At 62.8% G+C, this 227022-nt stretch carries 207 protein-coding genes, 2 tRNA genes, 6 rRNA genes, 1 pseudogene and 1 riboswitch (2 of these 217 cut by a window edge); of the genes and pseudogenes, 150 read left to right on the top strand and 66 right to left on the bottom strand.

All coding sequences use genetic code 11. The features are described 5' to 3' along the window. The 5 genes from ACN9M3_RS05805 to rrf (ACN9M3_RS05825) form a co-directional block, all read left to right on the top strand. Nucleotides 1-1216 (top strand): 16S ribosomal RNA (locus tag ACN9M3_RS05805) (it extends 315 nt beyond the left edge of the window). A 67-nt stretch (nucleotides 1217-1283) separates the two neighbouring features. Beyond that, nucleotides 1284-1360, top strand: a tRNA-Ile gene (locus ACN9M3_RS05810). Nucleotides 1361-1367: 7 nt separating this feature from the next. Beyond that, nucleotides 1368-1443: transfer RNA gene (locus tag ACN9M3_RS05815), tRNA-Ala, on the top strand. A 178-nt stretch (nucleotides 1444-1621) separates the two neighbouring features. Continuing rightward, nucleotides 1622-4493 (top strand): 23S ribosomal RNA (locus tag ACN9M3_RS05820). A gap of 84 nt (nucleotides 4494-4577) precedes the next feature. After that, nucleotides 4578-4690 (top strand): 5S ribosomal RNA (rrf, locus tag ACN9M3_RS05825). Together the 16S, 23S and 5S rRNA genes with 2 tRNA genes alongside form the textbook arrangement of a ribosomal RNA operon. Nucleotides 4691-4746: 56 nt before the next feature. Here rrf (ACN9M3_RS05825) and ACN9M3_RS05830 read toward each other — a convergent pair. Then, complete coding sequence (locus ACN9M3_RS05830; protein WP_426168459.1) at nucleotides 4747-6771, bottom strand: sensor histidine kinase; 2025 nt, start codon at nucleotides 6769-6771, stop codon at nucleotides 4747-4749. After that, complete coding sequence (locus tag ACN9M3_RS05835) at nucleotides 6768-7451, bottom strand: response regulator transcription factor (RefSeq protein WP_426321141.1); 684 nt, start codon at nucleotides 7449-7451, stop codon at nucleotides 6768-6770. Before ACN9M3_RS05835 ends, ACN9M3_RS05830 begins: the two co-directional genes overlap by 4 nt. 158 nt (nucleotides 7452-7609) lie before the next feature. On the opposite strand from ACN9M3_RS05835, the gene ACN9M3_RS05840 reads away from it, so the two are divergent. Both ACN9M3_RS05840 and ACN9M3_RS05845 read left to right on the top strand, forming a co-directional pair. Then, nucleotides 7610-8821 (top strand): SPFH domain-containing protein, encoded by a 1212-nt coding sequence (locus ACN9M3_RS05840; RefSeq protein WP_426321143.1) that lies wholly within the window; start codon nucleotides 7610-7612, stop codon nucleotides 8819-8821. A gap of 2 nt (nucleotides 8822-8823) precedes the next feature. Further along, nucleotides 8824-10242, top strand: a complete 1419-nt coding sequence (locus ACN9M3_RS05845; RefSeq protein WP_426321145.1) for a hypothetical protein — start codon at nucleotides 8824-8826, stop codon at nucleotides 10240-10242. Here the strand turns inward: ACN9M3_RS05845 and ACN9M3_RS05850 are convergent, their stop codons facing one another. Continuing rightward, nucleotides 10243-11763, bottom strand: coding sequence for a M20/M25/M40 family metallo-hydrolase (locus ACN9M3_RS05850; protein ID WP_426168470.1), 1521 nt, complete (start codon nucleotides 11761-11763; stop codon nucleotides 10243-10245). Nucleotides 11764-11933: 170 nt separating this feature from the next. Between ACN9M3_RS05850 and ACN9M3_RS05855 the strand changes: the two genes are divergently transcribed. The 9 genes from ACN9M3_RS05855 (at nucleotide 11934) to ACN9M3_RS05895 (ending at nucleotide 22464) form a co-directional block, all read left to right on the top strand. Then, nucleotides 11934-14291 (top strand): penicillin acylase family protein, encoded by a 2358-nt coding sequence (locus ACN9M3_RS05855; protein WP_426321147.1) that lies wholly within the window; start codon nucleotides 11934-11936, stop codon nucleotides 14289-14291. 63 nt (nucleotides 14292-14354) lie between these two features. Next, a complete protein-coding gene (locus ACN9M3_RS05860; RefSeq protein ID WP_426168475.1) occupies nucleotides 14355-14630 on the top strand; it encodes an STAS domain-containing protein in 276 nt (91 codons plus the stop codon). A gap of 12 nt (nucleotides 14631-14642) precedes the next feature. After that, on the top strand, nucleotides 14643-16673 hold the full coding sequence (locus tag ACN9M3_RS05865) for a chemotaxis protein CheA (RefSeq protein WP_426321149.1): 2031 nt from the start codon (nucleotides 14643-14645) through the stop codon (nucleotides 16671-16673). A 10-nt stretch (nucleotides 16674-16683) separates the two neighbouring features. Then, complete coding sequence (locus ACN9M3_RS05870) at nucleotides 16684-18303, top strand: methyl-accepting chemotaxis protein (protein WP_426168480.1); 1620 nt, start codon at nucleotides 16684-16686, stop codon at nucleotides 18301-18303. 9 nt (nucleotides 18304-18312) lie between these two features. Next, nucleotides 18313-18783: a chemotaxis protein CheW gene (locus ACN9M3_RS05875; protein WP_426168482.1), complete on the top strand. Its 471-nt coding sequence runs from the start codon at nucleotides 18313-18315 to the stop codon at nucleotides 18781-18783. Next, nucleotides 18783-19595: a CheR family methyltransferase gene (locus ACN9M3_RS05880; protein ID WP_426172117.1), complete on the top strand. Its 813-nt coding sequence runs from the start codon at nucleotides 18783-18785 to the stop codon at nucleotides 19593-19595. Before ACN9M3_RS05875 ends, ACN9M3_RS05880 begins: the two co-directional genes overlap by 1 nt. Nucleotide 19596: 1 nt before the next feature. Further along, entirely contained in the window at nucleotides 19597-20106 is a 510-nt protein-coding gene (locus ACN9M3_RS05885) for a chemotaxis protein CheD (RefSeq protein ID WP_426321152.1), read from the top strand. After that, the gene (locus tag ACN9M3_RS05890; RefSeq protein WP_426168486.1) at nucleotides 20103-21212 is read left to right on the top strand and encodes a protein-glutamate methylesterase/protein-glutamine glutaminase; all 1110 of its coding nucleotides are present in this window, start codon (nucleotides 20103-20105) and stop codon (nucleotides 21210-21212) included. The genes ACN9M3_RS05885 and ACN9M3_RS05890 overlap by 4 nt, the downstream gene beginning before the upstream one ends. Beyond that, a complete protein-coding gene (locus ACN9M3_RS05895; protein ID WP_426168489.1) occupies nucleotides 21199-22464 on the top strand; it encodes an EAL domain-containing protein in 1266 nt (421 codons plus the stop codon). Before ACN9M3_RS05890 ends, ACN9M3_RS05895 begins: the two co-directional genes overlap by 14 nt. Here ACN9M3_RS05895 and ACN9M3_RS05900 read toward each other — a convergent pair. Further along, a complete protein-coding gene (locus tag ACN9M3_RS05900; RefSeq protein WP_426321154.1) occupies nucleotides 22427-23635 on the bottom strand; it encodes a hybrid sensor histidine kinase/response regulator in 1209 nt (402 codons plus the stop codon). The genes ACN9M3_RS05895 and ACN9M3_RS05900 overlap by 38 nt on opposite strands. 372 nt (nucleotides 23636-24007) lie before the next feature. On the opposite strand from ACN9M3_RS05900, the gene ACN9M3_RS05905 reads away from it, so the two are divergent. The 4 genes from ACN9M3_RS05905 (at nucleotide 24008) to ACN9M3_RS05920 (ending at nucleotide 30676) form a co-directional block, all read left to right on the top strand. Further along, nucleotides 24008-25538, top strand: a 16S ribosomal RNA gene (locus ACN9M3_RS05905). Between the two features lie 220 nt (nucleotides 25539-25758). Further along, a 23S ribosomal RNA gene (locus tag ACN9M3_RS05910) occupies nucleotides 25759-28630 on the top strand. Nucleotides 28631-28716: 86 nt separating this feature from the next. Continuing rightward, a 5S ribosomal RNA gene (gene rrf, locus ACN9M3_RS05915) occupies nucleotides 28717-28829 on the top strand. Nucleotides 28830-28915: 86 nt separating this feature from the next. Next, nucleotides 28916-30676 (top strand): DUF885 domain-containing protein, encoded by a 1761-nt coding sequence (locus ACN9M3_RS05920; protein ID WP_426168494.1) that lies wholly within the window; start codon nucleotides 28916-28918, stop codon nucleotides 30674-30676. Here the strand turns inward: ACN9M3_RS05920 and ACN9M3_RS05925 are convergent. From ACN9M3_RS05925 to ACN9M3_RS05945, 5 genes are all read right to left on the bottom strand, one after another. Continuing rightward, on the bottom strand, nucleotides 30673-31023 hold the full coding sequence (locus ACN9M3_RS05925) for a DUF1840 domain-containing protein (RefSeq protein ID WP_426168497.1): 351 nt from the start codon (nucleotides 31021-31023) through the stop codon (nucleotides 30673-30675). The genes ACN9M3_RS05920 and ACN9M3_RS05925 overlap by 4 nt on opposite strands. Before the next feature lie 69 nt (nucleotides 31024-31092). After that, a complete protein-coding gene (locus tag ACN9M3_RS05930; RefSeq protein WP_426168500.1) occupies nucleotides 31093-31605 on the bottom strand; it encodes a hypothetical protein in 513 nt (170 codons plus the stop codon). Nucleotides 31606-31634: 29 nt separating this feature from the next. After that, a complete protein-coding gene (locus ACN9M3_RS05935; RefSeq protein ID WP_426321157.1) occupies nucleotides 31635-33947 on the bottom strand; it encodes a TonB-dependent receptor domain-containing protein in 2313 nt (770 codons plus the stop codon). Nucleotides 33948-34015: 68 nt separating this feature from the next. Next, nucleotides 34016-35536, bottom strand: coding sequence for a YifB family Mg chelatase-like AAA ATPase (locus ACN9M3_RS05940; protein ID WP_426321159.1), 1521 nt, complete (start codon nucleotides 35534-35536; stop codon nucleotides 34016-34018). Between the two features lie 68 nt (nucleotides 35537-35604). After that, entirely contained in the window at nucleotides 35605-35847 is a 243-nt protein-coding gene (locus ACN9M3_RS05945; RefSeq protein ID WP_057261060.1) for an accessory factor UbiK family protein, read from the bottom strand. A gap of 190 nt (nucleotides 35848-36037) precedes the next feature. Here ACN9M3_RS05945 and ACN9M3_RS05950 point away from each other — a divergent pair, with 190 nt between their 5' ends. The 12 genes from ACN9M3_RS05950 (at nucleotide 36038) to ACN9M3_RS06005 (ending at nucleotide 47339) form a co-directional block, all read left to right on the top strand. Further along, nucleotides 36038-36799, top strand: coding sequence for a TorF family putative porin (locus tag ACN9M3_RS05950; protein ID WP_426168585.1), 762 nt, complete (start codon nucleotides 36038-36040; stop codon nucleotides 36797-36799). 11 nt (nucleotides 36800-36810) lie between these two features. Continuing rightward, nucleotides 36811-37149, top strand: a complete 339-nt coding sequence (locus ACN9M3_RS05955) for a P-II family nitrogen regulator (protein ID WP_028102386.1) — start codon at nucleotides 36811-36813, stop codon at nucleotides 37147-37149. A gap of 11 nt (nucleotides 37150-37160) precedes the next feature. Continuing rightward, nucleotides 37161-38714 (top strand): ammonium transporter, encoded by a 1554-nt coding sequence (locus ACN9M3_RS05960; RefSeq protein WP_426168588.1) that lies wholly within the window; start codon nucleotides 37161-37163, stop codon nucleotides 38712-38714. Nucleotides 38715-38882: 168 nt separating this feature from the next. Continuing rightward, nucleotides 38883-40181 (top strand): glutamate--cysteine ligase, encoded by a 1299-nt coding sequence (gene gshA / locus ACN9M3_RS05965; RefSeq protein ID WP_426321162.1) that lies wholly within the window; start codon nucleotides 38883-38885, stop codon nucleotides 40179-40181. A gap of 139 nt (nucleotides 40182-40320) precedes the next feature. After that, nucleotides 40321-41271, top strand: a complete 951-nt coding sequence (gene gshB / locus ACN9M3_RS05970; protein ID WP_426321164.1) for a glutathione synthase — start codon at nucleotides 40321-40323, stop codon at nucleotides 41269-41271. 2 nt (nucleotides 41272-41273) lie between these two features. Beyond that, nucleotides 41274-41675 carry a PTS sugar transporter subunit IIA gene (locus tag ACN9M3_RS05975; RefSeq protein WP_426168596.1) on the top strand — a complete coding sequence of 134 codons (402 nt, stop codon included), beginning with the start codon at nucleotides 41274-41276 and terminating at the stop codon, nucleotides 41673-41675. A gap of 11 nt (nucleotides 41676-41686) precedes the next feature. Further along, nucleotides 41687-41956 carry an HPr family phosphocarrier protein gene (locus ACN9M3_RS05980; protein ID WP_055928627.1) on the top strand — a complete coding sequence of 90 codons (270 nt, stop codon included), beginning with the start codon at nucleotides 41687-41689 and terminating at the stop codon, nucleotides 41954-41956. An 18-nt stretch (nucleotides 41957-41974) separates the two neighbouring features. Beyond that, nucleotides 41975-43723 (top strand): phosphoenolpyruvate--protein phosphotransferase, encoded by a 1749-nt coding sequence (ptsP, locus tag ACN9M3_RS05985; protein ID WP_426323695.1) that lies wholly within the window; start codon nucleotides 41975-41977, stop codon nucleotides 43721-43723. Nucleotides 43724-43750: 27 nt separating this feature from the next. Continuing rightward, nucleotides 43751-44908, top strand: a complete 1158-nt coding sequence (gene metX, locus ACN9M3_RS05990) for a homoserine O-succinyltransferase MetX (protein ID WP_426321167.1) — start codon at nucleotides 43751-43753, stop codon at nucleotides 44906-44908. Then, nucleotides 44905-45516, top strand: a complete 612-nt coding sequence (gene metW / locus ACN9M3_RS05995; protein ID WP_426168599.1) for a methionine biosynthesis protein MetW — start codon at nucleotides 44905-44907, stop codon at nucleotides 45514-45516. The genes metX and metW overlap by 4 nt, the downstream gene beginning before the upstream one ends. Before the next feature lie 19 nt (nucleotides 45517-45535). Next, the gene (locus tag ACN9M3_RS06000; RefSeq protein WP_426321169.1) at nucleotides 45536-46429 is read left to right on the top strand and encodes a M48 family metallopeptidase; all 894 of its coding nucleotides are present in this window, start codon (nucleotides 45536-45538) and stop codon (nucleotides 46427-46429) included. A gap of 1 nt (nucleotide 46430) precedes the next feature. After that, on the top strand, nucleotides 46431-47339 hold the full coding sequence (locus tag ACN9M3_RS06005; RefSeq protein ID WP_426321171.1) for a pseudouridine synthase: 909 nt from the start codon (nucleotides 46431-46433) through the stop codon (nucleotides 47337-47339). Here the strand turns inward: ACN9M3_RS06005 and ACN9M3_RS06010 are convergent. From ACN9M3_RS06010 to ACN9M3_RS06025, 4 genes are all read right to left on the bottom strand, one after another. Then, nucleotides 47312-47695, bottom strand: coding sequence for a hypothetical protein (locus ACN9M3_RS06010; RefSeq protein ID WP_426321173.1), 384 nt, complete (start codon nucleotides 47693-47695; stop codon nucleotides 47312-47314). The two genes, ACN9M3_RS06005 and ACN9M3_RS06010, sit on opposite strands and share 28 nt — an antisense overlap. An 11-nt stretch (nucleotides 47696-47706) precedes the next feature. Beyond that, on the bottom strand, nucleotides 47707-48297 hold the full coding sequence (locus ACN9M3_RS06015) for a hypothetical protein (RefSeq protein ID WP_426321175.1): 591 nt from the start codon (nucleotides 48295-48297) through the stop codon (nucleotides 47707-47709). A gap of 7 nt (nucleotides 48298-48304) precedes the next feature. Continuing rightward, nucleotides 48305-49006 (bottom strand): hypothetical protein, encoded by a 702-nt coding sequence (locus tag ACN9M3_RS06020; protein WP_426321177.1) that lies wholly within the window; start codon nucleotides 49004-49006, stop codon nucleotides 48305-48307. 71 nt (nucleotides 49007-49077) lie between these two features. After that, nucleotides 49078-49479 (bottom strand): hypothetical protein, encoded by a 402-nt coding sequence (locus tag ACN9M3_RS06025; RefSeq protein ID WP_426168611.1) that lies wholly within the window; start codon nucleotides 49477-49479, stop codon nucleotides 49078-49080. A gap of 203 nt (nucleotides 49480-49682) precedes the next feature. Here ACN9M3_RS06025 and ACN9M3_RS06030 point away from each other — a divergent pair, with 203 nt between their 5' ends. The 5 genes from ACN9M3_RS06030 (at nucleotide 49683) to ACN9M3_RS06050 (ending at nucleotide 57369) form a co-directional block, all read left to right on the top strand. After that, on the top strand, nucleotides 49683-49829 hold the full coding sequence (locus tag ACN9M3_RS06030) for a hypothetical protein (RefSeq protein ID WP_426168613.1): 147 nt from the start codon (nucleotides 49683-49685) through the stop codon (nucleotides 49827-49829). Nucleotides 49830-49900: 71 nt separating this feature from the next. After that, complete coding sequence (locus ACN9M3_RS06035; RefSeq protein WP_426168616.1) at nucleotides 49901-50047, top strand: hypothetical protein; 147 nt, start codon at nucleotides 49901-49903, stop codon at nucleotides 50045-50047. Between the two features lie 77 nt (nucleotides 50048-50124). Next, nucleotides 50125-52815: a class III lanthionine synthetase LanKC gene (gene lanKC, locus ACN9M3_RS06040; protein ID WP_426321180.1), complete on the top strand. Its 2691-nt coding sequence runs from the start codon at nucleotides 50125-50127 to the stop codon at nucleotides 52813-52815. Between the two features lie 51 nt (nucleotides 52816-52866). Then, nucleotides 52867-54567: an ABC transporter ATP-binding protein gene (locus tag ACN9M3_RS06045; RefSeq protein ID WP_426321182.1), complete on the top strand. Its 1701-nt coding sequence runs from the start codon at nucleotides 52867-52869 to the stop codon at nucleotides 54565-54567. 15 nt (nucleotides 54568-54582) lie between these two features. After that, nucleotides 54583-57369 (top strand): M16 family metallopeptidase, encoded by a 2787-nt coding sequence (locus ACN9M3_RS06050; protein WP_426321184.1) that lies wholly within the window; start codon nucleotides 54583-54585, stop codon nucleotides 57367-57369. Here ACN9M3_RS06050 and ACN9M3_RS06055 read toward each other — a convergent pair. Next, on the bottom strand, nucleotides 57322-57894 hold the full coding sequence (locus ACN9M3_RS06055) for an acyl-homoserine-lactone synthase (protein WP_426168628.1): 573 nt from the start codon (nucleotides 57892-57894) through the stop codon (nucleotides 57322-57324). The genes ACN9M3_RS06050 and ACN9M3_RS06055 overlap by 48 nt on opposite strands. 187 nt (nucleotides 57895-58081) lie before the next feature. On the opposite strand from ACN9M3_RS06055, the gene ACN9M3_RS06060 reads away from it, so the two are divergent. Further along, nucleotides 58082-58804: a helix-turn-helix transcriptional regulator gene (locus ACN9M3_RS06060; RefSeq protein ID WP_426168631.1), complete on the top strand. Its 723-nt coding sequence runs from the start codon at nucleotides 58082-58084 to the stop codon at nucleotides 58802-58804. A 66-nt stretch (nucleotides 58805-58870) separates the two neighbouring features. Here ACN9M3_RS06060 and ACN9M3_RS06065 read toward each other — a convergent pair. Beyond that, a pseudogene (locus tag ACN9M3_RS06065) lies at nucleotides 58871-59281 on the bottom strand (hypothetical protein); the annotation flags it as partial. On the opposite strand from ACN9M3_RS06065, the gene ACN9M3_RS06070 reads away from it, so the two are divergent. Together ACN9M3_RS06070 and ACN9M3_RS06075 are read left to right on the top strand one after the other, a co-directional pair. Then, on the top strand, nucleotides 59184-59774 hold the full coding sequence (locus ACN9M3_RS06070) for an acyl-homoserine-lactone synthase (protein WP_426168634.1): 591 nt from the start codon (nucleotides 59184-59186) through the stop codon (nucleotides 59772-59774). The pseudogene ACN9M3_RS06065 and the gene ACN9M3_RS06070 overlap by 98 nt on opposite strands. A 69-nt stretch (nucleotides 59775-59843) precedes the next feature. Next, on the top strand, nucleotides 59844-62048 hold the full coding sequence (locus ACN9M3_RS06075; protein ID WP_426321187.1) for a TonB-dependent receptor plug domain-containing protein: 2205 nt from the start codon (nucleotides 59844-59846) through the stop codon (nucleotides 62046-62048). Between the two features lie 11 nt (nucleotides 62049-62059). Here ACN9M3_RS06075 and ACN9M3_RS06080 read toward each other — a convergent pair whose 3' ends face one another. Both ACN9M3_RS06080 and ACN9M3_RS06085 read right to left on the bottom strand, forming a co-directional pair. After that, entirely contained in the window at nucleotides 62060-62758 is a 699-nt protein-coding gene (locus tag ACN9M3_RS06080; RefSeq protein ID WP_426321188.1) for a hypothetical protein, read from the bottom strand. Continuing rightward, entirely contained in the window at nucleotides 62758-63528 is a 771-nt protein-coding gene (locus tag ACN9M3_RS06085) for an exodeoxyribonuclease III (RefSeq protein WP_426168645.1), read from the bottom strand. Before ACN9M3_RS06085 ends, ACN9M3_RS06080 begins: the two co-directional genes overlap by 1 nt. Nucleotides 63529-63576: 48 nt before the next feature. On the opposite strand from ACN9M3_RS06085, the gene pyrE reads away from it, so the two are divergent. From pyrE to ACN9M3_RS06100, 3 genes are all read left to right on the top strand, one after another. Beyond that, nucleotides 63577-64233, top strand: coding sequence for an orotate phosphoribosyltransferase (gene pyrE / locus ACN9M3_RS06090; RefSeq protein WP_426168647.1), 657 nt, complete (start codon nucleotides 63577-63579; stop codon nucleotides 64231-64233). Nucleotides 64234-64306: 73 nt separating this feature from the next. Then, complete coding sequence (locus ACN9M3_RS06095) at nucleotides 64307-64681, top strand: hypothetical protein (protein WP_426321191.1); 375 nt, start codon at nucleotides 64307-64309, stop codon at nucleotides 64679-64681. Nucleotides 64682-64685: 4 nt separating this feature from the next. Next, complete coding sequence (locus ACN9M3_RS06100; RefSeq protein ID WP_426321193.1) at nucleotides 64686-65588, top strand: alpha/beta fold hydrolase; 903 nt, start codon at nucleotides 64686-64688, stop codon at nucleotides 65586-65588. A 126-nt stretch (nucleotides 65589-65714) separates the two neighbouring features. Here the strand turns inward: ACN9M3_RS06100 and gatB are convergent, their stop codons facing one another. The 3 genes from gatB to gatC form a co-directional block, all read right to left on the bottom strand. After that, nucleotides 65715-67175, bottom strand: coding sequence for an Asp-tRNA(Asn)/Glu-tRNA(Gln) amidotransferase subunit GatB (gatB, locus tag ACN9M3_RS06105; RefSeq protein ID WP_426321195.1), 1461 nt, complete (start codon nucleotides 67173-67175; stop codon nucleotides 65715-65717). Nucleotides 67176-67185: 10 nt separating this feature from the next. Next, on the bottom strand, nucleotides 67186-68661 hold the full coding sequence (gene gatA, locus ACN9M3_RS06110; RefSeq protein WP_426321197.1) for an Asp-tRNA(Asn)/Glu-tRNA(Gln) amidotransferase subunit GatA: 1476 nt from the start codon (nucleotides 68659-68661) through the stop codon (nucleotides 67186-67188). A 115-nt stretch (nucleotides 68662-68776) separates the two neighbouring features. Then, nucleotides 68777-69076, bottom strand: a complete 300-nt coding sequence (gene gatC, locus ACN9M3_RS06115; protein WP_426168661.1) for an Asp-tRNA(Asn)/Glu-tRNA(Gln) amidotransferase subunit GatC — start codon at nucleotides 69074-69076, stop codon at nucleotides 68777-68779. Between the two features lie 238 nt (nucleotides 69077-69314). On the opposite strand from gatC, the gene ACN9M3_RS06120 reads away from it, so the two are divergent. From ACN9M3_RS06120 to ACN9M3_RS06145, 6 genes are read left to right on the top strand one after another with little or no spacing between them, the layout of a single operon-like run. Then, complete coding sequence (locus ACN9M3_RS06120) at nucleotides 69315-70358, top strand: rod shape-determining protein (RefSeq protein ID WP_028102363.1); 1044 nt, start codon at nucleotides 69315-69317, stop codon at nucleotides 70356-70358. Between the two features lie 46 nt (nucleotides 70359-70404). Further along, nucleotides 70405-71349 (top strand): rod shape-determining protein MreC, encoded by a 945-nt coding sequence (gene mreC, locus ACN9M3_RS06125; protein ID WP_426168664.1) that lies wholly within the window; start codon nucleotides 70405-70407, stop codon nucleotides 71347-71349. After that, nucleotides 71346-71858, top strand: a complete 513-nt coding sequence (gene mreD, locus ACN9M3_RS06130; RefSeq protein ID WP_130316749.1) for a rod shape-determining protein MreD — start codon at nucleotides 71346-71348, stop codon at nucleotides 71856-71858. The genes mreC and mreD overlap by 4 nt, the downstream gene beginning before the upstream one ends. Nucleotides 71859-71860: 2 nt before the next feature. After that, nucleotides 71861-73948, top strand: a complete 2088-nt coding sequence (mrdA, locus tag ACN9M3_RS06135; protein WP_426168667.1) for a penicillin-binding protein 2 — start codon at nucleotides 71861-71863, stop codon at nucleotides 73946-73948. Between the two features lie 10 nt (nucleotides 73949-73958). Beyond that, nucleotides 73959-75074 (top strand): rod shape-determining protein RodA, encoded by a 1116-nt coding sequence (rodA, locus tag ACN9M3_RS06140; protein WP_426168669.1) that lies wholly within the window; start codon nucleotides 73959-73961, stop codon nucleotides 75072-75074. Further along, nucleotides 75071-76075: a septal ring lytic transglycosylase RlpA family protein gene (locus tag ACN9M3_RS06145; RefSeq protein WP_426168672.1), complete on the top strand. Its 1005-nt coding sequence runs from the start codon at nucleotides 75071-75073 to the stop codon at nucleotides 76073-76075. Before rodA ends, ACN9M3_RS06145 begins: the two co-directional genes overlap by 4 nt. Here ACN9M3_RS06145 and ACN9M3_RS06150 read toward each other — a convergent pair. Genes ACN9M3_RS06150 through argS form a run of 7 tightly spaced genes read right to left on the bottom strand, consistent with a single transcriptional unit; the run spans nucleotide 76062 to nucleotide 82244 of the window. Continuing rightward, entirely contained in the window at nucleotides 76062-76754 is a 693-nt protein-coding gene (locus ACN9M3_RS06150; RefSeq protein WP_426321201.1) for an SPOR domain-containing protein, read from the bottom strand. The genes ACN9M3_RS06145 and ACN9M3_RS06150 overlap by 14 nt on opposite strands. A 16-nt stretch (nucleotides 76755-76770) precedes the next feature. Further along, nucleotides 76771-77544: a type III pantothenate kinase gene (locus ACN9M3_RS06155; RefSeq protein ID WP_426168676.1), complete on the bottom strand. Its 774-nt coding sequence runs from the start codon at nucleotides 77542-77544 to the stop codon at nucleotides 76771-76773. After that, nucleotides 77541-78353 (bottom strand): biotin--[acetyl-CoA-carboxylase] ligase, encoded by an 813-nt coding sequence (locus ACN9M3_RS06160; protein WP_426168679.1) that lies wholly within the window; start codon nucleotides 78351-78353, stop codon nucleotides 77541-77543. The genes ACN9M3_RS06155 and ACN9M3_RS06160 overlap by 4 nt, the downstream gene beginning before the upstream one ends. Beyond that, complete coding sequence (locus ACN9M3_RS06165; RefSeq protein WP_426168682.1) at nucleotides 78350-79123, bottom strand: SDR family oxidoreductase; 774 nt, start codon at nucleotides 79121-79123, stop codon at nucleotides 78350-78352. The genes ACN9M3_RS06160 and ACN9M3_RS06165 overlap by 4 nt, the downstream gene beginning before the upstream one ends. Nucleotides 79124-79127: 4 nt before the next feature. Then, nucleotides 79128-79796 carry a thiol:disulfide interchange protein DsbA/DsbL gene (locus tag ACN9M3_RS06170; protein ID WP_426168684.1) on the bottom strand — a complete coding sequence of 223 codons (669 nt, stop codon included), beginning with the start codon at nucleotides 79794-79796 and terminating at the stop codon, nucleotides 79128-79130. Between the two features lie 14 nt (nucleotides 79797-79810). Then, the gene (locus tag ACN9M3_RS06175; RefSeq protein ID WP_426168687.1) at nucleotides 79811-80527 is read right to left on the bottom strand and encodes an SPOR domain-containing protein; all 717 of its coding nucleotides are present in this window, start codon (nucleotides 80525-80527) and stop codon (nucleotides 79811-79813) included. Between the two features lie 7 nt (nucleotides 80528-80534). After that, on the bottom strand, nucleotides 80535-82244 hold the full coding sequence (argS, locus tag ACN9M3_RS06180; protein WP_426168690.1) for an arginine--tRNA ligase: 1710 nt from the start codon (nucleotides 82242-82244) through the stop codon (nucleotides 80535-80537). Nucleotides 82245-82377: 133 nt separating this feature from the next. On the opposite strand from argS, the gene ACN9M3_RS06185 reads away from it, so the two are divergent. The 20 genes from ACN9M3_RS06185 (at nucleotide 82378) to ACN9M3_RS06280 (ending at nucleotide 100777) form a co-directional block, all read left to right on the top strand. Then, nucleotides 82378-82605: an addiction module protein gene (locus tag ACN9M3_RS06185; RefSeq protein ID WP_426168693.1), complete on the top strand. Its 228-nt coding sequence runs from the start codon at nucleotides 82378-82380 to the stop codon at nucleotides 82603-82605. Then, nucleotides 82606-82896 (top strand): type II toxin-antitoxin system RelE/ParE family toxin, encoded by a 291-nt coding sequence (locus ACN9M3_RS06190; RefSeq protein ID WP_426168695.1) that lies wholly within the window; start codon nucleotides 82606-82608, stop codon nucleotides 82894-82896. Between the two features lie 723 nt (nucleotides 82897-83619). Continuing rightward, nucleotides 83620-84969, top strand: coding sequence for a 16S rRNA (cytosine(967)-C(5))-methyltransferase RsmB (gene rsmB / locus ACN9M3_RS06195; RefSeq protein WP_426172124.1), 1350 nt, complete (start codon nucleotides 83620-83622; stop codon nucleotides 84967-84969). A gap of 64 nt (nucleotides 84970-85033) precedes the next feature. Then, nucleotides 85034-85567 carry a DUF4390 domain-containing protein gene (locus tag ACN9M3_RS06200; protein WP_426168697.1) on the top strand — a complete coding sequence of 178 codons (534 nt, stop codon included), beginning with the start codon at nucleotides 85034-85036 and terminating at the stop codon, nucleotides 85565-85567. Next, on the top strand, nucleotides 85568-87853 hold the full coding sequence (locus ACN9M3_RS06205) for an ATP-binding protein (protein ID WP_426321206.1): 2286 nt from the start codon (nucleotides 85568-85570) through the stop codon (nucleotides 87851-87853). A gap of 100 nt (nucleotides 87854-87953) precedes the next feature. After that, nucleotides 87954-88667 (top strand): response regulator, encoded by a 714-nt coding sequence (locus tag ACN9M3_RS06210; protein ID WP_426168703.1) that lies wholly within the window; start codon nucleotides 87954-87956, stop codon nucleotides 88665-88667. A gap of 224 nt (nucleotides 88668-88891) precedes the next feature. Next, nucleotides 88892-89032: a hypothetical protein gene (locus ACN9M3_RS06215; protein WP_426321208.1), complete on the top strand. Its 141-nt coding sequence runs from the start codon at nucleotides 88892-88894 to the stop codon at nucleotides 89030-89032. A 54-nt stretch (nucleotides 89033-89086) separates the two neighbouring features. Further along, nucleotides 89087-89344, top strand: coding sequence for a BTH_I0359 family protein (locus tag ACN9M3_RS06220; protein WP_055928525.1), 258 nt, complete (start codon nucleotides 89087-89089; stop codon nucleotides 89342-89344). Between the two features lie 194 nt (nucleotides 89345-89538). Continuing rightward, on the top strand, nucleotides 89539-89955 hold the full coding sequence (locus ACN9M3_RS06225; protein WP_426321210.1) for a hypothetical protein: 417 nt from the start codon (nucleotides 89539-89541) through the stop codon (nucleotides 89953-89955). Between the two features lie 108 nt (nucleotides 89956-90063). Further along, on the top strand, nucleotides 90064-90456 hold the full coding sequence (locus tag ACN9M3_RS06230; RefSeq protein ID WP_426321212.1) for a VOC family protein: 393 nt from the start codon (nucleotides 90064-90066) through the stop codon (nucleotides 90454-90456). Between the two features lie 23 nt (nucleotides 90457-90479). Further along, nucleotides 90480-91235 (top strand): Imm10 family immunity protein, encoded by a 756-nt coding sequence (locus ACN9M3_RS06235; RefSeq protein WP_426321214.1) that lies wholly within the window; start codon nucleotides 90480-90482, stop codon nucleotides 91233-91235. A gap of 19 nt (nucleotides 91236-91254) precedes the next feature. Beyond that, nucleotides 91255-91899, top strand: a complete 645-nt coding sequence (locus tag ACN9M3_RS06240; RefSeq protein WP_426321216.1) for a glutathione S-transferase family protein — start codon at nucleotides 91255-91257, stop codon at nucleotides 91897-91899. A gap of 33 nt (nucleotides 91900-91932) precedes the next feature. Continuing rightward, nucleotides 91933-92316 carry a VOC family protein gene (locus tag ACN9M3_RS06245; protein WP_426168717.1) on the top strand — a complete coding sequence of 128 codons (384 nt, stop codon included), beginning with the start codon at nucleotides 91933-91935 and terminating at the stop codon, nucleotides 92314-92316. After that, nucleotides 92307-93302, top strand: a complete 996-nt coding sequence (locus ACN9M3_RS06250; protein ID WP_426321218.1) for an NAD(P)H-dependent flavin oxidoreductase — start codon at nucleotides 92307-92309, stop codon at nucleotides 93300-93302. The genes ACN9M3_RS06245 and ACN9M3_RS06250 overlap by 10 nt, the downstream gene beginning before the upstream one ends. Beyond that, nucleotides 93299-93871: a hypothetical protein gene (locus ACN9M3_RS06255; protein WP_426321220.1), complete on the top strand. Its 573-nt coding sequence runs from the start codon at nucleotides 93299-93301 to the stop codon at nucleotides 93869-93871. The genes ACN9M3_RS06250 and ACN9M3_RS06255 overlap by 4 nt, the downstream gene beginning before the upstream one ends. Before the next feature lie 97 nt (nucleotides 93872-93968). Beyond that, on the top strand, nucleotides 93969-94754 hold the full coding sequence (locus ACN9M3_RS06260; RefSeq protein WP_426321222.1) for a class II glutamine amidotransferase: 786 nt from the start codon (nucleotides 93969-93971) through the stop codon (nucleotides 94752-94754). Nucleotides 94755-94808: 54 nt separating this feature from the next. Next, the gene (locus tag ACN9M3_RS06265; protein WP_426168728.1) at nucleotides 94809-96092 is read left to right on the top strand and encodes an EAL and HDOD domain-containing protein; all 1284 of its coding nucleotides are present in this window, start codon (nucleotides 94809-94811) and stop codon (nucleotides 96090-96092) included. Between the two features lie 80 nt (nucleotides 96093-96172). Next, complete coding sequence (locus tag ACN9M3_RS06270; RefSeq protein ID WP_426321224.1) at nucleotides 96173-97093, top strand: ABC transporter ATP-binding protein; 921 nt, start codon at nucleotides 96173-96175, stop codon at nucleotides 97091-97093. A gap of 9 nt (nucleotides 97094-97102) precedes the next feature. Further along, complete coding sequence (locus ACN9M3_RS06275; RefSeq protein ID WP_426321226.1) at nucleotides 97103-98383, top strand: ABC transporter permease; 1281 nt, start codon at nucleotides 97103-97105, stop codon at nucleotides 98381-98383. A gap of 255 nt (nucleotides 98384-98638) precedes the next feature. Next, the gene (locus ACN9M3_RS06280) at nucleotides 98639-100777 is read left to right on the top strand and encodes a hypothetical protein (protein WP_426321228.1); all 2139 of its coding nucleotides are present in this window, start codon (nucleotides 98639-98641) and stop codon (nucleotides 100775-100777) included. 72 nt (nucleotides 100778-100849) lie between these two features. Here the strand turns inward: ACN9M3_RS06280 and ACN9M3_RS06285 are convergent, their stop codons facing one another. After that, nucleotides 100850-101194, bottom strand: coding sequence for a hypothetical protein (locus tag ACN9M3_RS06285; RefSeq protein ID WP_426321230.1), 345 nt, complete (start codon nucleotides 101192-101194; stop codon nucleotides 100850-100852). 519 nt (nucleotides 101195-101713) lie between these two features. On the opposite strand from ACN9M3_RS06285, the gene ACN9M3_RS06290 reads away from it, so the two are divergent. From ACN9M3_RS06290 to ACN9M3_RS06300, 3 genes are all read left to right on the top strand, one after another. Continuing rightward, on the top strand, nucleotides 101714-101950 hold the full coding sequence (locus ACN9M3_RS06290) for a hypothetical protein (RefSeq protein WP_426321231.1): 237 nt from the start codon (nucleotides 101714-101716) through the stop codon (nucleotides 101948-101950). A 57-nt stretch (nucleotides 101951-102007) separates the two neighbouring features. Beyond that, entirely contained in the window at nucleotides 102008-102385 is a 378-nt protein-coding gene (locus tag ACN9M3_RS06295) for a hypothetical protein (RefSeq protein WP_426321233.1), read from the top strand. A 134-nt stretch (nucleotides 102386-102519) separates the two neighbouring features. Then, complete coding sequence (locus ACN9M3_RS06300; RefSeq protein ID WP_426321235.1) at nucleotides 102520-102960, top strand: hypothetical protein; 441 nt, start codon at nucleotides 102520-102522, stop codon at nucleotides 102958-102960. Nucleotides 102961-103184: 224 nt separating this feature from the next. Here ACN9M3_RS06300 and metH read toward each other — a convergent pair whose 3' ends face one another. Beyond that, nucleotides 103185-106952, bottom strand: coding sequence for a methionine synthase (metH, locus tag ACN9M3_RS06305; protein WP_426321237.1), 3768 nt, complete (start codon nucleotides 106950-106952; stop codon nucleotides 103185-103187). A 234-nt stretch (nucleotides 106953-107186) separates the two neighbouring features. Here metH and ACN9M3_RS06310 point away from each other — a divergent pair, with 234 nt between their 5' ends. Next, the gene (locus tag ACN9M3_RS06310) at nucleotides 107187-107588 is read left to right on the top strand and encodes a tautomerase family protein (protein WP_426321239.1); all 402 of its coding nucleotides are present in this window, start codon (nucleotides 107187-107189) and stop codon (nucleotides 107586-107588) included. On the opposite strand, the gene ACN9M3_RS06315 is transcribed toward ACN9M3_RS06310, so the two are convergent. The 3 genes from ACN9M3_RS06315 to def are packed head-to-tail and all read right to left on the bottom strand — an operon-like array spanning nucleotide 107570 to nucleotide 109980. Beyond that, nucleotides 107570-108466, bottom strand: coding sequence for a LysR family transcriptional regulator (locus ACN9M3_RS06315; RefSeq protein WP_426168749.1), 897 nt, complete (start codon nucleotides 108464-108466; stop codon nucleotides 107570-107572). The two genes, ACN9M3_RS06310 and ACN9M3_RS06315, sit on opposite strands and share 19 nt — an antisense overlap. Next, nucleotides 108467-109423, bottom strand: a complete 957-nt coding sequence (gene fmt / locus ACN9M3_RS06320) for a methionyl-tRNA formyltransferase (RefSeq protein WP_426168751.1) — start codon at nucleotides 109421-109423, stop codon at nucleotides 108467-108469. It lies immediately after the preceding gene. Between the two features lie 17 nt (nucleotides 109424-109440). Next, entirely contained in the window at nucleotides 109441-109980 is a 540-nt protein-coding gene (gene def / locus ACN9M3_RS06325; RefSeq protein WP_426168754.1) for a peptide deformylase, read from the bottom strand. A gap of 175 nt (nucleotides 109981-110155) precedes the next feature. Here def and ACN9M3_RS06330 point away from each other — a divergent pair, with 175 nt between their 5' ends. The 7 genes from ACN9M3_RS06330 (at nucleotide 110156) to ACN9M3_RS06360 (ending at nucleotide 120434) form a co-directional block, all read left to right on the top strand. Continuing rightward, nucleotides 110156-111253 (top strand): LysM peptidoglycan-binding domain-containing protein, encoded by a 1098-nt coding sequence (locus ACN9M3_RS06330; protein ID WP_426321242.1) that lies wholly within the window; start codon nucleotides 110156-110158, stop codon nucleotides 111251-111253. A 5-nt stretch (nucleotides 111254-111258) separates the two neighbouring features. Next, a complete protein-coding gene (gene dprA, locus ACN9M3_RS06335; RefSeq protein WP_426321244.1) occupies nucleotides 111259-112494 on the top strand; it encodes a DNA-processing protein DprA in 1236 nt (411 codons plus the stop codon). Nucleotides 112495-112543: 49 nt separating this feature from the next. Further along, entirely contained in the window at nucleotides 112544-113008 is a 465-nt protein-coding gene (locus ACN9M3_RS06340; protein WP_426168762.1) for a DUF494 family protein, read from the top strand. A 147-nt stretch (nucleotides 113009-113155) separates the two neighbouring features. Then, nucleotides 113156-115837: a DNA topoisomerase III gene (locus ACN9M3_RS06345; protein ID WP_426321246.1), complete on the top strand. Its 2682-nt coding sequence runs from the start codon at nucleotides 113156-113158 to the stop codon at nucleotides 115835-115837. Nucleotides 115838-115880: 43 nt separating this feature from the next. Next, the gene (locus tag ACN9M3_RS06350; protein WP_426321248.1) at nucleotides 115881-117926 is read left to right on the top strand and encodes an alpha/beta hydrolase domain-containing protein; all 2046 of its coding nucleotides are present in this window, start codon (nucleotides 115881-115883) and stop codon (nucleotides 117924-117926) included. Next, nucleotides 117923-119308 (top strand): YfcC family protein, encoded by a 1386-nt coding sequence (locus tag ACN9M3_RS06355; protein ID WP_426321250.1) that lies wholly within the window; start codon nucleotides 117923-117925, stop codon nucleotides 119306-119308. The genes ACN9M3_RS06350 and ACN9M3_RS06355 overlap by 4 nt, the downstream gene beginning before the upstream one ends. Before the next feature lie 10 nt (nucleotides 119309-119318). Then, a complete protein-coding gene (locus tag ACN9M3_RS06360) occupies nucleotides 119319-120434 on the top strand; it encodes a succinylglutamate desuccinylase/aspartoacylase family protein (protein ID WP_426321252.1) in 1116 nt (371 codons plus the stop codon). Here the strand turns inward: ACN9M3_RS06360 and ACN9M3_RS06365 are convergent. The 5 genes from ACN9M3_RS06365 to ACN9M3_RS06385 form a co-directional block, all read right to left on the bottom strand. Continuing rightward, complete coding sequence (locus ACN9M3_RS06365) at nucleotides 120431-120964, bottom strand: hypothetical protein (protein WP_426168776.1); 534 nt, start codon at nucleotides 120962-120964, stop codon at nucleotides 120431-120433. The two genes, ACN9M3_RS06360 and ACN9M3_RS06365, sit on opposite strands and share 4 nt — an antisense overlap. After that, nucleotides 120961-121653: a hypothetical protein gene (locus ACN9M3_RS06370; protein ID WP_426321254.1), complete on the bottom strand. Its 693-nt coding sequence runs from the start codon at nucleotides 121651-121653 to the stop codon at nucleotides 120961-120963. Before ACN9M3_RS06370 ends, ACN9M3_RS06365 begins: the two co-directional genes overlap by 4 nt. Nucleotides 121654-121662: 9 nt before the next feature. Further along, nucleotides 121663-122082, bottom strand: a complete 420-nt coding sequence (locus ACN9M3_RS06375; RefSeq protein WP_426168780.1) for a DUF3597 domain-containing protein — start codon at nucleotides 122080-122082, stop codon at nucleotides 121663-121665. A gap of 80 nt (nucleotides 122083-122162) precedes the next feature. Continuing rightward, complete coding sequence (locus ACN9M3_RS06380; protein WP_426321257.1) at nucleotides 122163-125738, bottom strand: M1 family aminopeptidase; 3576 nt, start codon at nucleotides 125736-125738, stop codon at nucleotides 122163-122165. Between the two features lie 11 nt (nucleotides 125739-125749). After that, complete coding sequence (locus ACN9M3_RS06385) at nucleotides 125750-126643, bottom strand: ABC transporter ATP-binding protein (protein ID WP_426168785.1); 894 nt, start codon at nucleotides 126641-126643, stop codon at nucleotides 125750-125752. Between the two features lie 225 nt (nucleotides 126644-126868). Here ACN9M3_RS06385 and ACN9M3_RS06390 point away from each other — a divergent pair, with 225 nt between their 5' ends. From ACN9M3_RS06390 to coq7, 3 genes are read left to right on the top strand one after another with little or no spacing between them, the layout of a single operon-like run. After that, on the top strand, nucleotides 126869-127315 hold the full coding sequence (locus ACN9M3_RS06390) for a hypothetical protein (RefSeq protein ID WP_426321259.1): 447 nt from the start codon (nucleotides 126869-126871) through the stop codon (nucleotides 127313-127315). Then, nucleotides 127315-127680 carry a hypothetical protein gene (locus ACN9M3_RS06395; RefSeq protein ID WP_426321261.1) on the top strand — a complete coding sequence of 122 codons (366 nt, stop codon included), beginning with the start codon at nucleotides 127315-127317 and terminating at the stop codon, nucleotides 127678-127680. Before ACN9M3_RS06390 ends, ACN9M3_RS06395 begins: the two co-directional genes overlap by 1 nt. 45 nt (nucleotides 127681-127725) lie before the next feature. Continuing rightward, nucleotides 127726-128364 (top strand): 2-polyprenyl-3-methyl-6-methoxy-1,4-benzoquinone monooxygenase, encoded by a 639-nt coding sequence (coq7, locus tag ACN9M3_RS06400; protein WP_426321263.1) that lies wholly within the window; start codon nucleotides 127726-127728, stop codon nucleotides 128362-128364. Nucleotides 128365-128374: 10 nt separating this feature from the next. Here coq7 and ACN9M3_RS06405 read toward each other — a convergent pair whose 3' ends face one another. From ACN9M3_RS06405 to ACN9M3_RS06420, 4 genes are all read right to left on the bottom strand, one after another. After that, on the bottom strand, nucleotides 128375-128602 hold the full coding sequence (locus tag ACN9M3_RS06405) for a hypothetical protein (RefSeq protein WP_426168797.1): 228 nt from the start codon (nucleotides 128600-128602) through the stop codon (nucleotides 128375-128377). A gap of 88 nt (nucleotides 128603-128690) precedes the next feature. Further along, complete coding sequence (locus tag ACN9M3_RS06410; RefSeq protein ID WP_426168800.1) at nucleotides 128691-129431, bottom strand: hypothetical protein; 741 nt, start codon at nucleotides 129429-129431, stop codon at nucleotides 128691-128693. Further along, entirely contained in the window at nucleotides 129428-130276 is an 849-nt protein-coding gene (locus ACN9M3_RS06415) for a DUF2167 domain-containing protein (protein ID WP_426168802.1), read from the bottom strand. The genes ACN9M3_RS06410 and ACN9M3_RS06415 overlap by 4 nt, the downstream gene beginning before the upstream one ends. Nucleotides 130277-130352: 76 nt before the next feature. Next, nucleotides 130353-130760 (bottom strand): helix-turn-helix domain-containing protein, encoded by a 408-nt coding sequence (locus tag ACN9M3_RS06420; RefSeq protein ID WP_426168805.1) that lies wholly within the window; start codon nucleotides 130758-130760, stop codon nucleotides 130353-130355. A gap of 66 nt (nucleotides 130761-130826) precedes the next feature. Here ACN9M3_RS06420 and ACN9M3_RS06425 point away from each other — a divergent pair, with 66 nt between their 5' ends. Continuing rightward, nucleotides 130827-131300 (top strand): DUF2938 domain-containing protein, encoded by a 474-nt coding sequence (locus ACN9M3_RS06425; protein ID WP_426168808.1) that lies wholly within the window; start codon nucleotides 130827-130829, stop codon nucleotides 131298-131300. Continuing rightward, complete coding sequence (locus ACN9M3_RS06430) at nucleotides 131297-131857, top strand: flavodoxin family protein (RefSeq protein WP_426168810.1); 561 nt, start codon at nucleotides 131297-131299, stop codon at nucleotides 131855-131857. The genes ACN9M3_RS06425 and ACN9M3_RS06430 overlap by 4 nt, the downstream gene beginning before the upstream one ends. On the opposite strand, the gene ACN9M3_RS06435 is transcribed toward ACN9M3_RS06430, so the two are convergent. The 4 genes from ACN9M3_RS06435 to ACN9M3_RS06450 are packed head-to-tail and all read right to left on the bottom strand — an operon-like array spanning nucleotide 131844 to nucleotide 135626. Next, nucleotides 131844-132266, bottom strand: a complete 423-nt coding sequence (locus ACN9M3_RS06435; RefSeq protein ID WP_426168813.1) for an OsmC family protein — start codon at nucleotides 132264-132266, stop codon at nucleotides 131844-131846. The two genes, ACN9M3_RS06430 and ACN9M3_RS06435, sit on opposite strands and share 14 nt — an antisense overlap. Before the next feature lie 29 nt (nucleotides 132267-132295). Further along, nucleotides 132296-133474, bottom strand: a complete 1179-nt coding sequence (locus ACN9M3_RS06440; protein ID WP_426321267.1) for an ABC transporter permease — start codon at nucleotides 133472-133474, stop codon at nucleotides 132296-132298. A gap of 2 nt (nucleotides 133475-133476) precedes the next feature. Next, nucleotides 133477-134211: an ATP-binding cassette domain-containing protein gene (locus ACN9M3_RS06445; protein WP_426168818.1), complete on the bottom strand. Its 735-nt coding sequence runs from the start codon at nucleotides 134209-134211 to the stop codon at nucleotides 133477-133479. Then, nucleotides 134208-135626 (bottom strand): alpha/beta fold hydrolase, encoded by a 1419-nt coding sequence (locus ACN9M3_RS06450; protein WP_426168821.1) that lies wholly within the window; start codon nucleotides 135624-135626, stop codon nucleotides 134208-134210. Before ACN9M3_RS06450 ends, ACN9M3_RS06445 begins: the two co-directional genes overlap by 4 nt. Before the next feature lie 223 nt (nucleotides 135627-135849). Here ACN9M3_RS06450 and rplM point away from each other — a divergent pair, with 223 nt between their 5' ends. The 5 genes from rplM (at nucleotide 135850) to erpA (ending at nucleotide 138914) form a co-directional block, all read left to right on the top strand. Continuing rightward, nucleotides 135850-136278, top strand: coding sequence for a 50S ribosomal protein L13 (gene rplM / locus ACN9M3_RS06455; protein ID WP_426321270.1), 429 nt, complete (start codon nucleotides 135850-135852; stop codon nucleotides 136276-136278). A gap of 9 nt (nucleotides 136279-136287) precedes the next feature. Then, nucleotides 136288-136680 (top strand): 30S ribosomal protein S9, encoded by a 393-nt coding sequence (gene rpsI / locus ACN9M3_RS06460; RefSeq protein ID WP_028102305.1) that lies wholly within the window; start codon nucleotides 136288-136290, stop codon nucleotides 136678-136680. Nucleotides 136681-136783: 103 nt separating this feature from the next. Beyond that, entirely contained in the window at nucleotides 136784-137821 is a 1038-nt protein-coding gene (gene argC, locus ACN9M3_RS06465) for an N-acetyl-gamma-glutamyl-phosphate reductase (RefSeq protein WP_426168825.1), read from the top strand. Nucleotides 137822-137833: 12 nt separating this feature from the next. Further along, nucleotides 137834-138499 carry a DUF6776 family protein gene (locus ACN9M3_RS06470; protein ID WP_426321273.1) on the top strand — a complete coding sequence of 222 codons (666 nt, stop codon included), beginning with the start codon at nucleotides 137834-137836 and terminating at the stop codon, nucleotides 138497-138499. A 58-nt stretch (nucleotides 138500-138557) separates the two neighbouring features. Further along, nucleotides 138558-138914 (top strand): iron-sulfur cluster insertion protein ErpA, encoded by a 357-nt coding sequence (gene erpA, locus ACN9M3_RS06475; RefSeq protein WP_028102302.1) that lies wholly within the window; start codon nucleotides 138558-138560, stop codon nucleotides 138912-138914. 134 nt (nucleotides 138915-139048) lie between these two features. Here erpA and ACN9M3_RS06480 read toward each other — a convergent pair whose 3' ends face one another. Together ACN9M3_RS06480 and ACN9M3_RS06485 are read right to left on the bottom strand one after the other, a co-directional pair. Then, nucleotides 139049-140140, bottom strand: coding sequence for an anhydro-N-acetylmuramic acid kinase (locus ACN9M3_RS06480; RefSeq protein ID WP_426321275.1), 1092 nt, complete (start codon nucleotides 140138-140140; stop codon nucleotides 139049-139051). An 82-nt stretch (nucleotides 140141-140222) separates the two neighbouring features. Beyond that, nucleotides 140223-141605 (bottom strand): peptidoglycan DD-metalloendopeptidase family protein, encoded by a 1383-nt coding sequence (locus ACN9M3_RS06485; protein WP_426321277.1) that lies wholly within the window; start codon nucleotides 141603-141605, stop codon nucleotides 140223-140225. 155 nt (nucleotides 141606-141760) lie between these two features. Here ACN9M3_RS06485 and tyrS point away from each other — a divergent pair, with 155 nt between their 5' ends. From tyrS to ACN9M3_RS06650, 33 genes are all read left to right on the top strand, one after another. Beyond that, nucleotides 141761-142993 carry a tyrosine--tRNA ligase gene (gene tyrS, locus ACN9M3_RS06490; RefSeq protein WP_426168836.1) on the top strand — a complete coding sequence of 411 codons (1233 nt, stop codon included), beginning with the start codon at nucleotides 141761-141763 and terminating at the stop codon, nucleotides 142991-142993. Continuing rightward, the gene (gene dtd / locus ACN9M3_RS06495) at nucleotides 142990-143436 is read left to right on the top strand and encodes a D-aminoacyl-tRNA deacylase (protein WP_426168838.1); all 447 of its coding nucleotides are present in this window, start codon (nucleotides 142990-142992) and stop codon (nucleotides 143434-143436) included. The genes tyrS and dtd overlap by 4 nt, the downstream gene beginning before the upstream one ends. Before the next feature lie 165 nt (nucleotides 143437-143601). Beyond that, on the top strand, nucleotides 143602-144216 hold the full coding sequence (locus ACN9M3_RS06500; RefSeq protein ID WP_426321280.1) for a YbhB/YbcL family Raf kinase inhibitor-like protein: 615 nt from the start codon (nucleotides 143602-143604) through the stop codon (nucleotides 144214-144216). Further along, a complete protein-coding gene (locus tag ACN9M3_RS06505; RefSeq protein WP_426321282.1) occupies nucleotides 144213-144854 on the top strand; it encodes a histidine phosphatase family protein in 642 nt (213 codons plus the stop codon). Before ACN9M3_RS06500 ends, ACN9M3_RS06505 begins: the two co-directional genes overlap by 4 nt. Before the next feature lie 74 nt (nucleotides 144855-144928). Beyond that, nucleotides 144929-145945, top strand: coding sequence for a tRNA dihydrouridine synthase DusB (gene dusB / locus ACN9M3_RS06510; protein WP_426168846.1), 1017 nt, complete (start codon nucleotides 144929-144931; stop codon nucleotides 145943-145945). A gap of 43 nt (nucleotides 145946-145988) precedes the next feature. Further along, nucleotides 145989-146222, top strand: a complete 234-nt coding sequence (locus tag ACN9M3_RS06515) for a helix-turn-helix domain-containing protein (protein WP_028102293.1) — start codon at nucleotides 145989-145991, stop codon at nucleotides 146220-146222. A 90-nt stretch (nucleotides 146223-146312) separates the two neighbouring features. After that, nucleotides 146313-147887, top strand: a complete 1575-nt coding sequence (gene purH, locus ACN9M3_RS06520) for a bifunctional phosphoribosylaminoimidazolecarboxamide formyltransferase/IMP cyclohydrolase (RefSeq protein WP_426321284.1) — start codon at nucleotides 146313-146315, stop codon at nucleotides 147885-147887. 134 nt (nucleotides 147888-148021) lie between these two features. Then, nucleotides 148022-148558, top strand: coding sequence for a crossover junction endodeoxyribonuclease RuvC (gene ruvC, locus ACN9M3_RS06525; protein ID WP_426168851.1), 537 nt, complete (start codon nucleotides 148022-148024; stop codon nucleotides 148556-148558). 19 nt (nucleotides 148559-148577) lie between these two features. Beyond that, entirely contained in the window at nucleotides 148578-149156 is a 579-nt protein-coding gene (gene ruvA / locus ACN9M3_RS06530) for a Holliday junction branch migration protein RuvA (protein WP_426168854.1), read from the top strand. Nucleotides 149157-149179: 23 nt separating this feature from the next. Further along, a complete protein-coding gene (locus ACN9M3_RS06535) occupies nucleotides 149180-149719 on the top strand; it encodes a GNAT family N-acetyltransferase (protein ID WP_426321287.1) in 540 nt (179 codons plus the stop codon). 35 nt (nucleotides 149720-149754) lie between these two features. Then, entirely contained in the window at nucleotides 149755-150249 is a 495-nt protein-coding gene (locus ACN9M3_RS06540) for a hypothetical protein (protein WP_426321289.1), read from the top strand. 65 nt (nucleotides 150250-150314) lie between these two features. Further along, complete coding sequence (locus ACN9M3_RS06545; protein WP_426321291.1) at nucleotides 150315-150620, top strand: hypothetical protein; 306 nt, start codon at nucleotides 150315-150317, stop codon at nucleotides 150618-150620. Nucleotides 150621-150736: 116 nt separating this feature from the next. Beyond that, the gene (locus ACN9M3_RS06550; protein ID WP_426321293.1) at nucleotides 150737-151084 is read left to right on the top strand and encodes a hypothetical protein; all 348 of its coding nucleotides are present in this window, start codon (nucleotides 150737-150739) and stop codon (nucleotides 151082-151084) included. A gap of 130 nt (nucleotides 151085-151214) precedes the next feature. Beyond that, a complete protein-coding gene (locus ACN9M3_RS06555; RefSeq protein WP_426321295.1) occupies nucleotides 151215-151517 on the top strand; it encodes a hypothetical protein in 303 nt (100 codons plus the stop codon). 71 nt (nucleotides 151518-151588) lie between these two features. Next, nucleotides 151589-152002, top strand: a complete 414-nt coding sequence (locus tag ACN9M3_RS06560) for a hypothetical protein (protein WP_426321297.1) — start codon at nucleotides 151589-151591, stop codon at nucleotides 152000-152002. A 43-nt stretch (nucleotides 152003-152045) separates the two neighbouring features. Beyond that, complete coding sequence (locus tag ACN9M3_RS06565; RefSeq protein ID WP_426321299.1) at nucleotides 152046-152510, top strand: hypothetical protein; 465 nt, start codon at nucleotides 152046-152048, stop codon at nucleotides 152508-152510. A 16-nt stretch (nucleotides 152511-152526) separates the two neighbouring features. Further along, on the top strand, nucleotides 152527-152760 hold the full coding sequence (locus ACN9M3_RS06570; protein WP_426321301.1) for a hypothetical protein: 234 nt from the start codon (nucleotides 152527-152529) through the stop codon (nucleotides 152758-152760). Nucleotides 152761-152889: 129 nt separating this feature from the next. Further along, the gene (locus ACN9M3_RS06575) at nucleotides 152890-154257 is read left to right on the top strand and encodes a serine hydrolase (protein WP_426321303.1); all 1368 of its coding nucleotides are present in this window, start codon (nucleotides 152890-152892) and stop codon (nucleotides 154255-154257) included. Between the two features lie 26 nt (nucleotides 154258-154283). Beyond that, complete coding sequence (locus ACN9M3_RS06580; RefSeq protein WP_426321305.1) at nucleotides 154284-154619, top strand: hypothetical protein; 336 nt, start codon at nucleotides 154284-154286, stop codon at nucleotides 154617-154619. 226 nt (nucleotides 154620-154845) lie between these two features. Then, the gene (locus ACN9M3_RS06585) at nucleotides 154846-155244 is read left to right on the top strand and encodes an NUDIX hydrolase (RefSeq protein WP_426321307.1); all 399 of its coding nucleotides are present in this window, start codon (nucleotides 154846-154848) and stop codon (nucleotides 155242-155244) included. A gap of 65 nt (nucleotides 155245-155309) precedes the next feature. Continuing rightward, entirely contained in the window at nucleotides 155310-156140 is an 831-nt protein-coding gene (locus ACN9M3_RS06590; protein WP_426321309.1) for a class I SAM-dependent methyltransferase, read from the top strand. 16 nt (nucleotides 156141-156156) lie between these two features. Continuing rightward, a complete protein-coding gene (locus tag ACN9M3_RS06595) occupies nucleotides 156157-156600 on the top strand; it encodes a VOC family protein (protein ID WP_426172129.1) in 444 nt (147 codons plus the stop codon). A gap of 20 nt (nucleotides 156601-156620) precedes the next feature. Beyond that, the gene (locus ACN9M3_RS06600) at nucleotides 156621-157415 is read left to right on the top strand and encodes a hypothetical protein (protein ID WP_426321311.1); all 795 of its coding nucleotides are present in this window, start codon (nucleotides 156621-156623) and stop codon (nucleotides 157413-157415) included. 102 nt (nucleotides 157416-157517) lie between these two features. Then, nucleotides 157518-158819 carry an MFS transporter gene (locus ACN9M3_RS06605; protein ID WP_426321313.1) on the top strand — a complete coding sequence of 434 codons (1302 nt, stop codon included), beginning with the start codon at nucleotides 157518-157520 and terminating at the stop codon, nucleotides 158817-158819. Then, complete coding sequence (locus ACN9M3_RS06610; RefSeq protein ID WP_426168880.1) at nucleotides 158812-159087, top strand: hypothetical protein; 276 nt, start codon at nucleotides 158812-158814, stop codon at nucleotides 159085-159087. The genes ACN9M3_RS06605 and ACN9M3_RS06610 overlap by 8 nt, the downstream gene beginning before the upstream one ends. Nucleotides 159088-159182: 95 nt before the next feature. Continuing rightward, nucleotides 159183-159737 (top strand): dihydrofolate reductase family protein, encoded by a 555-nt coding sequence (locus tag ACN9M3_RS06615; RefSeq protein ID WP_426321315.1) that lies wholly within the window; start codon nucleotides 159183-159185, stop codon nucleotides 159735-159737. A 4-nt stretch (nucleotides 159738-159741) separates the two neighbouring features. Then, entirely contained in the window at nucleotides 159742-160224 is a 483-nt protein-coding gene (locus ACN9M3_RS06620) for a GNAT family N-acetyltransferase (protein ID WP_426168886.1), read from the top strand. After that, entirely contained in the window at nucleotides 160208-160783 is a 576-nt protein-coding gene (locus ACN9M3_RS06625) for a phospholipid scramblase-related protein (protein WP_426168888.1), read from the top strand. The genes ACN9M3_RS06620 and ACN9M3_RS06625 overlap by 17 nt, the downstream gene beginning before the upstream one ends. Before the next feature lie 87 nt (nucleotides 160784-160870). Next, nucleotides 160871-161161: a hypothetical protein gene (locus ACN9M3_RS06630; protein WP_426321318.1), complete on the top strand. Its 291-nt coding sequence runs from the start codon at nucleotides 160871-160873 to the stop codon at nucleotides 161159-161161. A gap of 57 nt (nucleotides 161162-161218) precedes the next feature. Beyond that, on the top strand, nucleotides 161219-162274 hold the full coding sequence (ruvB, locus tag ACN9M3_RS06635) for a Holliday junction branch migration DNA helicase RuvB (protein WP_426168893.1): 1056 nt from the start codon (nucleotides 161219-161221) through the stop codon (nucleotides 162272-162274). After that, nucleotides 162267-163031: a glutaminyl-peptide cyclotransferase gene (locus ACN9M3_RS06640; protein WP_426168896.1), complete on the top strand. Its 765-nt coding sequence runs from the start codon at nucleotides 162267-162269 to the stop codon at nucleotides 163029-163031. The genes ruvB and ACN9M3_RS06640 overlap by 8 nt, the downstream gene beginning before the upstream one ends. Before the next feature lie 76 nt (nucleotides 163032-163107). Then, the gene (locus ACN9M3_RS06645; protein ID WP_426321321.1) at nucleotides 163108-166608 is read left to right on the top strand and encodes a response regulator; all 3501 of its coding nucleotides are present in this window, start codon (nucleotides 163108-163110) and stop codon (nucleotides 166606-166608) included. An 8-nt stretch (nucleotides 166609-166616) separates the two neighbouring features. Then, nucleotides 166617-168125 (top strand): ATP-binding protein, encoded by a 1509-nt coding sequence (locus ACN9M3_RS06650; protein WP_426321323.1) that lies wholly within the window; start codon nucleotides 166617-166619, stop codon nucleotides 168123-168125. On the opposite strand, the gene ACN9M3_RS06655 is transcribed toward ACN9M3_RS06650, so the two are convergent. Both ACN9M3_RS06655 and ACN9M3_RS06660 read right to left on the bottom strand, forming a co-directional pair. Beyond that, nucleotides 168122-168811 carry an SDR family NAD(P)-dependent oxidoreductase gene (locus tag ACN9M3_RS06655; RefSeq protein ID WP_426321325.1) on the bottom strand — a complete coding sequence of 230 codons (690 nt, stop codon included), beginning with the start codon at nucleotides 168809-168811 and terminating at the stop codon, nucleotides 168122-168124. The two genes, ACN9M3_RS06650 and ACN9M3_RS06655, sit on opposite strands and share 4 nt — an antisense overlap. Continuing rightward, complete coding sequence (locus ACN9M3_RS06660; protein WP_426321327.1) at nucleotides 168804-169661, bottom strand: sterol desaturase family protein; 858 nt, start codon at nucleotides 169659-169661, stop codon at nucleotides 168804-168806. Before ACN9M3_RS06660 ends, ACN9M3_RS06655 begins: the two co-directional genes overlap by 8 nt. A gap of 84 nt (nucleotides 169662-169745) precedes the next feature. Here ACN9M3_RS06660 and ACN9M3_RS06665 point away from each other — a divergent pair, with 84 nt between their 5' ends. After that, complete coding sequence (locus ACN9M3_RS06665; protein WP_426321329.1) at nucleotides 169746-170423, top strand: Crp/Fnr family transcriptional regulator; 678 nt, start codon at nucleotides 169746-169748, stop codon at nucleotides 170421-170423. A gap of 29 nt (nucleotides 170424-170452) precedes the next feature. Here the strand turns inward: ACN9M3_RS06665 and ACN9M3_RS06670 are convergent, their stop codons facing one another. Beyond that, nucleotides 170453-171376: a LysR family transcriptional regulator gene (locus ACN9M3_RS06670; RefSeq protein ID WP_426168913.1), complete on the bottom strand. Its 924-nt coding sequence runs from the start codon at nucleotides 171374-171376 to the stop codon at nucleotides 170453-170455. 129 nt (nucleotides 171377-171505) lie between these two features. On the opposite strand from ACN9M3_RS06670, the gene ACN9M3_RS06675 reads away from it, so the two are divergent. The 6 genes from ACN9M3_RS06675 to ACN9M3_RS06700 all read left to right on the top strand — a co-directional run bounded on the left by ACN9M3_RS06675 (nucleotide 171506) and on the right by ACN9M3_RS06700 (nucleotide 181446). Further along, nucleotides 171506-172951, top strand: coding sequence for a coniferyl aldehyde dehydrogenase (locus tag ACN9M3_RS06675; protein ID WP_426168915.1), 1446 nt, complete (start codon nucleotides 171506-171508; stop codon nucleotides 172949-172951). A gap of 11 nt (nucleotides 172952-172962) precedes the next feature. Then, nucleotides 172963-174594 carry a long-chain-fatty-acid--CoA ligase gene (locus ACN9M3_RS06680; RefSeq protein WP_426168917.1) on the top strand — a complete coding sequence of 544 codons (1632 nt, stop codon included), beginning with the start codon at nucleotides 172963-172965 and terminating at the stop codon, nucleotides 174592-174594. A 31-nt stretch (nucleotides 174595-174625) separates the two neighbouring features. After that, nucleotides 174626-176557 carry a DUF1302 domain-containing protein gene (locus ACN9M3_RS06685; protein ID WP_426168920.1) on the top strand — a complete coding sequence of 644 codons (1932 nt, stop codon included), beginning with the start codon at nucleotides 174626-174628 and terminating at the stop codon, nucleotides 176555-176557. Nucleotides 176558-176579: 22 nt separating this feature from the next. Then, nucleotides 176580-177923 (top strand): DUF1329 domain-containing protein, encoded by a 1344-nt coding sequence (locus tag ACN9M3_RS06690; protein WP_426168923.1) that lies wholly within the window; start codon nucleotides 176580-176582, stop codon nucleotides 177921-177923. Nucleotides 177924-178006: 83 nt separating this feature from the next. Beyond that, entirely contained in the window at nucleotides 178007-179089 is a 1083-nt protein-coding gene (locus tag ACN9M3_RS06695; protein ID WP_426321332.1) for a WD40/YVTN/BNR-like repeat-containing protein, read from the top strand. Beyond that, complete coding sequence (locus tag ACN9M3_RS06700) at nucleotides 179086-181446, top strand: efflux RND transporter permease subunit (protein WP_426321334.1); 2361 nt, start codon at nucleotides 179086-179088, stop codon at nucleotides 181444-181446. The genes ACN9M3_RS06695 and ACN9M3_RS06700 overlap by 4 nt, the downstream gene beginning before the upstream one ends. Before the next feature lie 171 nt (nucleotides 181447-181617). On the opposite strand, the gene ACN9M3_RS06705 is transcribed toward ACN9M3_RS06700, so the two are convergent. The 3 genes from ACN9M3_RS06705 to ACN9M3_RS06715 all read right to left on the bottom strand — a co-directional run bounded on the left by ACN9M3_RS06705 (nucleotide 181618) and on the right by ACN9M3_RS06715 (nucleotide 189233). After that, the gene (locus tag ACN9M3_RS06705; RefSeq protein WP_426168931.1) at nucleotides 181618-182067 is read right to left on the bottom strand and encodes a DUF2147 domain-containing protein; all 450 of its coding nucleotides are present in this window, start codon (nucleotides 182065-182067) and stop codon (nucleotides 181618-181620) included. Between the two features lie 193 nt (nucleotides 182068-182260). Continuing rightward, nucleotides 182261-186127 carry a carbohydrate binding domain-containing protein gene (locus ACN9M3_RS06710; RefSeq protein WP_426321336.1) on the bottom strand — a complete coding sequence of 1289 codons (3867 nt, stop codon included), beginning with the start codon at nucleotides 186125-186127 and terminating at the stop codon, nucleotides 182261-182263. 310 nt (nucleotides 186128-186437) lie between these two features. Continuing rightward, entirely contained in the window at nucleotides 186438-189233 is a 2796-nt protein-coding gene (locus ACN9M3_RS06715; RefSeq protein ID WP_426321338.1) for a valine--tRNA ligase, read from the bottom strand. A gap of 55 nt (nucleotides 189234-189288) precedes the next feature. On the opposite strand from ACN9M3_RS06715, the gene ACN9M3_RS06720 reads away from it, so the two are divergent. From ACN9M3_RS06720 to ACN9M3_RS06760, 9 genes are all read left to right on the top strand, one after another. Beyond that, nucleotides 189289-189900 carry a TetR/AcrR family transcriptional regulator gene (locus ACN9M3_RS06720; RefSeq protein WP_426321340.1) on the top strand — a complete coding sequence of 204 codons (612 nt, stop codon included), beginning with the start codon at nucleotides 189289-189291 and terminating at the stop codon, nucleotides 189898-189900. Nucleotides 189901-190021: 121 nt separating this feature from the next. After that, on the top strand, nucleotides 190022-190261 hold the full coding sequence (locus ACN9M3_RS06725) for a hypothetical protein (RefSeq protein WP_426321342.1): 240 nt from the start codon (nucleotides 190022-190024) through the stop codon (nucleotides 190259-190261). A gap of 303 nt (nucleotides 190262-190564) precedes the next feature. Further along, nucleotides 190565-190993 (top strand): DUF2170 family protein, encoded by a 429-nt coding sequence (locus tag ACN9M3_RS06730; RefSeq protein ID WP_426168942.1) that lies wholly within the window; start codon nucleotides 190565-190567, stop codon nucleotides 190991-190993. Nucleotides 190994-191003: 10 nt separating this feature from the next. Further along, a complete protein-coding gene (locus ACN9M3_RS06735; protein WP_426168944.1) occupies nucleotides 191004-191714 on the top strand; it encodes a PspA/IM30 family protein in 711 nt (236 codons plus the stop codon). A 6-nt stretch (nucleotides 191715-191720) separates the two neighbouring features. Further along, on the top strand, nucleotides 191721-192056 hold the full coding sequence (locus tag ACN9M3_RS06740) for a hypothetical protein (RefSeq protein ID WP_426168947.1): 336 nt from the start codon (nucleotides 191721-191723) through the stop codon (nucleotides 192054-192056). 27 nt (nucleotides 192057-192083) lie between these two features. Beyond that, on the top strand, nucleotides 192084-192704 hold the full coding sequence (locus tag ACN9M3_RS06745) for a ubiquinone biosynthesis protein (protein WP_426321344.1): 621 nt from the start codon (nucleotides 192084-192086) through the stop codon (nucleotides 192702-192704). A gap of 33 nt (nucleotides 192705-192737) precedes the next feature. After that, nucleotides 192738-194801, top strand: a complete 2064-nt coding sequence (locus ACN9M3_RS06750; RefSeq protein WP_426168953.1) for a flotillin family protein — start codon at nucleotides 192738-192740, stop codon at nucleotides 194799-194801. Beyond that, nucleotides 194798-195328, top strand: coding sequence for a zf-TFIIB domain-containing protein (locus tag ACN9M3_RS06755; protein ID WP_426168956.1), 531 nt, complete (start codon nucleotides 194798-194800; stop codon nucleotides 195326-195328). The genes ACN9M3_RS06750 and ACN9M3_RS06755 overlap by 4 nt, the downstream gene beginning before the upstream one ends. A gap of 21 nt (nucleotides 195329-195349) precedes the next feature. Continuing rightward, a complete protein-coding gene (locus ACN9M3_RS06760; protein WP_426321347.1) occupies nucleotides 195350-200575 on the top strand; it encodes a DNA repair ATPase in 5226 nt (1741 codons plus the stop codon). A 9-nt stretch (nucleotides 200576-200584) separates the two neighbouring features. Here the strand turns inward: ACN9M3_RS06760 and ACN9M3_RS06765 are convergent, their stop codons facing one another. The 10 genes from ACN9M3_RS06765 to ACN9M3_RS06810 form a co-directional block, all read right to left on the bottom strand. Next, nucleotides 200585-202129: a class I adenylate-forming enzyme family protein gene (locus ACN9M3_RS06765; RefSeq protein WP_426321349.1), complete on the bottom strand. Its 1545-nt coding sequence runs from the start codon at nucleotides 202127-202129 to the stop codon at nucleotides 200585-200587. Continuing rightward, the gene (locus ACN9M3_RS06770; protein WP_426168964.1) at nucleotides 202122-202952 is read right to left on the bottom strand and encodes an SDR family oxidoreductase; all 831 of its coding nucleotides are present in this window, start codon (nucleotides 202950-202952) and stop codon (nucleotides 202122-202124) included. Before ACN9M3_RS06770 ends, ACN9M3_RS06765 begins: the two co-directional genes overlap by 8 nt. Nucleotides 202953-202962: 10 nt before the next feature. Then, nucleotides 202963-204909 (bottom strand): biotin carboxylase N-terminal domain-containing protein, encoded by a 1947-nt coding sequence (locus ACN9M3_RS06775; RefSeq protein ID WP_426323697.1) that lies wholly within the window; start codon nucleotides 204907-204909, stop codon nucleotides 202963-202965. Nucleotides 204910-204962: 53 nt separating this feature from the next. Continuing rightward, nucleotides 204963-206120 (bottom strand): acyl-CoA dehydrogenase family protein, encoded by a 1158-nt coding sequence (locus ACN9M3_RS06780; RefSeq protein WP_426321351.1) that lies wholly within the window; start codon nucleotides 206118-206120, stop codon nucleotides 204963-204965. Between the two features lie 14 nt (nucleotides 206121-206134). Further along, nucleotides 206135-207772 carry an acyl-CoA carboxylase subunit beta gene (locus ACN9M3_RS06785; protein WP_426321353.1) on the bottom strand — a complete coding sequence of 546 codons (1638 nt, stop codon included), beginning with the start codon at nucleotides 207770-207772 and terminating at the stop codon, nucleotides 206135-206137. Beyond that, the gene (locus ACN9M3_RS06790; protein ID WP_426321355.1) at nucleotides 207772-208644 is read right to left on the bottom strand and encodes an SDR family oxidoreductase; all 873 of its coding nucleotides are present in this window, start codon (nucleotides 208642-208644) and stop codon (nucleotides 207772-207774) included. The genes ACN9M3_RS06785 and ACN9M3_RS06790 overlap by 1 nt, the downstream gene beginning before the upstream one ends. Before the next feature lie 11 nt (nucleotides 208645-208655). Then, a complete protein-coding gene (locus tag ACN9M3_RS06795; RefSeq protein ID WP_426321357.1) occupies nucleotides 208656-209774 on the bottom strand; it encodes an acyl-CoA dehydrogenase family protein in 1119 nt (372 codons plus the stop codon). Next, a complete protein-coding gene (locus ACN9M3_RS06800) occupies nucleotides 209771-211576 on the bottom strand; it encodes an acyclic terpene utilization AtuA family protein (RefSeq protein ID WP_426321359.1) in 1806 nt (601 codons plus the stop codon). Before ACN9M3_RS06800 ends, ACN9M3_RS06795 begins: the two co-directional genes overlap by 4 nt. 164 nt (nucleotides 211577-211740) lie before the next feature. Beyond that, complete coding sequence (locus ACN9M3_RS06805; protein ID WP_426321361.1) at nucleotides 211741-212943, bottom strand: DUF4382 domain-containing protein; 1203 nt, start codon at nucleotides 212941-212943, stop codon at nucleotides 211741-211743. 168 nt (nucleotides 212944-213111) lie between these two features. After that, nucleotides 213112-213729, bottom strand: coding sequence for a hypothetical protein (locus ACN9M3_RS06810; RefSeq protein ID WP_426321363.1), 618 nt, complete (start codon nucleotides 213727-213729; stop codon nucleotides 213112-213114). A gap of 57 nt (nucleotides 213730-213786) precedes the next feature. After that, nucleotides 213787-213898: riboswitch (TPP riboswitch) on the top strand. A gap of 77 nt (nucleotides 213899-213975) precedes the next feature. On the opposite strand from ACN9M3_RS06810, the gene thiC reads away from it, so the two are divergent. The 10 genes from thiC (at nucleotide 213976) to ACN9M3_RS06860 (ending at nucleotide 224342) form a co-directional block, all read left to right on the top strand. After that, on the top strand, nucleotides 213976-215835 hold the full coding sequence (gene thiC / locus ACN9M3_RS06815; RefSeq protein WP_426321364.1) for a phosphomethylpyrimidine synthase ThiC: 1860 nt from the start codon (nucleotides 213976-213978) through the stop codon (nucleotides 215833-215835). Next, on the top strand, nucleotides 215832-216035 hold the full coding sequence (gene thiS, locus ACN9M3_RS06820; protein ID WP_426321366.1) for a sulfur carrier protein ThiS: 204 nt from the start codon (nucleotides 215832-215834) through the stop codon (nucleotides 216033-216035). Before thiC ends, thiS begins: the two co-directional genes overlap by 4 nt. Nucleotides 216036-216051: 16 nt before the next feature. Continuing rightward, nucleotides 216052-216834, top strand: coding sequence for a thiazole synthase (locus ACN9M3_RS06825; RefSeq protein WP_426321368.1), 783 nt, complete (start codon nucleotides 216052-216054; stop codon nucleotides 216832-216834). After that, nucleotides 216831-217829: a bifunctional hydroxymethylpyrimidine kinase/phosphomethylpyrimidine kinase gene (gene thiD, locus ACN9M3_RS06830; protein WP_426168992.1), complete on the top strand. Its 999-nt coding sequence runs from the start codon at nucleotides 216831-216833 to the stop codon at nucleotides 217827-217829. The genes ACN9M3_RS06825 and thiD overlap by 4 nt, the downstream gene beginning before the upstream one ends. 9 nt (nucleotides 217830-217838) lie before the next feature. Next, a complete protein-coding gene (thiE, locus tag ACN9M3_RS06835; RefSeq protein ID WP_426321370.1) occupies nucleotides 217839-218456 on the top strand; it encodes a thiamine phosphate synthase in 618 nt (205 codons plus the stop codon). Between the two features lie 17 nt (nucleotides 218457-218473). Further along, the gene (locus ACN9M3_RS06840; RefSeq protein WP_426321372.1) at nucleotides 218474-219103 is read left to right on the top strand and encodes an ANTAR domain-containing response regulator; all 630 of its coding nucleotides are present in this window, start codon (nucleotides 218474-218476) and stop codon (nucleotides 219101-219103) included. A gap of 157 nt (nucleotides 219104-219260) precedes the next feature. Continuing rightward, on the top strand, nucleotides 219261-219653 hold the full coding sequence (locus tag ACN9M3_RS06845; RefSeq protein ID WP_426168999.1) for a response regulator: 393 nt from the start codon (nucleotides 219261-219263) through the stop codon (nucleotides 219651-219653). Nucleotides 219654-219690: 37 nt separating this feature from the next. Continuing rightward, complete coding sequence (locus ACN9M3_RS06850) at nucleotides 219691-220797, top strand: S-(hydroxymethyl)glutathione dehydrogenase/class III alcohol dehydrogenase (RefSeq protein WP_426321375.1); 1107 nt, start codon at nucleotides 219691-219693, stop codon at nucleotides 220795-220797. 245 nt (nucleotides 220798-221042) lie between these two features. Next, a complete protein-coding gene (locus ACN9M3_RS06855) occupies nucleotides 221043-223082 on the top strand; it encodes a M56 family metallopeptidase (protein WP_426321377.1) in 2040 nt (679 codons plus the stop codon). 147 nt (nucleotides 223083-223229) lie between these two features. Next, nucleotides 223230-224342 (top strand): aldo/keto reductase, encoded by a 1113-nt coding sequence (locus ACN9M3_RS06860; protein WP_426321379.1) that lies wholly within the window; start codon nucleotides 223230-223232, stop codon nucleotides 224340-224342. Nucleotides 224343-224384: 42 nt separating this feature from the next. On the opposite strand, the gene ACN9M3_RS06865 is transcribed toward ACN9M3_RS06860, so the two are convergent. Next, nucleotides 224385-224690, bottom strand: a complete 306-nt coding sequence (locus tag ACN9M3_RS06865) for a DUF7709 family protein (RefSeq protein ID WP_426321380.1) — start codon at nucleotides 224688-224690, stop codon at nucleotides 224385-224387. A gap of 152 nt (nucleotides 224691-224842) precedes the next feature. Between ACN9M3_RS06865 and ACN9M3_RS06870 the strand changes: the two genes are divergently transcribed. After that, nucleotides 224843-225280: a hypothetical protein gene (locus ACN9M3_RS06870; RefSeq protein ID WP_426321382.1), complete on the top strand. Its 438-nt coding sequence runs from the start codon at nucleotides 224843-224845 to the stop codon at nucleotides 225278-225280. On the opposite strand, the gene ACN9M3_RS06875 is transcribed toward ACN9M3_RS06870, so the two are convergent. Both ACN9M3_RS06875 and ACN9M3_RS06880 read right to left on the bottom strand, forming a co-directional pair. After that, nucleotides 225272-226195, bottom strand: coding sequence for a DMT family transporter (locus ACN9M3_RS06875; RefSeq protein WP_426321384.1), 924 nt, complete (start codon nucleotides 226193-226195; stop codon nucleotides 225272-225274). The two genes, ACN9M3_RS06870 and ACN9M3_RS06875, sit on opposite strands and share 9 nt — an antisense overlap. Nucleotides 226196-226417: 222 nt before the next feature. Further along, nucleotides 226418-227022: the final stretch of a UvrD-helicase domain-containing protein gene (locus ACN9M3_RS06880; RefSeq protein ID WP_426321386.1), read on the bottom strand. The gene runs 1702 nt beyond the window's last position; 605 of the gene's 2307 nt are visible here — the last part of the coding sequence; the start codon falls outside the window, past its right edge; it ends in the stop codon at nucleotides 226418-226420.

Genomic DNA, 227022 nt, shown 5'->3' on the forward strand with positions numbered 1-227022 from the left:
CTGAGACACGGTCCAGACTCCTACGGGAGGCAGCAGTGGGGAATTTTGGACAATGGGGGCAACCCTGATCCAGCAATGCCGCGTGAGTGAAGAAGGCCTTCGGGTTGTAAAGCTCTTTTGTCAGGGAAGAAAAGGGTCTGGCTAATATCCAGATCTGCTGACGGTACCTGAAGAATAAGCACCGGCTAACTACGTGCCAGCAGCCGCGGTAATACGTAGGGTGCAAGCGTTAATCGGAATTACTGGGCGTAAAGCGTGCGCAGGCGGTTTCGTAAGTCTGTCGTGAAATCCCCGGGCTTAACCTGGGAATGGCGATGGAGACTGCGAGGCTAGAGTTTGGCAGAGGGGGGTAGAATTCCACGTGTAGCAGTGAAATGCGTAGAGATGTGGAGGAACACCGATGGCGAAGGCAGCCCCCTGGGTCAAAACTGACGCTCATGCACGAAAGCGTGGGGAGCAAACAGGATTAGATACCCTGGTAGTCCACGCCCTAAACGATGTCTACTAGTTGTTGGGTCTTAATTGACTTAGTAACGCAGCTAACGCGTGAAGTAGACCGCCTGGGGAGTACGGTCGCAAGATTAAAACTCAAAGGAATTGACGGGGACCCGCACAAGCGGTGGATGATGTGGATTAATTCGATGCAACGCGAAAAACCTTACCTACCCTTGACATGGCAGGAATCCTGGAGAGATCCGGGAGTGCTCGAAAGAGAACCTGCACACAGGTGCTGCATGGCTGTCGTCAGCTCGTGTCGTGAGATGTTGGGTTAAGTCCCGCAACGAGCGCAACCCTTGTCATTAGTTGCTACGCAAGAGCACTCTAATGAGACTGCCGGTGACAAACCGGAGGAAGGTGGGGATGACGTCAAGTCCTCATGGCCCTTATGGGTAGGGCTTCACACGTCATACAATGGTACATACAGAGGGCCGCCAACCCGCGAGGGGGAGCTAATCCCAGAAAGTGTATCGTAGTCCGGATTGTAGTCTGCAACTCGACTACATGAAGTTGGAATCGCTAGTAATCGCGGATCAGCATGTCGCGGTGAATACGTTCCCGGGTCTTGTACACACCGCCCGTCACACCATGGGAGCGGGTTTTACCAGAAGTAGGTAGCTTAACCGCAAGGAGGGCGCTTACCACGGTAGGATTCGTGACTGGGGTGAAGTCGTAACAAGGTAGCCGTATCGGAAGGTGCGGCTGGATCACCTCCTTTCTAGAGTCGGCATCAGACTCAAACGTTCACACTTATCGACTGTTGTAATACGAAGAACAGCAATGTTGGGGCTGTAGCTCAGCTGGTTAGAGCACCGTGTTGATAACGCGGGGGTCGTTGGTTCGAGCCCAACCAGCCCTACCAAACCAATGGGGGATTAGCTCAGCTGGGAGAGCACCTGCTTTGCAAGCAGGGGGTCGTCGGTTCGATCCCGTCATCCTCCACCAAGTTTTCAAACGTAAGCGTAGCCGCTTAGGTTTGAACGCTTAAATGTTCATCGTTCTTTAACAATCTGGAAGAAGTAAAAGTTTTATTAAGCGATATCGAAAGATATTACTTAGGGTAGTAGTAAAACTCATCAAACACAGTAGTAAGTGCTTGAACCTGTAGCCGTCAAGGTTATAGGGACAAGTGAATAAGTGCACATGGCGGATGCCTTGGCGATTACAGGCGATGAAGGACGTAGAAGTCTGCGATAAGCTTCGGGGAGCTGACAAACAAGCTTTGATCCGAAGATTTCCGAATGGGGAAACCCGGCCTTATAGGTCATCACTCACTGAATACATAGGTGTGTGAAGCGAACGCGGCGAACTGAAACATCTAAGTAGCTGCAGGAAAAGAAATCAACCGAGATTCCCAAAGTAGTGGCGAGCGAAATGGGAAGAGCCTGTACGTGATAGTCGTTTGGATAATGGAACAGATTGGAAACTCTGGCCATAGCGGGTGATAGCCCCGTACATGAAATCCAAGCGGTGGTACTAAGCGTACGACAAGTAGGGCGGGACACGAGAAATCCTGTCTGAACATGGGGGGACCATCCTCCAAGGCTAAATACTCGTAATCGACCGATAGTGAACCAGTACCGTGAGGGAAAGGCGAAAAGAACCCCGGGAGGGGAGTGAAATAGATCCTGAAACCGTGTGCATACAAACAGTCGGAGCCTCGTAAGGGGTGACGGCGTACCTTTTGTATAATGGGTCAGCGACTTACATTCAGTGGCGAGGTTAACCAGATAGGGGAGCCGTAGAGAAATCGAGTCCGAACAGGGCGCCAGTCGCTGGGTGTAGACCCGAAACCAAGTGATCTATCCATGGCCAGGTTGAAGGTGCGGTAACACGCACTGGAGGACCGAACCCACTAATGTTGAAAAATTAGGGGATGAGCTGTGGATAGGGGTGAAAGGCTAAACAAACTTGGAAATAGCTGGTTCTCTCCGAAAACTATTTAGGTAGTGCCTCAAGTATCACCGACGGGGGTAGAGCACTGTTATGGCTAGGGGGTCATCGCGACTTACCAAACCATTGCAAACTCCGAATACCGTTGAGTGCGAGCTTGGGAGACAGACATCGGGTGCTAACGTCCGGTGTCAAGAGGGAAACAACCCAGACCGCCAGCTAAGGTCCCAAAGATTGGCTAAGTGGAAAACGAAGTGGGAAGGCTAAAACAGTCAGGATGTTGGCTTAGAAGCAGCCATCATTTAAAGAAAGCGTAATAGCTCACTGATCGAGTCGTCCTGCGCGGAAGATGTAACGGGGCTAAGCCAGTCACCGAAGCTGCGGATATCCGCAAGGATATGGTAGGAGAGCGTTCTGTAAGCCTGCGAAGGTGTCTTGTAAAGGATGCTGGAGGTATCAGAAGTGCGAATGCTGACATGAGTAGCGATAATGCGGGTGAAAAGCCCGCACGCCGTAAGCCCAAGGTTTCCTGTTCAACGTTCATCGGAGCAGGGTGAGTCGGCCCCTAAGGCGAGGCAGAGATGCGTAGCTGATGGGAAGCAGGTTAATATTCCTGCACCGTCGTATGATGCGATGGGGGGACGGATCGCGGAAGGTTGTCTGCCTGTTGGAATAGGCAGTTTCTGGTTCATAGAAGGCGCTTAGGCAAATCCGGGCGCGTAATTCAAGGGACTGGGACGAGCGAGCTTGCTCGCGAAGCAATCGGAAGTGGTTCCAAGAAAAGCCTCTAAGCTTCAGTCATACGAGACCGTACCGCAAACCGACACAGGTGGGCGAGATGAGTATTCTAAGGCGCTTGAGAGAACTCGGGAGAAGGAACTCGGCAAATTGGTACCGTAACTTCGGGATAAGGTACGCCTCGGTAGCTTGACCACTTTACTGTGGAAGGGCGAAAAGGTTGCAATAAACTGGTGGCTGCGACTGTTTAATAAAAACACAGCACTCTGCAAACACGAAAGTGGACGTATAGGGTGTGACGCCTGCCCGGTGCTGGAAGATTAAATGATGGGGTGCAAGCTCTTGATTGAAGTCCCAGTAAACGGCGGCCGTAACTATAACGGTCCTAAGGTAGCGAAATTCCTTGTCGGGTAAGTTCCGACCTGCACGAATGGCGTAACGATGGCCACACTGTCTCCTCCCGAGACTCAGCGAAGTTGAAGTGTTTGTGATGATGCAATCTACCCGCGGCTAGACGGAAAGACCCCATGAACCTTTACTGTAGCTTTGCATTGGACTTTGAACCAATCTGTGTAGGATAGGTGGGAGGCTTTGAAGTAGGGACGCCAGTTCCTATGGAGCCATCCTTGAAATACCACCCTGGTTTGTTTGAGGTTCTAACCTTGGTCCGTAATCCGGATCGGGGACAGTGCATGGTAGGCAGTTTGACTGGGGCGGTCTCCTCCCAAACGGTAACGGAGGAGTTCGAAGGTACGCTAGGTACGGTCGGACATCGTGCTAATAGTGCAATGGCATAAGCGTGCTTAACTGCGAGACCGACAAGTCGAGCAGGTACGAAAGTAGGACATAGTGATCCGGTGGTTCTGTATGGAAGGGCCATCGCTCAACGGATAAAAGGTACTCTGGGGATAACAGGCTGATTCCTCCCAAGAGTTCATATCGACGGGGGAGTTTGGCACCTCGATGTCGGCTCATCACATCCTGGGGCTGTAGCCGGTCCCAAGGGTATGGCTGTTCGCCATTTAAAGTGGTACGTGAGCTGGGTTTAAAACGTCGTGAGACAGTTTGGTCCCTATCTGCCGTGGGCGTTGGAAATTTGAAGGGGGCTGCTCCTAGTACGAGAGGACCGGAGTGGACGAACCTCTGGTGTACCGGTTGTCACGCCAGTGGCATTGCCGGGTAGCTAAGTTCGGAAGAGATAACCGCTGAAAGCATCTAAGCGGGAAACTTGCCTTAAGATGAGATTTCCCGGAGCCTTGAGCTCCTTGAAGGGTCGTTCGAGACCAGGACGTTGATAGGTCAGGTGTGGAAGTGCAGTAATGCATTAAGCTAACTGATACTAATTGCCCGTACGGCTTGTCCCTATAACCTTGACGGTTATGTAGCACTTACCGTGTTTGAGAACACTACCCCAACTTTACTTCTTCCACGATTGTTGACAAGTCATGCCTGATGACCATAGCAAGTCGGTCCCACCCCTTCCCATCCCGAACAGGACCGTGAAACGACTCTGCGCCGATGATAGTGCTGCAACCAGTGTGAAAGTAGGTTATCGTCAGGCTCTTATTAGAAAAGCCCGCCAGGCATGAATGCCGGCGGGCTTTTTGCTTTTCTACTTCAGGCTCCCGCATGCAGCGTCAGTGTGAACTCGACGCCGCCAGCCACATTGCGCACAGCTACTGTGCCGCCCATCTTGGCCATATAAGTCTTGACGACGAACAGGCCTTGGCCGCGATTGGCGCCTTCTTCCTGGCCCGATACGCCATACTCGAATACCTTGTCGATCAGCGCCGGCGCGATCGAGGCGCCTTTGTTATGGATTGCCAGGCTGGCTGTGCGCTGGTCTGACGTCAACGTCATCGTGATCGGGGTGCCCGGCGTTCGGTGGCGGTTAGCGTTGTTCAAGATGTGGGTCACCACATCTTCCAGCGAATAAGGATCGGCGCGAACCATGGCGGGCGTTCCGCCCTGGTAGCTTACGTCGGCAATGCCGACACAAGGTGCGTTGGCTGCCACATCGCGCAGGAAGGCGTCGAGGTCCAGGGTTTCCAGCTGCAGGGTGGTCGACTGAAATGCCTCGCTGGGTGATGCTTGTCCATAAAGTACACGTACTGCCTGCTGCATGCGGTGAATATAGCGCCCACTTGGGTCATGCTCGCCACCGTGCAGCGCCATCAGCGACTGTAGCGGCGACATGATTTCGTGGCCGACTGCGTGCCACATGTCTCGCTCCTGCTCGGCGCGAATCGCTTCCTTCTCCACGTCCTCGCGCACTCGCCGCAGCAGGTCGTGCAGGCAGTTGGCCAGCACACCCAATTCGTCGCGGCCGCGCAGGTCGGACAAGTCAAATTCATCGAGCGCTCCGGCAGTCTTGACTGAGCGTGCTACTTTGTCGGCGCGTTTGGTCAGGATGCTGATTGGGCGGATGATGCCAGCTTCCACTACAAGCCAAGCCACCAGCAATGCACCAAGGATGGCGCCGACAAACCAGGACACACGGGTGGCCACCACGCTCAAGGTGTCGCTGACGCTGCGCGCATCTCCGCTCAATTCAATTTCGAAATTGCCAAGCGGTGTAGGCACGCTGGCGTGGGTTTGCAGTGCCTTGACGGTGGTGTCGACTGGCAGGTGGCGCACCAGGGTAAGCAGGGCGTGCCAGCTCTGGTCGCCACTGCTGCTGGCTGCCGAAAGGGTCAACACTTCCTTGCCTTGCTCGGTGCGGATGCGCAGGGTTTCACCTGGCAAAAGCAGCGACTGCAGGTCGCGCAGGGAAAACAGCGGCGTGGCCTGGTCGCGTGTCGTGTCCAGCAGCGCAGGGCCATCGCCTGGCGGCAGTACTGCCAAGTCAACGTTGATGTTGGCCAAGTCCGCTGGCGGCCAGGCTGGCCGGGGCTTGGCAAAAAGGGCGTCTTGCAGCACCCCGACCGGCAGCCGGACAGAGAAGAACGTGCTGTGCGCGCAGCCAGGCGTGCCTTCAGGTGCGCAAATCGGGCTTTGCCAGATCCAGCCGCGGAAATCCTTGACCGGACGGGCATGCGGCTGGCCTGCATCGGCCGCTGTGTAGCCGGTCAGGCGGCCGCGTATGCCGCCGTTTGCCGGGTCGCCGGTCTGTTCGAAAGGAGCGATCCAGTGGTACTCCTGGCCACGCAAGCTTACCTTCACGTCGACGCGGTGAGCCCCTTCGATTGACTCTTCGCGTATCGGGTGGGCCGCAAGCAGTGGAGCATGGAAGGTCCCGGCGACGTAGATAAAGCCGCCTGCCCAGGGATTGTTCCCGATGCCGACACAAAGCGTGCCCTTGTCGCTGCGCGGTGCAGCGCAGCCGGCCATGGAGATCGCTTGCTGCACCTTGGCCTGGTCGTCGAAATCCAATGCGGCATAAGGCAACAGTACCGGATGAAGGCCGGGGTTCTGACCCACAGTTGGATTCAGCAGGGCGAGCTGCCCGGTTGGATGGCGCAGCGTAGCGGCGATCTGCTCGCGTGTCTTGTGGAAGGAGTGCTCGTAAGCCTGGTAGCTGAGCTGCTTCTCCTGCTGCAGCACGGATACCGCCAGGCCGACTGTGGCGACTCCCAGTAGCGGAAAGGCCATGCGCAATACGATGCGCAGTCGGTATGGCGTCAGCAGGGAAATGGGGTTCATGCCTGGTCGGTCCAGCGGAAACCGCGCATCGGGATGTTCTCGATGCACTCGAAGTCCGGATCGATTTCGCGGAAGGCGTCGCGAATGGTGCTCACATGCTTGCGGATATTGTCGCGGTTGCGCCCACTTTTCACCACTTCAAACAGGTCTTCGTAGGACACCACCTGGCCGCGCCGCTCGAACAGTGCTGAGAGGATGCGCTGCGCCGTCAGCGGCAGGTTGATGCGTTGTCCGCGCCAGGTGGGCGTGCGCTGGCGCAGCGGATCCATCGCAAGCTCGCTGGCCGGGGCGGCGGGCTTGCTGTCTTTTGCAGCGCGCAGGATCTCCAGGAAGGTTTCGATGAAGTCGGCTTCTTCGAAAGTGGTTTTTTGCAGGTAATCCCAGGCGTCCAGCGCTTTCATGATCGAGCGGTAGATAGCTGCCGGCATGGCCGACACCACCAACACCGGCGTCGCATGGCGCTTGTTGATGGCGTTGATGACGGCGACGCCGGCGTGGCGCTCGCGTCCCAGTTCAATGTCCAGTACCACCAGGTCATAGCGTTCACGGGCGATGGCTGCCTCGGCGTCGTCGCGGTTGAACCACTGGTCGACCTGGATGCCGGGGCGGGCCGCGGCAATCCAGCCGGCAAGCTGGTTGCTGGTGGGGAGATCGTCTTCAATGATGGCTACGCGTGTCATGCAGGAAGTATTACCCAAAAGCCCGGCCGCCGGCGTGAATTTTTCTTCACAGGCCGGAAGGGAGTGGGCAGGCGGCAGCATTGAACGTTCGCGGCCTGCGGCCGGAAGATTGCTGCACCGGCGCGGTGCCGGGCCAACCAACCAGAAAGGCAATCATCATGAACAACCGGATCAGTACGATGCTGCAGGCGATTCGCTCGACGCTCGGCCGTGCTGCCAGCAGCATTCATTTCCCTTCCGGCGCCCGCAAGGGCGTCGTGCTGCTCGCCGTGACCGGCGCCGCCGCTTACGGTTTGTACCAAGTCCCTCCAATGCGCACGGTTGGCCGCGGCGAAGTGGCGGTGCGTACCAACCACCTGACCGGCGATACGTCGATTGTGCGCGAAGGCCTGGCGCTGGACCTGCCCGGCATCCATGAATTGCGCCTGCTGTCGCTGCGCGACCAGACCTATCGCCCGGCTGCTGCCGGCGAGACGCCCTTCCAGTCCGGGGAAGGCCTGTCTCTGGGCCTGGACATGTCCGTGCGCTATGGCCTGGACCAGGCCCGCCTTGAGCAATTCGCATCCAAACTGCCGGCCGATATCTCGCGCGACGTGGTAGCGCCCGATGTCGAAGGCGTGATCTACAAGATACTGACGCGCTACACGGTGCGTGAAATCTTCTCTTCCAAGCGCGCCGAAATCCAGCAGGCCATCGAGGCTGAACTGAAGCCCAAGCTGGCTGCTGACGGCCTTGTGCTGCGCAGCGTCACCATCGGCAAGGTCGTGTTGCCGGAAGACTTCAAGGCCGGCATGGAGAAACTGCTGGCCGAAGAGCTGGCGTCAGAAAAAATGCGCTACACGTTGGAACTGAAAGAAAAGCAGGTGCGCCAGACCGCGCTCGAAGCCGAGGCTGAAAAAGTGGCGCGCGAAAAGGCCGCCGAAGCTGCCGCTTCCGAACAGGTGATCGCCGCCAGGGCCCAGGAAGAAGCCATGCGCCACGTGCTGCCGTTCAAGGAAAAGCAAGTCAAGCAACGTGAACTGGAGGCAGAGGCTGAAAAGACGGCCCGCATCAAGACTTCGGAGGGCAATGCCCAGGCCCGCATCATCGAAGCTGCCGGCGAAGCGGATTCGCGCCGCAAGCTGGCCGACGCCGAAGCCTATCGCCAGGAACTGGTGGGCAAGATCGCCAGCGCCCAGATGGAGCGCGACGGCGAGCTGCTGAGCAAGCATCCGCTGCTGATCCAGAAGACCATGGCCGATAAGCTGTCGGACAAGGTGTCGGTCATCATCGCGCCGCCGCCGGCCGATGGCGGCTTCATTGGCTCGACGCTGGTGGGTGCGCCGAAGACCGCGCACGCCGAGCGTATTGCTGCCACCGCTGGAGAATAAGCATGGCCGCCTCAATGCTTGCCGCCACCCTGGCCTTGGCCATCGTCGCCCAGGACCAACTCCCGCTGCGTGCGGCGCCGCGCGAATCAGCCCAGGCCCAGGCCGTGCTGTGGCAGGGCGACGCGCTGGAAGTGCGCGGCACCCGCGGCGATTTCCTGCAGGTGTACGACCATCGCCGCGAGCGGGCCGGCTATGTGCGCGCGAGCCGCGTGCGGCAAGTCGGCTTGCAGCCTGCTGCCGCGCCGGAGCTGCTGTCGGTGCTGCGCTTCCTGCGCGATACGCCGGGTTCCGAGGCGCTGGGCATCAGCTACGGTGCTGCCTACCTGAAGGCCGCCGCACCGCAAGCCATCGATGCTGAACCGTTTGATGCGATCGGCAGCATGGCGGAGCGGCTGGCGGCGCGTGCTTCTTCCAAACTGGCGCCGCAGGCCGAGACGGCGCTGGCCGCCCACCTGGAAGTGGTGGCCAGCTATGGCGTGGCGATGCGCAGCTACGAGAATGACGGCAAGATGCGGGTCTGCTACGACGGCGACGCTTTTCGCCGCGTGCTGGCGGTCGCCGCCAGTGCCGAGCAACGCTACCGCGCGGCGCTGGCGTTGAGCAACGGCGCCTGCATCGATCCAGCGCTGGGCGTCGTGCAGCGCGCCGAGCATGACCGCTGGCGCGCCGAACTGCTCTCCACGGTGGACCTGGCGCGCCTGCCGGAACACATGAAGAACCGCATCCATATGCGGCGCGCGGCAGTCTGGTCGAGCGTGGCGTTCCAGCGCGCGCGCAAGGGCGAGGATGCGTCGCAGGCAGCCGGCCGCGCGGAGCAGGCGCTGGCGGCAGTCAACAAGTCGGAACTGGCGGACGAAGACAATGCTGCGTATGCGGAAGCCGGCGTGCGGGTCGGCGCGGTGCGCTGGGCGCTGGAACCCACCCCGGCGCCGGCGCAGGGCAAGACGGCGCCCCAGCTGGCAGTGACTTCCGCCGCGGGCCGGCCGGGCGAAACTTGCGTCAGCTTGCAAGGCGGCGGCAAGCAGCTCGCGAGCCGCTGTACCTGGGGTGTGGCGTGGATGGCGTCGGCGCGCGTACATCCGCAAGGCACGGCGTTGGCATTGGCGGTGCAGCCGCTCGATGGCTGGCGCGAAATGTGGCTGTTTCGCCGCCAGGGCGAGAGTTGGGTGATCGACGTGCTGCCGCCGGCCTCCAGCGATCCGGACATCGGCTACGCGGAATTCGCGGGCTGGGTGCCGGGCACCGCCAAGATGCTGGCGGCGCGGGAAGTGCGCGCCGAGGGCAAGTTCCGCCGCAGCTTCGAGCTGCTGGACATGGCCACGCTGGCAACTGAACGCGGCGCCGACAGGCCGGAATCGCTGTCCACTTTCTACAAGTGGCAGGACCCGGCCTGGAAACGCCAGACGGTCAGCCTGCGCTGATTACTGCGGACGGTAAGTCACCTTCAGGTTATAGGTCCCGGCGCTGTAGCCGTTCAACATGACGTAGACGTCGCCATTGGCCGTGACACTGGTGCTGCAGGTCTCGGTCGCAGTGGAGCCGTCCGACTTGCAGCTGTAGCTGCTGGTGGTCGGCAGCGAACCTTTGCGGACATACAGGTCGATGTCGCCGGTGCCAGTGGTTTCAGCCTTGAAGGTGCCAACGCCTGCCTTGAACGGGCCGAAGGTTTTCTTCTGGTTCAGGGTCAGGCTGCCGCTGAAGGTTTCGACCGTGTCCGGCTGAACGATGACAGGACCGTCGCTGCCAAGTTCCACCGCAAAAGCGGCAGCCAGCTTGGCGAACTTCAGCGCATGGTCGGCCTGGTTGCCTGAATTGGCGTAGGTGTCGTTGGACGTATGGATGTAGGGGTTATCTTCACCCATCAGCGTTTCGAACGGTATCGAGGCCGGGAAGCCCTGATTCTGCCAGGAGGCATGGTCGGAGCAAGCGTAACCGCAGGAGCTGTAGCCCACGGTGACGCTCGGCTGGTAGGTCGACATCAGCGAGGCCAGGAATGTGTTCTGCTGGCTGTCCGTGTAGTCGGTGTAGATCCAGACGTCCTTGGCCGAACCGCGGTAGTTGGTCATATCCAGCTGCAGCACGCCGACCACGTTGACGTTGTTGGCCTTGAAGTTCGCCGCGATATCCTTGGAGCCGAGCAGGCCGGCTTCTTCCGCCGCATAACCCATGATCTTGATGGTACGGCGCGGCTTGTAGCCGGCGGCGATCATGGCGCGCACCGCTTCGGTCAGGCTGGCGATGCCGGAAGCGTCATCGTCGGCGCCGGGCGAGCGTGAGGTCTCGCCATTGCCGCTCATGTTGATGCTATCCAGGTGGCCGCCCATGACAATGACTTCGGAAGCATTGTCAGTGCCGTTGATGGTCATGATCACGGACTTCTGGTTATAGCCCGAGTGCGTGTACTGGCTCACGCTGATGTCGCTGCGGCCTGCAGCCATGCTGGTCCACTTCTGCGCCAGCCAGTTGGAGGCATTGGCGCCATTGGTGGTGCGGTAGTAGCGGTTCGCGAAGTTCGACATGTCGATGATAGTCTGCGCAATGTTCGAGGCCTGCATCGTCGGCAGAATCCCGTTGACGGCGGTCTGGTTATCGATGGCGTAGCTTGGGCGGCTGACGGCCAATGCCAGCGGCTGCACGGTGCCTGCCTTGACCAACGCCTGGCGGCCTTCCTCCTCACTGGCATGCACGATGAAACCACCGCAGCGCTTCAATTCCTTGTGGATGGCGGCCGACAGTTTCAGCATGGTTTCTTCGTCGATTTGCACCAGATGGACTTTCTCCTTGCCCTGGCCTTGCTTGCTCTGCTTCGCAACGGCTTGCGGCGCGGCGGCTTGCAACTTGGCGTAAGCGGCGTCGCCGAGGGTAATCCAGGTGGGGGCTGCATTTGCTGCGCTGGCTGCAAAGAGTCCTGCGGCCAGTACGACTGGGGTGAATCTCTTCATGTCTGCTCCTTTGCGCAAAAAAAAAATGCACCCGGGGCGGGTGCATTTGTCAAAAATCTTAGCAGATTATTGGTTTCGCACGATTGTGTACCAATTTGATTTGCCTCAACTGTCGCAGAAATGCCGCGCACATCATGGAAGCGTGCACTTTTCTGACGGGGAGGTAGACCATGAAAGCGCAACTGCTGGCCGCATGTGCGGCCATATTCCTCACTGCCTGCAGTGGCAAGGGCATTAACGGCGGCACGCCGGCACCACAGTTTGCCGCGGAAGTCACCCGTACCAGCTATGGCGTGGCGCATATCCAGGCCAAGGATTTCGCAGGCGTCGGCTATGGCCTGGCCTATTCTTTTGCCGAAGACAATATCTGCATGTTGGCCGACAGCTTCCTGACGGTGCGCGGCGAGCGCTCGCGCTACTTCGGACCGGATGCCCACGCGACAAAGCCCCTCAACGGCGAATATGGCGCCGCCCTTGATTTCATGGATTTGCGCAACGAAGATAGCGACTTCTTTTTCAAAGGCTACCTGGATATCGAGAAGCTACGGGCCGGCTATGCCGCCGGTTCGAGCGAAATCCAGCAACTGCTGCGCGGCTATGCCGCCGGCTACAACCGCTATCTGCGCGAGCATGGTGCGCGCCTGCCCGAGGCCTGCAGGAATGCGGTCTGGGTCAAGCCGATCAGCTTTGACGACGTGATGCTCCTGATCGCGGAGAAGGCATTGCATGCCACGGGTGAAGTGTTTGCCGCCGAAATCGTGGCCGCAGCGCGCGATGTAGGCGGCAACGTTACCCTGGCTTTGCAGGAAGGCCCGGTGGATGCGCCACCATCGGGCGAGCCGTACGTCATGCCAACCCAGGGCGCGATGGCCAGCAACGCACTGGCAATCGGCAGGGAAGCCAGCAGCAACGGCCGCGGCATCCTGTTGGGGAATCCACATTATCCATGGACCAGCACCGACCGTTTCTACCAGCTGCACGTCACGGTGCCGGGCAGCTACGATGCAATGGGCGTGAGCCTGGGCGGCCTGCCGCTGGTGGTCATAGGCTTCAACAAGGACCTGGCCTGGACCCATACCGTGACCAAGGCGGTGCATTTCACCACTTTCCGCCTGCCCCGCGACGGCGCCGATCCCATGCGCTACGTGATCGACGGCGTGCCGCAATGGCTGGAGACCCGCACGGCGGCAATCGATGTGCTGCAGCCGGATGGCAGCTTGCTGAAAAAGAGCAAAGCCTTCTACTTCAGCAAACTGGGCGCCGTGCTGGCGGTGCCTGGCAGTCCGCAGGGGCAGGGCGGCCTGCTGGTGCTGGGCGACCCAAATCGCAACAACACGCGCTTGATGGAGCAATGGCTCGCCATCGGTCGCGCCAGCAGCGTGCAGGACTTGCAAAAACAGCTCGGGCGGCTGGTCGGCCTGCCTTGGGTGAACACGGTGGCCGCAGACAGGAACGGCGGTGCTTTCTATGCCGATGCCAGCGTCGTGCCGCACCAGGGCGCCGATCAGTTCAACGGCGATTGCCTGTTGCTGGCGACACTGCTGATGTTCGACGGGGCGCGCTCATCCTGCGCCTGGGGGCACGATGACGATGGCACGCCGGACGGCATATTCGGCGGCGCCAATGCACCAAGCATGCTGCGCGCAGACTATGTGGCAAATTCCAACGACGGCTATTGGGTCACCAATGCGCGGCAATTGCTGGTCGGGCCGACGCCGCTTGGGTATTCTCCCTTGTATGGCCCTGTGGGCGTGGCGCAGCACCTGCGCACGCGCAGCGGCTTTATCGGCATCGAGGACATGCTGGCGCAGCGCGGCCATGTCGGGCAGGAGGACCTGCAGGCGCTGATGTTCGCCAATCGCGTGCTGGCGGCGGAACTGGTGCTGCCGGAACTGGTCCCGGCCTGCATGGCCAGTACCGACGACTTGCTGCTGCAAGCTTGCACCGCGCTGGCGGCATGGGACCGCAAGGCGGAGCTGGACAGCCGCGGCGCCGTGCTGTTCCGCGAATTCTGGAACAGCGCCGCCAAGCTGCCGGCGATATGGTCGCAGGCATTCGATGCAACCGATCCGCTGCACTCGCCGCGCGGCGTGGCGCCGACAGCGATACCTGCCATGCTGGCGGCTCTGAAGGACGCCTCTGTGCGACTGCGGCAGCTTGGCGTGCCGTTTGACGGGCGCCTGGCCGATTTCCAGGTAGAGCCGCGCAACGGCCAGCGCTTCCCCATCCACGGCGCGATTGGCGATATCGACGGCAGTTACAACTCCATCCATATGGCCGGCGTGCTGGGAACTTCGGGCTACGAGCGGGTGACCTGGGGCACCAGCTATATCCACCTGGTCAGCTTCGATGAAGATGGGCCGCAGGCGCGCGGCCTGCTGGTCTACGGGCAGTCCACCGACCCGCGCTCGGCGCATTATGCCGACCAGTTGCCGCTCTACGCCGAAAAGCGCCTGCCCCTGCTGCCCTTCACGGCAGCCGCCATCGCCGCCGACCCGGCGCGCCGCGTCAGGCAATTGCGAGAATAGTGACTTAGTGCAACTCCGCACACCGGGCTTGCCAGTCACCGGGCATGGGCATACGATTGGCGCATGAGCCCACAGCGCATCGAGCCGCCGGCGCTGCTCTTCATCGAGGGCGACCTCACGATCCGGCGCGTGCAGGAAATGAAAGACGTGCTCCTGGCACGCCTTGCCCAGTCACAGGCGCTGGAAGTGGACCTGGCTGGCGTGACGGAGATCGACACGGCCGGCGCCCAGCTGTTGCTGATGGCGCGCCGAGCCGCCCAAGCCAGCCGGAAGGAGCTGCGGCTGGTCGCGCACAGTCCCGCTGTCGTCGCGCTGTTCGAGCTGCTGCGCATCCAATAGGAAGGCACCCCCATGGACCTGGACGAAGGCTTGCAGGCGTTTGTCACTGAGGCGGGGGAGTTGCTGGCCGAGATGGAAGCCGGCTTGCTGAAGCTGGGCGAGCCTGCCGTGCAAGAGGAAGCCGTCAATGCCATTTTTCGCGCGGCTCACACCATCAAGGGAACGGCGGGACTGTTTGGACTGGATTACGTCGTGCTGTTCACGCATGCAGTGGAAAGCGTGCTGGAAGAAGTGCGCAACGGTGCCCAACCGCTCGATGGCGAACTGGTAGCGCTGCTGCTGGAATGCGCCGACCAGATTGGCGCGATGGTGCGCGATGTCGAGCGAGGCGGACGGGGCGAGCTGGGCGAACGGTGCCGCCCGCAGCTCGATGCACTGCATGCCTATCTTGCCCCGGCGCCCACCCTGTTGCCGATGGCGGCGTCCTTCGGCGCCGCGGCCGATATTGGTGAAAGCGGCCGCTGGCTGGTGTCGCTGGAGTTCGGGCGCGATGTCTTCCGGCAGGGCATGGACCCGGCTTCCTTCATCGCCTATCTCGGCCGCCTGGGGCGAATCGTGGCGCTGGCCACGGTCGATGGCGGTTTGCCTCCGCCAGGGCAGATGGACCCGCAAAGCTGCTACCTTGGTTTCGAGATCGTGCTGGAAACGGCGGCAAACGCCGAACAAATCAGCAAGGTGTTCGAGTTCCTGCACGATGAATGTACTTTGCGGCTTCTGCCGCCCGGCAGCGGCAATGAGGACTTCCAGCGCCTGGCCAATATCTTGCCGCTGCACGGCGCCGCCATCGCGCAAGTGCTGCAAGCCAGCGCCCTCGGGACGGTGGCGCCGCCGGTTGCAGCGCCACCGGCGGCGCCTGGCGTTGCCGCAGCAGCGGCGGGGCCGCGAGAAAGCCGTACCATCCGCGTCGACGCCGAGCGTCTCGGCCAGCTGATTACGCTGGTGGGAGAGTTGATCATTGCCAGCGCACGCACCCAGATGATAGGCGGCCGCTTCAAGGACGCCGACCTGCAGGACAGTACTTCCGCGCTGGCTGGCCTGGTGGAGCAGGTGCGCGACAGCGCCCTGCAATTGCGCATGGTGAAGATCGGCGCCACGTTCAACCGTTTCCAGCGGGTGGTGCACGATGTGGCGCGCGAAATCGGCAAGGATATTCGCCTGGTCCTGGGCGGCGAGGACGTGGAGCTGGACAAGACGCTGGTGGAGCGCATCGGCGACCCGCTGACCCACCTGGTGCGCAACGCCATCGACCACGGCATAGAGGCGCCCGAAGTACGGCGCCTGCGTGGCAAGCCTTTGCAGGGGACCGTGTTCCTGAACGCCTTTCACGACTCGGGCAGCATCGTGATCGAAGTCGGCGACGATGGCGGCGGCCTGCAGCGCGAACGCATCATTGCCAGCGCCATCGAGCGCGGCCTGCTCGGTCCGGAGCAAAGACCCGGCGACAGCGAAGTGTTCGCGCTGATATTCGAGCCGGGCTTCTCGACCGCCAGCGCGGTGACCAGCCTGTCGGGGCGCGGCGTCGGGATGGATGTGGTCAAGCGCAATATCGAAGCGCTGCGCGGCAGCATCGCCATCGACAGCGAAGCTGGCCGCGGCACCACGGTACGGGTGCGCTTGCCGCTGACGCTGGCCATCATGGACTGCATGCTGGTGACGGTTGGCAGCTCGCGCTTCGCCATCCCGCTCGGCACGATCGAGGAATGCGTGGAGCATGAGCGCGGGGAACGGCGCGGCTTCGTCGACTTGCGCGGCGAGGTGCTGCCAACGGTGGCCCTGCGCCGGTTATTTCGCCTGCAAGGCGTAGCTCCCTGCCGCGAAAGCGTGCTGGTGGTGCGGCACGCCGGCCAGCGCGCCGGGCTGGTCGTCGATAGCCTGCAGGGACAATGCCAGGCGGTGATCAAGCCCCTCAGCCCAGTGTTCAGCGCCATCTCCTGCCTCAGCGGGTCGACCGTGCTGGGCAGCGGCGACGTGGCATTGATCCTGGACATACCGGCCCTGCTCAAGCAACTGCAGGCAAGGCAAGCTGGAAACCTGGCGGCATAGGAGCACGACGATGCGGCGAAAACTGACGGTGGGTATGCGCCTTGGCTTGCTGGTCGGGGTGCTGGTGATGATGATGGCGGGCATCGGCTACGCCGGCATGCGCGGCATTGAGTTCAGCAATGCCCGCCTGAAAACAACCTATGAGGACCGGACGGTGGCATTGATCTACCTTGGCAAGGTCAATGAATACATGCTGCGCACCCGCCACCGCATGGTGATGACCGCCGCGGCCGCCAGCCCGGCCGAGGTGGAGGCTGCCCAGCAGGGCGATGCCTCGCACCAGGAGTTGATCCGCAAGAACTGGAGCGCGTACATGGCTACCTCGCTGACGCAGCAGGAGCAGCAGCTGGCGGCGCAGTACACGGTAGCCTGGAGCGGCTGGCAGAACATGCGCAGCGCCATCATCCAGAAGGCGCGCGCCGGCAAGCATAAGGATGCGCTGGAGGATGCGCGCGGCGCCGACGTGCAGTTCCGCGCCGTGCTGGCAGCCATGGGCAAACTGATCGACTTGCAGGAGCGGGTAGCGCGCGAAGAATACGAGTCGGCCATGGCGCAGGCCAAGGCCACCATGCGCACCAACGCCATGCTGTTGGGCGGCGGCCTGCTGGCGGGCATCGTGCTGTCGGTGTGGATGATACGGGGCCTGTTGCGCCAACTGGGCGGCGAGCCGGATTACGCGGCCCACATCGTGCAGGAGGTCGCCGAGGGCAACCTGGCAGTGCAAATCAAGCTGCGGAAAGGGGACAAGGCCAGCCTGCTCGCGTCCATGAAACAGATGGTCGACAAGCTGTCCGGCGTCGCCTCGGAAGTGAGCAACGGTGCGCTGGCGCTTGCAGCGGCGTCGGAGCAAGTCAGCGCCACGGCGCAATCCCTGTCGCAGGCGGCCAGCCAGCAAGCGGCCAGCGTGGAGGAAACCAGCGCTTCGGTGGAAGAAATGAGCGCCTCCATCGGCCAGAACACGGACAATGCGCGCCTGACCGACACTACTGCCTCCAGGGCGGCTGGCGAGGCGGGAGAAAGCGGCGAGGCGGTGCGCAGCACGGTGAGCGCCATGCGCGATATCGCCAAACGCATCGTGATCATTGACGATATCGCTTACCAGACCAATTTGCTGGCGCTGAATGCCGCCATCGAAGCGGCGCGCGCCGGCGAGCATGGGCGGGGCTTTGCCGTTGTCGCGGCGGAAGTGCGCAAGCTGGCGGAGCGCAGCCAGGTGGCGGCGCAGGAAATCGGCGACCTGGCCAGCGGCAGCGTACAGGTGGCGGAACGGGCCGGCGGCCTGCTCGACGCCATGGTGCCGGCCATCCAGCAGACTTCGCGCCTGGTGCAGGAAATCGCCGCCGCTTCGATCGAACAGGCGACGGGGGTGGGCCAGATCAACATGGCAATGGGGCAGTTGAACCAGTCGACGCAGCAGAATGCCGCCGGAGCGGAGGAGCTGGCGTCCACCGCAGAAGAAATGAGCAGCCAGGCGGAGGAGTTGCAGCAGCTGGTGCGCTTCTTCCGCGTCGCCCATGACGAAGCGCCGCGCCGCACTGTTGAGACGAAGCCCCCGGCCGGCCAGCGGGCACCGCAGCGCCGGCTGGCGCGGGTGCCGCCGCTGGATGAAAGCAACTTCACGCGATTCTGAGGGCAGGGCATGGAAGCAGAACACCAGTACTTGAGTTTCCGCCTTGGCGAGGAAACGTTCGGGCTGGGGATCCTCGGCGTGCGCGAGATCATCGAGTACGGCGGCGTGACCGACGTGCCGATGATGCCGTCCTGCGTGCGCGGCGTGATCAACCTGCGTGGCGCCGTGGTGCCGGTGCTGGACCTGGCCGCGCGCTTCGGGCGCGCCCCGTGCACAACAGGACGGCGGAGCTGCATCGTCATCGTCGAATGCGGGCAGGCGCCGGAGCAGCAGGTGCTTGGCCTGCTGGTCGACGCGGTGAATGCGGTGCTCGACATCGACGCAGGGCAAATCGAACCTGCGCCCGGCTTCGGAGCGGGGCTGCGCAACGACTTCATCACTGGCATCGGCAAAGTCGATGGTAAATTCGTCATCCTGGTCAACCTGGAGGCCGTGCTGAACGTGCCGGAGATCGCCGCAATGGCGGGAGATGTGAATTGATGCAGACAGTTGCTCCCCTGACGGATCGCGAATTCGTGCAATTCCAGCGCTTCATCCACGAAGCGGCCGGGATTTCGCTGTCGGAGGCCAAGAAGCCGCTGGTGTCGGGACGCCTCGCCAAGCGCCTGCAGCACCTGCAGTTCGATAGCTACGGCTCCTATTTCGCGTTCATCGCCAGCGGAACGGCGCCGGAGGAAACCCAGATCGCGATCGACCTCCTGACCACCAATGAGACTTACTTCTTCCGCGAAGCCCGCCATTTCGAGCATTTGCGCACCGTGCTGAAGGAACGCCGGCAGGACGGGGCGCCGTTCCGGGTCTGGAGCGCAGCCTGCTCCACAGGGGAGGAGCCGTATTCGATCGCCATGGTGCTGGCCGACCTGCTGCCGCCACAAGGCTGGGAGGTGCTCGCTTCCGACGTCAGCGCGCGCGTGCTGGAGACGGCGCGCCGGGGCCACTACCCGATGACGCGCGCCGCCCATGTTCCGCCGGAATACCTGCGCCGCTTCTGCCTGAAGGGCATCGACGTCGAAGACGGTACGCTTCTTGTTTCACGCGTGCTGCGCGAATGCGTGGAATTCGCCCAGATCAACCTGAATGCGGCGCGCCTGCCGGCGCTGGGCAGGTTCGAGGTGGTATTCCTGCGCAATGTGCTGATCTACTTTGACGGCGAAACCAAGCGGCGCGTGGTGCTGCGCGTGCTCGATTACCTGCGCCCGGGCGGCTACCTGTACATCGGCCACTCAGAGAGCCTGCACGATATGGGGCTGCCGGTACGCGGCGTTTCCCCGGCAATTTATTGCAAGGAATGAGATGAAAACGGGCGCCGGCTTCGAGGTCTACCTGCTGCCCGGCGAGTACTTCGTCGGCGATGCGCGTTACCGCATCCGTACCGTGCTGGGCTCCTGCGTGTCGATCACCTTGTGGCACCGGCCCTTGCGCATCGGCGCCATGTCGCACTTCCTGCTGTCGGAGCGCGAAGCGGGGGCGGACGGCGAGCCGGAAGCTGGCTTGAGCGGCCGCTATGGCAAGGACGCGATGACGTTGATGGTGGCCCAGCTCAAGGAGCGCGGCGTGCCCGCGCGGGAATGCGAGGCGAAGGTATTCGGCGGCGGCACCATGTTTCCATCGATCGAAGCGGGCCGGCAAATGGGAATCGGGCACCGCAACGGTGTCGCGGCGGAAAAGCTGTTGGCTGAGTACGGCATTCCCGTGGTGTCGGAAAGCCTGTTCGGCACGGGCCACCGGCATATCCTGTTCGACGTGGCCACCGGCGATGTCTGGGTGCGCCAGGGAGAGCTGGCGGAAAAGGGCGAGGCATGAAGCAGATCAAGGTCATGGTGGTGGACGATTCGGCCGTGGTGCGGCAAGTGCTGAGCGGCCTGCTCGGCCGCGAGCCGGACATGCAGGTCACGCACGCCGTGGCCGACCCGATCCTGGCCGGGGAGCGCATGCGCCTGCAGTGGCCGGATGTGGTGGTGCTGGATGTCGAAATGCCGCGCATGGACGGCATCACCTTCCTGCGCAAGATCATGGCCGAACGCCCGACGCCGGTTGTCATCTGCTCCTCGCTGACGGAGAAGAGCACCCGCATATCGATGGAGGCGCTGGCTGCCGGCGCCGTTGCGGTAGTCGGCAAGCCCCGGCTGGACCTGCGCCAGTCGCCGCACGAGGGCTGCGACGATCTGGTAGCTGCGGTGCGCAGCGCGGCCCAGGCCAGGCTGCAAGCTCTTCCCGCCGTCCGCCTGTCGGCGCCGCCCCAGGTACCGCCGGCCAAGCTGAGCGCGGACGCCATCCTGTCCCCGATGGGCGAGCGAGAACTGCCCGCGCGTGGCAATGGGCGCGTCGTGGCCCTCGGCACGTCGACCGGCGGCACGCAAGCGCTGGAACGCGTATTGAGCGAGCTTACGCCGGCTGCGCCGGGCATCGTCATCGTGCAGCACATGCCGGAACAGTTCACCGCTGCTTTCGCCGAGCGCCTGGACGGCCTGTGCCAGATCGAGGTCAGGGAAGCTCGCAATAACGACCCCGTGCGTCCGGGCCAAGCATTGATTGCTCCAGGCGGCCGCCATATGCTGCTGCGGCGCGGGCCATCCCAATACTTCGTCGAAGTGGTCGATGGACCGTTGGTTAACCGTCACCGACCCTCGGTCGACGTGCTATTCAGGTCCGTGGCAAAGTGTGCCGGCGCGAGTGCGCTCGGCATTATCATGACCGGAATGGGCGACGATGGCGCTGTCGGCCTGCTGGAAATGCGCCAGGCCGGCGCCCGCACGCTGGCGCAGGACGAACAGAGTTGCGTGGTTTACGGCATGCCGCGGGAAGCGGTGAAGCGCGGCGCGGCGGAGCGCAGTGTCGCGCTGGATGCAATAAGCCGCGAAATCCTGCAATATGGAGGTGTCGAACGGAGGGCGAATGAAGGACTTTAGCGCAAGCACGGCCTTGATCGTCGAGGACAGCGCAGTGCAACGCGAGCACGTAGCAGCGTTGCTGCGCCAGATTGGCTTCGGCACTGTCCTGGTCGCGAACGACGGGATCAATGCCTTGCTCACGCTGGAGCAGCGCGCCGCCCCGGTGGACCTGGTATTGACGGACCTCGACATGCCTGGCATGGACGGCGTGGAGTTGATCCAGCAACTGGCCAAGCGGCGTTGGGCGGCCAACCTGATCGCCGCATCGGCCAACCAGCCGCGCCTGATGGAAGCGGCAAGCAGCCTGCCTGCAGGCAGTGCGATGCGCCTGCTGTCCACCATGCCCAAGCCGGTGCGGCTGGAAGCGCTGCAGGCACTGCTGCACGACGCATCGATGCTGGCGCTGGCCGAGCTGGAACAGGACGTCGCGCCGGAAGTCCCCAACTTCATGGAGATTGAGGCCGGCCTGGCGGCCGGAGAATTCATATCTTTATATGCGCCGCGCGTCGCCCTCGATAGCGGCCGGATGGTGGGCATCGCGGTGCAGGGCACCTGGCGCCGCCCGGGGCGTACTGCAATCGATGTCGCCCGCCTGCTTCCTGCGCTGGCGGGCGACAGTGAAACCATCGGCGCCATCTTGCTGGCGCTGGCAACCCAGTCCGCAGCAGACTTGCACGGTTGGCAGGAAATGGGGCTGTCAGCGATCAAGCTGTCGCTTCCGCTGCCGGCCGAACTCCTGGAAGACCTGGGAGAGCTGGGGCGGCTGGTGGCCGGCATCCAGGCGCAGGACGTCAAGCCGGGCAGCGTTTGCTGGGAGATTAGCGAGGCGGTGATTGCAGCCTGTGAGCCGGAAGCGCTGCACAATATAGGCCGCCTGAGCTTGCGCGGCTACGGCGTCGGGGCAGTCCACTGCGGGCGCTATGAGGCAAAAACGCGCGACTTTGCCTGCTTCCCGCTGGCGGAGATTTCGATCGACCCCTTGTTCGTGCACGAGGCGGCGCAGCGCAGCCATCGCAGGCCGTTGTTCGAGGGCCTGCTGGCCATGGCCGGCAAGCTTGGCGTGCCGGCTTGCGCCGACGGCATCGAAAACGTCGAAGACTGGGCGCTCATGAGGGAGATGGGCTGCAGCACTGGACAAGGCCCGTTGATTGCCGCCCCGATGGAGGGAGGCGAATTCGTCGAGTGGTACAAGGACAGCCGCCAGCGATTGCGCGACTGCGCGGGCCATCAACTCAGTGACGCGGCGCCTCCAGCGGCAGGGACAGGGTAAAGCAGGTACCGCAGCCCTCCTCGCTGCGTACGGTAATCCGTCCGCCCAGGATGTCGGAGACGATACTGTGCACGATATGCAGGCCGAGGCCTGAACCGCCGACGCCCATCTTGGTGGTAAAGAAGGGATCGAAGATGCGTTCCTGGTTGCTGGCGCTGATGCCGTTGCCGTTATCGCGCACGTGCAGCGCAATCCAGTCGGCCTTCTCATACTCAGCCACCAGTTCCACCTTGCCCTCGCTGCGGCCATCAAAGGCATGCATGATGGCGTTGTTGACCAGGTTGGCGATTACCTGGCCGAGCGGGCCGGGGTAGCTGTCCATCATCAGCTCGTCCGGGACGGACTGCACGACCTCGAACGGGGTGCGCCTGATCGATGGCAGCAGGGTCAATACATTCCCTGAAACGACTTCCGACAGCAGGAAGGTGCGGCGCTGGGTGCTGGTCTGGTCCACCGCCACTTGCTTGAAGTTGGTGACCAGGTCGGCGGCGCGTTGCAGGTTGCGCATCAGGATCTCGGTCGTGGTGCAGGCATTATCCAGATAGCCGACCAGTTCCGAGCGCCGCATGTTTTCGCCCTTGTTGAAGTGCTCGCGAATATCCCCTGTTTGCGCCTCGAAGGTGCTTGCCACCATCAGGCTGTTGCCGATCGGCGTATTCAGTTCATGTGCAATGCCGGCAACCAGGGAACCAAGTGCCGCCAGTTTTTCATGGTGCACCAGGTCTTCCTGGGCCCGCGCCAGCGATTGGTAAGCCTGCTTCAACTCATTATTCGCGCGGCGCAGCGCAATGTGGGTATTGATGCGGGCCAGGACTTCTTCGACCTGGAAAGGCTTGGTGATGTAATCGACGCCGCCAACTGCGAAGCCGCTGACAATCTGTTTGGCGTCGCTGAGGCCCGTCATGAAGATGACCGGCACGTCTCGCGTATCGGCATCGGCCTTCAGGCGGCGGCATGCCTCGAAGCCATCCAGGCCAGGCATCACAATATCCAGGAGGATGAGGTCAGGTTCGGCCAGTGCCGCCCGCATCATGCCTTCGCGCGCATCGTGCGCCAGCACGACCAGGAAACCATGGTGGCTCAGGTGGTCGAGCAGGGCGAGCAGCAGGGTGGGCGAATCGTCGACGACCAGGACTGTTGGCGGGCGTGGCTGAGCTTGTTTAGATGGCATTCCAAACCTTTTTCACGTGTGGCCCTTGTCAGAGTGAATCTGGCTTGCTATAGTTCTGTCCCTCGCAACGCAGCGCTGACAAATCAGCGAAGCGAAACGAGAAAAAGATGGGGTTGACGAGTTGCACGCTGTACCGCATAATCTCGCTTCTCTGCTGCTGACAAACACAACGCTTTGTCAACGATAAGGCAGCGATCTTTAAAAATCAACAGTCGATAAGTGTGGGCGTTTGACGATATGCCCGGACCTTCGGGTCCGATGCTCAAAATATACGTTATAACGCTCGCAAAAAATAAACGTAAATCTCGAAAGAGATTTCGTCAGTATTTTGAGTGAGTGACCTGCCGCAGAAATGCGGCAAAAACAGAGATTGAACTGAAGAGTTTGATCCTGGCTCAGATTGAACGCTGGCGGCATGCTTTACACATGCAAGTCGAACGGCAGCGCGGGCTTCGGCCTGGCGGCGAGTGGCGAACGGGTGAGTAATATATCGGAACGTACCCAAGAGTGGGGGATAACGTAGCGAAAGTTACGCTAATACCGCATACGATCTAAGGATGAAAGCAGGGGACCGCAAGGCCTTGTGCTCCTGGAGCGGCCGATATCTGATTAGCTAGTTGGTGAGGTAAAGGCTCACCAAGGCAACGATCAGTAGCTGGTCTGAGAGGACGACCAGCCACACTGGAACTGAGACACGGTCCAGACTCCTACGGGAGGCAGCAGTGGGGAATTTTGGACAATGGGGGCAACCCTGATCCAGCAATGCCGCGTGAGTGAAGAAGGCCTTCGGGTTGTAAAGCTCTTTTGTCAGGGAAGAAAAGGTCGTGGCTAATATCCACGACTGCTGACGGTACCTGAAGAATAAGCACCGGCTAACTACGTGCCAGCAGCCGCGGTAATACGTAGGGTGCAAGCGTTAATCGGAATTACTGGGCGTAAAGCGTGCGCAGGCGGTTTCGTAAGTCTGTCGTGAAATCCCCGGGCTTAACCTGGGAATGGCGATGGAGACTGCGAGGCTAGAGTTTGGCAGAGGGGGGTAGAATTCCACGTGTAGCAGTGAAATGCGTAGAGATGTGGAGGAACACCGATGGCGAAGGCAGCCCCCTGGGTCAAAACTGACGCTCATGCACGAAAGCGTGGGGAGCAAACAGGATTAGATACCCTGGTAGTCCACGCCCTAAACGATGTCTACTAGTTGTTGGGTCTTAATTGACTTAGTAACGCAGCTAACGCGTGAAGTAGACCGCCTGGGGAGTACGGTCGCAAGATTAAAACTCAAAGGAATTGACGGGGACCCGCACAAGCGGTGGATGATGTGGATTAATTCGATGCAACGCGAAAAACCTTACCTACCCTTGACATGGCAGGAATCCTGGAGAGATCTGGGAGTGCTCGAAAGAGAACCTGCACACAGGTGCTGCATGGCTGTCGTCAGCTCGTGTCGTGAGATGTTGGGTTAAGTCCCGCAACGAGCGCAACCCTTGTCATTAGTTGCTACGCAAGAGCACTCTAATGAGACTGCCGGTGACAAACCGGAGGAAGGTGGGGATGACGTCAAGTCCTCATGGCCCTTATGGGTAGGGCTTCACACGTCATACAATGGTACATACAGAGGGCCGCCAACCCGCGAGGGGGAGCTAATCCCAGAAAGTGTATCGTAGTCCGGATTGTAGTCTGCAACTCGACTACATGAAGTTGGAATCGCTAGTAATCGCGGATCAGCATGTCGCGGTGAATACGTTCCCGGGTCTTGTACACACCGCCCGTCACACCATGGGAGCGGGTTTTACCAGAAGTAGGTAGCTTAACCGCAAGGAGGGCGCTTACCACGGTAGGATTCGTGACTGGGGTGAAGTCGTAACAAGGTAGCCGTATCGGAAGGTGCGGCTGGATCACCTCCTTTCTAGAGTCGGCATCAGACTCAAACGTTCACACTTATCGGCTGTTGTTAGGTACTGGTCAAACGTAAGCCTTCGGGTTTAGGTTTGAGTAGTAACGTTCTTTAACAATCTGGAAGAAGTAAAAGTTTTATTAAGCGATATCGAAAGATATTACTTAGGGTAGTAGTAAAACTCATCAAACACAGTAGTAAGTGCTTGAACCTGTAGCCGTCAAGGTTATAGGGACAAGTGAATAAGTGCACATGGCGGATGCCTTGGCGATTACAGGCGATGAAGGACGTAGAAGTCTGCGATAAGCTTCGGGGAGCTGACAAACAAGCTTTGATCCGAAGATTTCCGAATGGGGAAACCCGGCCTTATAGGTCATCACTCACTGAATACATAGGTGTGTGAAGCGAACGCGGCGAACTGAAACATCTAAGTAGCTGCAGGAAAAGAAATCAACCGAGATTCCCAAAGTAGTGGCGAGCGAAATGGGAAGAGCCTGTACGTGATAGTCGTTCTGATAGTGGAATCCTCTGGAAATAGGAGCCATAGCGGGTGATAGCCCCGTACACGAAATCAGAGCGGTGGTACTAAGCGTACGACAAGTAGGGCGGGACACGAGAAATCCTGTCTGAACATGGGGGGACCATCCTCCAAGGCTAAATACTCGTAATCGACCGATAGTGAACCAGTACCGTGAGGGAAAGGCGAAAAGAACCCCGGGAGGGGAGTGAAATAGATCCTGAAACCGTGTGCATACAAACAGTCGGAGCCTCGTAAGGGGTGACGGCGTACCTTTTGTATAATGGGTCAGCGACTTACATTCAGTGGCGAGGTTAACCAGATAGGGGAGCCGTAGAGAAATCGAGTCCGAACAGGGCGCCAGTCGCTGGGTGTAGACCCGAAACCAAGTGATCTATCCATGGCCAGGTTGAAGGTGCGGTAACACGCACTGGAGGACCGAACCCACTAATGTTGAAAAATTAGGGGATGAGCTGTGGATAGGGGTGAAAGGCTAAACAAACTTGGAAATAGCTGGTTCTCTCCGAAAACTATTTAGGTAGTGCCTCAAGTATCACCGACGGGGGTAGAGCACTGTTATGGCTAGGGGGTCATCGCGACTTACCAAACCATTGCAAACTCCGAATACCGTTGAGTGCGAGCTTGGGAGACAGACATCGGGTGCTAACGTCCGGTGTCAAGAGGGAAACAACCCAGACCGCCAGCTAAGGTCCCAAAGATTGGCTAAGTGGAAAACGAAGTGGGAAGGCTAAAACAGTCAGGATGTTGGCTTAGAAGCAGCCATCATTTAAAGAAAGCGTAATAGCTCACTGATCGAGTCGTCCTGCGCGGAAGATGTAACGGGGCTAAGCCAGTCACCGAAGCTGCGGATATCCGCAAGGATATGGTAGGAGAGCGTTCTGTAAGCCTGCGAAGGTGTCTTGTAAAGGATGCTGGAGGTATCAGAAGTGCGAATGCTGACATGAGTAGCGATAATGCGGGTGAAAAGCCCGCACGCCGTAAGCCCAAGGTTTCCTGTTCAACGTTCATCGGAGCAGGGTGAGTCGGCCCCTAAGGCGAGGCAGAGATGCGTAGCTGATGGGAAGCAGGTTAATATTCCTGCACCGTCGTATGATGCGATGGGGGGACGGATCGCGGAAGGTTGTCTGCCTGTTGGAATAGGCAGTTCCTGGTTCATAGAAGGCGCTTAGGCAAATCCGGGCGCGTAATTCAAGGGACTGGGACGAGCGAGCTTGCTCGCGAAGCAATCGGAAGTGGTTCCAAGAAAAGCCTCTAAGCTTCAGTCATACGAGACCGTACCGCAAACCGACACAGGTGGGCGAGATGAGTATTCTAAGGCGCTTGAGAGAACTCGGGAGAAGGAACTCGGCAAATTGGTACCGTAACTTCGGGATAAGGTACGCCTCGGTAGCTTGACCACTTTACTGTGGAAGGGCGAAAAGGTTGCAATAAACTGGTGGCTGCGACTGTTTAATAAAAACACAGCACTCTGCAAACACGAAAGTGGACGTATAGGGTGTGACGCCTGCCCGGTGCTGGAAGATTAAATGATGGGGTGCAAGCTCTTGATTGAAGTCCCAGTAAACGGCGGCCGTAACTATAACGGTCCTAAGGTAGCGAAATTCCTTGTCGGGTAAGTTCCGACCTGCACGAATGGCGTAACGATGGCCACACTGTCTCCTCCCGAGACTCAGCGAAGTTGAAGTGTTTGTGATGATGCAATCTACCCGCGGCTAGACGGAAAGACCCCATGAACCTTTACTGTAGCTTTGCATTGGACTTTGAACCAATCTGTGTAGGATAGGTGGGAGGCTTTGAAGTAGGGACGCCAGTTCCTATGGAGCCATCCTTGAAATACCACCCTGGTTTGTTTGAGGTTCTAACCTTGGTCCGTGATCCGGATCGGGGACAGTGCATGGTAGGCAGTTTGACTGGGGCGGTCTCCTCCCAAACGGTAACGGAGGAGTTCGAAGGTACGCTAGGTACGGTCGGACATCGTGCTAATAGTGCAATGGCATAAGCGTGCTTAACTGCGAGACCGACAAGTCGAGCAGGTACGAAAGTAGGACATAGTGATCCGGTGGTTCTGTATGGAAGGGCCATCGCTCAACGGATAAAAGGTACTCTGGGGATAACAGGCTGATTCCTCCCAAGAGTTCATATCGACGGGGGAGTTTGGCACCTCGATGTCGGCTCATCACATCCTGGGGCTGTAGCCGGTCCCAAGGGTATGGCTGTTCGCCATTTAAAGTGGTACGTGAGCTGGGTTTAAAACGTCGTGAGACAGTTTGGTCCCTATCTGCCGTGGGCGTTGGAAATTTGAAGGGGGCTGCTCCTAGTACGAGAGGACCGGAGTGGACGAACCTCTGGTGTACCGGTTGTCACGCCAGTGGCATTGCCGGGTAGCTAAGTTCGGAAGAGATAACCGCTGAAAGCATCTAAGCGGGAAACTTGCCTTAAGATGAGATTTCCCGGAGCCTTGAGCTCCTTGAAGGGTCGTTCGAGACCAGGACGTTGATAGGTCAGGTGTGGAAGTGCAGTAATGCATTAAGCTAACTGATACTAATTGCCCGTACGGCTTGTCCCTATAACCTTGACGGTTATGTAGCATTTACACAGTGTTTGAGAACCCTACCCCCACTTTACTTCTTCCACGATTGTTGACAAGTCATGCCTGATGACCATAGCAAGTCGGTCCCACCCCTTCCCATCCCGAACAGGACCGTGAAACGACTCTGCGCCGATGATAGTGCTGCAACCAGTGTGAAAGTAGGTTATCGTCAGGCTCTTATTAGAAAAGCCCGCCCGGCATGAATGCCGGCGGGCTTTTTGCATTATGATACGGCACGCAATTCTTTATAAAGGAATAACGATGCCGATTACGAAACTCCTCAGCGGCCTTACCCTGGCCCTGCTTTCCCTGCACGTCTCCGCGGCGACCGAGCCGGCTTGGGTTACCAAGAGCAATGAGAACGCCAAACTGCTGCTGAACCTGCAAGCCAAGTACTCTCCCGAAAGCGCCAGCAGCCTCGGCGTCGATGGCTATGACGAGCAGATCACCGACATGTCGCGCGACCTGTTCGAAGCCACCGCCAGGGATACGCGCGCTGTCGTCGCCGAACTTCAAAATCGATTGAAGGCTGAGAAGGACCCTAAAGTCAGGCAAGACCTGGAAATCCTGATCGGCGCCGCAGAAGACCAGCTGCGCTCGGCCGCAGTGAACCGCAAATACCTGCTCCCATTCACCGACGTGACCCAGCTGATGTTTGGCGTGATGCGGCAGACGCTGGACCCGCGCATCCCGAAAGAACGCCAGAAAACCCTCCTGGTGCGCATGCAAAAATACGCCGGCATCACCAAGGGCTACCGACCGATTACCGAGCTCGCCTATGAGCGCTACCTGGAACGCCAGAAAGCCGACAAGAACCTGCTTGGCCCGTACAAAGGCGAAGTGGAGCAGGCACTGAGTGCTGCGCCAGCCCTGATCAAGGGCATGAAGGAATTGCTCAGCAAGAGCGAATTGAAGGGCTGGGAGCCGGCATTTGCCGCGATCGAATCGCAACTGACTGCATACAACGCCAAGATCAAGGACCAGATCCTGCCGAAGGCACGTGCCGACCATCGTCTGCCGGCGGAAGTCTATGCGGATAATTTGCACCAGTTCGGCGTAGATATCGCTCCCAAAGAACTGATTGCGAAGGCCTTGACGTCGTTTGCGGAAATTCGCAACCAGATGGCGATCACTGCCAGCCTGATCGCCAAGGAGCGCAAGCTGCCGGACGCAGACTACCGCGTCGTCATGCGCGAGTTGAAAAAACAGCAGATCCCGGTGGAACAGGTGATGCCACTATATGGCGAGCGCCTGTCGCAGATCGAATCTGCCGTGCGTGAGCAAGGCATTGTCACCCTGCCGGACCGCAAGGCGGTGATCCGCCTGGCGAGCGAGGCGGAGAACGCACAGCAGCCTGCGCCACACATGAGCCCACCGCGCCTGATCGGCAACACCGGCGAGTACGGTGAGTTCGTGCTGACCACCGGCATGCCGCCTGATGCGAGCGGCAAGAAGCTGGCCTTCGATGACTTCACCCACCAGGCCGGTAGCTGGACCCTGACCGCGCACGAAGCACGTCCAGGCCACGAGCTGCAGTTCGCGAAGATGATCGAAATGGGCGTGTCGACCGCGCGCGGCGTCTTCGCCTTCAATAGCGTGAACGTGGAAGGCTGGGCACTCTATGCCGAAGCGGAAATGCAGCCTTACGAGCCGCTCGATGGCCAGCTATTCGCCCTGCAGCACCGCATGATGCGTGCGGCTCGTGCGTTCCTGGATCCGATGGTCAACCTGGGGGAGATCACGCCAGAAGGCGTGAAATCGTTCCTGGTCGATGAAGTTGGGCTGTCGGAAGGCATGGCAACGCAGGAAATGCAACGCTATACCTTCCGCGCGCCGGGTCAGGCGACTTCGTACTTCTATGGCTACCAGCGCCTGATGGAAACCCGCCAGGCTGCCGAAGTGGTCTTGCGACAGAAGTTCAATCGCAAGGCCTTCAATGACTTCGTGCTGGCCCAGGGGATGTTGCCGCCTGTGCTGCTGCGCAAGGCGGTGATGGAAGACTTCGTCCAATCCCAGCGTTAAACGCCCCAAACGATATCGTGTCCGCCCGTCTGGGCGGCACGCAGCATTTCCAGCAGGGGGAAGGCGCGCTGCGCAAAGCCAACCTTCTGCGATTCCGCATATGCCGCATCGGCATCATCTTCCGGCAGCGCATGGCTGGGCATATGGGCGGCATGTTCGGAATCGACTTCCGGATGCAGCTTGCTGAGCGCAACTTCCTTCTCGAGCAGTTGCAGCGCCTGGGAAGCTTCCGCTGCCGTGATGACGCCCCGGGTGGGGCTCTTTTTCAGCAGGTCCATGATGCGTTCGACATGCTCGTGAGCCATCATGACTTCCGGCGACGAAATGGATTTAAATTTGATCAACATGGCGCGCTTCCCTTAGTTTGTTGATGTGCTAATACGATAGCACGAGTGCAGTCGCGCGCGTCGTGCTACTTAATACAATTTAAACGAACTCAAGAATGTATCAACCGTATCCGCATCAAAATGTTTCTGGTTCCCCAGAATGACGACCTGATATACGCGTTTATCCTTCGCCAGGAAGCGGCCATGCATGGCCAGCGGGGCGCCATTGGGCGCGGCGCCGCGTGCTTCCACTTCAAATGCACCGTCCCTGGTGCTTTCCTTGGTAATAGTACCGCCGATATTGCGCACCATGGCAAGCCTCATCGCCTGCACGGCCTGCGCGGCCTTGGCTGCGTCCGGTAGCTCAGCGGTGCCGACGGCAAACATGGTGCCTTCGACTTCCGCTGCGGACATGGTCATCTTCACTTCCTGGCCATCGAGGTTGACGGTGCGGGTGTAGGTGGCGGCTTTGCCGGGCAACATGACGGTGTATGGCGCGTCGGTGCTACGGAAATCGCGCCAGTCGAATTTTGGGCTGCAGGCTGCGAGCGTGCCTGCAGCGAGCAGGGCTGCGAGGGCTTTGTCCAGGGTGAGTTTCTTCATAAGCCGAATGTTAGCACCTCGCGCGCCGCTCACACTCCGCCGGGACCCATGCCCGGACCCATGCCGCCGCCAGGTGGAGGCCCCATGCCTGGCCCGCCTGGCCCGCGCATGCCGCCTGGCTCGTGGTCTGGGCCTCCTTCGCGACGTGGCCCGGGCGAGCTGCCGAAACGGTAGGACAGGCCGACGTAGATGATGCGACCGTCGAACTCGCGCAGCGAGCGTTCGCGCAGTGCATAGGTGTCCGTGACGGTCGACATCTTGTTGCTGTTGAAGACGTCGGTGGCATTGACCATCAGGGCCAGTTGCGGCGTGATGGCGTGGCGCCAGGTCAGGTTCAGCGTGGTGTTCGGCTCGCGGTAGCCCTGGCCAGTCAGCATCTTGCCTTGCGCCTGCACTGCCGCCTGCAGCATGTCGGTGCTGGTCGCTTGCCAGTTCAGGCGCAGGCGGCCGCTCAGCGAGGAGGCCGTGCGTTTGGTCTGGTCGCCATTCATTTCGAGCACGCTCTGTTCGAAGCGCGCTACGTTGCCGCTCAGGTTCAAGGCAAGCGTTGGCAACAGCTTGCCGGTCAGCGTGAATTCCATTCCGCCCGAGCGGGTACTGCCGGCATTTTCGCGGGTGGTCAGCAGCACCGTGTCGCTGATGAAGTATTTGCGGTCCAGGATGGAATCGGTCTCGTCGCGGTAGTAGCCGCGCAGGTTGGTCTCCAGGCCGAACATGCGGGTCTCGTAACCGAGTTCGAAGGAATCGGTTTGGGCTGGCTTCAGCTTAGGGTTGCCGGAAGAGACGTTCAGTTCATCGCGGTAGACCACGAAAGGATTCAGGTCCTGCGCATTCGGGCGGCGCAGGCGATGCGCGTAGGCGAAGCGCATTTGCGAGTTTTCGCCCATCTTGTAGGTGGCGAAGAAGCTCGGGATCAGGTTGGTGTAGCTGTTGCCGGCGACGACCTGGCTGGTGAGCTGGTCAATCTCCATTTCGGTATGTTCGGCGCGCAGGCCGGCCATCAGTCCCCATTGCTCGTTGAGGCGCATCTGGTAGGAACCATAGGCGGCGTAGATGGTTTCCTTCATATCGAAGGCATTGCTGCGCAAGGCGTTAGGCGAGCCTTCCTGCGTGATCGGGTCGATGTTGGTGTAATCGATGCTTGAATCGTTGCGGTTCTGGACGATCTTGTAGCCAAGCTTGGTCACGCCGCCGAACAGGTTTGCTTCGTAGTCGCCGGTGAAATCGATGATCTCGTTCTTGTTGCGGTTCTTCTGCGCGCTGTCGGACTGGCTGCCGACGGGCGGACGTACCACGTAGGTGTTGCGGTAGGTGTTGTCGGAATCGTTGGTGGCGGTCGACACGCGCAAGTCCATCTTGAAGCTCTCGCCCGGCGCATCGCCTTTGTGGTCCCAGCGCGCATTCCACGAGTAGTTCTTGCTCTCGCCTTCGCGCACGGTGCTGCGCAGGTAGTTGTCGGTGATGGCGCCGTCGGGATCGGCCGACAGATAAGTGTCGGACGCGCGCGCATCATTGGTGCGATGGGAGTACGCGACCTGGGCGCCGAGCGTATCGTTGGCGCCCAGATTGTAGGTGACGCCGCCGTTCAGGCCTGCATTGTCATTCAGCCCGTTTGACTGCGATTGCTGCTCGCTGTGCGACAGCGCACCGGTGCGCGGGTCGATGCGGTCTCGCACCGTTTCGCCAACGGAGTTGCGGCCGTCATGGCGCACGTTGATGCCGCCCTGGAAGCCCCACAAGCCTTCGTTGTAGGTGCCGGACAGCGCACTGTTGTAACGGCCTGCCGTGCCGTAGTTGGCGTTGGCCACGCCAAAGCCGCCGGGCTTGCGGGAGCGTTTCATGACCAGGTTGATGATCGGGCCGCCGCCGCCTTCGTTGCCGAACTGCGCGCCGGGGTTGTTGATCACTTCCACCGATTCCAGGTCTTCGGCCGGAATCGACTGCAGCGCCGGGCCGCGGTTATCGCCCTGCAGCATGGCCGATGGCTTGCCGTCGACGTAGACCTGCACATTGCTGCTGCCGCGCAGGGTCAGCGAGCCGTCCGGGTCGACGTTTACGGAAGGCACGTTGTTCAGCGCATCGGCGGCGGAGCCGTTGCTGCTAGACGCGTCGGATTTCACATCGTAGACCTGGCGGTCGATGCGGTTGGTCGGGCGCTCGGCGGCCACCGTCACGCTGGCGATATTGCCTGCTTCAGGCGGGACTTCCTTTCTTACGGTTGCTGGCGCGGCGTCGGCCTTGGCTGGCTGGGAGGTCTGGGCTTGGGCAGCGGCGCTGCCGCAGCACAAGATGATCAGGAGAGGGCCGGCGCAGTAGCGCGAGTAACGGTATTGGGTAGTCATGGTGGCGGCAATTCTAGCGAAGAAACCGCCGCTAAAACCACGCATTTACGTGGAATTACATTTGAAACTTAGAGTTGCCGAAGGGCGCGGCGCAAGTTGATCGCTTCGGAGACATGCTTGCTGCCGATCTGCTTCTGCCCGTCCAGGTCGGCCACGGTGCGGGCCACACGCAATACGCGGTGATAGGCGCGGGCCGACCAGTGCAGCTTGTGCATGGCCGCTCGCAGCACAGCCTGGCCGCTGGAATCCGGCTTGCAGAAACGGTCGATTTCCCGTGGCGTCAGTTGCTGGTTGGTTTTGCCCTGGCGGGCGATCTGGCGCTCGAAGGCCGCGTGCACCCGGGCTGCGATGGTTTCTGATAGTTCACCCACTGCGTCCGCTTGCAGGATGTCAGGTGGTACGGGGCCGACTTCGATCTGCATGTCGATGCGGTCAAGCAGGGGCCCCGATACGCGGCTTTGGTAGCGCAGGATCTGGTCGGGAGTGCATTGGCATAAACCGGCAGGGTGACCGAGGTAGCCGCAGGGACAGGGATTCATGGCGGCGATTAGCTGAAAGCGGGCGGGGAAGTCGGCGTGCCGCGTGGCGCGGGCGATCGTGACACGGCCCGACTCGAGTGGTTCGCGCAGGACTTCCAGCACACGGCGATCGAATTCGGGCAGTTCGTCGAGAAAGAGAACGCCGCAGTGCGCGAGCGAGATTTCGCCCGGCCGGGGCACGCTGCCGCCTCCGACCAGGGCCGCGCCGGACGAGGTATGGTGCGGCGCGCGGAAGGGGCGCACTTTCCAGCCTTCGACGGTGAAGCCGCTGATCAGGGATTGCACGGCGGCGGCTTCCAGCGCTTCGTCGTCGGTCATCAAAGGCAGCAGGCCGGCAAAGCGGGTGGCCAGCATGGTCTTGCCGGCACCGGGCGGGCCGACCAGCAACACCGAGTGGCGCCCGGCAGCAGCCACTTCCATTGCGCGCTTGGCGAAGATCTGTCCCTTGACGTCGGCAAAATCCGGAATCGATGGCGGCAGCGGCAAGGGCTGCGCCACGTGGCGGGGGAGGGCAAAGCTGCCATCGGGGTCGAGGCCGAAGTGGGCGCATACCTGCAGCAAGGTGGCGGCAGGGTAGATGCGCGCGCCTGCAACCAGCGCGGCTTCGTCGGCATTGGCGAGAGGAAGAATGAAGCCGCGGCCGGAGCCGCCGGCGGAGCGCTGCATGGCATATGTCATCGCCAGGGCGCCGCGAATCGGTCGCAGTTCTCCGGTCAGCGACAGTTCGCCGGCAAATTCGAATTGTTCCAGCGAGGAAGAAGGAATCTGGCCGGAGGCGGCGAGAATGCCGATGGCGATCGGCAAATCAAAACGCCCCGATTCCTTAGGCAGGTCGGCCGGGGCCAGGTTGACGGTGATGCGGTGCTGCGGCAGTTCGAAACCGGCGTTCGTGATGGCGGCGCGCACCCGGTCGCGCGATTCCTTTACTTCGGTGTCGGCCAGGCCGACGATCGCGAAGGCGGGCAAGCCGTTTGCCAGGTGGACTTCGACGCTGACTTCCGGCGCCTGCATGCCGGCCAAGGCGCGGCTCTTGATGACTGCGATGCTCATGGTGGCCTCCCGGTCTACGACATCGTAGGCCTCGGGCGCCACCGCCCGTTTGAGCTAGCGCAAGGGGATTACTTGTCGGCCAGCTTGGCTTCCAGTTCTGCCAGGCGCGATTCCATCAGGTCCAGCTTGGCGCGGGCCTTGGCCAGCATCTGGGCCTGGATGTCGAATTCCTCGCGGGTCACCAGGTCCAGCTTGGCGAAACCCTGGGTCATCATCGCCTTGACATTCTTTTCAATATCCTTGGCCGGCGAGTTTTCGATGACCTGGTTGACCTTCTGCTGCAGGTCATTGAAGAAGGCGTTCATGTCCATTTTTTTATTCCTGATGTGTGAGATTTCGCACCACAACGGTGCGGCTTTGGCTTTAAATGGTGCGGAAAGCTGTCTTAACTTCAACTCCTGCACGATTTCTAGCTGGCACGCAATCTGCTAATAAGCAAGAAAGCTATGTTTCAGACTGAATTTTAAACCGCAATAAAAGTTCACTCAAAAGGAAATCGCCATGATTCATAAGAGCAAGAAGCTGGGTCTCACCGCTGCAGTCGCACTCGCAATGGCAACGATGGGAACCGGCCTGGCCCAAGCGGCCGATGCCGCACCCGAGGCGAAGCCTGACAATGAGATCAGCTATAACGCGGCCGTCACCAGCGACTACCGCTACCGTGGTATCTCGCAAACCCGCCTGAAACCGGCGCTGCAAGGCGGCGCCGACTGGGTCAACAACCCGACCGGTTTCTATGCAGGCGCCTGGGCATCCACCATCAAGTGGGTCAAGGACGGCGGCGGTGATGCTTCGGTTGAAGTGGACCTGTACGGCGGCAAGCGCGGCGAAATCGCGCCTGGCGTCAGCTACGACGTGGGCTTCCTGGCTTACGTGTATCCATCCAACGACCTGCATCCGAGCGCCAATACCCGCGAGCTGTATGGCCAGGTCGGCTATGGCCCGGCCACCCTCAAGTACTCGCATTCGCTGAGCAACCTGTTCGGCTTCGCCGACAGCAAGCACAGCACCTACATCGACGCTTCCGTCAACCAGGAAGTGTATGAAGGCATCGTCCTGAACCTGCATGTTGGCCGCCAGAAGGTGAAGAACAGCAGCGCCTTCAGCTACACCGACTGGAAAGTCGGTGCCACCAAGGACTTCGGCGTGGCATCCGTTGCGCTGGCCTATATCAAGACCAACAGCGACGCTTATATCGCGCCGACCAATGGCAAAAACCTGGGCAAGGGCGGCGTGGTGCTGACCGTGTCCAAAACCTTCTAAGAGGCACTCGTATGAAAATGATTACCGCCATTATCAAGCCGTTCAAGCTCGACGAGGTGCGTGAAGCCCTGTCGGCGATCAACGTGCAAGGTATTACGGTGACCGAAGTCAAAGGCTTCGGCCGCCAGAAGGGCCACACCGAGCTGTATCGCGGCGCGGAATATGTGGTCGACTTCCTGCCAAAGACCAAGATCGAGGCTGCCGTTGACGACGCGATCGTCGACCAGGCCATCGAGGCAATCGAGAATGCCGCGCGCACCGGCAAGATCGGCGACGGCAAGATTTTCGTCTCGTCGCTGGAGCAAGTAATCCGTATCCGTACCGGCGAAACCGGCAACGAAGCACTGTAAGGGGAACCGTGATGCACAAGACCATTAAGAAATGGCTGGCGGGGGTGACTGTCCTGTTGGCTTTCAGCGCAGCTCTGCCTGTGCTGGCTCAAGATGCCAAGCCGGCCGAAGCGCCGGCTGCCGCTGCAACCGCTGCAGCACCTGCGGCCGCACCTGGCGTTGCGTCGGCTGATGCTGCCGCTGCCCAGGCAGCCGCTGCTGCGGCCCCAGCCGCCCCGGCTGCTGCGCCAGCCGCGCCGGTAGCGCAAAAGGGCGACACCGCCTGGATGTTCGTGGCGACGCTGCTGGTGATCATGATGACGATCCCCGGCCTGGCCCTGTTCTATGGCGGCCTGGTGCGCTCGAAGAACATGCTGTCGGTGCTGCTGCAGGTATTCTTTGTGTTCGCGCTGATCATCGTGCTGTGGTGCCTGTATGGCTACTCGATTGCTTTCACCGAAGGTAATGCCTTCTTCGGTGGCTTCAGCCGCTCGCTGCTGGCCGGCATTTACGACCCAGCCAAAGGTGCGTTCTCGGTGGCGGCGACCTTCAGCAAAGGCGTTGTGATCCCTGAGTTCATCTACGTCGCCTTCCAGGGCACGTTTGCCGCCATTACCTGCGGCCTGATCGTCGGCGCGTTTGCCGAGCGCGTGCGCTTCTCCGCCGTGCTGGCCTTCATGGTGCTGTGGTTCACTTTCAGCTACCTGCCGATCGCCCACATGGTCTGGTTCTGGACCGGTCCTGACGCGATCACCAACGCCGAGACCCTGGCGACCGAAACTGCGAAGGCTGGCTGGATCTTCCAGAAGGGCGCGCTGGACTTCGCCGGCGGCACTGTGGTGCACATCAACGCCGCTGTTGCAGGCCTGGTGGGCGCAATCATGATCGGCAAGCGCGTTGGCTACGGCCGCGACTCCATGGCTCCGCACTCGCTGACCATGACCATGATCGGCGCTTCGCTGCTGTGGGTGGGCTGGTTCGGCTTCAATGCCGGTTCGGCACTCGAAGCAGGCGACATCGCTGCCCTGGCGTTTATCAACACCCTGCTGGCAACCGCCTGCGCAACCGTATCGTGGGTGTTCGGCGAGTGGATCTTTAAGGGCAAGCCTTCCATGCTGGGCGGCGCGTCGGGCGCAGTGGCCGGCCTGGTGGCGATTACCCCGGCTTGCGGCTTCGTTGGTCCGATGGGTGCACTGGCGATCGGCCTGCTGGCTGGCATCATCTGCCTGTGGGGCGTGAATGGCCTGAAGCGCCTGATCGGTGCGGACGACTCGCTGGACGTGTTCGGCGTGCACGGCGTGGGCGGTATCCTGGGTGCGATCCTGACCGGCGTGTTCGCCGCACCATCTTTGGGCGGCCAGGGTGTATTTGACTACGTTGCCAACAAGGCAAGTGCTGATTACTCGATCAGCGGCCAGGTGATTACCCAGGCGACTGCCGTTGGCGTGACCATCATCTGGTCGGCTGTTGTGGCCTTTGTGGCTTACAAGCTGGTCGATATCGTGATCGGCCTGCGTGTGCCGGAAGAGGAGGAGCGCGAAGGCCTGGATATCACCAGCCACGGCGAATCGGCGTACCACGCTTGAAGTCCGGGTCAGGCACCCAACAAAACATGGCTGCGCCATGTCTTGTCAGGTGCCTGACCCATCGCACGCCCCCTTTCGGGGGCTTTTTTTTTGTTCCAAAGTATCTTTTAATTGGCGGTTTTGCCCCAAAATGGAGAGTCTGCAAATACCAACCCGCAAGGAAGTCACATGGTTCCCCATCTCGTCACGGCCCTGACCGGGCCGTTACTGGATCTTGAAGAAAAGATCATTGCCGCGACCCCAGCCATTGAACGGTGGTTCCGCCTCGAGTGGCAGGAGCATACCCCGCCGTTCTATGCCTCGGTCGACCTGCGCAATGCCGGCTACAAGCTGGCCCCGGTGGATACCAACCTGTTCCCAGGCGGCTTCCATTACCTGGCCAACGAAATGCTCCCCCTTTCGGTGCAGGCGGCCATGGCGGCGATCGACAAATACTGCCCGGATGCCCGCAACCTGTTGCTGATCCCGGAAATCAAGCCGCGCCACCCGACCTATTTCCAGGGCGTGGCGCGCCTGATGCAGATTTTCCGCCAGACCGGGCTGAATGTCCGTTTTGGCTCGCTGGACCCCTCCGTCACCCAGCCGACGCCGCTGGCGCTGCCTGACGGCAATATGCTGGTGGTGGAACCGCTGGTGCGCTCGCCGAACGGCCGCCGCCTGGGGCTGAAGGATTTCGATCCTTGCACCATCTTGCTGAACAACGACCTGTCGGCCGGTATTCCGGACATCCTGACCAACCTGCACGAGCAAAGCCTCTTGCCGCCTTTGCATGCCGGCTGGGCCGTGCGCCGCAAGTCCAATCACTTCAATGCCTACGATGAGGTGGCGAAGAAGTTCGGCAAGCTGATTGGCGTCGATCCGTGGATGGTCAACCCTTTCCACGCGAAGTGCGGGGCGGTGGACCTGGCGACCGGGGAGGGGCAGGAGTGCCTGGCGTCTTCGGTGGATGCGGTACTGGCCAAGATCCGTAAGAAGTACAAGGAATATGGCATTAAGGAAAGGCCGTTCGTCATCATCAAGCCGGATGCTGGTACTTATGGCAAGGGCATCATCACCATTCGTGACGCGGCTGAGCTCAAAGAGCTATCGGAAGAGCAGCGCGCGCGCATGACCGTGATCAAGGATGGCAAGGCGGTGACCGACCTGAATATCCAGGAGGGGGTGCCGACCTTCGAGAGCATCAAGGAGGCGTTTGCCGAGCCGGTTGTCTATATGATTGACCGCTATGTGGTGGGAGGCTTCTACCGCGTGCACGGCGAGAAGGGGCCGGACCAGAACCTGAATGCGCCGGGATCGCAGTTCGTGCCGCTGGCGTTCGCGCAGCAGCATGCGGTGCCGGACGTGAAGGCCAAGCCGGGGACTGCGGCGCCGAATCGCTTCTATGTGTATGGGGTAGTGGCGCGGCTGGCGCTGCTGGCGGCTTCTCTTGAGATGGAGCGTACGGATCCGGATCCGGAGGTTTACTAAAACCGGTAAACCGGTGTCAGACCCGCAGGGTCTGACACCTAAGACGCAGCCGCTGCTGGCAACGTGTCTGACCCTGTGGGTCAGACACGGTTTTACCGGTTTTAAGCTAGAATCAGTTGTTACATTTTTGGACTAATCCATGAAAATCGCCTTCCTCGCCGACCCGCTGTCCAGCTTCAAGATCTACAAGGACTCCACCTTCGCCATAATGGCCGAGGCGGCGCGCCGGGGACATGAGGTGTATGCCTTCCAGCAGCGCCACATGGCGCTCAAGGAGGGCAAGGTTACGGCCCATGTCTCGCGCATCGAGCTGACCGGCGACCAGCACGACTGGTACAAGGCGGCGCCTTCGGAAGACACCAGCCTGGCCGCCTTCGACGCGGTGATCCAGCGCAAGGACCCGCCGTTCGACATGGAGTACGTCTACGGCACCTACCTGCTGCAGCTGGCGGAACAACAGGGCGCAAAGGTCTTCAACAAGCCGTCCGCCATCCGCGACCACAATGAGAAGCTGTCGATCGCGCAGTTCTCGCAGTTCACCGCGCCAACCCTGGTGACCAGCGACGAAACCCGCCTGCGCGACTTCCAGGCCGAACACGGCGACGTGATCCTGAAACCGCTGGATGGCATGGGCGGCGCCGGCATCTTCCGCATCAAGGCTGACGGCCTGAACCTGGGCTCCATCATCGAGACCCTGACCCTGCATGGCGCGCGCACCATCATGGCGCAGCGCTACATCCCCGACATCGTCAAGGGCGACAAGCGCATCCTGCTGATCGACGGCAAACCGGTGCCTTACTGCCTGGCGCGCATCCCGCAGGCGGGCGAAGTGCGCGGCAACCTGGCTGCCGGCGGTACCGGCGTGGCCCAGCCGCTGTCGCAGCGCGACCGCGAAATCGCCGAGGCCCTGGGCCCGGAATTGGCTTCGCGCGGCCTCTTGCTGGTAGGATTAGACGTGATCGGCGACTACCTCACCGAGGTGAACGTCACCAGCCCGACCTGCTTCCAGGAGATCACCCAGCAGACCGGCTTCCAGGTAGCGTCCATGTTCATCGATGCGGTGGAAGCCCGGGCAGGCAAGCAAGGATAAACATGGTAGGGATTTTATTGATGACACACGCGCCGCTGGGCCAGGCTTTCCTGGCCGCCGCAGCGCATGTGTTCCGGGCCCCGGTTGAAAAACTGGAGGCGATCGACGTGGTGGCGGACCAGGACCTGAACGAAGTGCAGCAGCTGGCGCGCGAAGCCATCAAGCGTCTCGACACGGGCGCCGGTGTGCTAGTGATGACCGATATCAAGGGCGGCACGCCCGCCAATTGCTGTAACAAGCTGGCCGATGCGGGCCAGGTCGAGGTGGTTGCGGGCATCAGCCTTCCCATGCTGCTGCGCGCCATCACCTACCGTACCGATACGCTGGACGTAGTAGTGGAAATGGCCCTGGCCGGTGCGCAGAATGGCGCGGTCAAGGTCGATAACCGTATCCGAGTCAATTAAACAAACAAAACATGATTCAGCAAGAACTTGAAATTATCAACAAGCTCGGATTGCATGCACGTGCTTCTGCAAAATTCACCCAACTGGCAGCCAAATTCCAGAGCGATGTCTGGCTGTCGCGTAACGGCCGCCGCATCAACGCCAAGTCCATCATGGGCGTGATGATGCTGGCTGCCGGCAAGGGCGCCAAAGTCCTGCTGGAAGCAGACGGCGCCGATGAACAGGATTGCATCAACGCCCTGGCCGCACTGGTCAACGACAAGTTCGGCGAAGGCGAGTAAATGCGGGACGGCAGCCCGATGGCATCGTTCTCCCTTCACGGAATTCCGGTTTCGCGAGGCATCGCGATCGGCCGCGCGCACATCCTTGCGCCGGCGGCGCTCGATGTAAAGCACTATCTGATCTCCGAGGAGAACGTGGAAGCGGAAGTGAAGCGCCTGCAGCAGGCGCTGGCTGCCGTGCACCGCGAGCTGCAGACGTTGTGGAACGAGCTGCCGAAGGATGCCCCGACCGAGCTGGGTGCCTTCATCGACGTGCATGCGCTGATCCTGTCGGACCCGATGATCTCCGAGGCGCCGCTGGATATCATCCGCAGCCGCCACTACAACGCCGAATGGGCGCTGTTGACCCAGATCGACGAGCTGTCGGCCCAATTCGACGAAATCGAAGACCCTTACCTGCGGGAACGCAAGGCCGATATCCAGCAAGTGGCCGAGCGGGTGCTGAAAGTGTTGATGGGCAGCGAACCGCTGCTGCCAATGCAGGCCGAGCTCGAAGGCGATGAATTCCTGGCCAAGATGATCGTGGTGGCCCACGATATCTCGCCGGCCGACATGCTCAAGTTCCGCGACCGTTCCTTCATCGGCTTTGTGACCGATGTCGGCGGCCAGAATTCGCACACCGCCATCGTGGCCCGGTCGCTAGACATTCCGGCGGCGGTCGGCATGTCGCAGGCATCGACCCTGATCCAGCAGGACGACTGGGTGATCATCGACGGCGATGCCGGCGTGGTGATCGTCACCCCGAGCGCGCAAGTGCTGGAACAGTACCGCGAGCGCCAACTGGCCGCGATGCGCGCCCGCAAGAAGCTGGGCAAGCTGAAAAAGACCCCGGCCGTTACCAGGGACGGCACGCAGATCGCGCTGATGGCGAACATCGAGTTGCCGGAAGACTGCGAGCACGCGATGGAGTCGGGCGCCAACGGCGTTGGCCTGTTCCGTTCCGAATTCCTGTTCATGGGCCGCGATGGCGACATGCCATCCGAGAACGAACAATACGAGCAGTACACCAAGGCAGTGCTGGCCATGAAGGGGCGTCCGGTGACCATCCGCACGCTCGATATCGGCGCCGACAAGCCGCTGGACCAGATGGAGCACACCGCGCTCAATCCGGCATTGGGCTTGCGCGCCATCCGCTACTGCCTGGCCGAGCCGCAAATTTTCCTGACCCAGTTGCGCGCCATCCTGCGCGCCTCGGTGCATGGCAAGGTGCGCATCCTGATCCCGATGATGGCGCATGCCTTCGAGATCGACCAGTCGCTGGCCATGATCAAACGCGCCAAGGCGCAGCTGGACGAGGCGGGGGAGAAGTACGATCCTGAAGTGCGGGTCGGCGCCATGATCGAAATCCCGGCGGCCGCGCTGGCGCTGCCGATGTTCGTCAAGAAGATGGACTTCCTGTCCATCGGCACCAATGACCTGATCCAGTACACGCTGGCGATCGACCGCGTCGATTATGAAGTGGCGCACCTGTACGACCCGCTGCATCCAGCCATCCTGCAGCTGATTGCGATGACGATCGCTGCCGGCAGCAAGGCCGGCATCGAAGTGGCCGTATGCGGCGAGATGGCGGGCGACAGCAAGATGACCCGCCTGCTGCTGGGCATGGGCTTGCGCGAGTTCTCGATGCACCCGTCGCAGCTCCTGGCGGTCAAGCAGGAAATCCTGAACAGCGACCTGGAACAGATTGCGCCGCAAATGCGCAAGATCATGCGCAGCATGGACCCCGAAACGATTGCCGACGCAGTCAACGCCCTGCAAGCCCTGTAACACCAACTTTTTTACAACCGGATTCACATGCCTTCGATTGGAATCGTCTCGCCGCAGACCATGCACTTTGCGGAACCCCTTCAGCTACAGAGCGGAGCGTCCCTGCGCGACTACATGCTGATGTACGAGACCTATGGCACGCTGAATGCGGACAAGTCCAATGCGGTATTGGTGTGCCACGCGCTGAATGCTTCGCACCACGTGGCCGGCTACTACGCGGATAACCCGAAGAACGTCGGCTGGTGGGACAATATGGTCGGTCCGGGCAAGCCGCTCGATACCGACAAATTCTTCGTCATCGGCGTCAACAACCTCGGTTCCTGCTTCGGCTCGACCGGACCGATGCACGTCAATCCTGAAACCGGCAAGCCATACGGCGCCGCCTTCCCGGTAGTGACGGTGGAAGACTGGGTCGCCGCACAGGCGCGCCTGGCCGACCAGCTGGGCATCCAGCAGTTCGCCGCCGTGATGGGCGGTTCCCTGGGCGGCATGCAGGCCCTGGCCTGGTCCATCATGTACCCTGAGCGCCTGCGCCACTGCCTGGTGATCGCTTCCACGCCAAAGCTGTCGGCGCAAAACATTGCCTTCAACGACGTGGCGCGCCAGGCCATCCTGTCCGATCCGGATTACCACGGCGGCGATTTCTACGAACACAGCGTAGTACCCAAGAACGGCTTGAAAGTGGCGCGCATGATCGGCCACATCACCTATCTGTCGGACGACGATATGGCCGAGAAATTCGGCCGCAAGCTGCGCGACATCGCGGCCAGCGGCGGCGACTACAAGTTCGGCTTCGGCATCGACTTCGAGATCGAATCCTACTTGCGCTACCAGGGCGACAAGTTCGCCGAGTACTTCGATGCCAATACCTACCTGCTGATCACCAAGGCGCTCGACTACTTCGACCCGGCGCGCAAGTTCGACGGCGACCTGACCAGGACATTGGCGGGCACCAGAGCCAAGTTTTTCCTCGCCTCCTTCACCACGGACTGGCGTTTCTCGCCGGAGCGCAGCCGCGAGATCGTGCAGGCCTTGCTCGCCAACCGCCGCGAGGTGACCTACGCCGAAATCGATGCGCCGCACGGCCACGACGCCTTCCTGCTCGAAGATTCGCGCTACATGAACATGGTGCGCGCCTACTACGAGCAAGTGTGGAAAGAAACGAACAAGGAACAAGCAGCATGACTTTCGATGACCTGAGCAGCGCCCGTCCAGACCTGGCCTTCATTGCGCACTGGGTGCGCGAAGGCGCCCACGTGCTCGACGTGGGCTGCGGCGACGGCGTGATGATGGATTACCTGCAGACCGACAAGCGCTGCACCGGCTACGGCCTGGAGCTGGCGGACGACCAGGTGCTGGCGTCGACCCAGCGCGGCGTGCGCGTGATCCAGCAGGACTTCGAAAACGGCCTGGGCATCTTCGGCGACAACTCCTTCGATACGGTGTTGTGCCTGTCCTCGCTGCAGATGATGAAGCACGTGGAAGACCTGCTGCGCGACATCGTGCGCGTGGGCCGCGAAGCCATCGTGTCCTTCCCTAATTTCGCTTACTGGCCGCACCGCGTGGCGCTGCTGAAAGGCCGCATGCCGGTCTCCAAGTCGCTGCCCTACCAGTGGCACGACACGCCGAACGTGCGCTGCGCTACCATCTACGACTTCCAGGAGCTGGCGGAAGAAGTGGGGCTGGAAGTGATCGAATGCGTGGCGCTGGCCGAGGGCAAAACCGTCTCGGTACTGCCTAACTTGCGCGGCGACCTCGCCGTGTTCCGTCTCCGGAAAAAGCAATCCAGTTAAGCTGTGTTATCTTAAAGCCATGAAGAAGTTCAAGTTCACTCTTATCGCGCTGGCGCTGGCCGCCAGCGCCGCCTCGTCCGCGCAGGCGCCTGCGCCGATGAATCCCAAAGCTGACGGCATCCCCGTCACCAAGCTTTCGCGCCTGCGCGTCTTCGCTGATGAGCAGGAAATGGACCAGCAGTCCAAGCTGCAGTACTCCCAACTGCTGAATGAAGCCAAGCAGAAGGAAGCGCTGGTACCGGAATCCGACCCGCAGGTGAAGCGCCTGCGCGCTATTGCCGCGCGCATCGTGCCCAATGCACAGCGCTGGAATCCGTCCGCCGCCAACTGGCAATGGGAAGTCAACCTGCTCAACTCCGACCAGGTCAACGCTTTCTGCATGCCGGGTGGCCGCATCGCCTACTTTACCGGCATCCTCACTAAACTGAACCTGACCGATGACGAAGTGGCGATGGTGATGGGCCATGAAATTGCCCACGCGCTGCGCGAGCACGCCCGCAAGCGTGCCGTGCAATCGACCGCCGTGTCGCTGGCCAGCAAGCTGGGTGGTGCGGTGCTGTCGTCCTACCTCGGCATCGACCCGCGCATCACCGACGCCGGCGCCAATGTGGCCGGCCAGCTGACCGTGATGAAGTTCTCGCGCGGGGATGAAACGGAGTCCGACCTGGTAGGCATCGACCTGGCCGCCCGCGCCGGTTTCGACCCGCGCGCAGGCATCGCGCTGTGGCAGAAAATGGGCGCCGTCAATGCGCAGCAGCCGATGGAATTCCTGTCTACCCACCCAAGCGGCAATTCGCGCATCCAGGACATGCAGAAGCAGATGCCCCTCGTGTTGCCGGTGTATGCCCGCGTGCGCGGCCTGGACGTGAACAAGCTGCCGCCTTACCAGACTTCCCCGCTGCCGAAGTCCTGAGATGTCCCGCCCGAAGCAAGCCTCGGGCGCGCCGCCATTGCCGATGCGCGATGGCGTCACGCCCAGCTACCTGTGGCTGCCGGAGGGGGACTGGCCGGACATGATCACCTTCATGTCCGCCAACTATCCCGCCGTGACCGATGCCCAGTGGCGTGAGCGCATGGCGCGCGGCGACGTGGTGGATGGCAAGGGCGTGCCTGTGCAGCCGTCATCGCGCTATGTGCGCGGAGCGCGTATCTGGTACTACCGCGAGCTGGATTACGAATTCCCGATTCCGTTTGAAGAGGAAGTGCTGCACCAGGACGAGCATATCGTGGTGGTCGACAAGCCGCACTTCCTGCCGACGATCCCGTCCGGCCGCTTCGTGAAAGAGACTTTGCTGGTGCGCGTGCGCCGCAAGCTGGGCATCGAAGACCTGGTGCCGATCCATCGGCTCGACCGCGAAACGGCGGGGCTGGTGATCTTCTCCTGCAATGCGCGCAGCCGCGGCGATTACCAGTCGCTGTTCCAGAAGCGGCTGGTGCAAAAGGAATATGAAGCGCTGGCAGGGCCGTTGGCGGGCCGCGAATTCCCTTTCGTTTACCGCAGCCGCATGGTGGAGGGCGACAAGTTCTTCACCATGAAGGAAGAAGCGGGCGAGCCGAATTCGGAAACCATGATCGACGTAATCGAACAGCGCGGCGAGCATGTGCTGTACCGCCTCTGGCCGCACACCGGCCGCCAGCACCAATTGCGTGTGCACCTGTCTTCGCTGGGGATCCCGATCGTGAACGACGTCTTCTATCCCGTCGCACTGCCGTGCAAGCAGGACGACGTGTCTTCGCCACTGAAGCTGCTGGCCAAGGCGATCGGTTTCCCCGATCCCCTGACAGGCGAGTGGCGTTACTTCGAGAGCAAACGCACTCTTTGAGCAAGCTCCTTGCCTTCCTGCGACAGGAAGGGCGCCAGCTTCGCGTAGCTGATCTCAATGGTCTCGTTACAGTCGCGATGGAAATGCGGGTAATCGAGGTCGAAACTCAGGCCTGTTGCGCTTGGGCGCGATGGAATGATGGACGGCTCCAGCCTGTCGCAGACGCTGGCTTTCTTCATGATCAGCTTGCGCAGAGGTTCTTCAATCTCGCCGCTTTCGGCCAGCCAACTTGAAGGTTCGACCGTCTCGCCAGTGGCCAGGTCGAAGATCAGCGTGGAGTGGGACGAAGTGGTATGCGGGCCGCCGCAATAGACGTCGGGCGCATCGACGTTCACGAGCAGGTAGTTGGCCAGCACTTTGCCGGCAGTCAGGTTGTCCTGCCAGCCGCCGCCACCATTGCGTTCGCAGAAATTGGCCTGGGTGATGCGCTCTTCCTCCCAGCGTGCGACGTAGTCGTTAATCTTGCGCAGCGCTCACTGCTGCCGACCAGATTAAAGCTCTCGCCAAGCGGGGAGTGGGAGATGCGCAGCGCCAATTTGCCGATTTTCCCATTGCTGTAGCGCGGCTTGTTGGCAGCAGCGATCGGTGCGTAGAAATCCGGACTGCAATCGCCGCCTGCCAGTGCGGAAAGGCGCGACAACTGTATCGGCATGCCTTTGTCATTGCCTGCGCCTATCCATTCGCCGGTCAATTGCGTGGCCGTGACGCTGGTAATTTTCCATTTGCCAGTGGCCTTGCCCTGTACCTCTTCATTCCAGGAATCGGCCTCTCCTTCCGCCTTTTCAAGCGGAATGCCGTGCAGGTGCTTCAGGTAGAAGTAATGCGAATCAGAATCGGTAAAGCAGGCGTTGATTCCACTGTTGCCGATTTTCCCGGTCCAGGCGCCATGGATCGGCAGGGCATCGCCTGCGTGGGCCGCACTGGCCGCCAGCAGTGCGAGGGCTGCAAATTGTTTCATTCAGTCCTTAGCCGAACATGTAGCGAACCAGCAGGCCGATAGGGAACCACATGCCGAACTGGATTGCGAGGGCGATGAACAAGGCCTGGTTCGATGGGCGCAGGCCGCCTGCGGCACCTTCCGAAATCGTGCGCGTCATCGCTGCATGGGCGACTTCGCGCAGCGTCATGCCGGTGGTGGCCACTTCGGTAATGGTTTCGGCCAGGGGGATGCGCGAAGTCAGGCTGGCCAGCAGCCATGGCAGCGGTTTGGGCAGGCCGGATTGCAGGTTCAGGAAGCCGCGCCAGCCGCTCAGGAATTTTTCAGAGAGTGGGCGGCCCGGTTCGTAATTTACGCTGCGCAGGAAGCTCTCCAGGATTCCTGCACCCAAGCGGGCGATCAGGCCCGACTGGCTTTCCACGACGCGCGCCAGGATGCCCTGCAAGCCAAGCTTATACGCCATCATGCCGGTCATGCCGACCGCGATCATGAAGGGCGCTGCGACGAATGCAGCGTAGATCATTGCCGAGCCATGGCTGCTACCGAGTTCGCTGCGGAACAACAGCGTGACCCCCAGTGCGTTGACGATCACCGCAGCAAGCACGGCCAGCACGGTGCGCACGATGCCGGCACCGGCGCCACGGGTGACATCGCCCGCCAGCTGCTTGGCGAGGGCGATCTTGTCGATACTGCTGTTTTCTTCGTTTGACGGTGTCAGGACTTGATTCATGGCCAGCGCAATAGTTGTTTAAAGTTTGGCATTTTAAACAACTAGGGCGGGAATCGGCGCTTTTATTGGATTCAGTGCGCCGGTGCGGATTTTGGACTGTAGCTCGAGCCGGGAGGAGCCCAGAACAGCGGGCCTTTCGGGGAGATTTGCAGGTTGTCGCTCAGACCCTGCTTTTTCAGCTCCCGGCGCAAGCCTTCCACGCCGTCATCGCTCTCGATGATGAAGGCTTCGTCGATCACGTCGCCGTAGTGGCGGTTGGTGGTTTCGATCGCCAGTTCGACCAGGTCGCCGTCGGCTTCAATGCTCCACAGGTGCACGTCTTCGTCTTCGGCGAAAGTCTTGAAGCGCCAGGTGCCTTTGTCCGTCTGCACGAACTGGATCGTGTCGAATTGCTCGTCGGTGGCTTCGGTTTCTTCGTCGTTGATAAAGCTGCTCTTGATGGTCAGCAGGAACAGGACTAATACGCTTTTCATGGGGTCGCCGTTTTGTGCAGGTAATACGCCATTGTAAGGGAGAGGCTCGCGTACGCGCATTTACTAGCGCCTGCCGGACCTGTCAACCCCATATTCCTGCTAGTTATCGGCGAAGCGCCATCTCCATAAACTTCATTCCGTCGACACACACAACGTAGCGACAGCAGCAAACCAAACCACTATTAACTTTATGGAGAAATAAAATGACCCGTATCCTGAACCTGCAAGCCATGACCTCCTACCGCCCAATCGACGAAGACGGCGGCAGCACCTCCAGCGGCAACGGCTGCGCATGCTCGACCGCCAGCGCTGCCCTGTGCTTCATGGGCGACGAAGTGGTTGCCATCTAAGGCAAGCGTCGACCACCGGCAGGCAGTGGCGCGGACGTCGCGCCGCTGTCTGCGCCATACAGGAGAGAACCATGTCCCGCATCCTCAACCTCCAGGGCTTGTCGATCAAAACAGGTCTCGACGAAGACTCCAGCAGCACCAGCAGCAATCAGTGCTGCGCCTGCTCGACCCCGAGCGAATGCGCCTGCTTCATGGGCGAAGAATTCATCGCACTCTGAGCAATCCCGGCAAGGCGGCACGAGGCCGCCGATAGCATTTTCCTCTTCCCAATCATCTTCAGCTTGGTAGGCACAACATGTCAGAATTCGTAATCAAGGACAAATTCATTTATTCGCTGGCGGACAAGAGATACTATGAAACGCTGACACGCTACCAGGCGCAGCACGACGACTTCTGCCTTGGCCTGAAGCGCCGCCTGCCGCAGGACTGGGTCATGCAGCGTCACGAGCTGTGGATGCACTGCATGCCGCCGCAATACCAGTACCCCGACCAGGGCTGGAAAATCCACCTGTCGGCCACTCCCGCGCACGCACCGGCGATCCTGAATACTGCCGCCGCCATCCTGGTCCAGGCGAATGTGCCGTTCAAGTTCGTCGCCGACAAAATGCTGCTGAGCCTGTCGCTTGGCAAGCGCTGGTCGCGCGGCGCGGCAGGCAAGTTCATGGCCATCTATCCCAAGGACGCCGAGCAATGCGAGCGCCTGCTCGAAGCGCTGCACCAGGCTACCATCGGCTTCCACGGCCCCTACATCCTGTCCGATCGCCGCTACAAGGACAGCAAGGTGGTGTACTACCGCTACGGCGGCCTGCGCAGCACGCGCCGCATCGGCACCGACGGCAGCAAGACCCACGTCATCCTCGACCAGGACGGCAACTATGTGCGCGATGAGCGCACGCCATTCTTCAACCTGCCGGCAGGCGTGGTCGATCCGTTCCAGCAGGACCAGCACATGCAGGACGGCGGCGAAGAAGGTACGCTGAAGAAGGGCCGCTACAAGATCGACTCCGTGCTGGCCTACAGCAATTCCGGCGGCGTTTACCTGGCCACCGACCGCGTCGACGGGCAGCGCGTGGTGATCAAGGAAGCACGCCCCTTCACCAATGTCTCGACGCGCGGCCTGGACGCGGTGCAGTTGCTGAAAAAAGAGCACCGCATCCTGAGCTGCCTGAACGGGCTCGATATCGCGCCGCAGACGGTGGACTTCTTCTTCGACTGGGAGCACGCCTACCTGGTTGAAACCTATCTCGACGGCGCGCGCGACTTCCGCAGCTATATGGGCGCGGTGTCGCTCAGCCTGCGCACGCGGCCGGAGCCGGACGCCGGCCAGAAATTCTTCACGCGCTTTTGCGAAGTATTCCGCCAGCTGACGGCCATCGTGCAGGAACTGCATCGTCGCCACATCGTATTCGGCGACCTGTCGATGGCCAATGTGATGATCAGCGCACAGCCGGACAGCGACGCCATCAAGGTGCGCCTGATCGACTTCGAAGGGGCGCACGAAGCCCAGGTCGACCTGGCCGCCCACTTGTTCACGCCCGGCTTCTCGCCGGACGAATTCGGCTCGCGCGGCGTCACCTCGTCGGATGACGACCTGTACGCGCTGGGCGCACTGATGATGGCCGGCCTGTTCCCCATGAATATGCTGTTGACCCTGGACCGCAGCGCCCATAAGCGCTTCCTCGACGCCATGAGCGCCGACTTCGGCTTGCCCGCCCGCCTGCGCCAGGTGATCGAGGGCTTGATGTCGCCGCGCGACCAGCGGCCGGCGCTGGCGGAAGTGGCGCAGGCGCTGGTCGAGCCGTACAGCCTGCCGGCGCCGGTGATCCGCAGCGATGCCTTCAGCACGGCAGGCGCGCACGCCATGCTCGAGCAGATGATGCGCTATATCGATTCCACCGCCGACTTCGAGCGCTATGACCGCCTGTTCCCGGCCGATCCGGAAGTGTTTTCCTCCAACCCGCTCAGCCTGGCGCATGGCGCCTGCGGCATCGCCCTGGTGCAGCACCGCGTGCGCGGCAGGGTGGACAGCGCGGTCCTGGACTGGATCAAGCGCATCCCGCTCAAGCGCGACGCCTACTCGCCCGGCCTGTACAGCGGCCTGAGCGGCATTGCCTGGTTCTGGCTGGAACTGGGCGAGGAAGAGCGGGCGCGCGCCACCCTGGCGCTGGCTGAACAGCATCCTTACCTCAAGCAAAGTGCCGACGTCTACCATGGCGCCGCCGGCTGGGGCATGACGCAGCTGCATTTCTTCGAGCACTTCCGCGAGCCGCAGTACCTGGCGGCAGCGGTCAGCGCCGGCGAATACCTGTTGCAAAGCCGGGAGGCCATGGCGGAAGGACAGTGTGCCTGGCGCACCCCGCTTGGCCTGTCCGCCAGCTATGCGCACGGGGCGGCCGGCATCAGCGCCTTCCTGCTGTACCTGCACCTGGCCACCGGGCGCGCCGACTTCCTGCAGGCGGGCGAGGAAGGGCTAGCCTGGGTCATCGCCGGCGGCGTCGGCAATGAAGATGGCGGCCTGAGCTGGCTGGCGCGCGACACCACGCCCTCGCTGACGCCGTACTGGCGCTGGGGCAGTTCGGGCATTGCCCGCACCTTGCTGCGCTACTGGCACGTCACCGGCAAGGAAGAGTATGCCGCCATCATCGACCGCGCCATCATCGATGCCGACCGCAAGTATGCGATCTACCCGGGCTATTTCTTCGGCCTGGCCGGCATTGCCGAGCTGTTCCTCGACCTGACCCGCTTCGAACGCTGGCGCGAGCAGGCCGAGAGCAGCGTGGCGCGCCTGTTCTCGGGCGTCATGCTGTACGCCCTGGAAGAAGAGGCCGGCACGGCCTTCCCCGGCGAATCGCTGGGCCGCATCAGCTGCGATTTCGGCACCGGCAGCGCCGGCACCGCGCTGGTCCTGCACCGCCACCTGACGCGCTGCGGCCCATCGCTGACGGTGGACAGCCTGCTGCCCGGCTGGCCTGCAGAAGACCGTTAATCCCTCAACCGCAGGCCGCTGGTCGGCCTGCCAGTTTTTCGGAAGACAATCATGGATATCAAGACTGAGCAAGCGCCGGGCGTGATGGCGACCCTGAAACAGATGCTGCCCTTTGGCCGGCGCTTTGCCGGGCGCATTATGCTGAGCCTGCTACTCATCCTGCTGGCGGGCGCCATCCAGCTCACGCTGCCGCTTGGCATCCGGCACCTGTTCGACCAGCTGGTGACCACGCAAGACCGCTCTGGCCTGCACGTGCTGTCGATCTTGCTGGTCGGGGTGTTCGTGCTGCGTGCCGGCCTGGCGTTCTGGGGCCAGTACCTGTTGCAGCTGACGGGCGACAAGATCACCAACGACATCCGGGTTGCCCTGCTGCGGCATTACCAGCGGCTGCCGATCGCTTACCACCACCGCAACCGGATCGGCGAATTCATCTCGCGCCTGTACAGCGACGCCCCGGAAATCCGCAACGTGGTCACCAACCTGACCGTCAACGGCACCATCAACCTGGCCCAGCTGGTGGGCGCCAGCGTGGTGATGCTGTACATGAACTGGCGGCTCGGACTGGTGGTGCTGGCGCTGTGCCCGGCCACCACGGTGGTGGCCAACCTGTACGGCCCGTATTTCCGCCAGGTCTCGGCGCAGATCAAGGCATCGTTGTCGGGCGCAGTGGCGTATGCCCAGGAAACCGTGGCAGGCACGCATGTGGTGCGCATCTTCGGCGCCGACGGACGCGACGTGGCGCGCTTTGCCGACCAGATGGACGGCCACCTGGAGATGGCCGGCAAGGGGCGGCGCGCCGATGCCAGCTATATGGCGATCGTGACCCTGCTGACCGTGGTCTCGACCATCGTCCTGTTCTGGTATGGCGCCACCGAGGTGCTGGCCAGCCGCATGACGGTCGGTTCGCTGGTGGCCTTCTTCCTGTATTCCCAAGGCGTCAACCAGAGCATTACCGTGCTGGCGCAGCAGTATTCCACGATCAACCAGTCGCTGGGCGCCTCGGCCAGGGTGTTCGAACTGCTGGCCGAGCCGACCGAAACGGAAGACCCTTGGCAGGGCCAGCAGTTCACCGCGCGCCGCGCCACCATCGAGTTCAAGGACGTGAGTTTCCGCTACCACGATTCGGTGCCGGTGCTGGAGAAGGTGAGCTTCCGCGCCCTGCCGGGCCAGACGGTGGCGCTGCATGGCCGCAGCGGCATCGGCAAATCGTCGCTACTGGGCCTGCTGCCGCGCTTTTATGCGCCAACCTCCGGCACCATCTGCATCAACGGCATCGACATCACGCAATATTCGCTGGCGTCGCTGCGCTCGGCCATTTCGATGGTGTCGCAGGACGTGTTCCTGTTCTCCAGTTCGGTACGCGAAAACATCCGCTATGGCCGGCCGGATGCCACCGACGCCGAGGTGGAGCAGGCGGCGCGCGACGCCAACGCACACGACTTCATCCGCGGCCTGAAGGATGGCTATGACACGGCAGTCGGCGAGCGCGGCGTGCAGCTCAGCGGCGGCCAGCGGCAGCGCATTGCCATCGCCCGTGCGCTGCTGCGCGATGCGCCGATCCTGATCCTGGACGAGGCCACCTCCGCCGTCGATGGCGAGACCGATGCCCTGATCCATGCGGCACTGGAGCGCCTGACAGCCAACCGCACCACCCTGGTGGTGGCGCACCGCATGAGCACCATCGAACGCGCCGACGCCGTGGTGCACTTGGAAGCCGCGGCCGGCATGCAGTTCAGCCGTGAAGCCGCCTGACCCTGAAAGGACGCCATGAAGCTGATCGCCATCCTCACCCTTGCTGCCGGCCTGCAGGCGCCGGCCGGCGCCGCGCCGGGCGTGCAGCCGGGCGCCTCGATCGAGGGCATTACCGAATACCGCCTGGAGAATGGCTTGCGGGTGCTGCTGGCGCCGGATCCGTCGCGGCCGACCGTGACCACCAATATCGTCTACCAGGTAGGTTCGCGCCATGAAAACTACGGCGAAACCGGCATGGCCCATCTGCTGGAACACTTGCTGTTCCGGCCTTCGCAGAAGTTCAGCGGCAAGGACGGCGTGCCGACGCCGCTGCAACTGCTGAACGGCATGGGCGCCCGCTTCAATGGCAGCACCTGGTACGACCGCACCAGCTACCACGCCACGTTTCCCGCCGGCGGCAGCAACCTGGCGCGCATGCTGGACCTGGAAGCGGACCGCATGAGCGGTGCCGCCATCGCCCGCGACGACCTGTGGAACCCGCACACCGGCAAGGGGGAAATGACGGTGGTACGCAACGAATTCGAACTGGCCGAGAGCGACCCGTTGCGGGTTACCGGCGAACGGGTGCGGGCCGTGGCCTACGACTGGCATAACTATGGCAAGGCGGCAATCGGCGCCCGCTCCGATATCGAACAGGTCGACATCGAGCGCCTGCGCGCCTTCTACCAGCGCTACTACCAACCGGACAATGCGGTGCTGGTGGTGGCCGGGCAGTTCGAGGAAAAGGCCGCGTTGCAGCAGGTGCGGGCGGCGTTTGGCGCGATCCCGCGCCCGGCCCGCACCCTGCCTGCCACTTATACGGTGGAACCGGCCCAGGACGGCGAGCGCAGCGTGACAGTGCGGCGCAGCGGCGGCGTGCAGCTGGTCAGCGCCGGCTACCACATCGCGCCGGCCGGCCACAGCGACGGGGCTGCGCTGGAAGTCTTGCTGCGCATCCTGGCCGACGCGCCGGGAGGCCGCCTGCACCAGGCACTGGTGGCCGGAGGCCTGGCCACCAGGCTGCAGCTGGTGGACAGCGCGACGCGCGAGCCCGGCTTCCTGCAGCTCGGGGCGGTGGTGGCCAAGGATGCCGCCCTCGAGCCGGCCCAGGAGGCGCTGCTGCGTGTGCTGGAAGGCATGCGCGAGCGGCCCGTGACGGCAGCCGAGGTGGCGCGCGCGCGCCAGCAATTGCTGAAAGGTTTCGAGCAGACATCGGCCGACAGTGCGCGCCTGTCGCTGGCCTTGACCGATGCCTTGGCAGCCGGCGACTGGCGCCTGTTCTTCCTGCAGCGCGACCGCATCGCCAGGGTCGATGCCGCTGCGGTGCAGGCGGTGGCAGAGAAATACTTCAGGCCCAGCAACCGGACGCTGGGCCGCTTCATTCCCACCGAACAGCCGGAGCGGGTCCAAGTGCCTGCCAGTGCCGCGCTGGAAGCGGCGCTCGAGCACTACCACGGGCGCGCTGCCGTGCGCCAGGGGGAAGCGTTCGAGGCCAGCCCGGCTGCCATCGAAGCCCGGGTGGAGCGGCTGGCGCTGGCGAACGGCATGCAGGTGGCGCTGTTGGCCAAAGCCAGCAAGGGCGGCACGGTGCACCTCGCGCTGAAGCTGCGCCTGGGCAGCGAAGCCAGCCTGCATGGCAAGAGCGAGGTCGGACCGTTCGCGGCTGCCTTGCTGGCCATGGGCACCCAGTCGACTTCGCGCCAGCAGTTGCGCGACGCGCTGGATGCCTTGCAGGCGACCGTGAGCTTCCAGGGCGGCGCCGACAGCGCCAGCGTGTCCGTGCAGACCGTGCGCGAGCACCTGCCGGCCGTACTGGCGCTGGTGGCCGAGCAGTTGCAGCGCCCGGCCTACCCCGAGCAGGAATTCCTGCAGTACCAGCGCGAACGCGTGGCGCGTACCGAGCAGGCTGCAAGCGAACCGCAAGCCCTGGCGGCCAATGCCTTCCAGCGCCTGCTCAATCCCTTTCCGCCGGGCCACCCGCTGCACACGCCGGCCCTGCCGGACAGCGCGGCGGCGCAGAAGACCGTCACGCTGGAGCAGGTGCGCGCGTTCCACCGCCAGTTGTACGGCGCGCAGGATGCGACGCTGGCGGCGGTGGGCGATTTTGATGCGGCGCAGCTGAAGGAGCAGCTGGCGGCGCTGTTCGGCAACTGGCGCTCGGCCCAGCCTTATGCCAGGATGGCGCGCGCCTACCAGGCGGTGCCCGGTGCGCGGCGCCAGATCGACACGCCGGACAAGGCCAGCAGCGTAGTGATGGCGGCCTATCCCTTGGCCATGCGCGATGACGATGCGGCATTCCCGGCCATGCTGATAGCCAACTATATGCTGGGCGGCGGCGTCATGCGCAGCCGCCTGGCCGACCGCCTGCGCCACGCGGAGGGCCTGTCCTACACGGTCGGGTCGCAGCTGCTGGTGCCGGCGCGCGACGGCGCCGCGCTATGGCTGGCGACGGCCAGCAGTGCGCCGCAAAACAGCGGCAAGGTGGAAGTGGCCTTGCTGGAAGAACTGGGCCGCGCGGCGCGGCAGGGCTTCACGCAGGCCGAACTGGACGCCGCCAAGCTCGCCTGGGCCCAGGCCCGCCAGGTGGCGCGCAATGCGGATGCGGGCCTGGCCGGCATGCTGTCGGAATACCTGTCGCTGGGACGCACCATGGAATTCGACCGGGCGCTGGAAGCGCGCGTGGCCGGGCTGGCACTGGATGAAGTCAACCAGGCGGCGGCGCGGCTGCCGGCAGCGGACAGCCTGGCCGTGGTGAAGGCGGGCGACTTTCGTCCTTCAATGCTGGCGCAGCGCGCGCAGGGAAGCGGCAACGTCAACCCATAAGGCCACTGCCGTTTCGACCCCGACCTCGCGCGGCGGGGCGAAACGGCGCAGCACCAGGCCGGCCTGGCGCAGCATGCGCTCGACGGCCGTGGTGGTCACCGTCACATACTGTGCGATGCCCTGGCGCTCGCCAAAGGCGATGACCTCGCGGATCGACTGCAGCGTATGCGCGGAAAAGCCGAAGCCCGCCGCACCTTCTCCCTCCATCACGAAACGGCTGAGCTCCCAGACCTGTGGATCGTTCGGCGCCGCCTGGCCGCCCAGCAGCTCGGCAAACACATCCTTCAACATATACGGGCCATCGGTCGGCAGCAGGCGCCAGCAGCCGCACAGCAGGCCGCCTTCTTCGCGCAACAGCATGTAGTGGGGATCGATGGCGTCGAAGCCGTCGATCTCCATGCCCCCCAGCACGGAGACATCCCAGCCGCGGCGTTCGCGGAAGGCGCGGGCACGCATCTGGTGCATGGCGACCAGGGTCGATTTCGGGAAGGCACGGCGGGCGGCGATTTCGATTTGCAGCGGCATCTCTGGCTCCTTTGGTTGAAGTGACAGGACCATTTTTATGCGCGTCGCATACGGCGGGAACTAGCAGATCTGCTAGTTCCCTCGGTTCGTTGACAAAAAGCTACATTGGTGATTGAATGTTGGTATTGCTTAAATAATAATCTCTATTTTCAATTGGCAAGCTGGGTGCGGACGAAGGGGAGGCAAGGTGCTGGAACTGGACCAACTGCACACGTTGATGGAGGCGCAAAGCGATACGCAATGGGCGCAAGCCCTGGCTGAGCTTGCAGCCCAACTGGGTTTTGAATATTCCTTGTTCGGCGTGGTGCCCAACAAGGCGCAGCCGCTGGAATCGGCTTTTCTTGTGAGCAATTACCCAAGCGAATGGCGCGCCGCCTACGACAAGCTGCAGCTGCATGCGGTGGATCCGACGGTCAGCCATTGCCTTGGCAGCGGCTTGCCCATCATCTGGCAGCCGGCCAGTTTCCAGGGCGAGCGCCAGCAGCAGTTCTACGAGCAGGCGGCCAGTTATGGCTTGCGCTCGGGCGTGACCCTGCCGGTGCACGGGCGCTCCGGCGAATTCGGCATGCTGAGTTTCGTCAGCGACCAGCAGCAGCGCACGGCCGGCGCCGGCCAGCTCGACACGCTGGCCAGCTTGTCCCTGATCCGCGACTACGCCCAGGAATCGGCGCGCAAGTTCACGTCTGCCAAGGGGGCGCCGGCGCCGGCGGTCAAGCTGACGGCGCGCGAGCTCGAATGCCTGAAGTGGGTGGCGGCCGGCAAGTCATCGTGGGAAGTGTCACGCATCCTGGGCCGCTCGGAAGCCACCGTCAACTTCCACCTTGCGAACATCATGCGCAAGTTCGATGTCAGCACGCGCCAGCAGGCCATTGTCAAATCCATCGCGGCCGGCCTGGTCACGCCCGAATAAGGAGGCGCGGCGGCGCGCGGCTGCCAGGTCGATTTCGCTGATGTGCATGTCCAGGTAGAGCGACAGCAGGATCGCCAGCGGGGCCGGCACCCAACTGCCTTGTTCGATGCGGCTGCCTTGCGACTGGGTGACGCCGAACTGGGCCCAGAACTCGCCTTGGGTTTCGCGCCGGGATAAACGCAGCCAGCGCAATTGCTCACTGACGGCGCGCCTTGCCAGCCGCGCGGGAATTCGGCTCATAGGGGTGATGTTCCTGAAGGGATCGGGGTTCAAGCTTAGCACCGGCGGCCGCGCCGTCGAGCTAGCAGATCTGCTAGTTCCCGCCGTATGCATGGTGCATAAAAATGAAGGCTCTTCGATCCCACCACAAGGAGCCATCATGCAGCTGAACATCGAAATCGCGGAACGCAACGCCTTCCTGCAGTCGGACCTGTTTGCCATGCACCGCCTGCGCGCCAAGGTATTCAGCGAGCGCATGGGCTGGAAGGTGCCGGTCCTGAGCGGCATGGAAATCGACGGCTACGATGCGATGGACCCTTACTACATGATGATGCGCGAGGAGGGCGGCATGCTGCGCGGCTGCTGGCGCCTGCTGCCGACCACAGGTCCGTATATGCTGAAGGACACCTTCCCGGAGTTCCTGCATGGCCAGCCGGCGCCGGAAGACCCGCAGGTCTGGGAGCTGAGCCGCTTCGCGGTCGAGGCCGACGGCGTATCGAGCTTCGGATTTTCCGCCATGACCATGCAGTCGATCGCCGAGATCATCCGCTACGGCCACCGGCACGGCGTGTCCCAGTATGTCACCGTGACGGCTACGGCGATCGAGCGCATGCTGCGCCGCGCCGGCCTGGTCACCCGCCGCCTTGGCGCTCCCCTCACCATGGGGCGCGAGAGCGCGGTCGCCATCTACGTCGACATCGAAGCGTCGATGGAATCGCTTGGCCTGGCGCGCACCACCTTGCTGAACTAGCAGATCTGCCAGTGGCGCCGGCAGCGGCGCCGCCCCTACACTGTGGCGACCAATTCCAAGTACCGCTCCATGACGAATTTCGACAAGAAGCCCATTGCCGCGGCAGTGGGCATGGCCATGCTGTGCCAGCTGGGCACAGCCGCTGCGCAGGAGGTGCCGCTCGGCGCCGATCCCAATTCGCGTTCGGCGTTTGACACCAAGATGTACCGGGTGGAAGTCAAGACCCGCCCGCAAAGCGACCTTGACCTGCGCCGCAACGCTACGGTGGCCAGGCAGACTTTTGGCCGCGAGGAGATCGACAAGTTCGGCGACAACAGCCTGAATGAGGTGGTGCGCCGCCTGCCCGGCGTGGATATCCAGAACGGCCAGCCGCGCCTGCGCGGCCTGGGCGCCGGCTATACCCAGATCCTGCTCAATGGCGAGCCGGCGCCCAACGGCTTCTCGCTGGAGCAGCTCAACCCGGCGCAGGTGGAGCGCATCGACATCCAGAAGGCCGCCACCGCCGACCAGAGTGCGCAGTCCATGGCCGGCAGCATCAATATCGTGCTGCGCAGCGTGCCGAAAAAAGTCCAGCAAAGCGTGCGCATCGGCATGGCCTACGGTGTCGAGCATCCCACGCCCAATGCCAGCGCCCTGTATAGCGCGCGGGCCGGCGACCTGTCCTATTCGCTGCCGCTGTCGGCCTACGAATACCATGGCCGGGCCGACATGCGGGCCAGCCGGCTGGTGCCGCAAGCCGGCGCCGACACCGGCTTCGCGCGCCAGCTGGCCGCCCAAGATATGTGGGGCCACAGCGTCAACACCTCGCCGCAGCTGAACTGGCGCATCGACGAAGAGCAGGGCCTGAACCTGCAAGCCTTGCTGCAGCGCTCCGACTGGCACAGCAAGGTGCAGTTCGATAACCTGGCGGCCAGTTCGCCGGCGCTGTTCGAGGACCCCAGCCGGAATTCGGGCAGTTCCCGCAACCATCGCCTCAGCGGCCAGTGGCAGCGGCGTTTTGCTGCCGACCGCAAGCTGGAGCTGAAATTTACCGGTGGCGAGGCTGCCAATGATTTCGACAACCAGACTTTCCGCGCGGGCCAGCCCTACCGCCGCAGCGTGGGCGACAGCCGCGACCGCAGTTTCACCCAGTCGGGCAAGGTCGGCCAGCTGGTGGGGGAGCAGCACCGGCTGTCGGCCGGCTGGGAACTGGAGACCAGGCGCCGCGACGATGAGCGCCGCATCACCGTGCTCGGGGCCGACCAGTTGCCGGGGATCGACGGCTTGCCGCTGTCAGCCCGCATCAGGCGGCAAGCCTGGTACCTGCAGGACGAGTGGGAACTGTCCGAACAGTGGCTGCTGTACGGCGGCATACGGCGCGAAGCGATCACCACCCGCAGCGACACGCTGGAGCGTCCGGTACGCAACCACAGTGCGGTGCTGTCGCCTTTATTGCACATCAATTTCAAGCCCGATGCCAAGGGACGCGACGTGCTGCGCGCCAGCCTGACGCGCAGCTACAAGGCGCCGGACCTGTATGCCATGCTGGCGCGGCCCACCCTGAGCAGCATCTACCCATTGCCGAGCCAGGGCAACGATTCGGTGGCTGCCGACCGGGTCGGCAATCCCTTGCTGCGGCCAGAACTGGCAAGCGGCCTGGACCTGGCCTACGAACACTACTTCAACGGAGGAGGCTTGTTCAGCATTGGCGTGTTCCACCGCCGGGTGAAAGACCTGGTACGCAATGTCACCACGCTGGAAGATCCCGACTGGGCCAGCGTGCCGCGCTGGGTCAGCCGGCCCGTGAACCTGTCGCGCGCCAGCAGCAGCGGCGTCGAGCTGGAGTTGAAAGGCCCGGCGGCGCAATTGCTGCCCGGATGGATCGATCCGAAGACGCGCCTCGAGCTCAGGGGCAGCCTGAACTTTTACAAGAGCAAGGTGAATGCGGTGCCTTTGCCCAACAGCCGGCTGGATGGCCAGCAGCCCTGGTCCGGCACTTTCGGCTTCGATTACCGGGCGCGCAGCCTGCCGCTGGCAGTGGGCGCCAACCTGTCTTATACGCCCGGCTATGTCACGCAGCAGACCATGTCGCAGGCGCTGGCGTTGACCCACAGCCGGGCCATCGACCTGTATGCGCAGTGGACGCTGAACCCGCAGGCCAGCCTGCGCCTGGGCGCCACCAACGCTGCCTCGCAGTGGTCGGGGCGCACCACTACTTCGGAGGATGGGGCGATGCTCGAGGTGGCGAAGAAAACGCGTCCAAGCTACACCTTTGCGCTGGAAATCAAACTGTAGCCGGCCGCTGTTCAGCACCCGCAGGCGGGTTCGCGGCCGCTGGTGTGCGCGGCCTTGCGCAGCAAGCTGCCCTCTCCTGTGCCGGAGGAGAGGTAAAGACGTTCGTCGTAGCCGCAATTGTCGTCGGGGATGGCCAGCAGCAGGTCGCCCTTGCCGTCGCCATCCAGGTCGCCGGCCCAGTAGACGACGGGCGTGGTGTCGCCTTCGTAATGGCCAAGCGCGTCAACGGCGAACAGGAACTGTTTGGCGGAGTCGCCGGTAAGGTGGTAGCGCTTGCGTCCTTCGGCCGTTTTCACCCAGGACAGCACCAGCGGCTGCGCTCCTCCGGGCAAGCTCCATTTACCCAGCTTGCGCAACTTTTCGTACTGGGGGCTGCCGAAATACTGCTCGTCGTTCATCGCGTGCCAGGTGACGACCTTGCCGGGCTTGAGCGGCAGGTTGGCGAATACCGCGCGCGGCTTGCCGTCGATGGCGACGCTGTCCAGGCTTTCATCTTCGTCCAGGATATTCTTGGCTCTGCCTGTGCCGACATCAACGCCGACGGGGCGCAGTTCGCATTCCAGCTTCCGGCAGAACAGTCCCAGCCAGGCCGCATTGCGCGGAATGGAATTCGGCACGAATGACCGGGTGCTGTCGATGATGACAGCCGTATCGGCCGCGCCGGCAGTGCCGGCGCAAGTGAGCAGCAAAGCGGCTAGCGAGCGTCGCATCAGGCGTGGTACTCGATGATCAGAGGTGCATGGTCGGAGAACTTTTCGTCCTTGTAGACCGACACGGTATGCGCCTTGGATGCGATGCCAGGGGTGGCGACGTGGTAGTCGATGCGCCAGCCCACATTCTTGGCGTAGGCCTGGCCGCGGTTGGACCACCAGGTGTATTGCTCGGGGCGCTGGTCGAGGCCGCGGTGCACGTCGACGTAGCCGACTTCGTCGAACAGCCTGGTCATCCAGGCGCGTTCTTCGGGCAGGAAGCCGGAGTTCTTCAGGTTGCCCTTCCAGTTTTTCAGGTCGATCTCTTTGTGGGCGATGTTCCAGTCGCCGCAGATCACGAACTCGCGGCCTTCGGCGCGCAACTGCTGCAGGTGAGGCAGGAACAGGTCCATGAAGCGGAACTTGGCGAGCTGGCGCTCTTCCGACGAAGAGCCGGACGGGCAGTACACCGAAATAACGGTCAGGTTGCCAAAGTCGGCGCGCACGTAGCGGCCTTCGGCATCGAATTCGGGGCTGCCGAAGCCGATCATCACCCGGTCAGGCGCCACCTTGCTGTAGATGCCGGTGCCGGAATAGCCTTTCTTTTCCGCGTAGTGGAAGTGGCCGTGGTAGCCGTGCGGGTTGAGGAATTCCTCGGTCATGTCCGGCGCCTGCGCCTTCAATTCCTGCACGCAGATGATGTCGGCGTCGATCGTCCCCATCCAGTTGAAAAAGCCCTTCTTGGCGGCGGAGCGGATACCGTTCAGGTTTGCGGAAATGATTTTTGGCATAGGTGTTCCGGTTAAAATATCGGCACTTTGAACAGAGATGGGTGCACTATGAGCAATTTGAGGCAAGAGTTTATCGCGTTTTCCGTACAGGCGGGAGTGCTGAAATTCGGCGAGTTTACGACCAAAGCAGGGCGGCAATCGCCCTATTTCTTCAACGCCGGCCTGTTCCATGACGGCGCGACCTTGGCCCGCCTGGCCGACTTCTACGCCCAGACCCTGCTGGACTCCGGCGTTGAATTCGACATGCTGTTCGGCCCGGCCTACAAGGGCATCACCTTGGCCTCCGCGACCTCGATGGCGCTGGCAGGCAAAGGCCGCAACACCTCCTTCGCCTACAACCGCAAGGAAGCCAAGGACCACGGCGAAGGCGGCACCCTGGTGGGCGCCAAGCTGACTGGCAAGGTTGTCATCATTGACGATGTGATCTCGGCCGGCACTTCGGTGCGCGAATCCGTGGAGATGATCCGCAACGCTGGCGCCGAGCCTTGCGCCGTGCTGATCGCGCTCGACCGCATGGAGCGCGGCGGCAAGGATGGCCAGATGTCCGAGCTGTCGGCGGTGCAGGAAGTGAGCAAGAACTATGGCATCCCGGTGATCTCGATCGGCAACCTGTCCGACCTGTTTGCCTACCTGTCGGCCGATCCGTCGCTTGCACAGTACAAGGACGCGGTAGCCGCATACCGCAGCAAGTACGGCGTGGAATAAGCCGCGCTGGCGCCAGCCGGGCGTTGTGCTAGACTGTGATTGCTTCCTTACAACATTTAGATCGAGGAAAGTAATGAACATCGCAACGCTCAAGGTGTACGGCGACGAAAGCGCGGTCGCAGACGTGCGGGACGGGCTCCCCAGCGAGCCCGAAAGCGACTGGAAGAAGGGCGACACCAGCCCGACCGGCCGTACCCGCCTTGACCACGGCTTTTATGCCACGCTGGGCACCGACCCCGATCCGGACGGCCTGATGCGCAAGGTGCGCGCCTACCTGCACGAATGCCAGGCGCGCGGCATCACTTTCGATGTGGCGCCGATCCAGGCTGAATTGCGCGTTGCTTTCGCCCCCGCCGCGCCCAGCCAGGGCGCTTCCACCCTTGATTTCACGCTGGCCGACCTCTCGCTGTTGCTGGAGATGGGCATCGCGCTGAGCATTTCCTCGTGACCGCATGAACCGATTCGCCGAAGACCGCTTCGCCACATTCAAGGGGCGCAATGGCGCCGAACGCAAGATCCATATCTGGGAGCCCGAAAAGCCTGCGGCCGGCGTGCTGCTGGCCATCCACGGCGGACTTGCGCATGCGGGCGACTATGTGACGCCGGCGCTGTATTTCAAGCAGCACCGTTTTGCTACCGTGGCGTTCGACCTGTGCGGACATGAGAATGCGCGCCGGGTGGATATTCCGGACTTCGGGGTATTTATCGAGGAAGTGGAACTGTTCCTGCATTGGGTCAAGCAGCATTACCCGGGCGTGCCGGTGTTTATCATGGGGCATTCGATGGGAGCGCTGATTGCGACGCGCTTCGGGCTGGAGAGGCTTGAGCGTGATCCGCTGGTGAAGGGCTTTGTGCTGTCGTCGCCTTATTACGTGAATGCGATCAAGGTGCCGGCGGTGCTGGAGAAGCTGTCCGGCGTGCTGGCGGCGCTGGCGCCGACCATGAAGGTGCCGATGGCGTCGCTGACCGATGTGCTGACGCATGATCCGTCGATTACGGCGCGTCATCATCGCGACGAGGCGGACGATGTGCGGGCGCGCGAGTGCACGGTGCGGTTTGGCGTGGCGCTGCAGGGCGCGCAGAAAGGTCTGGCGGAGAAGATGCCGACCTGGCGCTGGCCTTTATACGCGGTCGTTGCTGGGGATGACAAACTGGCTGATCCGAAGGCTACCTTGGACCTGCTGGCGATGATTGATCCCAAGCTGCTGGAGTGCCATGTACAGCATGAGAACTATCACGAGAATTTCAATGAGGTGAATCGCGAGGAGATCTTTGCAGATATTCTTCGCTGGATGTGCGGGCACCTGCCAAAACCGGTAAACCAGGGTCAGACACAAGTGTCTGACCCTGTATGATCTCGCGGCCGCGGTGTTGGTTCTAGTCCTTTGACTTTTGTCGAAGATCAAAATCGCACAACCGCAACCCCTGGCTGTGCCGCAGACGGGGCCTGACCCTGCGGGTCAGACCCAGGATTACAGGGTTTAAGAAGCCAGCTTCTTCTTCAGCAGCTCGGTCAGCTGGGCCGGATTGGCCTTGCCTTTCGAGGCTTTCATCGCCTGGCCGATCAGCGCGTTGATGGCCGCTTCCTTGCCCGCGCGGTACTGCTCAACGGACTTCTCGTTGTTGGCAATAACCTCGTTGACGATAGCTTCCAGCGCGCCGGTGTCGGAAATCTGCTTCAGGCCTTTCTGCTCGATGATCGCATCGACCAGGTTCGGGTCTTCCGACTTGGCTTCCCACATTGCGCCGAATACTTCCTTCGCGATCTTGTTGGAGATCGTGCCGTCGGCGATGCGCTTCAGCATGCCGGCCAGCTGCGCAGGCAGTACCGGCGCTTCAGTGATCTCCACACCTTCGCGGTTCAGGGTCGACGACACATCGCCCATCAGCCAGTTCGCTGCGGCCTTGGCGTTCTCCTTGCCTGCTGCAGCAACCACGGCCTCGAAATAGGTGGCCATGCCCTTGGAGGCGGTCAGTACCAGCGAATCGTATTCCGGCAGCTTGTACTCTTCCACGAAACGCGCGCGCATCACGGCCGGCAGTTCCGGCATGGATGCCTTTACACGCTCGATCCAGTCGGCGCCGATGGTCAGCGGCGGCAGGTCCGGGTCAGGGAAGTAGCGGTAGTCCTGCGCGTCTTCCTTGGTGCGCATTTCGCGGGTGACCTTCTTGTCCGGATCGTACAGGCGGGTCGCCTGCACCACCTTGCCGCCGTCTTCGATCAGTTCGATCTGGCGCGCGACTTCCACGTGCACGGCTTCTTCGATGAAGCGGAAAGAGTTCAGGTTCTTGATTTCGCAGCGGGTGCCGAATTCCTTCTGGCCTTTCGGGCGCACGGACACGTTGATGTCGCAGCGGAACGAGCCTTCCTGCATATTGCCGTCGCAGATGCCCAACCACATCACGAGGCCGTGCAGGGCCTTGCAGTAAGCCACTGCTTCGGCTGCGGAGCGGATCTCCGGTTCGGAAACAATCTCCAGCAGCGGGGTGCCGGCGCGATTGAGGTCGATGCCCGACATGCCGTGGTAGTCCTCGTGCAGCGACTTGCCTGCGTCCTCTTCAAGGTGGGCGCGGGTCAGGTTCACGGTGCGCGTGACGAACTGGCCGTCCTTCTCGAAGCCGAAGGTCAGCTGGCCGCCCTGGACGACTGGATCTTCGAACTGCGAGATCTGGTAGCCCTTCGGCAGGTCAGGGTAGAAGTAGTTCTTGCGGGCGAAGATCGACTGCGGGGCTACTTTGGCGCCGACGGCGAGGCCGAAGCGGATCGCACGGTCGACGGCTTGCTTGTTCATCACTGGCAGCACGCCTGGCAGCGCCAGGTCGACCGGGCTGGCCTGGGTGTTTGGTTCGGCGCCGAACTTGGTCGGCGAGCCGCTGAAAATTTTGGAGTCGGTAGTGAGCTGTACGTGGTTCTCAATACCGATGACGACTTCCCATTCCATATTCTTTTCCTTAAATCGAAGAAGGCGCGCGTTTATGCCAGTCAGTACCTTGCTGGAACTGGTGGGCCACATTCAGCAGCTTCGCTTCAGCGAAGTAGTTGCCGATGATCTGCAGGCCGACCGGGCGGTTGGCGTTTTTCTCGCCTTCGCCGAAACCGCAAGGGATGGACATGCCAGGCAAGCCTGCCAGGCTGGTGGACAGGGTGAAGATGTCGGCCAGGTAGTTCGCTACCGGATCGTCTGCCTTCGAGCCCAGGTCCCAGGCCACGGTCGGTGCCACTGGACCCATGATCACATCGCACTGGCTGCCCAGCACATTGGCGAAGTCCTGCGTGATCTTGCGGCGGATCTTCTGCGCTTTCAGGTAGTAGGCGTCGTAGTAGCCGTGGCACAGGATGTAGGTGCCAACCATGATACGGCGCTGCACTTCAGGGCCGAAGCCTTGGGCGCGGCTCTTCTTGTACATGTCCTGCAAATCCTTGTAGCCCTCGGCGCGGTGGCCGTAGCGCACGCCGTCAAAGCGCGACAGGTTGGACGAGGCTTCCGCCGGGGCGATCATGTAGTAGGCAGGGATCGACAGCGCGGTGTTCGGCAGCGAAATGTCGACCAGCGTGGCGCCCAGTTCCACGAACTTGGCCAGCGCGGCGCGCACGGCCTTTTCGACGTCGGCGGCCAGGCCTTCGCCGAAGTATTCCTTCGGCACGCCGATGCGCAGGCCGGCCAGCGGCTTGTCCAGGTCGCGGGTGAAGTCTTCGGCAGCGTTGCCTTGTTCAGCGGACAGGCTGGTCGAATCGCGCTCGTCGAAGCCGGTCATTGCCGACAGCAGCAGCGCGCAGTCTTCCGCGGTTTGCGCCATCGGGCCTGCCTGGTCCAGCGAAGAGGCGAAAGCGATCATTCCGAAGCGCGAGGCGCGGCCATAGGTTGGCTTGATGCCGGTGATGCCGCAGAAGGCTGCAGGCTGGCGGATCGAGCCGCCGGTGTCGGTGCCGGTGACGCCAGGGGCCAGGCGTGCAGCGACGGCGGCAGCGGAGCCGCCCGAGGAGCCGCCTGGAACGGCAGACTTGTCCCACGGGTTTTTCACTGCGCCGAAGGCCGAGTTCTCGTTCGAGGAGCCCATGGCGAATTCGTCGCAGTTCAGCTTGCCCAGGGTGACCATGCCGGCGTCCTGGAATTTCTGCACCACGGTGGCGTCGAACGGGCTGACGTAGTTGGCCAGCATCTTCGAGCCGGCGGTCGAGCGCCAGCCTTTGGTGACGAAAATGTCCTTGTGGGCGATCGGCACGCCTGTCAGCGGGGTGGCGGTGCCAGCTGCGATGCGCTTGTCGGCTTCTTCGGCCTGGGCCAGCGTCAGGGCGCGGTCCACGTGCAGGAATGCGTTCAGGTCGCTTTTTTCAATTCGGTCCAGGAAGTGGGTCGCCAGCTGGACAGCGCTGACTTCCTTTTTTTGCAGGAGCTCGGACAGCTCTTTGATTGTTTTGGTGTGCATTCGTTTTCCTCTTTAAACCAGTAAACCGGTGTCAGACCCGCAGGGTCAGACACCAATACGCGGCAGTTGCGGGCCGGATGTCTGACCCTGCGGGTCTGACACCGCCTTACCGGTTTTATTCGATCACCTTCGGCACCAGGTACAGGCCATCTTCGGTCTTCGGCGCCACTTGCTGGTATTCCTCGCGGCGATTCGGCTCGGTTGCCACGTCTTCGCGCAAGCGCAGGGCAACCTGCATGGCATTGGCCAGCGGGTGGGACAGCGGGGCGACGCCCTCGGTGTCCACGGCCTGCATCTGCTCGGCCAGCGCGAAAATGCCGTTCAGCTTGTCCAGCATATTGGCGGAATGTTCAGCGTCCATCTCCAACTGGGCCAGTTTGGCGATGCGTTCAACGTCGTTCAGTGTCAGGGACATGGAATTGTCAAAATGTAATTTATTGGATTGATTGCCTATCACCAGTTAAATCGCGGCAAACGCCGCATAAATCAACGGTTGCGTGCTCGCACAATAGAGTGGATTTAGGGCAAATAACCTGTAGATTATAAGGTACAATCGCGGGTTAATGCGCTGCTGGTGCTGAACACCCGCCTGGCCGCATCTGACCGGATACCTCATATAACGAATTTTGCGCACAGCGCCCTACAGGACACTCATGTTTGGTTTTTTACGTCGCTATATCTCGTCTGACCTGGCTATCGACCTGGGTACGGCGAACACCCTGATTTACGTCCGCGGCTCCGGCATCGTGCTGGACGAGCCTTCCGTCGTAGCGATCCGCCAGGAAGGTGGTCCAAACGGCAAGAAAACGATCCAGGCCGTTGGTAAAGAAGCAAAACAGATGCTGGGCAAGGTACCCGGCAACATCGAGGCGATCCGCCCGATGAAAGACGGCGTGATCGCCGACTTCACCGTCACCGAGCAGATGCTGAAGCAGTTCATCCGCATGGTGCACGACTCCAAATTCTTCCGCCCATCGCCGCGTATCATCATTTGCGTGCCTTGCGGCTCGACCCAGGTGGAGCGCCGCGCGATCCGTGAATCGGCCCTCGGCGCGGGCGCATCGCAGGTGTACCTGATCGAAGAGCCAATGGCAGCGGCGATCGGCGCCGGCTTGCCAGTGTCCGACGCGACCGGCTCGATGGTGGTCGACATCGGCGGCGGCACCACCGAAGTGGGCATCATCTCGCTGGGCGGCATGGTGTACAAGGGCTCCGTGCGCGTGGGCGGCGACAAGTTCGACGAAGCGATCGTCAACTACATCCGCCGCAACTACGGCATGCTGATCGGCGAACAGACCGCCGAAGCGATCAAGAAGGCCATCGGTTCCGCTTTCCCAGGCTCCGAAGTCAAGGAAATGGAAGTCAAGGGCCGCAACCTGTCGGAAGGCATCCCGCGCTCCTTCACCATCTCGTCCAACGAGATCCTGGAAGCGCTGACCGACCCGCTGAACAACATCGTCTCCGCCGTCAAGAACGCGCTGGAGCAGACCCCGCCGGAACTGGGTGCAGACATCGCCGAAAAGGGCATGATGCTGACCGGCGGCGGCGCCCTGCTGCGCGACCTGGACCGCCTGCTGATGGAAGAAACCGGCCTGCCGGTGCTGGTGGCAGAAGACCCTCTGACCTGCGTGGTGCGCGGCTCCGGCCTGGCGCTGGAGCGCATGGACCAGCTGGGGTCCATCTTCTCCTACGAGTAAGGTTGAGTAAAAGGGCAGCGGAAGCTGCCCTTATCAATTGGAAGACATGGAATACAGTCCACCGCCACTGTTCAAGCAAGGCGCGTCCGCCCGTTTCAAGATGATGGTGTTCGCGTGCATTTCGATTGCGCTGCTGCTGGCCGATTCACGCGTGAATGCGCTGACGGCAGTCCGGCAGGGCGTCGGCTTTGTCCTCTATCCCCTGCAGAAGATTGCGTTGCTGCCGCGCGACGCCATCAGCGGCATGGGCGACTACTTCTCCACGCTGTCGAAGCTGGAGAAGCAGGTCAGTGTCCTGCAACAGCAACAGATCGCAGCTTCGCAGGCCTTGCAGCAGGCGCAGCTCTACCAGGCTGAGAACAACCAGCTGCGCAAGCTGCTCGATGCGCAGCAGCGCGTGCCTGGCAAGTCGCAGCTGGCTGAAATCCTTTACGAAGCGCGCGATGTTTTCACGCGCAAGGTGATCCTCAACCGCGGCATCCAGCATGGCGTGTCTGCCGGCTTGCCGGTGATCGATAACCAGGGCGTAGTGGGGCAGGTGACGCGCGTGTTCCCGTTCACTTCCGAAGTGACCCTGCTGACCGACAAGGAGCAGGCGATTCCGGTGCAGATCCTGCGCAACGGCCTGCGTTCGGTGGCGGTTGGCCGCGGCCAGTCGGGCAACCTCGATTTGCGCTTCATGGCGCCGACAGCGGACGTGGTGGTCGGCGATATCCTGATTACGTCCGGCATCGACGGCGTCTATCCGGCCGGTCTGGCCGTGGCGCGCGTGGTGCAGGTGGAGAGCAATGCCAGCGGCGCCTTCGGCCGCGTGGTGTGCGCGCCACTGGCCGGTACCGAGCGCAATACCGCGCTGCTGATCCTGATGTCGCTGCCGGAAATGCCGCCGCGCCCTCCGGAAGAAGAGCCGGCCGCCAAGCCGTCGAAGAAGAAAGACAAGGAAAAGGTCAAGGCGGAAGCTGCAGAAGCGCCGAAGGAGGCAACCCGATGAACCGTCCACAATACATCCTGCTGCCTGTCAGCCCGCTGTTCATTTTTTTCAGCCTGTTCTGCGCGGTGCTGCTCAACATGCTGCCGTGGGGCCGCTTCTTCGCGGCGCCGGACTTCGTGGCACTGACGCTGGTGTTCTGGGGTGTGCACCAGCCGCGCAAGGTCGGCATCGGCACCGCGTTCTTCCTCGGCCTCCTGATGGACGTGCACGACGCTTCGCTGCTGGGCGAGAATGCCCTGGCTTATACGCTGCTGTCCTATTTCGCCATCATGCTGCATCGCCGGATCCTGTGGTTCCGCGTGACGACGCAGATCCTGCACGTGCTGCCGCTGCTGTTGCTGGCGCAAACCGTGCAGATGGTGGTGCGCTTCATCGTGGCCGGCAAATTCCCTGGCTGGTTCTTTTTCATTGAAAGCGTGGTGGCAGCGCTGTTGTGGCCATTGGCGACCATGCTGTTGCTGGCGCCGCAGCGCCGCGCCGTGGACAAAGACCACACCCGCCCGATCTGAGCATGACCGAGTTCAAGAATACAGAGCAAGACCTGCACCGCTTCCGGGTGCGACTGTCCGTGCTGGGCGGGCTGGTGTTCTTTTGCTTTTCGCTGCTGCTGGCGCGCTTCATCTGGCTGCAGGTCATCAAGCATAACGACTACATTGCCAAGGCCGAGGATAACCGCATCGCGGTGGTGCCGATCGTACCGAGCCGCGGCCTGATCCTCGATCGCAACGGCGTTGTGCTGGCGCGGAACTACTCTGCGATCACGCTGGAGATTACGCCTTCCAAGCTGGCCGCGCCGATGGAGGACGTGATCGACGAACTGGCCAAGCTGGTGGAGATCACCACCAAGGACCGCCGCCGCTTCAAGAAGCTGATGGAAGAATCGAAAAGCTTCACCAGCGTACCTCTGCGCAGCCGCCTGAGCGATGAGGAAGTGGCGCGCTTCGCCGCCAACCGCTTCCGCTTCCCGGGCGTGGATATCCAGGCTCGCCTGTTCCGCCAGTACCCGCTGGGCGAGGTGGCCTCGCACGTGGTCGGTTATATCGGCCGCATCAATCAGGCTGAATCAAAGGCGCTGGAAGGAACCGAGTACGAAGCCAATTACAACGGCACCGAACATATCGGCAAGGAAGGCCTGGAAAAGAGCTACGAACGGCAACTGCATGGCGTGACCGGCTACGAGGAAGTGGAGCGTACCGCCGGCGGCCGCGCCATCCGCACGCTGTCGCGCACGCCTGCGACGCCGGGCTCCAACCTGATCCTGTCGATCGATATCGAACTGCAGAAGATCGCGGAAGAAGCTTTCGGCGAATACCGCGGCGCGCTGGTGGCGATCGAGCCGAGCACCGGCGACGTGCTGGCTTACGTCTCGCGCCCCGGCTATGACCCCAACCTGTTCGTGGACGGTATCGATGCGCAAAGCTGGAACGAACTGAATACCTCGCTCGACAAGCCGCTGATGAACCGGCCGCTGTCCGGCACTTATGCGCCGGGCTCCACCTTCAAGCCCTTCATGGCGCTGGCGGCGCTGGAAACCGGCAAACGCACCACCAGTCAGGCGATTGCGGACCCGGGCTTCTTCTACCTTGGCACCCACAAGTTCCGTGACGACGTGGTGGGCGGGCACGGCATGGTCGACATGCGCAAGTCCATCGTCGTGTCCTGCAATACTTACTACTACATGCTGGGCCGCGACATGGGTATCGATTTGATCCATGATTTCATGGCGCCGTTCGGCTTCGGCCAGCTTACTGGAATTGATCTGGAAAACGAGAAGAAAGGCGTGCTGCCGTCGCAGGAATGGAAGCGCCAGCGCTTCAAGAAGAACCCGGCGGCAGGCAAGTGGGTGGGCGGCGACACGATTTCAGTCTCCAACGGCTCCGGCTACAACAACTACACGCCGCTGCAGGTGGCGCACGCGGTGGCCAACCTGGCCAACAACGGCGTGGTCATGAAGCCGCACCTGGTCAAGATCATCGAAGACGGCGGCACCCGCAAGCGCACCCTGACCGTACCGAAGGAAAGCTACCGCATCCCGCTCAAGCAGGCCAACATCGACTTCATCAAGGATGCGATGGTGGGCGTGACCACCGAGCCCGGTGCGACCGGCTACCGCGCCTTCCTGAATGCCGGCTATACCGTGGGCGGCAAGACCGGTACCGCGCAGGTGGTGGCGATCAAGGCCAATGAAAAGTACAACGCCGCGCGACTGGATGAACGCTTGCGCGACAATGCCTGGTTTACCGCCTTCGCACCGGCAGACAAGCCGAAGATCGTGCTGGCGCTGATCGTGGAGAACGCAGGCTTCGGCGGCGCCGTGGCCGCGCCGATTGCGCGTAAAGTGCTGGACTATTGGCTGCTGGGCAAGCGCCCGACGGAAAAGGAAACGACGCCGGTGCCGAAGGAAGATGCGGTCACCGTGCCGGTGGAAGACCTGCCTGAGGCGGACGTGGATGCCGCTGCCGAGCGCCGCGCGCAGCAGCAAGGCCAGGCAGGTGGACAGCCGGCAGCGGCAGCGCCGCAGACGCCTGCACCGGTGCCGCAGGCGCCAGCGCCGGCGGACCAGAAGCCGCCGGCCGGCCCGCCGCGCAAGAGAGAATAAAGGAGGCAGCATGCCAATCAATGAAAGGCGTTCACTGTGGCGGCGCATGCGTCCGTACGTGACGGTATTCGATGGCCCGCTGATGCTGGTCATCGTCCTGCTGCTGGCGACCAGCCTGGTCGCACTGTATTCGGCCAGCATCGGCATTCCCGGCAAGATCGAAGACCAGTTGCGCAACATCGCCATGTCTTTCCTGGTGATGTGGTTCGTGGCGAATATTTCGCCGCAAAACATGATGCGCGTTGCGCTGCCGGCCTATGTGGTGACGATTTCGCTGTTGCTTGCGGTGGCCTTGTTTGGCACCATCAAGCTGGGCGCGCGGCGCTGGCTCAACCTGGGTTTCGTTCAGATCCAGCCTTCCGAATTTGCCAAGATCGCGGTGCCGCTGATGCTGGCCTGGTACTTCCAGCAGCGCCACGGACATATGCGCTGGCATGCATATGCGCTGGGCGCGGTACTGCTGCTGGTGCCGGTGTTCCTGATCGCGCGCCAGCCCGACCTGGGCACGGCGCTGCTGGTGGTGGCGGCGGGCGCCTGTGTGATTTTCCTGGCCGGCCTGGCGTGGAAAGCCATTCTTGCTCTGGTGGTGATGGGCGCTGCCTGCCTGCCGGTGGCCTGGTCGATGATGCACGATTACCAGCGCGAGCGGATCATGACGCTGATCGACCCGACGTCCGACCCTCTGGGCAAGGGCTTCCACATCCTGCAGTCGACCATCGCCATCGGCTCCGGCGGCGTGACGGGCAAAGGCTGGACGCAGGGCACCCAGGCCCACCTTGAGTTCATTCCCGAGCGCACCACCGACTTCATCTTCGCCGTGTTCTCCGAGGAGTTTGGCCTGATCGGCAACCTGGTGCTGATGTTCCTCTACCTGCTGCTGATTGGCCGCGGGCTGATGATCGCCTCGGGCGCGCCGAACCTGTTTACCCGCCTGCTGGCGGGCGCGATCACGATGATTTTCTTCACTTATGCCTTCGTCAACATGGGCATGGTGAGCGGCATCCTTCCGGTAGTGGGCGTGCCACTGCCGTTCATAAGCTACGGTGGCACTGCGCTGCTGACACTCGGATTGGCATCGGGCATCCTGATGTCGATCCAGCGACATAGAAAGCTGGTGCAAACTTGAAGAAGCACGCAATCCGACTCCTGCCGCTTGCGGCAGCCGCACTGCTGGCCGCTTGCGGTACCACGCAGACCGACTCCACTTCGCGCAAGCCGCCGCCGCCCGTGACGGCCAAGCCGCAACCGGGCATTCCGGCGCTGCCGGCCGCCGGCTCCGGGCGCGGCGCCTACTACCAGGACGACGGCCCGGGCGACAACCCGCCATCGGGCTTGCTTGAGACGCCTGATGCGGAGGTGCGCAACGATCCTCTCGCGCCTTACTCCAATCGTCCTTACGTCGTCTTTGGCAAGACCTACAAGCCTATCCCGCTTGGCTCGGACTTCAAGCAGCGCGGACTGGGCACCTGGTATGGCAAGAAATTCCATGGCCAGCGCACCTCGTCCGGCGAGATCTACGATATGTACAAGATGACGGCGGCGCATCCGACGCTGCCGATTCCTTCTTATGCACGCGTGACCAATGTCTCCAACGGCAATTCGGTGGTGGTGCGCATCAATGACCGCGGGCCGTTCCACTCCACCCGAATCATCGACGTTTCCTATACGGCGGCGCTGAAGCTTGGCCTGCTGGTCAACGGCATGAGCCAGCTTGAAGTGGTGCACCTGCCGCCGGCCGAGATCGAGCGCATGATCGCGGCGCGCAAGGCTGGCGGCAGCGCAGCGGCCACCGCTTCGGTGACGACGCCCCAGGCGCCGCAAAGCATGCCGAAGGCGGCGCCCATGCTGGCGTCCTCCAATGGCGACGAAGCCAGGCCGGTGTTGCTGGGCGGTGCAGGCGAGCAGGGCTTCTACCTGCAGCTGGGTTCTTATGCACGCGAGGACGGCGCCGACGGCCTGCGCAAGCGGCTGGAAGCAAGCGACGCCAGCCTGAAGCTCGACGTCGAGCAGGCTGGAAAATTCTACCGGTTGTTCGCCGGCCCTTACGCGAGCCGCGAAGATGCGCAGGCAGCCGGCAAGGCGCTGCCTTCAAGCCTGAAGCTCAGGCCTATCGTTATCGAGCGCTAGAGCAGGAACGGGTTTCCTGCTCGGGAAACTTGGCGGTGATCTTGGCGATGCGCGTCCTGGCGTCTTCGCTGAGGTCGCGGAACTGGAAGTACACCTGCTTGCTGCTGGTGTAGCGCGGCGCCACGCGGGCCGTTTGCACGCCTTGCTTGACCAGCGCGGCCAGTTGCGCCTGCGCGGCTGCCTCGGTGCGGAATACGCCCAGCGAGATACCCCATCTCAGCGGCGAGCTATCGTTCAGGATGAAGAAATTGGTGACGCCGAGTTCACGCAACTCGTCCGCCTTCTTTTCGGCGGCAGCGCGGCTGGCTTGCGGCGGGATGTGCACGATGTAGCTCGACACTTCCTGTTCGGCCACGTTGCGGCGCTGCTGGCGGTCGCCCAGTTCCAGCGGCGCCAGGCGGTTTTCAAACTTGCGCGCCTCGTCCAGCGCGAAGTTGCCCACTTCCACGCAGGCGACGGTGGCCGGCTCGTCGCGCGGTACCGGCGGTGGCGGGGCGAGTGCTGCTACCGCGCTTTCGGCCTTGCTGGCGCTGATCAACTGAAGCTTGTCGGCATTCTGCTGCTTTTGCAGGCGTCCAGGTTCATGCTCGTTGCCGCTGAATTGGCCGAGGTAGCCCTCGCCGTACGCATACAGCGCGGCATTGGCGACCAGCAGCAGGGCAAATATCAGTTTCAGCACGGGCGCTCCATACGGGTCAGGCGCTGCGCAAGGCAGCGTGCAGTCCAATCATCACAATGTTCTCGACGTGGCGGTGCGGCACGGGGACCGCTGGCGCGACGTAAGGCGCGGCGCCGCCGGAAATAATACATTCTACGGCCTGGTGCAGCTCGAACGCGCGTTCAATCGCACCGGCTTGCGCGGCCAGGCAGCCGGACAGGATGGCGTCGTCGGTGTTGTCGGCGAAGCCTTCCGGCAGCTTGCCGGGCTTGATCTGCGGTAGCTGGGCAGTGTTCCTGGCCAGCGAGGTGGCCATCAGGCCCAGGCCCGGCAGGATCATGCCGCCCAGGAAAGTGCCGTCAGCGGTGATCGCGTCGATCGTGGTGGCCGTACCGCAATTGGCGACCACGATGGCTTTGCCCGGGCACAGGGCGCGGGCGCCGATGGCCGCGGCGAAACGGTCGCAGCCAAGCTGCGCGGGATTACGGTAGGCATTGCGGACGCCGGCGCGCTCCGGGATGGAGGCGAACCATTCGATGGCTTGCGGATCGAGCTGCAGCTGCGGCGCGGACAGCCAGCCGGCCAGCATGTCGCGCACGGACTGGCCGGCCACGTTGGCGATCAGCACGCGGCTGATGCCGGGCGCGGCGGGCGCACCGGCAAGGGCACCGGCCAGTGCCGCCGGGAACTCGGCGGCGTCAGCATGCATGTGCGCACCTTGCACCAGCCAGTCGCCGAGGGCGGCGCCGGGGGCAACGAGCGCCCATTTGATGCGGGTGTTGCCGGCATCGATCAGCAGTTGGTAGCTCATGGCGCAAGCCTCAGCGAAACATCGCCCGACAGCACGGCCACGCGGCCAGCCGGCGTATCGAGCAGCAAGCGGCCCTGGTCATCGACGCCGGCGGCCAGTCCTTCCTGCTGGACTTCGCCCTGGTCGAGCAGCCGTACCGGCTGCCCGCGCCAGGCCTGCAGCGCGTTCCAGCGTTCGGTGAAGGCGGCAAAGCCGGTAGCGTCGAATTCCGCCAGCACCGCACACAGGCGGCTGAGCAATTGCGCCAGCAAGGCATTGCGGTCCATCTGCGCCAGCCAGGGGGCCGAGGATACTTCGCGGCCGATGGCCGCCTCCATCTCGTCCGGCATCAGCAGGTTCATGCCGCAACCGATGACGGCCCAGATGGTGCCATCCGGCGCAGCCTGGGTTTCGACCAGGATGCCGGCCAGCTTGGCGCCATCCTTCAGCATATCGTTCGGCCATTTGAGCTGGACGGGCACGCCCAGTCCATTCACGGTCTCGGCCAGCGCCACGCCGACAGCCAGCGGCAAGCCCACCATGCGGTGCAGCGGCGCGCGGAACGGCCAGGCGACGGAGAACGTCAGCGATGCGCCCGGCGCGGAGAGCCAGCTGCGGCCCGCGCGTCCGCGGCCTGCGGTCTGGCGCTCGGCCACGCGCAGCACGGGCCCGCTCAATGCGGCCGCCCCCGTCTGCACCGCGCAAGGCACGCGCGCCAGCAAGTCGGCGTTGGTCGAGCCGGTTTCGTCCACCACTTCAATGGCGACGTGGGATGCGCTGTCGGCGACCAGCGCACGGATTGCCGCAGCAGCGAGCGGTGTTGCATTCATGTTGTGCCCTTGCGCGCCTTGTGCGGCGCCTTGGCGAAAGCCCGGTCGAACAGCCAGTTCGGCAGCGCGCGCAACAAGCGCGCAATCATGCCGGCGCCGAAGGGAATGACCCGGTAGCTGTCGCCTCGCTCGATGCTGCGCGCTGCGGCGGCCGCGAAATCGGCAGGCTGCATCAGGAACGGCATCGGATATTTGTTCTGTTGCGTCATCGGCGTATCGATATATCCCGGCGCAATGGTGACCACCTTGATCCCGCTGCCGCGCAATTCGACCCGCAGCGCTTCGCAATACACCCGTACCGCGGCCTTGGACGCGCTGTAGGCGCCCCCGCCCGGCAGGCCGCGCACACCGGCAACGCTGCCAATGCCAACCAGGCGCGCCGGAGAGCCCTGCGCGCGCATCGGCGCGATGAAAGGCGAAAACGTCGCCACCGTGGCCGTGACGTTGGTGGCGATGATCGATTCGAAGACCGGCAAGTCTTCCGCCAGTTCAGTGATGGTGCCGTGCGAGATGCCTGCGCTGGCGATGACGATGTCGCAGCCGCCGGCATGGGCCAGGAAAGCTTCTGCAGCGCTGCGCAGCGCCGCATGGTCGGTGACGTCGGCCGCGTAGCAGCGGTGGCGCTCCGGATTGGGAAGGGTAGCGGCAAGCGCCTGCAGCGCCTCCGCGCGGCGTCCCAGCAGGCCGAGAACGCAACCTTGGGCGGCGTACTGCGCCGCCAGTGCCGCGCCGATGCCGCTGGAGGCGCCGGTGATGAAAACGCGCTTCAAGGTCTTACTTCTTCTCCGCCTTTGCCTTGGCCACCAGGAAATCCAGTACCGTCAGCGCATTGGCGTGCTGCTGGGCCTCGCTTGGCACCGGCTTGATGCTCTTGTTGGCTTCGGCAGGGGAGGTCATGTACTTGCCATCGACGATCAGCATCGGCCAGTAGTCGACCCGGTAATCGCCCATCATGCGTTCCGTGCGGCGCACCTTGGCCGCTACGCCAAAGCCGTTATAGGCTTCGGTAAATTTGGTCTTGTCGATGCCGTTGCTGGCGGCCCAGTCGATCACCGCGGCGTCGTTGCGCAGGGAATTGCCCTGTTCATGCATGGCGTTGAACACTTTCGCATGGTTCTGCTCCACCAGGCCGAGGGCTTCCAGCGCGAAGAACAGCTTCTGCTGCGGCAGCACGGACGGGCCGCGGCTCACATGGATGCGCTTGAACACCACGTTGTCGCCTTGTCGCTTGACCCAGGCGGCCATGGCCGGATCGAGTACATAGCAGTGCGGGCAGTAGTAAGCGAAGAACTCGATGACTTCAACCTTTTTGCCGGTGTCTACCGGCTGCGGCTCTGGCAGCACCACGTAATCGGTGCCGGCCACTGGCGCCGCCGGAGAGGCAATGGCGCCGAACGCGACGCCGCACAAGAGCGCGGCCAGGATCTGCTTAAACAGTTTCATCGCTCGCACTTCCCTTATTTTTGATTACGGACGACGGCAACATCGATGCCGTTTTCAGATAGCTTGGCGCGCACCTTGTTCATGGCCTCCACCTGGGTGAAAGGACCCATGCGCACGCGGTGCAACACGCCGGCGTCGGTGGCGCGGTCGGACACCGTCGCTTCGAAGCCCAGCAGGGCCAGCTTTGCGCGGGTGTTTTCGGCGTCGCCGACTTCGCGGAAGGCGCCGGCCTGCAGGTAGTACACGAACTTGTCTTCGCCTGGCAGGGCAGGCGCCGGGGCGGCTGACTGCGCCGGTGGCGCCGCGCTGTTGACCGGCGGCGGGGCCGCGGGCGAAGTGGTGGCAGGCGCCGGTGCCGGTGCCGGAGCCGCTGGCGCTGCCGCCGGGGCCTTGGCCGGAGCATGGCCCTGCGCCTGGATGTTGTCCACTACCTTCTGCAGTTCATCGGCTGGAGCTGGCTTCGCGTTATCGCGCTCGAATTCGCTGTTTGCCTTCTTCACCGCATCCTTGTTGCCGTACATCGGCTTGTTCGGATCGGCGATCTGGCCGGATGCTTCATCGGTCGGCTTGCCGTTTTTCGGCGCCTTGTCGGTGAACGGCGTCTGGCCCTTGGTGATGCTCAGGGCGACGACGACGGCGATGACCAGGCCGATGACCAGGCCGATGATGAAGCCAACCAAGGTATTACCTTGTTGCAGACGCGGAGAAAAGCGCGAGGAGCGAAAAGCCATGTGGACCTTACATTTGGTTAGGAGCAGAAACACCGATCAGTGCCAGGCCGTTGCGCAGCACCTGGCGGGTAGCGACCATCAGGGCCACGCGGGCCAGCTTGGTCGCTTCGTCTTCCACTAGCACCTTTTCGGCGAAGTAGAAGGAGTGCAGGGCGGCGGCCAGGTCGCGCAGGTAGAAGGCTACCTGGTGCGGGCCCAGTTCCGCCTGGGCGCGGGCCAGCACTTCCGGATACTGCGCCAGGGCGGCCAGCAGGGTCGCTTCGGTCGGCGCGGTCAGCGGCGACAGGTCGACGTTGGCGACCGAGGCTTCGTCGCCGCCCCAGTTTTCCAGCATGCGGCAGATACGCGCATGGGCGTACTGCACGTAGTAGACCGGGTTTTCGTCGGAAGTTTTCAGGGCAACGTCGACGTCGAACACGAATTCGGTGTCGGCTTTGCGCGAGATCAGGAAGAAGCGCACGGCATCGCGGCCCTTGGTGATGTCGCCGCCGCCGGACCATTCGATCAGGTCGCGCACGGTGACGTAGGAGCCGGCACGCTTGGAGATCTTCACCTCGGCGCCGTCCTTCATCACGGTGACCATCTTGTGCAGCACGTAGTCGGGGAAGCCTTGCGGAATGCCCAGTCCGACCGCCTGCAGGCCTGCGCGCACGCGGGCGATGGTGCCGTGGTGGTCGGAGCCCTGCACGTTGATGGCCTGGGTGAAGCCGCGCTGGAACTTGACGATGTGGTAGGCGACGTCCGGCACGAAATAGGTGTAGCCGCCGTCGGTCTTGCGCATGACGCGGTCCTTGTCGTCGCCGTAGTCGGTGGTGCGCAGCCACAGCGCGCCGCCGTCTTCGTAGGTGTGGCCGTTGGCGACCAGGGCTTCCACGGCCTTTTCCACCTTGCCGTCGGAGTACAGCGAGGATTCCAGGTAGTAGTTGTCGAACTTCACGCCGAAGGCCTGCAGGTCGATGTCCTGCTCGTTGCGCAGGTAGGTCACGGCGAAGGCGCGGATGTTCTCGATGTCTTCCACGTCGCCGGAGCCGGTGACGGGCTGGCCGTCGGAGGCGGAAACGGTCTTTTTGGCCAGGAAATCGGCGGCGATATCGGCAATATAGTCGCCGTTGTAGGCCGATTCAGGCCATTCCGCGTCGCCCGGCTTGAAGCCCTTGGCGCGGCACTGGACCGAGGTAGCCAGGGTCTGGATCTGGACGCCGGCGTCGTTGTAATAGAACTCGCGGGTGACCTTGGCGCCTTGCGCTTCGAACAGCGAGGACAGGGCGTCGCCCAGGGCGGCCTGGCGGCCGTGGCCTACGTGCAGCGGGCCGGTCGGGTTGGCGGAGACGAATTCGATGATGACGTTCTTGCCGGCCAGCGATTCGCTCTGGCCGAAGGTCGCGCCCTGTTGCAGCACGGTCTTGACCACGGACTGCTTGGCGGCGTCGGTGACGCGCAGGTTGATGAAGCCCGGGCCGGCGATGTCGGCCGATGCGACCAGGTGCTTGCCGGCCGGGTCTTCCTGCAGGGCGGCGACGATCTTCTGCGCCAGCTCGCGCGGGTTCATCTTGAGCTGCTTGGCCAGCTGCATGGCGATATTGCAGGCGACGTCGCCGTGCGATGGGTCGCGCGGGCGCTCCAGCACCACGTTGGCTTTAACGTCGGAACCTTCCAGGATAGGCTTGAGGGCGGCCTGGAACAGGGAAATGATCTCTTGCTTTTGTTGGGCGAGCATGTGAATAGCCGGGAACGTCTGAAAGAGGGACATTATACTGAAAAGCGTATCATTCCCTCTATTGCTTGACTTGACTCAGTGGATGGCTTGATTGTCCTGTTACGCTGTGGTTTTTATTGGCTGGAGACTCCAAATGCTTTCGCTGTCAGAATTGCAAGAATTGGCCTGTGCCCTTCCCGTCGAAGACAGGGCCCGGCTGGTGCGCGCGGTTTTGGATTCGCTGCCCGATGAGGGCTGGGGTTCTTTGCATCCGGACTGGATGGCGGAAATTGACAACCGTCTGGCAGCATTTGAACGAGGCGAGTTGGACGCTATTCCGGCCGAAGAGGTATTCAAGCAAGCATATAAAAAGGCGAGCTAAATGGCGGCTCGCTTCCTTGCGCCAGCGAGGAAGGAACTCCTCGACCATATTGATTTTTACGACGCGCGTCGACCCGGCTTAGGGAAGTTGTTTGTTCGGGCCGTGGAGCGCGCGGTTCGGCTGGCAGAAGCATTTCCTGACGCCGGGTGTCCCATTGCGGAATCTGTCCGGAGGATAGTGGTCCGCAATTTTCCGTTTGAATTGCTCGATAAGACAGAGTCACATGGCATTCTGATCATCGCAATTGCACATCAATCCCGGCAACCGGGATATTGGCGTGATCGCATATGACGGCGGTTTCATGGCTTAGGTCGGTCTTGTCCCGGGTTACAATCTTGGTTTTCACAGATTTACCGCGATGAATACGGCCGCCCGGCCGTGCCGCCGGCTGGCGGGCGCGATAACAGGATTGCAATGACTAAGAAAGAGCGCCCAACTTTATCCCTCAAACCCAAGGCTAAACCGGCTGCACCGGCGGCCAAGGCGCCTCGTGCGCAGGGGGATGGCGGACAGCGCTCCGCTGGTTCGGACCGTCCGCGTACCGCCGGCCCGCGTCCGGCTGGCCAGCCGCGCGGCGAATCAGCACCACGGGCCAATACGCCGCGCCCGAGCGGCGAGGGGGCCCAGCGCGGCTTCGGAGCACGCCCTGACCGCGAAAATCGTGGCGAAGGCCGCAGCGAAGGCCGTGCCGACCGCGAGCAGCGCAGTTTCGCGCCGCGTTCGGACCGGGAAAACCGCGGCGAGGGCCGCGACGACCGTGGCCAGCGCAGCTTTGGCACGCGCGCAGGCGGCGAAAACAGCCGCAATGAAGGCCGTGGCGAAGGAGTCCAGCGTGGTTTCGGCAGGCGCGAAGGCGCCGATTTCCGCAACGATTCGCGTTCGGATCGCCCACAGCGTGATTTTGGCCGTTCGGCCGGCGGCGAAGGTGCAGGTTCCGGCTCGCCTTGGGCAGCCCGCAAGCCTGCGGCTCGTGGAGAAGACGCACCGGCGCCACGTGCGCCAGCCAAGCCGGCCATCCGCGAAAGCCACCATCGCGACCTGAAACCTCGCGTACAGACCGACTTCCAGTCCGAACTGAAACAGGACTCGCTGGCCTTTGCGATCCTGGGCGCAGCGACTGCGGCAGTGCAGGTCCAGCAGGGCACGGCATTGCCGCAGGCCCTGGCAGCCGTATTCGCAAACAACGGCGCCATCCCGCAAGCGCGCGGCGCGATCCAGGACATCGCCTACCGCGCCATGCGCCAACTGGCACTGAGCGAAATCCTGATCGGCCTGATGGCGCCGAAAGCCCCGGACCCGCTGGTCCAGTCGCTGCTTTCCATCGCCCTGCCGCTGATGCACCCGGCCGACGGCAGCCCGGCCCCGTACGAAGCCTTCACGGTCGTCGACCAGGCCGTAACGGCCGCCGGCTCCCACCCGGACACCGCGCGCGCGAAAAACATGGTCAATGCCCTGCTGCGCCGCTTCCTGCGTGAAAAAGAGGAACTGCTGGACGAAGCCCTGCAGCAGCCGGAAGCACAATATAACTACCCGCAATGGTGGATCGACTCCGTCATCACCGCCTACCCGAAGAACTGGGAGCAGGTACTGGCCGCCGGTAACAAGGCGCCGCCGCTGACGCTGCGCGTGAATACCCGCCGCACTTCGCTCAAGGACTACCTGGAGCGCCTGGCCGCGCAGGGCATCGAAGCGACCCAGGTCGGCGAATTCGCGGTGCGCCTGGCCAAGCCGGTGCCGGTATACCAGATCCCGGGCTTCGACCAGGGCGACGTATCGGTGCAGGACGCCGGCGCCCAGCTGGCCGCGCCTTTGCTGGACGTGCAAGCCGGCATGCGCGTGCTGGACGCCTGCGCCGCCCCGGGCGGCAAGACTTGCCACATCCTCGAACTGGCTGATGTCAATTTGATAGCATTGGACGCCGATCCAAAGCGCCTGCAGCGCGTCCAGGAAAATCTCGACCGCCTGCAATTGCAGGCAACGCTGCAGCCGGCAGAAGCCCAGGCCGACGCGTGGTGGGACGGCCAGCCATTCGACCGCATCCTGGCCGACGTGCCTTGCACCGCCTCCGGCATCGTGCGCCGCCACCCGGATATCCGCTGGTTGCGCCGCAAGAGCGACACCCGTCAACTTGCAACACTTTCGTCGCAAATTCTCGACAACCTTTGGAAAATGCTCGCCCCCAATGGTAAATTGCTGTTCGTGACATGTTCGTTGTGGCCGCAGGAGTCCGAGGCGCAGGCGGCCGCTTTCGCGGTGCGCAACCGCGCCACCCGCCTCGATGCGCCGGGCCAATTGCTGCCTCTGGGCGGCGCCGGGCAGGATCACGATGGTTTGTTCTACGCATTGTTCCAGAAAGATGCGTAACCCTTTGACGAGCACCAGGCAAGTGATCCAAAGATTTCTTCGACTCCTTTGCTGGCAGTTGCTGTTGACGCTTGCGTGCGCGTTGCCGCAGGCTGCCCACGCCTCCGACGAGACGGTGGAGATTACGCGCGCCTATATCGAGGCGGCGGAAGAGGGGTATCGCCTGTCCTCGGCCTATTCCTTCGAGCTGAGCCACGGGATGGAAGAAACCGTGCAGTCGGGCGTCCCGCTGCACTTCACCACGGAAATCAGCTTTACCCGCCCGCGCTGGTACTGGTTCGACGAAAAAGCCGTCACTGCCAAGCGCACCCACAAGCTGTGGTACGACGTCCTGATACGCCAGTACTACGTGAAGATCGTCGGTTCCGTTGCCCAGCCTTTCCAGACGCTGGACGAAGCCCTGTTTTTCATCCGCCGGCCTACCCGCTGGGTAGTCGCGCCGCGCGGCGCCCTGAAGGTGGGCGAAACGTATAACGTGACCCTGCGCATGGGCATGGACAAGGATTTCCTGCCCAAACCGATCCAGGTCAACGCCTTCAATAACAGCGAGTGGCGACTCTCGTCCAGCAAAAAAACCTTCCAGTACAGGGCCGAGTAAGTGACGTCTGCCCTCCGGTACTTGTTTGTCGTCGCTGGCGCGACATGCAGCATATTGCTGTTCCTGCTCGCCTCCGCCTCCGATAATTCCGCCTTCTTCGACCGCTATTACGGCTGGCTGCTGGGCCTGAACGCCTCCGTCGCGGTGGCGCTGGTGCTGCTGGTCGGGTTCTCCCTGTTCCGCCTTTATTCGCGCTACAAGAGCGGCAAGTTCGGATCGCGCCTGATGACCAGGCTGGTGGTGCTGTTTGCCGCCATCGGCGTCTTGCCCGGCCTGGTGATCTTCCTGGTGTCGGTGCAGTTCGTGTCGCATTCCATCGATTCCTGGTTCAACGTGCGCGTGGAAGAGGCGCTGGACGCCGGCCTGGACCTGGGCCGCTCTGCGCTGGATGAATCGCTGGCCGAACTGGAAGCGCAGGCGCGCGGCACCGTGCGCCAGCTGGCCGAAGACCCGTTCTACGCCGCCCCGGCCACGCTGGCGCGCTTCGTGCGCCGCCATCCAGGCACCCAGAGCGCCATCATCGTCGACGCCGACGGCGGCCTGATCGTGTCGGCCATGGGCGAGCGCCGCATCAACCTGTCGGCCGACCTGCCTTCGGCCGCAATGCTGAACAAGGCCAAGGACGAACCTTCCTATGCCGCCTACGAAGGCGGCGGCGAGCTGCGCGACGACCGCATCGGCGCGCCGCAGCCGGCGCCGCTCGACGCCAACAGCGTGCTGCGCCTGCGCGTGCTGATGGCGATTCCCGATCCGGTGCAACCGTCCGGCGCCCACCTGGCGCCGCGTTACCTGCAGATCATCCAGGCCGTGCCGCAAAAGCTGGCCAGCAACGGCGAAATGCTGCGTACCGCCTTCTCCGAATACAAGGAGCGCTTCGTGGCCCGCGTCGGCCTGCGCAAGATGTATATCGAAACGCTGACGCTGACGCTGCTGCTGGCAGTGTTTGGCGCCATCGCCGCCGCCTTCCTGATCGCAAACGACCTGGCGCAGCCGCTGCTGCTGCTGGCCGAAGGCACCCGCGCCGTGGCCGAAGGCGACTTGTCGCCGCGCCCCATCGTCGCCAGCTCGGACGAACTGGGCACGCTGACCCAATCGTTCAACACCATGACGCGCCAGTTGTCCGAAGCGCGCAGCGCTGTGGAACGCAACCGCATTGCGCTGCAAAACGCCAAGGCCCACCTGGAATCGGTGCTGGCCAATATGTCGGCAGGGGTGATGGTGCTGGATTCCGAATTCCGCCTGGTCACCTGCAACGACTCGGTCGAGCGCATCCTGCAGCACGCCGGCGTGACCCTAATCGGGCAGCCGCTGGCCGAGGTGGATGGCATGCAGGAGTTCGCCGCCGCCATCATCAACGCCTTCTCGGCGCAGTCGGCGCAGACCGCGGCCGGCCGCAACCTGCAGCGCCTGCACTGGCAGCGCCAGATCGAGATTCCGCGCCCGCCCGGCAGCGCCGAAGAAAATGAACTGATCCTGCTGACGCGTGGCTCGCGCCTGCCGCTGGAAACGGGCATCGGCTACATCGTCGTGTTCGACGATATCACCGATGTGATCTCGGCCCAGCGCTCGATCGCCTGGGGCGAGGTGGCGCGCCGCCTGGCCCATGAAATCAAAAACCCGCTGACGCCTATCCAGCTGTCGGCCGAACGCCTGCAAATGAAGCTTGAATCCAAGCTGGCGGGCCCCGATGTGGAATTGCTCAACAAAGCCTCCACCACCATCGTCAACCAGGTCGCCGCCATGAAACGCATGGTCGACGACTTCCGCGATTACGCCCGCACCCCGCCCGCCGTACTGCAGCCGCTCGACCTGAACACCCTGGTCGAGGACATCCTGCACCTGTACGTGAGCGGGGAGGGCGACGACATCATCCACGCCAACCTGGCGCCGGCCCTGCCCATGATCCTGGGCGACGACACACAATTGCGCCAGGTGATCCACAACCTGCTGCAAAATGCGCAGGACGCGCTGCAGGAGCATCCTCCTGCCGACGCCAGGCCGCGCATCGACGTGGTCACGGAGGGCATCATCTACCAGAGTGCGGACGGCGGCACGCGTATTGCAGTGCGCCTCTCAATCTCGGACAATGGCCCCGGTTTCGCGCCGAAAATCCTGGCCAATGCGTTCGAACCGTACGTGACGTCGAAGGCAAAGGGCACGGGCCTGGGCCTGGCGATGGTGAAAAAGATTATCGAGGAACACGGGGGCCGGATCGATATCCAGAACCGTGACGATAGTAGTGGTGCGTCGGTGCTGATTTTGCTGTTAAAGTTGGCGTCGGTGTAGTTGGCATAATATTGTTGTACCAATAAAATCATTGTCGCGCCGACAGGTATAGAATGCCTGCGTAGAGAGCGATAAAAATGAGGGAAGGGGCAAGGGATACATGGCAAACATTCTCGTAGTTGATGATGAAATGGGCATTCGGGAGCTGCTCTCGGAAATCCTGGGCGACGAAGGTCATGCGGTCACGCTGGCGGAGAACGCCCAACAGGCGCGCCAGGCGCGTGCCGCCGGGGCGCCCGACCTGGTCTTGCTCGACATCTGGATGCCGGACACGGACGGCGTTACGCTGCTCAAGGAATGGCAGCGCGATGGCTTGCTGACCATGCCGGTCATCATGATGTCGGGTCACGCGACCATTGATACCGCGGTGGAGGCAACCCGCATCGGCGCCATGAATTTCCTGGAAAAGCCGATTGCGATGCAGAAGCTGCTGAAGGCAGTGCAGGCCGGCCTGAGCCGCGCACAGGAAGCGGTGCGCGCACCGGTCATGACGACCCGCCCGGTGATGCCGGCGCCGGTCGAGGAAAGCAGTTTCGGCCAGGCGCAGGTGGCGCAGCAACCGGTGACCCACAACCTGGGCATGGCACGCGCCGTCAACGGCGACAACCCGATCTTCAACCTGTCGTTCGACCTGCCGCTGCGCGAAGCGCGCGACGCGTTCGAGCGCATGTACTTCGAACACCACCTGGGCCGCGAAGGCGGCAGCATGACCCGCGTGGCCGAGAAGACGGGACTGGAGCGCACCCACCTGTACCGCAAGCTCAAGCAACTGGGCGTGGAGCCCGGCAAGCTGTCGAAGAAAAACCAGGCTTGATTCCGACTACGCTGGTAACAGGCCCGACGGCCGCAGCACGTGAAAACGCGATTGCGGCCGTTTTGTCGCCTGGCCACGCCACGGCCATCATCCTTGAAGGTTTGGCCGACGCACATTCTCCATTGGTGTATGATGAAAGTGACCCGACGGCATGGCAGCCGCAGGTACACCGCATCGCCCCCGGCTGCCTATGCTGCGCCGGTAATCTTGTCTTACGTGTTACATTGAATCGTCTCTTGCGCCGTCCCCCGGCGCAGCTCTTTATCAGCCTGGCGGATGCCACTCACGTGGATAGCCTGCGCGCCATGCTTGCCACGGCCCCTTACGACGCCCTGCTGCGCCTGGAGCCGGTACTGAACGCTTGAAAATGGCTATGACAGCCCCATCTCGGTTTGGAAACGAAACGTGAAGGAAGCCATATGAACCTCATTTACAACAGCGAGCAATACAGTGTTGTCGAATTTGGCGCAGACCGCAGCCTGGAAGCCTTGCGCTTCGGCGGCTACGAGATCGTCGACAAAGGCGGCAAGCGCGAAATCTTCATTGCCGGGGTCATGGCGCAGAACTTCCGCCGCGACGTTAACGAATTGATTGCCAGCGAGCCCACCATCGAGGAGATCGATGATTTCCTGGGCAACTATGAAGCACTGATGAGTCAACCGGTGCTGCTGCACTAAGTTCTTTTGCATCCTCCGTGGAGCGCTCCCTTGCTCCACCATGGGCAGCCATGCCAGCGCTGCCCGTTTCCTCTGCTGAATCGATTCAAAAGCCCCGTGATAGAATTTGGAAAAATGTCAATTCGACATTTTCTTCACACTTGGGCCAGTAATTGCGTTCTACAACTCCAACGATCGTTCTCAAGCTTCGCTGCTTGATTCTCGTAGGTGCGTTGATATTCAGCGGCTGCGCGCAAGAGAAATCCGCACTGGCCACAGCGTCGATCCGCATCGCCCTCACCGATGCAGCGCCAGGAATGCCTGCGACTGTACTCCCTGAACTCCAGCGGCTAGGGTTCACGGAGCAGCTTAATCCAGCGCATACTCCGCACTTCAGGATTTTCTCGACCAGGATTCCCGAAGAATACATGGTCGGCATCCCGTTGGATTCGGACCAGGAGACTTATCAAATAAATATTTTCTTCAGCGGCCCCAAACCGTTTGGCGAGGCCGGCGTTGTGCTCTACCGAAATCTGGTGGCAGGCCTGAAAGATAGTCTCGGGGCGGCGCGCGTTACCGCCAGCTCGACCAGCGATACAGGGCAGGTTCTGCTCGAGAGCTCACCCCGTTAAGTGCTGCGGCACGCAGCGTACTTCCACGCCTGATCCCCGCGGCGGGAATGATGTGGGAGTATGATTCCCGCTGACACTCCCCTGAACATACTGCCAGAACGCATAACCATGAGCGCCCTCGGATTCAGTCACTACAACCTGCGTGCACCGCGAGCATTGCTTGATGAACTGCGCGACTTCTACTGCGACGTAGTCGGCTTGACCGTTGGCCAGCGACCTCCATTGCGCAGCTTTGGCTATTGGCTTTACGCTGGCGGACATGCCGTTTTGCACCTGTCGGAAGCCGGGCCGGAGGAAGTCAGGCCGACGCAGCCGTCGGGCACATTTGACCACGCAGCCTTTCGTTGTCGTGATCGCCCGGCGTATGAGAGGGCGTTGGCCTTGCGAGACATCCGGTACCGCGTGGCCCTTGTTCCGGCAACGCAGCAGGTCCAGATTTTCCTCACCGATCCAGCTGGAAATGGGGTAGAGCTGAATTTCGATTCTTCCGACGAGGCCTGAAAAGCAGTGCGCTACGGAGACAAATGATGGCGGCCGAAGAAAACGCAATCCGCGCGGTGCACGCGAAGTGGGTCGAGGCAGCCAATGCGGCGGACCTTTCCAGCCTGCTTGCCATCATGACCGAGGACGTCGTCTTCCTCAATCCGGGCGAGGCGCCTATTGGCAGGGAAGGTTTTTCAGCCAAGTTCACTGCGGCCCATCAAGAGTTTCGCATCGCCTGCGGCAGCGAACTGAAAGAGCTGGTCGTAGCGGACGATTTTGCCTACACGCGCAGCGCAGACCACTTGAGCGCGACGCCGCGCGCCGGTGGCAATGCAACCCTGCTTGCCGGACAGCGAATGACAATTTACCGCAAGCTCCCCGACGGCCAGTGGCATCTTTCACGCGACGCGCATACCTTGTCGCCGGTGCAGAGCTTCAATTTCTTTGCCTCGGAAGTTTCAGCCGCGCCAGTCGATGGAATCTGGACAGTCGCATTTGGCGGCCCCGCGCACGGGGACTATTTCCTGGTCCAGCGCGATGTCGAGAACGTGCTGGGTGAGCGCGGACTCAACGTGCACTATATTGAACTGGGGGGCCAGTCGAAGGGATGTTACGGTGGTGTTGAAAAGGTGCAGGTGCTGCCGGATGCAGTGAAATTCCAGTTCACTTCCGACGCTGCGGTGCGCATCGGATTATCCGGGATTGTCGTTTCCTTTAGCCTGTCCAAGGCGGAGCTCGCGTTAGTGTCGTCTGCCTTGGCGCACATAGTGGAGCATGGGCGAGTCGAAGTACTGTAGGCGCCGCCATCAGACTGCCATGACCAATAACCAGCAATTCGTCTTGTATGGAGCTGCGGCTTCCGGCTCAGTAGCCGTTGAAGCCGCCCTGGAGCTGCTTGACATTCCATTCCTGGTAATAGAAGGTGAAACCTGGTCATCGGCAGCAGCGCGGAAGCGTGTTGGAGGGCAAAACGCGCTGCGGCAAGTTCCGACTCTGGTGTTGCCGAGTGGCGAGACGCTCACAGAGAGCGCGGCCATCCTGCTTTGGCTGGCTGACGCTCACCCGGGCGCGAGGTTGGCGCCGGGCCCACATGATCCGTTGCGTGCGCAATTCCTGCGCTGGATGTTTTTCGTCTCGTCAGCAATCTACTCACTGCACTGGATCAAGCCGGATGTGAGCAGGATTGGCGCACCGCAAAGCGCCAGGGATGATGTAGTAGACTCAATCCATGAGCGCATAGCTTTCTGCTGGCGTACCATGGACGCGCAACTTCGCCCTTCCAAGTACTTGCTGGGCGATACCTTGAGCGTACTCGATCTCTTCGTGGCTGTGATTTCGCGCTTCGATCCATGGCGTGAGCGTTTCTATCAAGAGGCGCCAAACATGACTCCAGTGGTCAAGCGCGTCGACGAGAATTCTCGTTTGAAGGCGCTTTGGGAGCGGCGTTTTCCGTCAGACTAGGCAAATACGCGTTAGAAACTCGCGGGAGGATCTATGAAACGCACCTGGACAATCATCGGCGTCGCCGATGTCGCTCATAGCTTCAACTGGTACCAGACTTTGTTTGGCCAGCCAAAGACCGCACCGGCCCACGAATTCTTTGGGCAGGTACGCGACCCCGATGGCACGGTTCTGCTCTGCTTGCACCAGTGGGGATCGCATGACCACCCCACGCTGGCAAGCCCGGGCGATTCGCAGCCCGGCAATGGGCTGTTGCTATTCTTCCGCGTAGACGATTTCGACGAGGCGCTGGCAAGGGCGCGCGGCCTGGTGGCGAACCTCGAAGAAGATGTCAGCGTCAACCCAAGCACCGGCACGAGGGAATTCGCGCTGCGCGATCCGGATGGCTACTACGTCATGGTGAGCGCATGGGACTGAAGACCAGGCTTACGGAAAGGCTCGGGATCGAGCATCCGATCCTGCTTGCGCCGATGGGCGTCATGGCCGGCGGCAGGCTGGCGGCGGCGGTAACCAATGCCGGCGGCCTGGGCATCATCGGCGCTGGCTATGGCGATGCCGAGTGGATCGAGCGGCAATTCGCGGCAGCGGGCGGTGCGCGCGTCGGCTGTGGGTTCATTACGTGGTCGATGGCGCGGGATTCGACGTTGCTCGAGCAGGTCCTGGCCAAACGGCCGGCCGTGCTGATGCTGTCGTTCGGCGAGCTGGAGCCGCACGCTTCGATCATCAAAGCGCGCGGCATCCCGCTGATCTGCCAAGTGCAAGGCATGAAGTACCTGCGCGAGGCCGTCGACGCCGGCGCCGACATCATCGTGGCCGAGGGCTGCGAGGCGGGCGGCCATAGCGGCCATCGAGGCTTGTTCACGCTGGTGCCTGAAGCGGCCGATTACCTGGCAAAGCATGCGCCAGAAACGGTGCTGGTAGCGGCCGGCGGAGTCGGTGACGGGCGAGGGCTCGCGGCAGCGCTGATGCTCGGCGCGGACGGTGTCCTGGTTGGCACCCGTTTCATCGCGGCGGCCGAATCGGAGGCGCCGGAAGGCTTCCGGCAAGCGATCATTCGTGCCGATGGCGACGCTACGATCAAGTCCAACTCGGTCGACGTGGTGCGCAAGCGTTACTGGCCTAACTCGGAATTCGTGGTCCGAGTGCTGAAGAATGATTTTGTCTCGGCATGGCATGGGCGCGAGCGCGAACTGGAGAAATCAATCGATGTCGAGTTCGAGCGGTTCTGGGATGCGTTCAGGAAGGGCGACGCCGACAATTCCGGCGTACTGATGGGGGAGGTTTCCGGCATCATCCTGGATGCGCCACCGGCCGCAGAGATCATTCAGAAGATGGTTATACAAGCGACCACCTTACTGTGCAAACATGCTGATTTGACGCCGACCCTAGCCCCGCCATTATGATGACCGATTTCAAATTGATCGCAGGCCGCCTCGTTACCGAAATTAGAAAAGACATCTTTTTTTTCGGAACCTGCGGAGTAGTGGTCGGACTACTAATGCTCTGGCAGTTCAAGCTCAAAACGCTTGGCGTTGCCACAGGAAAGGCGTGGCCAACAGAGCTTTTTTCCGATTTCGTGTCGTTCAATGCGTTCACGCTGGTATTCGTTGGCTTGATAGCGATTGCGGCAGCGTCAACGTTGTTTCGGAGCTTTGGCTTTCCATTGCCTCGGCTTGAGGCCTTGGTAGCTCATCTTGAAGAGCGGCTATCGCAGATCGCAAGTTCGATCATTTCATTTACCCTGGGATTGTCCGCATTGGCGCTCTTGCATGCCGTGCTCACGCTGGAACAGGGCGGCCTGGCACTGGCGCTTCTTGTCATGATTTTCGATTGCGTCATATTTTTTGGCTTCGTTACGGCTGGCGCCATTGCGCGTCGTGTCGCGCCATTCGATCAGAGGGGACCGTCGTTATTGGCCTTAGGTGGCTCAGTGATTTTCGTTGGTATTTGCCTAGTCAATGGCATCAACTAATTCCTTCGCGGTAAAGGCAGTTGATTTAGGCCCGCACGGGCTCTGGATGCATAGTGAAGGCCATTGCTTCGGCCTCGCAACCTGTTAAAGTTGTGGGATGTGCCAATTACTTGCAATGAACTGCAATGTCCCGACCGACATTGTGTTCAGTTTCACCGGCTTCGCCCTGCGCGGCGGGCAGACCGATACCCACCATGACGGCTGGGGCATCGCCTTTTTCGAAGGCGCCGGCGTGCGCCATTTTGTCGACCACCAGGCCGCGATCCATTCGCCGATTGCGGAACTTATCAAAAACTATCCGATCAAGTCCAAGAACGTGATCGCGCATATCCGCAAGGCCACGCAGGGCGAGGTCATGCTGGAGAACTGCCACCCCTTCGTGCGCGAGCTGTGGGGCCGCTACTGGGTGTTTGCCCATAACGGCGACCTGAAGGAATTCGCGCCGGTGCTGCATGGGCCTTTCCGTCCGGTCGGCACTACCGACAGCGAACAGGCCTTCTGCCTGATCCTGCAGGAATTGAGCGAGCGCTTCGGCGATACCTGTCCGCCGCTGCCGATGCTGCGCGCGCAGATCGAGAAGACCGTGCGCAGCATCGCCGCACACGGCACTTTCAACATGATGCTCTCCGACGGCCGCGCGCTGTTTGCGCATTGTTCGACCCATCTGCACTACATCGTGCGCCAATATCCCTTCGATACGGCCAAGCTGTCGGACGAGGATGTGAGCGTGGATTTCTCTCAGGTCACCACGCCAAACGACCGCGTGGCCGTGATCGTCACCCAGCCACTAACTACTAATGAGCAATGGACGGCCTTCGCGCCGGGCGAGATGAAGTGCTTTGTGGATGGCCTGCCGCAGAAACGGGACTTCGAGAAAATTTAACAGACACCGGCAGGATTTGATGCCAAAATGGCAGGACACGTCAGGAATTTCCCTATGATCGACCTTTCCAGCAACGATGCGGCCTCCCAGAGCCTGAAAGTTCGCGAATTTTATCTGGGCCGCCAGCCGATCCTGGACCGCAACCAGGCCTTGTTCGGTTACGAGTTGCTTTTTCGCAACGCCCCGGTTGGGCCGGCCAATATTAATACTTCCGCGCTGTCTGCTACCGCTGCGGTAGTGGCGCACGCCGCGCAACTGGGCATGGAGCGCACCATCGGCGATGCGATCGGCTTCGTCAACGTCGATGCCGATGCGATCCTGAGCGATATCTTTGGCTTCCTGCCGCGCGAAAAACTGGTGCTGGAAGTTAGCGCTGCCAACACCCTGGCGCCAGCTGTGCTGTCGCGCATGTCGGAGCTGGTGAGCCACGGCTTCCGCTTCTCGCTGGACGATATCAATCCCGATTCGCCGCAGTTGCCTGCGCTGTTGCCGATGGTGGAATACGTCAAGCTGTCGATGCGCGACATGCCGCTTGATGGCCTGGTCCAGCTGGCCCCGCGCATCAAGCAGGACGGCAAAAAGCTGGTGGCCAGCAAGGTCGAGAATCGCGACGAATTCAAGAATTGCCTGGACCTGGGCTGCGATTACTTCCAGGGCTATTACTTTGCCAAGCCGGTCATCATGAGCGGCAAGAAGCTGTCGCCGTCGCAAATGGCGGTGATGGAGCTGATGACCCTCGTGACCTCGGATGCGGACAACGCCGAGATCGAGCGCGCCATCAAAAAGGACGTTTCGCTGGCCCTCAACCTGCTGCGCCTGGTGAATACGCCGGCCGTAGGCGCGCGCCAGCGCATCGATTCCCTGAGCCAGGCGGTGCATGTCCTGGGCCGTCGCCAGCTTCAGCGCTGGCTGCAGATCATGCTGTACGCGGAGCCTGGCAAGCGCGGACATTCCATGACGCCCTTGCTGATGCTGGCCACCACGCGCGGCCGCCTGCTGGAACTGTTGGCGACCAAGCTGCGCCCGGCCCACCGGCACGTGGCCGATATCGCTTTCACGGTTGGCATCATGTCGCTGATGGATACGCTGTTTGGCATTCCGATGCAGGAAATCCTGGCGCAGATCCCGATGGGGGATGAGGTCGGGGAAGCGCTCGTGTTCCGCGGCGGCTTCTTCGGCGACCTGCTCAAGCTGGCCGAATGCATCGAGCGCCTGGAAGACATGGACACGCGCATCCTTCCGGCGCTGGCCGACCTCGCGATTTCGACCGAGGAACTGGTGGAGCTGGAAATGTCGGCATTTGAATGGAGTGACAACGTGGTGCGATACGCCCTGTAGAGGCATATGCACCGATGGCGGCGCCGCAGTAGCGGCGCCGTTTTTTTTCCGGAGGACGAAGAGTGTTAAGTGTCAGTGGGTTGAGCAAATCTTATGGCGAGCGGCGCGCGGTCGACGGCGTTTCGTTCCAGGTGCAGCGGGGCCAGACCGTGGGCCTGCTGGGGCCGAACGGCGCCGGCAAGTCGACGACAGTCAGCATGATCTGCGGCTTGATCAAGGCCGACGCGGGCAGCGTCACGCTGGATGGCGAGCCGGTGGTGCATGGCGCCAGCTCGGCCAAGATGAAGCTGGGGCTGGTGCCGCAAGACCTGGCCTTATACGAAGAGCTCCCCGCAATCGAAAACCTCAAGCTGTTCGGCGCCCTGTATGGCATGAAGGGCGCAGCGCTGGTCAAGCGCGCGCAAGAAGTGCTGGCGCTTGTGGGCCTGTCGGACCGTGCGAAGGAAAAGCCTTCGACATTCTCGGGCGGTATGAAGCGCCGCCTGAATATCGGCGCGGCGCTGCTGCATGATCCGCAATTGCTGATTCTCGACGAGCCGACTGTGGGCGTTGACCCGCAAAGCCGCAATGCCATTTTTGAGACGCTGGAAGCGTTGAAGGCACAAGGGCGCTCGCTGATTTACACCAGCCATTACATGGAAGAAGTGGAGCGGCTGGCCGACCATATCGTGATCATCGACCACGGCAAGGTGCTGGCAGATGCGCCGCCGGCGGAACTGTACCGCCGCCTGCCGACGCAAGCAGCCCTGCAGGTGGAATTGGCGGGCAGCGACGTCCTGCCGGCGGAGTTGCTGGTCGCGTCGCTGGCTGGCTTGCCGGGCGTCGCTGGCGTGCGCCGCGATGGCGTCTCGCTAGACATCAGCCTGCACGGCGCCGCCCATGCCGCACCGGTGCTGCGCTGGCTGGATGAGCAGGGGCACACGCTGGCTCATTTCTCCACCGCCCGTACCAAGCTGGAAGACATCTTCCTTTCCCTGACCGGCCGCACCTTGCGCGACTAAGGAATTCCGATGACAGCAATTATTGCAATGATCCGCAAGGACCTGATCCTCTACATCAACGACAAGCGCGCGTTGATGCTCAACTTGCTGATGCCGATCGTGCTGGCGGCCTTCTTTGGCTCACTGTTCGGCGGCGGCGACAGCGGCAACAACAGCAAGATCGAAATCGGCCTTGTGCAGCAGGACAGCAGCGTGATCGGCCGAAAAGTCGGCGACTCGCTGAAGGCCGATGCCAACTTGACCGTCAAGGAAATGAGCCTGCAGGAAGCGCAGGAAAAAGTCCGTTCAGGCAAGCTGATGGTGGCCGTCGTGATCCCGGCCGGTTTCGGCGATGCTGCCGGCCAGTCGCTGTTCCAGTCAGGCAGCAAGCCGGAATTGCCGGTGTATTACGATCCATCGCAATCGACCGTGCTGGCGATGGTGAAAGGCTTGCTGACGCAGCACGTTATGCAGGGCGTGACTGGTGAAGTGATGGGCGGCAGCGCGACGGGCGCCAAGTTCACCGACGACAGCCTGAAGAAACTGGAGAATTCTCCTGCGAGCGATGAAAAGGAAGCGCTGGTCGGCCTGCTGGGCAGCCTGAAGAAATTCCAGGAGCAGGAAGCTGCCAAACCGGCCAGGGAGTCGAGAGGCGGCGGTGGCTTGAGCGTGCCGTTTACCACGAAGGATCAAGCTCTCAGCTCAGGTCCGAAGTACAACGGTTACGCGCACTCGTTTGCCGGAATGGGCGTGCAGTTCATCCTGTTCATGGGGATCGACCTCGGTATCGGCATCCTGCTGGCGCGCCGCATGGGGATCTGGAACCGTTTGCTGGCGGCGCCGGTGACCATGTCGCAAGTGCTGCTTGCGCGCGCGTTGTCGGGCGCGATGATTGCCGCCGGCCTGATGACAGCGATCTACTTCTGCGCGATGTTGATCTTTAAAGTGCAGGTGACCAATGTGCCGGGATTTGCACTGGTGGTAGCAGCCTTCTCGCTGATGACTGCTTCGTTCGGCTTGTTGATTGCAGCGTTCGGCAAGACGCCCGAGGCGGCGCGCGGGCTGGCGGTTTTTGCCACCCTGATCCTGGTGATGCTGGGCGGGGCTTGGGTGCCGACGTTCGTGTTCCCTGCGTGGATGCAGCAGCTGACCATTATTGTGCCGACGCGCTGGGCGGTTGACGGCCTGGATGCCATGACCTGGCGTGGGCTGGGAATGGATGTGGCGCTGCAGACGGCTGGCGTGCAGCTTGCGTTCGCGGTGGTATTCGGGACGCTGGCAATCTGGCGCTTCCGAGCGCAGGCACGCTAATTCGGCTAAACCGGTGCCTGCTTTATCGACGCAGGCACATGGCCGCCGTTTGACGTGCGGCGAATCAGGCATGAGCCGTGGATGAATCGGAAAGGCTTGTCGAGGTGAACGGGTGAAGGCGAAAAATGTGATCTTGGCTGCAGCGATGCTGATAGCACAAAGCGCTTTCGGGTGGGGCGACCTCCAGTAACGGCCAATAACGGAAGTTGCGAATCGATTAGGACTTCACATGCAATATACATTGAGGAAGATGGAATGACATTTGACGAGCCCGCGCCGCGACTCGGATCGCTGGATACTGAACCAGTTTCAGGAGCGACTCCACCGCCTTCTTATTTGCTTGAACGTTCAGACATCTCGACTGAAATCGTTCTCGACATACTCGGCCGGTATCAGGTGACGCTCGATACTCAAAGTTTTCCGGCGGCTCTGTATGCCGAGTCGCTGATCTACATGCTCTACTGGTTCCATCGCTTGCGTGATCCGATTCGCAAGAATGGCATCGAAGTCAACATTGCCAGCTATCTGAACATCGAACCTCGATCCGAGGTGATCGCTGCACTGCTTTCCCATCAAGAGCTCAAGAGGCGTGCGAAGGACCGAATTGAACAGGGCACCCTCGTTCGCAGGACCGTCGACGTACTTGTGATGCGCGAAAGGTCGAATGGGAAGGAATTCCTGGTCCTGGACCGGGCCTTTTTCCCCACCGGCATGGCACTGCCAGGCGGTTTGCTCCAGGACGAAGACGAGCTGAACGATATTGGAATCCCTGGCGACATTTTTGCTGCGCTAAGGATTACCGCATCCAAGGTGCTGCGAGCTGCCGCCATCCATTATGGAATCTCGGAACGCAACGGACGAAAATACTATTTTTCCGCGACCGAGACTGGCGAAGAAGCCCGAGTCTATATGGACAGGACCATATCGCACGGGTTTCGCGATCACCTCAGAGACATTACCGCGCCGTCGGACCCACGCCATATCGTCGACACCATCGGCCTCCTCGTCGAGATCACGGATACGGAAAAGGTTCAGGGCCGTTGGATCACTGAGAGCCTGGTTACCACACCCAACACGAGAAATGGCGCATTCGCTTTCAGACATCACAAGCAGATTGTTGCCGCGCTCCTCGCAAAGAACTTCACGAAGACCAAAGGCGTTTCTCATCACGAATGGATCCGGAAAGCGGTAACTAGTCCGCTGGACGTTTACCGGAATATCAGGGCGCGGTTCAGCCAGAATAATGACAGGCCGGACACGCCGGTCATAGAATTATTGCCGGTCGTCGACTACGTCCGCAGCCAGATGACTTCCCCATCGGTCGATGAGAGTTGCAGCGGCAATGCGGCACTGGAAATCATGCGAGACCAATTGCTGCACAAGCTTCATCATGTCACGATCGAGAACGGACCGATGTGTCCGTATGCGCCGACCTTGCGCGTCTTGTTCGAAGCAGTAGCCTTCTTCGACGTGGTATGGCGTACCAGAAAAAACTTGAGCACCCACTTTCAGAAGAATTACTGGTACCGCTACGAACACCTGATGAGCCGAATCCCGGAAGCAATCATCATTCCGACTTTTGATAACATCTCTGCGACGGACCTCATGAAGGTCCGGGGCGCCCCTATCTATTTCATTGGGGTGTCGACCGAGCCAGTGTATGTGGATGAGTTCTGGCAATCTCCGCTTGAGTTTCTCATCCATGACCTGAACCACGCATGGAAGATGCTCGATATGGATGACAGATTCTTGCGAGCACATCCGGACATGAGCAGGGACGCATTCATGGAGGCGTCCAATCGCTTCATTCGCGCCTATTTGCCGACGATCGCCGTTCAGAAATCCGATACGGAGTTGCAGAAAGAGATCAAGAAGCTCAAGAAGATTCTGCTGTTCGAAGTCGGCCACGAAGATGGGCGACCGCTACTGCCAGGCATCATCGCCGAGACGCTTCTGGAAGCCGAAGGATACGAATTTCCGGACAATGTCGTTCGCTACGCTGACCGCGAAAGCCAGGCATATCTGGAAAGACGCATCATAGGTGGAATTACTGCGCTATCCTATGTTCGGCACAAATTGCAACACGGTTTCTTCGACCAGACCGACTCGCAGAATATTCAGATCGTCAGCCCAAAATTTCGGACGGTAGAATGGATCGTAACTGCGGCAGTTGAATTGCTGGAGGAAATGCATGCAGTGATCCCCCCGGAAATTCAGGCTGAGGGGTTGACGGAGTACCTCATGCGGCAAGCCTGCTCAAGGGGCCCAACAATTCTCCATGCACCCGAAAACCTAGATCCGGTGATTGAGAACTACGGCGATGGAACAATGCTCGACAGCAGCAGAAAAGTTGCCATCGATGAGGGTGAGCGGGCGGATATTGAATCGCCCTGAGTCAGGCTGCGTCACCTTGGTGAATGAGTACAATCGGCCAATAGCCGACGTCCGCCATTGCAGGGGCCCATGTTACACTTGTTTTTTTGCCATCTTCAACGCGTGTATCAGAAATACAATGGTTATCTTTAACATCAGCGCAGCTATTTGCTTCTTTGTGATCTGGGTCGCTACCCAGTTACTCGGACACTTTTTCCCCGCGACGCCGCAGGCCTTGGCAACATTCTTAATAGCTGCCGTCGTTTTCCTTGTTGGGTTAGGGGCCGAGTTGGTCGACTTGAAACCTAGGGTCTTCTTTTTACCGATTTGGTTTGTCGGACTAGTTCTTTCGCTACGAGGCCTATTCCTCCACGCTAGTATCTGGCCCTTTGTGGCGGCGGTCACTGCAAGCTGCTTTGGGGGAATCTGGATTTTCATGCGCTCCAATCCGGTCGTAGAACCAACTCCGGCCTCGTCTGCGGATGATGGTCTCTAAAGAGCGAGGGTTTGCGTGTTTTTAACACGCCGCTTTTGCTGATAGATTGACACGTGCCAGTTGTCGCATTGTGCGTGGCGACTGAAGTCGGCCAACAGCAGCCGCCTGACTTTTTTGGAGAATTGAATGTCATTTAACTCGCTCCCGATTCACGATGCCACGCTGGCAGCCGTGTACATAAGTTGGCAAGCAGCTCGGTGCGATATAAGATTGCTCCCTGTTGGTCAGCCTCCCCACTTGCTGACATTCGAAGGCTTCACCAACGTCGAGCTGCCTCGACGTGAAGATTGGGGACCGTCTTCATCGATTAACTCGTCAAATCAATCGGACACCGGGCAATTTGAGATCGAAATTCAATCCGGGGATACAATTCGAATCGAAGCTGCGCACTGGGCTTTTCGCCCTGAGGGCACGTGACGGCCAGCAGCGGTCGCTTGAACATATAGATTCTAATCGAAGACATGGCAATACTTGATAATTTACCGGCGCTTACTGGCAAAGAGGCGTATCACGCAATGCTCGAATTTTTGCGCATTGAACTTGAGCTCTCAGGAAAAGACGGTATTGTCCACTTGGGCGGCTTGTTGGCCGAATTGGAGCTGGAGCCGAATGGCGAGTCTGCAGATCAAGGTGGGACCCTGCAATTTGCTGATGCAGTAAATCGGGTAGTGATGCAACGCGATAGCCGGCGCGATTGACTTCCGGCTCCGGCCAGCAGCGGCCACATTCGACAGCAAATTTGGGGTAGATGAGAAATGGAAGAGAAGCACCTCAGCGTGCCGGAATCTCAAGCGGATGTCGATGCCGCCGCTAGGTATGAGATCAAACGATACCCGCCGCCGTTGTTCGAGATTTTCAAGCCAGCTAAGGCGTTCTTTGTAATCGGCGCAATAGCCCTTGGTGCTTGCGTGTCCATTGATCGTACAGGCTACCCCAGAATTTTTGGTTTAGCGGTCATTGTTATGTTTGTCGCAGTCTCAGCCGCCTTTGTTGCAGCTTATTTCTGCGTAACGAATATTCTCTGCCCAATTTGCATGCGCAAGTGTAAGTCCTCTTTTTTGCCCAATGGCAACCATAGTGCAATATGCACTAACTGCATGACGGAATGGGATACGGGACTAGGGACCGATTAATTTTCGCATCGGTAATCATCGGCCCGAGTCGGAGTGGATTCGGCAGACTGTGAGCCGGCAGAGTCCGGCCATCAGCAGACAACGACATGCTTTCTAGACAAAGGCTCGCCCCTCAGAATTGTTAGGACCAGTTCATGAAGTATTTTTTGCTCGCATTCACTTCGCTTTTATTAGCTGCGGCAGACTCATCGGCATGCAGTTTTCCGATTTCTACACTTGACCAGCAAGTAGAACGAGCAGACGAAATTTTCATTGCGACGCTCGTTGAAGCAAAGGTCATCCCGAAAAGTGAGCGAACCGAATGGCCATATATTGAGGGGCGCTTTGAAACAAAGAGAGTCCTGAAAGGCCGAGAGCAACCGAAGATCATTACGCTCACAACTGGCTTGGGGCGAGGCGATTGTGGTATAGGAATGTCCGTCTCGTACAAATACGTGATTTTTAAAGGAACGAAGGACACCGGAATAGATGATCCAAGTGGAACTCAACTTATTGAAGATTTCCAAGAAGAGGAACTGTCTGCAAAGATTCAAGCAGCAGTGCGACGGCAAAGAAATATGCAGAAGCAAAAGTAATCTACTCGCATTAATTCTTGAAAAGAATGCTCGTAAAGCGAACTTCCGGTTTGGGGCGGTTGCCGCCGGTCACCAGGCATAATGGTTCTGGTCAAGTCTGAGCCAGAACAGATCAGATAGTTTTGGAGACAGGGGGAGGATTTTTTCCTATACCGGGTATAGGTTGCCGGCGCAGGACGCATTAGGACGGAAGAGCCTCTCGGTGAAAGGCTCTTCCGTTGCGGTTACAGGTTGGGCGCCAGCCAGCGTTCCAGCTGGTCCTTGGCAACACCGCGGCGAGCGGCCATGTCCACCACTTGGTCCTCGTTGATCTTCCCAACGGTGAAGTACTTCGACTGTGGGTGCGCGAAGTAGAAGCCTGATACGGCGGCGCCTGGGAACATCGCGAACGATTCCGTCAGTTCCATTCCGATCTCGTTCGCGTTCAGCACGCGGAAGACATCGGCCTTCACAGTGTGCTCAGGGCAGGCCGGATAGCCCGGCGCTGGGCGGATGCCGCGATATTCTTCCTTGATCAGCTCTTCGTTGCTCAGAGTTTCATCGGCGGCATAGCCCCACAGGTCTTTACGCACGCGCTCGTGCAGGTACTCGGCAAAGGCTTCTGCCAGGCGGTCAGCCAGGGCCTTCAGCATGATCGAGGAATAATCGTCGTGCGCATCTTCAAATCGTTTCTCGTACTTCTCGATACCCAGGCCCGCGGTAACAGCGAACATGCCGATGTAATCCTGCTTGCCAGAGTCCTTCGGTGCGATGAAATCCGACAGGCACTGGTTCGGGCGCTGCACGCCATCGATCACAGGCTTCAGGCCTTGCTGGCGCAGGCCGTAGTAAGTGAACGCCACTTCCGAGCGCGACTCGTCGGTGTAGATTTCGATGTCGTCTTCATTGACGGTGTTTGCCGGCAGGAGCGCGATCACGCCGTTGGCGGTCAGCCAGCGGCCTTCGATGATTTTCTTCAGCAGCGCCTTGCCTTCTTCAAACACCTTCGATGCGGCCTCGCCGACCACTTCATCGCTCAGGATGGCAGGGAAGGGGCCGGCCAAGTCCCAGGTCTGGAAGAATGGACCCCAGTCGATGTATTCGGCGATCGCCGCCAGGTCCACGTTCTTGAATACGCGGCGGCCGACGAACTTCGGGCGCACCGGCGCAAATTCGAGCTTGGTCTTGTTGGCGCGTGCGGCTTCCAGCGAAACGGTAGGCAGCGCCTTCTTGTTGGCGTGCTGTTCGCGGATGCGGGCGTAGTCGTGGTCCAGTTCTTCCACGAACTTGCCGCGCTGTTCGTCGGTCAGAAGCGACTGCGCCACCGACACGGAACGCGAAGCATCCGGCACGTACACGACCGGGCCTTCGTAGTTGTGGGCGATCTTCACCGCAGTGTGAGCGCGGCTGGTGGTGGCACCGCCGATCAGCAGCGGGATCTTCATCATGCGGAAGTGCTCGTCGCGCTGCATCTCTTTCGCGACGTGCGCCATTTCTTCCAGTGACGGCGTGATCAGGCCGGACAGGCCGATGATGTCGGCGTTTTCCAGCTTGGCGCGCGCCAGGATCTCGGAGGCCGGCACCATCACGCCCATGTTCACCACCTCAAAGTTATTACACTGCAGGACAACGGACACGATGTTCTTGCCGATGTCGTGCACGTCGCCTTTCACGGTTGCGATGACGATCTTGCCCTTCGGCTTGGCGACGATGCCGGTACGTGCTTCCTCCGCCTTCTTCTCTTCTTCGATGTAAGGAATCAGGTGGGCCACGGCCTGCTTCATCACGCGCGCCGACTTCACCACCTGCGGCAGGAACATCTTGCCCTGGCCGAACAGGTCACCGACGATATTCATGCCATCCATCAGCGGGCCTTCGATCACATTGATCGGACGGCCACCGGAAGCGAATACCTGCTGGCGCATTTCTTCCGTGTCTTCGGTGATGAACTGGGTGATGCCGTGCACCAGCGCGTGCGCCAGGCGCTTCTCGACCGGCGCGTTGCGCCATTCGAGGTTGGCAGCTTCCTGCTTGGCGCCGCCTTTCAGCGTCGCTGCGAATTCGATCATGCGCTCGGTGGCGTCTTCGCGGCGGTTCAGCACCACGTCCTCCACACGTTCGCGCAGTTCTGCCGGCAGGTCGTCGTAGACGCCCACCATGCCGGCGTTGACGATACCCATGGTCATGCCCGCCTTGATGGCGTGGTACAGGAACACGGTGTGGATCGCTTCGCGGGCCGGGTCGTTGCCGCGGAAGGAGAACGACACATTCGACACGCCGCCGGAGATCTTCGCGTGTGGCAGGTTGTTCTTGATCCAGCGCGTGGCCTCGATGAAGTCGACGGCGTAGTTGTTGTGTTCTTCGATACCGGTTGCGATGGCGAAGATGTTCGGGTCAAAGATGATGTCTTCCGGCGGGAAGCCGACTTTCTCGGTCAGCACCTTGTAGGCGCGTTCGCAAATTTCGATCTTGCGCGCGAAGGTGTCGGCCTGGCCGGTTTCGTCGAAGGCCATCACTATCACGGCGGCGCCGTAGCGGCGGCACAGCTTTGCCTGGCGGATGAATTCCTCTTCGCCTTCCTTCATGGAGATCGAGTTCACCACGGCCTTGCCTTGCACGCACTTCAGGCCCGCTTCGATCACCGACCACTTGGAGGAGTCGATCATGATCGGCACGCGCGAGATATCCGGTTCGGAGGCGATCAGGTTCAGGAAGCGGGTCATGGCGGCCTGGGAATCCAGCATCGCCTCGTCCATGTTGATGTCGATGACCTGGGCGCCGTTTTCCACCTGCTGGCGGGCCACCGACAATGCCTCGTCGTACTGCTCGTTCAGGATCATGCGCGCGAAAGCTTTCGAGCCGGTCACGTTGGTGCGCTCGCCGACGTTGACGAACAGGGAGTCGTCGTCGATGGTGAACGGCTCCAGGCCGGACAGGCGCTGGGCCACCGGCACGTGCGGCAGCTTGCGCGGGGTGGCGGTCGACAGCAGCTTGGCGACGGCTGCAATGTGGTCTGGCGTGGTGCCGCAGCAGCCGCCGGCCACGTTGATGAAGCCCGCGTCGGCGAACTCGCGCAGCAGGCGCGAAGTATCTTCCGGCAGTTCATCGAAGCCGGTATCGCTCATCGGGTTGGGCAGGCCGGCATTCGGGTAGATGCAGACGAAGGTATCGGCGATCTGCGACAGCTCTTCGGCGTAGGGACGCATCAGGGTTGCGCCCAGCGCGCAGTTCAGGCCAATGGTTAGCGGCTTTGCATGACGCACCGAGTTCCAGAAGGCCGGGACGGTCTGGCCGGACAGGATACGGCCGGAGGCGTCGGTCACGGTGCCGGAGATCATCAGCGGCAGGCGCTCGATTTCCGGACGCTCGTCGAAGTACTGGTCGATCGCGAACAGCGCTGCCTTGCAGTTGAGGGTGTCGAAGATGGTTTCGACCAGCAGCACGTCGACGCCGCCGTCCACCAGGCCGCGCACCTGCTCGTAGTAGGCGGCGACCAGTTGGTCGAAAGTGACGTTACGCGCGGCCGGGTCGTTCACGTCCGGCGAAATCGAAGCGGTCTTCGGGGTCGGGCCGAGCGCGCCGCAGACGTAGCGCGGCTTGTCGGCGCTGGAGTACTTGGCGGTGGCCGCCTTGGCCAGCCGGGCTGCTTCCACGTTCATCTCATAGGCCAGGTGGGCCATGAAATAGTCGTCCTGCGCGATCGAGGTGGCGCCGAAGGTATTGGTCTCGATCAGGTCCGCACCGGCTGCCAGGTAGCGCTCATGGATCTCCTGGATGACGTGCGGCTGGGTCAGCGTCAGCAGCTCGTTATTACCCTTGACGAACAGCTCGCGGTGGCCGCTCCCTTCGGGCGCGGCGAAGCCGGCGAAGCGTTCGCCGCGATATGCTTTTTCGTCCAGCTTGTACTGCTGGATGATGGTGCCCATCGCGCCATCCAGGAACATGATGCGCTTCGCGAGGATCTCGCGCAGCTGGGCTTCGGTCTTGGAGGTTGGACGGGTCGTGTTAGTCATTTTGATATCGCGGATTGGGCAACGTGGACCTGAAATTATACGGCAAAGCAGCATTTTCCCTCGGCCACCGCCCCCTGCCGCCGAGACAAATTCGGTATTTGCTTATTCGGAAAAGGCATCAACTTTCACATTTGTGCTGAATCAGCACAAATCATGTGTTGCCAGAGTGCTACCAAAGCGTCAGCGGCCCGCCTAAGATGGCTTCATCAACCAACCACTTTGAAGGAGCTTCAAATGCCTATCCTGAATATCACCGTCAGCGGCACCCCGGATCAAGTGCCAGCCGGGAAAGTCACCAATATCCTGATGAAGCACACTGGCGAAATCCTGCACAAGGCGCCGGCCCTCACTGCGATCGCCGTGCATTACACGCCCCGCGAGCAGTGGTTTGTCGGCGGCGAGTCGCTGGCGGAGCTGGGGAAGGCCAGCTTCTTCTTCGACATCAAGGTGACCGACGAGACCAATACCGCCAACGAGAAGTCGGCCTACATCGCGGCGGTCTACAAGGACTTGCAGGAGCTGCTCGGCGAACTGCATGAAGTCAGCTACATCCACATCGACGACGCGCGCCCGGCAGCCTGGGGCTGGGGCGGCCTCACGCAGCAGTTCCGCGCGGTTCAGAAGATGTTGATGTAAATGCTGGCGGCGTAATCGACGAAGGCGCGCACTTTAGGCGACAGGTGGCGGTTCTGCGGGTAGAGGGCGTACAGCTCGCGCGGCTTGGGTGTATAGCCGGGCAGGACTTCCACCAGTGCGCCGTTCTCAAGCTCTTCGCGAACGATGAAGGCGGCGGCGTTGGCAATGCCAAGGCCGGCCGCTGCTGCCGCTTTCAGGGCGACGTTGGTGTTGGCCTGCAGCGATCCGCGCACAGCGACAGCATGCTCCGCGCCATCCGGGCCGACCAGCGTCCATTCACTGGCGCGCGTCGCCGCCGTGTAGACGAGGCAGTTGTGTTGCGCGAGATCGTCCGGGACGGCAGGTGCGCCGTGCGCGCCCAGGTAGCCGGGGCTGGCGACAAGCACGACCTTGCTGGTGGCGAGGCGGCGTGCGACCAGCGTCGAATCGGGCAAGTCGCGCGCCAGCCGCAATGCGACGTCGAAACCATCCTCGATCAAATCGACCATGCGGTCATTGCATACCAGGTCGACCTGCACGCCGGGATGCTTCGCCATGAAGCCGGGCAGCCATTGCGCCACCTCGATGGTGCCGAAAGCCATCGGCGCATTGATGCGCAGGACGCCGGTGGGTTCGGCCTGGTGGCGGCCGACGTTGCGGTCGGCGTCATCCAGCAGGTCGAGCACTTCGCGCGTGGATTCGTAGTAATCGCGGCCGGCATCGGTCAGGGCGAAGCGGCGCGTGGTGCGGTTCAGGAGCTGGGCGCCGAGGTGTTCCTCGAGCTGGCGCACCTGGCGCGAAACGATGGTGTGGGAAATGCCGAGGGCGTCGGCGGCAGCCGTGAAGCTGCCCAGTTCAACAACGCGGCGGAGCGCACGCAGCGCCGCGAGTTGGTCCATTTACTGGAAGCGCTGCCCGTCGAGCGGGAAGCCTTTGATGAATTCGGCGGCCGGCAGGCGCTTGCCGCCCGGTTTTTGCAGCTGCGTCAGGCGCAGCGCGCCTTCGCCGCAGGCGACGATGATGCCGTGCTGCGCGTCGGCGGCAATCACCTGGCCGGGCGCGGCGCTGCTGCCTTCGTCCAGCACTTCAGCGCCCCACAGCTTGATCACCGTGCCATTCACTTCGCCGTGGGCGCCGGGGAATGGATTGAAAGCGCGGATCTTGCGGCTGATTTCGCGCGCAGGCTGGGTAAAGTCCAGCGCCGCTTCTTCCTTCAGGATCTTGTTGGCGTAGGTGACGCCTTGCTCGGGCTGCGGCACGGCTTCCACCACGCCTTTTTCCATCTTGTGCAGTACCTTGACCATCATCTGGGCGCCCATGGCGGCCAGCTTGTCGTGCAGGGTGGCGGTGGTGTCCTGCGGCGTGATCGGGGTGCGCTCGATCAGCAGCATCGGGCCGGTGTCCAGGCCTTCTTCCATTTCCATGATGGTGACGCCGGTTTCCGCATCGCCGGACTCGATCGCGCGGTGGATCGGGGCGGCGCCGCGCCAGCGCGGCAGCAGGGAGCCGTGGATGTTCAGGCAAGGCTTGATGTCGAGGGTGGAGCGCGGCAGGATCAGGCCGTAGGCGGCGACCACCATCACGTCGTAGTCGGTGGCCAGCAGGCGCTCGTGGGCGGCCTTGGCTTCCGCTGCGCGCTGCGGATCCTTGGCGTCCATGCGCAATGAGAGCGGCTGCAGCACTTCGATGCCGTGCTTGACGGCATATTGCTTGACCGCCGAAGGCTGCAGCTGCATGCCGCGGCCAGCCGGGCGGTCGGGCTGGGTCAGTACCAGGGGAATCTCGAAACCTGCTTCGTGCAGGGCCTGGAGGGCAACGGCCGCAAATTCAGGCGTGCCCGCGAAGATCACTTTCATGCTTCCCCCCGCAGGTATCAGTAACGGCGACCCGAAGCGCGCAACGCTTCTTCGCGCTGCATGCCACGTTCTTCTTTTTGCAGTTTGGTCTTGATACGATTGCGTTTCAAGGGAGACAGGTATTCAACGAATACCTTGCCTTTCAAGTGGTCCATCTCGTGCTGGATGCAGACAGCCAGCAGGCCGTCGGCGTCGATCTCGAACGGCTCGCCCTTGACGTTGTAGGCGCGCACCTTGACTGCCGACGGGCGCTCGACGCCGTCATAGATGCCTGGCACGGACAGGCAGCCTTCGTCGTACACCTGTTTTTCCTCGCTCGACCACAGGATTTCCGGGTTGATGAAGGCGGTCAGGCCGGTTTTGTCTTCGGTAACGTCAATGATGACAACTTGCTCATGCACGTCCACCTGGGTAGCGGCCAGGCCGATGCCCGGTGCGTCGTACATGGTTTCCGCCATGTCTTCCACCAGTTTTGCCAGGCGCTCGTCGAACACGGCAACGGGTTTTGCAACTTTGTGCAGGCGAGGGTCCGGATAGCGGAGAATATTCAGTTTCACGAGAGAATCTTATTTAAACAACAATGATTGTGCGGTAAACGGCGCATATTATGCGTGCACGATTGCTTCAGTGACACGAATTCCTTGCTTGATCAGGGTAATATGGGCAGAATTTGATTTCAGTGAGGCAAGCCTTTGTGGCCTTCCGTCATTGCCGCACCTAACGGATATATCAATGAAAAATTTTAGCACAAGCAGCCGCCGCCTGTTGGCCGCAGCCCTGTTTTGCGGTGTGACGGCCGTTTCGGCCCACGCCAAGACCATCGTCTGTGAATTCAAGCCGAACGCACCGGATAGCCATACCGTCGTCAAGGGAGATACCCTGTGGGATATCTCCGGAACCTTCCTCGACAAGCCTTGGTGCTGGCCGCAGGTTTGGGGCATGAACAAAGAAGAAATCGCCAATCCGCACTGGATTTATCCAGGGCAGATCGTCTGGTTCGACCGAGAGGCCGGCCGCCTGCGCCTTGGCAACAAGGTTGGCGGCGATGGCACCACGGGCGATATGCGCCTCGGCCCGCAACTGCGGACCGAAGGCCTGGGCAAGGACGCCGTCCAGTCGATCCCGTCCGGCGCGATCGAGCCCTTCCTCAGCCAACCGCTGATCATCGAAGAAGATGAACTCAAGAATGCCCCGCGCATCATTGCGACGCGCGGCGCCCGCGTCTTCATCGGCAAGGACGACAAAGCCTATGTCCGCGGCGACCTGAAGGGCAACACCTCGTTCCAGGTGTTCCGTCCGGGTAAGCCGCTGAAAGACCCGGTCACCAAGAAGACCATCGCCCTGGAAGCGTTCTACCTCGGCACCCTGAAGCTGGAAGCCCCGGCTGAAGCAGGCAGCGACGTGCATACCTTCATCGTCGCCAGCGCCAAGGAGGAAATGGGCAAGGGCGACTTGCTGATGGCAATGCCGCCGATGCCGATGCAGAACTACGTTCCGCATCCGCCGGAAGTCGAAGTCAATGCCAATGTGCTGGCCGTGTATGGCGGCGTTACGCACGCCGGCCAGAACCAGGTTGTCAGCATTAATCGCGGAAAGCTTGACGGACTCGATATCGGATCTGTGCTGCAGCTTTACCATAAGGGTGAAGTGGTGGCCGATCCGGGCGCGTCGAAAGGCCCGCTGAATCTGCGCAAACCGACGGTCAAGCTGCCGGATGAACGAGTGGGCAGCTTGTTTATCTTCCGTGTGTTCAAGCACATTTCGTATGGCTTGATCATGCAGGTGACTGAACCTGTCGTAGTGGGGGATATCGCCAAGACAGCGGAGTAATTTCCATGGCCGTGCAAGTCACGGATGCCCCTACCCCCGCCCGCCAGGACTTCGAGCGCCTGGCGATGTGGCTGCGCCTGGCGAATACGCCGGGCGTCGGCCGCCACGGAGCCTTCAAGCTGCTCCAGCATTACCACTCTCCCCAGGCAGTTTTCACCGCCGCCAATGCCCGTCTCGCTGCGCTTCCCGCACAGGATGACGCTGCGCCGCTGCCATTGCACATGCTGAAGCAAGCCGGTGCCGACATCGTGCGGCCGGGGCGCGAGCGCGCCGCTGCCGGTGCTGCCGAAGACGAGATCTCGCTGGCGGCCGCACGCTGCCTTGCCGGTCCCATGCCGGAGCGGATACACGCGCTGGCGCATGCCTCGCTGGAATGGGCCGCGCAGGCCGGCAATCACCTGGTCTTGCTGGGCGACCCGGAATACCCGCCGGCCTTGCAGCACATCGCCGATCCGCCGCTGCTGCTGTATGCCAAGGGCGACCTGGCCCTGCTCCAGCGCGAGGCTGTGGCGGTAGTGGGTGCTCGCAACGCCACCATGCAAGGCAAGTCGAACGCGCGCCAGTTTGCGCGGGCCCTGAGCCAGGCGGACATGCCCGTGATCTCCGGCCTGGCGCTCGGCATCGACGCCGCCGCGCATGAAGGCGGCCTGGAAGGACCGGGCAGTACCGTGGCCGTGATCGGCACCGGCATCGACCGCATCTACCCGCGCCGCAATGCCGACCTGGCGCGCCGGATTGCCGAGGAGGGTTGCCTGGTCAGCGAATTCGCGCTCGGCACGCAGGCGCGGGCCGAGCACTTCCCGATCCGCAACCGCATCATTGCCGGCATGACCCGCGCCACGCTGGTGATCGAAGCGGCCGCACGCTCCGGTTCCCTGATCACCGCGCACGCGGCCGTGAATGCCGGGCGTGAAGTCTTCGTGCTGCCAGGTTCCGTGCTCTCGCCGCAGTCGGTCGGCTGCCATGCCTTAATTAGAGAGGGCGCGCGCCTGGTCGCCACGCCGGAGCAACTGCTGGAAGACCTGGGCTTGCAGGCGCCGGGCGAGCCGGTGCCGCAGATGGACCAGGCCGCAGGCTGGCTGCTGGCAGCCCTCGGCCATGATCCGATTGGCGCCGATGAGCTTGCAACAAGGTTGCAACTTCCGCCAAGTGACATGCAGGCAAGCTTGCTTGCACTGGAGCTTGCAGGTGTGGTGGAAAGGCTGCCGGGCGGCGCTTTCCAGCGCCTGAAAGGCTTCTGAACTGCCGTTATGCTTGTGCCCGGCTCACAGATGCTGCTAAAGTAGCGCCATGTTTGACATCCTGGTTTACCTGTACGAGACCTATTACCGCCCTGATGCCTGCCCTGAACCCGCAGCATTGGCAAAGAAACTCTCCGCAGTCGGTTTCGACGACGTAGAGATTTCCGAGGCGCTGGTCTGGCTGAATGACCTCGCCGCCATGGCTGGCGTCGAGCAGTCGCTGACGGCCGCTTCTTCTGGCACGCGCTTCTACGTGCGCCAGGAGCTGGACGTACTGGGCACCCCCGCCGTCGGCTTTATCCAGTTCCTGGAGAGCGCCGGCCTGCTGTCCCCGCTGCAACGTGAAATCGTCATCGAGCGCGCCCTGGCGCTGGACGAGGCACCGGTGTCGCTGGGCAAGCTGAAGATTATCGTGCTGATGCTGCTGTGGAGCCAGGGCAAGGAGCCGGACGCCCTGATGTTCGACGACCTGTTTGGCGCCGAAGAAGACCAGGCGCCACGCCTGTTGCACTAAGCGCACTCTTGCCGGCGTTGCCCAACGCCGGCCGTTTCCGTAATAATATTTGCAGCATTGTGGCTTTCATACGAAGCCGCAAGCCAGCGCTTACTTGCGAATGTTGTATTATGCGCGCTGCCGCATACACCGACGAGAACTATAAATATGAGTAAAGCCCTCATCATCGCTGAGAAACCTTCTGTCGCGAACGACATCGCGAAAGCCCTTGGCGGCTTCAGCAAGCACGATGAGTATTTCGAATCCGACGACTACGTGCTGTCTTCCGCGGTGGGTCACCTGCTGGAAATCGCCGTGCCAGAAGAGCACGACGTCAAGCGCGGCAAATGGACCTTCACCCATTTGCCGATGATCCCGCCGTACTTTGCGCTGAACCCGATCGCCAAGACCGAATCGCGGCTCAAGGTGCTGAACAAGCTGATCAAGCGCAAGGACGTCACCACCCTGATCAACGCATGCGACGCGGGCCGCGAAGGTGAACTGATCTTCCGCCTGATCGCGCAGAATGCGAAAGCCAAGCAGCCGGTCAAGCGCCTGTGGCTGCAGTCGATGACGCCGACCGCGATCCGCGACGGCTTCACGCACCTGCGCAGCGACGACGAGATGCTGCCGCTGGCCGACGCCGCGCGCTGCCGCTCGGAAGCGGACTGGCTGATCGGCATCAACGGCACCCGCGCCATGACCGCCTTCAACTCGAAAGAGGGCGGCTTCTACCTGACCACCGTGGGCCGCGTGCAGACGCCGACCCTGTCGATCGTGGTCGAGCGCGAAGAGAAGATCAAGAATTTCGTCTCTCGCGACTACTGGGAAGTGCGCGCCGAGTTCGTGTGCGCCGCCGGCATTTATGAAGGCCGCTGGCTGGACACCAGCTTCAAGAAGGACGAGAACGATCCGGAAAAGAAGGCCGAGCGCCTGTGGAGCAAGGCGGCCGCCGATTCGATCGCGCTGGCTTGCAAGGGCAAGCAGGGCAACGTCAGCGAGGAGTCCAAGCCGACCACCTCGATGTCGCCGGGCCTGTTCGACCTGACCTCGCTGCAGCGCGAAGCCAACTCGCGCTTCGGCTTCTCGGCCAAGAATACCCTGGGCCTGGCGCAGGCGCTGTACGAGAAGCACAAGGTGCTCACCTACCCGCGTACCGATTCGCGCCACCTGCCGGAAGATTACCTGCCGACCGTCAAGGACACGCTGGAAGTCCTGAAGGACAACCACAACTACAACCAGTTCGCCAAGCAGATCCTGGACAAGGGCTGGGTCAAGCCGAACAAGCGCATCTTCGACAACACCAAGATCAGCGACCACTTCGCGATCATCCCGACCGGCATCCAGCCGAAGGGCCTGTCGGAGCCGGAGCAGAAGCTGTACGACCTGGTGACCCGCCGCTTCATGGCGGTGTTCTTCCCGGCCGCGGAATTCCTGGTCACCACCCGCTTCACCGAAGTGGCCGGCCACCAGTTCAAGACCGAAGGCAAGGTGATGACCAACCCGGGCTGGCTGGCGATCTACGGCAAGGACGCAGCCGGCGACGACGACAAGGAAGGCAGCAGCGGCAACCTGGTGCCGGTGGCCAAGGGCGAGAAAGTCCTGACCGAGAAAGTCACGCCAAACGGCCTGGTGACCAAGCCACCCGCACGCTATACCGAGGCGACGCTGTTGTCGGCAATGGAAGGGGCGGGCAAGCTGGTCGACTCCGACGAGCTGCGCGATGCCATGGCCGGCAAAGGCCTGGGCACGCCGGCGACCCGCGCGGCCATCATCGAAGGCCTGCTGGGCGAGAAATACCTGCTGCGCGAAGGCCGCGAACTGATGCCGACCGCCAAGGCGTTCCAGCTGATGACGCTGCTGCGCGGCCTGGGCGTGAGCGAACTGACCGCGCCGGAACTGACCGGCGAGTGGGAATACAAGCTGTCGCAGATGGAGAAGGGCAAGATCTCGCGTGAAGAATTCATGCGCGAAATCGCCCAGATGACCCAGATCATCGTCAAGCGCGCCAAGGAGTACACCGACGACACGATCCCGGGCGACTATGCGACGCTGAAGACGCCGTGCCCGAACTGCAGTGGCGTGGTCAAGGAGAACTACCGCCGCTTCGCCTGCACCAAGTGCGAATTCTCGATGACCAAGGTGCCCGGCGGCCGCCAGTTCGAGATCGAGGAAGTGGAACAGCTGCTGCGCGACCGCACCATCGGCCCGCTGCAAGGCTTCCGCTCCAAGATGGGCCGTCCGTTTGCGGCGATCCTGCGCATCGTACGCGATGAAGAGATCAAGAACTTCAAGCTGGAGTTCGACTTCGGCCAGAACGACGAGGAAGGCGAGGACGGCGAAGGCGTCGATTTCACCGGCCAGACCCCGCTCGGCCCTTGCCCGAAATGCGCCGGCGGCGTGTACGAAATGGGCCTGGCCTATACCTGCGAAAACCAGGTAGCCAAGCCGAAGACTTGCGACTTCCGTTCCAGCCGCATCATCCTGCAACAGGAGATCCTCCCGGAGCAGATGGCCAAGCTGCTCAACGAAGGCAAGACCGACCTGCTGCCGGGCTTTATCTCGCAGCGCACCCGCCGGCCGTTCAAGGCCTTCCTGGTGCGCGGCAAGGACGGCAAGATCAGCTTCGAGTTCGAAGAGCGCAAGGCCAAGCCGGGTGCTGCGGCCAAGAAGTCGGCAGCGAAGGCTGACGGCGCGGAGGGTGCGGCCGAGGCGGAATCCGCAGCCAATCCGGCCGCCAAGCCAGCCGCCAAGAAAGCGGCCGCGAAAAAGGCCCCAGCGAAAAAAGCTGCAGCCAAAAAGCCGGCAGCGAAAAAGGCAGCCGCCAAGAAAACCGCAGCAGCGGAATAAACCAACGGGACCCGCGCGGTTCCGTTTTACTTTGTTCGACACCATGAAGAAATCCCGCTGGGCGGCGATTGCTGCCACCATGCTTGTAGCCGGCGCGTCGCAGGCCGCCGTCGAGCGCATCGAGATCACCGAACGCGTGCCGTTCGCGCCGGGCGTCAAGTTCGGCGAACACGGCGAGTATGAAAAGCTGCGCGGCATCGCTTACTTCTCGCTGAATCCCAAGGCCACGGCCAACCTGCCCATCGTCGACCTGAAACGCGCCCCGCGCGACAAGCGCGGCATGGTGCGTTTCTCCAGCGAGTTCGTCCTGCTGCGCCCCGTGAGCGGCAAGACCGGCACGCTGGTGTATGACGTCAACAACCGCGGCAATATCGTCGTGCTGGGCCAGCTCAATGGCAAGGCGCCGAAGAACAACGATCCAACGACGGCGGAAGATGCCGGCGACGGCTTCATGATGCGGCACGGCTTCAGCATGCTTTTCTCTGCCTGGACCTGGGACGTGGCGCCGTCGCCCGCCGGGGTGAAGCCCTTGATCTTCAAGGCGTCCGTGGTAAAAGGCCCGCGCGGCATGACGGCCAGTGAATTCATCGTCGATGCCCCGGCCGAGGTGGCAAGCTACGCGGGCCTGCGCGGCATCGGCTACGAGCCTGCCACGCCGAACGATCCGGAAGCCGTGCTGACCGAGCGTACGCGCCAGGGCGACATCCGCCGCCCGATCGACCGCAACCGGTGGGAATTCGTGGAGCCGGAGCAGCCGGGCGGCCCGGGCCGCATCAAGTTGCAAGGCGGCTTCCAGCCCGGCACCATCTACGAAGTGCGCTACGAGGCAAAAGATCCGAAAGTGACCGGTGCCGGGCTGGCCGGCATCCGCGACCTGCTGGCCTACTTCCGCGACAACCAGGTGGAAGGCGGCTCCTTGCCCAAGACCGTGCTGATGTTCGGCTACAGCCAGTCGGCGCGCCTGATCGGGCGCATGCTGCACGACGGGCTGAACCTCGATGAGCAGGGCCGCATGGTATTCGATGGCGCCTTGCTGGAAGTGCCGGGCGCCGGCGGGTCGGGCGGTTTCAACAGCCGCTTCGTGCAGGTGACGCGCCACCCGTCGATGCTGGAAGAGCATGACTACCCGACCGACTCCTTCCCGTTCACCAGCACGCCGACGCGCGATCCGGTGACCGGACGCGTGGCGTCCACGCTGGATCACGCGAAGGACAAGCACGGCCGCGTGCCGAAGCTCCTGATTGCCAACACCTCGGCGGAATTCTGGAACCGCGGCGCTTCGCTGCTGACCACCGCTCCGGATGGCGTGGGCGATGCCGCACCGGCCGCCAATGTGCGCGTGTACGGCCTGATGGGCGCCCAGCACTATGTCGGCCGCTCGCGCACCCGCGCACCGTTCACCGCCTGCGTCTCGACCACCAACTACTACCTGTCCTTGCGCGCCCTGATGCTGGCGCTGGACGGCTGGGCCAGCAAAGGCACGGCGCCGCCAGCGAGCGCCTATCCGCGCCTGGAAGACGGCACGCTGGTCTCCGTAGAGGCCTACCGCAAGGCTTTTCCCGCCGTCCCAGGCCTGACACCGCCGGAGCAGAGCCTGCGCGAGCCGCGCCTGGACCACGGCGCGCGCTTCCTGTCGCAGGGCATTGCCGACCTGGTGCCGCCGGCGCAGAAGATGGCCTTTGAAACCCGCGTCCCGGCGCCGGACGCCGACGGCAACGACCGCGGCGGCGTGCGCCTGGTGGAGCTGCAGGCGCCGCTCGGCACCCACACCGGTTGGAACCTGCGCGCGCCCGAGACAGGCTTTGCCTGGGCCACCTCGCGCTACGACGGCAGCTTCGCCCCGTTCGCCCGCACCGAAGCCGAACGCAAGGCCGCCAGCGATCCGCGTCCAAGCCTGCAGGCACGCTACCCCAATCGCGACGCCTTCATCGCCGCCACCCGCGCCGCCGCCGCACGCCAGGTCGCCGCGCGCCTGCTGCTGCAGGAAGACGTGGAACGCACGGTCGCCGAGCGCGCCGGCCTGTACGACCGCATCCTGGCGCGCGACCCGGCCGACCCAAGCTGCAATTACCTGTATCCCAATCAATGAAGAAGCTCAAGCTCCCAAATACTTTCGTCCTGCTGTTCATGATCCTGGCGCTGATCGCGCTGGCGACCTGGCTGGTCCCGGGAGGCAAGTACGAAACGCACCTGGTCAACGGCAAGCAGCTGGTCGACCCGGACACTTTCCGTTACATCGAAAGCAAGCCGCAGGGCCTGGCCGCCCTGCTCATGGCGCCAATCAAGGGCTTCGCGGAGGCGGGGCTGATCATCGGCTTTGTCATGCTGACTGGCGGCGCCTTCAACGTGCTGCACAAGACGCAAGCGATCGATGCCATGATCAAGTCCATCGCCAAGGCGCATTCGCGTTCGAGCCTGGTGCGCGCGGCCCTGATCCCGGTGTTCGTGACGCTGTTTTCGATCGGCGGCGCCACATTCGGCATGAACGAGGAAGCGATTCCCTTCATCCTGATCTTCGTCCCGCTGGCGCTGGCGCTCGGCTATGACACCATCACCGGCGTATCGATTCCCTTCCTCGGTTCGCAGGTCGGCTTCTGCGCGGCTTTCCTGAACCCGTTCAATGTCGGCATCGCGCAGGGCATTGCCGGCGTACCGCTGTTCTCCGGCATCGGCTATCGCGTGATCGTGTGGTTCATTGCCACGGCCGTCACGATTGTCTTCCTGATGTGGTACGCAGCGCGCATCAAGCGCCATCCCGAAAAGAGCCCGACCTACCTGCTCGACATCGAAAAGCGCGCCGAAGGCGTGGTCGACTTCGGCGGCTTCGAAGGCATGACGGCGCGTCATCGCCTGGTGTTGTGGATCTTTGCCGCCTCGCTGGGCGGCATGGTGTTCGGCGTGGTCAAATTCGGCTGGTTCATCGAGGAGATCGGTGCGCTGTTCCTGGCCATGACCATCGTGGTGGCCCTGATCGGCCGCCTCGATTCCGACGAGGCGGTGGCAGCCTTCGTGCAGGGCGCGAAAGACCTGGTCGGCACCGGCCTGGTCATCGCATTGGCCCGCGGCACCATGGTGCTGGCACGCGATGCGCACATCATCGACACCATGCTGCACGGACTGATGCCGCTGGTCGCATCGTCCTCGCCAGTGTTCTCGGCGCAGAAGATGTTCCTGATCCAGTCGGTCATCAACTTCTTCATCCATTCCGGCAGCGGCCAGGCTGCGCTGACCATGCCGATCATGGCGCCGCTGGCCGACCTGGTCGGCGTGTCGCGCCAGACCGCCATCCTGGCCTTCCAGTTCGGCGAGTTCACCACGCCGATGATCCCGACCTCGGGCATCACGGTCGGCGTGCTGGCGCTGGCGCGCATTCCGTGGCTGACCTGGGCGCGCTGGATGGTGCCGCTGCAGCTGATTTACCTCGTCCTGGCGCTGGCCTTGCTGGTGCCGCCTTGCCTCATGAACTGGTAGGATGGCAGACATGGAAACCATCAAGCATCCGCTCTCCGCGCCCTATGGCACGGTGTATTACGAACTGACCAGCTACCACTTCGGCAAGGCGGGCGGCCCCAAGGCCTATATCCAGGCAGCGCTGCACGCTGACGAAGTGCCGGCCATGCTGGTGGCGCACGAGCTGCGCCAGCGCCTGCAAGCGCTCGAGGCGGCCGGCAAGGTCAAGGGCGAGGTGATCCTGGTGCCTGCGGCCAATCCGATCGGGCTGGCGCAAGTCATCAACGAGCGCCCGTTCGGGCGCTTTGACCTCAGCAACGGCATCAATTTCAACCGCGGCTACCCGCATTATTTCGAGCAGCTGAAGGTCAGGCTGAAGGGCCAGCTGGGCAGTGATGCCGACGCCAACGTGCGCACCATCCGCCGCCACCTGCGCGAACTGGCCGGGCAGTGGCAGCCTACATCGGATGCCACCACGCTCAAGAAAGCGCTGTTTGAAATGGCCATCGACGCCGATATCGTGCTCGACCTGCATTGCGAGAACGAGGGCGAGCTGCACCTGTACGTGGGCACCTCACTGTGCGAGGCGGCCCAGCCGCTGGCCAACCTGATGGGAGCCTGCGCCGTGCTGCACACCACCGGCGCCGGCGGCGAGCCGTTTGACGAAGCTTGCAGCCGCCTGTGGTGGGACCTGGCCGCGCATTTCGGCCCGGACTACCCGATTCCATCGGCCTGCATGGCGGCGACGGTCGAACTGCGCGGGGAAGTGGAAGTCAGCTACGAGCTCGCTGCACGGGACGCGGATGCCATCATCGGCTATCTGCACGTGCGCGGGCTGGTCGACGCGGGTGACGTCAAGGTGCCGCAGCAGGGCTGTGCGCCGACGCCGCTGGAAGGCACGCAGCGCCTCGATGCGCCGCATGCCGGCATGCTGGTCTACCTGAAGGAAGTCGGCGCCGCCGTGCGCGCCGGCGACGTGATCGCCGACCTGATCGACCCGGTCAGCGGCGATACCACCCAATTAAAATCGGAGGTCGACGGCGTGCTGTTCACGCGCCTGTCGCACCGCTACATCATCCGCGGCATGAACGTGGCCAAGATCGCAGGCGACAAGCCGTTCCGCAGCGGCAGCCTGCTGAGCCTCTAAGGCGTTTCGACAATCACGTTTTCGCGTGCGGCCGTGGTGGAGGCGATGATGCGCCACGGTCCGCCGGCCGTCTGGCGCCAGATGGTGATTTCAGCCGCCTTGTGCGGCTTGCCCGTTGCACGGGCGAGGAATTCGCCGCAGGCGATCTGGTACTGGATGCGGCCATCGTCCAGGACCATCCGGCTGGACGATACCGGCCCGCCGGCTTCGCGCCACCAGTCTTCCTTGTAGCTATCGTCCACGCCTGCTTCGTGCAGCGCATCTTCACGATCGAAGCGCATGAAACCGGCGTCCAGCTCGGGGCTCACAAAGGGGTAGGCGATCTCGGGGCGCCACTCGCAGCGTTCGCCCTCAACCACCGTGGTGCCGGCGAAACCGGTCATCGCCTTGCGGTCGGCCGGAATGCGCAAGTCGATATGGAAGTCGGCGGCCTGGAACCACCAGACCGGCGTCACCAGGTCGCTGCTGCCGTCGGCGCGCCAGATGCCCTTGCGGCGCCACAGCCCTTCGTATGCCTGCGGTACGCTCATTTCAAGTCTTCGGTTTCGAAATAGATGGTAGCGCCGACGGCTGCTGTATTCGCCTTCAGCGCCATGGCCAGGGCGTCGTTGCCGGCGGCCTTCATGCCCCATTTGCGCACCTGGACCGCAGCGGTCGGCGCACCCGGCTCGGCGTGGTAGGAAACGATATGGTCGAAGTCGGGGCGGCCGTCGATTTCCTTGACGAGGAAGCGCTGTGCGCCGCTGCCGACTTGCATGTAGCGCGACATGCCGGCGTTGCGCGGCTTGCCGTCCAGCTGGCGGAACAACAGCACCTTGTCGATCACTACCGTGGCGCCTTTGTACTGGGCGCTGCCGCCGCGCTCGAAGTGGCCCTGCACCAGGTCGGCCTTGAATTCCTTGCGCGGCGCCTTGGCTTCCGGCGCCAGGGTGCTCAGCTCGAACTTCTCCGGGTCGATGGTCCACAGCGCATCCTTGCCGTCCAGGCGCTTGCGCAGTGCAGCATCGGTGGCCTGGTCGGCAATGTGGACTTGCAGGATCACCTGGTAGTCGTGTGGCGCATGAAACATCGGCAGGTGGGAGGCGTATAGCCCCTCCTGCCCGCCGAACAGAGCCATGCCGTGGGTGCCGTAGGTCTGGTCCGCCGCCTGCGAGGGCAGCAGCGGCAGGGTGCAAGTTGCCAGTATGGCGCCGGCAAGCGCGCGTCGGATGAAATTCATCCGGCCATTCTACCCCTTCAGGTCGGCGGGCACCTTGCCGCCGTTTTCCTCCAGCTTGTGCATCACTTGCTTGTGCAGCCAGATGTTCATGGCTGCCGAATCGCCGGAGTCGCCGGTGTAGTGCAGCTCCTGCGCCAGCTCCTTGCGGGCCTGCAGGCTGGAGTCGATGTCGAGCAGCTTGAGCAGGTCGACAATCGACGTGCGCCAGTTCAGCGGCTGGCCTGCCTGGGCGGCCTTGGCGTTGAGGATGGCTTCGACGTCGACCGGTTCCGCAGCGGCCGGCGCTGGGGCAGGCTGGGTCGGGATGGGGGCGGGCGTTGCCGCGGGCCCGCTCGGCGCAGTAGAGGGCGCACCAGAGGCCGGTGATGGGGCGGCCTCTTGATGCGACGACGGGAAAATCTTGTGGAAAATCTTGCTTAGGATGCCCATGTTTGCCTCGCTTTCATTTGCGGAAAAGCTTAACAAGCATGGGCTGGACGCAAAGTGCGCTGTCTAACCGTTGGAGCACCTTAGCGCGAGGTGATTTCCACGTTGCCCAGGTTATCGTCGGGCTTGCGGTCGATCAGTTTATTGTCCGGATCGATGCCTGCCTTGGCCGGGCGGCCGTTGACGACCAGCTTGAAGGTCGATTCGTTGCGGTCGACCAGCTTGCGTTCACGCAGCAGGACATTGCCGTCCTTGTCGTCGACGCCGACCTCGATCAGGTCGTGCAACGGGACTTCCTTTTCCGCACCCAGTTCGTCGGAACGCAGCTTGGCGGCATGCACCACCAGCGTGACATCGTATTTGCCGTCCGCGCGCTTCTGGGCGGTGGCGCTGACCAGGCGGTTGTCGAACAGCACGATGGCATTGAACAGGTCATCCACCAGGTAGGCCTGCTCCGGCGGCACGATGCGGCGCAAGCCGTCCACCAGCACCGTCACGCTTGGATATGGATCGCCGTGGTAGGAATACTTGCGCAGTAGTTCCGCCAGCAATTCGTTGACCTTGGCCTCGCCCACGATATCGGCCAGCAGGTACATGGCCAGGCTGCCCTTGTGGTAGTGGATGTAGTCCTGGTCTTCGTTATCGGCCAGCGGCAGTTCCTTCTTGTTCTCGGTGGCGCGGCCGAACAGGTATTTGTTCAGGTCATAGCGCAGGAAGCGGCGCATGCGCTGCGGGCCGAAGCTCTTCTTCATCACCATCAGCGCCGAGTATTCGGCCAGGGTTTCGCTCAGCACCGTGGCGCCGCGCGTGTTGCCCCCGATGAGCTGGTGTGCCCACCACTGGTGCGCTACTTCGTGCGCCGTGACGTAGGTCGGGTAGTCGATGTCTTTCGGGTTCTTGTCGTCCACGCGGGCGATAAAGCCCACCGCCTCCGAATACGGAATGGTGTTGGGGAACGATTGCGCATAGCGCTCATAGCGCGGGAATTCCACGATGCGCACGATCTTGTGCTGGTAGGGGCTGAAGTTGCGCGTGTAGTAGTCGAGCGAATCCTTGACGCCCTTGACCATGCGCTCCAGGTTATACTCGTGGCCCGGCTGGTAGTAGATCTCGATGCCGACATCCTGCCACCAGTCATGCTTGACCGCGTAGCGGGCAGACTGGAAGGCGTAGAAGTTGAGGATCGGCTGTTCCATCTTGTAATGGAAGTAGCGGCGGCCGTTCTTGCGCCACTCCTTGACCAGCGCACCGGGCGCCACGGCGGTCTGGTCGCCGGCAGTGCCCAGGGTCGCTTCAAAGCCGACCCAGTCGGCATCGGCGCCGATGTAGTTGCTGGCCAGGCCTTTCGGATCGTCGCGCGGCAGCTTGCGTTCCTGCGCCGGCAAGCCGTGTTTCTTGCGGTCGCGCGGATCGGTCAGTTCGGCGTGGCGCTGGTAGCCGATGTGCGGCAGCACGGTGTTGTTGAAGAAGGTGCCGTTGTTCATCACCGGCGTGGTCTTGCCGAGGTTGAAGAAGCCTTTCGGTTCGTAGCTCAGTACAAAATCCAGCGTGATCTTTTCGCCCGGTTGCAGCGGCCGCTCCAGGCGATAGCTGTAAAAGCCAAGCTCCGTGTCGTTCAGGACGCGGAACGCCTTGCGGCCGAATTGCAAGGGCTGCAGGTCCGCGTCGGTGTCCTGCTGCACGTAGATGGTGCTGATCGGCTGCAGGGTCTTGTTCTCGAGCTGGTACCAGCCTTTCACTTTCAGGGTGCGCTGCTCAGGGTACATGTCCAGGCCAAGGCGCACGTCGGTGATGCGCGGCTGGGCAACGTCCAGCACCTGCTTGTACTTGCGTTCATAATCGGCGCGCAATGCGTCGCGCCCGAAGTGGGTTTTGAAATTGTTGACGCACAGGTTGTAGGACAGCACACCGCCGGCGCCGACGAACACGGCCAGGCCGACGCCGAAGGCGCCCAGCACCGGCAGCGTCAATCCGTGGCGCGCCAGGCTGACGCGCTGGCGCCATTCCTCGTTGGTGCCGCGCGGCCAGAACACCACGGTCAGCACCATCAGCATCACGGCGGCGCCGGCCCAATACAAGTCGAACCAGCGCTCGCGCACCATGAAGTGGCCGAAGCCATTCATGTCGGAGTAGGGCAGTTCCGGCGTCACGCCGTACATGAGCAAAGGATGGTCGAGACCGAGGGTGGCGAACGTGATCGTCGCCACGTAGTAGACGATCATCACGAAGTAGGCCACGTATTTGTGGTTCACCAGCACCTGGGTGGCGATCGCCAGTACGGCAATCAGGGCGCAGGCCGGCAGCTGCACGGTGAACAGCCATTCGAAATACAGACCGGGCTGCAGGTTGAAGTAGCCACGGAAAAGCTGGATCGACATGCCGACCAGCATGACGATGAACAGCAACAGCGCCTGCACGCCGATCAGGCCAAACAGCTTGGACAGGATGGGCAGCCAGCTCGGCACCGGCATTGCGTCCAGCATTTGCGACATGCGGTGTTCGCGCTCGCGCCACACCAATTCGCCGGCATAGAAGGTGGTCACCACCAGCATGAACAGCGAGAAGGTGTTGGTCACCATTTCCAGCACCAGGTAGGTGACAGGATAGGTGCCGGTGCCGTACATCGAGCCCATGTCCAGCGAACCGGCATACATGGTCAGCACGCCGGCCAATACGATGACGAAGAAGTAGATGTTCTTGGTGGTCTCGCGCAGGTTCAGGTAGCTGAAGCGCATCAGCAGCAGGCCAAGGCTGCGCGCCTTGAAGTCCGGTTTCTCGTTGGTCGAGGCGGCAACCTGGGTCAGGTTGGCCGGCAGGTCGCTGTCGGTGCGCGCCGCTGCGCCGCTATCGACCGTGCTGACGAAGTGGAAGCGCCAGTAGCCAAGCAGCAGCGCCACGAGCGCGAAGGAAGACCAGATCACGCGGTTCAGCAGGAATACGCCTTCCGGCAGCACCAGGCGCACGTTGCGTTCGGCGATCGGCCAGTATTCGGTGAGGCGGATCACGGCAGTGGTGCCGAATGGATCGATCAGCGCGGCCAGCGTCTTGTAGTCAAGGTCGCGTGCCAGGCCCGGCGCCACGATATAGCCAACCAGCATGACCACGCTCGACACGTACACCGGCAGCATGCGCCGCGTCAGCGCCGCCAGCACGAAGAAGATGGCGCCGAAGATGAACAGGTTGGGCAGCAGCGACAGCGCGTAAGGCAGCAGGTAGTGCAGCAGGTTGAAGGGGCCGAGGCGCTCCGGATCGATGCCCGGCACCTGCGTGCCAAGCCACACACCAAGCGGGATCGAGGCGAACACCACGCACAGCACCAGCCAGGCGCCGAGGAAGCGGCCCAGCATGTACTGGAATTTGCGGATCGGGGCGGAAAAGAAGAAGTGGTGCGTTTCGTACTCGAAGTCCTGCTGCACCGAGCGCCCCATCATGGCGGCGACGATGATCACGCCCATGCAGCCGAGGAAGGAGGAGGTCAGCATGATCGAGCGCGGCGCATTGATGAACACGCGGCCGCCGAAACTGACGATGGCTTCCTTGAACACGCCGCCGGCGGCGGCCATCCACAGGACGGCCAGCAGCAGGAACATGCCGAAGTAGACCCAGGTCGAGAACAGCTTCAGGCGCTGCTTCGCTTCAAAGAGGGCGATGGCGAACATGGCGGCCCCGGTCAGTCGCAGGCTTTGCTGACGTCGTGGCGGCCGAGGATGGTCGCGAAATACAGGTCTTCCAGGTCGCCCAGCGCTTCCTCGAAGCCGTCGCCCGGATCGTCGTCGTTGTAGACGTGGATCAGGGTGCGGCCGGACATCAGGCGGGTCGAGATCACGGCATGGCGCTGCTGGAAATAGGACAGCTCCTTCTTGTCGATGAAGCGCGCCCAGATCTTGCAGCTCACGTCATCGATCAGTTGCTGGGTGGCGCCTGCCACCATCAGCTTGCCCTTGTTGATGATGGCCATATTGGCGCACAGGTCGGCCACGTCGGACACGATATGGGTCGACAGGATCACGGTGCGGTCTTCGCCGATATCGGACAAGAGGTTGTGGAAGCGCACGCGCTCCTGCGGGTCCAGGCCGGCGGTCGGTTCGTCGACGATGATCAGTTTCGGGTCGCCCAGCAGGGCCTGCGCGATGCCGAAGCGCTGGCGCATGCCGCCGGAGAAGCCACCCAGGCGCTGGTTGCGCACTTCGAACAGGTTGGTTTGCTGCAGCAGGCCGTCGACCACCTCACGGCGGCGGGAACGATTGGACAAGCCTTTCAGGATCGCGAAATGGTCGAGCATTTCATAGGCGGTTACTTTCGGGTAGACGCCAAAATCCTGCGGCAGGTAGCCGAGCAGGCGGCGGATTTCATCCTTTTCATCCAGTACATCAAGGTCGCCGAAAAAGACCGAACCGGAATCGCATTCCTGCAGGGTGGCCAAGGTACGCATCAGGGTCGACTTGCCGGCGCCGTTCGGGCCCAGCAGGCCGAACATGCCGGACGGGATGGTCAGCGACACGTTGTCGAGCGCGACGACCCCATTGGCATAGGTCTTCGATAAATTCTTGATGCGCAATTGCATGGTGGCTCCGCTAACCCCTTTTCACATGATGGCATTGTATTGAATGCGCGACATATCGGTTGCCCGCATGCGATAGCCCGCACATTCAGCGCCCCAGGATGCACTTTCCGGGGAGCGAAAAGTGCGCTTCCGGCTTTGGTTTAGCACTAAAGTTTCAAGGGTAACAAGTCTGATACCCCCGCGCAAGGAACAAATCTGGACAAAAGTGCTATATAGTTCCTTGACATGCAAGTACACCATCCAAAACTCGACGCTGCTATACAGGAGAAGATCCTGACGGTGACCCGTTGCGGGCTGACGGCCAGCGAGTCCACCGGCTTTTTCCGCACCGCGATCGGGCTGTATTACCTGGCCAGCCTGATGACCAAGGAGCAGCTGGATTTCAAGGCGCTGGACAAGGCCTTCAACCGTTTCGTCTACCGCTCGATAGGCGGCGGGCATAGCATGACCAGCATCCTGCAGTTCCTCAGCGGCGGGAAGGTGGTGGAGGTGTTGGACTCGCCGCGCTTCATGCGGGCCATGGCGGACTACCTGCCGGAAGTGCCGGTCGATTCGATTCCCTTCCTGCTGGGCCTGAACCTGGGCGTGGCAAAAGACATCTCAAAGATCGACGCCCGCGGCCCGGTCGCCGATTGGCTGGAGAAGCAGCGCATCCAGCGGGAGGGCAACTGATGCGTATCCTGATTACTGGTGCCACGACGTGGCATGACGAAAGTGCGATCCGGCGCGAACTGACCGCACTCGGCAATGTAGGCTCGGTAGTTACCGGGGATACACCCGGCATTGACGCCTTGGCGATTTCAGTGGCTCATGAACTGGGCATCGAGATCGATTCCATGAAGAAGAGCCGGGCTGTCTACAAGGCTTTTCCTGGCGAAGGCTGGAAGGGCCTGAACGTTCGCATGATGGCGACGGGTGTCGACCTGGTGCTGGCATTCCATGCCGACTTTGATACCCCGGGCTGTGCTCGCGGCACCAGGCATGCGGTCGAGTTGGCGCAGCAGGCCGGAATCGAAGTACACGTGTGCCGGGCTTGAGGACACCCTATAATGAGGCTTTCCGAACAAGCTGGATAAATCGTCATGAACCGCTACCATAGTCCCCTCGACCGTTTCATCACTGGCGCCGACAAGGCTTTGCGCGTGCTGGCTGGCGTGCATTCGGCATCGCGTCCGAATCCGGCGGTGCATGCGGCAGATGCGGAGATGACGGAGCAGGAGCATCGCCATAGCGCGGGCCTGATGCGGGTGAACCATGTGGGCGAGGTGATGGCGCAGGCGCTATACAACTCGCAGGCGCGCTTTGCCAAGAGCGATGAGGCGCGTGCGGCCTTCGACAAGGCCAGCCGGGAAGAGGAAGATCACCTGGCATGGTGCGCGCAGCGTTTGTCGGAGCTGGGCTCGCAACCGAGCTTCCTGAACCCCTTGTTCTATGCCGGCGCTTATGCGCTGGGCACGGCTGCTGCGCTGGCGGGCGATAAGCAAAGCCTGGGTTTCGTGGTGGAGACCGAGCGCCAGGTTGAAGCGCATTTGGCAAGCCACCTGGACCGCTTGCCGCCGCAGGATGCCAAGTCCCGCGCCATCGTGGAGCAAATGCGCGTCGATGAAATCGCGCACGGCAAGGCAGCGGAAGACATGGGCGCCGAGAAAACGCCGCTGCCTATCCAGCTTGCGATGAAAGCCATGTCGAAGGTCATGACTTCGACCACCTATTACATCTGATGGGGCATGTTCAGAAAAATCCGGCAGCTTTCAATGCCCACCCGATAATTGCCAGCAAGTTCGTGACTGTCAGGCCTGCGACCCAATAGATCAGTTTTTCGAAGTCTAGACGTAACTGAAGTTGTTCGGCGTGTATTTCGTTGAAACGTTCGTCGACTTTGCCTCGCAAAAGCGTGAGCTCTTCCTTCAAAGTATCCACAGTCACCTCTAGCTTAACGATACGTGGCTCGTAGTCCATATTGCCTCCCTTGACAGATTTAGACTCTGCCGCAGTTTGTGGCGGGAGGCTTTGAGCTTGGACAGGAAGGAGCGCGGAAAGTTCCGCGTCAGGTAATTGACGTGAATTCGCGGTTGAGCGCCGCGTGGTATTCGCTCAGTGCCTTGGCACGCGGCGTGCCTTCGTTTTCCCAGGCGATGGCGTTGTCGATGCGTTTGATCACGGTCGGCAGGGTGGCGGTCCAGTCATCCTTGCGCAGCAGGCGGCGGCTGGCGGAGTCCAGTTCTTCGGAAGGCGCGTTGCGCCAGCTGATGTGGCGCACCAGGTTCAGGGCGAACGGGGGACACGTCAGCGATTCGAAGGCCAGCGCGCCGACCTGCCGGCCAGTCAACTGCAAGGCGCCGCGCTTGAACCAGACGTAGGCCAGTGCGAGCAGCGCGGCTGCATAGAATAGCAGGATGCCGGCGGCGATTGCCACGTTGCCGTAGCGGGAGAACAGGCCGGCTGGGACAAGGCCGAACAGGGACAGCGCCATCAGCCAGATAAACGGCGCCAGCACCTTGTAGGGGCCGAACGAAGGCGGCGTCCAGCGCTGCGAGGCCGGGGCCGCAGCGACCACCTGCTGTTTCCAGCGCAGCGGGAACAGAGGGCGGTGCGGCAGCAGGGGATTCGGCACAAACGGCTCCTTGCCGCGCAAGGTGTAATGCTCGGCACCGAAATGCAGCGACCAGCGGCCACCCAGGGTGGCCGCCAGCACGCCTTCATTCGAATGCAGCAGCCGCGCCGAGTCGTACAGGTAGAGGCCAGCCATGGCCGCTACCAGCAGGATTTCGGCGTGGAAGGCAATCAATTGCTGGTTTCTTTCTTCTTGAACAGCGACTTCAGGCCAGCGACGGCTGCCACGCCAGCGACTGCAACCAGTTTCCACATCTTGGCCAGGAACAGGGCCGCGGCAGCCCAGAAGCCTTTCTTGGTCGCGATGACAGCGGCGCCGCCGGTCACCAGGGCGGCCAGGCCGAATTCGGCAACGTGGTCGCCCGGCTTGAACTCGGAGTACTTTTCACCGTCGTTGTAATCGAAGCCGGTCAGCACTTTGCGGAAGCTCGCCACGTCGGCGTCCAGCGTTTCAGGCGAGGACACCAGGGTCGCGCTCATCACGCCGCTGCGGCCCAGCAGGCGGATGGTGTAGTTCAGCGAAACGCCGTGATCCGAGCGCAGCTTCAGGCCCCATTCCAGTTGCTTGGTCTTTTCGTCGTAGTGCGGCGGAACGTACCAGCCTTCGGTGTACAGGGCTCCCAGGCCGAGACGCTTGCGTTCTTCGTTGGCTGGCTCGTCGCTTTCCTTCAGGGTTTTCAGCAGCGCGTCGGCATCGATCTTGTCGCCTTCCTTGACGTAGCCGCTCTGGTCGAAGGTGAAGGTGGCCCACCAGCCGCCCTCGGTGTCCAGGATGGTGTAGTTGCCGTCTTCCGGCAGGTTGCCGGTCAGCTCCAGGAAGCGACGCGAGTTCTTGTCGTCCAGGAATTGCACTTTATCGCTTGGCGTTTTCAGGGTGGCCTTGCCGGCGATGGCTTCGGCGCGCGGGCCGGTGTGCCAATCCAGCTTGTCGAATTCCGCCTTGCGCTGCTCTGCAGTCATGTCGGCCATGGCAAATACCGGCACCAGTGCAAGCGCAATCACCCAGTTACGAATCTTCATTGTTATTCCCCGTTGAGTTATTTTGGATAAACCCAAGAGGATAGCAGCAGGGACGCCGTCCAAAATGCGTACTTTCTCACATCCGCAGGCTGCGTTCAATGGCGCCGGAAGCCGCGGCCTTCAGCAGGCGCTGGAATTTTGGGCACTCGGCATGGCTCGGCGCAGGGCAGGCCGCCGCGTGGCGCAACCCTTCGCTCATCGCCTTGAGGCGCTTGGCCAGGGCCTCGATCTCTTCCGCCTTGGACAGAAGGAAGGCGCGGTCGATGGACGTGCCGCCGTCTGGCGTGAACATCGAGCCGATTTCGTCCAGCGACAGGCCGGCTGACTGGCCCAGCGAAATGATGGCCAGCGTGTCGAGCACGCCCGGCGCATAGGTGCGCCGCAAGCCGTTGCGGCCCACCGGCTTGATCAGGCCTTTTTTCTCGTAATAGCGCAGCGTGGAGGCGGCCATGCCCGAGCGCTGCGCGACTTCGGCGATATCCATCAAAAATCCCTTGACTTGAAGTTGACTTCAACTTCTACAGTGTGCACATCAACCACGGAGATTGCAATGGAAATCATCATCATCGGCATTGGCGCCACCATCGTGTTCGACTTGTGGCTGGTCCTGCTCAAGCGCATGGGCGTGAAGACTATGAACATGGCCTTCATCGGCCGTTGGGCCGGGCACCTGGCGCAGGGCCGCTTCGCACATGACTCGATTGCGGCTTCGCCGGCGGTCGGCGGCGAGCACGCGCTGGGATGGCTGGTGCATTACGCAACGGGCGTGGCGTTTGCCGGCGCGCTGGTAGCGGTGGCGGGCCAGGGCTGGCTGCATGCGCCGAGCATCGGCCCGGCGCTGGCAGTCGGCATCGCCACCGTCGGAGCGCCGCTGTTCGTGATGCAGCCTTCGATGGGACTGGGCATCGCGTCCAGCAAAACGCCGGCGCCGCTGAAGAACTGCCTGCGCAGCGTCGCCAATCACACCGTCTTCGGACTTGGTCTTTATCTTTCCGCCTTACTCATAAAAGGAATCGCGCAATGAAGAAACTCGCAGTGATCTACCACAGCGCCCACGGCCACACGGAGCATATCGCCTCGCATATCGCGCAAGGCGCAGCCGTCGTGCCAGGAATGGTGGTGCATGTGCTAAAGGCATCGGAGCTGGCAGCGGCGCCGGATGCGCTCCTGCAGTACGATGGCATGCTGCTTGGCTCGCCGACCTATCTTGGCGGCGTGTCGGGCGTGTTCAAGACCTTCATGGATGCCACCGGCAAGATGTGGCGCTCGCAGCAGCTGAAAGGCAAGCTGGCGGGTGGCTTCACGGTATCGTCGCTGCCAGCGGGGGACAAGCAATCGACGCTGGTGTCGATGTTCACCTTCTGCATGCAGCACGGGATGATCTGGGCCGGCAATCCCATCCTGCCGGAGCAGCATTCAGGCGTGCCTTACGACGAAGCTGCCAATCGCCTGGGGTCTTGGTCCGGCCTGATGGCGCAGGCCGGGCACGGCACGGCGGCGCATGAATTCCCTGCGGGGGACATCAAGACCGCCCGCATGTTCGGGCAGGGTTTTGCCGAGACCTTGATCAGGCTTCGATGATTTCGAAGCTGTGGGTGATCTGCGCCGTCTTGGCCAGCATGATGCTGGCGGAGCAGTACTTGTCGTGGGACAGGGTGATGGCGCGGTCGACCACTTCCGGCTTCAGGTCCTTGCCGGTGACGACGAAGTGGAAGTTGATCCTGGTGAAAACCTTGGGCTCGGTCTCGGCGCGTTCGGCTTGCAGCACCACTTCGCAACCGCGTACGTCGGCACGGCCCTTCTTCAGGATCAGCACCACGTCGTAGGCGGTGCAGCCGCCGGTACCCAGCAACACCATCTCCATCGGGCGCGGCGCCAGGTTATGGCCGCCGCCTTCCGGGGCGCCGTCCATGGCGACCATGTGGCCAGAACCGGTCTGGGCGCGGAAACTCATGCCCGACGGGCCATTCCAGCTAACTTTAACTTCCATCTGAACTCTCCGTTAAATGCGTCCGGGCATTATACGGTCATCATGTATTTCTCGCTCTTCATGCGCCGCTCGGTATACCAGACGCACAGCATGGCCAGCAGCAGGCTGCTGAAGAAGGTCTGCAGGAAGGGCAGCATGCCAATGCTGCCGCCCTTGGCCAGCTCGCGCAGCAGGGTCTGGTTGGACAGCACGGGCACCATGTACATCCACCAGCTATTGGTCAGGTTCATCATCGGCACCAGGATCACCGGAACCAGCGGCACGATCATGGTGAAGCTGACCAGGGTCTGGGCTTCCTTGAAGGAGCGGGCGTTGATGGCCAGGGCGATTTCCAGCGCCGCGGCGAATAGCGACAGGGTGGCGGAGGCCAGGCACACCATGGCCAGGTCGCGCCAGCCCAGGCGCCAGGACAGGCCGATTTCCTCCAGCGGCAGCCATTTCAAAATGCCGTGCGCGATCGCCAGCTCCAGCGTGATGCCGACAATCGACAGCAGCGAAGCCGCCAGCCATTTGCCGACGATCAGGTCGGCCGGCCGCAGGGGCTGCGCCATCAGCACCTCCAGCGAGCGCCGTTCGCGCTCGCCGGCCGTGCTGTCGACCGCGGTGCTCATGCAGAACATGAAGGCCGGGATGAAGAAGATGCCCAGCATGGTGCTGATGGTGTTGGCCGAACGCGAAGCACTGGTGCCGGCATCGTAGCGCTGCACCAGCACCGGGTTCAGGTTGACCGGCGACACGCCGTGCGCCAGCAATCGCGCGCTGGCGATATTGCGGCTGTAATCGCGCAGCACGTATTCCACCTCATCGATCTTGCGCGAACTGTCGGAGGCGGAGTCGAACCACAGCTCGACCCGCGCCGGGCGCATGGCGTGGTAGTTCTCGGCGAATTCCGGCGTCAGGCGCAGCACGGCCGTCACGGTCTGCTTGCGCAGCAGGGCGTTGATGTCCTCTTCGCCCATGGCTTCAAGCTCGGTGATGTTCACGTTGCGCTGGCGTAGCTGGTTCATCAGCGTTGGCGCCTGCTCGCTGCCGATCACCGCCAGTTCCACGCCTTCGCGCTCCGGCTTGGTGGCGCGGTCGATTTGCCGCTGCAGCATGAAGCCGACCAGGATCGGATACATCAGCACGAACAGCAGCAGCAGGCTGAGGGCGCGGCGGTCGCGCAGGGTCTCCACCAGTTCCTTGCGCAGCACGATGGGGAATTTCATCCTCATAGCTCGATCCCTTCCTCGGTGCCGACCAGGCGCACGAAAGCATCTTCCAGGCTCGGCAAGCCGGCCTGTTCGCACAACTGCTGCGGCGTGCCTTGGGTGACCGTGGTGCCGTTGGCGATCACGATCACGTCGTCGCAGGAGTGGATCACTTCCTGCATCACGTGGGTTGCCATGATCACGCAGCAGCCGTCCGCCTTCAGCGCGGCCAGCGCGCGGCGCAGGGCGCGCGTGCTCATCACGTCCAGGCCCCGGCTTGGCTCGTCGAGCAGCAGGTGGCGCGGCCGGTGCAGCAGGGTGCGCGCCAGGGCGACCTTGATACGCTGGCCTTGCGAGAAGCCTTTTGCGCGGCGGTCGATGATGTCTTCCAGCGACAGCAGCTCGGTGACTTCCTTGGTGCGCTGTTCGATCGCGGCATCGGCCATGTCGTTCAACTCGCCGAAGTAGCGCAGGTATTCGCGCGTGGTCAGGCGTTCATACAGGCCGAACTGGTCGGTCAGCACGCCGACGTTGCGCCGTACCGCCATCGGATCGATGGCGGGATCGACGCCGTCGATGGAGATGGTGCCGTGGTCGCGCTGCAGCAGGCCGACCAGGGTGCGCAGCAAGGTGGTCTTGCCGGCGCCGTTCGGTCCGAGCAGGGCGGTGATGATGCCGTCGCGCGCGGTGAAGCTGGCGCCCGCCAGCGCCTGCACCTTGCCGAAGCGCTTGCAGAGGTTATGGACTTCGATCATGGCTGTGGCCCTGCACTATTGAGCTGGAAAGTCGGCGCCGGGATTTCGTTCAGGCATTCCGCCTTCACCGGGACGCCGGGCTGGTCGAGGAAGCCGCGCAGCAGGCGCGGCATGCATCCGAGCGGCGATACGATATGCCCGCCATTCTTCACGATCAGGTGCTGGGCATTCTTCATGTACTTGCGCGCCGCTTCGGCGCGGCGCGGCGGCGTGACCGGGTCGAGTGCGCCGGACATCAGCAGCACCGGCGCTTCGATCACAGTCGGCTCCTTGTAAGGCACGGCCGGCACGGCGATGGTTTCGCACATTGTCCCGATGCGCATGATCTGCGGCGCGCCGAGGAAGGAGCCTTTTGTATCCTCTTCCAGCAATTGCGGCGTCAGGCGCGGGAAGTCCTCGGCGCAGACCACGGCCAGGTGCAGCGGCATGGCCGGCCCGCCCTCGGAGGAGAAATCGCGCGACACATTGCTGCGCGCGATGAAGGGCTGCCAGCGGTCCTGGTAGGCGCTGTGGATGAGGAAGGGCAGGCGCCGGCTGTCCGCCTGCGAATACAGGATGTTATGCACGGTGCCGATAAAGCGCATGCTGGTCATTTCGACCTTGGTGGTTTCCGCCGTACGCGGATCGGGCAGCGTGAGCGATTGCGGCGCCTTGGCCAGGCGCGCCGCCAGCGCCTCGAACTCGGAGCGCAGGCTGGGGAAGGCGGTGGCGCAGACCGTATCGTCGGCGCACTGCTTGAACAGGGCGTCGAGCGCCGCCTGCGCATCGTGCGCGCCGGCCGGCACCACCTGGTCGGGCGCCGCCACGCCATCCAGCACCAGGGCGCGCACGCTGCCGGGGTACAGGCGGGCATAGGCCTGGGCCAGGCGGCTGCCGTAGGAGCCGCCCCAGACATTGATGCGCCCATAACCGAGGGCGCCGCGCACCGCTTCGATGTCGCGCGCCGCCTGTTCGGTCGTATAAAGATTGAAGCGCTTGTTCAAGCCCTTGATGCAGGCACGGGTCTCGGCCAGCAATTCGTCTTCCGTGGCCGTTTCGGCATTCTTGCCCGGTTTGCAATCGAGCTTCCCGGATAATCCGGTGCCGCGCTGGTCGATCAGCACGATGTCGCGCGTGGCGCGCACCTTGCGGAAAGTGGTGTTCAGCAAGGGCACCAGGTCGGAACCCGCTTCGCCCGGGCCGCCGGCCAGCAGGAACAGCGGATCGCGCCGGGCCGACTCGCGCAGGGCGGGGGCGACGGCAACGTGCAGGCTGAGGGTGGCGCCGGGCGCATGGTGGTCGAGCGGCACCGCCAGGCGAATGCAGCGCAGGGCTTCTTCGGCGCCAGGCAGGTGGCAGCTTTTGCCTGGCTCGGCCTGCGCCATTGCCGGACCAAGGCCAAGGGCTAACAACGTGGCCAGCATGAGCGATCGCATGGCCGTCTCCTCTTGTGATTCTGGGGTTCCATAGTAGCTCGGCAATATCTGCTTAGCAACGGCAACTCGGTACAGGGCGGGGTTGACCCGGCGGGGCTGGCCGGGCTATAATCGCCAGCTTTCCTTTTCGCTCGGGAAAATTAAACAAGAAGGATGCGTCCGCTGAAGCACAGGGGCGGAACCACCGATAGAGCGTTTTTTATCTTTCACAGAAAGTTCAAACATGAAAACTTTTTCCGCTAAGGGCCATGAAGTCCAGCGCGATTGGTTCGTGATTGACGCGACGGACAAAGTCCTCGGCCGTGTTGCCAGCGAAGTGGCACGCCGACTGCGCGGCAAGCATAAGCCAGAATTCACCCCTCACGTTGACACCGGCGACTTCATCGTTGTCGTGAACGCAGGCAAACTGCGCGTGACCGGTACCAAAGCAACCGAGAAGACCTATTACCGTCACTCCGGTTACCCAGGCGGCATCTACGAGACCAACTTCCTGAAGATGCAACAGCGCTTCCCAGGCCGCGCCCTGGAAAAGGCAGTGAAAGGCATGCTGCCGAAGGGTCCTCTGGGCTACGCCATGATCAAGAAGCTGAAAGTGTACGCTGAGGGTACCCACCCGCACGCTGCCCAGCAACCTAAAGCACTCGAATTCTAAGGAACTGACATGATCGGTAACTACAACTACGGCACCGGCCGTCGCAAGAGTGCAGTTGCTCGCGTGTTCATCAAAGCTGGCACCGGCCAGATCATCGTGAACGGCAAGCCAGCAGCTGAGTACTTCTCCCGTGAAACCGGCCTGATGGTGATCCGTCAGCCGCTGGAACTGACCGGCAACGTTGAACGTTTCGACATCAAAGTCAACGTGCACGGCGGCGGCGAGTCCGGCCAGGCAGGTGCAGTGCGTCACGGCATCACCCGCGCACTGATCGACTACGATGCAGGCCTGAAGGGCGACCTGGCACGTGCCGGCTTCGTCACTCGCGATGCTCGTGAAGTTGAACGTAAAAAAGTTGGTCTGCGCAAAGCACGTCGCGCAAAGCAATTCTCGAAGCGTTAATCTTTACGCTCTCGTACAAAAAGCCGCTGGTCTCCAGCGGCTTTTTTTATTTTTGCCTTAAAATGACCCCCTCGTTTAATTTTTACTTCGCAAGGAAGAGATCATGATCAAAGTAGGCATCGTCGGCGGCACTGGTTACACGGGCGTGGAACTGCTGCGACTGTTAGCCGCACACCCTGAAGTCGAACTGACCGCGATCACTTCGCGCAAGGAAGACGGCTTGCCGGTGGCTGAGATGTATCCTTCCCTGCGCGGCCGCGTGAATATCGCCTTCTCCTCGCCGGACAAGGTTGACCTGACCCAGTGCGACGTCGTGTTCTTCGCCACTCCGCACGGCGTGGCCATGGCGCAGGCGCCGGAACTGCTGGCCAAAGGCGTGAAGGTGATCGACCTGGCGGCAGACTTCCGCATCAAGGACCGAGCCGTATTCGAAAAGACGTACAAGATCGACCACACCGCGCCTGAACTGCTGGAGCAAGCCGTGTACGGCCTGCCTGAGCTGAACCGCGAAGACATCAAGAAGGCGAACCTGATCGCCAACCCGGGCTGCTACCCGACCACCATGCAGCTCGGCTTCGTGCCGCTGCTGAAGGCCGGCCTGATCGATGCCGGCCACCTGATCGCCGACTGCAAGTCCGGCGTGTCCGGCGCCGGCCGCAAGGCGGAAATCGGCACCCTGTTCTCCGAATCGTCGGACAACTTCAAGGCCTACGGCGTGAGCGGCCACCGCCACACCCCGGAAACAGCGGCCCAGCTGCAGCGCTTCACCAGCGAGAAGGTCAACCTGATCTTCACCCCGCACCTGACCCCGATGATCCGCGGCATGCACTCGACCCTGTATGCGCGCCTGACCAAGGAAGTGTCGAACGAAGAGCTGCAAAAGCTGTTCGAAGACGCCTACGCCGACCAGCCGTTCGTCGACGTGATGCCATGGGGCTCGCACCCGGAAACCCGCAGCACCCGCGGCGCCAATATGCTGCGCCTGGCGCTGCATCGCCCGAACAATGGCGACACCCTGATCGTGCTGGTGGTGCAGGACAACCTGGTCAAGGGCGCATCCGGCCAGGCCGTGCAGTGCATGAACCTGATGTTCGGCCTGGACGAAGGCCTGGGCCTGCAAACCATCGCCCTGATGCCTTAAGTGGAAGGCCGCATGGAACAGGCGCGCGTGCCAATGCTGGCACGCGTGTTTGGCCTGGCTGCGGTCCTGGTCGCCGGCGGCGCGCTGGCGATGTGGGGCGTCGACCTGGGCAAGCGCGTGGTTGGCGTATCGAAAGGCGAATCCGGCCCTACCGTTGCAAAGCAACTCGCCGCGGCTGAGCTGGAACTGGCCCGCGTATCGGCTGAGCGCGATGAATTGGCTGCAAAGCTGAAGGCTGTTCCCGTGGCGGCGCCCGCACCGGCCGCTTCCGATGCCGAATTGGCAAAATTGAATGCCGACCTGGCCCTGCTGGAAGAAGCGCTGCCGCCAGCGAAAGCCGGTTCCGGCCTGCTCATCCGCGGCATGCAAGCTCGCATGGCGGCGCCAAAGCTCTTGCATTACACGGTTCTGCTCCAATATGGTGCGAAGAAGAAGGGCCCATCCGCCTTCTCCGGCCGGCTCAAGCTGTCGGTTGCCGTCATCCAGGATGGCAAGAAAGCGGTGCTTGAATACCCGAAGGATGGCGCCGAGCGCTACGACCTGAAAGTGGACCGCTACCAGCGCGTTGACGGCACGCTGGAACTGCCGGAAGGCCTGAAAGTGGTGGCAGTCAAGGTCAGCCTGTCGGAAAAGGGCAAAATCGTTGCCGATGAAACAACGACTGTGCGCAGCCTCTAAAGCGGCCAAGTCCGGCATGGACTATAATGGGACAACTGATTTTAAGTAGGAGTAACACATGACTGCAGTAGCCGAAGACGTGATCCCGGCACCGATCGTTTTCACCGACGCCGCGGCCGAGAAAGTAGCGCAACTGATCGAAGAAGAAGGCAATCCGGACCTGAAGCTGCGCGTATTCGTGCAGGGTGGCGGTTGCTCCGGCTTCCAATACGGTTTCACCTTTGACGAAATCGTCAACGAAGACGACACCACCATGGTGAAGAACGGCGTCCAGCTGTTGATCGACTCGATGAGCTACCAATACCTGGTAGGCGCCGAGATCGACTACAAGGACGACCTGGAAGGCGCGCAATTCGTGATCAAGAACCCATCCGCGACCTCGACTTGCGGCTGCGGTTCCTCCTTCTCCGTCTAAGCAAAACCATTACGGCTCAGCCCGTGTCACACCGTGGGGTCACACCCCAAGAGTGACACGCTCTCTGCCATTGCACGGACGAGCCCGTGTCACTCTTCGGGGTGTGACCCCATGGTGTGACACGGGCTCGGCCGTTAACGGGGGTAGAGGACGCCGAGGATGCGCTCGCCGCGCGCGCCGGTGACGGAGGGCAGGTTGCCGGGCAGGCGTTCGCCGAAACGGTAGGCCAGCCACGCGAACACCATCGCTTCTACTCGGTTGGGCGGTACGCCCAGCGCGTCGGTGGACTGAACGTTGGTCGACTCCCCCAGTTCCGTTTGCAACTCGCGCATGAGCGTGGCGTTGTAGGCGCCGCCGCCGCAGACGTAGAGTGCATCCGCGCCGTGAGGGGCGACTTCGCGTGCCAGGCTGACTGCGGTCAGGCGCAACAGGGTGAACATCACGTCTTCCGGCCTGGCTTCGGCGAAAGCCGCCAGGCGGGTGTCCAGCCAGCCGGCATGGAACAGGTCGCGGCCGGTGCTCTTCGGCGCGGGCTGGGTGAAGTAGGGCTCGGCCAGCAACGCAACCAGCAGGCCGGGTATTTCCTTGCCGGTGGCAGCCCAGGCGCCGTTGTCGTCGTATTCCACGCCTTTGTGGCGCGCGATCCAGGCATTCATCAGCACGTTGCCGGGACCAGTGTCGTAGCCGCCAACCGTACCGTCCCTATGCAGCAGGGAGATGTTGGCGATGCCGCCGATGTTGGCCAGCACACGCATCTTTCCTTCCTTTCCGAACAGGGCCTTGTGGCCGGCAGGTACCAGCGGCGCACCCTGGCCCCCGGCAGCCACATCGCGCGAGCGGAAGTCGGCTATCACGTCGATGTCGCTCAGCTCGGCCAGCAGGGCGGCGTTAATGATCTGGCGCGTGAAGCCGAGTTCAGGGCGGTGGCGGATGGTCTGCCCATGCGCACCCACGGCGCGCACGTCAGCCGATTTCATTTCAGCCTTGGCCAGCAGCTCGGCCACGCAATCCGCATAGAGTTCGGCCAGCTTGTTCGCGGCCAGCGCTTCGCGCTCGATCTCGTTAGGAGAGGCGGCTTGCAGCGCCATCAGCTCGTCGCGCAGCGACTGCGGAAACTCCACGTACGCCGCCGACATGGTGCGCGCAGCACCGGCCCAAAAGTCCACCAGGACGCCATCTACACCGTCCAGGCTGGTACCCGACATCATTCCGATATATAAGCTCATGGTCCTATTGTAGTTCGGGGGCAGTTGAGTCAAATAAAAAAAAGGCGCACCTTTGTGCGCCTTTTATTCCTTTGCCGCCGGACTACTTGGCGGCGAGGGTGTTGGTCTTGTCGTTCGAACGGAGCAGGGCGAAGCGGTGGATCATGTCGCCGGCCACCGATTTGAAGCGCGCCAGTTCGGCAGTCGTCAGCGGGGCTTGGGCCGTAATGTTCAGCTTGTTCGGGTCCTTGGCTTCGCCTGCGACGCGGAATTCGTAGTGCAGGTGGGCGCCGGTCGACCAGCCGGTGGTCCCGACGTAGCCGATGATGTCGCCTTGGTTGACCTTGGCACCCTTTTTCATGCCGGGGCCGAAGCGGCTCATGTGCGCGTAGGCGGTGGAGTAGTTGGCCCAGTGCTTGATCACGACCACGTTGCCGTAGCCGCCTTGCACGCCGGCGAAATCGATCACGCCGTCGCCGGCTGCGCGAATCGGGGTGCCGGTCGCCGCGGCGAAGTCGGTGCCTTTGTGCTGCTTCCAGTTGCCGGAGATCGGATGCGAGCGCATGCCGAAGCCGGACGAAATACGCGAGAATTCCAGCGGCGACTTCAGGAAGGCCTTCTTCAGCGATTTGCCGTCGAAGCTGTAGTAACCGCCGCCCGACTTGGTCAGCGGATCTTCAAACCACACGCTTTGGTAGGTGGTGCCCTTGTTGGTGAATTCGCCTGCCAGGATGCGGCCGGCGCGCACGAACTCGCCGTCCTGCCAGAAGGTTTCATACACCACGTTGAAACGGTCACCGCGCTTCAGGTCGGAACGGAAGTCGATGTTGGTGGAGAACATTTCAATGATCTGCGCGACGACGGTGTCGGGCAGGCTGCTGCCGTCGGAACTCGAGTCGGTCGCGGCATACAGGGAAGTGGTGATTTCGCGCGCGCGCATTTCAACGCGGCGTTCCAGTTTCGCGGCGGTCTCTTCAGCCGTGAATTCTGCGTCGCCCGAACGGGTGACCATAATATTCTTGACGGGATTGTCTTTGCCGTCCACAACGGTGGCCTTCAGCCACAGCAGGTTGCCGTTTTCGTCGGTCTGCGCCTGCACGCGCTTGCCGCTGCGCAGCTGCATGATGGCGCGCGCGGTCTTGTCTTTCTTGATGAAGGTTTCTGCAGCGTCGTCTTCCACGCCCAGGCGATTGAGCAGCGTCGCGAGCGTGTCGCCGGCGCGGATCTTTTCTTCGTGGACGTAAGTCTGGTTAGCTTCTTGCTTCTGCAGGGCGGTAATCTGCGAGCTCAGGTCCGGCAGCTGGATTTCCTGGGCAACGGTCTTCACGGGCAGGTCGCTTGGATCGGGGGCGAGCGGAGCCACGCCAGCAGCACCAAAAGCGCATACGGCAAGGAAGATCGCCGATGCGCTGATGATCCGCGCCTTACGCGTCGAACCTAGCAGATTGTGCAAGCCGGAGCTTGTGAACTTGTTTATAGGGTTCATGCAATCAGTTAAAATTTGCCGCTTGAACTTTCAGGATTCTTGGTATTTTGTTCTAAGTTGTTGATTTAATTCGTTTTCATCGGGCAAGATTGATGGGATCGGGCATTATAACAAAGTCCTGAGCCGTGCCAACAATTTGAGAGAATTTCGCAAAAATGGATACAGACAACAAAATCCTGCCGCTGACCGATAGCGTCCAGGAAGCCCTCGCCATCACCAAGCGTGGTGTGGACGAGCTCATCATCGAAAGCGAATTTGCTCAAAAGCTGGCGCGCTCGGAAAAGACTGGCGTGCCGCTGCGCATCAAGCTGGGCCTGGACCCGACCGCGCCTGACTTGCACCTGGGCCACACCGTGGTGCTGAACAAGATGCGCCAGCTGCAGAACCTGGGCCACCAGGTGATCTTCCTGATCGGCGACTTCACTTCGATGATTGGCGACCCTTCCGGCCGCAACGTCACCCGTCCGCCGCTGACCCGCGAGCAGATCGAGCTGAACGCACAGACTTATTTCAAACAGGCATCGCTGGTGCTGGATGCGGCCAAGACCGAAATCCGCTACAACTCGGAGTGGTGCGATCCGCTGGGCGCGCGCGGCATGATCCAGTTGTCCTCGCGCTACACCGTGGCGCGCATGATGGAACGCGACGACTTTTCCAAGCGCTTCAAGAACGGCACCCCGATTTCGGTGCACGAGTTCCTGTACCCGCTGATGCAGGGTTACGACTCGGTGGCGCTGAAGGCAGACCTGGAGCTGGGCGGCACCGACCAGAAGTTCAACCTGCTGGTTGGCCGCGAGTTGCAAAAGGATTACGGCCAGGAACAGCAGTGCATCCTGACCATGCCGCTGCTGGAAGGCCTGGACGGCGTCGAGAAGATGTCCAAGTCCAAGAACAACTATATTGGTATTACCGAGCCGGCCAACACCATGTTCGCCAAGGTGATGTCGATTTCGGACGTGATGATGTGGCGTTACTACGACCTGCTGTCGTGGAAGTCGATCGAGGAAATCGCGGGCCTGAAGAAGGCGATTGAAGGCGGGGCGAATCCGCGCGATGCCAAAGTGGCGCTGGCGCAGGAGATCGTGGAGCGCTTCCACTCGCGCCAGGCGGCGGAGGATGCGCTGGCGGACTTCGTCAATCGCTCCAAGGGTGGCATTCCGGATGATGTGCCCGAAGTTGCCGTGGCCGGCGCGCCGGTTGGCATTGGCCAATTGCTGAAGCAGACCGGCTTGTGCGCTTCGACCGGCGAGGGCCTGCGCATGATCGATCAGGGCGGCGTGCGTATCGACGGTACGGTGATCAGCGATAAGGCGCTGAAAATTGAGGCAGGCACCTTCGTGCTGCAGGTCGGCAAGCGCAAATTTGCTAAAGTGACCTTGTCGGCATGATCGGGCTGCTGCAGCGGGTTTCGTCCGCCAAGGTTGTTGTCGATGGCGAGACGACCGGCGCCATCGATGGCGGGCTGATGGTGCTGGTGTGTGCGGAGAAGGGCGATACGGAGAGGGAGGCGGACCAGTTGCTGGCCAAGCTTTTGTCGTATCGTGTATTTTCCGACGATGCCGGCAAAATGAACAAGTCGGTGACCGATGTCGCGGGCGGCTTGCTGCTGGTGCCGCAGTTTACGCTGGCGGCGGATACCAACTCCGGCACCCGGCCTTCGTTCAGCCCGGCGGCTGCGCCGGCGGATGGGAAGCGGCTGTTTGAGTATTTTGTGGAGCAGGCGCGTTCCAGGCACGCGGTCGTTGGCACGGGCGTGTTTGGGGCGGATATGAAGGTGTCGTTGACAAATGATGGGCCGGTGACGTTCTGGTTGCAGGTGAGTCCAAAATAAAAACCGGTAAACCTGGGTCTGACCCGCAGGGTCAGACCCAGTCTGAGCCGCTGCCAGGGGTGTTGGTTCTGGGCCTTTGAGGCCGCAGGCAGACGAGCTGACCGGGTCTGACCCTGCGGGTCAGACCCGGGTTTACCGGTTCAAAAAGCAAGCTGGGAGATAAAGATGAAAATCTGGAGCGATTCCTTCAAGGATGGCGCCGCCATCCCCGGCGATTTTGCTTTCGCGGTGCGCGACAAGGCGACGAAAGTGCGCCTGTCATCCAACAAGAACCCCCACCTGGCCTGGTCCGACGTCCCCCCAGGCACCGAATCCCTGGTCCTGCTCTGCATCGACGGCGACGCCCCCACCGACGGCACCTACGTCAACCAGGAAGGCCACACGCTGCCCGCTTCGATGCCGCGCGCCGACTTTTACCACTGGTCCCTGGTCGACATTCCGCCGAAACGCAGCAGCATCTCCGCCGGCGAATTCTCGAAAGCAGTCACCCCCAAGGGCAAGCCGGCCGGCCTGCCAGCGCCCCTGCGCCACGGCATCAACGACTACACCGGCTGGTTCGCCAGCGACAAGGACATGGCCGGCGACTATTACGGCTACGACGGCCCATGCCCGCCATGGAACGACGAGCGCACCCACCATTACATTTTCCGCCTCTACGCGCTGGACACCCCGCGCCTGGAGCTGGAAGGCCGCTTCACCTGCCAGGACGTGCTGGACGCCATCCACGGCCATATCCTCGACGAGGCGCAGGTAATCGGCAGCTACTCGCTATTTGAATGACAAGAATCCTGCTGATCCGCCACGGCGAAACCGCGTGGAACGCCGTGCGCCGCCTGCAAGGCCACATCGACATCCTCCTTAGTCCTACCGGCGAACGCCAGGCTGATGCCCTGGCGCGTGCGCTGGCGGCCGAGCCGCTGGAGGCCATCATTTCCAGTGACCTGGGGCGCGCCCTGCAAACCGCGCAAGCGGTGGCGGCGCACCATCCCCACCTGCCCCTGCACACCGACCCCGGCCTGCGCGAGCGCGGCTACGGCGCATTCGAAGGCCTCTTATATACAGAGATCGCCGAACGCTACCCCGTGGAGTTCGCGGAATGGCAGGCGAGGGACGTGGATGCCGTGATGCCGGCCGGGGACCGCGTGGCGGAAAGCTTCCGCCAGTTCTTCCAGCGTTGCCAGGACGGCATCGCGCGCTGGGCCGAACGCTATCCACAACAATCCATCCTGATCGTCGCCCACGGCGGCGTGCTGGAATGCGCCTACCGCGCTGCCCGCGGCCTGTCGATCGACGGCCCGCGCGATTTCCAGGTCAAAAACGCCAGCATCAATCGATTTACCTTTGATAAAGGGGTGTTGTCGCTTGAGCAATGGGGCGAGGTTGCGCACCTGTCCGCCAGCCTGGACGACATTGTTTAAAAAAGTGATTAGTTTTTGGGCAGCGCATCGGTTAAAATAGCCCCCTTTCCCGCACTGTCTTACGGATTTGTTAAGTGAATATCGGACCTCACGAGCTCCGCAATAACGTCTTTGTCGCGCCCATGGCTGGCGTGACGGACCGCCCGTTCCGCCAATTGTGCAAGGAACTGGGTGCGGGCTACGCCGTGTCCGAGATGGCCGCTTCCAATCCGCGCCTGTGGGCCAGCGAGAAGTCCTCGCGCCGTACCGACCACACCGGCGAGATGGAGCCGAAAGCCGTGCAGATTGCCGGCGCCGTGCCGGAAGAACTGGCTGAATGCGCCAAGTTCAACGTCGACCGCGGCGCCCAGATCATCGACATCAATATGGGCTGCCCGGTGAAAAAGGTCTGCAACAACTGGTGCGGTTCCGCCCTGTTGCAGCACGAAGACCTGGTCCAGCGCATCCTGGAAGCGGTGGTGCCGGCCGTGAACGTGCCGGTCACCCTGAAATTCCGCACCGGCTGGAACCGCGAGAACAAGAACGCCTTGCGCATCGCGCGCATCGCCGAGCAAGCCGGCATCCAGATGCTGACGCTGCACGGCCGCACCCGCGCCGACGGCTACACTGGCGACGCCGAATACGACACCATTGCCGCCGTCAAGGCAGCAGTCAGCATCCCGGTGGTCGCCAACGGCGACATCACCACCCCTGAAAAAGCGCGGTATGTGCTCGACAAGACCGGCGCCGACGCCGTGATGATCGGCCGCGCCGCCCAGGGGCGCCCATGGATCTTCCGCGAAATCGACCATTTCCTGCGCACTGGCGAACACCTGCCGGCGCCGCTGGTGGCCGAAGTGCGCAAGCTGATGGACGAACACCTGCAGGCCCACTACGCCTTCTACGGCGAATTCCTGGGCGTGCGCACCGCACGCAAGCATATTGGCTGGTACGTGCGCGACCTCCCGGGCGGGGAGGAGTTCCGTCAGGAGATGAACCGCCTCGAGTCGACCGCAGAACAACTGCGCGCAGTCGACAGTTTCTTCGAATCCCAATGGAAGTACGGCGAGCGGTTACAATACCGCCTCGCCGAAGAACCGCTGGCTGCGTGAACCGCGCCTGCATTGGCAAATATTTAGCAAGATCGATAAGAAAATGAGCAAAGAAAGCATTCAGGAAGTAGTCCAGAAAAGCCTGGAAGACTACTTCAATGACCTGGGCGAGCAGCAGGCATCGAACGTGTACGACATGGTAGTGATGACCGTTGAGCGTCCGATCCTCGAAGTGGTGATGGGCCGCGCCGACGGCAACCAGTCGCACGCAGCCCAGATGCTGGGTATTAACCGCAATACTTTGCGCAAGAAATTACAGGAACACGGCCTGCTGTAAGGCTGATTCCGCGTCCCGGTCCCTTTTGGCCGCGACGGGCCGTGGGGCCGGATGGTTTGTACCGATTTCCGTAACCTTCCCCCCACAGCTATGATCAAACAAGCTCTCATCTCCGTATCCGACAAGACCGGCGTGCTGGATTTCGCCAAGGCCCTGTCGGCCATGGGCGTCAACATCCTGTCCACCGGCGGTACCGCGAAACTGCTGGCCGATAACGGCGTGCCGGTCACCGAAGTGGCCGACTACACCGGCTTCCCGGAAATGCTGGATGGCCGCGTGAAGACGCTGCACCCGAAAGTCCACGGCGGCATCCTCGCCCGCCGTGACTTCCCTGAGCACGTCGCCAAGCTGGAAGAGCACAGCATCCCGACCATCGACATGGTGGTGGTGAACCTGTACCCGTTCCAGGCGACCGTGGCCAAGGCCGAGTGCTCGCTGGAAGACGCGATCGAGAACATCGACATCGGCGGCCCGGCCATGCTGCGCTCCGCCGCCAAGAACCACAAGGACGTGGTGGTGATCTGCGATCCGACCGACTATGGCGTGGTGCTGGCGGAGATGAAGGGCACCGACAACGCACCGGGCTACGTGTCGTACGAAACCCGCTTCAACCTGGCCAGGAAAGTCTACGCGCACACCGCGCAGTACGACGGCGCCATCACCAACTACTTCTCCAGCCTGGGCCCGGACCGCAAGCACGAAACCCGTTCCGCCTACCCGGCAACCCTGAACGTGGCCTTCGAAAAAGTGCAGGACATGCGTTACGGCGAAAACCCGCACCAGTCGGCTGCCTTCTACCGCGACCTGGCTCCGGTGGCCGGCGCGCTGGCCAACTACCGCCAGCTGCAGGGCAAGGAACTGTCCTTCAACAATATCGCCGACGCTGACGCAGCGTGGGAGTGCGTGAAATCCATGGGCTCCACCGCCTGCGTGATCATCAAGCACGCCAACCCGTGCGGCGTGGCCCTGGGCGCGAATGCGCTGGACGCCTACCAGCGCGCGCTGAAGACCGACCCGACTTCCGCTTTCGGCGGCATCATCGCCTTCAACGTGGAAGTGGACGGCGCAGCGGCCACCGAACTGGCCAAGCTGTTCGTGGAAGTGCTGATCGCTCCTTCCTTCACCGCGGAAGCGCGCCAGATCATGTCGGCCAAGCAGAACGTGCGCCTGCTGGAAATCCCGCTGGGCGAAGGCGTGAACGCGATGGACTTCAAGCGCGTGGGCGGCGGGCTGCTGGTGCAGTCGGCTGACTCCAAGAACGTGCTGCCTTCCGAGGTGCGTGTCGTGAGCAAGCTGCAGCCTACCCAGCAGCAGCTGGCCGACCTGATGTTCGCATGGCGCGTGGCCAAGTACGTGAAGTCGAACGCCATCGTCTTCTGCGGCAATAACATGACCCTGGGCGTGGGCGCGGGCCAGATGTCCCGTATCGATTCCGCGCGCATCGCATCGATCAAGGCGCAGAATGCCGGCCTGTCGCTGCAGGGTTCCGCCGTGGCTTCCGACGCATTCTTCCCGTTCCGCGACGGCCTGGATGTGGTGGTTGATGCGGGCGCGACCTGCGTGATCCATCCAGGCGGCTCGATGCGCGACCAGGAAGTGATCGACGCCGCCGACGAGCGCGGCGTGGTGATGCTGTACACCGGCACTCGCCACTTCCGTCACTGATCTGCGGTAAAACCGGTAGGGCGGGGTCAGACCCGCAGGGTCTGACCCCATCTGCTCGGCGGCCGCTGTGTAATTAGGTGCCGGACCCTGCGGGTCTGGCACCGGTCTACCGGTTTCTGCCGTAAAATCCGGGAATGATAATTCTCGGCATCGACCCCGGCTTGCGCACCACTGGCTTTGGCGTCATCCAAAAAGTGGGCAACAAGCTGCGCTACATCGCCTCCGGCACCATCAAGAGCGGCGAGGGCGACCTGCCGCAGCGGTTAAAGGTCATCCTCGACGGCGTCGCCGAAATCGCGGCCACCTACAAGCCCGATTGCGCCGCGATCGAAAAAGTCTTCGTCAACGTCAACCCGCAATCCACCTTGCTGCTCGGCCAAGCCCGCGGCGCCGCGATCTGCGCCCTGGTGACGCACGAACTCAAAGTCGCCGAATACTCGCCAACCCAGCTGAAGCAAGCCGTCGTCGGCACCGGCCGCGCCACCAAGGCGCAAGTGCAGGACATGGTCGCGCGCCTGCTGGCGCTGCCCGGCCTGCCCGGCACCGACGCCGCCGACGCCCTCGGCATCGCCATCTGCCACGCCAACAGCCAGGCCACGCTGGCCGTCGTCACCAACGCCCATCCCGCCCTGTCTGGACTGCGCATGAAGCGCGGCCGCCTGGTGGGCTAACCGCATTCAAAGGAACACTATGATCGGACGTCTCACCGGCATCCTGCTCGAAAAGAATCCACCGCAACTGCTCGTAGACGTACAAGGCGTCGGCTATGAAGTCGACGTGCCGATGTCTACCTTCTACAACCTGCCCGGCGTGGGCGAGAAAGTCAGCCTGTTCACCCACCTGACGATCCGCGAAGACGCGCACCTTCTGTTCGGCTTCGGCAATGCCGAAGAGCGCGCCGTATTCCGTCAGTTGATCAAGATCAGCGGCATCGGCGCGCGCACTGCGCTGTCGATCCTGTCCGGCCTGTCGATCGCCGACCTGGCGCAGGCCGTCACGCTGCAAGAAGCCGGCCGCCTGGTGAAGATACCCGGCATCGGCAAGAAAACCGCCGAACGCCTGTTGCTGGAACTGAAGGGCAAGCTGGGCGCCGACATCGGCGCTGCCGGCGCGCACCCGGTCCACGATTCGCAAGCGGACATCCTGAATGCGCTGCTGGCGCTGGGCTACTCCGACAAGGAAGCGTTGCAGGCGCTGAAGACCGTACCTGCCGGCTCCTCGGTTTCCGACGGCATCAAGCAAGCGCTGAAAGCTTTGTCGAAAGGCTGAGAGCTGTCGAGGAATGAGGTCTCATGAATATTGAGAGAATCCACGAGCGTCTGGCAAGCGCACTCGATCGCGAAGAGAACACGTTCATTTCCAGCGAGGTATTCGACATTAGCCTCGTCGATGGCGATATCAGGCTTAGCACTCGGACCGTGGAACCGTTCACCAAACGCTACGACGCGGATGATGAATGCGATGATGACGTTGAAGCCTACGGAGCATTTGTCGATGGTGGGCTGGCCGGTAAGATCGAGTTGGCAACAAGCTGGAATGACCTTGGGTCAATCGAGCACGTCGTCGTCTCCCGCAGGTTTCGCCAACGCGGTATTGCGACTGCGCTGATTCAGTTCGCCAAATCGTGGGCCCGGGACAGACTGCTCAAGGGCCTGCGCCTGGAAACCCAGACCAACAACGTCGCCGCCTGCAAACTCTATTTGCGGAACGGCTTCGAGGTGGGCGGCTTTGACCGATTCGTCTATCGCACCCAAGAGCAAGTCGCCAACGAGACCGCACTCTATTTGTACTGGTTTCCCGAGCAGCGGTCGCCGGAGTTGCAAAAAAGATAGTATGCTTCGGGTTTTCGAAATCAACTGAACGCTGCATGAAATCGATCCGCAAGTCCTTCCTCGCCTTGCTGTTGTGCGCACCAATGCTCGCAAGCGCAGGCTCCAAGACATTGTCGGTTGCCTTCTTCGATTACTCGAACGGGATCGGCAAGACATCGTTCAAGGCATTGCGTGCGAGCGGATACGAACACCAATGCTGGCAAGAGAGCTTTGGAGAAATCGAAGGCATTGACACCGCGTACATAGAGAAGCCACCGGCGAACCTTCAAAGGGACTTGCTGTTGCGCGCGGTACGCGGCGACGCAGCTGCTGCCGAACAATTTCGCCAGCAGCTAAACAACGCAAGGCTCAGCGGCGCCTATGCGTTTGTTCCTGATCCCTCAGGAAGGTTTGCCACCATTTACGGCCTGGGCTACCAATCGATCGCTGTTACGTCGTCGGCCTCTGTTCGTCTTCCGGAAGATGGCAAGCCGATCGCAAACCCCACGCTTTCCAAACGCCTGTGTGAAGCCGGCAAGGCGATGGACTGAACCCAGTTATTTGATCGAAGCGGGGCGTGATAATCGGATGTTTTTAACTTTTCGTTGGGAGTGAAATGCTGCGTCTTTCTTTTTTCATTATTTTGACCCTTATCGCATCTGGCGTGCATGCCGAAGAAGATCCGTTTGCTGATCTGAAAAAGGGACAGCCTAAAGCTGTCGGAGCACTCGCCGAACGAATCGCCATGTGCACTCATTTCGCCGGCGAAGAACCTTACGACGCTGAGCGCCGGAAAGAGATTGCTGAGGCCATGAATACATACCGCTGTGGAAAGATCGAGAGGGACGAGGCGGTCCTGCGCAAGCGCTATAAGGACAATCCGGGAGTGTTGGGGGCACTTCAAAGAGCGCACGAATGGTAAGAGCTAAAGTGCATGCGCATCCCGGCCACCCAGGCCCATTGACGTCTGAGGGCGTACGCTGCCGCCGCTGGTTAATCCAACGTTAGCGTCCGATGCGCACGCTACTATCATTCCTTTTGCTGATGCCGCTGGCTGCGTTGGCCTGCTCGCCACCTCCCGACATGAAGCCTTTTTCTGTCGAAGAGCTTTTTCAAGGTTCGGCTTACGTGGCATATGCCGAAGTAGCTTCGGTTAAGAGCTCGGGTGGAATTGAAGTCGCGGAGGTGAAGGTGTTGGAACAATTCAAGGGTGACGGCCTTTCCACCGTCATATCATCGGCAGATAGTTGTGGCCTTTCTTTGCACCGTGGCGAACGACGTATCTTCTTTCTTAACGGTGAGCGAAAGGGTCATGCACTTGCCTATCCATGGAACCATTCGCCTGAGATTATCCTTGCTAAGCTGCGAAGCTTAAAACAGCGATGAACACCATTGCGCTAATCATTTACTTCAGCGGACGCGCTGGCGCGCGCAGCTTGGCACCACGTTATGCAGAACATGACTGACGCTTGGGATAGTCCAACCTGGCTTGGACCCTCGGGAACCTGAGTTTGAGGTGCCAGCACTTAGGGCGTTGGCTCTGGCTGTTCAAATTCGTTCATCCGACATTGTTTGCGAACCGGACTTCGCTATTGATGGCTGTGCTTTCGTTCGGTTTTATCGCAGTGGCATTAATATTGGCCGTGCATGTGTCGCAAGACATGTAAGCGGTAACGCCTTCTACAGCGGCTACTTTGGTGCCGATGGTGATGAATTTCATGGATTCAACTATCTAGCCATCGCAAATTTGGTTTGCGAGTACAAAACTTCGATCGATGACGCACCTGATTTGGATTTGGCCGATGACGCAAAAGCATAACATTGCGGTCAACTGGACTGCCTCCACGCTGCGCGCTCCTTCGGCCGGTTACGTCCAACGTTGGGGAGTGTATGGCAGTCGTATCTAAGTGGATCTGCGGTAGCTGTGTGGCAAAAGATGTGCTGTTCGCTGTTCACACTGGACGTGAGACGGTCTTTGTCATTTGTGCCGCGTGTGGCGCCACTCAATTTTCCCCCGAGCGTGGTGATGCTGAATTCATCCAAATGGATGGAACCGCGCGCGAGCTGACGGGCAACTGGGTTATGGCTACCCATGAAGTTGTGAGGTCTGCTGGCTACGAATCTCAATTCGATGTGGAGGTGTGGCATTTTACGAAAGGATCTTTGAAAGTTTTCCTGGCTTTAGAATATGAAATCTGTGACCCAACCATCTGCTCCAGCAGACGTGCTACAGCGGGGTTTGCCCGCAAGACCCTTTGGCAACCGGCTTACGTTCATCAATGCCATTTGTACCCAATCCTCTAATCCGGCGGATGCCTGTGGCGCTGCTGACTTGGGAACGTCAGCTATGAGAATTCTTACTGCGTCGGCTGTTATCTTGATCTTGCTGACGGTGCTGCTAGCGTTGCTCTCGCGTGGGCCGGTTGGACCGGAGTCGATCGTTGCAAAAGACGTTCAAGCCCTCATTGACGATTCCGCCAAGAGCGTAAGCGCTTTGGCCCGAGACCCAGTATCGGTCGCTCCAAGGGAAGTTCCGCTGACCTTGGAACTGGAAGTGAAGCGCATACTTAAGGGGCTTTATTCATCCGAAGAAGAACGTGCCGAAGTCTATTCGATCGAATTCGGAAAGCTTGGCACTCCAGTGAGATGTTTTATTCGCTTACGTGGTGACCACGTAATTGGCATCGCAGTAGAGGCGGCCGCGTCCCGCGAATTAATGCAGGCACTCCATACGCGGTTTCCCGGGTACACAATTCATGAAATCGTGCCTAATCCTGAACTCGAGCGGACGCCTCCGGCGCCGCTGACTTAATACGTTGGCCCCTGACATGAAAATCCGTAGCTCGGTTAAGAAGAGCAATTGGGGTGAATCGCGGGAGGCCTTCTATCGTCAGGAGGCTAACAATATCGCGTACTCACTTAAGGGGAAGCTTGCAGTGCGTGGCGCCGATGTGTTTTTGCAGCAAGGCGGAAGTGAGGTGCACTTAGTTACCGAACGACAGACCACTGCACTCTGGTTCGATGTATGGACTGCGCTCAAAGAAAAATTTCCGGGCTTTTAGCATGAACGCTTTTGGCCCTACATCTCGATCAACTGCATCGCCACGTTAGCGGGAAAGTGTGGTGGAATTTGGTGAGCCTTTCTGAAACTTGGTAAGTTAAGATATGCCGACTTTTTCAGGAGCCTATTGATGTCCTTACGCCTAATCCTTGCCGCGGCGCTGCTGCTGCAGGTCTGCTTCGCACACGCTAACAATACCTCCCTGGAGGGCCTGCTGGATGCCCAATTGGCGCCCATGTTCAAGTCCGGCGCCCCCGGCGCCGCTGTCATCGTGATGCGAGATGGCGAGACGGTCTTTCGCAAAGCATATGGTTTGGCCGACCTCGACAAAAAGGTTCCGCTGCAAGCGGACATGCAGTTGCGACTGGGCTCGATCACCAAGCAGTTCACGGCAGTGGCAATCCTGATGTTGGCGGAGCAAGGCAAACTTTCGCTGCAGGACGACATTACGCGGTTCGTGCCGGGCTATCCGACCAAGGGTAAGTCCATCACCATACAGCAGCTACTGCAGCACAAGTCCGGCATCCACAATTACACGGACATGCGTTCGTTCTGGTCGGTAGCGCGCAAGGACATGAGCGTCGCGCAAATGATCGACTTCTTCAAGGATGAACCGCTGGACTACGCACCTGGCGAACGCTGGGCCTACAGCAACTCTGGCTACTTCCTTCTTGGCGCAGTTATCGAGAGAGCTTCCGGCATGCGCTACGCCGATTTTATTGCGCAGAATATCTTTGAGCCATTAGGTATGGTGGATACGGCCTACGAAGGCGCGGAGCGCAGCGCGAAGCGCCGCATTACAGGCTATCGCGGCGGCTTTTTCTCAGCCTATAGTCCGGCCGATCAAATCAGCATGTCGCTGCCCTATGCGGCTGGTGCGTTGGTTTCCACCGTTGACGACCTGGCGCGTTGGGATGCCGCCATCAGCGCTGGCAAGCTGCTGACGGCGGAAAGCTGGAAGCAGGCTTTCACGCCATGCACTCTGCCTGGTGCGGCGGCATGCAATTATGGTTTCGGTTGGACCATTGGCAAACTGCGCGGGCACCAGGAAATAGCGCACGGCGGCGACATCCCTGGTTTCAATGGCTACGTCATTCGACTGCCGGACGATAAAGTCTTTGTGGCTGTTTTGAGCAATGGCGAACGCAATTTGCTCAATTCGGAAGTGGTGGCGAAGCATGCAGCTGCCATGGCCATTGGCGATCCATTCCCTGAGCGGAAAGTCATCGCTCTGGCGCCTGAGGCGCTGGACGCTTTCGTCGGAACTTATAAGCTGCCCGACAACAGCACGCGTACGGTGCGCCGCAAAGGGGCAATTCTGACATGGCAGCGCGAAGGCCGCCCGGCGACGGACCTGAAGCCGTATGCATCGACCAGCTTCTTCATGGAGGGAACGATGAATAGCGTTGAGTTCCGGCGCGGCGCCGGCGGCAAAGTTACCAGCCTGTTGATGCAGCAGACCATTGGCGACCAGGTTGCCGAGCGCATTGCGGATTAAGCGAATCGCGAATACGTTTTGCCCAGATGCGAGAACCTCTCTCAATCAATGAAGTAATTGACCGGCTTGACGAACTTGCTGGCTTCGACATCTGCGTTCGAGGGTTGCTGACCTTCGAGCTCGAAGATATTTCGATCACACATTTACCGCGCGCCGAACGGCGTGAAGGCGAGATGTCTTCGATTTGGCTGTCGACTGGCACTGGGGCGCTTGGCTTCGATCACAGAAAATGCGAATCCTTGAATGGAAAGATCGTGGTCGTTGAAGGTACCTTATTCAAACCTGAGCCGCCCTTTGGGGGCTGCGGTCATATGAGTCTTTGGCCAGCGGAGCTCTTGGCGCGCACCTTGGAGCGCGAATGAGTGACAACCCCTTAATAAACCGGTGCTCTTTGAGTTCCTTCAGCGCTTCGGCGACACGGACAAGCTTATGATCGAAGACCAAGCGGAGGAACGAGCACTTTGGAACTTGTGCTGCTTGCTCGAGAAAGTGCGTGTGGTTCCTTTTGACGTTGCTTGTCCTTGCCCTCCGACTGATCAACTGAAGGGTGGAGCGGCTATGAGCAGTTTTCGCTGACCAACTCCAACCATGACGACGCTCGGTGCATTCGCTGTCATCTTCGACTCCTCGAATCGAGTGCTGCTCTGCCATCGAACAGACCGTGATTTGTGGAACCTTCCGGGCGGGCGCGTGGATCCTGGCGAAGCGCCGTGGGAGGCGGTGGTTCGCGAGGTACGCGAGGAAGTCGGGTTGGAAGTTCGTGTGGAAAAGCTGCTCGGCGTGTATTCAGTTTCTTCTCGGGACGACCTTGTTTTCAGTTTCAGGTGCCTGCTCGTCGGCGGGGAACTTCGGACTTCTGACGAGGCGGACGATGCGGCATGGTTCGCGTGTAGCGATATTCCTGCAAACACTTCTCGGCGGCAGGTCGAGAGAATCCGGGACGCCTTTGAGCATCCGGGTGAGTTGCTATGCCGCGATCAGTCATAATGAACGTGTGAAAATTGTCGGCAAGGACAGCGCCAACGGCGCTCTTTGCCAGAGGGGGAAATGTCATGCTCGATCGAGTCAACGACGCAATCCGGACGCACTACGCCCGTTCCGATCTTGGGAACGCCATCCTTGCAGCGCTGGAAAAGGCCGGCAACGACCTGGATCACCTCACGCCCGAAGAGCTGGCGCCGGTGGACGAATTTCATATCCGCGGCAGGACAGCGACGCTTGAACTTGCGAGGGCGGCCTCGTTGGATGCGTCGAAGCGGGTGTTGGATGTCGGCAGCGGTATCGGCGGCACCTCTCGATGCCTGGCTAAGGAATTTGGCTGCCGCGTCACTGGCATCGACCTGACCGAGGAATACTGCAATGCTGCGGCGCTGCTCTGCGCCAAGGTCGGTCTTGCGGATCTTGTCGACTTCCGCCAGGGTGACGCAACCAGGCTGCCGTTCGATGACGCGTCGTTCGACGTCGTGTGGACCGAACACGTGGCGATGAATATTCCGGACAAAGCCCTGCTGTACCGGGAAATGCACCGGGTTCTCAAGCCGGGTGGCACCCTCGCGATCTACGACATTCTCGCCGGCCCGTCCGGTCCTGTTCTCTTTCCGGTTCCGTGGGCGCGCACACCCGATACCAGCTTCCTGGTGCAACCTGGTGAACTGCGCCGGCTGTTGGAGGCAGCGGGCTTCAAGGTGACCCATTGGTCGGACACGACCGATGCGGCGCGCACCTGGTTCGTGGCGCTTGCCGAGAAAATACGTCATGAAGGGCTGCCGGCAGTTGGTTTCCACATCCTCCTCGGACCTGATTTTCCGGCCATGGCCCAGAATCAGCGACGAAATCTCGAGGAAGGGCGGATTGTTCTCGCTCAAATCATCGCAAGCAAATGAAAACCATGGAGGCATCGTGACCGTCAAGCGCATGGACAATGTTGGCATTGTGGTGGAGGACCTGGACGCCGCCATTGCATTTTTCGCCGAGCTTGGCCTCGAACTTGAGGGGCGTGCGCCAGTGCAGGGCGATTGGGCCGATGGCGTCACAGGTCTGCACGGCATGCGTGTCGAGATTGCGATGTTGCGTACGCCGGATGGCCATAGCCGGCTCGAGTTGTCCCGCTTCCTGGCGCCGGCGGTGGTCGCCGATCACCGTGCCGCGCCGGTGAATGCCCTTGGCTACCTGCGCGTGATGTTTGCTGTGGATGACATTGACGATACGCTGGAGCGGCTTGGCAGGCTGGGGGCGACGGTCGTTGGAGAAGTGGTCCAATACGAAAACGTGTACCGGCTCTGCTACATTCGCGGACCGGAAGGAATCCTCATTGGACTGGCCCAGGAGCTTGGGCAGGGGTGAGGCCGGGGCGGGCGGACTGCGTGCTAGAATTTGCCAAAAAATTAACCAGCGCCCACATGTCCCGCCGAAGCAAGTTCCTGCCCTTATTGATCCTTCCCTGCCTCGTGCTGATTTCTGCCTGCGGCCAGAAGGCTGGTGGCGTATCCGATGAAGATATCAGGGTTTCCAACCTCGAACCACTGCCAAGCATTGCAAGGTCCATGGTCGGGAAGGAGCGCCAGATCAAGCCGAGCGAGCCGGATTACGTTCCCGAGCCGATAGCGCAGTCGCTCAAGGCTCAAGTTGCGAAATGGCCGAAGGGGGAGAAGATTGCTGAAGCTCTTGGCTATTGTTCCGGCGCGCTGGTTTCCGAGCGCCTTGGCGCGAAGTCGGCCTGCGCAGGTGCTGATTTGATCTCCCCGGAGAGTTCGTGCATCGAAAAGCATGGCTATGGCAGGAAATCCATAGGCCAGACGCTTACCGCCGACCGCCAGGACCTCAATGGCGACGGCATCAAGGATTACATCATCTCCGACCGTTACTACTGCCAAAGCCTGTCCGCAAACGCGGCCAATGTGCACTTCGTGATGCTGTCGAATTCAAAGAAGGACTTCACGCTGGCTTATGCGGACTGGGCGTCGCTAGGCCTTGTCGTGGTGGATGACAAGGTCAAGGGCAGGCTGGTCTTGCTCGAGCAGGCCGTCAGGTCATACGGAACTTTCTCGACCATTTATGAGTTGATTGATTCGAAGTATGTTGCGAAAGCCTGCGTCCTGCGCGACGATGATGGCTACAGTGCCTGCGAAATTGTTGCGCCTCAAAGCAGGTTTAATTGAATTCGCCATGACTTGTCCAGCGCGATCAATTGGCTTGTTGCGCGCGCGGTGCTCTATACTCGCCACGATTTTATAATTCGCGCCGCGTATGGAACACCTGAAATGACCAACATCACTGCTACCCAAGTCCCTCCACGAATCCGTCGAAGGCAAAGCCTGGCGCTGGTGCTGCTGGTGGCGAGCGGGGTCATCAATTACCTGGACCGCGCCACCCTGGCGGTGGCCAACGAGTATATCCGCGCGGACCTCGGCCTGTCGCTGGGCGAAATGGGTTTGCTGCTGTCGGCATTCTCGTGGAGCTACGCCTTGTGCCAGCTTCCGGTCGGCGCACTGGTCGACAAGATCGGTCCGCGCTGGCTGCTTGGGCTCGGGCTGGTGCTGTGGTCGGTGGCCCAGGCAGCCGGCGGGCTGGCCTCGACTTTTGGCTACTTCGTGCTTGCGCGCATTGCGCTCGGGGTCGGGGAGGCGCCGCAATTTCCTTCTGCTGCACGCGTGGTAAGCAATTGGTTCCCGCTGCGCTCGCGTGGGACGCCGACGGGTATCTACAATTCCGCCTCGCCGTTGGGCGTTGCCCTGGCGCCGCTGTTGCTGCCGCCACTGATCGCGGCGACCAGCTGGCATTGGGCGTTTTACGCCACCGGCGCGCTTGGCCTGCTGGCTGCAATCGTCTGGGTGAGCGTCTATCGCGACCCTGTGCGCGAGGAATTGAGCGCGGAGGAGCGCGCCTACCTGGAGGATGGTGAAGCCAGCGAAGCCGCACCCAAAACCAGCTTTGCCGGCTGGCTGGCGCTGTTCCGCCATCGCGTGACGTGGGGCATGATGTTCGGCTTTTTCGGCTCGGTATACCTGAACTGGGTGTACTTGACCTGGCTGCCCGGCTACCTGCGCACCGAGCGCCATATGGACCTGGCGCATGCGGGCTTCGCATCGGCAATACCTTTCCTGTGCGGTTTTGCCGGCGCGCTGATCGCTGGTTGGTCTTCCGACCGCATCGTGCGTTTTGCGAGCACCCCGATTTCGGGGCGCCGCAATGCGGTGGTGCTGGCGACGCTGGGCATGGTGATATTCACGATTCCTGCAGCGCTGGTGGAGAGCAATGTCCTGGCGGTGGCGTGCATTTCCATTGTGATCTTCCTTGCCAACGCCTCTTCGGCCTGCGCCTGGTCGCTCGCCACGGTGGCGGCGCCTCGCAGCCGCATCGCTTCGCTCGGCGCGATCCAGAATTTCGGCGGCTTCCTCGGCGGTGCGCTGGCGCCGGTGCTTACCGGGTATATCGCGCAGCAATGGTCCTTTGTACCGGCGCTGCTGGCCGGTGCCGCAATTGCCTTCCTTGGCGCCATGTCGTACCTGTTCCTGGTCGTGCGCCCCATTCCGGAAAACGACGGAGACAGTATTCATGCGTAAGGCTGCTTTCGCTCTGGGTGGGGCGCTGATTGGAATGGTCGCGGTGTCGTGCTGGATTGGCGGCGTCATCGGCTGGCAGCAAAGCGGGCAATGGCCGGCGTGGCTGGCGGTGCCGCTCGGCGTGGGCATGGGACCGGTCTATCTCGCGGCCGACCTGATGACCCTCGCAGATGGCAGGGCGCAGGACATGATCGCTCTGCCGCAATCGCTCCTTGGCGGCCTGGCCGGTGCAATCCTGGGCTTGGCGGCGGCCCGCATTCGCCGCTGAGAGGGCGGCGAGCAATTTTTTGAGAGAATTCGATGCGCTGCGGGCGCGTACAATCTTGCACCCATTCCCGCAAACGCGGCAGCGCTGCACTCAAAATGAAGACTCAATTTTTTACCGCGACAAGCCTTGATGGCTTTATCGCTACCGAAGACGATTCGCTGGACTGGCTGTTCCCGCTTGGCGATATCAATGACAGCAGCTATCCCGAGTTCATCGCCCGGGTTGGCGCCATCGCGATGGGCTCGTCCACCTACGAGTGGATGGTGCGCAATGCCGCAACGGTGGCGGCGGAAACGGGATCGCCTTGGCCCTATACGCAGCCGACCTGGATCTTTTCGTCGCGCACCTTGCCGTCGATTCCCGGCGCCGACCTGCGCTTCGTGAAGGGCGACGTCCGTCCGGTGCACGCCGTCATGCGCGAGGCAGCGGGCGACAAGAATATCTGGATCGTGGGCGGCGGCGACCTGGCGGGGCAATTCCATGACGCCGCACTGCTGGACGAATTGATCGTCCAGGTGGGTTCGGTCACGCTGGGGCACGGCAAGCCGCTGTTCCCGCGGCGCCTGACCAACCCGCCGCTGTTGCTGCAGTCGGCGCGGCAGATCGGCACCGGCATGGCCGAACTGCGCTACCTGGTCCCGGGACGCTGATCGCATGATTATCCGGCCTTATCAAGCTGCAGACTGGCAAGGCATCTGCGCGGTGCACGATGCCGCGCGCAAGTTCGAACTCGATTCCAGCGGCCTGGCAGATGCCTTCCTGACGCTGGAGCAAACCGGCGAGGCAGAGGGGCTGTTCGAGGCGACGCTGCTGGTGGCGGAAATCGCCGGTGAAGTTGCAGGCTTTGCCGGCTTCACGGAAGATGAAGTCACCTGGCTGTACGTCGATCCTGCCCGCTACCGGCAGGGAATCGGCCGTGCGCTGCTCGACGCAGTACTGCGCGAGTCGGGCAGGGCCTTGTCGCTGGATGTACTGGTTGGTAACACGGCCGCCCTGGCCTTGTATCAAAGCGCTGGCTTCAAGATCGTTGACACGATCAGCGGCAAGCTGGCGGGCAACGAGCAGTTCGCCGCGACTGCACATGTACTTCATAACTCAAACTCACTACTGGGGAAATCAATTGCTGGACAGGACTAACTACTTCGTCAAGGAGCACGTCGGCGTGCTCAAGCTTTCGGACGCTTACGACATCATCGACCCCGATACCCAGCAGAACCTGGGCGTGGCACAGGAAAAACTGAGCTTCCTGGTCCATGCGCTGCGCCTGGTGATCGACAAGCGCATCCTGCCGACCAAGGTGGAAATTTCCGAGCAGGCCAACGGCCCTGCGCTGCTCACCATCAAGCGCGGCGTAACCTTCCTGCGTTCCCGCATCGAGATCCTGGACCGTTCGGGCCAGGCGATCGGGTACTTCAAGTCCAAGCTGTTCAGCCTGGGCGGCGGCTTCTTCGTCTACGACATGCGCGACCAGCTGATCGCCGAAGTGAAGGGCGACTGGAAGGGCTGGAACTTCAAGTTCCTCGACGCCAAGGGCAACGAGAAAGGCACCGTCAGCAAGAAGTGGGCTGGCATCGGCAAGGAATTGTTCACCAGCGCCGACAACTACATGATCTCGATCGCGGAGGACTTCAAGGCCAATTCCGGCCTGCTGCTGGCCGCCGGCCTGGCGATCGACATCGTCTACAAGGAGCGTTAAGCGCTAGCCCGGCCGCTGGATCACCTCTGCGGCAGTCCTTCACGACCGGCCGTGCTAGACTTTGGCGAATATTCGAGGAGATTTCTCATGACTATTCGTCAACTTTTGGCGGTGCCGCTGGGCGGCTTGCTGTTGGCAGCGGCGCCTGCGGCCTGGAGCCAGCAGGCCGCGCCGGGGCAGGACAAGCCGGAAGCCCGGCAGCCGGCCAGGGCAACAGTAAAAGGCGAACCTTCCACCGCTGCGCGCAAGGCCACCGGGTTGCAGGAGCCGAAGAAGGATGGCCAGCCTGACCGCCGTGAGAAGGCGATGCAGGTGTCAGGCAGCCTGCAGAAAAAAACCAACGAAACGGCAAGCGCGGCCGCTTCCAACGTGAAGTGAGCCCCGGGCTGTCCGGCCTTGATAGAATCATGCCTTGAACCTGTTTTTCGAGCTGGCATGAGCATTCAAACCGACAATTTCACCGAGCAGCGCATCATCGATGCGGCGCCATCTTCGCCCAACGAGGAGGCCATCGAGCGCGCCTTGCGTCCCAAGCATCTCGATGAATATGTCGGGCAGTCCAAGATCCGCGACCAGCTCGAAATCTTCATCTCGGCCGCCCGCAAGCGCAGCGAGGCGCTTGACCATACCTTGCTGTTCGGCCCCCCGGGCCTGGGCAAGACCACGCTGGCCAATATCATTGCGCGCGAAATGGGCGTTAACCTGCGCCAGACATCCGGCCCGGTGCTGGAGCGCCCGGGCGACCTGGCGGCGATCCTGACCAACCTGGAGGCGAATGACGTCCTGTTCATCGACGAGATCCATCGCCTGTCGCCGGTGGTCGAAGAAATCCTGTACCCGGCGCTGGAGGACTACCAGATCGACATCATGATCGGCGAAGGCCCGGCGGCGCGCAGCGTCAAGCTGGACCTGCAGCCTTTCACCCTGGTCGGCGCCACCACCCGCGCCGGCATGCTGACCAACCCGCTGCGCGACCGCTTCGGCATCGTGGCGCGGCTGGAGTTCTACACTACCGAGGAATTGGCAAGGATCGTCGCCCGCAGCGCGGCGCTGCTGAAGGCGAATATCGACGAAGGCGGCGCGCTGGAAATCGCGCGGCGCGCGCGCGGCACGCCGCGCATCGCCAACCGCCTGCTGCGCCGCGTGCGCGACTACGCGGAGGTGAAGGGCAACGGCGACATCACGCGCGAGCTGGCCGATGCGGCGCTGCGCATGCTCGACGTCGACCATGTGGGCTTTGACGTGATGGACCGCAAGCTGCTGGAAGCGGTGCTGTACAAATTCGGCGGTGGCCCGGTCGGCATCGGCAACCTGGCGGCTGCCATCGGCGAGGCCGCGGATACTATCGAGGACGTTTTGGAACCATACCTGATCCAGCAAGGCTTCCTGCAACGCACGCCGCGCGGGCGCGTCGCCACGGCGCAGGCCTACCAGCATTTCGGCGTGACCCCGCCGCGCAGCAACGCCACCGGAGACCTGTGGGATGCGTAAGCTCGCAGCGCTGGGCGCGGCGGCGTTGGCCGCGCAGATCGCATCGGCTGCCATGCCCGTGCAGGGCTACACGATCAAGGCAAGCTACCCGCACGATCCGCAAGCCTTCACCCAGGGCCTGTTCTTCAAGGACGGCTTCCTGTGGGAGAGTACCGGCCAGTATGGCGCGTCCTCCGTGCGCAAGGTGGAACTGGCCACCGGCAAGGTGCTGCAAAAGCGCGACCTGCCGGAGAAGGTGTTCGGCGAAGGCATTGCGCCGCATGGCGACAGCATTGTCGGCATCACCTGGATGAACCAGGCCGGCTACGTGATGGACCAGGGCAGCCTGTCCATCAAGGGCACCTTCAATTACCTGGGCGAAGGCTGGGGCATCACCAGCGACGGCGAGCGCCTCTACATGAGCGACGGCACGCCGGAAATCCGCGTGCTGGACCCGAAAACCTTCGGCGAGCAGCGCCGGATCAAGGTCACGGCCGACGGCCAGCCGCTGGCGCAGATCAATGAGCTGGAGTGGGTCGATGGGCAGATCTATGCCAATGTCTGGCAGACCGACCGCATCGCCCGCATCGACCCGTTCAGCGGCCATGTGCTGGGCTGGATCGACCTGTCCGGGCTGGCCGCTACCGCCAGGGCGGGCAGCGATGCCGACAATGTCCTGAACGGCATCGCCTACGACGCCAAGTCGCACCGCCTGTTCGTGACCGGCAAGCGCTGGCCGAAGCTGTTCGAAATCGTGCTGCGGCCACTAAAAAAATAGTAACTGTCGGTAGGCTTGCCTCATGGGATATTCCGCGCAAGAATAGGGTGAAAACTCAGCCTTGCGGAGGCTTGCCGTGCTCGCACGTTCCAGCAGCTTGTTCTGGAAGCTGTTCCTGCCAATCGCCTTGCTGCTGGCCGGGTGTGGTCTGGTCATTTCGGCATTATTGCCAATCCTGATCAGCGAGAACGCCGAGCGCGACGCTGTCGATTCGGCGCAGGCCACGGTGCGGCAATTCCTCATGCTGCGCAAGTACTACACTGAAAACGTGGCGGCGCGGGTGCTGGCGCAGACCGACATGCAGGTCGACCCGGACTATCGCAGCAAGGAAAACGCGATTCCGCTGCCGGCCACGATGATCCACGACCTGAGCGACCTGATGCAGGGCGGCGGCACGGTGGTCAAGCTTTACAGCCCCTTTCCTTTCCCGCAGCGGCGCGAGCGCGCCAGCGACCAGTTTGCGCGGGACGCCTGGACCTACCTGCAGAAGACTCCCGACGGCGTCTTCTCCCGCACTGAAACCCTGCACGGCCGCACGACGGTGCGCGTGGCGCTGGCCGACCGCATGAGCGCCGATGCCTGCGTTTCCTGCCATAACAGCCATCCGCAAAGTCCCAAGACCGACTGGAAGCTGGGCGATGTGCGTGGCGTGCTGGAGGTGGATTCCACGCGCGAGGCGGCCAGCGCCACCCGCGTCGTGAGCTGGGTGCTGATCGCATTCGGCTCCGTGCTGGTGCTGATGGCGGCGGCGCTGCGCGTGTTTTACCAGCGTAACGTGGCGCAGCCGCTGCACCGGGCGCTGGACTCGGCGCGCGCGCTGGCCGATTCGCGCGCCGGCCATGTGGCAGCTGTGCAGGCTGTCGCAAGCGGCAATCTCGATCACGGCTTGACGCCGGCGCCGCTGCCGCAGCTGGACCTGGCCGGCGTGGCGCACGATGAGGCGGGCGACCTGCTGCTGTCGGTAGCGGCGCTGGCCGAATCGCAGCGCAGCTTCGACGAGGCCTTCGCCAAAATGACCGAAGCGCTGCGCGCCAGCAAGCTGGCCGACCGTGCGCGCGACTGGCTCAAGTCGAGCCAGAATGAACTCAATATCGTGATGCGCGGCGAGCAGGAACTGGCGGTGCTCGGGCAGCGCCTCCTGGACTTCCTGGCGGAGCGCCTGGGGGCGCGGGTCGGGGCGCTGTACGTCGATGAAGCAGCGGGGGCGGGCATGTGCCTGCTGGCCGGCTATGGGCTGGCGCAGGAGCGCCATCCTGCACGCATTGCGCCGGGCGAGGGACTGGCGGGGCAGGCGATCCGCGACGGCAAGCGGATACTGGTCGACGCGGCGCCGCCCGGCTACCTGGAGATCGGCTCGGCCCTTGGCAGTGCGGAGCCGTCCTGCGTGCTGGTGCAGCCGCTGCAGCATGGGCGCAATATGGTGGGGGTGATCGAGCTGGGCGCCTTCAGGCACTTCAGCGATAACGAGCTGGCTTTTGTCGACCTGTGCGCGGAGGCGATCGCGATCGGGCTGGAGGTCAACATCACGCGCCATCGCACGCGCTCCTTGCTGGCGGAGACGGCGCAGCAGGCGGAGGAGTTGCGGGTGCAGCAGGAGGAGCTCCAGCAAAGCAATGCGGAGCTGGAGGAGCGCGCCGACCTGCTGGAGCGGCAGCGCGAGGAAATCCAGCGCGTCAGCGCTTACAAGAGCGAGTTCATGGCCAATATGTCGCACGAGTTGCGCACGCCCTTGAATTCCATGCTGATCCTGTCGGCGCTGCTGAAGGAAAACAAGGCGAACAACCTGAACGAACGGCAGCTTGAATATGCGGGAACCATCCACAATTCCGGGCGCGACCTGCTAAACCTGATCAACGATATCCTGGACCTGGCCAAGATGGAATCGGGCAAGGTGGAGCTGAACGTCGAGCCGGTGGAGCTGGCCGGCCTGTGCGACGACCTGCTGGCGCAGTTCCAGCCGCAGGCGGAGCAGAAGGGCCTGGTGCTGCGGATCGAGCGCCTGCCCGGCACGCCGGCAGCGGCAATGATGGATGGACAGCGCGTGCAGCAGGTACTGCGCAACCTGCTGGCCAATGCGCTCAAGTTCACGCACCAGGGCAGCGTGGCGTTGCGGATTTCCGTCGTGGGAGACCAGTTGTCGTTTGCGGTCAGCGACACGGGCATCGGCGTGCCGGCGGATAAGCAGGTGACGATCTTCGAAGCGTTCCGGCAGGCGGACGGCAGCATCAGCCGGCATTATGGCGGCACGGGGCTGGGCCTGTCGATTTCGCTGCAGCTCGCGCGCATCATGGGCGGGGCGCTGCACCTGCACAGCGTGGAGGGAGAAGGAAGCACGTTCACTTTCATGCTGCCGCTGCTGCCTGGGTCCGCCCCGGCAAGCGCCGGACCGGCAGCCGCTGCGCCGCCCGCCACGGCGCCGGGCGATGGCGTGCGCCGCATCCTGATCGTGGAAGACGATCCATTCTTCGCCAGCCTGCTGGCAGATTTCGTGCGCGCACGCGGCTACACGCCGCTGGTCGCGCCGGACGGGGAGCAGGGCCTGCAACTGGCACGGCACGAAGCGCCGCATGCCGTGCTGCTGGACGTGATGATGGCGCGCATGGATGGCTGGGAAGTGATGCGCGAGCTGCGCGCCGATCCCCGTACCAGCCACCTGCCGGTGCATTTCATCTCATGCCTTGACGAAATCCAGCGTGCGCGCGACCTGGGGGCGCTGGGCCTGCTGACCAAGCCGGCCAGTCCCGAACAGCTGTCGCAAGTATTCGAGACCATCGAGCAGGCCTGGGCCGGTGCGCTGAAGCGCGTGCTGGTGGTGGAAGACGACGAAAGCCAGTCAAGCAGCCTCGCCGCCCTGCTGGCGGGGCGCGACGTGGAAGTCGTGCGCTGCCTGTCCGGGCATGAAGCCATCGAGCTGCTGGCGCGAGGCCACTTCGACTGCATGGTACTGGACCTTGGCCTGCAAGACATGTCCGGCTACCAGGTGCTGGAGGCGATGCAGGCCACGCCCGGCATGCGCCACCTGCCGGTGGTGATTCACTCCGGCCAGGACCTGACGCGCGAACAGCTGCGCATGCTGAACCGCTACGCGCGCAGCGTGATCATCAAGGGCACGCACAGTCCCGAACGGCTGCTCAGCGAAGTGCAGTTGTTCCTGCACAGCGTGGAGCAGGGCGGCCATGCCACGCGGCAGGAGGCCCTGGCCCTGGCCGGCAGCAGGGTGCTGGTGGTGGACGACGACATGCGCAACCTGTTCTCCCTGGCCAGTCTGCTCGGCGACCGCGGGGTGGAAGTGCTGGAAGCGGAAAATGGCCAGGAAGCGCTCGACAGGCTGGCGTCGGAAGGAAGGGTGGACGCTGTGCTGATGGATATAATGATGCCGCAGATGGATGGTTACGAAGCGATGCGCCGCATCCGCGCCGATGCCCGCTTCAGGGATTTGCCTATCATCGCGATGACCGCCAAGGCGATGCCGGGCGATCACCAGCATTGCCTGGAGGCGGGAGCCAGCGATTACCTCGCCAAGCCGATCGATACCGCGCAGCTTTTGTCGCTGCTGCGGGTCTGGATTAGACGCTAGGGGAGCGCATGGAACTGAACATCCCGGTGCTGCTGGTCGACGACCGACAGGAGAACCTGACAGCGCTGGAAGCATTGCTGGAAGAGATGCCGCTGTCCCTGCACCTGGTGAAAGCCATGTCCGGCAACGAAGCCCTGCGCCAATCCCTCCGGCACGATTTTGCCGTGGTGCTGCTGGACGTGCAGATGCCGGAGATGGATGGCCTGGAAACGGCCGAACTGCTGCGCGCCAACCCCCGCACGCGCCACCTGCCCATCATCTTCGTTACCGCCGGCCTGCACGACCGCGTGCGCCAGTTCAAGGGCTATGAAATGGGCGCGGTGGATTTCCTCAACAAGCCGATCGAACCGGCCGTGCTGCGCAACAAGGTGGCCGTGCTGTGCGAGCTGTATGCGAAGGTGCAGGAGCGCACGCAAGCCCTGCACGAATCGGAGCGGCGCCTGCGCATGGTGATCGACAGCGCCTGCGAAGCCTTCATCGGCACCGACAACCAGGGCATGGTGACCGACTGGAACCATGCGGCGGAGGACCTGTTCGGGTGGCGCCGCCATGAAATGCTGGGCCAGCCCGCCGGCAAGGTGCTGTTGCCGGCGCAGGGTTGCAGCCAGCGCGCACGCCACCGCACCGGGCGCGAGTTCGACGTCGAGGTGTCGCAATGGCAGGTGCCGCAATCGCAGCCGCCCGCCTTTGCGGCGCTGGTGCGCGACATCACGCAGCGCAAGGAGGCGGAGGAAGCGCGCAGCTGCGAGCTGCGCCTGGCCCTGCAGCAGATCGTCGAGCAGGAAAAGATGGTGGCGCTGGGCAGCATCGTGGCCGGCGTGGCGCATGAATTGAACACGCCGGTCGGCAACCTGGTGCTGCTGGCATCGACCCTGCGCGACCGCGTGGATGAACTGGCCGGCAATGCCCTGGCGGGCAAGCTGACGCGTTCCTGCCTGGTGCAGTCGGCCGGCGATTGCCGCGAGGCGAGCGAGGTGCTGATCCGCAGCGCCGACCGCGCGCGCGAATTGATCGAGAGTTTCAAGAACGTGGCGGTGGACCAGACCAGCCAGCGCCGCCGCCGGTTCGACCTGCATACCTGCCTGCACGATATCCTGGTCACGCTGGGACGCATGATGCGGCAGGCGAATGTCACGGTGGAGCTGCAAGTGCCGCCCGGGGTGCTGATGGATTCCTATCCGGGACACCTGGAGCAGATCCTGAACAACCTGATCGTCAACTCCATCCTGCACGGGTTCGAGGGGCGCGGCTGCGGCAAGGTGTCGATCGCCGCCAGCGTGGCGGGCGACCATGTGCGGCTGGTCTACAGCGACGACGGCGTCGGCATCGCGCCTGAGCTGCAACAGAAAATCTTCGAGCCCTTCTTCTCCACCAAGGTCGGCGCCGGCGGTTCCGGCCTCGGCATGTACATCGTGAACAACCTGGTTTGCGGTGCGTTGCAAGGCAGCGTAAGCCTGACCAGTGCGCCGGGCCAGGGCGTGCGCTTCGAATTCCGGCTGCCGCTGACGGCCGGCTAGTCCAGCCCCCGCGCGGTGACCGGCAGCAGGGCGCCAGTCACGGCGGCCGAAGCGTCGGACAGCAGGAACAGCACCACCTCGGCCAGCGTTGCCGGAGCGACCCAGCGGCTGGTGTCGGCGTCCGGCATGGCCGCGCGGTTGGCCGGCGTGTCGATGATGCCGGGCAGGATGGCGTTGACCGTGACGCCGCGTGCGAGCAGTTCTTCGGCCATGGCTTCGGTCAGGCGGGCCACGCCGGATTTGGCGGCGGCGTAGGCGCCCATGCCGGCCTGGGCGCGGCTGGCGGCCATGGCGCCGATATTGACGATGCGGCCGCGTCCCTGGCGCAGGAGGTGCGGCAGCGCTGCCTGCGATGCCAGCAGAGTGGTGCGCACATTCATGGCGTACATGCGGTCCCAGGTTGCGATGTCGCCGTGCTCCACGGATTCCCAGGCAAAGCCGCCCGCCACGTTGACGATGCCATCGAGGCCGCCGAAGCGCTCGGCGACGCCGTCGATGCAGCGTTGTGCAGCATGCGGGTCGCACAGATCCACGCCGCCGCAGGCCAGTGCGCCTTGCAGCTGGCTGGCGTTCGCCGGGGCGTGGTCGACCAGGGCGACGCGAGCGCCGCCGGCCAGCAAGGCGCCGCCAACGGCGCGGCCAAGGACGCCGAAGCCGCCTGTCACCACTATCCCGGCCTTATTCATCGCTATAGCTCTTTCCGCCGAATTTCAGGGCGCTGTATTCGCGCTTCGACTGCAGCAGCGGGTAGAACATCTGCCTGTCCCAGCGCTCGGCGCCGAAAAGCTGGTCGTCGCGCAGCCCGTACTGGGCCGGGTAGCGGCGCGTGATGTGGGCGGTGCCGAACAGTACGTCCCAGAAGAACAGCAGGTTGCCGAAATTGCCCTTGTAATGGCCGATGCCGTCGGCGTTGGTGATGGCGTGGTGAGCGCGGTGGGTGGCCGGGGTGGAGATGGTGCGCTCCACGACCCACATCAAGGGCCGCAGCGCGCAAACCTTGTACAGCGGTTCATCCCAGGCCCAGGCGCAGTGGGCGCCGAGGATGACCGCCTGCTTGACCACGACGTAGGCGAAATACATCCAGCCGCAGCCCAGGTAGACCATGGCGCCGGCAAACCAGATGCCCGGCATCATCAGATAGTAGAAGAAGTTGTTGCGGTAGGTGATGCGGATGCTCATGTAAGAGGCCGAGTGGTGGGCGCGGTGCAGGGGCCACAGCAACGGCGAGTGCGAGATGCGGTGCCACCAGTACTGCGTCATGTCGTCGCCCACCAGCAGCAGGCCGGCCCAGGCCCACCAGGGCAGGCCGGCCCAGGCATCGCGCATGCCGGGCGCCAGCCACTGGCCCAGCGCGCTGGTGGCGAAGAGGATCAACGGCTGGGTAATCAGCAACAGGCTGACTGTCATGCCCACTTCGAGCGCTGTATCATTGGCGCTGGCGTGCACCGTGTCGCGGTAGCGGCGGCTGGCGAATTCCGCCAGGGCGAGGCCCGTGATCACCAGTGCGAGCAGCGTGTACATCATGGTGTTGTCCATATGGCTGGTCTCCTTTGGCAACCATGATGCAGGGCTGCGCCGGCGAAGATTGTTCAATTCCGGGCAATTCAGGATTTTTTTTGCATGCAGATATTCTTCAACAACCCCTGGTTCGCGCGATTGCCGGCGGCGCAGGCCAGCGCCTTGCTGGCGGTGACGCGCAGCGTGCGCCTGGAGCAAGGCGAGGTGCTCTACCTGCAGGGTGAGCGGACGTCCGGGGCGCAGGATGGGCTGTGGGGCGTGGTGCGCGGCGCGGTCCGGCTGTCGGTCATGCATGCGGACGGCAACGAGGCGATCGTGACCCTGGCTGAAGCGGGCAACTGGTTCGGCGAAACGGCCCTGCTGGCGGACTTGCCGCGCAGCGCCACGGCAACAGCGCAGGAGGACACGGAACTGCTGGCGGTCAGCGCGGAACGTTTTACGGCCCTGATGCAGGACGTGGTGTTTGCCAACGCCATGGCACGGCTGGAGGCGGAGCGGCTGCACGCCGCTTTCGGCCTGATCGCCGACATGGCGATGCACAGCACCCGCACCCGCCTGGCGCGGCGCCTGCTGATGATGGCGCATGGCGAGCTGACCCAGGCTGCCAGCGCGCGCACCACCATCGCCGCTTCACAGGACCAGATCGCGATGATGCTCGGCGTCGGGCGCACCACCCTGAACAAGGAATTGCAGGCGCTGGCCGGCTGCGGCGCGATCGGGCTGCGCTACGGCCAGATCGAGCTGCGCGACCTGGAAGCGCTGCGCGCGGCTGCGGCCTGAGGCTGCGCCAGCGGAGCCGCGCCGGCGGATCACTGGCGCGGCATTTCCGTGCCGGCCAGTTGCGCCAGGATTTCCCGCGCCGCCTGCAGCACGCGCTGGGCGCCGGGCGAGAGGGTGCGCCCGCGCAGGCGGATGGTGGCAATGTCGGCCCATAGCGGCGGCAGCGGCACCTGTACCTGTTCCAGCCGGCCTTCCGCGGCCGCCTCGGCCAGCGCCGCATGGCTGGAGATCAGCAGCAGATCGCTTTCGGCCACCACGTCGACCAGGGTATGCACGCTGTCGCAACTGAGCATGATGGGCAGGTCGCGCCCCGGCGGCAGGCGGAACAGCTTGTTCATCTGCGTCATCAGCACTTCGGGAATGGTGGGCGCCGCCATGCCATAGGGCAGCAGCTCGGGCGGGGTGACGTCGTCGCGCCCCAGCAGCGGGTGGCCGGGGCGGCAGTAGATGCCGCCGTACTGGCGGCATTCGTGGGTAATGATCAGGTCTTCGGCCGGCTCGATCAGGCGCACGTCGGACATGAAGAATTCCATTTCCTCGCCGCGCAGGTGGTCCAGCAGGTAGGTCGAGGTGTTGATGGTGACCGACAGGCTGATGCCCGGCTGGTCGGCGCGCACCTGGCGCAGCATGCGCGGCAGCAGGGCGCCCGAGTGCAGGGGGCCGATGCCGAAGGCCACATGGCCGCTGTCGCCATTTCGCAACAACGATAAATCGTGTTCCATGTTGCGTACATCAAACAACAAGCGGCGCGCGTGGTTGAAGAAGGCGGCGCCGGCCACCGTCACCGCCACGTTGCGGTTGCCGCGGTCGAACAGCAGGAATCCCAGTTCGTCCTCCAGGGTCTGCACGGCGCGCGACAGGGCGGGCTGGCTGATGCTGATCTTCTCGGCGGCCCGCACGAAATTGCCTTCGTCGGCCACCGCCAGGGCGTAGCGCAAGCGCTTGAAATCCATGGAAAACTCCTAGTATGCGGAATATGCATTGTGCGGATAAATACAATGCATTGGACGAATAGTAGTGTCAAACACATACTCGTTTCAAGACAGCGTTAAATAAAACGCGGCGCAACTGGAGACACTGTGATGAAAGTTCAGGAATTCGACCCTGCCGTCGTAGGACGCGGCTCGCCATCGCTGCTGGACAGGCTGGAAGTGCAGCGCGCGGCCTTCAATGCCGACATGGTGCCGCCGGCCGCCATCCGGCGCGAGCGGCTTGACCGCCTGCAGGCGCTGGTGGCCGACAACGAAGCGGCCATCCTGGAAGCGATCGATGCCGACTTTGGCGGGCGCGCGCGGCAGGAAATGGTGCTGACGGAGCTGTTCGTCGTGCTGTCGGCCATCCGCCAGCAGCGCCGCAAGCTGGGGCGCTGGATGCGGCCGCGCCGCGTGGCGACGCCGCTGCACATGCTGCCCGGCTCGAGCCGGATCATGCCGCAGCCGCTGGGTGTGATCGGCAATATCGTGCCGTGGAACTACCCCTGCCAACTGGCGCTGGTGCCGGCGGCTGCCGCCCTGGCGGCGGGCAATCGCGTGATGATCAAACCCAGCGAGCTGACGCCGGCCTTTTCGCGCCTGCTGGCGCAACTGGCGGCGCGTTATTTCACCCCGGCCGAGCTGGCCGTGGTCGAAGGCGGCGTTGAGGTCAGCCGCGATTTTGCGGCGCTGCCGTTCGACCATCTCATTTTTACCGGCTCCACCGCGGTAGGACGCCAGGTCGCTGTCGCCGCGGCGCACAACCTGACACCGGTGACGCTGGAACTGGGCGGCAAGTCGCCCGCCATCATCGACGAAAGCTGCGACCTGGCGCAGGCTGCGCCGCGCCTGGCTTTCGGCAAATTGTTCAACGCCGGCCAGACTTGCGTGGCGCCCGACTACGCGCTGGTGCCGCGCGCGCGCGTGGACGAATTCGTGCGCGAACTGAGCGCGGCGGCGGCGGCGATGTACCCGCAGTTTGCCGGCAACGAGCAGTACACCAGCATCATCAGCGAGCGTCATTTCCAGCGGCTGGAGAAGCTGGTGCGCGAGGCGGAAGAGCAGGGCGCGCGCGTGCTGCGGCTGGGCGGTACCGAAGCGGGGCAAGCGGGCGAGCGGCGCATGGCGCCAGTGCTGCTGCTGGACGTCACGTCCGAGATGGCGGTCATGCGCGAAGAGATCTTCGGCCCGCTGCTGCCGGTGCTGCCCTACGACACGCTGCAGCAAGCCATCGCCTTCATCAACCAGCGCGAGCGCCCGCTGGCGCTGTACTGGTTCGGCAAGGAGCGCCGCAACTGCACCAAGGTGCTGCGCTCGACCATCTCGGGCGGGGTCACCGTCAACGACGCGCTGTGGCATGCGGCGCAGGAAAACCTGCCGTTCGGCGGCGTCGGCGCCAGCGGCACGGGCGCCTATCACGGCGAGCATGGCTTCCTCGCGTTCTCCAAGCAGAAGCCGATCTACCGGCAGGCGCGCCTGAACGGCTTCGGCCTGTTCCGCCCTCCGTATGGCCGCGTCTTCGACACGCTGGCCGGTTTCCTGAAACGCCATATGTAATGGATTAGCGTATGCAAGCCTTGATGCAGGATCAGCCGCTGCTGATTTCCTCGATGATCGAGCACGCGCGCCGCGTGCACCCGCGCGCCGAGATTGTCTCGCGCACTTGTGAAGGCACGCTGCACCGCAGCAGTTACGGCGAAGTGGAACGGCGCGCGCGGCGCATTGCCAATGCGCTGCTGGCGCTGGGCGTGGGCATGGGCGACCGGGTCGGCACGCTGGCCTGGAACACGCATCGCCACATGGAGCTGTACTTTGGCGTGTCGGGCATGGGTGCGGTGCTGAACACCATCAACCCGCGCCTGTTCCCGGAACAGGTGGAGTACATTCTCAATCACGCGCAGGACCAGGTGCTGTTCTTCGACACTACCTTCGCGCCCTTGGTGGCCGCGCTGGCGCCGAAGCTGGCAGGTGTGAAGGCATTCGTCTGCATGACCGACCGCGCGCATATGCCCGCCGGCCTGCCGGCGGGAACGCTGTGCTACGAGGAGCTGGTGGAAGGCGCCAGCGATGATTACGCCTGGCCGCAGTTCGACGAACGCACGGCGTCGGCGCTGTGCTACACCTCCGGCACCACCGGCAACCCGAAAGGGGTGCTGTACTCGCACCGCTCGGCCTACCTGCACTCGATGGGCCTGTGCGCTGCGGGCAGTGCAGCCATTTCGCACCGCGACAGCTGCCTGGTGGTGGTGCCGCTGTTCCATGTGAACGCCTGGGGCATGCCGTACGCCGGCGCCATGAGCGGCGCCAAGCTGGTGCTGCCCGGGCCAGCGCTGGACGGCAAGAGCATCTACGACTTGCTGCGCGACGAGCGCGTGACGATGGCGCTGGGCGTGCCGACCGTCTGGCTAGGCTTGCTCAACCATATCGACAGCGAAGCGCGGCCGGCGCTGCAGGAGCTATGCCTGGAGCGCATGCTGTGCGGCGGCTCGGCGATCCCGCCGGTGATGTTCACGCGCTGCCGCAACACGCTGGGGGCGACCCTGATGCAGGCCTGGGGCATGACGGAGATGTCGCCGCTGGGCACCGTGTGCTCGCTGTTGCAATCGCACGACAAGGCCAGCGAGGAAGAAAAGCTGCGCGTGCAGGCGCGCCAGGGCCGGCCGGTGTGCGGCGTGGAGCTGGCGCTGAAGGACGAAGCGGGCCGGCGCCTGCCGCACGACGGCGTGGCGACGGGGCGCCTGATGGTGCGCGGGCCGTGGATCCTGTCGGCCTATTACGGCAGCGATGCCTCGGTGCTGGACGAGGAAGGCTACTTCGATACCGGCGACATCGCCAACATCGACCGCGATGGCTATCTTCAGATAACCGACCGCGCCAAGGACGTGATCAAGTCCGGCGGCGAATGGATTTCATCGATCGATGTCGAGAACGCAGTGATGGGCCATCCCGATGTGATGGCTGCCGCGGTGATCGGCATCCCGCATGAAAAATGGCAGGAACGCCCGTTGCTGGTGGTCGTTCCCCGCCATGGCAGTTCCCCCACACGCGATGAAGTGTTAGGCTACCTTGCCAGCCGCGTAGCCAAGTGGTGGCTTCCCGACGACGTGGTTTTTGTCAGCGAGCTTCCGTATTCCGCCAACGGCAAAGTGCAGAAGATGAAGTTGCGTGAGGAGTTCAAGCAGTTAAATAAGCCTGTATAAGAAGCTGTAAAAACCATTAGGAGACACTAGGATGACGAGGAAGTACAACCGTATCATGGCGCTCGCCGTGGCGGCGGCGCTGGCAACCCCACTGGCGCACGCAGATACCTTCACCACCGACAATGGACTGGAAGGACGCTGGTCCCTGAACATGTCGGTCGGCACCAGCATCCGGATGAAGGATGCAGACAAGAACCTGATCTCTGTACCCAATGGCGGCACGGCGGGCGCCGGCGCCGACGACGGCAACCTGAACTTCAAGAAGCACGATGCCTATTCCACCGTCGGCAAGCTGACAGGCGAACTGGAACTGAAAGGCGATACCTACGGCATGTTCGTGCGCAGCTTCGCGTGGTACGACCGCGTCCTGAAAGGCAAGGAGATGCCGCACGGGCATTTCAACAACGGCTACAAGCAGAACGGAGAACTGAGCGACACCGGCTTCGACCAGCTGTCCACCTTCGACGGCGTGGCGCTGGCCGACGCCTATGTGTTCGCCAACTGGGACCTGGGCGGCAAGGCGCTGAGCGCCAAGCTGGGCAACCAGGTGATCAACTGGGGCGAATCGCTGTTCGTGCCGGGCATTAACGCCATGGGCGCCTTCGATACCAGCGCCGCGCGCCGCCCGGGCGCGCAGGTCAAGGAAGTCCTGCGTCCGCAGCCGGCCCTGATGGCTAACCTGGGCCTGGGCAACGGCGTGTCGGTGGAGGCCTTCTACAACCTGGGCTGGCGCCAGAACGTGGTCGACGGCTGCGGCACCTACTGGTCGGCGGCCGATTCGCTCAACTGCAACAACGGCACCGTGCTGTTTGGCGACGGCACCAAGCTGAACGACCAGGGCCAGTACAACGGCGCGCCGTTCCTGGCCGCGCTGCCTGCTGCGCTGGACCCGGTGCTGGCCTCGCTCGGCCTGTCGCGCAGCATGCCGCTCAACTTCCGCATGACCACCGCGGAAAAGATCAAGCCGAAGAAGTCCGGCCAGTTCGGCGTGTCGAGCCACTACTTTGCCGACGCCATTGCCACCGACTTCGGCGTCTATTTCGCGCGCTACCACAGCCACTCGCCGATCGTCTCGGTGGTCAAGCAGCCGTCGGCGCTGCCGTCGGTATGGTCGGGCCGCCTGGCGCAACTGGTCAAGGCCGTGCCGTCGCTGGCGCCGGCACTGGGCACGCTGGGCGTGCTGCCGGCCGGGAATATCGTGTGGGACTACAGCGGCGAGAACGTGAAGACCCTGGGCCTGTCGGCAGCCACCGAAGTGGGCGGCTTCTCGCTGTTTGGCGAAGTGTCGCGCACCAAGGACATCCCGGTGCAGATCAACGCGATCGACCTGCTGGTCGGCACTGCGCTGGGCATCGGCCCGCAGGCCAAGCTGGCGGTCATTGCGCGCAACCCGGCGGTGCCGACCGGCACCGTGATCCACGGCTATGACCGCAAGGACAAGACGCAGGCGCAGGTGTCGTTCATCCGCCAGATCCCGCAAGTGCTGGGCGCCGATTCGCTGACCCTGCTGGGCGAAGTGGCGGGCCAGAAGTGGAGCGGCATCGGCGACCCGAACACCAGCACCCGCTACGTGCGCGGCTTCATGTACAACTTCGGCCCGACCGCGGCGCTGGGCGGCACTTGCGGGCCGGCCGGCATCCAGCCCAATGCCTCCTACTGCGAGAACGAAGGCTATGCCACCAGCAGCGCCTGGGGATATCGCCTGTCGGCCGAAATGCTGTTTCCGAACGTGGTGGCCGGCGTCAACTTCAAGCCGCGCCTGTACTTCGCGCATGACGTGAAGGGTTATGCGGCCGACAACCTGTTCGTCGAAGACCGCCAGACCCGCAGCGTGGGCCTGCGCGCGGACTACAACAACCGCTACTACGCCGACATCAGCTATACCAGCTATAACAAGAGCGCCAAGTACGACCAGTTCCACGACCGCGACAACATGCAGTTCGTGATCGGCGCCAACTTCTAATAAAGACACAGGAGACATGTAGATGAAGATGATGAAGCAAAGCTTGCTGGCCGCAGCGCTGGCGTGCATCGCGGGCAGCGCCCTGGCCGGCCTGCCGCAGGCGGAAGCAGACCGCCTGGGCAAGGACCTGACGCCGGTCGGCGCGGAGAAGGAAGGCAACAAGGCCGGCACCATCCCGGCCTGGACCGGCGGCATCACCAAGGCGCCGGCCGGCTTCGACAGCAAGAACGGCTACGCCGACCCGCTGCCGAACGAAGCGCCCCAGTACACCATCACGGCCGCCAACATGGACAAGTACAAGGACATGCTGGCGCCGGGGCAGATGGAGATGCTGAAGCGCTACCCGAGCTACAAGATGAATGTCTACAAGAGCTACCGCACGGCAGGCTACCCGCAGGCGGTGTACGACAACATCAAGGCCGAAGCGACGAAGGCCGAGCTGACCGGCGGCGGCAACGGCGTGACCGGCACCGCCAAGACCACGGTGCCGTTCCCGATCCCGAAAACCGGCGTCGAGGTGATCTGGAACCACCTGATGCGCTACCGCGGCGGCACCATCGAGCGCTACACCGCCGAATTCCCGGTGCAGACCAACGGCGCCTTCACGCCGGTGACCCGCACCGAGAAGGTGGCCTTCGCCCAGGGCATGCCCAACCCCGAGCCTAACCGCCTGGTGTACTACATGGCGACCCTGACCGGCCCGTCCTCGGTGGCCGGCGACGCGCTGCTGGTGGTGGACCCGATGGACCAGGTGAAGGAATCGCGCCTGGCCTGGACCTACAATCCTGGCCAGCGCCGCGTGCTGCGCGCGCCGAACGTGGCCTACGACTCGCCGGGGCAGGGCGCGGACGGCTTGCGCACCACCGACGACTACGACGGCTTCAACGGCGCGCCCGACCGCTACGACTGGAAGCTGGTGGGCAAGAAGGAGATGCTGGTCTCCTACAACAACTACAAGATCACCAACAAGGCGATCAAGTATGCCGACATCGTCCGCCCCGGCCATATCAACCAGGACTTCGTGCGCTACGAGCCGCACCGCGTGTGGGTAGTGGAAGCGACCCTGAAGAAGGACAAGCGCCACATCTACGCCAAGCGCGTGTTCTACGTGGACGAGGATAGCTGGGAAGTGCTGCACACCGATTCCTACGACGGCCGCGGCGAACTGTGGCGCGTGCACGAAATCGGCGGCATCCAGTACTACGATGCGCTGACCCACTACTTCGCCTACGAAGTGTTCTACGACCTGCAGGCACGCCGCTACCTGCTCTCCGGCATCTCCAACCAGGAGAAGCCGATCAAATTTGGCGTCAAGCTCGATCCGTCGAACTTCACGCCAGATACGCTGCGCCGCTCTTCCAACTAAGGACGGCGTAGCGGGTTTGGGGGTGTCTCTTCGGGCGCTTGCGTTCACAGGGAGCGCTGCGCCCATTTTTTCGCAGGTAGAGCATGAATATAGTATTGAAACAGGCCGCTGCTGCGCTGCTGGGCGCATTGGCGGTGGCGCCGGCCGTGGCGCGCGATCCGCTGCAGACGCCGGCGCGCATGTCGGCGCGGGCGCCGAAAGCCATGCTGACGGCCATGGCGCTGGCCGGCCAGCGCACGGTGGCGGTGGGCGAGCGCGGCATCATCCTGGTGCGCGATGGCGGCGCCAATGCGCCATGGCAGCAGGCGAAAGTACCGGTGTCGGTCACCTTGACCAGCGTGGCGTTTGCCGATGCTTCCAACGGCTGGGCCGTCGGGCAGGATGGGGTGATCCTTTCCACCAATGACGGCGGGGCGCAATGGAGCACCCGCTTTGACGGCAACCAGGCCAATGCACTGATGCTGGCCGATGCCAAGGCGGCAGTCGAGAAGGCGCAGGCGGCCGGGGCGGGAGCGGGCAAGGCGGCGCTCGCCGATGCCGAGAACGCGCTGGGCGATATCGAAGCGGCGGCCAAGTTCGGCCCGTCGCGCCCTTTGCTGGGCGTATGGTTCCGCGATGCCAGGACCGGCTACGCGGTGGGCGCATACGGCCAGGCTTTCCGTACCACGGACGGCGGGGCACACTGGAATTCCATGGGCGCGGGCCTGCCCAATCCTGAAGGCTTGCATTACAACGCGATTGCGGGCGGGCCTGGCAATGTGTTGGCCATCGCGGGCGAGGGCGGCTACGTGTACCGCTCGGCCGACGGCGGCGCAAGCTGGCAGCGTATCGAGACCGGCTACGGCGGCCAGCTGTACGGCGTGATCTTCACCGGCCGCAGCGTGCTCGCTTACGGCTTTGGCGGCCATGTGTTCCGCAGCGAAGATGGCGGCGCCACCTGGCGCGAAACGCCGGCCGTGACGAAGAAGAGCCTGGTGGGCGGCGCCCTGCAGGGCAACAGCATCGTGCTCGCGGCACAAGATGGCGCGCTGCTGCGCAGCGACGACGATGGCGTGAGCTTCCGCGTTATGCGCCAGGGCGATGCGGTGCCGACGGCCGGCATGCTGGCTGTGAATGGCACGGTGCTGCTGTCCGGCGTGGGTGGTGTGCGGGAGGCGGCGAAATGAAGCGCGAAGACGAAAAATCCTGCAAGGTGGCCGAGGAAGGACACCAGCGCTTCACCTCCGTCGAGCACTGGCTGGAGCCGCGCCTGTTCAAGCACCGCCTTGTGATCATGGTGGCTTTCCTGCTGGCGTCGGTGCTGTTTGCCTGGCAGGCGGCGCTGCTGAAACCGGACGCCAGCTTCCAGAAGATGGTGCCGGCCACCCACCCCTTCATCGCCAACTACCTGAAGTACGAGAACGAGTTGCGCCCGCTGGGCAACAACATCCGCATCGCGGTGGAGGCGACCAAGGGCGACATCTACAGCAAGGAGTATCTCGATACGCTGAAGGCGGTGACCGACGAAGTGTTCTACATCCCCGGCGTGGACCGCGGCAACCTGAAGTCCCTGTGGACGCCGAACGTGCAGTGGATGGAAGTCACCGAGACGGGCTTGAACAGCGGCCAGATCATCCCGCAGGGCTTCGACGGTTCGCCGGCCATGCTGGACGAGGTGCGGGCAAACGTGGCGCGTTCGGGGCGCATCGGCAGCCTGGTGGCGGCGGACCAGAAATCCACCATCGTGCAGGTGCCGCTGCTGGAGATCGATCCGGACAAGGGCACCAAGCTCGATTACGGCCTGTTCTCCGAGCGCCTGGAAAAGCTGGTGCGCGACAAGTACGAAGCACAGGGCGTGAAGATCCACATCGTCGGCTTTGCCAAGGTGGTGGGCGACCTGATTCACGGCGCCAAGGCGATCGGCCTGTTCTTCGCGATCACCTTTGCCATGACGGTGGCGCTGCTGCTGTGGTATTCGCACTGCTGGAAGTCGACCCTGGTGACGGTGTTCTGCTGCTCGCTGGCGGTAATCTGGCAGCTTGGCATCGTGCGGCTACTGGGCTTCGGGCTCGATCCGTATTCGATCCTGGTGCCGTTCCTGACCTTTGCCATCGGCGTCTCGCACGCGGTGCAGAACATCAACACCATGGCCAGCGAGCGCCTGTCCGGCAAGTCGGCCACCGAGGCTGCCAAGCAGACTTTCCGCCAGCTGTTCATTCCCGGCACCATTGCGCTGCTGTGCGATGCGGTGGGCTTTTCGACCCTGCTGGTGATCGAGATCGGCGTGATCCGCGAGCTGGCGATTTCGGCCTCGGTGGGCGTGGCGGTGATCGTGCTGACCAAGATGTTCCTGCTGCCGGTGCTGATGTCCTACGTGGGCGTGACCGATGCCTGCCTGCGCAACCAGGCCCGGAAGGCCAAGCGCAAGCACCGCTTCATGCGCATGCTGTCGCGCATTGCGGAGCCCAAGTACGCCAAGCTGGCGGTGCTGGGCGCAGTGGCGGTGTTTGCCACAGCGTTTGCGCTGAACCGCGACCTGAAGATCGGCGACCTCGATCCGGGCGCGCCGGAGCTGCGCGCCGACTCGCGCTACAACCGCGACAACGCCTACATCACCGGCCATTACTCGACCAGCTCGGACGTGTTCGTGGTGATGGTAAAGACGCCGGCCGGCGAGTGCGGTGCCTACCCGACTGCCGAAGTGGTGGACCGCTTCCAGTGGGAGATGGAGAACGTGCCGGGCGTGGAGTCGACCACTTCGCTGTTCACGGTGCAGAAGCGGATCATCTCCAACGTCAATGGCGGCAGCCTGAAATGGCAGGCGCTGTCGCGCAATCGCTTCGTGTCCAATTCGGCGCAGCGCATGATTCCGTCCGAGTTGTACAGCAACGACTGCTCGATGCTGCCGGTGCTGGTGTTCCTGGCCGACCACAAGGCCGACACGCTGACGCGGGTGGTGCAGGCGGCGCAGGCGTTCGCCAAAGAGAACAACACGCCGCAGGCGGAATTCATCCTGGCGGCCGGCAATTCGGGCATCGAGGCGGCCACCAATATCGTGATCAAGCAGGCCGAGATCACCATGCTGGTGCTGGTGTACGCCATCGTGGCGCTGCTGGTGTGGTGGGAGTTCCGCTCGCTGCGCGTAACCATCTGCATAATGGTGCCGCTGTATATCACGTCCGCGCTGTGCGAGGCCATCATGGCGCGCCTGGGGCTGGGGGTGAAGGTGGCGACCTTGCCGGTGATTGCGCTGGGGATCGGGATTGGCGTCGATTACGGCATCTACATCTACAACCGGCTGCAGTGCTTCCTTGACCGCGGCATGGAGCTGAAGGAGGCTTACTTCGAGACGCTGAAGACGACCGGCGTGGCGGTGGCGCTGACTGGCGTGACGCTGGCGCTGGGCGTGCTGACCTGGGCCTGGTCCGACATCAAGTTCCAGGCCGATATGGGCCTGCTGCTGATGTTCATGTTCCTGTGGAATATGGTGGGGGCGATTGTGATGATTCCGGCGCTGGCGTCGTTGCTGTTGCCTAAGCGCTAAACCCGGTAAGTCGGGGTCTGACCCGCAGGGTCAGACCCCCTACGGTCTTTGGGCGGATGGTTTTGGTTGTGCGTCCTTGATCTTCGTCGAAAGTCAACAGCGCACAACCGAAACCGACGGCAGTGGAGCAGACAGGGTCTGACCCTATGGGTCTGACCCTGGTTTACCGGTTTACTCCTGGCGCTCCCAAGTCTGCGACCGGCCCAGCATCGGAATACCGATATACCCGCGCACTTTCAGCTTCTTGCCGCCATCGGCAACTTCCAGCTTGCTCTTATAAACCTTGCCGTTGTTCGGGTCGAGAATCTCGCCGCCGTTGTATTCGCTGCCGTCCTTCTTCAGGCCGGACACGATCACCATGCCGACAATCGGCTTGTCCTTGCGCGCATCGGTGCACTTGTCGCACACCGGATTCTGTTCTTCCGCCGGGCCGCGGTACAGTTTTTCGATCTTGCCCTGCAGGGCGCCGTTTTCCTCGGTGATGCGGATCAGGGCCTTCGGCTTGCCGCTGACGTCATCGATGTTCTTCCACAGGCCGACAGGAGAGGGATCTTGGGCAAATGCCGGAGCGGCAGCCAGCAAGGCTGCCGCAGCCAGCGCCACTGTGCGGGTTAGGCGCATGGGGGTGTCTCTTATTTAGATTTGGGGAAAATCAGTGTAGCAAAGGACCCGGCAGGGCACCGTACGGTCATGCTATTTTTTTTGGAGGGAAGACTCTAGAAAATTGAAAGTCGGGGTCAGGTCTGGCAATCCGCCACATTTTTCGCATCGCGGAAAATGTGGCGGATTGCCAGACCTGACCCCGACTTTTAAATCAGGACTTGAAGTTGCCGTCGTTGCGCGGAAGGGGGCTGCTGCACGAGGCCGGGGTGCTGAACTCGCGGTTGCCGGAGGCGGTGGCCTGGCTGCCTTCCCAGGTCGCCGTGCTGCCGTTCCATTTGACGTATTTGTACTGGATGGCGCTGGCCGCTGGCAGCGTGACGGTGCCGCTCCACGGTACGTTGGCGCCGCTGCCCTGGATCGCCAGCGCAAAGCCGCTGGCCGGTGCCCAGTTGCCAAGGCGTGTGTCGTTGCCGACCACGTACAGGTTCTGCCCCATGACGGTATTGGCGTTGGCGATGGTGAAGGTGACCTGGCAGGACGATGCCGCCGTGGTGGTCACTGCCAGCGCGGCGCTGGCTGCCGAAACGTTGCCGGCGGCGTCGATCGCCTTGACGGTGTAGCTGTAGCTGGTGGCGGGGGCCGCTGTGCTGTCGACGTAGCCGGTGCCGGTGGCGGTGCCGAGCAGGCTGCCGTTGCGGTAGACGTAGTAGCCGGACACGCCGGCGTTGTCGGTGGCGGCGCTCCAGGCCAGGCTGACGCTGGTGGCGCCCACCGCGCTGGCGGCCAGGCCGTCCGGGGCGCTGGGCGGCGTGCTGTCGACATTGCACGGGTTGCTGCTGCTGGTGACGGCGCCGCCGGCCACGCTGGACAGGCCGGTGCCCAGTGCGTAGTTCTTGCCGCCGTTGTTGTCCCAGCTGCCGCTGCCGTTGTTGAACACGGCCTGCCAGCTGCTGGCTGAACCGAGGCTGGCGGTGTAGGACAGCCAGCCGCTGCAGGCCGCGGCCATCGGCACGCCAGGCACCGCGGTCCAGGCACCACCGGTCGGGCTGTAGTGGATGTTGGCGCTGTTCCAGCCGCTGGGCAGGCGGTAGTAGACGGTGGCGATATTGCCGGCGGCCGTGGTGAGCGTGCGGGCGGCGGAAGCCGGGCCGGTATTGCCGGCGGCATCCTGCGCCTTGATGGTGTAGCTGTAGCTGGTCGACGGTGCCAGCCCGCTGTCGGTGTAGCTGGTGGCGGCGGTGGCGCCGACCTGGCTGCCGTTGCGCAGCACCAGGTATTGCGCGACGCCGTAGTTGTCGCCGGCGGCGGCCCAGGACAGGGTGGCGGCTACCTGCGTGATGGCCGATGCCGTCGGCTGGCCCGGGGCGGTCGGTGCCTGCGTGTCGGCGGCCAGCGTGGTGACGGCCAGCGCCGGGCTGGCGGCGGACTGGTTGCCGGCGGCGTCGATGGCGCTTACCGTGTAGCTGTAGGCCGTGGCGGGCGCCAGGCCGCTGTCGCTGAAGGCGGTGCCGGTGGGCGAGCCGGCCAGCACGCCGTTGCGGAATACCTTGTAGCCGGTGACGCTGATATTGTCGCTGGCCGCGCTCCAGGCCAGGCTTACCGAGCGGTCGGTCAACTGGCTGCCGGCCGGCTGGCCGGGTGCGCTGGGCGGCGTGCTGTCGATCGTCAGGAAGGGATAGACGCCGTTGACGGTGCCGTTGATGTCTTCCGTGTAGCCGGAGCCGGTGGCCACGGCGCGGTAGCGGCCGGCGCCGACGAACACTTGCTGGATCTCCGAGCGCGTGACGTTGCCCAGCGTGTCGGTCATCTCGACGTAGTAGTCCAGCAGCTGGGTGCGGTAGCCCGGGATATAGGCGTAATACAGGTCGCCGCTGTCCTGCGCCGGCAGGGCGGCGATGGTGTCGCGCGTGGTGGGAATCCAGGCCACGCCGTTCATGTCCGGCTGCAGCTCGCGCACCTGCATCGTCACGTCCTGCCAGGCGCCCACATTGGCCGGGTTGATCGAGAGGCCGGGCTGGCCGGCCAGGGCGGCCGGATCGTACACCTTGTACGTGTCGTCGGCCGCGTCGATATTGTTGCTGGCGTGGACCCGCACCTTGACCTTGGCGCTGGCGATGCCCGACACGTCGTGGCCGTAGGTGTAGACGGCGAAGTCATTGCTGTAATGCTGCACGGTCCAGCCTTCGGCCTTGGAGGCGTTGACCGAACCGGGGTTGTAGGGATAGCGCTGCGGCCACCACACGGAAGGGCCGGTGCGGTCTTGCGCCAGGTGCGCCTGCACATACGGGCGCGAGAAGGCCAATGAGTTGTTGAAGGCCAGGGTCGGCTTGACCGAGTCGTCCTTGTTCTCGTCGTAGTAGCCGAAGCCGGAGTCCATGGCAGGCAGCAGGAAGTACCAGGCCAGTTCGGCCGGGTTGGCGCCGCTGGCGTAGTCGTTGGCGGCATCGCCCTTGACCGGGTAGGACAGCATCCACGGGTTGAGCTGGTTGCCGGCGTGCGTGACCTGCTTGTCCAGCGCGGTGCTGGGCGACCAGTGGTTGGGGTGGCCGTCCAGCCAGATCTGCTCGGCGGTCTTGGCGTAGTTGAGGGCGGCTTGCAGCAGGGCGAAATTGCGCTCCAGGTAGTGCCAGCCGTATTCGAAGGACACGGTGGCGCCTTCCTGCTGCCCTTTCAGGTTGGTCTTGGGCGCCAGGTTGTTGCCGGTGACTCGGTTGAAGTCGGCGAACTGGCCTTTCCAGATCAGGAAGGGCAGGTGCCAGTGGTACCAGGTGGGGTCGGACGAAGAGTCGCGCGTGTCGATCCAGGAGCCGTCCTGCACGTGCTGCACGTCGCTGTCGGGAATCGGCTTGGCGCGCAGGTATTCGTCGATGCCGAGGCAGTAGCCGTTGCCGCTGCAGGTGGTCGAGTGGCCGGCTTGCCAGGTGCTGAGCGCGCCGGCGCGGCCGCCGGAATTGTCGCCGTCGTGCGCCACCACGAAGAACTGGCGCGCTTCCAGGCTGGTGTAGGGGGCCAGCTCGTCGACCGTGACCGCGCCTTCCCAGCCTTCCAGCCAGGAGCCGTTCTGGCTGACAGGGATGCCGGCCAGGCGCGTGACGGCGCCAGTGGCGGGGTCGACGTGGCGCACCCAGTGCGGGGTGGAGGCGAACGGGAATTTGTTGACCACCACTTGCTGCTCGTGGGCCATATTGGCGGCCACCCAGCTGCCGCTAGCGGAGGTGTTGCGCAAGTCGGCGCGGTTGGGCGGGGACGTCAGCGTGTCGCCGCTGGCGTCAACGCTGGCGTAGGGGTAGTCCTTCAGCGTGCGCGAAAAATGGTTGTTGCCGATGACCGACCACTGCACGCCCAACTTGGCCAGGCTCGGGATCAGGCGCTCCGAAAATCCCAGTTCGGTAGGGAAGAAGCCCTTGGAGGCGACGAAGCCGTTGCCGAGGAAGTAGGGCTGGGCTAGCGTGGCGTTCTGGTAGACCAGGTCTTTCAGGAAGTAGTCGGGGCCTACCAGTGGGCCCATGCTGTGGTGGCCGGTGAAGTGCACGGTGTCGAGCGTGCGGTAGTTGTTGGCGGTCTTCAGCGAGTTCCAGGTATTGAGCCAGGATGCGCCCCAGTTGCTGTTGCTGTAGCCGGGAACGTTCTGCGCGCTGGCGAGGCTTTGCACGTTGTTGATGACGGCGCCGGACATGGTGACGTGGACCTGGCCCTTGCCGCCGGACCAGCTTTGCATCTCGTTGGCCACCTGCATCGGCCAGTACTGGTAGGCGCCGGTCTTGGCGTCCGGCGTGTAGTAGGCCACCAGGTCGTCGTGCGGCATGATGGCGCCACCCAGCGAGGCAGGCAGGTAGTAGCTGTAGCCTGCTGGCGGATTGTTTTTCAGCTTGATCACGTCAGCGTCATAGGTGTAGCGCACTGGCGCGCCGACGGGCGTGGCGTTGTACTTGGCCAGGGGATCGACGGCGTAGAAGGGCCAGAAGTTCGGCATGTGGTTGTGGTACACGTGGGCGGCCGGGATGGTGCCGGCGCCGGCGTGGCTGGCGGCGAACAAGGCCGCGAGGACGGCGGCCAGGGGTTTCAAACGCGATTGCATGCACATCTCCTTTCACAGGTTGGAACTGCGGAACGGGTGCGCAAGGGCGCCTCGCCAGTGGGGCGATAGCGGCTATCGGGTGGAGCGTCTCAGTGCGTGGTGCCCTTTGCGGGACTGCTTGGGTGTGGATGTACTATTACTACCACTGAGGCGTGATGTGCAGAGGTAGAGAGGGGTAAACTACGGATTGTTTGACTACATGTCAACACGAATGATGTAGTTTACCTACAGTTCGGGGTAAAAAATGCCCGGCTGGGGCCGGGCATTGCTTTCATCTTGGGTGGCGGATTGCCAGACCTGACCCCGACTTTTAAGCTGGGAGCTTGGCCAGTTGTTCCTGCATCTTGGCCAGGGTGGCGCCGAAGGTGGCGACGCGTTCTTTTTCCTGCGCCACTACGGCGGCTGGGGCGCGGGCGACGAAGCTTTCCGAGGACAGCTTGCCGTTGGCCTTGGCGATTTCGCCTTCCAGGCGGGCGATCTCTTTCGACAGGCGTTCGCGTTCCGCTTTCACGTCGATTTCGACTTTCAGCATCAGCTTGGTGGTGCCGACCACGGAGACGGCGGCCGGCGATTCCGGCAGTACGTCGACGATCTGCACTTCCGACAGCTTGCCCAGCATCTGGATGTACGGGGCGAAAGCGGCCATCTTTGCCTTGTCGTCGCCGGTCGCTTCCACGATCAGCGGCACGCGCACCGATGGCGCCAGCTTCATTTCGCCGCGCAGGTTGCGGGTGGCGTCGGTCAGTCCTTTCAGTTCGCCCATCCAGGCTTCGGCTTCGGCGCTGATCGCCGCTTCGTTCGGCAGCGGGTAAGCCTGGGTCATGATCGATTGGCCATCGCCGCCCTTGCCGGCCAGCGGGGCCACGGTCTGCCACAGCTGCTCGGTGACGAACGGGATGATCGGGTGCGCCATGCGCAGGATGACTTCCAGTACGCGCAGCAGGGTGTGGCGGGTGGCTTGCTGCTGGCCCGGCGTGCCTTGCTGGACCTGCACCTTCGCCAGTTCCAGGTACCAGTCGCAGTACTCGTACCACACGAACTGGTAGATGGTGGAGGCGATGTTGTCGAAGCGGTAGTCGGCAAAGCCCTTATGCACTTCCTGTTCGGCGCGGTTCAGGGCGGAGATGATCCACTTGTCGGCGGCCGACAGGTCGGCTTCGTTGGCGGAGCAGTCGTGGCCTTCGGTGTTCATCAGCACGAAGCGGGTGGCGTTCCACAGCTTGTTGCCGAAGTTGCGGTAGCCTTCGCAGCGGCCCAGGTCGAAGTTGATGTTGCGGCCCAGCGAGGCGTAGGAGGCCATGGTGAAGCGCACGGCGTCGGTGCCGTAGGCTGGAATGCCTTCCGGGAATTCCTTGCGGGTGGCCTTTTCGATCTTGGCCGCGTCTTTCGGGTTCATCAGGCCGGTGGTGCGCTTGGCCACCAGTTCTTCCAGGCCGATGCCGTCGATCAGGTCGATCGGGTCCAGGGTGTTGCCCTTGGACTTGGACATCTTCTGGCCTTGCGAGTCGCGTACCAGGCCGTGCACGTACACGGTTTCGAACGGCACCTTGTTGGTGAAGTGGCTGGTCATGATGACCATGCGTGCGACCCAGAAGAAGATGATGTCGAAGCCGGTGACCAGGACCGACGAAGGCAGGAAGGCTTGCAGTTCAGGCGTTTCGTTCGGCCAGCCGAGGGTGGAGAACGGCACCAGGGCGGAGGAGAACCAGGTGTCCAGCACGTCGTTGTCGCGGGTCAGGGCGCCGCTCACGCCATTGGCGGCGGCTTGTGCCTTCGCGTCTTCTTCGCTGCGGGCGACGTAGACGTTGCCTTGCTCGTCGTACCAGGCCGGGATCTGGTGGCCCCACCACAGCTGGCGGGAAATACACCAGTCCTGGATGTTGTTCAGCCACTGGTTGTAGGTGGTGCTCCAGTTTTCAGGGACGAACTTGATCTCGCCGCTGGATACTTTTTCCAGCGCCACTTCGGTGATCGATTTGCCCGGGTTGAAGGTGCCTTCAGGTGCCGGCTTGCTCATGGCGACGAACCATTGGTCGGTCAGCATCGGCTCGATCACGACGCCGGTGCGGTCGCCGCGCGGCACCATCAGCTTGTGCGGTTTCACTTCGACCAGGAAGCCTTGTGCGTCCAGGTCGGCGACGATCTGCTTGCGGGCGGCGAAACGGTCCATGCCCTGGTAGGCGGCCGGGGCGTTTTCGTTGATCTTGGCGTCGAGGGTCAGGATCGACGGCATGTCCAGGTTGTGGCGCTGGCCAACGGCGTAGTCGTTGAAGTCGTGCGCAGGGGTGATCTTCACGCAGCCGGTGCCGAATTCCTTGTCGACGTATTCGTCGGCGATCACCGGGATTTCGCGGCCGACCAGCGGCAGCTTGAGCATCTTGCCGACCAGTGCGGTGTAGCGCTCGTCGGTCGGGTCGACTGCCACGGCGACGTCGCCCAGCATGGTTTCAGGACGGGTGGTGGCAACCACCAGGTGGCCGCTGCCGTCGGCCAGCGGGTACTTGATGTGCCACATCGAGCCGTCTTCTTCTTCCGACACCACTTCCAGGTCGGAGACGGCGGTGCCCAGCACCGGGTCCCAGTTGACCAGGCGCTTGCCGCGGTAGATCAGGCCTTGTTCGAACAGGCGCACGAAGACTTCGCTCACGACTTTGGAGCGCTCGGCGTCCATGGTGAAGTATTCGCGCTGCCAGTCAGGGGAGGTACCCATGCGGCGCATCTGGCCGGTGATGGTGGAGCCGGATTTTTCCTTCCACTCCCAGACTTTCTCGACGAATTTTTCGCGCCCCAGGTCATGGCGCGACACCTTCTGCGCGTCCAGCTGGCGCTCCACCACGATCTGGGTGGCGATGCCGGCGTGGTCGGTGCCCGGGATCCAGGCGGTGTTGTGGCCCAGCATGCGGTGGTAGCGGGTCAGGCCATCCATGATGGTCTGGTTGAAGGCGTGCCCCATGTGCAGCGTGCCAGTGACGTTCGGCGGCGGCAATTGGATGCTGAAGGACGGCTTGCTCAGGTCGAGGGAGGCTGCGTAGTAACCGCGCTTTTCCCACTCGCTGCGCCAGAACTGTTCAATGTCGGCAGGCTCGAAAGACTTGGCTAATTCCATGATTTGGGCTGTAAATTTGGCGAAAACTTTCATTATAAGGTAGATTGCTGGGGACATGGACGCCAGCAATTCCCCTCCGCCCCGCAAGCGCGGCCGCCCCGCGCAGGCCGCTTCCGACAGCCTGAAAACGCTGCTTATTGCCGTCTCGGCAAGACTTTTCCGCGAAAAAGGATTCGATAACACCACCGTGCGCGATATTGCGGCCGCGGCGGGCGTGCAGGCGGGGTCGTGGTTTTATCACTTCAAGTCCAAGCAGGACATCCTGCAGGCGGTGATCGAGGAGGGTATGCAGCAGGCCCTGGCCCGCATTGAGGAAGTGGCTTCGCTTGGCTTGCCGCCGCGCGAGGCGTTCCGGCGCCTGGTGCATACCCATCTCGAGACCTTGCTGTCGCCGGGACAGGATTTCGTCTACGTCATGCTCTACGAGTGGCGCGCGCTTTCCACTGAGGGCCAATTGCGCATCGTCGCGGCCAAGGATCGCTATGAGGCGCTGTGGGATGCTGTGCTGCGTGAGCTGCAGGCTTCCGGCGAATGGCCGGCGCCTGGCAAACTCGATCGGCTGTGGTTGTTCGGGGCTTTGAACTGGTCGGCGCAGTGGTACCGGCGCGACGCCGGCGTCAGCATCGATGAACTGGCCGAGTCCGCTATTCGCTTCCTGCTTCGGTAGCTCCTCGCGGGTCCCTCCGTGGAAGTGCTGAAATGGTGTTGCAAGGTGCTGAAAAGTGCTGAAATTTGAACTTCCCTCGAATTTCTCCCTCTAAGGGATTTTCACCTTGGGAGATTTCAGCATGAGCCAACACGTAAGTGTGACAGTCACACTGCCTACCCTGCGCGCCTTGCTCGACTATCAGGCAGAAAAGGCCTGCGATCAGGATTTCTCGGGGCTGGTCGACCGTGCGATGCATGTCGCCAAACCAGTTTGCCAGGGCGAGCCTTGGTACCGTGCGCAATGCATGGGAGGCCATCTTGGTCCAGCTCCCGGGCGAACTCAACTGGACGCCCGCAACCAAATTGCGCTTTTCCGCTGAGGCCGAAGCTCGCCGGAAAGCATACCGCGAGGCTGCACGAGCGAGAGAGGAAGCGATGTGCACATCTCGCGTTGAGAAGTGCTGAAATCGTGTTGCGAAGTGCTGAAAACTGCTGAAAATTTGATGCACCCGAAAATTCCCCCTCTGGAGTGATTTCAGTCCGCGTGATTTCAGCACCTCCCACAGACAGTGTCCGAGCGAAGACCCGCCGCCCAAAGCGTTGCGGCAGTCCTTGACATTTTATGTCATGCTTTTATACTAATGACATGATATGTCTAACCACCCGCAACAAGGAGTGACTTTATGGACGAAGTGATGGGCCGGATGCTGGCGATCGAGAGCGCGTTGTCCGCCCAGGTGGGTTCGCTGTCGGTGAGCGCCAACCTGCTGGCCCCCAACGAGCCGGATGGCGTGCCGGTCATGCGGATGTGCATCGAGGGCCAGGAGGAGATTCCTGTATTCGTCACTGCTTCGCCGCACCAGGTGCTTTGCATCTGCTACCTGTGGACCGAGCGCGAAGTGCGCCCCGAGCGCCGCGCTGAGATGCTGGAAGCGATGATGGACCTGAACATCGCCATCCCGCTGTCGAATTTCGGCCGCATCGGCGAGCACTACGTCATTTTCGGCGCGCTGGCGGCCGACGCCTCGCCGGAGAGCATCGCCACCGACGTGGCGATGGCCGCCGACAACGCGCTCGAAGCCCTGGAAGTGTTCAACGAATTTCTAATGTGAGGAGCCCATCATGGCTGTTTTTTCCAAAGTGCTGACCATGTTGCGAGGTAACCTGCGTGAGCTCGGCCAGAGCATCGTCGACAACAACGCCTCGACCATCTACGAACAGGAAATCGTCGAAGCCACTGCCCACGTGGCCTCCGCAAAGAACGACCTGACGGCCGTGATGGCCAAGGAAATGCAGGCCGACCGCGAAATCGAACGCCTGCGCGCCGAACTGAAAAAATACGAGGACCTGGCGCTGCAGGCGCTGCAAAAGGACGAGACCAGCCTGGCCGAGGAAGTCGCCGCGCGCGTGGCCGACCTGGAAGTGGCGCTGGCCGAACAGGAAGAGGCGCGCGCCCAATATGCCGGCCATATCGCGCGCCTGAAGGACATGATCCGCAACGCCGAGGCTACGCTGCGCGAGCACGAGCGCCAGCTGGCCATGGCCAAGACCACCGAGAGCGTCTACAAGGCCACCGCCACCATTTCCCAGAACATGGGTTCGAGCGGCTCCAAGCTGATGACCGCCAAGGAATCGCTGGAGCGCATCCGCCAGCGCCACCAGGACATGGCCGACCGCATGCAGGCGGCCGAAGTGCTGGAAGGAGAGTTCGGCAGCAAGGCGCTGGAGAACAAGCTGGCGCAGGCGGGCATCGGCGAGCGCGCCAACCGCAAGGCCGAAGTGATGGCTCGCCTGCAGGCGCGCGTCCGGCCGGCCCCGCCGGACCAGGGCTGACGCGCCATGGTCCGCAGTTCTTCCCGCTGGTCAGGATCGGATGCGGCCTTGCGCGCGGTCCAGGTGGCCTTCGACGTGGAGACGCAGGTGATCGATGCGGTGCGCCTCGCCGCGTTCAAGAGCCAGCTCTCCACCTCGGACCAGATCCGCAAGATCCTCGGCCTGCCGTATTCCAGCAAGCCGGTTCGCCCGCGCCTGACGGTCAGCCTGTCGGACGCCGATTACGCGCTGCTGGCCGAACGCCTGGGCGTCGACGCAGCCGACCGGCGCCGCATCAAGGAAATGTTGCATGAGCAGTTGATAACATTTGCATTAAAGCAATCGAAGCACGAGAATAGTTAGTAATTTGACCACCAAGAAGGGCACTGAATGAGCACCTGGCAAATCCTGGCCAGCTTTCCAACCGCCATCCCCAGCGTCCTGCTGATCATCCTGCTGGTGTACTGGACCTTGTCGTTGGTCGGTGTGTTGGACCTGGGCGAGAACATCGAAGGCGACGCCGACCACGCCGACCTGGAAACGCTGGCCTCTTGGCTGGTGGCGCTGGGGCTGGGCGGTGTGCCGTTCTCGATCGTCGCTACGCTGCTGGTTTTCTTCACCTGGCTGCCGACGGCCCTGCTGCACGAATACGTTCTGGCGTGGCTGCCGGCCGGGGTGCTGCAATGGGTCGGCGGCGCCGCCACCCTGCTGGCGGCGGCGGGGTTCAGCGTGTGGTTGTCGGCGCGCGTGATCAAGCCTTTGCGTCCGCTGTTCGTCAAGCACCACGCGCCGGAAAACCGCAGCCTGGTCGGCCGCACCTGCCGCATCGTCACGCTGTCGGTGGACGAAAAATTCGGCCGCGCCGAAGTGGAGAGCAGCGGGGCCAGCCTGAATATCCGCGTCTGGGCCAGTTCGCCCAACTCACTGGGCAAGGATGCTCTCGCAGTGATCGTCGCCTACGACGAGGCATTGCAGCAGTACGAAGTACAGGCCGCCAGCGCGGCAAATTAAATAACAACACCAACACAAACCTGAAGGAAATCCATGGACATCATGTTGATTGCAGCCGCCATCGGCGTCGTCGTTTTGCTCGGCGCCCTGGCAATGTTCGCGCGCTTCTACCATAAAGTCGAACAGGGTCACGCAATGATCATCAACACCCTGCGCGCCGAGCCGGACGTCAGCTTCACCGGCGGCATGGTCTACCCCATCATCCACAAGAAGGAACTGATGGAGATCTCGCTCAAGACCATCGAGATCGAACGCCTTGGCAAGGACGGCCTGATTTGCCGCGACAACATCCGCGCCGACATCAAGGTCACCTTCTTCCTGCGCGTGAACAAGACCAAGGAAGACGTGCTGAAGGTCGCCCAGGCGGTCGGCTGCGCCCGCGCTTCCAGCCAGGAGACGCTGGAAAACCTGTTCTCGGCCAAGTTCGCCGAGGCCCTGAAGACCGTCGGCAAGTCGATGGACTTCGTCGACCTGTACCAGGCGCGCGACCGCTTCCGCGACGACATCATCCGCCAGATCGGCAGCGACCTGTCCGGCTACATCCTGGAAGACGCGGCCATCGACTATCTCGAACAGACCTCGATCGAGAAGCTGGACAGCCATAACATCCTGGACGCCCAGGGCATCAAGAAGATCACCGAACTGACCGCGATCGAAAGCATCCGCACCAACGAATTGAAGCGCGACGAGGAAATGCGCATCAAGAAAAAGGACGTGGAAACCCGCGAAGCCATCCTGGAACTGGAACGCCAGCAAGCCGACGCCGAGGCCCGCCAGAACCGCGAAGTGACCAGCGTGCGCGCCCGCGAACAGGCGGAAGCCGAAAAGGTGCAGTCCGAAGAACGCGCCAAGTCAGAACTGGCCCGCCTGCAGGCCGAACAGGTCGTGCTGGTGCAGCAGGAAAACACCACCCGCGAGAAGGAAGTGGCGGAGAACAACCGCAAGCGCGCCGTCGCCATCGAGGAGGAGCGCGTCACCCGCGCCCGCCTGCTGGAAGTGGTCGCGCGCGAAAAAGAAGTCGAACTGCAGCGCATCGATAAAGAGAAGGCGCTGGAAGTGCAGAAGAAGGCCATCGCCGACGTGATCCGCGAGCGCATCGTGGTCGAACGCACCGTGGCCGAGCAGGAAGAAGCCATCAAGGACGTGCGCACCATCGCCGAGGCCGACCGCGGCAAGAAGTCGGTAGTGATCGCCGCCGAAGCCAGCGCGGAAGAGAAGCTGCTGCTGGCCGTGAAGGCCGCCGAAGCGGAAGAGCGCGCGGCCAAGCACCGCGCCGCGCAGGAACTGACCCTGGCGGAAGCGGCTCTGAAAGTGGCCGAGAAGGAAGCTGAGGCCAAGAAGCGCCAGGCGGAAGGCACGGAAGCCGAAATCGCCGCCCCTGGCCTGGCGGAAGCGAAGGTCATGCTGGCGTCGTCCGAAGCGATCGTCAAGCAGGGCGCGGCCCAGGCCGAAGCAACCCGCCTGCGCATGGAAGCCGAAGCCAAGGGCAAGGAACAAATGGGCCTGGCCGAAGCTGCCGTGAAGACGGCCGATGCGGCTGCCACCGCCACCCTGGGCACGGCGGAAGCCAAAGTGATCGAGGCGCGCTTCGAAGCCGAGTCGCGCGGCCTGGCGCAGAAGTTCGAGTCCATGTCCGCGATGAGCGCCGAGACCCGCGCCCACGAAGAGTTCCGCATGCAGCTGGAGCTGGCCAACGAGCAGGCCCTGAAAGGCATCGATGCGCAGACCATGATCGCCCGCGAACAGGCAGAAGTGCTGGGCAAGGCCCTGGGCAACGCCAAGATCGACATCGTCGGCGGCGACGGCAACTACTTCGACAGCTTCGTGCGTGCCCTGTCGGTTGGACGCGGCATCGATGCGGCCATCGAAAAGAGCAAGACCTTGCAGATCGGCCTTAAAGACCACCTGAGCGGGGAACGCGACATGCTGAACGACTTGCGCGGCCTGGTCGGCGCGCTGGGCGGCTCCTCGGGCGAGCTGCAGAACCTGACCGTGGCTTCGCTGCTGGCCAAGGTGTCGCGCGAAGGCACCCAGCAACAGCAGCACGCCCTGAACAATCTGATCGCTGCGGTACCTGAGCTGAAAGGCAAGCCATGATCTGCCCGGCCTGCGCACATACCCATTTCCAGCCGACCCGCATCGAAGGCGGCCTGCCCGCCGAGCGCTGCGACGCCTGCGGCGGCGTGCTGGTGGAACTCGAACGCTATCGCGCCTGGCGCAAGGCCATGCCCGAGATGGCATTGGCCGCGGCCGCGTGGGAGCCCAGCGTCACCGATGGCGCGGTCCGGCTCTGCCCCAAGACCGGCCGCCTCATGACGCGCCTGAAGGTGGACAGCCAGCATCCGCTGCGCCTGGACTACAGCGCGGCAGCCCAGGCAATCTGGCTCGACGCCGGCGAGTGGGACACCCTGGTGTCGCTCGGCGTCCATGGCCAGCTCGATGAAATCGCCTCCGACCGCTGGCAGGCCAGCGTGCAGAAGGCCGCATCGCGCGAGCGCATCGAGCAGGCCATGCAGGCGCGCTTCGGCGACGACCTGGCCGAGCTGGCCCGCATCCGCGCCTGGCTGGACGGCCAGCCGAACCGCCGCGAGATGCTGGCCTTCCTGGGCGCACCGAAAGACTAAAAGCGACTGAAGCACGAGATCATGAGCCAAGAACAAGCAGCACCTGCGGGTGCCGAGGCGTCCCTGCGCCATTCCAGCAGCTTCGACCTGCTGCGCAAGCGGCTGGCCGGCCAGGGCAAGTCCCTGCTGGAGAAAGCCACCGCGCTGAACGAAGCCAGGCTGGCCGAATTCGGCCGCGAAGAGATGGCGCTGCGGGCCCGCACTCGCGCCCGCACCGACAACAACTGCACCGCACGCGACCTGGTACTGGTCGGCGACGTGCTGCTATTTGGCTATAACGTCTTCATCGGCCTGCGCCAGGAAACCCGGGTGGCGGACGTCTTCGCGCTGTACCGCCTGCGCCAGGACGGCGCCGAAGTGGAGCTCGACCCGCTGGCGCTGGACGGCAGCTTCCTGGCCGACCCGCGCTTCGTGGCCGAATTCAAGGAACTGTATAACTACTACCGCAACGCCCAGCTGGTGCAGTTGCGCCTCAACCAGGGCAAGCTGCTGGCCGCCTTCAAGATCGGCGAGCGCCAGAGCGACCTGCGCGTGTTCCGCTGGCAGCTGGACGAGCAGGGCGCGGCCACCTACATCGACTACCGCGGCGAACGCGATATCGCCTTGCCGCCGCCGCATGATTTCGAGTGGACCGCCACCACGCGCGACCAGCACGTGGTGGGCCAGCACCCGCACGTCAACGTGCTCGACACCCTGTTCGTGGAAACGGTGGGCGGCGACCTGACGGTCAAGATCGAGAACAACACGGAAACGGGACTGGGCATCCACAGCGAGCCGGTCGACGATCCCAACCAGTCGCTCAGCGACGCCGAAATCGCCTATGCCGCGCTCGGCGACTTGATCCTGCTGCGCATCCGGCCCTACCGCGAAACGCAGGTGCGCTACCTGGTGTATTCGCGCCTGAGCCAGCAGGTGCAGCGGGTCGACAGCATCGGCGCCTCCTGCGTGCAGCTGCCGGAAGACCACGGCATCGTGTTCCCCGGCGGCGTGATCCTGCAGGGCGGCGAGTCGCGCCTGTTCTCCGGCCTGCCGGACGGCCTGCAATTCGAGCGCCGCGTGCTGGCGCCGAACGGCGAAGATGTGCTGTACGTCTTCTACGAAGTGGTCAGCGGCACCTATGTCCTGCTGACCTACAACCTGATCAACAAGACCCTGTCGCAGCCGCTGGTAGCGCACGGCTACGCGCGCTATGCCGATGGCAGCATGCTGCTGTTTACCGCCGAGAGCGAGGAGCCGACCCGCAACCACCCGATGCAGTGGTGGCAGACGCCGTTCCTGAGCGAGGAATTTGCCGCCCGCGCCGCCCCGCGCCAGGGGTTCTTCGGCAAGATCGGCAACCGCGAGCTGGTGCGCGGGCTGTCCGAGCTGTATTCGATCGGGCGCATGGTGCGCGAGCAGGGCGAGGCCGGCGGCGATGCGCTCCCAGGCCGCGCCGTTTATGAAAGCCTGCTGCGCCAGTGCCGCCGGGTGGCCGACGCCTTCCACTGGCTCGGCGCGCCCGAAGCCAAGGGCGTCGGCGCCGACCTGGGCGGCCTGTCCGAGGTGGCCAATGCCACCATGGACGAATTCGACAAGGTCGCGGCAATCCAGCGCGAGGCCGCGCGCGTGCTGCAGCAGGCAGCGCAGGAACAGCGCCAACTGCTGGCGGAAACGGCAAGCCGGCTGTGGCAGTCGCCCACCGAATTCATCGAAGCCCTGGAACAGATCCGCCTTGCGCGCGGCCGCCTGGCGACGCTGAAGGAGCAGCGCTACATGGACGTGGCGCACCTGGCCGAATTGGACAGCGAGCTTGGCGCGGAAGAGGCCCGCGTGGGCGAGCGCACCGTGCAGTTCTTGTCGCAGGCCAATGCCTTCGCCAAGCTGGAAGCGGAACTGGCGAAACAGCGCGAACAGCTGCCGCAACTGGGCACCACGGCCGAACTGGCGCCGCTGAACGAAGCCCTGGACCGCACCGCCCGCAGCCTGGACGGCTTGAACGAGTTGCTTGGCACCCTGGCGGTCGGCGACGCCACCTTGCGCACCCAGATCCTGACGGCCATCTCGCGCCTGTACGCAGGCGTCAACCAGCTGCGCGCCGAAGTGCGACAGCGCCGCAAGCAGCTGTCGCAGGCAGAGTCGGCGTCCGAATTCGCCGCCCAGTTCCAGTTATTCAGCCAATCGGTGGAAAGCAGCCTGGAACAGGCCGACACGCCGGAGCGCTGCGACGAATTGCTCACCCGCCTGCTGGCCCAGCTGGAAACCCTGGAAGGGCAGTTCGCCGAACAGGAAGATTACCTGGCCGAGATTGCGCACAAGCGCGAAGCCGTGTACGAAGCGATGGAAGGGCGCAAGCAGTCGCTGCTCGATGCGCGTGCACGCCGCGTGCAGGCCATCGGCGATGCCGCCCGCCGCATCCTGGCCGGCGTGCCCAAGCGCCTGGCCCAGTTCAGCGAGCCGGCCCAGATGGAAGCGTATTTCGCTTCCGATGCCCTGCTGGGCAAGCTGAAGGCCAGTATCGAAGAATTGCGCAAGCTGGGCAACGCGGTCGCGGCCGACGACTTGAGCGGGCAGCTGAAAAGCCTGCGCGAACAGGGCCAGCGTGCGTTGCGCGACCAGAATGAACTGGTGACCGGCAATGTCATCAAGCTGGGACGCCACGACTTCACCGTCAACCGGCAAGCGCTGGAGCTGGCCATCGTGCCCCACCAGGGCGGGCTGGCTTTCCACCTGGCCGGTACTGACTACTACGCGCCGCTGCAGGACGAGCGCCTGGACGCCCTGCGCCCATGGTGGTCGCAGGAGACCCTGGCCGAGACGGCGCAGGTGTACCGCGCCGAATACCTGGCCTACCAGTTCGTGCTCGCCGTGCGCGCCGGCACGGCCGGCATCGACTGGCAGCAATTGCAGGAAGCGCTGGCGCAGCCGGACAACGCGGTGCTGGACGAACACGTGCGCCGCTTCGCCGCGCCGCGTTATCACGAGGGCTACCAGAAAGGCCTGCACGACCACGACGCCGCCGCCATCCTGCGCCAGCTGGTCCCGCTGTGGGAAGGCGCCGGGCTGCTGCGATTCAGCCCGCTGGGTCGCGCCGTCGCGCTGCTGTACTGGACCGACGTGAATGCCTCGCCAGCCTCACAGTCGCTGCGCCACCAGGCGGAACAGGCCGAGTTGATGCGCCGCCATTTCAATAGCGAACGCCTGTGGGACAAGTTGGCGGTGCAAGTCGAGCAGTCGCTGGAGCGTTTCCTCGAGGCCGAACAGCTCGACATCGACGCCTGGCTCGATCACGGCAGCGAAACCCGGGCCCTGCTGCTGCAGCAGGCCGCGCGCTACCTGCTGTCCGAGCTTGGCACGCCCGCTGGCGCCGACCAGGCCTGGCTGCTTAGCCGGACCGGCAGCGAACTGGCCAGCGGCCTGTCCCAGCACCTTGCTCGCCACAATATCGCCGCGCCCTGGCAGGCGCCTGCCTTGTCGTGGCGCGAACGCTGGACGCTGGCCACCGAATGGCTGCACGGTTACGCGAGCCAGCATGGCCACGAATTGTCGCTGCTGCCCGAGGCGGCCGCCAGCCTGCTGTGCAACCTGCCGCGCCGCGTGGTGCAGGCCAGCGTCGACGCCCATGTCGCCGGACTGCTTGGCGAGCATGCCCGCATCGACAACCGGACGCTCAAGCTGCAGCTGAACGACTTCCTGCGCCGCCTCGAACATCACGAGGCCGTGGTGGTGCCTGCCTTCCGCTCGCTGCAGCAATTGCGGCAGCAACTGGCACAAGAGGAAAACGCCCGCCTGCGCCTGGACCAGTTCCGGGCCAAGCCGCTGTCCAGCTTCTTCCGCAACCGCCTGATCGACGAAGCCTACCTGCCGCTGGTCGGCGACAACCTGGCAAAGCAGATCGGCGCCGCCGGCGACCAGCGCCGCACCGACTCGATGGGCATGCTGTTGCTGATTTCCCCGCCCGGCTACGGCAAGACCACGCTGATGGAATACCTGGGCGAGCGCCTTGGCATGATCTTCGTGCGCATCAATTGCCCGGTTCTCGGCCATAACGTCACCTCGCTCGACCCGGCCCTGGCCAGCAACAGTGCCGCCCGCATGGAACTGGAAAAGCTCAATCTCGGCCTGGCGATGGGCAACAACGTGATGCTGTACCTGGACGACATCCAGCACACCAACCCCGAGTTCCTGCAGAAGTTCATCGCCTTGGCCGACGGCACGCGCCGCATCGAGGGCGTGTGGCGCGGCGAGAGCCGCAGCTACGACCTGCGCGGCAAGCGCTTCGCCGTCGTCATGGCGGGCAATCCGTACACCGAGTCCGGCGACGTGTTCAAGATTCCGGACATGCTGGCCAACCGCGCCGACATCTACAACCTGGGCGACGTGTTGAGCGGGCGCGAAGAATTGTTTGCCCTCTCGTACATCGAGAACGCACTGGTGGCGCATCCGGAATTGCAGCCGCTCGCTTCGCGCGACCCGCAGGACCTGTACCTGCTGGTGCGCATGTCGCAGGGCGAGCCGGTGGCGGCATCGGAACTCAAGCATGCCTACACCTCGCAGGAGATCGACCAGATCTGCGCGGTCCTGCAACGCCTGTCCAAGGTGCGCAATGCGCTGATGAAGGTGAACCTGGCCTACATCGCGTCGGCCGCGCAGGACGACGCCTACCGCAGCGAGCCGCCGTTCAAGCTGCAGGGCAGCTACCGCAACATGGCCAAGCTGGCGCCCAAGGTGTCGGCCCTGATGCACGACGCCGAACTGGATGCGCTGCTGCGCGACCACTACCGCGGCGAGGCGCAGACCCTGACCACCGGCGCCGAAGAGAACCTGCTGCGACTGGCGCACTTGCTGGGCCAGCCGACCGGCGCGGAACAGGCCCGCTGGAACGAATTGGTGGAGGAATTCGTCCGCCTGCGCAAGAACGGCGGGCAGGCGGATGGCGAAACGCGGGTGGCAGATTACCTGGCCGAAATCGGCGCCGGCATCGCCGCCCTCGGAGGCCGCATGGCGCCGCAGGTCCAGGTGCACGTGCCGGAACAGGAGCGGCTGCACGAACTGCTGCAGCGCCTGGCCGACAGCTATGAAAAGGTCCTGCTGCCCATGATGAGCGCAATGAACTACAAGATGCGGCTCGACCACGGCATCTGGGACGAGGTGCGGGCCACCAGTTCCATCGTGAAGGACTTGGAGCACCGCCTGCGCTACCGGGGCAAGAAGGGCCCGCCGCCACCCAAGCAGCAGCGCGAGCCGGCTATTGAGCCGCCGGCCGACTGAGGCCTTGCATCACCCGGCGTACAGCGCCTGATGGCTGGCGCGCAGCACGTGCTTCTGGATCTTGCCGGTGGAGGTCATCGGCAAGTTGTCCACGATGGCGATGTGCTTGGGAATTTCGAAGCCGGCCAGCGTGCCGCGGCAATGCTCGCGCAGGCTGTCGGCGTCCGCCGCCTGGCCGGGCTTGAGGCAGACGAAGGCAGTCACGGCTTCGATCCATTCCTGGTGCGGCAGGCCGACCACCGCTGCCACGGCCACGGCGGGGTGGCCGAGCAGCGCCTCTTCCACGCGGATGGCAGGCACATTCTCGCCGCCGGTCTTGATCATGTCCTTCAGCCGGCCCTTGAAGTGCAAGTAGCCGTCCTCGTCCCACATGCCCAGGTCGCCGGTATGGTGCCAGCCGAAGCGGCGCGTGGCCGCCGTGGCTTCGGGATCCTTGAAGTAACCCAGCATGGCATTGGGGCCGCGGTGCACGATTTCGCCGATCTCTCCCTTGCCGAGCAGGCGTCCGTCGGTATCCATGATGGCCGTGTCGTTGACGGGCGTCGCTTGCCCCCAGCAATTGCCGGTGCGGTGCTGCTGGTCGGGCGGGAAGTAGACTGTCATCGGGAACATCTCGGTCAGGCCGCTGCCCAGCGCGAAATGCGGGCAGAATTCCTGCATCAGGCGCCGCAGCAGCTCCGGCGCCATCGGCGCCATGGCGTAGATGGCCAGGCGCAGCGCGGACAAGTCGTGCCCGGCGCGCGAAGGGTGCATCAGCATGGCACCGTACATGGCCGGCAGGGCTGCCACCAGCGTGACACGGTCGCGCGCCAGCGTGGCCAGCACGGCGGCCGGATCGAAGCCGCGCGAGATCGAGATGGCGGCGCCGCATGCCAGCCCCGCTGCGGCCATGCTGAACTGGGCGCAATGGAACAGTGGCAGGATCGCCGACAGTACGTCCTGCTGCACGATCGATACAGTCACCGCGTTCGACATCACGGCCGCCAGCACCGAACGGTGCGAGTGCATGGCGCCCTTGGGGTTGCCGGTGGTGCCGCTGGTGTACATGATCAGCGCCAGGGCATTCTCGTCGAGCGCCAGTTCGGCGGCGGTGCCCGGTTGGCCTGCGATCGCCTGCGCCAGCGTGCCGTCGCCGCTGTCGGCCCCCGTCGCGCAGCGCAGAAGCGGCAGGCCAAGCGCGGGAAGAGCGGCGTTCCAGGCGGGGTGCGCCGCCAGTTGGGCATCTGCCACCATCAGGCGCGCTTCGGCGTGCTGCGCAATATAGGCCACTTCCGTCGGCGACAGCATGGCGTTGATCGGCACCCACACCATGCCTGCCTTCAAGATGCCGAATGCGGCCACCACGAATTCCATCGAATTGGGACTCAGCATGGTCACCTTGTCGCCCGGCTGCAAGCCGCTGGAAAGCAGGTAGTGTGCGAAGCGGTTGCTGTCCTCGTCCAGCTGGGCATAACTCATTCGCCTGCCGCCTTCCAGCAGTGCCGTCGCCGCGCCGTTGCGGCGCGCGCTGCGGGAAACCAGGCTGCCAAGGGTGTCCTGCATGGGTTCATTCATTGCCAGCCTCCACGAATAAATCGATCATTGGCTCAACGCCCGGCGTCACCAGGTATTGGGAGAAGTCGGTGATGCCGCCGGCGCGCAGCACTTCCTCGTCGATGAAGAAATTGCCGTTGGTCGAGCGGCTGTCGCGCGTCAGGATCTGGTGCGCCGCATCGGCCATGATCTCCGGCTTGCGGCCGTATTGGCCGCCGCCGGGCAGGGCCACGTTGAGGGCGGCCGTGGCGATAATGGTGCGCGGCCATAGCGCATTCACGCCGATTCCATCCTCGGCCAGCTGGGCCGCCAGGCCATGCACGATCATGCTCATCGCGTATTTCGACGTGGTGTAGGCGGCGTGACGCGCGAACCATTTCGGATTCATGTCGATCGGCGGCGACAGCGTCAGGATGTGCGGGTTGCTCGATTGCTGCAGGTGCTCGATGCAGTGCTTGGCGCAGACAAAGGTACCGCGCACGTTGATGTCCATCATCAGGTCGTAGCGCTTCATCGAGGTGTTCTGCGCGTTGGTAAGGCTGATGGCGCTGGCGTTGTTGACCAGGATGTCAATGCCGCCGAATTCGGCGACGCCTTTTTCGATAGCCGCAACGACCTGCTCCTCTTCCCGGATATCGACCGCCAGCGGCAGCGCCTTGCCGCCTGCCGCGCGGATCTCCTCCGCGGCGGAGTAAATGGTCCCTGGCAGGCGCGGATCGGGTTCGGTCGTCTTCGCCGCGATGATCACGTTCGCGCCATCGCGCGCCGCGCGCAAGGCGATGGCCTTGCCGATGCCGCGGCTCGCGCCGGTGATGAACAGGGTCTTGCCTTGCAGTGTATTCATGGCTTCTCCGTCAATGTGTGATTTCCAGCAGCAGCTGCCCGGTCGCCACCTGCATGCCGAGCGCGGCGCCGAGCGTGGCAACCGTCCCGTCACGGCTTGCCAGCAGGCTGTGCTCCATCTTCATCGCCTCCAGGGCCAGCAGCGGCTGGCCGGCGCTGACTTTTTCGCCTTGCGCGACATGCAGCGCGACCACGCGGCCGTTCATGGGCGCTTCGATGCGGCCATCGGCCGCGCCATTGCCGGCCATGCGCGGCGGCGCGTCGCACAGGTCGTGCAGCGCATGCTCGGTGTCGTCCAGCAGGAAGTACAGCCTGGCGCCGTCGGCGGCGAAATGCAGCGTGGCGGGCTGGCCATCGAGCGACAGCTGCAGCGTGCCAGGCGGCGCTTCGGTGATTTCGGCGCGCACCGGCGTGGCGCTGTCGCCGCTGGCAACGCGCCAGGCGTCGGGACCGTCGGCGCTGGCCCGGCCCTGCTGCTCGGCGTCGTCCAGCGTAAAGCGCAAAGGCTGGGCATAGGCTTGGCTGGAGCACCAGCCGTGCAGTTCATCGGGGTAGCGGCGCGCGTGCCGTTGCGAGCGATGCCACACCAGGAGGGCGCCTGCCGCCGGCAGGACGCGCGCCAGATCGGCCGCCGCCCCACGCTGGCCGGCCGGCAGGTGCAGCGCGATAAAGCCGGTGCTGGCCTGGCCTGCTGCGAAGGCGGGATGCGCCAGGCATCGCGCGAGGAAAGCACGGTTGCTCGGGATGCCGAGCAGCACGCATTCGTCCAGCGCGCGGCGCAGGCGACGCAGGGCGTCCGCGCGGTCGCTGCCGTGGGCGACCAGCTTGGCAAGCATTGAGTCATAGTACGGCGGTACCCGCGCGCCGTCGGCCAACGCGTGGTCGCAGCGGACGCCTGCCGGCGCGCTCCAGCGCAGCACCTCCCCGCTTTGCGGCAGGAAGTCCTGGGCCGGGTCTTCCGCGCACAACCGCACTTCGATGGCATGGCCGCCAACCGCTCGCCGCGCATCGAGTTCGGCCTGCGTCAAAGGCAGCGGCGCACCCGCCGCCGCCAGCAGCTGCCACTCCACCAGGTCGATGCCGGTGATCGCTTCCGTCACCGCATGCTCGACCTGCAGGCGGGTGTTCATCTCCATGAAATAGAACTCGCCGTCGCGGTCGAGCAGGAATTCCAGGGTGCCTGCTCCGACGTAGCCGATGGCGCGCGCCGCAGCCACGGCCACCGCACCCATGCGCTCGCGCAGCTCCGGCGATACTGCCGGCGAGGGCGATTCCTCGATCAGCTTCTGGTGCCGCCGCTGGACAGAACAATCGCGCTCCCCCATATGCACCACGTTGCCATGGCTGTCGGCAAACACCTGGATCTCGACATGGCGGGGCTCGAGGATGGCGCGCTCGAGGATCACTTCCGCGCTGCCGAAGGCGTGCAGCGCCTCCGAGCGCGCCGATGCCAGCGCGGCGCCGAATGCGCCCACCTCGTCCACCCGCCGCATTCCGCGCCCGCCGCCGCCGGCGGCAGCCTTGATCATCACCGGGTAGCCGATGCGGCGCGCTTCGGCGGCCATGCGCTGCTCCGTCTGGTCCTCGCCCTGGTAGCCCGGCACGCAGGGCACGCCAGCCTCCAGCATCAGCCGCTTGGCGCCGGCCTTGTTGCCCATCGCCCCGATCGCTGCGGACGGCGGGCCGATGAAGGCCAGCCCGGCATCGGCGCAGGCCTGCGCGAATTCGGCACTCTCGGCCAGGAAGCCGTAGCCGGGGTGTATGGCGCCGGCGCCGCTGGCCTTGGCCGCCGCCAGCAGCGCCGGGATGTTCAGGTAAGAATCGGCCGGTGCGGCGCCGCCGATGCGCAGCGCCGCGTGCGGGCCGTCGGCCGCGTCGATCGCGCAGTGCGGCGCGCCGGCATCGGCGTCGGAATACACCGCCACGCAGCGGTAGCCCATGCGCCGCGCCGTGCGCATCACGCGCAGCGCGATTTCGCCGCGGTTGGCGACCAGGATGGTGTCGAAGGCGTTCACGCTTTGCGGCCCGGCAGGATGTCCATGTATTTGCAGATGATGCCCAGCATGACTTCGTCGGCGCCGCCGCCGATGGACGTCAGGCGCCCGTCGCGGTAAAACTGCGACACCGGGTTCTCCAGCGTAAAGCCCATGCCGCCCCAGAACTGCATGCAGCCGTCGGTGATCTGGCGCGCCAGGCGGCCCGCCTTCAGCTTGGCCATCGAGGCCAGCTCGGTGACGTCGGCGCCGCCGATATACATGCCGCAGGCGCGGTAGGTCAGGGCGCGCAGCGATTCGAGCTCGGTCTGCATTTCGGCCAGCTTGAAGTGCACCCACTGGTTGTCCAGCACGCTGGCGCCGAAGATCTTGCGCTCGCGCGTGTAGTCGATGGTGGCGTCGATGCAGTTCTGCATCTGCTGCACGATATTGGCCGCGCACCACAATCTCTCTTCCTGGAACTGCAGCATCTGGTAGGTGAAGCCTTTGTCTTCCTCGCCCACCAGGAAGCGCTGCGGCACCCGCACCTCGTCGAAGTGGATCAGGCCCGTGTCGGAGGAGTTCATGCCGATCTTGCGGATCTTCTTGCCCACGCTGATGCCCGGCGTATCCATCGGCACGATGATCAGCGACTTGTTGCGGTGCGCCGGGCCGTCGCCGGTGATCGCGAGAAGGCACATCCAGTCCGCCTGCAGGCTGTTGGTGATCCACATCTTGCTGCCGTTGATGATGTAGTCGCTGCCGTCCTTGCGCGCCGTGGTGCGGATGGCCGCCACGTCGGAGCCGGCGCCCGGCTCCGATACGCCGACGCAGGCCACTGCCTCGCCGCTGATTGCCGGCGCCAGGAACTCGCGCCGCAGTGCGTCCGAGCCGAAGCGCGCTAGCGCCGGGGTCGCCATATCGGTCTGCACCCCGATCGCCATCGGCACGCCGCCGCAGCGGATATGGCCAAGCGCTTCGGCCATCGCCATCGAATATGAATAATCGAGGCCCAGGCCGCCGAATTCGACTGGCTTGGACACGCCCAGCATGCCCAGCGCGCCCAGCTTGCGGAACACTTCCTTGGCGGGGAAGATCTCCGCCGCCTCCCATTCGTCGACGAACGGGTTGATGTCGGTCTCGATGAAGCGTTTCAGGTTGCGCTGCAGTTCCAAGTGTTCGTGGCTGTATTCCATGGGGTCTCCAGTATTTATGGTCGGGCGACGCCGAATTGCACCGGCCGCAGCTCGCGCCGGCGCGCCTCGTCGCACACTGCCAGCACGCAGGCCAGCACCTTGCGCGTGTCGCGCGGATCGATGACGCCGTCGTCCAGCAGGCGTCCGGATGTAGTGAAAGCATCGGTCTGGCGCTCGAAGGTGTCGATCACCTTTCCCCGCATGGCGGCAATCGCCGCATGGTCGACTTCCTGGCCCTTGCGCCGCATGCTGCCCTCCATCACGATGGCCATCGTGGTCGCGGCCTGCTCGGCGCCCATCACGGCGGTGCGCGCATTGGGCCAGCTGAAGCAGAAGTCCGGCATGAAGCCGCGCCCGGACATACCGTAGTTACCGGCGCCGAAAGAAGCGCCGCAATGCACGGTGATGCGTGGCACGTTGGCGTTGGCCAGCGCCTGGATCATCTTCGAGCCGTGCTTGATCATGCCGGCCTGTTCGTACGCCTTGCCGACCATGAAGCCGGTGGTGTTCTGCAGGAACACCACCGGCGTGCCGGACTGGCAGCATAGCTGGATGAAGTGCGCCGCCTTGGTGGCGCCGGCCGGGTCCAGCGGGCCGTTGTTGGTGATGATGCCGACTGCCATGCCGCAGATGGCCGCGTGGCCGGTCACGGTGGCCGCGCCGTAGCCGGGCTTGAATTCCAGGAAAGCCGAACCGTCAACGATGCGCGCGATGACTTCTCGCATATCGAGGGGCTTGCGCTGGTCACTGGGAGCGATGCCGAGCAGTTCAGCGGCGTCATAGAGTGGCGCTTGGTAGCCGCCGCCCGCCACGGCCGGCGCCGCAGCCCGGGGCGCGCCGCCATTCCAGCCCAGGCTGGCTACCAGTTCACGTGTGATGCGCAGCGCGTCGGCATCGTCCTCAGCCAGGTATTCGGCCAGCCCTGACACTGCGGCGTGCATCTGCGCGCCGCCCAGTTCTTCCTCGCTGGCGATTTCGCCGGTGGCTGCCTTCAGCAGCGGCGGCCCGGCCAGGAAAGCCTTGGCGCGCTCGCGCACCATCACCACGTAGTCGGAGAGGCCGGGCATGTAGGCGCCGCCCGCCGTGCTCGAGCCGTGCACCACGCTGATCACAGGCAGCCCCGCCGCAGACAGGCGCGCCAGCCAGTAAAAACCGCTGCCCCCATGGATGAAGGTTTCGACCTTGTAGTCCAGCAGGTTGGCGCCCGCGCATTCGACCAGGTGGATGAAGGGCAGCTTCTGCGCCAGCGCCACTTGCTGCAGGCGCTGGAACTTCTCTATCCCCATCGGCTGCACCGCACCGGCATCGATGCCCGAATCGTCGGCCACCACCATGCAGCGCACGCCGCCGACGAAGCCGATGCCGCCCACCATTCCGCCGCCGGGCACCGAGCGCTCTGGATCCGGATGGTCAAGGCAAAAGCCGGCCAGCGTCGCCATTTCGAGGAATGGGGCACCGGCATCGAGCAGGGCACCCAGGCGTTCGCGCGGCAGCAGCTGGCCGCGCTTGGCGAACAGAGGCGCCGAGGCGGCCGACTTGTCGCGCGTGCGCGCCTCCAGTTCGCGCAGGCGCCCCAACTGCACTTGCAGCGCAGCGCTGTTGGCCTGGAAGGCTTCGCCCTGCGGCACGACGCGGCTCTCCAGCGCGGGCATTATTCGCCCTCCAGCACGCGCGGCGCGGCAGCCAGGTGGAAGCCGTTGAAGGCCGCTGTCGCCCCAGCCTGGCGCGGCCGAGGCATCGGCATGCCTGGCCGCACGTTGGGCCGGCCGCCGTCGACGCGCAAGGTGGCGCCGGTGATGAAGGCTGCCGCATCGGATAGCAGGAAGGCAATCGCCGCCGCCACTTCCGACTCGGTACCGAAACGGTGCAGTGGCACGGTGCGCGGAAAGGCGCGGATGGTGTCACGCATCTCCGGTGGATACTGGTCCATGCCTGAAGAAGCGATATAGCCCGGCGCCACGGCATTCACCCGCACCCCGTATTGCGCCCATTCGAAAGCCGCGGTCTCGGTCAGGCTCACCATGCCGGCGCGCGCCGCGCCCGAATGGCCCATATCGGGCATGCCGCCGAACATGTCGGCCACGATATTGACGATGGCGCCGCCATGTTCGGCCATGCTCTGGTTCAGGCATTCGCGCGCCAGCAGGAAGCCGCCGGTCAGGTTGGTCTGCACCACTGCCTCCCAGCCCTTTTGCGAAATTTCGCGCAGCGGCGCAGGGAACTGGCCGCCTGCATTGTTGACCAGGCCATGAACCAGGCCATGCTCGGCCACCACCGTAGCCACCAGTTCGCGCACCGCTTCTTCGCTGCGGATATTGCAGCTGTAGCCGTAGGCCGCGCCGCCTGCGCGGGCGATTTCGGCACGAACGGCATCGAGCTTGGCCGATTCCCGCCCCACCAGCAGCACGCGCGCCCCCAGCGCCGCCAGCTCATGCGACGCACAGCGCCCGATGCCGCTGCCGCCGCCCGTCACGACAATGGTGCGGCCCTCGAACAGGCCGGGTTTGAAGATCGATTGATACATTCAGCTTCCTTTCAGGACCAGCCGAGCTGGCGCGCAGCCAGGTCGTTGAGGATTTCTTCGGCGCCGCCGCCGATCATATACACCTTGGCGTCGCGGTAGACGCGTTCCGACACCGTGCCGCGCATGAAGCCCATGCCGCCCAGGATCTGCACCGCCTCGCCGGAGCAGGCCTGCATGGTTTGCGCCGCGAAGTTCTTCAGCATGCATACCTGCGCCACCGGCTGCTCGCCCCCATCCATGCGCGCCACGATGCTGTCGATGAAGGCGCGCGTGGCTTCGATGCGCGTCGCCATCGCCACCAGCTTGTGGCGCACGGCCTGGTGCTGCACCAGCGTCTTGCCGAAAGTTTTGCGCTGCTGCGCCCACTCCACCGCCTCGTCAAGGCAGGCTTGCGCCAGGAAGCAGGCGTGCATGGCCAGCATCAGGCGCTCGTCGTTGAAATTGCGCATCAGCAGCGCGAAGCCGGCGTTTTCCGCACCCAGCAAGTTGGCGGCCGGCACCCGGCACTGGTCGAAATGCAGTTCTGCGGTATCGGAGCACCACCAGCCCATTTTCTTCAGCGGGGTGCGCGCCAGGCCGGGCGTGTCGCCGGGCACCAGCAGGGCGCTGATGCCAGAGGCGCCAGCACCGCCGGTGCGCACAGCCGCCGTAATCCAGTCCGCGCGCATGCCCGAGGTAATGAAGGTCTTGCTGCCATTGACGATGTAATGGTCGCCATCGCGCACGGCCGTAGTCGCCAGACTGGCCACGTCGGAGCCGCCGCCCGGTTCCGTCACCGCCAGGGCGCTGATCTTCTCGCCGGCGAATATGCCGGGCAGCACACGCGCCCGCAGTGCCGCCGAACCGCCATGCACGATGGGCGGCGCGCCGATGCGGTGGCTGAACAGGGAAGCCAGCAAGCCGCCGCAGCCGGTGCGGCACAGTTCCTCGTTCAGCACCTGCAGCTGGCGATAGCTGGCTGGAATGCCGCCCTCCGGTTCCGGAAAGCCCAGGGCCAGCAGCCCAAGCTCGCCAGCCTGTTTGTACAGTGCGCGAGGGAAGGTGCCTGCCTCCTCCCAGTCGTTGACGTGTGGCCGCAGCTCCTGCTCGACGAAACGTCGCACCGTGGCGCGCAGTGCCTCTTCCATCATGTCCTCCGGCTGGTAAAGTTGGGCGGCACAGCAACCGGCATCGCCAGCAGCCACTGCGCCATGCCTTTGCCGAGCGGGTCATGGCGCAGCGACGCCATCCCGCCGCCGCCCAGAGCCTGTTCGCACACGAAGTTAAGAGCACGAATTCCAGGCAGCTCATAGCGCGTCACCGCACCGCGCACCTTGTCGGCCAGGTACGCCGCCACCGCATCCGGCGTGAGCTGCTCACGGAGCAAAGGCAGGTCGTCCGGATGGCGCGCGATCACGCCGATATTCGAGGTATCCCCCTTATCCCCGCTACGCGCCCAAGCCAGCTCGATCAGCGGCACCACGCGCCACCCCTCTCCAGTTGGGCTCGTGTCACACTTGGGGTGTGACCCCAGGGTGTGACACGAGCTCTGCCGTGCAGGGCCGCTATGCTCGAGGCCGTGTCCCTCTTGGGGACTCGGCGTCCCCGTGATGATCCCAAGGTGTGACACGGGCTGGGCCGTGGTGCCGTCGGGCAGGTGGACGATGGGCTGGAGGCGGGTTTTGGCGAGCAGGAAGGAGAACTGTTTGATGGCGGGGGATACGGCAGGTCGGCCGCCGAAGCCGGTAGTGCCGGGGGCCCAGGAGGTGCCGGCCGGGGCGATCTCGCGCGCGAAGATTTCAAGCGCGGCGCGCTGCGGGTGCGCTACCGCCAACCACATTACTGCCTGGCCGAAGCCTTCCTTCGCGCCCAATACATCGATATGGGTTGCCGAATAGTCGCCCAGGCCGGCGCGCGCGAACATCGCCCGCGTGCGCGCCAGGATCGCTTCGGCGCTGCGGCGCGCCTTGCGCCCCGCTTCGTGGCCGACCACAGTCAGTTGCGCAGCACTGCGGAAGCCGTCGGCATAGGTGGCGCTGACTTTGTAAGTCGGCGTTGGCGCCTGGCCGCGCGCACCTTGCACCAGCACGCGCTGCGGGCCTTCGGCTTGCAGGGTGACGGCGGTGAAGTCGCATACAACGTCGGGCAGCAGGTAGCGCGAGGGATCGCCAATCTCGTACAGCAACTGCTCGGCCGCTACGGCCGGGGTCACCAGGCCGCCGGTGCCTTCCGGCTTGCCCAGCACGAAGCTGCCGTCGGCGCGGCATTCCACTACCGGATAGCCGCTGTTGGCCCAATCGGGCACCTGCTCCCAGTCGGTGAACAGGCCGCCGCTGCCCTGGCAGCCGCATTCGATCAGGTGCCCGGCCAGGCTGCCGGCGGCTAACCGGTCGTAGTCGTCGGGCGCCCAGCCGAATTCGTGCATCAGGGCGCCCAGTGTCACCGCGCTGTCGACGCAGCGGCCGGTGATCACCACGTCGGCGCGTGCATCCAGCGCGGCCTTGATCGGCAGCGCGCCGAGGTAGGCGTTTGCGCTCAGCACCGTGGCCGGCAGCTCGATGCCTTCCGCATGCAGGGCGGGCAGCAGGGCAGATACATCGTCGCCTTCGACCACGGCGATGCGCGGCTCCAGCCCCTGTTCCGCCGCCAGCGCGCGCAGTGCTGCCGCGCAGCCTTGAGGGTTGATGCCGCCGGCGTTGGCGACGATGCGTACGCCGCGCGCCAGGGCGTCGCCCAGCACGTCGCGCATGACGTCGATGAAGTCGGTGGCGTAACCGAGTCCGGGCTGCTTGCGGCGCGCTGCCGCCAGCAGCGACATGGTCAGCTCGGCCAGGTAATCGAAAACCAGGTAATCGAGGTCGCCGCCATCGAGCAGCTGGCGCGGGCCGAGGGCGCTGTCGCCCCAGAAGCCTGCTGCACCGCCGATCCGGACATGGTTCCTGCCTGCGCGCACTGCGGCTCCTTTTATTAAATCAATCGATTGAATAATTCAGGATACCGCGGAAAAGCGTGCCTGTGCAAGCGTGCTGCGTTGCTGCGGCACGACGCATGAAAAAGCCCCGGCTGCCGCCAGTGGCGGGGCCGGGGCTGCAGCGTCAGCGAAGCCGACGCAGGTGCTTAAGGCACCAGGTTGAAGTTCACGTTGACCGCGTTGGCGACGTTGATGTCGACCGAGGCGTTGGACAGCGTGGTGTAGCCGGTGGCGGAGGCATCGACCTTGTACATGCCGGTTGCCGGGATCGTGCCTGCGCTGGAGAAGGCCAGCGGCAGGGTGGCGCTATAGGCGGCGTACTGCGGCGCGGCCAGCGGCAGCTTGGTGATGCTGTAGGCGCCGGTGGTCAGGTCCGCGTTGGCGTAGCGCAGGGTGACGGTCGGGCCGCCGGTAATGGCTTGCTTGGCCGAGACCAGGGCCGATTCGGTGGCGCTGGCCGGGGTCAGCGTCGCGGTGCCGCTGATCGAGCCCATCAGGCTGGTGTTGGCCAGGGTGAAGGGCGCGCCGGTGGTGCTGATCGGAACCATGCCGGTGGTGGAGGTCACCGGCACGCCGCCCACCACGTAGGCCGCGTGGGTGTTGGAGGTGATCACCACGTCGTAGTTACCGAGAGGCAGGCGTGGCAGCACGAATTCACCGGTGGCGCTTGGCACCGTCGCCGCCACCACGGCGCCGTTTTGCTGGGCGCTGACGGTGACGCCGTCGGACAGCGTCGACGTGGCAACGAAGCCGCTGATGCCGTTCAGGGCAGTCGGGATCACTTTAACCACCGGTTTCAGCGCGTACTTGCCATTGCCCTTGGTGACGATGGATTTGCAGGCGTCAAAGTCCATCACCAGGTCGTAACGCTGGCCCGCTTCCACGGTGAAGTCGGCATTCATCTTGATGCCGGACTGGACCGCGCTCGGGGTGTCGAGCGAGATCTCGGTGGTGGTGCCGCTCAGGACCACGGAGTTGGCAGTCGCGTTGCCGGTGTTCGGGTCCAGTACCAGGCGCACCTGGTTGTAGCGGCCTGCTGCCAGCGAGGTCTGGCCCAGTGCATCCAGGGTGCCGTTGGTCAGGTTCAGCAGATTGATTTTCTTGCCGGGCGACAGGGTGATGTCGGTCCAGCCGCTGTCGGTGTCGCTGGCGGTCGCGCTTGTGTTGACGCGAACTTTGTTGACCGTCACGTTGACGGCATCGAAGCCGCAGGCCGGTGCGTCGGTAATCGACACGCCCAGGGTGCCCATGGTCTGGACCGGCGGGGCGTCGCCGCCGCCACCGCCGCCGCAGGCCGCGAGCAAGAGGGATGTCAGTGCGAGTGGAAGCAGGGAGACTTTGGAGTTCATGGTGTTGCCTCTCGAAGTAGTTATTGGTGCTCTTCCATTATCGGAACCGAGAGGAAAAACGCTATGTGCGATTACGCACATAGTAACGAATTGTTACACTTGCAGATGGCAAGTAACTGAGCGGTTCCGCCTTGTGTTGGCGCATGGCAACACAGCCATCCCGCACTCCTATGGGCAGTTGACATTCCACGCGGTGAGCTCCGCGCGCGACGGCCGCACCGTCACGTCTACCTTGCTGCCGATATCGCTTTCGTAAGCAAGCAGGAACATGCCATCGGGACTGCGGCCCAGTGCGCGCAACTGGAAATTGCGCGAGCGCGTTGGTGCGCAACTGGTGTTGCCGGCCATGAGCAGGCGAGCGCGCTGCAGCAGTTCGCCCTGGGCCTGGATCAGGCGCAGCATGTCGATCTCGGCCAGCGGCGCGCGCAGTTCGACCATCGTGGCCGGCGGCGTGCCGCAGCTGGTGGTGTGGTGAATCCAGACATGCTGGCTGCTGTCGGCGCTCCAGCTGTCGTCGGCCTGCTGTGCGTAGCGGGTGCGCGTGACGCGGCACAGCGGCAGCACCAGGCGCACCGGCGGCGCGTCGCTGCTAGCGCTGGCAATCCATTTTCTTCCATCGTGTCCGCGCTCAATGCGCAGCGGCGGAACGGGCGCGCCCGGCGCGGTGCGCTGCATGAACTGTTCGAACGAGCGCTGCTCGGCCAGCGTTGGGGCGCGCGCATCGGCGCCTGGCGCCGCCATGGCGGCCTGCGCAGCCATCGCTGCCAGGAATACTACATATCGCATCCGGTCTCCTTTTAATGCGCACCGATTATAGATATAATCCGCTCGCTGCCGAAAGGTGGCACACGCTAGGGGTCCTGTGCGCGCGGTTCGATACCGGGTGCGCGGGTGAGAAATACCCTCCGAACCTGATCTGGATAATGCCAGCGAAGGGAAGCTTCAGGATACGCAGCGGTTGCGCCTACACGGCGCAACCGCAAGCGCAACCTAACCTCCTTTGCTGGCTCCTGCGCCAACAAAGGAGCCAAAATGAACGCCAATCCAACCTTCCTCGCCGCCCAGGCCGAGGTCGACTCCGCAGCCGTTACCCCGCTGCCGAATTCCCGCAAGATCTATGTTACCGGTAGCCGCCCGGACCTGCGCGTGCCGATGCGCGAAATCAGCCTGTCCGGCGACAACGCACCGGTCACCGTGTACGATTGCTCCGGCCCGTACAGCGATCCGGACGCCGCCATCGACATTCGCAAGGGTTTGGGCACGCCGCGCGCCGCCTGGATCGCCGAGCGCGACGACACCGAATTGCTGGCCGGCCCGACTTCCGATTACGGCCGCCTGCGCCTGGCCGACGAAAAGCTCGACGCGCTGCGCTTCGAGCTGCACCGCCAGCCGCGCCGCGCCCAGGCCGGCCGCAACGTAACGCAGATGCACTACGCGCGCCAGGGCATCGTCACGCCGGAAATGGAATACGTGGCGATCCGCGAAAACCTGCGCCGCAAGGAATACCTGGCCGGCCTGCGTGCCCAGGGCGAGAAGGGCCAGCGCATGGCCGACCTGCTGGGCCGCCAGCACCGTGGCGAATCGTTCGGCGCCGCCATCCCTGAGGAGATCACGCCGGAATTCGTGCGCCAGGAAGTTGCCCGCGGCCGCGCCATCATCCCGGCCAACATCAACCACCCGGAACTGGAGCCGATGATCATCGGCCGCAATTTCCTGGTCAAGATCAACGCCAATATCGGCAACTCCGCCGTGACCTCCTCCATCGGCGAGGAAGTGGAGAAGATGACCTGGGCCATCCGCTGGGGCGGCGACACCGTGATGGACCTGTCCACCGGCAAGCATATCCACGAAACGCGCGAATGGATCGTGCGCAATTCGCCGGTGCCGATCGGCACCGTGCCGATCTACCAGGCGCTGGAAAAGGTGAACGGCAAGGCCGAAGACCTGACCTGGGAAATCTTCCGCGACACCCTGATCGAACAGGCGGAGCAGGGCGTCGACTACTTCACCATCCACGCCGGCGTGCTGCTGCGCTACGTGCCGCTGACGGCCAACCGCATGACCGGCATCGTGTCGCGCGGCGGTTCGATCATGGCCAAGTGGTGCCTGGCGCACCATCAGGAAAACTTCCTGTACACGCACTTCGAAGAGATCTGCGAAATCATGAAGGCCTACGACGTGAGCTTCTCGCTGGGCGACGGCCTGCGTCCCGGCTCGGTGTGGGATGCCAACGATGCGGCGCAACTGGGCGAGCTGAAAACCCTGGGCGAACTGACGCAAATCGCCTGGAAGCACGACGTGCAGGTGATGATCGAAGGCCCTGGCCACGTGCCGATGCAGCTCATCAAGGAGAACATGGACCTGCAACTGGAGCAGTGCAGCGAGGCGCCGTTCTACACCCTGGGCCCGTTGACCACCGATATCGCGCCGGGCTACGACCACATCACCTCCGGCATCGGCGCGGCGCAGATCGGCTGGTACGGCACCGCCATGCTGTGCTACGTGACGCCGAAGGAGCACCTTGGCCTGCCGAACAAGGCCGACGTCAAGGAAGGCATCATCACCTACAAGATCGCGGCTCACGCGGCGGACCTGGCGAAGGGCCATCCGGGCGCGCAGATCCGCGACAACGCGCTGTCGCTGGCGCGCTTTGAATTCCGCTGGGAAGACCAGTTCAACCTGGGCCTGGACCCGGACCGCGCGCGCGAATTCCACGACGAGACCCTGCCGAAGGATTCGGCCAAGGTGGCGCACTTCTGCTCCATGTGCGGCCCGCATTTCTGCTCGATGAAGATCACGCAGGAAGTGCGCGAGTTCGCTGCCAAGGGCATGCAGGAAAAATCGATCGAGTTCGTCAAGGGCGGCGCGAACATCTACCGCGAGCAAGCATGATCGAGATTGAACTGAATGGCGCCGCGCATGCGGTGCCGCCGCAGCAGACGCTGGACCAGCTGATCAATTCGCTCGAGCTGACCGGCCAGGCGCTGGCGCTGGCGGTCAACCGCCAGGTGGTGCCGCGCCAGCGCTGGCCGCAGGTCGCGCTCAACCACAACGATAAAGTAGACATCGTCCGCGCCATCGGCGGGGGCTAAAAAGGGGAGACTGCAAATGCAAGACAAACCATTGGTTATCGCAGGCAAGGAATACAACTCGCGCCTGCTGGTCGGCAGCGGCAAGTACAAGGACCTGCCGCAGACCCGCGAAGCCACGCTGGCTGCGGGCGCGGAAATCATCACGGTGGCGATCCGCCGCGTCAACATCGGCCAGGACCCGCACGCGCCCAGCCTGCTGGACTATGTGCCGCCGCACGAATTCACCATCCTGCCGAATACGGCCGGCTGCTACACGGCGAAAGACGCCGTGTACACGCTGCAGATGGCGCGCGAGCTGCTGAACGGCCACAAGCTGGTCAAGCTGGAAGTGCTGGGCGACGAGAAGACCCTGTTCCCGAACATGCCGGAAACCCTGGTCGCGGCGCGCGAACTGGTGAAGGACGGCTTCGACGTCATGGTCTACTGCAGCGACGACCCGATCCAGGCGCGCATGCTGGAAGACATCGGCTGCTGCGCGGTGATGCCGCTGGCGTCGCTGATCGGCTCCGGCATGGGCATCCTGAATCCGTGGAACCTGTCGCTGATCATCGAACAGTCGAAGGTGCCGGTGCTGGTCGATGCCGGCGTCGGCACCGCCTCCGATGCAGCGATTGCCATGGAGCTCGGTTGCGACGGCGTGCTGATGAACACCGCCATCGCCGCTGCCGGCGACCCGGTACGCATGGCGCGCGCCATGAAGCTGGGCGTGCAGGCCGGCCGTGAAGCCTTCCTGGCAGGCCGCATGCCGCGCCGTTTCGCCGCCTCGCCTTCGTCGCCGACGGCGGGGAGGCTCGCATGAGCGACCGGCCCTGCGTGCTGGTGTTTTCCGGCGCCGATCCTTCGGGCGGCGCCGGCATGGCGGCCGATATCCAGGCCATCACCGCGATGGGGGCGCATGCGCTGCCGGTGCTGACTGCCATCACGGTGCAGGACAATAACCGCGTGCATGCGGTGATGCCGGTGGCTGCGGATGTTGTGCTGCAGCAGGCGCGCGCGCTGCTGGCGCAGGTGCCGGTGGCGGCGGTGAAGATCGGCATTCCGGGCAGCGCGGAAAACGCGCAGGCCATCGCCATGCTGATCGGCGAGCTGCGCGCCACGCATCGCGCGGCAGCCGGCGCGGCGCCGGGCTGGGCGCAGCGGCTGTACAGCGATCCGCCGGTGGTGCTCGATCCCGTGCTGCGCAGCGGTCACGGAGATGCGCTGGGCCGCGACGATGCGGTGCAGGCGCTGGCGCCCTTGCTGCCGCTGGCAACGCTGATCACGCCGAATGGACCGGAGGCGGCAGCCCTGGCTGGCAACGCGGCGCGCTATCGCGCTCCCGTTCGCGTGGGCGCCGCGGCGGAGTCCATGATGGCCTCCATGGCCGCCGCGCCGGTTGCTGGCAGCGCGGAACCGTACGATGAACCCGGCCCGGAGCGTGGCGAAGTGCCCGCCCGCGCGGCGCCTGGCGTGCCGCGGGCATGGCATGGCACTGCCCATGGCAATGCACTGGCCCATGCCCGCGCGCTGCGCGCCCTGGGCTGCACCCACGTGCTGGTGACCGGCGGCCACGACGAAGACAGCGACGTGGTGGTCAACCGCTGGCTCGGGCCGGACCGCCAGCAGAACTGGAGCTGGCCGCGCCTGCCCGGCGGCTTCCACGGCAGCGGATGCACGCTGGCCGCCGCCACGGCAGCCCTGCTGGCGCTGGGCAATACCATGGCACAAGCATTAACCAAGGCGCAAGGCTACACCCAGCGCGCACTGGCCGCCTCATATGCGATCGCACCCGGCCAGCGCATTCCGCAGCGATAAGGAGAAATAATGCAAGGACTTTACCTGGTGACCCCGAATTGGGACGACACCGACAAGCTGCTCGAGGTCACCGAGCAGGCCCTGCGCGCCGGCGTCGCGCTGCTGCAGTACCGCCACAAGGACGCCAGTGCCGCCCTGCGGCGCGAGCAGGGCGGGGCGCTGCGCGAACTGTGCCACAAGTACAGCGTGCCTTTCCTGGTCAACGACCACGTGGCGCTGTGCCGCGAACTGGGCGCCGACGGCGTGCACCTCGGCGGCACTGATGCACCGCTGGCCGAGGTGCGCGCTTCGCTCGGCCCCAACAAGCTGATTGGCGCTTCCTGCTACGGCGAGCTGGCGCGCGCCCAGGCGGCACAGGCGGCCGGCGCCAGCTATGTGGCGTTCGGCGGCTTTTATCCATCGAAGGTGAAGCAGTACGCCGTCACCACCCAGCCTTCCATCCTGCGCCATGCGCGCGAGGTGATCAGCGTGCCGCTGTGCGTCATCGGCGGCATGACGCCGCAGAATGCCGCGCCGCTGGTGGCCGAGGGGGCGCAGCTGGTAGCGGTTATCACCAGCGTCTACCTGGCCGAAGATGTAGCGGCGGCAGTGCGGCAGTTTCAGTCTATAATTTGTCCATTAGCATAACCATAAGGTTGACGCCGATGAACGCCCAGACTCCGCAAAAGCGCCTGATCCTGATCGTCGATGATGACAAGATCCTGACCGAGTTCCTGGGCGAATTGCTAGCCCGCGCCGGCTACGACACCATGCTGGCGCATTCATCGGACCAGGCCTTGTCCCTGATCGCCGAGCGCGAACCCGACCTGGCCCTGCTCGACATCCACATGCCGGGCATGTCGGGCCTGGAGCTGGCCAAGCAGCTGAACCGCAACACCACGGTGCCTTTCATGTTCCTGTCCGGCCGCGGCGACGCCGACGCCGGCAAGCAGGCAGCCGCCTACGGCGCCGTGGGTTTCGTGGTGAAACCTGTCGACGAGCACCACCTGATGCCGGCCTTCGAGGCCGGCCTGGCGCGCGCCGACGAAATCCGCCAGTTGCGGCGCACCGAGATCAACCTCAACGCGGCGCTGGCGGCCGGCCGCGAGACCAGCCTGGCCGTCGGCCTGTTGATGTGCAAGTACCAGACCGACCGCAACACCGCCTTCGAAGTACTGCGCGACCACGCCCGCTCCAGCCGGCGCAAGATCAATGAAGTGGCCGACCAGCTGCTGGCCGCCGAGGAAATGTTGAATGGCTTGCATGCAGCGTTTAACGCACGCCTGAAAAAATAAGACTTTCCGCAGGCCATCTTCTTGCATTAGACTATTGCGGTGGGCCCCGACTCGCCCGCCGCAACACCCTTCAGCGGCCGCCACTCCTTCGCGGCCCGGCAATATCCTTCGGCCCAGCTCCGCCGACCATTCCCCCTGCAGTGCGGAGAACCGCTTCATGAACATGTCCTTTGATTTGCATCCGGCGCCACGGGTGCTGCACGTCGATCACGATGAAGATAGCGCCGTGGTCCTGGCGACCTTGCTGGCGCCCGAAATCCACGTGGTGCATGCCGCCAGCTTCGACCAGGCGCAAAGCCAGTTGCAGCAAGGCGAATTCGCGTTGCTGGTGATCGATCCCGACCTGCCCGACGGCGATGGCCACGCCCTGATCCGCTCCATGCGCCAGGCCGAGCAAGACATTCCGGTGCTGCTGTATTCGGCCAGCCAGCCGATGCTGCACCACCAGGCCCACGCCTTCCTGCCCAAGCCCTGGACTTCGCCGCGCCAGTTGTGGCGCACCGTGTCGCACATGCTGGGGCTGGAGTCCATGCTGGCGGTGAGGAGTTAGGCTATGCTGTCGTCTTTATCACATTCGGAGTACCGGGATGAAGACGAGAGCAGCAGTTGCATGGAAGGCGGGCGCGCCCCTGACCATTGAAGAAGTGGACCTGGACGGGCCACGCGCGGGCGAAGTACTGGTGGAGATCAAGACCACCGGCATTTGCCACACCGACCACTACACGCTGTCCGGCGCCGATCCGGAAGGGCTGTTCCCGGCCATCCTCGGCCATGAAGGCGCAGGCGTGGTGGTCGACGTCGGGCCGGGCGTCACATCGCTCAGGAAGGACGACCACGTCATCCCGCTGTACACGCCGGAATGCCGCCAGTGCAAATTCTGCCTGTCGCGCAAGACCAACCTGTGCCAGGCGATCCGCGCCACCCAGGGCAAGGGCCTGATGCCGGACGGCTCCAGCCGCTTCTCGCTGGACGGCAAGCCGCTGTTCCACTACATGGGCACGTCCACCTTCTCCAACTACATCGTGGTGCCGGAGATTGCGCTGGCCAAGATCCGCCCCGACGCGCCGTTCGACAAGGTGTGCTACATCGGCTGCGGCGTGACCACCGGCGTCGGCGCCGTGCTGTTCACCGCCAAGGTTGAAGCGGGCGCCAACGTCGTGGTGTTCGGCCTGGGCGGCATCGGCCTGAACGTGATCCAGGCGGCGAAGATGGTCGGCGCCGACAAGATCATCGGCATCGACATCAACCCGGCGCGCGAAGCGATGGCGCGCCAGTTCGGCATGACCCACTTCATCAACCCGCGCGACGTGGAGAACGTGGTGGACGCCATTGTGCAGCTGACCGATGGCGGCGCCGACTACAGCTTCGAATGCGTCGGCAATACGCAGCTGATGCGCCAGGCGCTCGAGTGCTGCCACAAAGGCTGGGGCAAGTCGATCGTGATCGGCGTGGCGGCGGCGGGGCAGGAGATCTCCACCCGTCCGTTCCAGCTGGTCACCGGCCGCCATTGGCTGGGCTCTGCTTTCGGCGGAGCGCGCGGCCGCACCGACGTGCCGAAGATCGTCGACTGGTATATGGAAGGCAAGCTCAAGATCGATGAGCTGATCACCCACACCCTGCCGCTCGATCGCATCAACGAAGGCTTTGATCTGATGGAACGCGGCGAATCGATCCGCTCCGTGGTCGTCTACTAAACCTCTACAGTCCGTGGCTTCGGCCGGTTGGGTCAGACCCTCGGGTCTGACCCAGGTTTACCGGTTTTAAGCATCCTGGAACAACAAATCTGCATTCTGTCGCACTTCGCATGCCGCCGTGGCGGCGCGCGGCTACATTGGCTCCAGAGCACTTGCATCCCGATCTAGACAAAAAGTTCTAGACATAAAGTTCTAGATCATTTAATCTAGTTTGCAAGGACACCATCAAACCGGAGCCGCCTGCCATGAGCAACCTGCTGAACGCCGTCATCCCCGCCCTGGGCTGGTCCCTGCTGCACTTCCTGTGGCAAGGCTTGCTGATCGGCTGCGTCGCGGCGCTGCTCCTGCACGCGCTGCGCAACGCCAAGCCGCAGGCCCGTTACCTGGTGGCTTGCATCGCCTTGTTCCTGTGCGCCGCGCTCCCGCTGGCCAACTTCGCCTGGCGCCTGGCCGACGCCGCCGACACCGGCTACGTGCTGCCGGCCCCGCTGGAAGCCGGCGCCATCGCCGCCATTCCCGGCGTCGCCGACGGCCAGGGCGCCGAAACAGCCTTGGTCGACGTCGACGCCATGGCCTCCTGGGAATACCTGCTGCGCCGCCAGATGCCCTGGCTGGTGCTGCTGTGGGCCGCCGGCGCCGCGCTGATGACGCTGCGCCTGTCGCTTGGCCTGCAGTGGGTGCGCACCCGCACCCTGCCCAACCATTACCACGCCGACGCCACCTGGCAGGCGCGCGCCACCGCACTGGCGCAGCGCATGGGCATTCGCCGCCCGGTGCGCCTTGGCGTATCCGACGATGCGCTGGAAGGCCCGATCACAGCCGGCATCCTGCGCCCGATCGTGCTGCTGCCGGCCTCGCTGGTCAGCGGCCTGCCGCCCGATTTGCTGGAAGCCTTGCTGGCTCACGAGCTGGCGCATGTGCGCCGCCACGACTACCTGGTCAACCTGGTCCAGAGCGGCATCGAGATTTTCCTGTTCTACCACCCCAGCGTATGGATGCTGTCGCAATGCATCCGCCGCGAACGTGAACAGATAGCAGACGACTTGGCAGCAAGCACGCTCGGCGAACCGCGGCGCCTGGCACTTGCACTTTCCGAGCTGGATAAATTCCAGTTCACCACCAATCACTTTGCCGTTCCCGCGGCAAACGGAGGAGACCTCATGTCCCGAATCAAACGCCTGATCCGTCCCGATGCACAGCCACTGAGCTGGAAGATGGCGACCCCGCTGTTAGGAATTTTTGCTGCCTGCGCCGCCTTGTATGCCCACGCCATGCCGCAAGCAGTATCGCTCCCCGCCGCCAGCGCTGTTGCGGCACCAGCGCCCGCCGTGGCAATGCACGTCACCGATGCCGACGACCAGCACGACGTCGAGCCCGCGCCGCCAGCTCCGCCAGCACCTCCTGCTGTCGCTGCGCCGCCAGCTCCGCCAGCGCCGATGGCTGCAGTCCTGGTTCCGCCCAAGCCGCCGAAACCGCCAAAGCTGCCGAAAGAGCTGCGGGATATCGAGAGCCACAACTACTTCTCCATCGATGACGGCAGTCGCAGCGCCTACGCCTATGTGCGTGACAACAACCAGAAGCTATCGGTGACCAACTTCCACGGCGCCCCCAGCGACCTGGCTGCGCTGCGCAAGCTGCACCAGGAAACCAAGGGCGAATTCATCTACGTGCGCAAGGATGGCAAGTCCTATGTCATCCAGGACCCGGCCCTGCTGGGCAAGGTGCGTGAGTTGTGGAAGCCAGCCGAAGCACACGGCAAGCTCATGGAAGAGCAGGGCAAGTTGATGGACGTCCAGGGCAAGCAGGTAGAAGCCATGAGCGACAAGATCGCAAAAGAAGCCGAAGCCGCCATGGGCAGCAAAGAGCAGCAAGCGATCGAGCGCGAGCTGGAGCGCCAGATGGAGCTGCCCGCGCGCCAGCAGGAACGCATCGCCCGCGCCATGGAAAAAGCCAGCCGCAAAATGGAAATGGCCGACGACAAGACCCGCGCCCAGCTCGAACGCGACCTGGAAGGCTTGCGCAAGCAGATGGAGCCGCTGTCGGAAGAGATGGCGCGCCGCGGCAGTGAGATCGGCGCCCGCCATGCCGCGCTGGCAGCACGCCAGGCGCCAATGGCCGCCATGCACGCCCGCATCGCCGAAGCGTCCCGGCCCCTGGCCGAAATGGGCCGCAAAATGGGCGAGCTGGGACGCGAACAGGGCCGCCTGTCGCGTGAAGCCGATAAAGCCTCGCGCGCCCTGATCGACGAAGCCATCAGCAACGGCAGCGCCAAGCCCCTTATGTAATAAAAGTCGGGGTCAGGTCTGGCAATCCGCCATCTTTTTCGCATGGCGAAAAAGATGGCGGATTGCCAGACCTGACCCCGACTTTCATTTCCATGGTATTGTTGATTTTGCATTTCCTCATTGTCAACAAATCACCATGGAGAAAGCATGTCCCTCAAACAGTATTACACCCTCGGTAATTCCGGCTTGCGCGTGTCGCGCCTGGCGCTTGGCACCATGACCTTCGGCACCGATTGGGGCTGGGGCGCCGACAAGGCCAGCGCGCGCGAGCAGTTCATGACGTACACCGAGGCCGGCGGCAACCTGGTCGATACGGCCGACCTGTACACCAATGGCGAATCGGAACGCTGGGTTGGTGAATTCGTGCGCGATAGCGGCCTGCGCGACAAGATCGTGCTGGCCACCAAGGCGTCCTACAGCAGCGACCCAGCCAACCCGAACGCGGGCGGCAATGGCCGCAAACATTTGATGCGCGCGCTGGAAGGTTCGCTGCAGCGCCTGGACACCGATTACGTCGACCTGTACCTGGTGCACGCCTGGGACATGGTGACGCAGCCGGAAGAGGTGCTGCGCACGCTGGACGATGCGGTACGCGCTGGCAAGGTGCGCCACATCGGCCTGTCGAACGTGCCGGCCTGGTATGCCAGCCGCATGCAAACGATCGCCGAACTGCGCGGCTACGAAGCATTGTCCGCGCTGCAGATGGAATACTCGCTGGTGGAGCGCGCCATTGAAGACGAATACATCCCGCTGGGCACGCGGCATGGCATGGGCGTGATGGTCTGGAGCCCGCTGGCCAGCGGCCTGTTGTCCGGCAAGTACAAGCCCAGCACCGGCGGTCAGTTCGGCGAAGGGCGCCTGCAAACCATGAGCGGCTCGAACAACCCGGCCTTCGCCAAATTCAACGAGCGCAATTTCGCGATCGTGGCGGAGTTGGAAAAGGTGGCGAACGAGGTGGGCCGCAGCATGGCGCAGGTGGCGGTGAACTGGGTGGCCAACCGTCCGGGCGTCGCAACCGTGATGGTGGGTGCGACCAGGCTGGCGCAGTTGCAGGACAATCTCGGAGCGCTGGACTTCGACTTGCCGGCGCAATTGCGCGAACGCCTGGATGCGGTCAGCGCCAAGGCGGCAGGCTATCCCTACACCTTCTTCACCCCGGGCATGCAGACCATGCTGTCGGGCGCGGCGCCGCTGGGCGACAAGCCGGGCGGATACCGGGCGCCGGTGCGCATCAGCGGCCCCGCGGCAGGCGTGCAGTAAAAATATCTGGACGTCCGTCACTGGCAACGGTGCGGACAGCGCTCAGGCAAAGTACTGCGCCGCCAGGGTGCCGACCAGACGGCGCCCCTGGTTGTCCCCTGCGATCCATTCTTCCGGGGGGAACAGGTCGAACAGCCCGACCTTGGCGACGGTCGGGATGGCCGCCGCGAGTTCTTTCTCAATCTCGCCACGCTCTCCGGCGTTGTACAACTCGATGTTGCGCAGCATCGTTGCGACGGTGCCGGTTTGTACCTTGCTGCCGTCTTTTAACTGCACCAGCGGCAGGGACTCGCCGTCGGCGAGGATCTTCTGGTTGATAGCAGCAAGCTCGTTTTGCGTGTTCATCATTGCTCCTTTGGTTTGCATGAAGCGCATATTCGCATCTTCAGGAGCGCCTTCAAGGCCCGGGCCCCCAACTTGGCGGTTTCCCGACAAGATGTGGCGAAAATCCTGCATTCAGTACAATGCAGGCACGATGAACCGCGAGCAAATGCTAGAGAATGAGCAAACTTAAAGACGATATCCTGTCGGGAGATGCGACCAGGGTCTGGTCGAGTGCATGCGCGATTATCAAGCTGCGCGACAGCGCAGAACTGGATGCACTCGCTTCGATTCTCGACGAGATTGCGGCCAGCACGAAGAAGCTCTCGCTTGGGGGCGTGGTGTTCCCCAACGATAAACACCTGCAGTTTGCCCTTCGAAAGCTGCGTTTTCACCGTGACGGAGAAGGGTGCCTGTGCCGCCTTTATCCCGAATACCTGATGTTCGACCCGAATCAGGAGCAAGCCGCTGGGAATGTGCGCATCGAAAGAATCACCTACCTCGAAGGCAACTGGGTCGACTTTTACCGGTGTTCATGCTCTGTTTGTGGAACCGCCTTCAAGGTCGAGGAGCGCGAATACCACTATACCTGGTGGGGCTGGCGTATCTCACAGTAACTTGATGACTGCCACACCGGCCAGCAGCAGCACGACGCCCGTCAAGCGCAGCGCGGAAACATCACGCTGCGGCAGCCGGAACCAGCCAAGACGGTCGACGAAAACTGACGCCACTTGCTGTCCTGCCACCGTCAAGCCGACTGCCGCCGAAGCGCCGATGACCGGGATTGCGGTGAAAACGGTGGTCACGTAGATCGCGCCGGCGAAGCCGCCCAGCCAACCCCACCAGGGCATGGCAGGCAGTCCTTGCAGCGTGGGCGCCGGTGCGCGCAGTACCGTGGCCGAGAACAGCAGCGTCACCGTCATCGCCAGGGTGGCGACGAGAAAGCTCACGGCGCCGACCACGAACGGTGCACCAAGGTCATGCCGCAGCAAACCGTTCACCACGCCCTGCACCGGAAGGACCGCCCCGGCCAGCAGCGCCAGGACAATCCAGCCAGCCTTGCCCGCGACAGGCTGCGACTGCTGGCCCGACTGGCCCTTCACGATGATGGCGGCACCTGCCAGGATGGCCAGCATGCCGATGGCAAGCGGCGCATCGATTGTGCGCGGCGTGCCGCCCGCCAGTCCGGTGACATCGAGCGCAAATGACGCCAGCATCTGGCCCGCAATGAACAGGCCAACCGATACGATCGCGCCTAGGCGAGGAAACAGCAGGATGGTGGAGACGACATAGAAGGCGCTCGCCACGCCGCCGACCGCATGCCACCAAGGCACGCTGGGGAGGGCAGCGACGGCGGTCAATGTTCCAGTGAGCAAGGCAAGCACCAGCAGCGCAAGCGTGCCGACCGAGAGTTGCAGCGTAGTTGCCGCAAAAGGACTGCCGGTTGCTTTGGACAGTTGCGCATTGGCGCCCGCCTGCACGGCGAGCAGGCCGCCGGCTAGGAGCGAAGCAGGGATCAATAGGGTTTCCATGGGTAGCCTCCGTGGGAATGTCAGTAACGATGGCGTCCACTGTAGGCTATGCCTCATTGCATGAAAATTCCAAATAATCGCGTTTATCCTATGCAAAAATGCATAACGATGGCGACCTGTGTTTCGAGAACAGCTATGGGCACCCGGGGATTAGATTTCGCTCAAAGAGTTAGCGCGGTGAAGTAGTGGGCGGAAACGCGAGCACTTCCGCCCGAGCCGGCATCAGAGCCGTTCCAGCTTGGCGACCGAGAGGTCGAGCACCTTCATGCCGAACGAGCCGAAGTTGATTTGCGCGCGGCAGTTGGCGCCGCTGCCTTCGAGGTTAACGATCACCCCTTCGCCGAACTTGGCGTGAGCGACCGACTCGCCGATGCGCCAGCCGCCGGATGCACCGGAGCGCTCGTTCATGCGTGCAGCCAGGCGGTTGTCCGCGCTTGGCACGGAAGGCATTTCATCCCACGCGGACTTGCGCGAGCCGGTAGAGAACCAGTTGTTCTGCACGCGCGCCGTCAACCACTTCAACGATTCCTCCGGCAGTTCGTCGAAGAAGCGAGACTTCATGTTGTAGCGCGTCTGGCCGTGCAGCATGCGGGTCTGGCAGAACGACATGTACAGCCGCTTGCGCGCGCGCGTGATCGCGACGTACATCAGGCGACGCTCCTCTTCCACGCCGCCTTCTTCCTTCGAGCTGCTCTCGTGCGGGAACAGGCCTTCTTCCAGGCCGGTGATGAAGACGTTGTCGAATTCCAAGCCCTTGGCCGAGTGCACCGTCATCAATTGCAGCGCATCCTGGCCTTCCTGCGCCTGGTTGTCGCCGGCTTCCAGCG

The organism is Pseudoduganella sp. R-43 (assembly GCF_049913255.1).
In the GTDB taxonomy this organism is placed as follows: Bacteria; Pseudomonadota; Gammaproteobacteria; order Burkholderiales; family Burkholderiaceae_D; genus Rugamonas.

Bases quoted from the DNA above. Each gene is read 5' to 3' on its own strand.
- ACN9M3_RS06430 (WP_426168810.1), top strand. From the start codon at position 131,297: ATGAAGAAACTCGCAGTGATCTACCACAGCGCCCACGGCCACACGGAG.
- ACN9M3_RS06160 (WP_426168679.1), bottom strand. From the start codon at position 78,353: ATGAATGCAACACCGCTCGCTGCTGCGGCAATCCGTGCGCTGGTCGCC.
- ACN9M3_RS06740 (WP_426168947.1), top strand. From the start codon at position 191,721: ATGGTCCGCAGTTCTTCCCGCTGGTCAGGATCGGATGCGGCCTTGCGC.
- ACN9M3_RS06245 (WP_426168717.1), top strand. From the start codon at position 91,933: ATGAAACGCACCTGGACAATCATCGGCGTCGCCGATGTCGCTCATAGC.
- ACN9M3_RS05930 (WP_426168500.1), bottom strand. From the start codon at position 31,605: ATGAAGAAACTCACCCTGGACAAAGCCCTCGCAGCCCTGCTCGCTGCA.
- ruvC (WP_426168851.1), top strand. From the start codon at position 148,022: ATGATAATTCTCGGCATCGACCCCGGCTTGCGCACCACTGGCTTTGGC.
- ACN9M3_RS06340 (WP_426168762.1), top strand. From the start codon at position 112,544: ATGTTTGACATCCTGGTTTACCTGTACGAGACCTATTACCGCCCTGAT.
- ACN9M3_RS06095 (WP_426321191.1), top strand. From the start codon at position 64,307: ATGAACATCGCAACGCTCAAGGTGTACGGCGACGAAAGCGCGGTCGCA.
- ACN9M3_RS06345 (WP_426321246.1), top strand. From the start codon at position 113,156: ATGAGTAAAGCCCTCATCATCGCTGAGAAACCTTCTGTCGCGAACGAC.
- gshA (WP_426321162.1), top strand. From the start codon at position 38,883: ATGGTTCCCCATCTCGTCACGGCCCTGACCGGGCCGTTACTGGATCTT.
- ACN9M3_RS06420 (WP_426168805.1), bottom strand. From the start codon at position 130,760: ATGGATATCGCCGAAGTCGCGCAGCGCTCGGGCATGGCCGCCTCCACG.
- ACN9M3_RS05885 (WP_426321152.1), top strand. From the start codon at position 19,597: ATGAAAACGGGCGCCGGCTTCGAGGTCTACCTGCTGCCCGGCGAGTAC.
- ACN9M3_RS05895 (WP_426168489.1), top strand. From the start codon at position 21,199: ATGAAGGACTTTAGCGCAAGCACGGCCTTGATCGTCGAGGACAGCGCA.
- ACN9M3_RS06655 (WP_426321325.1), bottom strand. From the start codon at position 168,811: ATGAATAAGGCCGGGATAGTGGTGACAGGCGGCTTCGGCGTCCTTGGC.
- ACN9M3_RS06355 (WP_426321250.1), top strand. From the start codon at position 117,923: ATGAAGAAGCTCAAGCTCCCAAATACTTTCGTCCTGCTGTTCATGATC.
- gatA (WP_426321197.1), bottom strand. From the start codon at position 68,661: ATGCACACCAAAACAATCAAAGAGCTGTCCGAGCTCCTGCAAAAAAAG.
- ACN9M3_RS06575 (WP_426321303.1), top strand. From the start codon at position 152,890: ATGTCCTTACGCCTAATCCTTGCCGCGGCGCTGCTGCTGCAGGTCTGC.
- ACN9M3_RS06435 (WP_426168813.1), bottom strand. From the start codon at position 132,266: ATGGAAGTTAAAGTTAGCTGGAATGGCCCGTCGGGCATGAGTTTCCGC.
- ACN9M3_RS06055 (WP_426168628.1), bottom strand. From the start codon at position 57,894: ATGCCGCTGCAAATCGAAATCGCCGCCCGCCGTGCCTTCCCGAAATCG.
- ACN9M3_RS06280 (WP_426321228.1), top strand. From the start codon at position 98,639: ATGACATTTGACGAGCCCGCGCCGCGACTCGGATCGCTGGATACTGAA.
- ACN9M3_RS06255 (WP_426321220.1), top strand. From the start codon at position 93,299: ATGATGACCGATTTCAAATTGATCGCAGGCCGCCTCGTTACCGAAATT.
- ACN9M3_RS06395 (WP_426321261.1), top strand. From the start codon at position 127,315: ATGCGTATCCTGATTACTGGTGCCACGACGTGGCATGACGAAAGTGCG.
- ACN9M3_RS06485 (WP_426321277.1), bottom strand. From the start codon at position 141,605: ATGAACCCTATAAACAAGTTCACAAGCTCCGGCTTGCACAATCTGCTA.
- ACN9M3_RS06665 (WP_426321329.1), top strand. From the start codon at position 169,746: ATGCAGATATTCTTCAACAACCCCTGGTTCGCGCGATTGCCGGCGGCG.
- ACN9M3_RS06775 (WP_426323697.1), bottom strand. From the start codon at position 204,909: ATGCGCACGGCGCGGCGCATGGGCTACCGCTGCGTGGCGGTGTATTCC.
- ACN9M3_RS06610 (WP_426168880.1), top strand. From the start codon at position 158,812: ATGCGTAAGGCTGCTTTCGCTCTGGGTGGGGCGCTGATTGGAATGGTC.
- ACN9M3_RS06615 (WP_426321315.1), top strand. From the start codon at position 159,183: ATGAAGACTCAATTTTTTACCGCGACAAGCCTTGATGGCTTTATCGCT.
- coq7 (WP_426321263.1), top strand. From the start codon at position 127,726: ATGAACCGCTACCATAGTCCCCTCGACCGTTTCATCACTGGCGCCGAC.
- ACN9M3_RS06750 (WP_426168953.1), top strand. From the start codon at position 192,738: ATGGACATCATGTTGATTGCAGCCGCCATCGGCGTCGTCGTTTTGCTC.
- fmt (WP_426168751.1), bottom strand. From the start codon at position 109,423: ATGAAAGTGATCTTCGCGGGCACGCCTGAATTTGCGGCCGTTGCCCTC.
- ACN9M3_RS06050 (WP_426321184.1), top strand. From the start codon at position 54,583: ATGAAGCTGATCGCCATCCTCACCCTTGCTGCCGGCCTGCAGGCGCCG.
- ACN9M3_RS05850 (WP_426168470.1), bottom strand. From the start codon at position 11,763: ATGAAGAGATTCACCCCAGTCGTACTGGCCGCAGGACTCTTTGCAGCC.
- ACN9M3_RS06685 (WP_426168920.1), top strand. From the start codon at position 174,626: ATGACGAGGAAGTACAACCGTATCATGGCGCTCGCCGTGGCGGCGGCG.
- ACN9M3_RS05880 (WP_426172117.1), top strand. From the start codon at position 18,783: ATGCAGACAGTTGCTCCCCTGACGGATCGCGAATTCGTGCAATTCCAG.
- ACN9M3_RS06250 (WP_426321218.1), top strand. From the start codon at position 92,307: ATGGGACTGAAGACCAGGCTTACGGAAAGGCTCGGGATCGAGCATCCG.
- ACN9M3_RS05865 (WP_426321149.1), top strand. From the start codon at position 14,643: ATGGACCTGGACGAAGGCTTGCAGGCGTTTGTCACTGAGGCGGGGGAG.
- ACN9M3_RS06380 (WP_426321257.1), bottom strand. From the start codon at position 125,738: ATGTTCGCCATCGCCCTCTTTGAAGCGAAGCAGCGCCTGAAGCTGTTC.
- ACN9M3_RS05920 (WP_426168494.1), top strand. From the start codon at position 28,916: ATGCCGATTACGAAACTCCTCAGCGGCCTTACCCTGGCCCTGCTTTCC.
- ACN9M3_RS05935 (WP_426321157.1), bottom strand. From the start codon at position 33,947: ATGACTACCCAATACCGTTACTCGCGCTACTGCGCCGGCCCTCTCCTG.
- ACN9M3_RS06025 (WP_426168611.1), bottom strand. From the start codon at position 49,479: ATGAAAAGCGTATTAGTCCTGTTCCTGCTGACCATCAAGAGCAGCTTT.
- ACN9M3_RS06445 (WP_426168818.1), bottom strand. From the start codon at position 134,211: ATGATCGAAGTCCATAACCTCTGCAAGCGCTTCGGCAAGGTGCAGGCG.
- ACN9M3_RS06175 (WP_426168687.1), bottom strand. From the start codon at position 80,527: ATGGCTTTTCGCTCCTCGCGCTTTTCTCCGCGTCTGCAACAAGGTAAT.
- ACN9M3_RS06670 (WP_426168913.1), bottom strand. From the start codon at position 171,376: ATGGATTTCAAGCGCTTGCGCTACGCCCTGGCGGTGGCCGACGAAGGC.
- thiD (WP_426168992.1), top strand. From the start codon at position 216,831: ATGAGCGACCGGCCCTGCGTGCTGGTGTTTTCCGGCGCCGATCCTTCG.
- metX (WP_426321167.1), top strand. From the start codon at position 43,751: ATGCCTTCGATTGGAATCGTCTCGCCGCAGACCATGCACTTTGCGGAA.
- ACN9M3_RS05890 (WP_426168486.1), top strand. From the start codon at position 20,103: ATGAAGCAGATCAAGGTCATGGTGGTGGACGATTCGGCCGTGGTGCGG.
- ACN9M3_RS06300 (WP_426321235.1), top strand. From the start codon at position 102,520: ATGAAGTATTTTTTGCTCGCATTCACTTCGCTTTTATTAGCTGCGGCA.
- ACN9M3_RS06560 (WP_426321297.1), top strand. From the start codon at position 151,589: ATGGCAGTCGTATCTAAGTGGATCTGCGGTAGCTGTGTGGCAAAAGAT.
- ACN9M3_RS06480 (WP_426321275.1), bottom strand. From the start codon at position 140,140: ATGAGCTTATATATCGGAATGATGTCGGGTACCAGCCTGGACGGTGTA.
- ACN9M3_RS06015 (WP_426321175.1), bottom strand. From the start codon at position 48,297: ATGAAACAATTTGCAGCCCTCGCACTGCTGGCGGCCAGTGCGGCCCAC.
- pyrE (WP_426168647.1), top strand. From the start codon at position 63,577: ATGAGCAATTTGAGGCAAGAGTTTATCGCGTTTTCCGTACAGGCGGGA.
- ACN9M3_RS06415 (WP_426168802.1), bottom strand. From the start codon at position 130,276: ATGAAGATTCGTAACTGGGTGATTGCGCTTGCACTGGTGCCGGTATTT.
- ACN9M3_RS06285 (WP_426321230.1), bottom strand. From the start codon at position 101,194: ATGAAAATCCAGATTCCCCCAAAGCAGCTTGCAGTGACCGCCGCCACA.
- rodA (WP_426168669.1), top strand. From the start codon at position 73,959: ATGCCAATCAATGAAAGGCGTTCACTGTGGCGGCGCATGCGTCCGTAC.
- ACN9M3_RS05980 (WP_055928627.1), top strand. From the start codon at position 41,687: ATGATTCAGCAAGAACTTGAAATTATCAACAAGCTCGGATTGCATGCA.
- ACN9M3_RS06780 (WP_426321351.1), bottom strand. From the start codon at position 206,120: ATGGAATACAGCCACGAACACTTGGAACTGCAGCGCAACCTGAAACGC.
- metH (WP_426321237.1), bottom strand. From the start codon at position 106,952: ATGACTAACACGACCCGTCCAACCTCCAAGACCGAAGCCCAGCTGCGC.
- ACN9M3_RS06035 (WP_426168616.1), top strand. From the start codon at position 49,901: ATGTCCCGCATCCTCAACCTCCAGGGCTTGTCGATCAAAACAGGTCTC.
- ACN9M3_RS05870 (WP_426168480.1), top strand. From the start codon at position 16,684: ATGCGGCGAAAACTGACGGTGGGTATGCGCCTTGGCTTGCTGGTCGGG.
- ACN9M3_RS06695 (WP_426321332.1), top strand. From the start codon at position 178,007: ATGAATATAGTATTGAAACAGGCCGCTGCTGCGCTGCTGGGCGCATTG.
- rpsI (WP_028102305.1), top strand. From the start codon at position 136,288: ATGATCGGTAACTACAACTACGGCACCGGCCGTCGCAAGAGTGCAGTT.
- ACN9M3_RS06275 (WP_426321226.1), top strand. From the start codon at position 97,103: ATGACAGCAATTATTGCAATGATCCGCAAGGACCTGATCCTCTACATC.
- ACN9M3_RS06725 (WP_426321342.1), top strand. From the start codon at position 190,022: ATGAGCCAACACGTAAGTGTGACAGTCACACTGCCTACCCTGCGCGCC.
- lanKC (WP_426321180.1), top strand. From the start codon at position 50,125: ATGTCAGAATTCGTAATCAAGGACAAATTCATTTATTCGCTGGCGGAC.
- gatB (WP_426321195.1), bottom strand. From the start codon at position 67,175: ATGGAATGGGAAGTCGTCATCGGTATTGAGAACCACGTACAGCTCACT.
- ACN9M3_RS05860 (WP_426168475.1), top strand. From the start codon at position 14,355: ATGAGCCCACAGCGCATCGAGCCGCCGGCGCTGCTCTTCATCGAGGGC.
- ACN9M3_RS05975 (WP_426168596.1), top strand. From the start codon at position 41,274: ATGGTAGGGATTTTATTGATGACACACGCGCCGCTGGGCCAGGCTTTC.
- dtd (WP_426168838.1), top strand. From the start codon at position 142,990: ATGATCGGGCTGCTGCAGCGGGTTTCGTCCGCCAAGGTTGTTGTCGAT.
- argS (WP_426168690.1), bottom strand. From the start codon at position 82,244: ATGCTCGCCCAACAAAAGCAAGAGATCATTTCCCTGTTCCAGGCCGCC.
- ACN9M3_RS06720 (WP_426321340.1), top strand. From the start codon at position 189,289: ATGGACGCCAGCAATTCCCCTCCGCCCCGCAAGCGCGGCCGCCCCGCG.
- ACN9M3_RS06810 (WP_426321363.1), bottom strand. From the start codon at position 213,729: ATGCGATATGTAGTATTCCTGGCAGCGATGGCTGCGCAGGCCGCCATG.
- ACN9M3_RS06570 (WP_426321301.1), top strand. From the start codon at position 152,527: ATGAAAATCCGTAGCTCGGTTAAGAAGAGCAATTGGGGTGAATCGCGG.
- ACN9M3_RS06790 (WP_426321355.1), bottom strand. From the start codon at position 208,644: ATGTATCAATCGATCTTCAAACCCGGCCTGTTCGAGGGCCGCACCATT.
- ACN9M3_RS06470 (WP_426321273.1), top strand. From the start codon at position 137,834: ATGGAACAGGCGCGCGTGCCAATGCTGGCACGCGTGTTTGGCCTGGCT.
- ACN9M3_RS06675 (WP_426168915.1), top strand. From the start codon at position 171,506: ATGAAAGTTCAGGAATTCGACCCTGCCGTCGTAGGACGCGGCTCGCCA.
- ACN9M3_RS06265 (WP_426168728.1), top strand. From the start codon at position 94,809: ATGATCGACCTTTCCAGCAACGATGCGGCCTCCCAGAGCCTGAAAGTT.
- ACN9M3_RS06620 (WP_426168886.1), top strand. From the start codon at position 159,742: ATGATTATCCGGCCTTATCAAGCTGCAGACTGGCAAGGCATCTGCGCG.
- ACN9M3_RS05840 (WP_426321143.1), top strand. From the start codon at position 7,610: ATGAACAACCGGATCAGTACGATGCTGCAGGCGATTCGCTCGACGCTC.
- ACN9M3_RS06005 (WP_426321171.1), top strand. From the start codon at position 46,431: ATGTCCCGCCCGAAGCAAGCCTCGGGCGCGCCGCCATTGCCGATGCGC.
- thiE (WP_426321370.1), top strand. From the start codon at position 217,839: ATGCAAGGACTTTACCTGGTGACCCCGAATTGGGACGACACCGACAAG.
- ACN9M3_RS06365 (WP_426168776.1), bottom strand. From the start codon at position 120,964: ATGAGCGTACCGCAGGCATACGAAGGGCTGTGGCGCCGCAAGGGCATC.
- ACN9M3_RS06155 (WP_426168676.1), bottom strand. From the start codon at position 77,544: ATGAGCTACCAACTGCTGATCGATGCCGGCAACACCCGCATCAAATGG.
- ACN9M3_RS06650 (WP_426321323.1), top strand. From the start codon at position 166,617: ATGGAACTGAACATCCCGGTGCTGCTGGTCGACGACCGACAGGAGAAC.
- ACN9M3_RS06715 (WP_426321338.1), bottom strand. From the start codon at position 189,233: ATGGAATTAGCCAAGTCTTTCGAGCCTGCCGACATTGAACAGTTCTGG.
- ACN9M3_RS06330 (WP_426321242.1), top strand. From the start codon at position 110,156: ATGAAAAATTTTAGCACAAGCAGCCGCCGCCTGTTGGCCGCAGCCCTG.
- ACN9M3_RS06350 (WP_426321248.1), top strand. From the start codon at position 115,881: ATGAAGAAATCCCGCTGGGCGGCGATTGCTGCCACCATGCTTGTAGCC.
- ACN9M3_RS06785 (WP_426321353.1), bottom strand. From the start codon at position 207,772: ATGCCCGCGCTGGAGAGCCGCGTCGTGCCGCAGGGCGAAGCCTTCCAG.
- ACN9M3_RS06080 (WP_426321188.1), bottom strand. From the start codon at position 62,758: ATGCGACGCTCGCTAGCCGCTTTGCTGCTCACTTGCGCCGGCACTGCC.
- ruvA (WP_426168854.1), top strand. From the start codon at position 148,578: ATGATCGGACGTCTCACCGGCATCCTGCTCGAAAAGAATCCACCGCAA.
- ACN9M3_RS06075 (WP_426321187.1), top strand. From the start codon at position 59,844: ATGACGAATTTCGACAAGAAGCCCATTGCCGCGGCAGTGGGCATGGCC.
- ACN9M3_RS06070 (WP_426168634.1), top strand. From the start codon at position 59,184: ATGCAGCTGAACATCGAAATCGCGGAACGCAACGCCTTCCTGCAGTCG.
- ACN9M3_RS05845 (WP_426321145.1), top strand. From the start codon at position 8,824: ATGGCCGCCTCAATGCTTGCCGCCACCCTGGCCTTGGCCATCGTCGCC.
- ACN9M3_RS06700 (WP_426321334.1), top strand. From the start codon at position 179,086: ATGAAGCGCGAAGACGAAAAATCCTGCAAGGTGGCCGAGGAAGGACAC.
- ACN9M3_RS06865 (WP_426321380.1), bottom strand. From the start codon at position 224,690: ATGATGAACACGCAAAACGAGCTTGCTGCTATCAACCAGAAGATCCTC.
- ACN9M3_RS06240 (WP_426321216.1), top strand. From the start codon at position 91,255: ATGACCAATAACCAGCAATTCGTCTTGTATGGAGCTGCGGCTTCCGGC.
- mreD (WP_130316749.1), top strand. From the start codon at position 71,346: ATGAACCGTCCACAATACATCCTGCTGCCTGTCAGCCCGCTGTTCATT.
- gshB (WP_426321164.1), top strand. From the start codon at position 40,321: ATGAAAATCGCCTTCCTCGCCGACCCGCTGTCCAGCTTCAAGATCTAC.
- ACN9M3_RS06850 (WP_426321375.1), top strand. From the start codon at position 219,691: ATGAAGACGAGAGCAGCAGTTGCATGGAAGGCGGGCGCGCCCCTGACC.
- ACN9M3_RS05900 (WP_426321154.1), bottom strand. From the start codon at position 23,635: ATGCCATCTAAACAAGCTCAGCCACGCCCGCCAACAGTCCTGGTCGTC.
- ACN9M3_RS06855 (WP_426321377.1), top strand. From the start codon at position 221,043: ATGAGCAACCTGCTGAACGCCGTCATCCCCGCCCTGGGCTGGTCCCTG.
- ACN9M3_RS06690 (WP_426168923.1), top strand. From the start codon at position 176,580: ATGAAGATGATGAAGCAAAGCTTGCTGGCCGCAGCGCTGGCGTGCATC.
- ACN9M3_RS06630 (WP_426321318.1), top strand. From the start codon at position 160,871: ATGACTATTCGTCAACTTTTGGCGGTGCCGCTGGGCGGCTTGCTGTTG.
- ACN9M3_RS06640 (WP_426168896.1), top strand. From the start codon at position 162,267: ATGCGTAAGCTCGCAGCGCTGGGCGCGGCGGCGTTGGCCGCGCAGATC.
- ACN9M3_RS06210 (WP_426168703.1), top strand. From the start codon at position 87,954: ATGGCAAACATTCTCGTAGTTGATGATGAAATGGGCATTCGGGAGCTG.
- ACN9M3_RS06185 (WP_426168693.1), top strand. From the start codon at position 82,378: ATGCTTTCGCTGTCAGAATTGCAAGAATTGGCCTGTGCCCTTCCCGTC.
- thiC (WP_426321364.1), top strand. From the start codon at position 213,976: ATGAACGCCAATCCAACCTTCCTCGCCGCCCAGGCCGAGGTCGACTCC.
- ACN9M3_RS06405 (WP_426168797.1), bottom strand. From the start codon at position 128,602: ATGGACTACGAGCCACGTATCGTTAAGCTAGAGGTGACTGTGGATACT.
- ACN9M3_RS06235 (WP_426321214.1), top strand. From the start codon at position 90,480: ATGATGGCGGCCGAAGAAAACGCAATCCGCGCGGTGCACGCGAAGTGG.
- ACN9M3_RS06860 (WP_426321379.1), top strand. From the start codon at position 223,230: ATGTCCCTCAAACAGTATTACACCCTCGGTAATTCCGGCTTGCGCGTG.
- ACN9M3_RS06585 (WP_426321307.1), top strand. From the start codon at position 154,846: ATGACGACGCTCGGTGCATTCGCTGTCATCTTCGACTCCTCGAATCGA.
- purH (WP_426321284.1), top strand. From the start codon at position 146,313: ATGATCAAACAAGCTCTCATCTCCGTATCCGACAAGACCGGCGTGCTG.
- erpA (WP_028102302.1), top strand. From the start codon at position 138,558: ATGACTGCAGTAGCCGAAGACGTGATCCCGGCACCGATCGTTTTCACC.
- ACN9M3_RS06540 (WP_426321289.1), top strand. From the start codon at position 149,755: ATGAAATCGATCCGCAAGTCCTTCCTCGCCTTGCTGTTGTGCGCACCA.
- ACN9M3_RS06730 (WP_426168942.1), top strand. From the start codon at position 190,565: ATGGACGAAGTGATGGGCCGGATGCTGGCGATCGAGAGCGCGTTGTCC.
- ACN9M3_RS06440 (WP_426321267.1), bottom strand. From the start codon at position 133,474: ATGAAATTCCCCATCGTGCTGCGCAAGGAACTGGTGGAGACCCTGCGC.
- ACN9M3_RS06535 (WP_426321287.1), top strand. From the start codon at position 149,180: ATGAATATTGAGAGAATCCACGAGCGTCTGGCAAGCGCACTCGATCGC.
- ACN9M3_RS06315 (WP_426168749.1), bottom strand. From the start codon at position 108,466: ATGGACCAACTCGCGGCGCTGCGTGCGCTCCGCCGCGTTGTTGAACTG.
- ACN9M3_RS06765 (WP_426321349.1), bottom strand. From the start codon at position 202,129: ATGAATGAACCCATGCAGGACACCCTTGGCAGCCTGGTTTCCCGCAGC.
- ACN9M3_RS06375 (WP_426168780.1), bottom strand. From the start codon at position 122,082: ATGGGCATCCTAAGCAAGATTTTCCACAAGATTTTCCCGTCGTCGCAT.
- ACN9M3_RS05955 (WP_028102386.1), top strand. From the start codon at position 36,811: ATGAAAATGATTACCGCCATTATCAAGCCGTTCAAGCTCGACGAGGTG.
- ACN9M3_RS06390 (WP_426321259.1), top strand. From the start codon at position 126,869: ATGCAAGTACACCATCCAAAACTCGACGCTGCTATACAGGAGAAGATC.
- ACN9M3_RS06230 (WP_426321212.1), top strand. From the start codon at position 90,064: ATGAGCGCCCTCGGATTCAGTCACTACAACCTGCGTGCACCGCGAGCA.
- ACN9M3_RS05960 (WP_426168588.1), top strand. From the start codon at position 37,161: ATGCACAAGACCATTAAGAAATGGCTGGCGGGGGTGACTGTCCTGTTG.
- ACN9M3_RS06450 (WP_426168821.1), bottom strand. From the start codon at position 135,626: ATGCGATCGCTCATGCTGGCCACGTTGTTAGCCCTTGGCCTTGGTCCG.
- rplM (WP_426321270.1), top strand. From the start codon at position 135,850: ATGAAAACTTTTTCCGCTAAGGGCCATGAAGTCCAGCGCGATTGGTTC.
- ACN9M3_RS06590 (WP_426321309.1), top strand. From the start codon at position 155,310: ATGCTCGATCGAGTCAACGACGCAATCCGGACGCACTACGCCCGTTCC.
- metW (WP_426168599.1), top strand. From the start codon at position 44,905: ATGACTTTCGATGACCTGAGCAGCGCCCGTCCAGACCTGGCCTTCATT.
- ACN9M3_RS06735 (WP_426168944.1), top strand. From the start codon at position 191,004: ATGGCTGTTTTTTCCAAAGTGCTGACCATGTTGCGAGGTAACCTGCGT.
- ACN9M3_RS06500 (WP_426321280.1), top strand. From the start codon at position 143,602: ATGAAAATCTGGAGCGATTCCTTCAAGGATGGCGCCGCCATCCCCGGC.
- ACN9M3_RS06085 (WP_426168645.1), bottom strand. From the start codon at position 63,528: ATGCCAAAAATCATTTCCGCAAACCTGAACGGTATCCGCTCCGCCGCC.
- ACN9M3_RS06370 (WP_426321254.1), bottom strand. From the start codon at position 121,653: ATGAATTTCATCCGACGCGCGCTTGCCGGCGCCATACTGGCAACTTGC.
- ACN9M3_RS05830 (WP_426168459.1), bottom strand. From the start codon at position 6,771: ATGAACCCCATTTCCCTGCTGACGCCATACCGACTGCGCATCGTATTG.
- ACN9M3_RS05945 (WP_057261060.1), bottom strand. From the start codon at position 35,847: ATGGACATGAACGCCTTCTTCAATGACCTGCAGCAGAAGGTCAACCAG.
- ACN9M3_RS06580 (WP_426321305.1), top strand. From the start codon at position 154,284: ATGCGAGAACCTCTCTCAATCAATGAAGTAATTGACCGGCTTGACGAA.
- ACN9M3_RS06545 (WP_426321291.1), top strand. From the start codon at position 150,315: ATGCTGCGTCTTTCTTTTTTCATTATTTTGACCCTTATCGCATCTGGC.
- ACN9M3_RS06020 (WP_426321177.1), bottom strand. From the start codon at position 49,006: ATGAATCAAGTCCTGACACCGTCAAACGAAGAAAACAGCAGTATCGAC.
- ACN9M3_RS06870 (WP_426321382.1), top strand. From the start codon at position 224,843: ATGAGCAAACTTAAAGACGATATCCTGTCGGGAGATGCGACCAGGGTC.
- mrdA (WP_426168667.1), top strand. From the start codon at position 71,861: ATGACCGAGTTCAAGAATACAGAGCAAGACCTGCACCGCTTCCGGGTG.
- ACN9M3_RS05835 (WP_426321141.1), bottom strand. From the start codon at position 7,451: ATGACACGCGTAGCCATCATTGAAGACGATCTCCCCACCAGCAACCAG.
- ACN9M3_RS06385 (WP_426168785.1), bottom strand. From the start codon at position 126,643: ATGCAATTGCGCATCAAGAATTTATCGAAGACCTATGCCAATGGGGTC.
- ACN9M3_RS06660 (WP_426321327.1), bottom strand. From the start codon at position 169,661: ATGGACAACACCATGATGTACACGCTGCTCGCACTGGTGATCACGGGC.
- ACN9M3_RS06045 (WP_426321182.1), top strand. From the start codon at position 52,867: ATGGATATCAAGACTGAGCAAGCGCCGGGCGTGATGGCGACCCTGAAA.
- ACN9M3_RS05925 (WP_426168497.1), bottom strand. From the start codon at position 31,023: ATGTTGATCAAATTTAAATCCATTTCGTCGCCGGAAGTCATGATGGCT.
- ACN9M3_RS06770 (WP_426168964.1), bottom strand. From the start codon at position 202,952: ATGAATACACTGCAAGGCAAGACCCTGTTCATCACCGGCGCGAGCCGC.
- ACN9M3_RS06710 (WP_426321336.1), bottom strand. From the start codon at position 186,127: ATGCAATCGCGTTTGAAACCCCTGGCCGCCGTCCTCGCGGCCTTGTTC.
- ACN9M3_RS06795 (WP_426321357.1), bottom strand. From the start codon at position 209,774: ATGATGGAAGAGGCACTGCGCGCCACGGTGCGACGTTTCGTCGAGCAG.
- ACN9M3_RS06515 (WP_028102293.1), top strand. From the start codon at position 145,989: ATGAGCAAAGAAAGCATTCAGGAAGTAGTCCAGAAAAGCCTGGAAGAC.
- tyrS (WP_426168836.1), top strand. From the start codon at position 141,761: ATGGATACAGACAACAAAATCCTGCCGCTGACCGATAGCGTCCAGGAA.
- ACN9M3_RS06295 (WP_426321233.1), top strand. From the start codon at position 102,008: ATGGAAGAGAAGCACCTCAGCGTGCCGGAATCTCAAGCGGATGTCGAT.
- dprA (WP_426321244.1), top strand. From the start codon at position 111,259: ATGGCCGTGCAAGTCACGGATGCCCCTACCCCCGCCCGCCAGGACTTC.
- ACN9M3_RS06190 (WP_426168695.1), top strand. From the start codon at position 82,606: ATGGCGGCTCGCTTCCTTGCGCCAGCGAGGAAGGAACTCCTCGACCAT.
- ACN9M3_RS06000 (WP_426321169.1), top strand. From the start codon at position 45,536: ATGAAGAAGTTCAAGTTCACTCTTATCGCGCTGGCGCTGGCCGCCAGC.
- ACN9M3_RS06805 (WP_426321361.1), bottom strand. From the start codon at position 212,943: ATGAACTCCAAAGTCTCCCTGCTTCCACTCGCACTGACATCCCTCTTG.
- ACN9M3_RS06745 (WP_426321344.1), top strand. From the start codon at position 192,084: ATGAGCACCTGGCAAATCCTGGCCAGCTTTCCAACCGCCATCCCCAGC.
- ACN9M3_RS06825 (WP_426321368.1), top strand. From the start codon at position 216,052: ATGCAAGACAAACCATTGGTTATCGCAGGCAAGGAATACAACTCGCGC.
- ACN9M3_RS06605 (WP_426321313.1), top strand. From the start codon at position 157,518: ATGACCAACATCACTGCTACCCAAGTCCCTCCACGAATCCGTCGAAGG.
- ACN9M3_RS06505 (WP_426321282.1), top strand. From the start codon at position 144,213: ATGACAAGAATCCTGCTGATCCGCCACGGCGAAACCGCGTGGAACGCC.
- ACN9M3_RS06100 (WP_426321193.1), top strand. From the start codon at position 64,686: ATGAACCGATTCGCCGAAGACCGCTTCGCCACATTCAAGGGGCGCAAT.
- ptsP (WP_426323695.1), top strand. From the start codon at position 41,975: ATGGCATCGTTCTCCCTTCACGGAATTCCGGTTTCGCGAGGCATCGCG.
- ACN9M3_RS05940 (WP_426321159.1), bottom strand. From the start codon at position 35,536: ATGAGCATCGCAGTCATCAAGAGCCGCGCCTTGGCCGGCATGCAGGCG.
- ACN9M3_RS05855 (WP_426321147.1), top strand. From the start codon at position 11,934: ATGAAAGCGCAACTGCTGGCCGCATGTGCGGCCATATTCCTCACTGCC.
- ACN9M3_RS06565 (WP_426321299.1), top strand. From the start codon at position 152,046: ATGAGAATTCTTACTGCGTCGGCTGTTATCTTGATCTTGCTGACGGTG.
- mreC (WP_426168664.1), top strand. From the start codon at position 70,405: ATGGAATACAGTCCACCGCCACTGTTCAAGCAAGGCGCGTCCGCCCGT.
- ACN9M3_RS06120 (WP_028102363.1), top strand. From the start codon at position 69,315: ATGTTTGGTTTTTTACGTCGCTATATCTCGTCTGACCTGGCTATCGAC.
- gatC (WP_426168661.1), bottom strand. From the start codon at position 69,076: ATGTCCCTGACACTGAACGACGTTGAACGCATCGCCAAACTGGCCCAG.
- ACN9M3_RS05875 (WP_426168482.1), top strand. From the start codon at position 18,313: ATGGAAGCAGAACACCAGTACTTGAGTTTCCGCCTTGGCGAGGAAACG.
- ruvB (WP_426168893.1), top strand. From the start codon at position 161,219: ATGAGCATTCAAACCGACAATTTCACCGAGCAGCGCATCATCGATGCG.
- argC (WP_426168825.1), top strand. From the start codon at position 136,784: ATGATCAAAGTAGGCATCGTCGGCGGCACTGGTTACACGGGCGTGGAA.
- ACN9M3_RS06425 (WP_426168808.1), top strand. From the start codon at position 130,827: ATGGAAATCATCATCATCGGCATTGGCGCCACCATCGTGTTCGACTTG.
- ACN9M3_RS06755 (WP_426168956.1), top strand. From the start codon at position 194,798: ATGATCTGCCCGGCCTGCGCACATACCCATTTCCAGCCGACCCGCATC.
- ACN9M3_RS06220 (WP_055928525.1), top strand. From the start codon at position 89,087: ATGAACCTCATTTACAACAGCGAGCAATACAGTGTTGTCGAATTTGGC.
- ACN9M3_RS06705 (WP_426168931.1), bottom strand. From the start codon at position 182,067: ATGCGCCTAACCCGCACAGTGGCGCTGGCTGCGGCAGCCTTGCTGGCT.
- thiS (WP_426321366.1), top strand. From the start codon at position 215,832: ATGATCGAGATTGAACTGAATGGCGCCGCGCATGCGGTGCCGCCGCAG.
- ACN9M3_RS06360 (WP_426321252.1), top strand. From the start codon at position 119,319: ATGGAAACCATCAAGCATCCGCTCTCCGCGCCCTATGGCACGGTGTAT.
- ACN9M3_RS06845 (WP_426168999.1), top strand. From the start codon at position 219,261: ATGAACATGTCCTTTGATTTGCATCCGGCGCCACGGGTGCTGCACGTC.
- ACN9M3_RS06030 (WP_426168613.1), top strand. From the start codon at position 49,683: ATGACCCGTATCCTGAACCTGCAAGCCATGACCTCCTACCGCCCAATC.
- ACN9M3_RS06170 (WP_426168684.1), bottom strand. From the start codon at position 79,796: ATGAAACTGTTTAAGCAGATCCTGGCCGCGCTCTTGTGCGGCGTCGCG.
- ACN9M3_RS05950 (WP_426168585.1), top strand. From the start codon at position 36,038: ATGATTCATAAGAGCAAGAAGCTGGGTCTCACCGCTGCAGTCGCACTC.
- ACN9M3_RS06260 (WP_426321222.1), top strand. From the start codon at position 93,969: ATGTGCCAATTACTTGCAATGAACTGCAATGTCCCGACCGACATTGTG.
- ACN9M3_RS06680 (WP_426168917.1), top strand. From the start codon at position 172,963: ATGCAAGCCTTGATGCAGGATCAGCCGCTGCTGATTTCCTCGATGATC.
- ACN9M3_RS06875 (WP_426321384.1), bottom strand. From the start codon at position 226,195: ATGGAAACCCTATTGATCCCTGCTTCGCTCCTAGCCGGCGGCCTGCTC.
- ACN9M3_RS06760 (WP_426321347.1), top strand. From the start codon at position 195,350: ATGAGCCAAGAACAAGCAGCACCTGCGGGTGCCGAGGCGTCCCTGCGC.
- ACN9M3_RS06290 (WP_426321231.1), top strand. From the start codon at position 101,714: ATGGCAATACTTGATAATTTACCGGCGCTTACTGGCAAAGAGGCGTAT.
- ACN9M3_RS06840 (WP_426321372.1), top strand. From the start codon at position 218,474: ATGAACGCCCAGACTCCGCAAAAGCGCCTGATCCTGATCGTCGATGAT.
- ACN9M3_RS06310 (WP_426321239.1), top strand. From the start codon at position 107,187: ATGCCTATCCTGAATATCACCGTCAGCGGCACCCCGGATCAAGTGCCA.